Source organism: Edaphobacter sp. FHG110511_03 (genome assembly GCF_059115365.1).
Map to the genome: position 1 here is coordinate 807,401 of NZ_JBZYWL010000002.1, position 197,584 is coordinate 1,004,984.

Consider the following 197,584-nt stretch of genomic DNA (forward strand, 5'->3'; position numbering starts at 1 on the left):
ATTCCCTTCTACATGTACTACTCGATGTTCGGCTTCCAGCGCATCGGCGACATGGCGTGGGCCTTTGCAGACTCGCGGGGCAAGGGCTTCCTGATGGGAGGAACCGCCGGACGCACCACGATGCTGGGAGAAGGCCTGCAGCATCAGGACGGCCATAGCATCGTCCTCGCAAGCACAGTGCCGACTTGCCTGACCTATGACTCCGCCTACGTCTATGAGCTGGCTGTCATCATTCAGGATGGCCTGCGACGCATGTACGAAAAGGGCGAGGACGTCTTCTACTACCTCACCATGTACAACGAGGACTACGCGATGCCTGCTATGCCTGAAGGCGTCACGGAAGGCATTCTGCGCGGCTTGTACAAGCTGAAGCCGGCTGCGAAAGGTGAGGCTGCGGCACAGCTCTTCGGCAGCGGACCCATCCTGAACGAGGTACTGAAGGCCCAGGAGATTCTGGCTACCAAATACAACGTGCAGGCCGATGTTTGGAGCGTGACCAGCTATACCGAGCTTCGGCGTGATGCGCTTGCAGTGGAGCGATGGAACCGGCTGCATCCAGCGGAGGCCTTGAAGAAGAGCTATCTCGAGACGATCCTCGAAGGCACCAAGGGCCCCATCATCGCGGCAAGCGATTACATGAAGACGGTTCCAGACATGCTTTCGCCGTGGCTGCCGACGCGCCTGGTTGCGCTGGGAACCGACGGCTTCGGACGCAGCGACAACCGCGAGTATCTGCGGCGTCACTTCGAGGTCAATGCGGAATCGATCGTTGGCGCGACGCTGTCGAGACTGGCGCGCGACGGCAAGATCAAGCCGAAGGTAGCACAGAAAGCTCTCACCGAGCTTGGACTGGATACCGAGGCAATCGATCCGGCTAAGGCATAATCAATCAACGGAGCAGCTGGAAACGAGAGGGTTCCCCCGGGGACCCTCTCGGTGTATTGCAAGGAGAACGGGAGAACGATGACGGCAAAGAGTGCGGGAGAAGCGGGCGAGAATCCGCTGGTGCCAAATGCGAAGCTGCGGCTGATGTATTCGAAGATGCTTGAGGCGCGAATGCTGGAAGAGTCCGTCGCAAAGCGCGTGGCCAACAAGGGAAAGAAAAAACGTACTGCTGCGATTCGGGGGCAGGAGGCAGTGCGGGTGAGCACGACGATTGACCTGACGCAGGATGATCTGGTCAGTGACGCCGCGCCTACGGCCGGGATGGGACTGCTGCTTGGCGGAGACCCCGCGCTCCTTCTGCGCGAGCTTACCCGTGCAAAGGCAGAATGGAATAAGGTGCTGCTCGAGGCAGGAGTAAGCCAGATGCTGCCTGGCACAAGCGATGAAGAAGAACGGCTACGTCTTGCGGTAGGCGCGGCACTCGCCCTGAAGACGCAGGGACGTCGTGGCATCGTGGTTGCATACGCACGCAAGGGTGAGATGGCGCCTTCGGCGTGGCGCAGAGTTCTGGCGCCCGCTCAAAAACTCGACCTTCCGATCGTCTTCGTCGTGCTTGCTCGGGGGCCACAAAAGAAGGGGACGGAACTGACGGAGGTCTGCAAATCCGCACGCGCTGTTGGTGTCCCGGCCATTCCGGTGGACTCCTGCGATGCGGTCGCGCTCTACCGTGTCACGCAGGAATCGCTCGGCAGAACCCGCAGCGGCGACGGCCCTGTCCTGATCGAATCGGTGAGCTGGCGGATAAAAGGCAACCGCGACAGCGTGGACGATCCTTTGGATCATCTGAAGGAATCTCTGCTGGCACGCAAAATCTGCACCGACACCTGGTTTGAACAGCTTGCAAAGACAACGCGCGGACTGCTTTTGCGACCTTCTGCCGCATCGAAGAAAGCATAGCTTCTCAAAGAAACAAGTCGCCCGCCACCCCGCTCACTCCAGCAATTACACTGGAGGTAAGGTTACCTCCCCCGGGCCTCTTGAGGTGAAATTGCAGATCCGAACCCTTCTTTGTCTCTCTGGTTTGTTTGCTGGAACTTTATCCGCAGGATTCGCCCAGACATCTCCAGCTCCGGTAGCGCCGACTCCCTCAGCCTCCCCGGCCCAGCAGGTTCCCTCGGAACCGCCGTACGATCCTGACCCGCAAAAAGCGCCAGCCGGCCAGACTCCTGTGAACCCCATACGATCCGCCCCCATCCCACAGCCGGGAGTTCCGCCAGCTCCTCCCCCCGACGCACCGGGCCGGGCCTATCCCCAGTACGATACCGAGGCCCCCAGAAAGCCGAAGACGGACGCCCTCGGCTCGGCATACATCCCCATGGACAGCTGGGTCTATCCGCAGATGATGCGGCTCTACTCGATGGGGTATCTGGATTCGGCCTTCATCGGCATGAGGCCATGGACACGGCGCAGCGCGGTACACATGCTCCAGAAGTCGCGACTCGACATCATGGATAGCAACAACGACGAAGCGCAGGAGATCCTGGCCAAGCTGCTTCGGGAGTTCGAAGACGAGGTTCCCTCCGGCAATATCGATCGCGGCATCAATTACGGAATCCATTCGGTTTATACAAGGTTCACGGGGATCGGCGGCCCCATCCTTCGCGACAGTTACCATCTCGGTCAAACCATCGTGAACGACTATGGGCGACCCTACGACAGTGGCTTGAACAACATCACGGGCTTTTCCACGCTGAATGAAGCTGGCCGTTTTTCGCTGTTCGTACGTGGCGAATACCAGCACTCCCCGTCAGGTCCTGGCTACTCCTACGATCTGTCATCCAGGCTTGCTCAGCTTGATCGTGCCTATCCCTATGAACCCCCGAACCGTCCGCAGGACACCATTCCGGAAGGTCCTTTAGCTGCACAGAATCCGTTTCGGCTGGTGGAGGCCTCGCTTTCGTTCCACCTTCTTGGCCATGAAATCTCCGGTGGAAAGAACGATGCGTGGCTCGGGCCTGGAATGGGTGGAGCCCTCGCATGGTCCAATAACGCCGAGAACATCTACTCCTTCCGGATCAACCGGGTGGAGCCTATGTACGTCCCCTTCCTCTCGAAGGTCCTGGGACCTCTGCGCTATGACTTCTTCTACGGCAGCCTGAAGGGCCATACCGCGCCAAACAGCCCCTACACGCACTCCGAGATGTTCTCTTTCCGGCCCACGAAGAACTTTGAGTTCGGCTTCCAGAGAACAATCATCTTCGGCGGCAAAGGCCACACTCCGGTCACGCTCCATACTTTTTTGAAGGGCTTCTTCGACTTCCAGGACACAACGGTTGAGGAGAAGTACTCCCGCGAAGATCCCGGAGCAAGGTATAGCGACTTCAACTTCTCTTACCGTCTTCCCTTTGTTCGCAAATACGCCACTTTTTACGTCGACGCGATCTCGCACGACGACGTAACGCCTATCAGCGCACCAAGACGCGCGTCCTATCGAACTGGACTTTATATCTCACAGTTTCCTGGAAAGCTGAAGAAACTGGACCTGAGGGCAGAGGCCGTCAACATGGATCCGGATGTCGGCCCGAGCCATGGCGGAGAGTTCAATTACTGGGAGGTTGTCCAGGTGCAGGGCTACACGAACAAGGGCTTCATCATGGGTGACTGGATGGGGCGCGAGGCCAAGGGCGGCCAGGCATGGCTTACCTATCACCTCTCCGGCAACGAGTGGGTTCAGCTTGAATACCTGCGAAAGAAGACCCCGGGCGATTTTATTGCAATGGGCACGACGCAGAATCAGTTCAAGATCGAGCTGGTGAAGCGTTTCGGCCCCGACGTCGAACTGAAATCATGGTTGCAGTATGAGGGCTGGAAGGCGCCTATTTATAAAACCGGCTATCAGCAGAACACCGCAGCTTCGGTCCAGTTGACCTGGTATCCAAAGCTGCAGCACCTTCCGCGCTAGCGAAGCGGTTCTTTATTGAGCTACGGCAACGCTGCCGCGGAAGTATTCCAGTGAGCGCTCCAGTCCTTCGCGGAGAGGAATTTTCGGCTCCCATCCCAGCAAGGTGCGGGCGCGAGTGATGTCCGGCTTTCGCCGTGCCGGATCGTCTGGCGGCAGGGGCATGCGAACGATCTCAGAGCTCGACCCGGTCACAGCCAAAACCTCCTGCGCGCACTCGAGGATGGTCCACTCATCTGGGTTGCCGATGTTGACCGGGAGATGCTCGTCGGAGCGGGAGAGGCGAACGATGCCGTCGATCAGATCGGAGACGAAACAGAAGCTGCGCGTCTGGGAGCCATCGCCGTAGATCGTCAGTGGCTCGCCGCGCAGTGCCTGAATCATGAAATTCGAAATAACGCGGCCATCGTTCGCCTGGAGCCGGGGGCCGTAGGTGTTGAAGATGCGAACCATGTGCGTGTTAACGCCGTGATAGCGGTGATAGGCCATGACAGCGGCCTCGGAGAAGCGCTTCGCCTCGTCATAGACCGATCGTGGGCCGATGGGGTTGACGTTACCCCAATACGTTTCGACCTGCGGATGCACCTCCGGATCGCCATAGCACTCCGATGTGGAGGCGTGAAGATAGCCGGCATCATGCTTGCGCGCGATCTCCAGTGTATTGATCGTGCCTGCCGAGCCCACTAGCAGGGTCTCGATCCCCAGCCGAGCGTAGTCGACGGGACTGGCAGGCGACGCGAAATTAAAAACATAGTCCACGCGTCCCGGCTCAAAGGGGCGCGTAATGTCCTGCTCGAGAAAGCGGAATCGGGGCTCAGAAGAAAGATGTTCGAGATTGGCCGTATTACCGGTCGAGAAGTTATCGACACCGATTACAGTGTGGCCTTCGGCCAAGAGTGTGTCACAGAGATGCGATCCAAGAAAACCTGCCGCACCCGTGACGAGGATGGTCTGAGACGCCATGTCCTGCCTTTCTAACTTGCTTCCCCGCAGCGAATCGCTGCTCAGTTCTGCTGCCTGAACGGATACACACTCAGGAGTGATATCCGTTCAGGCATAGATGTTGCATCAGCTTCGAAGAGCGTGCGCTTAGGCCTTCGAGGAAGCTGAGGCCATATCGCGGACCGGATGAACCGCTGGCCGGCCGATGCTGAGATAGGTGAAGCCGTGATCGTTCATCACGGCCGGATCGTAGAGGTTACGGCCATCGATGACGATCGGGTAGCGCAGCGACTGGTTGATGCGGCGCAGATCGAGCTCTGCGAACTCCTGCCAGTCCGTGAGGATCAGCAACGCGTCAGCTTCGTCCGCAGCCTCGTAGGCATCCGCCGCATAGCGTACGTTTTTGCCGGCTGGCAAAACCTGCTGCGTGCGTTCGATGGCGGCGGGATCGAAGGCGGTAATGCTGCATCCCTCATTGATCAGCATGCGAACGATCTCAATGGCGGGAGACTCGCGGATATCGTCGGTATCTCCCTTGAAGGCGAGGCCGAGAACAGCGAGCTTCTTCCCACGCAGATTCCAGAGCGCGGAGCGCACCTTGCTGACGAACCGCTTCTTTTGCTGAACATTAATCTTCTCCACCTCGGTGAGCAGGCTGAAGTCAATGCCGAGCTGTTCGGCTACAGAGCGGAAAGCAGCAACGTCTTTCGGGAAGCAGGAGCCGCCATAGCCAATGCCAGGACGAAGGAACTTGGGACCGATACGTGTATCGAGCCCCATGCCGCGTGCGACCTGCTCGACATTGGCGTTGGTCGCCTCGCACAGATTCGAGACCGCATTGATGAAGGAAATCTTCAGCGCAAGGAAGGCGTTCGAAGCATGCTTGATAATCTCCGCGCTCTTGGTGGTGGTCATTAGCAGCGGTGGAGGTTCGGAGACGCTGCAGAAACCCTGAATCCCATCTGCGCGCTGATAATATTCACCGGTTGTGAGCGGAGCGTAGATATCACGAAGGATGGCGCCGGCACGCTCGCTGTCTGCTCCGACGACGATGCGGTCGGGATGCAGAAAGTCGGCCACCGCTGTTCCTTCGCGGAGAAATTCAGGGTTCGAGACCACGTCGAAGAGATGACGTTCTACCCCATTGCGCTCAAGCGCTCGGCTGATCCACTCGTTCGTGTAAACCGGCACCGTGCTCTTCTCCACGATGACCTTGTAGCTGGTCAACGAGCGCGCGATCTCACAGGCAACGGCTTCTACATAAGAGAGATCGGCATCGCCGGTCTCGCTCTGCGGTGTTCCCACCGCGATGAAGATGGCGTCGCACTCCCGCGTCGCCTCGCCCAGGTCGGTAGTAAAGCGGACTCGATCGTTGCGGTACCGGCTCAGCAACTCCGGCAGGTAATGTTCGTGGATGGGGGTATCCCCTCCGCGAAGGGCATCCACCTTGCGCTCATCGTTATCGACGCAGATGACCTGATGGCCCATCTCTGCAAAACAGACGGCGGCAACTAAGCCGACGTATCCGGAACCTACCACAGCGATTGGAATGGGTTTATTCATAGGTAATTGGGGAGTTCGTCCTCCAGACTTAAAGATATCTGAACTCGGAGCTTTCGAGGAGAACAAAGGGTTACAGCAAATTATCTTTCCTGCGCGATGTTTCTTGTAGACTAGTCGGAATGGGTCCCCAAAGCGCGCAGACACCATCCTCAATGGATGGCGCATCTGACATTACTCCCCCCGCATTCAGCACCGCGGTGACCGATACGACTCTCTCCGAGACGCTGATGACTCTGCGCAAACGGAAGAGACTGCTTTCGGTCTTCGTTCTGCTGGGATTGATCTATGGCATCTATCGTGCCGAGATGCAGCCTCGCATCTATGGAGCCTTCGGCCGCATTCAGGTCCGGTCCGGCTCTTCCAACGAATACCGCGTAAATGCTGTACCAGGTCTAAATAGTGACTCCACACAGCGCCTGCTCACCGAAGTCGCTATCCTTCAAAGCGATTCGCTGATGCTTACCGTCGCGCGAGAGATGGACCTGGCCAATAATCCTGAATTTCTCGGCGGCCCGGCTCCAAATCCTCGGGCTTTGATCGACGATCCTCTCGTTCGGCAAAGGACGATCCATCAGCTGCTGGGCAATCTTAAAATCGAACAAGTCCAGAAGACCGAGATCATCCGCATCAGCTATCAGTCTCTAAACGCGAAGCTGGCTGCCGATATCGTCAACAAGGTAATTGCCGCTTATATTCAGCGTAGTTATGAGACCCGCTTCTCCTCTTCGCAGAGAGTCTCCAACTGGCTCTCCGGCCAGCTGGACGACCTGAAACAACAAGTCCAGGCCTCACAGGAACAGATGCTGGACGTACAGAAGCGTCTGGGCATCCTCGGCTTCGATCCAAATCACAGCCAGATCAGCGCGTCGCTCGATCAGCTTTCCCTCGCTTCAAACACTGCCCGGATCGAGCGCATCGTAGCCGAATCGCAATATCGCATGCTGAGCGGCATGGACCCGAATACGATCGAGGGTTCTTTGAACACCTCGCCGAATGCAGCGCCCACCCAGCTCAACATACTTCGTGGACAACTTGCTACGGCCCGAGCCGCCTTCGCTCAAATGGAGTCAGACCTGGGGCCAAACCATCCTCAGGCCAAAGCGCAGAAAGCACAGATCCAGGAACTCTCCACTGAGATCAACGCTGAACAACAGCGCCTTGTGATTCAATCGAAACAGCTTTACCTTGCTGCTGAAAACAGCGAAAAACAGACAACGGCAGCGCTGGAAGCTGAAAAGGCAAACGCTTACAAATTGCGCGACGATCTGGTCGAATACACAATTCGTCAGCGCGAATTCGAATCGAACCGCAATCTCTACGAAGGCCTTCTGCAAAAGCTCCGGACTGCAGGAGTTGAAGCCGGCCTTGAGTCCCTGGAGATTGATGTGGTCGATCCGGCCATGGTGCCGGCAACGCCAACTCTCAAGCGAAAATCTACCGTCGTTCTCACTTATCTGTTTATCAGCCTGGTAGCTGGAATCATGTTGTCGTTCCTGCTGGAGAGCCTCGATACCGGCCTGCGCAGTGTGGCGGAGGTCGAAAGCATCATCGAGCTGCCTTCGCTCGCCATTATCCCCAGATTCCGGCGTTCGGTGGCGGAGGTGCCAGGCCAGAGTGTCACCGCCCGCAACATCATTTCGTTGGCGCAACCGAAGTCGCAGTTTGCCGAAGCCTTTCGTTCGCTTCGCACCGCACTTCTGCTGTCTTCCGCCGGACATCCGCCGAAGTACATTCTTCTCACCAGCGCCACGCCGTCTGAGGGCAAGACAACGGCATCCACAAACCTGGCCACCATTCTCGCCCAGGGCGAGGCTAGGGTACTGCTGATCGACGCGGACCTGAGAAGGCCCACCGTTCATCAGCGTTTCGGCCTGAGTTCGAGAACCGGTCTTTCGACGTTGCTGACCGGAGCAATCACCCTCGAAGAAGCCGTGCAGAAGGTGCAAGAGGTACCGAATCTCGATGTGCTGGTCAGCGGCCCGATGCCTCCCTTCCCCACGGAGATGTTGAGCTCCGAAACGATGAGACAGCTGCTCGATCATGCGGGGGAGATCTACACCCATGTCATTATCGATTCGCCGCCGGTCCTGTCCGTCACAGACGCCGTCGTCCTCGCCCGCGAGGCCGATGCTGTCGTACTCGTCATCCGTCACGGCAAATCAAGCAAGCATGTTGTTCGCCGCGCGCGCGATCTTCTGCTGCGCTCCGGAGCGCCCGTGACCGGCATTCTTCTGAACGCCGTCGACGTAAGCTCGCCCGACTATTACGGCTATTACGGATACTCAGGCTACTCGAGCGCAGGAGCCGATGCCGAAACATGGCAGTCGAAGACGGACCCGCGCAATCCGGGCGGCTCCGGGGAGGTGAAGCAATGATCCGACGACCTATCCTCGACAACACTCTGCGGACATTTGCTGTTCTCTTCCTGATGTCCGGCATCTTCACCTCCGCCGCGCGAGCCCAGTTCAACGGTCCGGCTCTTGTCTCAGCGGAGACGATCAATCAGCCTGTCGCATTAACCACGGACCCGGAGATTCTGTTTCCCCCGAAACACGATCTCCGCATCTTTTCCGGGGATTTGATCGCCGTACATCTTTATCCCTCGGCCGACTATGCCCCAGTGGTGCGCGTCAGCCTGGATGGTTCCATTCAGCTTCCGCTCGTTGGCGGTCTTCAGGTGAAGGGACTAACCCTCCACGAGGCTGAAAAACTTATCGCCGATAAATTGATCGCGGGCGGGATGTATCGCAATCCCCAAATCACGCTACAACTCGCGGAATCGCCGAATCAGACGGCGACGGTAACGGGCGAGGTGCACTCGGTCATCCCGATTATTGGACAAAGCAGGTTGCTGGATGTGCTGACGGCAGCTGGGGGCATTCCGGCTTCGGCAAGCCACACACTGACGATTCATCGGCTCGGCTCCGAGCAGCCCATCGTGGTCAGCCTTGGCAGCGATCCGATGAAGAGCGAAAAGAGCAACATTCCCATCTTTGCCGGCGACACAATCATCGTTGCCCGGGCTGGAGCCGTCTACATGCTGGGAGCGTTCAAAAATGTCGGAGCGATTCCCCTTCAACAAAACTCCCCGCTTACGTTGATGCAGGCGGCGACCCTTGTCGGAGGCCCGGGTTTTGAAGGCAAGATGGCCGATCTTCGACTGATTCGGACCGTGGGGGCCAATCGTACGGTTGTGCGTCTCGACATGAAACGAGTCGTCGATGGAAAAGATCCGGACCCTGTCCTTCAAACCGACGATATTGTCTTTTTGCCAAGCTCTCTGATGAAGAGCGCTATCAAGTCCGGCGGTCTGTCGACGCTCGTCGGCTTTGCCTCCATTCTCGTCGTAGCGACACGCTAATACTCTTTTCGACAAGGACGAACTCCGGAACCCTATGACCTCCCCGGCCCCGCGAAACAACACGACGAGCAATCGAGTTCGGCTGGCTTATCTCGTGAGCCATCCAATCCAGTACCAGGCTCCTCTGCTTCGCCGCATCGCTCGCGAACCGGAGATTGACCTGACCGTCTTCTTCGGATCCGACTTCTCGGTCAAGGGATACAAAGATGCCGGGTTTGGCGGCGTTGGGGTCAAGTGGGACGTTCCCCTGCTGGAAGGCTATCGTCACGAATTTCTCCCCGTCCTCCGGGATAACGCTCGCGTCACTCCCACAACCCCGATGAACTACGGCATAGCCCGGCGCCTTCGAGGCGATCAGGACAATCCTGCCTTCGATGTGCTCTGGGTTCATGGATACGCCAACGTCAATGCCCTCCATGGCATCACTGCGGCAAACGCTCTTGGGATTCCTGTTCTGGTTCGCGCCGAGTCCTGGCTGGGAGACCGCGAGCGAAGCGGGGCGAAGCTCGCCGCCAAAAAACTCTTCTTTCGTACGCTGTCGCAGATGATCGATGGCGTCATGCCTATCGGAACTCTCAACTCCGAGTACTGGCGATATTATCTAGGCGAAGATTTCCCGCTCTTCCTGATGCCTTATGCGGTCGACAACGAATACTTTCAAAAGCGCAGCGCTGAAGCGGCGCCGCGACGGGAAGAGTTGCGCAAGGAGTTGAATCTTGATCCGGCGCGTCCCGTCATTCTCTTCGCCTCCAAGCTCCAGGGACGCAAACGAACCGACGATCTGCTGGAGGCCTACAAGCGGTTGTCACCCGCGCCCGGCGTCGAGCCGCATCCCTATCTGGTCATCGTCGGGGATGGTGAACAGCGACAATCGCTTGAACACGCAGCGCAGCAGAGCGGATTTCAGAGCATTCGCTTCTGCGGCTTCAAAAATCAATCCGAGCTCCCCCGATACTTCGACCTCGCAACCGTCTTCGTTCTCCCCTCCCGTCATGAGCCCTGGGGCCTCATCGTCAACGAAGTGATGAACGCCGGACGCGCGGTGATCGTCTCCGACGAGGTCGGCTGCCAGCGCGACTTGATCACTGATGGGGTCGAGGGCGCCATCTTTCCTGCCGGCAATGTCGAGGCTCTGACCGAGGCGCTACGCAGGACTCTTGCAACGCCGGAGACTGCCGCCGAGATGGGACGCCGTGGTCTGGAGCGCATCAGCAAGTGGGGTTACGAAGAAGATGTTCGCGGCCTGCGGAGAGCGCTGGCTGCGGTAACTAAGAAAATCACGGCTTAGGCGTTAGGCCAACGGGTAACTGCGCATGCGAATTCTGCACATCATCGGGACACTGAGTCCGGAGGCCGGGGGCCCCAGCCAGGCAGTGCGCATGATTCTTAGCTATCGCGACATAGGATACTTCGGCGAAGTCGCCACGCTCGATGACCCCTCCGCCCCCTTCCTCAAAACACTGGACTTCCCCGTCTATCCCCTGGGACCTGTCTCTTCGACCTATGGCCGCAGCCCAAAGCTGGTTCCCTGGATTCAGGAGAATTACCGGCGATTTGATGGCGTAGTCGTCCATGGATTATGGCAATATTGCGGCGTTGCCACCCGGCGCGCGCTCGCTGGCAGCATGCCCTATATGGTCTTCACCCATGGCATGCTGGATCCCTATTTCAAGCGCGCTTCGAGGTTGAAGCACCTCAAAAAATGGCTCTACTGGGCTCCGTTTGAATACTGGGTCCTGCGCGATGCCTATCGCGTTCTCTTCACCTCCACCGCAGAGAAGCAACTGGCAGAGCAAAGTTTCTGGCTGCACCGCTGGACACCTCACGTCGTTCCTTATGGCGTAAGCGGACCACCTGCTGCGGACCCGCAAAGCCTCCGCGAGACCTTCTTCGAACGATGCCCCCAGGTCTGGGACAAGCGATTCCTGCTCTTTCTCGGCCGCATTCATCGCAAAAAAGGGTGCGATCTTCTCCTTCAGGCTTTCGGAAAGATCGCCCAGCGGGATCCTGGCCTGCACCTTGTGATGGCTGGCCCGGACCAGCAGGGATGGAGTAAAGAGTTGCAGGAGATAGCCGTTAGCGCAGGGGTGGAGGATCGAGTCCACTGGCCCGGCATGGTCACAGGTGACGTCAAATGGGGAGCTTTCCATGCATCGGAAGCCTTCATCCTTCCCTCCCACCAGGAAAATTTCGGTATCGCCGTCGCAGAGGCGCTAAGCTGCGGTAAACCAGTGCTGCTCTCCGATAAGGTCAACATCGCCGAGGATATTGCCAGCGACCAGGCAGGATTTATGGAGCCCGATACCGCCGAAGGTACCCTGCGTCTGCTCGAACGCTGGATCTCCGCGTCTCCCGAAACCCGTACCACGATGGCCGAGCGCGCGATCCCCTGCTTCCGCCAGCGCTATGATATGCGCGAGAACGCAAAGACCATCATGCGGCTCTTCGAATCCGCGAAAGCCAAAACCTCCGAGACGGAGACGGTCTCCAGTCGTTCCTGATTCCAGCTAACATGCCCAGACCCATTCATTACAACGCGGCCGATCACATCTCCGCCGAGACGGCAGCCGATCCCTACCAGCGGCCCGCTTTCCCCCTGAGCCAACGCCTGCGTCGACTGGTTTGGAATCTCTGCTGGGCTCTTCTTTACCGCACCTCACCCCGTCCCCTGCATGGCTGGCGCTCTCTCCTGCTGCGTCTCTTTGGGGCGACCATGGGCCCAAACTGTCATTTTTATCCCAAATCGAAGGTATGGGCTCCCTGGAACCTGGTCTGCGCCGATCAGGTCACGGCCGCAGATGGGGCCGAAATCTATAATCCGGCTCCCATCACCTTCGGCTCGCACGCCATCCTCTCGCAGGACGCCTATGTCTGCGGGGCCACCCACGACTACGACGATCCCGCCTTCCCCTTGTTGGCCTATGCGATGAGCTTTGGCCCCTATAGCTGGGTATGCGCGCGGGCATCCGTCGCTCCGGGAGTTCACATGGAAGAGGGCGCGGTCCTGGGATTGGGGTCGGTTGCCACCCGCAACCTCGAAGCCTGGGCAATCTATGCCGGGGTCCCGGCAGTCAAGCTAAAGGAACGGAAACGCCCTTCCACTCAAGAAGCAGTGGCAAAAGACATCTGATCTCTCCCGTTGCGACTGGATATTACTTGCCTTCGTTAGCTGCGAAGTTTGGCCAGAAGATCCGTAGGATGGACAGGCTTGGCAAGAATTTCGAACTCATGCCCCTCCGTCCGTGCTTTTTCAAGCAGGTCGGCGGTAGCCGCCTGTCCCGAAAACAAGAGAATCTTGCAATTTGGCAGGCGTTGTCGAGTGATAATCGCCGCCTCGATTCCAGTCATTCCGGTCATGATCACATCGCTGATCAGCATATCGGGCTGGAAACTGTCGAGTGTTTCGATGGCTTTTTCTCCGCTGAACACGGCACGCGCTTCAAACCCTGACTGGTTCAGAATAATCGCCAGCGTGTTTGCAATCACCTGCTCGTCGTCGGCGACGAGAACCTTCGGCTTCGGTGTCGTGGACATTCGAAAATCTTCCTCATTCAAATTATTCAACATTACATTGCAGTAGGAATCGTGGATGGCACTTTACTATGGAGCCTAGATACTAATGATACGCTGAGCTCAGAGCCTGAGCCATCGCTCTTGCCGAATTTCATCAACCTCATCATCGCTTGAAAACAATTCCTATGCAGCAAGTTATCATTCGGGCCGAACAGGTCGAAAAATACTACGCGCAGCCGAGCGAGAACCGCATTCAGGTCATCTCTCCTACCGACCTGTCTATTAGCGAAGGCGAGATCGTGGCTCTGCTTGGACCCTCCGGCTCCGGCAAATCCACGCTGCTGCGTATGCTCACAGGTCTCTCCACCCCCTCGGCAGGCCAGGTGTACTGGCATGAAAAGCCTGTTGCCAACGCCGACGTCAATGTAGCCATCGTCTTCCAGAGCTTCGCTCTCTTTCCCTGGCTAACCGTCGTCGAAAATGTGGAGGCCCCGCTGAAGGCCCGCGGCATGGAGCCTGTCGAGCGGCGCAAACGCGCGCTCAAGATGCTGGACACCGTCGGACTCGATGGCTTCCAGAGCGCATACCCAAAAGAGCTCTCCGGCGGCATGCGCCAGCGCGTCGGCTTCGCCCGCGCCCTCGTCGTCGAGCCCGAAGTCCTCTTTATGGACGAGCCCTTCTCCGCGCTCGACGTCCTCACGGCGGAGAATCTTCGCAGCGAACTGCTGGAGCTGTGGCAGAACAAGACGATTCCCACACGAGCCATCTTCATTGTGACGCACAACATCGAAGAAGCGGTGCTTCTGGCCGACCGAATTATCGTGCTCGGCCGCAATCCCGGACACGTACGGACCGACTTCAAGGTTGCCCTCGCGCATCCCCGCGAACGCAAGGCCGCCGCTTTCACCCAGCTCGTCGACTACATCTACAAGGTGCTCACCCAGCCTGAGGCCCAGCCTCCGGCGCTCCCCCTTACCGCTGCGGGCCGCCCCGTCCGCGATCAGCGCCAGATGCATTACCAGATGCTTCCCCACGCTCGTCCGGGCGGTATCGCCGGCCTGCTCGAAATTCTGCTCGACCACAACGGCAAGGACGATATCTATCGCCTCGCCGATGATCTCGCGTTTGAGATCGACGATCTCCTTCCCATCGTTGACGCAGCCCAGCTGCTCGGCTTTCTCAAGGTCACCGAGGGCGACGCCGCTATCACCCCCACCGGCGCCGAGTACGCCAACTCCGAGATTCTTCGCCAGAAGGAGCTCTTCCGCATCGCCGCCGTCGAGAATGTGCTTCTGTTGCGCCAGATCGTGCGTGCCATCGAGGCCAAGAGCGACAAGAGCGTTCCCGAAGATTTCTTCCACGACATGCTCGACGAGCAGTTCAGCGAGGACGAGACTCTGCGTCAGCTGGAGACCGCCATTAACTGGGGCCGCTACGCCGAGCTGTTTGACTTCGACGCCTCCCGTCGCCGCTTCACCCAGCCTGAAAAGCAGGAGACGGATTCGACCGCCGCCTCGGAGATCAAGGCATGATCCAGCTTCCGGACAGCTTCAGCAATGTCCGGGGCCGCGAGACTCTGGCACGCTCGCAGGTGCTCCGCCGCAGCTGGCCCGTTGTGCTCGATCTCTGCGTCGCCGGGATCGGCCTGGCTTGCTTCTACGGCGTTGTGGTGCTCGCCCGGTATTGGTTCGGACACCCTCTGCCTGAGATCAAAATCTCGCTGAGCCCGCGCGCGCTTCCCCGCTATGCGTTCTACTCCATCGTCCGTATCTGGCTTGCTTATGCGTTGAGCCTCCTCTTCGCGATCGGCTATGGCTACACCGCTGCTTACAACCGACGCGTCGAGGCGCTGATGATCGCCGGCCTCGACATCCTGCAATCGATTCCCGTGCTGAGCTTTCTTCCCGGAGTCATGCTGGCCATGGTCGCCCTCTTTCCCTCGCGTCAGATCGGCGTGGAGATGGGTGCCATCATCCTCATCTTCACCGGCCAGGTCTGGAACATGGCCTTCAGCTTTTATTCCTCGCTTAAGAGCATTCCCCGCGAGCTTCGCGAGGCGTCCATCGTCTACCGTTTCTCGCCCTGGCAGCGGCTGTGGGAGCTTGAGCTCCCCTACTCTGCAATCGGCCTCGTCTGGAACTCGATGGTCTCGGTCGCCGGCGGCTGGTTCTTCCTGATGGCCTGCGAGATGTTCGTCCTCGGTCCGAGGGACTTCCGCCTTCCAGGCCTCGGCTCCTATCTGCAGACCGCGGCCAGCACCGGCAATGCGGCGGCGATCAGCTGGGGACTCTTCACCATGATCGCCATCATCGTCGCCACGGACCAGCTCGTCTGGCGACCCGTCATCGCCTGGAGCAACAAATTCAAGTTCGAGCAGGTGGAGACGGCATCGCACATCAGCTCGCCGCTGCTTCACCTGTTTCAGCATTCACGCGCCCTCCAAACGCTCCGCAGCCACACCGTCGAGCCACTATCCGAGGCAATCTATCAGCGCCTCGCCGAAAACCGCAGGCGAGCGGAAGCCGCCAAACCGCCAGCGGGAACCGTCAGCCACAATAGTGAGCGCTGGGCTGCTGGGCTGCGGATCGCAGTTCTCATCGCCCTCATCGGCGGTGTTCTCTATGCTGCTTTTCATGCTCTCTCGCTTCTGCGGCAGGTCCAGCGCTCTGAGTTCACTCAGATTCTTGAAGGCGCGCTTGCAACCTTCCTTCGCGTCAACGCAGCTCTTCTGATCGCCTCCGCCTGGACGATTCCTGCCGGAGTCGCCATCGGCTTCCATCCACGTCTCGCGCGCATCGCGCAGCCGCTTGCGCAGATTGCAGCCTCTGTTCCCGCAACCGCGCTCTTCCCCGTCGTCCTGATGGCGCTGGTCCGGGTCGGCGGAGGACTCGGCGTCGGCTCCATCCTGCTGATGATGCTCGGAACCCAGTGGTACATCCTCTTCAACGTCATCGCCGGAGCCATGGCCATTCCCACCGATCTTCGCGAGGTGTCCTCTCTGTTCCACTTCACGATGGTGCAGCGTTGGAAGACCCTGATCCTACCCGGAATTTTTCCTTACCTCATCACCGGTCTGGTCACCGCCTCCGGTGGCGCCTGGAACGCAAGCATCATCGCCGAGTACTTTCACCTCAAGAACCATACACTCCAGACCACCGGACTCGGCGCAGTCATCAGTGCCGCGACCGACGCCGGAAAATTCCAGATCCTCCTGCTCGCAACCATCGTGATGGCCGGTATGGTGGTCACGATCAACCGCCTTGTATGGCGACCACTCTACCGCCTCGCCGAAACTCGATACAGGGTCGGCGCCTGAGTCCCTCTCAGAGAGAACCCTCGTCATCCTGAGCTGAAAAGATCCTTCTCAACAGGCCCATCTTCGCGACAGTCTTATCGTCGCTAAGGTGGGCATTCGAGCGACGCTCGAAGTCAGATCTCTCCTCAGAATCACGCCTGTTCAGAAAAACCAGCTTCACCCCTGCCGCTGCGACGCGCGACGATCGCGAAGCGCAAAGAAGACGGCCAGCAACGGCGGCGCCAGCAGCACACCCCAGAACGGGATCACGATTCCCAGCACGATCGGTCCAAGAAACGCCGCCCACCATGGAACCCTGGTCGTGCGGTGCAGCACGTAGGGACCAATCACGAGTCCTTCCAGAATCGCGATCACGCCGTAAAGCCCAAGCACCAGTCCCAGTCTCCACCAGTCATCGGACCCCTGGAACGCAACCGACAATACGGGCCCGATCAGCGCAATCATTCCCCCGAAGGTCGGAATAATCTGTAGCATCGCGCCCAGCAGGGCCCAGAAGGGAGCAAGCGGCACGTGAATCAGCTCGAGCCCGATCAGCCAAAGCACGCCCACGATCAGCGCATCCAGTGTCGCCGCGCGCCACCAGTTCACCAGCGCGCCACCGGCCGTTCGGAATGGAGACTGCGGTGTACCCTGAGTCGTCATACCAACCTGATCGCCACTCCTTTGCATCAGATACGGAAATACCTGAGTGCTCACCCTTGTGAACTAACCTACGCGAAACCGGACTTTTCTGAAACTCTCCGGTAGCAGGACAACTTCGCATCTGAGTCAGTGCAGGACAAAGAGAGGAAGCGCAGATTATGGCGGTTATGATGCAGGCGTTCTACTGGGACTCCCCGATCAAGGAGCAGAAAGAGGGCGAGTGGTGGAACTTCATCGCGGAAAAGGCCCCAGATCTCGGCAAAGCTGGCATCAATGCTCTCTGGCTTCCGCCCGTCTGCAAAGGAGCCGAGGCGCGCTCGCCCGGCTACGACCCTTACGACTATTTCGACCTCGGCGACTTCGATCAGAAGGGCGCCGTTAAGACTCTCTACGGGAATCGCGCCGAGCTCGAGAACCTCATCAAGACCCTCCGCGAGCACAACATCGGCGCCTACGCCGACATGGTCATCAATCACAACTCCGGGGCTGATGAAGAAGAGGTCAATCCCATCGACGGCCAGAAGCGCTGGACGAAATTCAATCCCAAATCCGGAAGATTTCCCCGCGATTGGAACTGCTTCCATCCCTCCCGCTACGAGCGCGTGATGATCGAAGGCGAAAACTTCGCCGGCTTCCCTCATCTTTGCCATCGCAATCCCCGCGTCTACACCGCCATGTTCGAGTACGCCCGCATGATCATCGAAGAGCTCGGCTTTGACGGCTTCCGCTTCGACTTTGCCAAAGGCTTTGGCGCGTGGATGATCGGCCTTCTCGCCAAATATCGCTATGAGCGCGACGGCAAGGAGTTCACGCCTTTCGTCGTCGGCGAGTACTGGTCTGGCCCCGAAGACATCGGAAACTGGCTGGACGAGGTGCGCGCCGTCACCGACAACCAGATCGCCGCCTTCGACTTCCCCTTGCGCTACAAGCTGAAGGATCTCTGCGACACCCTGCACTACGACCTGCGCAATCTCACCAGCGATGGCTCTGTCGTTTCAGAGCGCCCCTTCAACGCCGTCACTTTCGTCGAAAACCACGACATGGGCGGCAACGAGATCGTCAACGACAAGAATCTCGCCTACTCCTTCATCCTCATGAACGAGGGCTACCCCTGCATCTTCTGGTACGACTACTACAACCTCGGCCTCGCGCGACCTGGCACTCCCAACGGCATCGACGCTCTCATCGACGCGCACCATAAATACGCCGACGGAGAAGCCTGCATCCTGCACGCCGATCCAGACCTCTACATCCTCCAGCGCAGCGGAATTGAAGGCCGTCCCGGCTGCATCTATGTGCTGAACAACCTCGGCGATAAGTGGTCCGGCACCTCTGTCAAAACACACTGGAAAAACCAGAAGTTCAGGCCCGTAGCCTGGGACGGACACGACATCGCCCATCCCGATGAGCGCACCACCGACGGCGAAGGCAACGCCGAGTTTCCTGCTCCGCCACGCGGATACGCCGTCTACGCTCCAATCTTTGAATAAGCAGAAGGGGTTCAAATCATCCAGTAAAGCCTGGATGCTATCCTTAATCTATGAAATTCGGCGTTCTGGTCTTTCCGGGCTCCAACTGTGATCACGACACCTATAACGTCATCGAAAACCTGGTCGAGCAGCCGGTCACCTTCCTCTGGCATGCATCCGAAGACCTTCAGGGCTGCGATGCCATCCTCGTTCCCGGAGGCTTCGCCTATGGCGACTACCTCCGCACCGGGGCCATCGCGAAGTTCGCACCCGTCATGCAGTCCGTCATCAAATTCGCAAACAGCGGCGGCCTGGTCTTCGGCATCTGCAACGGTTTTCAGATTCTCTGCGAATCAGGGCTTCTTCCCGGCGCGCTGATGCGCAATGCCAATCAGCACTACATCTGCAAACAGGTCAATCTCCGCACCGAGACCGCAGACTCCCCCTTCACCCATGGCATAAAGCGCGGGCGCGTCCTGCAGATGCCCATCGGACACATGGAGGGCAACTACTTCTGCGATGCCGATACGCTGGCAAAGCTCAAAGCAGAGGACCGCATCGCCTTCCGTTACGCGACGCCTGCTGGCGAGATCACCCCGGCGGCCAATCCCAATGGCTCACTGGAAAACATCGCAGGCGTGCTCAGCGAGGGCCGCAATGTGCTCGGCATGATGCCTCATCCCGATCGCTCCAGCGAAAATCTTCTCGGCTCTGCCGACGGCCTCCTCCTCTTTCGCTCCATGGTCGAATCTCTCGCTCTGGCGCATTAGCGCGTTCGTCTTGCCAACCGTCACATTTCATGGATGGAATTGATTAAGCGATGATCGACATTCATCATCATCTTCTCTGGGACCAGGATGATGGCTCAACCAGCCTTGAGCTCTCTATCGAAATGGCGCAGATGGCCGCTGGCGACGGCATTACCCATATTGCCTGCACTCCTCACGCCAACGGCTACTACGATTACAACCCCGAGCAGATCGCGGCCAAGATCGCCGAGCTGCAGCATCTGCTTCAGCAGCGAAATATTCCCATCACGCTCGGCCAGGGCTGCGACTTCCATACCTCCTACGACAACATTCAGCTGGCGCACAACGAGCCCTCGCGCTTCTCCCTCAATGGCGGAGGCTATCTTCTGGTCGAGCTGCCTGACCACGCTCTCCCTCCCACACTCCACGAAGTCTTCTACCAGATGCAGCTCGACGGCGTGATCCCTATCCTCACTCATCCCGAGCGCAATCTCACGCTGCAGAAAGATATCTCGCGCATCAAGGATTGGATGCGAGGCGGCGTTCTCGTTCAGGTCACGGCCGGATCCGTCCTCGGCAAGATGGGAAAAACCGCCCAACGCATCGCGCACGAGCTTCTCTCCAAACATTGGGTACACTTCCTCGCAACGGACGCGCATAACGTCACCTCACGGCCGCCGAAGATGCGCGAGGCTATGGAGCTCGTCGCAGAAAAGTACGGCTCCGACTACGCCCATCTCCTCTGCGTCTCCAATCCGCTGGCAGCCTTCATGAACAAGCCCATGCAGCCGCAGCTTGAACCGCTCGATCTTTACGAAGACACGACACAAAAGAGCTGGTGGCAACGCCTCACAGGGCGTTAACCCACTACGAAGGCAACGCCACAAAAAAAATGTTAAAGGGCGATTGACCATCTGGATTATAGGGTGGCTTAATCATTCGACCCTCACCGCACACCTATCGCGGTATCCTTCGGTTGTGCTCCCAGCCCTTAGCACGAACGTTCTGCTCCCCGCCGATGCCAGCGCGCACGGACCTGCGCTCGATCATCACCTGCTGCTCAATCTCTGGATCATCCTCGGCCTCGCCGCTCTCGCACATGTTCTTCTCCTCGCGGGTCTCTCGTTGCGTCGATCCAGTCAACCGCGCCATCTCTGGGCCATCGAATACCTTCCACTGGCCCTTCTGGCCATCCTCTTCTCCACGCTCGCCGTTCGCGCCGAACAGCTCTGGGCCGAAACCCGCTACACTGGTTCCTCGCCCGAGGCCATGCAGATCGAAGTTACCGGCCTCCAGTTCGCCTGGTACTTCCGCTATCCCGGACCCGACGCCACCTTCGGAACAACACAGCCACGCTTCGCCTCTGCTCCCGAGGGCAATCCCATTGGCATCGACCCCACCGACCCTCACTCCGCCGACGATCTCGTCACCTCCGAGCTCGTCCTTCCTGCAGATCACGAGATCGACTTGACCCTCCATGCGCAGGACGTTATCCACGGCTTCGCCGTCCCCGAGCTTCGCCTCAAGCAGAACGCCGTTCCTGGCGAGAACATCCACATCCATTTCACCGCAACCAGACCGGGCACCTACGCAATTCTCTGCACCCAGCTCTGTGGCACAGGCCACTACCGCATGAACGCCAACCTGCGTGTCGTCGCGCCCGACGAGTTCCAGGCATGGATCGCTGCCAGAGGAAAGGCGGCTCACCCATGACTCCCCCCAGCCCACCCAAACACTCCAGTTTCAATTCCCTATCCCCTGGCCCGTCGCTCTTCTCCACCGACCATCGCACCATCGGCCGTCAATACCTCGCACTGGCCCTCTTCGCTGTCGTCATTGGGACTCTGCTCTCGCTATTAATGCGTGCTCATCTCGTCTGGCCCGCCTGGGCCGTGCCCCTTTACGGCCCCATCCTTCCGGAGGGGTATCTCTCGCTCGTCACCCTGCACGGCACCATCATGCTCTTCTTCGTGCTCACGACGGCGCCACAGTCCGGATTCGGCAACCTGATTCTTCCGGCGCAGATCGGTGCGCGCCAGATGGCTTTCCCACACCTCAACGCAGCCAGCTTCTGGCTTACGGCGCTTGCGCTGATCGTTCTGCTCGCATCACCCTTTGTCCCCGGAGGCGCGGCCATCTCCGGATGGACCGCCTACCCTCCGCTCAGCGCCGTCGCCTCCGCCGGCCCCGGACAGGCCACGGGGATGGATCTCTGGCTTGCTTCCATCGCTCTCTTTGCCGTCGCCTCTACCCTCAGCTCCATCAATACACTCGTCACCGTCACTCGTCTGCGCTGCGAAGGCATGACCTGGAATCGCCTCCCCCTCACCGTCTGGGGATGGTTCACCGCGGCACTCCTGAGTATGATTGCCTTCTCAGTCCTGCTCGCCGCATTACTTCTTCTCTACTGCGATCGCCATGCCGGAACCAGCTTCTTCCTTCCCGCAGGCGATCTCGTCAACGGCGTACTGCATTCCGGCGGCAATGGAAGCCCGCTCCTCTGGCTGCATCTCTTCTGGTTCTTCGGCCATCCCGAGGTCTACATCGCCATTCTTCCCGGCATGGGGCTCACCTCCATGGTGTTGGCAAACTTCAGCCATCGACGCGTCTTCGGCTATCGTCTGATGATCGCGACCACGCTTCTCATCGGCCTGCTGGGAATCCTCCTCTGGGGCCACCATATGTTTGTCGCCGGGCTGAATCCCTTCGCCAGCACAGCCTTCTCCGCAATCACCATCGCGATTGCCTTACCCGCCTCCGCAAAGGTTCTCAGTTGGATCGCCACCATCTGGCGAGCCCGCCCCCACTATAGTTCCGCCATGCTCTTCGCCCTCGGCTTTGTCTCTCTCTTCATCACCGGCGGACTCACGGGACCCATCCTGGCCCAGCCCATTCTCGACGAGTACCTCCACAACACCTTCTTCGTCGTCGCCCACTTTCACCTCATCATGGCCATGGCCGGTATCTTTGGGCTCTTCAGCGCCACGTATTACTGGTTCCCCCTGCTCTCGGCCACCTCGCGCCGCCCCGGCTGCCTGCTCTCCGAACGCCTCGGACGCTGGCACTTCTGGCTCACGCTCGTGGGAGCCTATGCGACCTTCCTTCCCATGCACTTCACCGGACTCGCCGGCGAGCCACGCCACTACGCTCAACTCACCCAGATTCCTAACGCTGCAGGACGCATGCTCGCGGCCACCGTTCCGCTCAACCTCCACATCACCTACGCCGCGATCTTTCTCGCCGTTGCGCAGCTTGTCTTCCTCGCCAACCTCATCCGCAGCCTGCGGCATCCTGCCCCCTCTCCTCCCAATCCCTGGCATGCCACCACCCTCGAGTGGCATCCAGCCTTGCATCCCCGCGCGCGTCCCGATGCATCTGACGCCCTGAAGGTGCTCCGTGGTCCCTGCGATTACAGGACGCCCGACTCCGGAAAAGCTTTCTTCGTCACACAGTGGAATCATGAAGCCACACCGGACATCAAACCGGAGTAAGCTGTCAGCAGGTCGTTTTCGAAGAGGCCGACATGCCATCGACAATCACGCCGATCAACACAGAGTGGGAAAAGAAACGCCGCCTCGATGATCACGACAGCGGACACGGTCGCCGTCCCCCTACCGACAAACGCACCGGCGGCGGCGGCGATAACGATAACTGGAACGACCGCCCCCAGGGGCGCCGCGGACCTCGTGAAAAGCTGAGCCGCGCCCGCCTCGGCCTCTTTTTCGCTCTCGCCGGCGACACCATGTTCTTCGTCGCCATCGTCAGCGCCTTCTTCGTCGCCCAGGGAACCAGCCACATCGACGCCTACAACCGCTACATCAATGAATGGTTCCCGACCGCCGTTCCTCCCATCCTCTGGCTCAACACCGCCGTCCTCCTGCTCAGCTCCGTCACCATGGAGATCGCCCGCCGAACCATGTTCCGTGAAAACGACGTCATGGACGAGTGGCTCGGCCTGGGCAAGCCCATTACCCGCCGGGCACTCCCCTGGCTCACTGCCACCACCGTACTCGGCCTGCTCTTCCTGGCCGGACAGGCAGAAGCGTGGAGACAACTAGGGCTACAGCATGTCTTCTTCGCCTCCAACCCAAGCAGCCACTTCTTCTACCTCATTACCTATACCCACGCCTTTCACCTCTTCCTGGGCATCGGAGCGCTGGGCGCCTCGTTGATCACGCTCTACGCCTCCCGCCAGTTGGAAACGCGTCAGATCCTCGTCGACTGCACCGCCTGGTACTGGCATACGATGGGCATGTTCTGGATCTTCCTCTTCGTCCTGCTGGCCTTCTTCCAGTGATCCGGGCTCCGCTCTGCCGTATTGCCCTGAGCTTCACTGTTGCCGTTCTCCTCTTCGCAACGCCCGTATCCATTCATGCGCAAGGGTGTGCGCAGTGTCGTGACAACGCAGCCTCTACCCCGCTCGCAACGCGCCGAGCCTACCGTCACGCTATTTTCCTGCTGACTCTGACTGCCTCCGGGATCTTCATCAGCACAGTCGCAACGCTTCGCCGCCCCCGCTAGGGCAGTTTCCGGCCAGAAATAGAGCAACAAGCGGGATAGGGCTGAAAGAGGCCCTTTGAACCCAAAAGGGGCGTCATTCCGAGCGAAGTCGAATGGGAATCCCTGTATATTTGTTCTTGCCCTCATCCCAGGAGAGAACCGGCCGAACGCGTTGATAAGCTACACTTCGCCTGTGCAGGATCCCAGACCTCACCCGCCGTCCCGCTCCGGTCCAGGCATCAAAATCGCCTGGTTCCTGCTGGGAATATCGTTTGTAGTCTCGCTGATCTCGTCCGTGACGATGATCTTCCAGACCCTCAGCTGGATTCGTCAGCGCGGGGCGACAGTCCCGGCATGGCTCAACACCCTCACCTTGTTAAGTGAATGGATCTTTGCGTTGAGCTCTCTTGGTTTGCTGGTGCTGGTCGTGGTGACCATCTTTCGAAGCCATCGGGAGTAAAAGCGCGCAGCCCACCCGCTGCGCGCTCCCGTTTTCCTAGTGCTTCTTCTTCGCGGCTGCCTTCGCCGGAGCCTTCTTCGCGGGGGCCTTCACAGCCGTCTTCTTCACAGCTGCTTTCGCGGGAGCCTTCTTCGCAGGAACCGGCTTGTGGAGAACCACTTTCTTGGCCGGCACCGCTTTTTTCGCGGGCGCAGCCTTGGCCGGAGCCTTCTTGGCAGGGGCCTTCACCGGCGGTTTTGCGGATGCCTTCTTCGCAACCACCGTCACCGGAGCCTTCTTCGCGGCAGTAGGAGCAGCCTTCTTGGCAGGTGCCTTAGCTGCCTCTTTCGCAGGTGCTGCAGCTTTCTTCGCAGCTACAGGGGCAGGAGCCTTCACACCGCTCTTCTTCGCCAGAGCTTTCTCCGGTTTAGCCGCAGCTGCACCGCTCTCCACCGGCTCAGCGCCCTCGGCGGCTATCGCCTCACCCAGCCCTTCCGTCGCTGCGGCAGCCTTCTTTCGGCTCTTCGGAGCCTTCGGCTCCTTCCGGCCTGCACGAGCACGGCGCAGGTTTACCGGTGGCGGAGGCGCCGGCGGTGAGTATGGCTCAAGAAACGCCTTCTGCTCTTCCACCGTCGACAGGTGATTGTCCATCATCTCGAAGAACAACTTCTCCAACAACTCGTCATATTCAGGCAGATCCGGTGTAATCCGCATCTCCTGCATCACCGTGTACGGAATCCGCTGCCTTGCCTGCGGCCAATCGGTGTAGAAACTCTTCAGTTTGTTCTGAACTCCGCCAGCCTTTGCATGATGCGCAGCCCAAAGCACCGAAGCCGGTTGCGCCGAGTGCAGCAGCTTCCATGCCAGCGACGGCGTCGCCGCCTCCTTGCCTGAGAGCTGTGCCGCGAACGCCTTGCCAGCTCCCTCCAGAGCCTCAATCTCCTGGACAAAGCCCTGCCGGATGAAACTCTTCTTCAGCGCATCGACATCCTTCGGGGCCATCTTGGCCGTCAGTAAAGGAAAGTTCGCCGCCGAGGACTCGGCGTAGATCCCATGAATCTGCAGCTGCAACTGCGCGTCACGAAGCTTCACCAACTCCGCCGCATTCGCCTTGCTCAAGGCCACGGTCGGGTTCAGGTGCTTCATCCAGCCTTCGGCTTCCAGTCGGCCCAATACCCGCAGCGGATCTTCCTCATGGAAGATCTCCTCGGTCTCATAGCCGCGCTGCCATGTCGACAGGGTGGAGATGTAGCCCTCTTCCTTCCCCGTCTCGTAGCGGCTGCGCGTCCGTTCATCCATCTGCCAGCCCAGCCGAGCCATAAGCCGTACCGCTCGAATCATGCGCACCGGGTCTTCGATGAAGCCGTAGTTGTTCACCAGCCGCAACTCGCGGTTCTCGATATCGGCGACGCCGTTCAGCGGATCCATCAACAGCCCGTACGATCCCTCGTTCAGGGACAGGGCCATCGCATTGGCAGTAAAGTCTCTCCGACGCAGGTCGTCCAGGATCGTCGCCGGCTTGTAGACCGGCTTACCCGGCTTGGGGTAGGTCACCGAAAGCGTTGAACCGATCTCCAGCCGGACACCGCCGGGAAAGCTGGCAAAAAAAGCCTGTGTCGGCTCGGCGTCGCCAGTTATCGTTCCACCAGCTTTTTCTATATCTTTCTTTAACTTAGGCGCATTTCCCTGAACTACTACATCAAGGTCGCGAACCGGAGATCCGCTCGTCAGATCGCGTACCGCCCCGCCTACAAGAAAAGAGGTAAGTCCTTTTGCGCGAGCTACTTCTCGTACTTTATCGAGTGCGTCCTGTTGCGCCTTCGAAAGCCGGTTCTCCAGAAGATAAATGTAATCGGCCATATCGGTTGCAATCGCTCCAAGCCGGTCTTAAACGCCGATCTCCGCACACTTGCCCTTGCATAAGCCACGGATAATCAATCGTTTAGAAAGGTCTCACTACCGAGACACAAAAGCTGACTGTAACACAGCGTTGGTAAATTGACTACTCTACACGCAGCTTTTTCGACGAATCCAGGGACCGCATGCGACAATCCGCCAAGGAACTCAATGTCTTCGGCGCACAAAAAGGTCATTGTCCGTAGGCTCTTCGGCGACACTCTTCCCGGCTACCTTCCTCTCTCCGGGTTCGTGCGCCAACGCGCCTCCGAGAAGGACCGCGTCATCGATCTACTGGATCTCTCCGGCCGTGTCCTCCAGATTGCCCTGTCCGAAATCAAACACATCTGCTACGTTCGCGACTTCAATCTCAACGATCCCATGAACCCGGAGCGCCTTACCCGCCGCACTTTTCTCGCCCGTCCCCGTACCGAAGGCCTCTGGCTGAGGCTTACCTTCCAGGGCCAATCCACCCCCTCCGCCGAGCCTGAGCAGTTTGAGGGCCTCGCCCCACTCGATGTCACCCTGCTCGACGATATTCTCAACGACGCCGGACTCTTCCTCATCCCTCCCGACGTCCGCTCCAACACCCAGCGCATCTATATCCCGCGTTCCGTCATCGCCGATCTGCAGCTGCTGGCCGTCATCACCACCCCGTCACGCAAGAAATCCGCCCCGGGAGCTTCCACCATCACTTTGCAGGAGGATCTCTTCCGCTCACTCCCGCCCAACGCCAAGCCGAACTAAGAAATCAGGGCAGGGACGAACATTTCCCGGATCTGTACTCGCCCCATCCTCGCCCTTCCCTCTCCCTATAAAATCCCTCCATGAAGCTAGCCGACTTAGCCCAGCACCTTGGAGCCACCCTTCAGGGCGACCCAGCCATCCTCATCACCGGCGTCGCCTCCATCGAGACCGCAGGCCCCGGCGACCTTACCTTCGTGGCCAATCCTAAATATGCGGCCCTCGCCCGCACCACCCGGGCCGGAGCCGTCCTCGTCGAGCCTGACTTTACCGAGATCTCCGCCTCCACCCTGCGGATTACAAATCCCTATCTCGCCTTTGCCCGAGCCATCGAGCTCTTCTACAAGTCGCCTGCCTATCCCCCCGGCATCCACCCAACTGCCGTCATTTCTCCTTCTGCAAAGATCGGCGCGAACCCTCATATTGGGGCCTATGTGGTCATAGGAGACAACGTTACCCTCGGCGACAACGCTGTGCTCCTTTCCCATGCCGTGATCTACGCCGACGTGCGCGCCGGAAACAATCTCCTCCTCCACTCCCACGCCGTGGTCCGCGAACACTGCTGGCTCGGCGACAACGTCGTCCTTCAGAATGGCGCCATCGTCGGAGCCGACGGCTTCGGGTTCGCCCGTCAAAGCGACGGCAGTTGGTACAAGATCCTCCAATCCGGCCCCGCCGTCCTCGAGGACAACGTTGAAATCCAGGCCAATGCCTGCATCGACCGCGCCTCCATTGGGGAGACCCGCATCGGTAACGGCGCCAAGGTCGACAATCTCGTCCAGGTCGGCCACGGCTCGACCGTGGGGAGCAACACCCTTCTCTGCGCCCAGGTCGGTCTCGCCGGATCGACCATCATCGGCAAAGGAGTCATCCTCGCCGGACAGGTCGGTGTCGCTGGTCACTGCACCGTCGGAGACGGTGCCATCGCTACCGCGCAGAGTGGAATCCCCGGCGACGTTGCCCCTGGCAAGGTCGTCAGCGGCTATCCGGCTATCGATAATCGCCAATGGCTCCGCGTCGTCGCGCTGGTCAACCGCCTCCCCGAACTCCTCCGGGGAATAAAAACCTCCGCAAAACCTTAGAACTAGTCCAATAACTCAAGAAACTCGCCATTTCGACTGGAGGCGCTTCGTCGCGCCGGAGATAGCCCAATTCCCCCGTCATCTCGATCGGAGGCGCGCAGTTCCATCGCGCGGCGGAGTGGAGAGATCCCTGTATTAGCCTTTGCTCTTGCCCTTGTCCCGTTTCTCTACAGAAAACCCAGCAAGTTTGGAACAGGTTCTTAGAGCTTGCCGCCAAAAATGTACAACACCTGTTGACCAAAATGTAATATTTTGCATCTATACGACTAATGATCGCCGAACCACCCGACAACGGTATTAGTGTGTCCACGAAGATCCCGGATGTACGCGTCCTGCTGCTCGATGATGAGCCTGCAAATCTCCACCTTCGAACTGCGATTCTCCGGCAGCACGGCTATTACTGTGTTCCTGCCTCGACGATTGAAGAAGCGACCGAAGCCTTCAGCAACATCGATATCGCCGTGCTCGACTATCACCTGGGCTCAGGCCGTTTCGGAACCGAAGTCGCCTCGCACCTGCGTCGTAATCGACCCCACGTTCCCATCATCATCCTCTCCGCCACCCTCGAACGTCATTTCGGCGGTGCCGAGGATATGCACCTGCTTAAGGGCTACAGCTCCGTCGAGGACCTCCTCTCGGCGCTCAGTTCGTTGAAAGCCAAACGGCTCGGCGCGCCTGTCGTCGTCGATGCCCGCGATTTCTTCTACTCCCGAATCTCCCTCGCGATCGGCTCCGACGTCCTCGTGCAGATCTTCGACGACCACGGCGTATGGCTCTATTGCAACGACCCCGCCGCTGAGTATCTCGGTCAATCCCGCGACTGGTTTCCCGGCCGCTGCGTCTTCGACGAGATGCCAACCCTCATGCGGGACTGGCGCGATGTGCTGCGCACCGTTGCTCAGACCCGTGAGACCTATATCGATCGCACCCGGCGCGGCCTGCTCGCTCTTCCCCGTACAGGAGAGCAGAATGCTACCTGGAGCGTTCTGGCCTTCCCTATCACCCTCCATGACGCGCGCACCGGAGTCCTGCTCACCGCTCGTATCCTCGAACGCTCCTCCCCCTTCTCCGCCTGATCCCCCTGACCAGCAACCCGTCATCCAAGCCAAAGTCATTCCGAGAGGAGCCAAGCGCAGTCGAGAGCCTGCCCTGAGCGAAGTCGAATGGGAAGCCCCGTATTTCGCCCGCACTGCCCAGAATCCCTCCTCGGCTGAAAACCTCTCCCGTCAAGCCCTCCCCTGTTACGCTTTAAACCTGTATGCGTCCTCTCCGCTGCCTTGCATTGCTCCCCGTGCTCTTGTTCGCTGGTTGTCACTCCCCCTACGTTGAAGCCACCGTATCGAACCGAACCCCTCAGCGCCTCCAGCTCGTCGAAGTCGATTACCCCAGCGCGAGCTTCGGAACCCAGATCCTCGCTCCCGGTGCAGACTTCCATTACCGCTTCAAAGTCCTCGGGCACGGCAAGCTCAAGCTCACCTACACCGATGCCGCAAATAAGGAACAGAAGTCCGAAGGACCTGACCTCAACGAAGGAGCCGAGGGACCGCTTCACATCCTCATCGAGCCCAGCGGAATCCAGTGGCAAAACCGAACCGCCATTCGTTGAAGAAACAGCAACGAAATCCTTTTTTTTATTTCTTCTGAAGTCCACTTGCTTCTGAAGATGGGCCCACCCACGAAGCACGACTCTCCCCTCGCATTTGGTTTTTCATCGCACGCTTGGAAACGTCCCTTCTGTTTCGGCCGTCTAAACCGACATGAGTATGCAACAAGTAAAACTCGGTTCACAGGGCGCGATCGTCTCCCGCATGGGGCTCGGCTGTATGGGAATGAGTGAGTTCTACGGCGAACGCAACGACGAAGAGTCCGCAGCAACCCTCCTTCGCGCCCTCGACCTCGGCATCAACTTCCTCGATACCGCAGACACCTATGGCATCGGGGACAACGAAGAGCTGATTGGAAAAACGGTTCGCTCGCGTCGCGATGAAGTCTTCCTCGCCACCAAGTTCGCCCACATCCGCAAGAAAGACGATCCCTCGTTCTTGCAGATCAGCGGCAAGCCCGAATACGTCAAATCTGCCTGCGATGCCTCTCTCAAGCGTCTCGGCATGAATCACATTGATCTCTACTATCAGCACCGAGTCGACCCCGAAGTTCCCATCGAAGACACCGTCGGCGCCATGGCCGAGCTCGTCAAAGCAGGCAAGGTGAAGTATCTCGGCCTCTCCGAGGCATCCTCCGCCACCATCCGCCGTGCCCATAAGGTCCATCCCATCACCGCTCTCCAGACCGAATACTCCCTCTGGGAACGCCACGTCGAAGACGAGATCATTCCGACCGTCCGCGAACTCGGCATCGGCTTCGTTCCCTACTCCCCGCTGGGCCGAGGCTTCCTCACAGGAACCATCACCAAACCCAGCGACTTTGCCAGCGGAGACTCGCGCGCGGAGCGCTATCCCCGCTTTGCCGGTGAAAACTTCGACAGAAACCAGGTCCTCGTCGGCCGCGTTCGCGCCATCGCCGAGCGCCATGGTGTAACGCCAGGCCAGCTCGCGCTGGCGTGGGTGCTCGCCAAAGGCCAGGATTTCGTTCCCATCCCCGGCACCAAACGTAGAAAATACCTCGAAGAAAATGCGGCCGCGGCCAACATCAAACTTACCCAGGCTGAGGTTGTAGAGCTCGAAGCGGCTGTTCCTCAGGGTGAGATCGCTGGCGATCGTTACGCCGCAGCCAACATGCAGCGAATCGATCAGGGAAAATAATCCACCGCAAAATCCAACCGTTTTTTCCAACTATCCCGGGCCTCGCTTTTGAGGCCTGGGAAGAGCCGCGATTAAACAGTGTCATCCTTCGGTTTGCCGGCAAGGCTAATCCTTCCAGACTGTTTCAACCGCTTCCTAGGCCCTCATGCGTTGAAGGCCTTCCACCGTCACTGGGGTAAGCTTGGAACATGTCTCGCGGTTACTTCATCACCTTCGAAGGTCTCGACGGCTCCGGCAAGACCACCCAGCTCCGCCGCCTCGCCGCCTGGCTCGAATCCGAAGGCCACAAGGTCATCACTCTCCGCCAGCCCGGAGGCACTGCTCTCGGCGACCGCATTCGTTCCATCCTGCTTGACTCTCGTTCCGAGGCCACCCTCGGCCCCATCGCTCCCCTCGCTGAGATGGCACTCATGTTCGCCGACCGGGCCCAGGCCATCCACGAGATCATCCTTCCCGCGCTCTCATCCGGCGCCATCGTCCTCTGCGATCGCTACACCGACTCCTCCGAGGCCTATCAGGGCGCCGGCCGCGAGCTCGGATCCGAGCGCATTCTGGCCATGCACAACGCCGTCTGCGACAACTTGCGGCCCGATCTCACGCTCCTCCTCCTTCCCTCGCTCGAGGCCTCCCTTCACCGCGCCCGCCGTCGCAACCAACGCAGCACGCAACAACGGGGAACCGACGAAAACCGGTTCGAACGCGAGGATGACAACTTCTATCGCCGTATCTATCGAGCCTACGAGACCATCGCCGCGCGCGAGCCCGGACGCGTAGCAGCTATCCGTGACGACGCCTCCATCGACCGGATCGAAGACCGCATCCGTGAGATTGTCGCCGCGCGTATCCCTGCCGTCGTCATCTAAAATCCCATCTCCATCATCTAAATTTGTGATGGAGGACATCCTTCTGAACCTTTACAAAAGTGTCATCCTGAGCGAGGCGCAGCGGAGTCGAAGGACCTGCGGTTCGCTTAAACAGCCTGTAGCCTTTGCTGCCAATCGAGAGCGGATCAACGGATGAATATCCCGATATACCCCGATCATCCATGAGCAACGACTGGAACCTTCCTCCCGGCCTGCCGCACTCGCTGCCCTTCTACGCCTTCAAACCATGGGTCAAGCTTGGTGAGCCTATACGGCTCTTCGAGTATCTCCACCGCACCTATGGCTCTATCGCCCACTACCGCTTCATGGGCACACCCATCCTCTTCGTCAACGAACCCGATTACATTCGCGAGATCCTCGTCACCCAGGCATCCTCCTTCGTCAAGGAGCGCACCGTCCGCCGCATGAAGATTCTCCTCGGCGAAGGCCTCATCACCTCCGACGATCCCATCCACATCCGCCAGCGCCGCATCGCCGCCCCAGCCTTCCATCGTCAGCGCATCGCCGCCTATGCTGATCAGATCGTATCCAGCGCAGAGCATCACGTCTCTCAGTGGCAGCCCGGCCAGACCCTCGATATCTCCGCCGCCATGATGTCCCTCTCGCTCGAGATCGTCGCTCGTACCCTCTTCGACACCGAGGTCACCGACGACATTCGCCGCATCAACGACGAGGTCAACACCATCATGGACCTCTACAACTTCCTCATCGCCTTCCCGCGCATGGAAGACTTCCTCCACCTTCCGATTCCCGGTGTTATGAAGTTCCGCCGATCGAAGGCAAGGCTCGACAAAGTCGTCAATCGTCTCATCGCCGAGCACAAGCGCGAAGGCATCGACAAAGGGGATCTCCTCTCGATGCTCATCAGCAGTCGCGACGAGCAAGCCGACAGCTCCGGCCGCTACACCGGCATGTCCGATGAGCAGATCCGCGACGAGGTCCTCACCATCTTTCTGGCCGGCTACGAGACCACGGCCAACGCTCTCGCCTGGACCTGGTACCTGCTCTCGCAAAATCCAGAGGCCGAAGCAAAACTCCACGCAGAGCTCGACGCAGTCCTTGGAACTTCCCCAACTTCAACGCCGGAACCATACCCCAATACAGAAGTGTCATCCCGACCGGAACAAAGCGGAGTGGAGGCCCCTGCGGTTTCCTTTGCCCGGCAAACCCATCGCCTCCCCACCCTCGCCGACTATCCCGCGCTCCGCTATACCGAGCAGGTCTTCGCCGAGTCCATGCGTCTCTATCCCCCTGCCTGGGCAATGGGGCGCATGTCCACTCAACCCGTCGCCCTCGGCCCTTATCGCATTCCACCCGGGGCTCACTTTTTCATGAGTCAGTACATCGTCAGCCGCACGCCGGAGTTCTACCCGGACCCGCTCCGCTTCGATCCCGACCGCTTCACACCCGAGGCCAAGGCAGCCCGCCCGCGCTTCACCTATTTCCCCTTCGGCGCCGGTTCGCGACAGTGTATCGGCGAAAGCTTCGCCTGGATGGAAGGCGTGCTCGCCATCGCCACCATCGCCTCGCGCTGGCGCCTGGCCTATCTCGGCACCACGCCTCCGGTCCCGCAGGCGAAGATCACCCTGCGCCCGCGAGAACCCGTCAGCATGCGCCTCTCTCGTCGCTAGCGAATCCGAAAGATCAGACCACCACTTATGTGCAGCAGATGCGAGGAGGGATAAGACTCCTGCGTGTTGCCAACGGACGAATTGCTGACCGTCGTCAAAGAGCCGTATCCGATCTCGACTACCCGGATGTCGATATAACGGTTTAGCTTGTAGTCCGCTCCCCCAAAGACTGCGTAGGTCGCCCTGCTAGCTTTGAGCGACGTATGAGGCGCTCTCGTGCTTCCTACACCGCCTGAAAGCTGAACGTAAGGGCGCCACGATGGCGAGAGATTCTTGGCGACAACCCGCGCGCCAATCAGGAAAGTGTTCATCCGGGCATTGTTCGCACCCGAAATCGTGTCGCGAAAATCGACTCCCGCATCGACACTCTTCCCGTGAAAAAAGTCATAATACCCGCCGATGTCTGCGCCCCAAAAGGTTCTCGAGGTCGTGCCTGCTCCGAGAAAGGCAGCCGGTCCTGTATCCGCCTGCGAGTTGCTGACCCGCGTGGCAACTGGGTTCACATAGATACCAATCTGCGCGTGGGAGGAGACAGGAAATAGAAAGAGGGCCGACAGCACAACGGTGAACAACAATTTCATCAGCAGAATCCTTAGTCTTTTGGAAAAGCGTCTTGAGGCAAACTTGTTACGCACTCAAGTGTACCGAGCATTTGCAGCCTTCGGCACGTCAATCCTCAAAAGGCATCTCCAAGGGTAGTGAGGAAGATCACTGCCCTGCCATCTATCTTTCGTCCAAATGCCCGATTCGTGCGGAAATCAGCGATCCCTTTTTACCCTCTGACCTTTTACCCTTTTTACCCTTTTACCCTCGGATTCAGCGTATACGTCCCCGTCAGGCTCGCCTCCGCCAATACATGTCCCTTCATCGCCGCCCGCACATTCTCCGCCGTCAGCTCGCCGTCCACTGCCACCGCATCTACATCCAGCGCGTACAGGGTAAACACATAATGGTGCACAATCGAGTCATTCCACGGAGGGCAAGGCCCGTCGTAGCCGAAGTAATCGCCTTCCATCTCAGGATCGCCGGCAAACCACTGCGTGTAATTGTTGATCCCATGACGCATCCCGCCCGGCGCCGCCGGTCCACGCTTGCCGTGTGGAGTCACCCCGTCGCTCTGGCTTCCCGCCGCAATCTCACTTACGCTCGCCGGAATGTCCACAAGAATCCAGTGATAGAAGTTCACGCGAGGCAGATCCGCCGGAACCTCTCTGCCCTCCTTGTTCACGTCATCGCCCTTGCTCGGCACGTCCGGATCGTGCACCGTCAGCACGAACGACTCCGTGCCCTTTGGAGCATCCGTCCAGGCCAGTTGCGGATTCCGATTACCGCTCAGCGCCACATGGCCCTTCTCCGCGATCACCGCAAAGGCATACTCACCAGGAATCGCCGCTCCATCCTTAAAACTATCGCTCGTCAGTTTCATACTTCTCCTCACATCCAGAATACAAATCAATTCCCGCTACTCATCTCTCTTGCCGGAATAAAGACTTTTAAATGACCTATCTCCCATCTTTCTTAAGAAACGCATCGCCGTTGATAAAGAGAGCAGTCGCACTCGGAGTCGGATCCTCCAGCACCAAACTGTAGCGCTCAGGAGTACCGCCCGCCGGGGTTGCACCACGTCCCCAGTGAAAACGCATAGGCGGACTGCTTGGCCGTCTGCGCCAGAATCTGAACATCCGCCGGTGCAAGGTGCTTCTGCTCTCCTGCATCCTGAGCCCACACCATCATTCCGGTGCAGAGCACAACTCCAACGCCTGCTTTCTGAAGGAGAAAAAATCTCATCCTCAAAAAGAAGGAAAAACTACCTCGCAGGTTGCCAGCAATCCGAAGTTGTTAGTAGTCCTTTAGCAGCCTTCACTCACCACAAAAACCCGGCAAAAAAATGCACGCTGCTCCAACAGCACTCCGAAGAGGCGTATCTTAACCCGCAAGAGAGGTGCCGCCATGCTAAGGAGAGACTTCCTTCGCCGCTCCGCCAAAGGCCTCGGGGCCGCCTGGCTCGCAACGAACTCCCCGGCCGCGCTGGCCGCCGTCGAGCCGCTCCCCAAAAAACTCACCGCTCAGGATGAGGTCACCCTCGGCAAGACCGGTATCCGAACCTCGCGCCTCGCCATGGGAACCGGGACCGTGGGCTTCGGAGGCTCCTCCAACCAGGTTCGCCTCGGCTCCAATCCCTTCACCCGTCTCCTCCTCGACGGCTACAACGACAACGGACTCCGCTTCTTTGACACCGCCGACTCCTATGGCTCACATCCCAACGTCCGCGAAGCCATCAAGAAGCTGCCTCGCGACAAGGTCGTCGTCATGACCAAATCCGACATCCGCGACCCCGCACAACTGCGTCGCGCGCTCGATCGTTATCGCCGTGAGCTCGGCATCGAGATGATCGATATCCTCCTCGTCCACTGCGTCACCGAAGGTGACTGGACCACGCGCTATCGCGGTGTCATGGACGTCCTCAGCGAAGCCAAGCAGAAGGGCGTCATCCGCGCCCACGGCTGCTCCTGTCACACCATCGAGGCCCTGCGCGCCGCCGCAGCCTCACCCTGGGTTGAAGTCGATCTTGTCCGCCTCAATCCCATCGGCTCGCACATGGACGCCGACCCCGACACCGTCATCGCGCTGATCAAAAAAATGCGAGCCCAGGGCAAAGGCATTGTCGGCATGAAGATCCTCGGCCAGGGCGACCTCCGCGATCGTCCCGCCGAAGCCATCCGCTACGCACTCTCCACCGGTGTCCTCGACGCCTTCACCATCGGCGCCGAATCCCGTAAAGAACAGGACAACCTCACCCAGCGCATCGCCGCCGCTTGAAAGAAAAGGTCGTCATTCCGAGCGAAGCCGAGGAATCCCTGTATTTCGCTCGCATCCCCACAAAACCCAAATGAGATAAACAGAAAGGCCGCCACAAAGGACGGCCCCTCGTCACACCAGAACTACTTCGCCAACTCCGGAGCCGACCTCCGCCGTCGTCCGCTGATCAGATACACCGCCGCCCGCAGCTCCAACAGAGGATCGTCCGAAGGCTCGATTCCATCCAGCCGCGGTATCGGGTCGGAGATAGTCTTCTTCTGTTCCTGGGCATCGTCGTCCACGCGATCCGTCAGCGTAATCGTGCCCAGTTCCACCACCTTGCGCCCCTCCGGCCAGTGAACCGTCGCATCGTTGACGACGTCGCCGTCCTCCGCCACCTGCACCGTAATCTTGAACTTCACCGGCCCTTGGCTCAGTCGCTGCTTGAGCTCGTCGAAAAGATAATCCGTCCCCTTGCCCGCACCATCCTCGGCTGTCAGATGCTCTTCCCCGGCCTCAGGAACGATCGTGTATCGACCGAACTTGCTTACTCCATCCTTATTCGTAAACTTCATCGCCGTAAGCCCGAAGTATCGTTCCTTGGCAAAGCTCGCCGGCAGCGGCGTGATCGACTGCACAAACGCCAGCGCCTTGGGATGAGTCCCAACAAACTCCTGCACTTTCGCCTTGTCCTCCTGCGTCACCGCGCGCAGAAACTCCAGGAACTCCGTGCCATTTGTAGCCGGAAACCCATTCGCCGAATGCGCCACAATGTCGGTGTGAACATGCTCCGCCAGGTTGAAACGGATCGCCATCCCTCGCGGATCGGCGTTAGGGTCGTTATCGGGAATCAGCGGAACCCCAGTCGAGTCCGAGAATCGAACCGTCACCGGCGTCGAGGCCTGCGTAGCATGCTGCGCTCGCGTCAGCGAAGCAGCCTCGCTTGTTGGCGTGAAGGTTCCCGTTAGCAACGTGCCTTTGGCATGCACCGGCCTGAATCCCGGATGCGGCCCAAAGACCTTTTCAAACTCTTTCAGTATCTCTTCGCTCAGCGCAATTAACTTTTCATCGTTCGGAAGCGGCATAGTCAGTCTCCTTATTCGCAGACTAACCCAGAACCGATGCGACAAACTACCGGGCCCGCTTCAATTCATTCGGCTGTGTCGAACTTTCGCAGCCATATATCCCGAACCGAGATCTTGCTTGGCTGGCTCTCGATCTCAAAGCCGATCAGCCCCGGCTGGTTGTTGACCGAATCCTTGTTGTCATCGATAAAGACCGCCATCAGCTGCCCATTCATAATGTGCATCATCACGCCGCCGCGCGCGATGATCTCATAGTCATTCCACTCATTCACCTTCACATAGCCGCCCAGCGCCTGCTTGTCGCCGATGTTGGCAACCAGCCGGTTCGACTGACCGGGCAGCGCCTGCGTCACCTGGCCGCGATAAGCGAGAATGCCCTGCATCGTATTCTCCGAATACCACTGGCCGGTATAAGCCGCCGCCGAAGCCCTCACCGGAAACCAGAAGTCCGCCTGCGGTCCCGTCATCATGAACTTCAGATCGTAAGGCGGCAGTCCCTCCGGCTCCCGTCGCGTCCACGGCACCCCGGTCACGCTGCGGTACTGTATGCCGCCTCCGCCGCCTTTTTCGATCTTCATCTGCAGCTTCAAATCGAAATCCCGCGCCTTGTCCCCGCGATACACGATGTAGTTGTTGCCCTTGGGCTTGCCCTCCAGCGTCTCTCCAACCATCACGCCGTCTTCAACGCGCCAGATGCTCGGATCGGCGTCCCACCCCTGAAACGTCTTCCCATCGAAGATCTGCTTATAGCCCGTATGCTCGTCGATATCGTACGGTGCCGGATCGTGAAACTTCGGCATTCCTGAAAGCTTCTCGCCATGCGATCCCGTCTGCGGCGGCCGTGCAGCCGGAGACTCCAGCGCAGGCGGCACCACCTGGGCATGCAGTAACGACCCTGTCGGCATCAGCACACCCGATGCAGCCCCAAAAACCACGGAAAAACGAAGAAAAGCGGCTGCGCGGGAGCAGCGATCAGGCATTGGCATGATGTTCAGACCTTTAAATTGAGACGTTTCAAAAACACTAGGAGTGTAGCGGCTCCGCGCTGCCCTTGGCGACAATTTTCGTAAAACCCATTCACCTGGTTTCACAAAAGATCAGGAACTATCTCTTCCTCACACCCTTCATATCGTGCCCGTTCTGATGCAGCACCATCCCGGTCACAGCACCTTTGTCGTCCTTCACGAACTCGATCTCCGCGTTCATCATCTTCGTGAAGAACTTCGTCTCCGTCTCCGCAAATACCGGCACCTTCTGTTGTGACGACGCCTGGGAGACCAAATGATCGCCCTCCAGGTTAAACGTCAGGCTGAATCTCGGTGTCAGCTCGTACGTGCCCACATATTTCTCGAGTACGCTACGATCCACCTTCACCTCCGTCCGCACCACCGGCTTCAAGTCCGGCCACCCATACTCCACCGCAATGCTCTGCATCACCTTCTGCGCCAGCAGCAGCCCTAACTGCCCATTCGTCATCACCACCGCGCCATCGCCGTGATTCTCATATCCCACAAACAGAGCCTCAAATCCAGCATTCACGCCGCCATGCGTAAAGTAAGGATCCGCCTCCGATCCTCCAATCTCCACGCCCAGACCCCAGTTCCCCTTGCCCTTCTTCATCATCTCTCGCGTCATCTCCTGCGAGAGCACATGGTTCGCCTTGCCCTCCAGCGAACGCTGGGTCTCCATCACATACATCGCCAGGTCCGGCGCCGTCGTCCACAAGCCCGCCGCCGCCATCTCCGGATACGTATGCGCTCCACCCTCTACCGGCGTTCGATCCGCGTTGTAAGGAGTAGCCGCGGGTCCCATCGCCGCAGGTAGCGGCTGCTCATACGTGCTGTGCTTCATCCCGATCGGTCCCAGCACCGAATCCTCGAGCAGCTTCGCGAACGGCTCCTTCGCTGCATCGATCGCCACCGCCTGCATGATCGTGAATCCGCCCCCCGAGTAGTTCCACTTCGTGCCCGGCTCCGTCTCAATCCGAATCGCGGGAGTATTCGCAGGCTTCTCTCCATTCAGCACCTGCTCTAGCGTTGGCACGGGAGCGCCCTGCGCATAGCCTGGAAATCCGTGCACCGTCGTCCCTCCCGTATGCGTCAGCAGCTCTCGCAGCGTCACCGGCTTGCCCTTCGCCGCTGCGCTCGTAGGCAACTTCCACGTCGTCAGCTCCTTGTTGACGTCCTCATCCAGTGCCAGCTTCTTCTCCTGCACCAGCCTCAGCGCTGCCATCGCCGCCACCGGCTTGCTGATCGACCCCGCCTGAAACATCGTCTCGGCCGTCACGGCGGCCCCGCCCACCTTCGCCACCCCAAACCCGCGCGACCACTCGATCTTTCCGTTATGGATCACCGCAATGCTCACACCCGGAACATGCAGCGCCTCCATCTGCTCCTCCAACGGAATACATGGGTCGCCCTTCTCCATCACCAGCTCGTGCAGACACCCTGTAACTTTATCGATGTGCTGCTGCACCTCAGGCGAAACCGTCTGCGCCACACTCACCTGTCCCGCGAAAACAACGCACACACCGGCCAACAGCGCATATCGATTCATCGTGCTCTCCAGAAGGAAGTTACAGGCCCAGACAGCTTACAGGATCCCCTACGATCCTCTAGTCAAATGCGTTCGCTTGGAATTCTCCGGCCCTACCGAATCGTCTGCCCCTACCGATCGTCCGCCCGCCAATACTGTCATCTCAACCGGAGCCGCGCAGCGGAGAGATCTGCTTCCCCGGCAACCGCTCCCGTCTCAAACCAACTATCCATGACATCGCCGTTAAGGTGCGCATTCGAGCGAAGCTCGAACCGCCAAACCCAGCCTACCGCCCCCGAAACCGGGTCAGCACCCTGCGGTCCCGCTTCGTAGGCCGCCCGCTCTCCCAAGTCGACTCGTACACCGGAACCGCGTTCTTCGCCTCCGCCAGCGCCCGCCGCGCCTCCTTGCTCTCGTCCGTCTCGCGATGAAGCGTCTGCGCCACCGAAGCAGGACCGCGCACATCGCTCAGCCCAAGCACCTCAATCTGGAACTCGCCGGAGTCGTTCTTCACCCGAAGCATCTCTCCAACGTGAACCTCGCGCGCAGCCTTCGCCGGTTGCCAGGTCAGCTCCCCCTTCTTCCAGTCCACGCGCCCCAGCTCGCACGCCTTCGACGCCAGCGCCCGCGTCTTGAAGAACCGCGCCGCCCAAAGCCACTTGTCCATCCGTACCGACATCATCCATCCATTCTCATACGGAAGTCTGCTCTTTCGAAACGCGGGCTTATCTCGTAACGTCGATCTGCTTCTAGCGCTCTTCTCGCTCCCGCAACTCCAGAAAAGCCTTCGCCGTAGCCAGCGGAATCAGGCTCGCAAAGAAGATCACAATCGTTACCCGGTTGTTGATCCAATGAACTTGACGCAACACAATCACGACAACACACAGGACAGGAAGACTAGCCACCATTCCCTTAGCAGCCTTCGCCAGCTTCGACATATCAAAATCCTTCCACGACCGCAATCAAACCGCAAGGCTTCGCTTACCGGCTCGTGATATGCTTTGCGCGGTCCCCCCAAAACAGTCCTCGGCCCTGGCATCTTGCAGTCTATCTGCGTGAACGGTGGTGTCCCATGACGAAAACGTACGGGCTGCTTAGCTCGCCCGCGAGATTGTTCCTATAACTGCCCTGGTGCTCTGCACATGGACCACCGCATATGCCCAAAACGATCGGGTCAGGCAAGAAGACCGTAGTGGATATCAAGACAAGGATGACTACCACGGAGAGCAAGACAAGGGCAGGTATCGGTCGTCAGCTTCGGTGCAAACGCGGGACCGCACAACATTGTGCTGAGCGATGACGATAGCCGCCTTGTGGTGACAGACTACTTCCTCAATGAAGATCAAAACGCATCATCCACTTTGAAGGAGACCACAAAGTCCACGTTCTCAAAGTCACGCACAATACGCTAACCGAAGACAAACGGTTTAATCTTGACTTCAACACGGCCTTCAAAACGGGCCCGGCACGTCCTCACGGCATCGCAATGAAATAGTGCAGGCCTATTTACCGGTATCTATGGCCTTCGCTCATCGAAAAGGGAAATCAAAAGCTGCGTAAGAGAAACTCTCTTGCGTTCGCGAGGACTCCCTCTCGCATAGCAGGCTCCGGCAGCAGACGAGCAATCTCAATCGCCCCGATCATGGTCGAAAAGATCGCCAGAAAAGCATTCTCTCTGTCGACCGCTCGCCGGCCCGGCATGAAAGGAACCATGCGACTCTTGTACTGCATCACCTCCGCAAGAATCTGGGCTCCCATTCCTTCATCGGCTCGCCTCAGTTCCGAAGCCAGGGCCGCCAACGGGCATCCGCATTCGACGTGATCACAGTGTTCCGGGCCCAGGTAGGCCTTTACAATCGCCTTCCACGCCGAAGCGGGAGGCGACTTCTCCGCAGCATGAACCAGACGATCGCCAATCTCCGCGAAGGCCACGCGTAACGACTCGATGAGCAGATCATCCTTGCTCTCGAAATGCTTATAAAAACCTCCGTGAGTCAGGCCGTTATCCCGCATCACGGCGGAAACTCCGGCACCTGCCAGACCTTCCGTGCGAACCCGCCGCGAGGCGTCGGTCACGATCTTCTGGTGGATTTCGGCTTTATGTCCCAGGGAATAGCGCATGGCAGATTATAAGATGCCAGCGATCATCCCAAGATGCGACTCCGGTCAGCAAAAGAAAAATGAAAACTCTGAATCCGTAGGATGATACATATAATCCTATGCGAAAGGAGAAAGGCCAAATGTCAACCGAAACGATCTTTCAGGTGCAACTTGTTTTAGGTTATGTTGCGTGGCTGTTTTGCTTCAGCGCGTACATCCTGCCGCGGCTCAAGGCCATGGATCGCATCCAGGCCCAACGCGCTATCGCTACCCTGCACAGCTTCCGCTTCTTCGGTCTTGTCTTCCTTGTTCCAGGCGTAGTCAGCGCCAATCTGCCTGCGGGCTTCGCAAGATTCGCCGCCTATGGTGACTTTGCAACCGGGCTGCTTGCCATCCTGGCACTTCTCACGATAAGGATTCGCCCACTCTTCTGGACGTTCGTGTTCGGCTTCAATCTCGTGGGTACGGTAGACCTTCTTGCGAACTATTACCACGCCATTCGAGTCGGTCTTCCTGCAATAGCAGGCGAGTTCGGATCGACCTATGCCATTCCGATCCTCTACGTGCCCTTGCTGATGATCACGCACATTGTCGCGTTCTATTGGCTGCTCCGTCCTCTGCCAAGGGCAGATCACGCCGTTGCAGTCGCTTCGTCTTAGATCGAAGACCAGCCTCTCTCAGATACTTTTCTGGAGAGCCGTTATGACCGATACCGATTGCTGACAAGAAGAGCGTTTACCGGGACTGATCTTGGTCTGCTTCGGTTGGTTCGGCTGCGTGGTTTTGATAACCACGTTTGAGATATTCACCAGGGTTAGCCCCAACAACTCTCTTGAACGCCTTACTGAACGCAGCGTCGGACTCGTAACCGACCAACCGAGCAACGTCGATGAGCTTTTTGTCACGCTCTTGTATTAGCTGCATCGCCTTCTGCATTCGCCACTCGGTTACATATTCCAGCGGCGTTTGTCCGAGCAGCTCTTTGAAACGTGCTGCGAATGCGGAGCGAGACATGCCCGCTGCTTCGGCCAGGGATTCCACCGTCCAGGGTGTCTTCACACTGTCGTGAATGGCACTCAGGGCAGTGCCCATCTGAGGATCAAAAACCGCACGAAGCCATCCTTTGTTACGTTCTGGTCCCGACGCGATATGCGCCCGGAGCACTTGGATAAACAGAACCTCGGCCAGTCGAGTCGCGACGACTTCAGATCCCGGCGCCTGTTCTGCCATTTCCGAAGCAAGCGCCTGCACTGTGTTGTGAAGAGCAAGCGTGCGTGCCTCATCGGCCTTCATCAAAATGAAGCTCGGCAATAACTGAGTGATCGGTTTCAAGCTGGCGCGATCAAAACTCAAGGAACCACAGACGATTGTCGTCGGTGCGCCGCCACCTCCATAGAGAACGACATTGCCATTGGCCCTGGCCCCGATCTCGCTGAAACTCCACTTCGGACGTGTTCTCGGGCTGTCGCGCAAAACAATTGAAGTCCCCTTAGCGAGTAAAAAGCAATCACCACCGGTGAGGGGAATCGGCTCCGCAATCCCTTCCACACTCAGCCAGCAGTTGCCGCGCGAAAGCATGGCGAAGTGCGCCAAATCTGTTGGGGGAGTCTTTTTGCCGGAAGGCGTGACTTTTTCTTCGGCCTGATTTTCCTGTTTTACTCCCCACGGCGCTGTGGCTTCGAGCCGGTGCAGACCGAACGCGGTTACATGCATCGTTCTGAAGATATCTGTTATCGGGTCCAATTTAGCCTCCATGTTTTGGACGAATAGACAAAATATTAGGACTCCCGAGCAGTTCTCGTCCACCACCAAAGAAATCTACTCTTCTGTACGGAATGCTACACATCTACCGAAGGGAGTCATTATGGGAAAGCTTGAAGGTAAAGTTGCAGTCATCACGGGTGGATCGAGCGGCCTGGCGCTGGCAAGCGCCAAACGCTTCGTTGAAGAGGGGGCCTACGTTTTCATCACGGGTAGGAGGCAGGAGCAGCTCGATGAGTCCGTTAAGCTGATTGGCCGGAACGTGACCGGCGTGCGCGGTGACGCGGCCAATCTCGACGACCTCGACCGCCTGTTCGATACGGTCAAGAGGGAAAAGGGCAACATCGACGTCCTGTACGCGAGCGCTGGTACTGGCGAAGCCGTCCCACTGGGCGAGATTACCGAGCAGCACTTCGATGCGACCTTCGGCCTGAATGCGCGCGGAACGCTGTTTACGGTTCAGAAGGCGTTGCCGCTGTTCAACGATGGTGGATCTATCATCATGACCGGATCAGTCGCTTCGGTGAAGGGTTTTCCTGGTTTCGGCGTGTATGCGGCGAGCAAGGCGGCATTGCGCTCATTCGCACGCACGTGGCTCAACGAACTCAAGGGCAGGAATATCCGGGTGAACGTGCTGGGCCCGGGGCCGATTGCCACACCGATGCAGGAACAAGTCCTCACCAAAGAGGCGAAGGAGATGTTCGAATCCCTGATCCCGCGGGGAACGATGGGTCAACCTGAGGAAATCGCAACGGTCGCGCTGTTTCTTGCTTCAGACGATTCGAGCTTCGTGAATGGGGTGGAGTTGAATGTCGACGGCGGCTTCTCGGCCATCTGATATCAGCGGATCTCGGTTGAGTACATGATCGAATGCACTCATCGAGATCCGATCAGTACCGACAAGTCGGCTTATGAGCAGCACGAAGACTCGGGAATCCAGATCGAACGCGGCGGGAAGCGTGCCTTCATCGCCTGCTCTCGCGATCACTACGTCGCGGTCGTCGTTCTTACAAAACTCGAGATGACCGGCAGGATCGACATTATGCCAGCCTGATGGCCTCGCATGGTGGACTCGCGGATCACGGCCGCCTGCCTCTAGATTGGCATCGCCATGAAATAGCTCAAGCGCGCTCCCTTCGTCACATCAAAATCCCTTCCGGTGTGGCGGCAGCCGTGTTTGGCTTCACGCAAGGCTGTCATCTTTCTATCGAAGAAACTTCATAGTTTGTCGCGACCGGAAGAAAGACGCGGACCGCCGCGCCATGTGTGTCGCTGTCCTGATTACTCTCTATCGTGATTTCGCCGCCATGACCTTCAATAAACTGCTTGGCAACGAATAATCCGATCCCTGTCCCGATCGTCGCCCGTGTGGTGAAGAACGCGTCGAAGACTCTTGGCAAGTTCTCACGGCTAATGCCTGAGCCGTTGTCCCGAACAACGAGGTTCACCCCCTTCGGTCCAGCCTCACTATCGGAGACCTCAACGTCGATCGTTCCGCCCTGAGGCATAGCGTAGATGGAGTTCGCAATGATATTCGAGACGACTTGCATCATCTCGCCACGCCGGACTACCGGTTTACGCGAAGATCGGAAGGAGGTGTTGAGCGTGATATTGGCTGCAACGCAGCGAGGCTCATAGATAGATACGACTTGTTGCGCAATCTCGCTAAGCGATGCTGCACTCGCTGCTGCGTGTTCGCGGTAATAGCCGAGAGTCTGTTTCGCAATGTGGGACACCCGCGTTATTTCGCTTTCGGCAGTCAAAAGATAGGACAGACCCTCTTCATCCGTAACCTTCGAGCGAAGGAGATACAGGAGATTGATAACCGCTTCGAGAGGATTATTGACCTCATGCGCTATGGTCGCAGCCATGCGTCCGGTCGCTGCAATCTTTTCTGCTTGCAACAGGGATCGTTCGAGCTTCTTCCGATCAGAGATGCTGCGGAGAATCTTGGAGGCGCCAACCACATGGCCTTGCTCATCTTTCACGGGAGAGATTGTTACGGAGACTTCGAGCAGACTGCCATCTTTTGCACGTCGAACCGTGTCAAAGTGCTCGATACGTCGTCCAGCGCGAATGTTCTCGATAATGATCTTCTCTTCATGTTTGAGGTGTTCGGGAATCAGTTTCAGGATCGACTCTCCGATCATCTCCTCAGCCGAATATCCAAAGAGGCGGCCCGCTGCAGGATTCCAACTCCTGATAATTCCGTTTAGATCCTTGCTCAGGATCACATCATCGGAAGAATCGACGATGGCAGCGTGTTCTGCTAAGCGTTTTGATAGTTCCAGCTGAGCTTGCCGTTCGATGTAAACATCGTTGATGTCAGTGCAGGAACCGATGTATCCGAGGAAAGTACCATCTTCGCCGAAACGGGGTACGCCATGGTCGAATAGCCATCGATACTCGCCATCAGCCCGCCTCAGGCGATACTCCATCCGGAAAGGCGTTCGCGCCTCAAAATTGGAGAGGTAGATCTCCAGACAACGGTCGAAATCCTCTTTGTGAACTCCCTCAGCCCAACCGTTTCCCATCTCCTGTTCCATCGTCCGGCCACGAAAGTCGAGCCAAAGCTTGTTGAACCAGGTACAAAGTGCGTCCGTACCGGAGAGCCAGATAAGGGAGGGAGCAGAATCTGCCACCTGGCGGAAAAGCTCCTCGCTAGCGACGAGCTTTTCGTACTCGTCACGCGGGAGTGTGATCGTTTCTTGCATCTCCAATATCGTACTTGGCGATCGGTATGGACGCCATATTCCGGTCAGCGTGAACGGGCTTATCGACACTGATTGGGGATGAGTATCGAGAAGTCGACTTGTCGGAAGCGATCTGTGTAGCACGGAGCCTCGAGAATCCAGATCGAGCCAGCGGCAAGCGCCTTCATCGCCTGCCCTCGCGACGTTACGCGAGCCTGATGGTCTCGCAGGATAGACTCACGGATCACGGCAGCCTGTCTCTAGATCGGCATTGCCCTGATCGCCGCAGCAATCTCGTCCAGATGCGTCTCCAGCGCAAAATGTCCCGTATCCAGAAGTTGGATCTTCGCATCCGGAAGATCGCGTTTGAACGCCTCCGCTCCCGGAGGAATGAAGAAGATGTCGTTCTTGCCCCAAATCGCAAGCAGCGGTGGCTTATGCTTTCGAAAGTAGGCTTGGTACGCCGGATAGTTCTCGATGTTCGCGCGATAGTCGAGCTTGAAATCCAGCTGAATCTCGTCGTTGCCGGGCCGGGCCAGCAAAACCGTATCCAGCCAGTAAGCCTCCGGCTCAATCCTCGCCGGATCGGGCACGCCAAGAAAATAAGCGCCGCGAACGCCTTCGAAAGTAAACCGCGAACGAATCGCATCTCGATTCGCCTGCGTCGGGTTCTTCCAGTAAGCGCGCAGAGCGGCCCACCCCTTTTCGCCCAACCCCTCCTCATACGCATTTCCGTTCTGCGAGACGATACCGGTGATCCGCTCAGGATACGCCAGCGCCAGGTTGAAGCCGATCGGAGCGCCGTAGTCGAATCCATAAAACGCAAACTTGCGAAGGTCCAACGCATCGACGAACTTCTTGATCGTCTCGGAGACGACGGCGAACGTGTACTTGTAGTTCCGTTCCGCGGGAACCACCGTGAACCCGAACGAAGGAATATCGGGAGCGATCATACGGAACCTGTCGGCAAGTCGCGGCATCAGGTGACGGAAGTAGTGCGATGAGTTCGCGAATCCATGCAGCAGCAGCAACACCGGAGCACTCGGATCTCCGGCCTCGCGATAAAAGATCTCCACACCATCCACCGTGATGGTGCGATGGACAACCTCAGAGATAGAAGCCGTCTTAGAAGAAGGCGCTGCACTGGCCATGGGAACCCCTCCTCCAAGCGCCGCTCCAACCAGCGCACCCTGGGCAAGAAAAGAACGTCGTGTAGGGTAACTCTCAGACATCGGGCACTATCTCCAGTCGATTTCAAACCATGGTACGTGGCTCTCCGCCGTCCGCCCAAAACGCTGTCAAGGCCAGAATCCTCTAACTCGAACAAAGGAGATCACATCCATTTGCGCATCAGTTAGCATCAACTCGCTAAAATAGAGACAGAACGATAGAAGACAGCCAGGCAGTTTGGACCTGGCCTCGAAGTCCGAGGCTAAGTTTCATCGTTTGAAGACTTTGCGCAAAAATGACGGGAGGGGGGGTACCACAGATGGCTAACGAGCAGGAGATTCGACCGGCACATCCGGCAGACTTCAACGCCTTCCTCGGCAACGCTCCCGCCGTCGAGCACCTGCGCACCGCAATCGCCGCCGGTCGCTTCCCCCACGCCCTCATCCTCTCCGGGCCTGCCGGAGCCGGAAAGTACACCCTCGCTCTCATGCTGGCCATGGCCATCGAGTGCGAACGTCAACCCCGCGAGCTGCACTCCTACGATCCCGCCCGCGGCTCGAGCGGTCAGTCTCTCGCCGGGTTCTGCGGAGTCTGCCGCAACTGCACCCGCATCGTCACCGCCTTCGCCCTCGACGACGAGATCGATAAGGCCGTCGCCGCCCGCGAAGAGCTTCGCGAGACCGACAAGAAAGAGACTCGCGTCCTCATCCAGCCCCACCCCGACGTCCTCATCATTCCGCCCGACCCGCCGCAGCTGCTCATCAAGCTAGGCCAGGTTCGCACCCTCATCCAGAGCTCCCACTACCTCCCCGCCGAGGCCCCGAAGAAGATCTTCATCCTCACCGCCTCCAGCTTCATGAAGGAGGCCGCAAACTCGCTCCTCAAGGTCCTCGAGGAGCCGCCCGCGACCGTCCACATCATTCTCCTCTCCGAAAATCCAGGCGAACTGTTGCCCACCATCCGCTCCCGCGCCGCAACCGTGCGCCTCGGTGCCCTTCCCGTCGAAGAGGTCGAGATGCTGCTCCGCGACCGCCGCCCCGACGTGCAGCCCAAACAGCGCACCCTCATCGCCCGCCTCTCCCAGGGAGCCGCGGGCAAAGCCCTCGGCTTCGACCTCGCGTCCTACACCGCCGCCCGCGCGGACGCCATGCTCCTGCTCCGCCAGGCCACCACCGAGCCCGACCACACCGCCCTCTTCAAAATGACCGAGACCTATCGCGCCGGAGCCGAGGGTCAGCAGAAGACCTCCGCTCTCCTCCGCACGCTCACCCTGCTGCTCGAAGACGTCCTGCTCATTCAGTCCGGAACCCCGGAGCTGATCCGCAACACCGACCTCCGCGCCGAGCTCGACCGCATCGCCCAGACCGTCACCTTCCAATGGATCGAGCAAACCTCGCGCCAACTCGATCAGGTCTGGAGCGGAATGCGCCGCAACCTCCTCCGCTCCCTCTCCCTCGACGCTTTCGCCGGAGCCCTCACCACCGCCCGCTGATGCCGTCCGAATAAAAAAACAATAACTGATTACTCTAATTATCAACCGTAAATATAAGTAAATAAGTAGTTTTACAGGGATTCTCTCCGCTCTAAATCAAACCCTAAAGTGTCATCCTGAGCGAAGCGCAGCGGAGTCGAAGAGCCTTCCCTGAGCGAAGCGCAGCGGAGTCGAAGAGCCTTCCCTGAGCGTAGCCGAACGGGATCTGCGGTCACTTCTCCCGAGCAGCCTTCCTCAGCCGATCCCGAATCGCCTCCCCGATCCCACCCATCTCCGGAACCGGACAGACGATCGCCTCGACTCCAGCCTCATCCAGCTCCCGCAACCCCGCAAACAAGCGCCGCGCCAGGCTCTCCCCATCTCCCCAAGGCCCCCAGCGATAAACACACTCCGCGGAGGAAGCATCCCAACCATCCGGCAGCATCACCCCGACCTTCGCCCCACCCTCTGAAGCTCGCAAAATCGCGCCGACGAAACTCTCCTCCGAAACCAAAATCAGCCGGGCACGGGGAGCGTAGTGCCGAATTCCCACTCCCGGCGACGGCAGACTCTCCGGAGCCTCCTCCCGCTCCGCGGGCCGAAACACCTCCACCCCGCCTGCACCCAGCACACGCTCCAACGATTCCAGCGAAACTCCACCCGGTCGATACATCACCCAACTCTCGCCATCCTGCGAAGGTCCAATCACCGTCGACTCAACGCCCACCAGCGTTGGTCCACCATCCAGCACCGCATCGATCCGTCCATCCAGATCCTCCAACACATGCGCCGCAGTCGTCGGGCTTGTTCTCCCAAACCGGTTCGCGCTCGGTGCTGCAACCGGAACTCCAGCCGCCCGAATCAGCTCTATGGCCAGCGGATGCGCTGGCATTCTCACGCCCACCAACGGGCGGCCCGCAGTGACTGAATCCGGCACAGCCGCCGTTCTCGGCAGAAGCAGCGTCAACGGCCCTGGCCAGAACGCCGCCATCAGCGCCTCAACCTGCGTTGCCCTCGATGGCGGAACTTCGGCGATCGCAATCACCCTCTCCCGGTCGCAAACATGAACGATCACCGGGTCCCATCCTGGCCGTTCCTTAGCCTTGAAGATCTTCGCAACCGCCGTAGCATCAAGGGCATTCGCCCCAAGCCCGTAGACAGTCTCGGTGGGAAATGCCACCGTGCCGCCGGCGCGGAGGATCTCCGCCGCTCGCGCAACGCCTGCCAGCCCTTCTAAATATTCCGTTTTTCCACCGGACATATCTCTATCCTATCGCCGCCATCGGGCTCCATACCGCCGTATACTCACCCCATGTCGAACGCCGAGATCGAACTTAAGCTCCCCGTCTCCGATCCCGCAGGCCTCCAGTCGCGCCTCCTCGAGCTCGGCTTTCACATCGATACTCCGCGCACCTTCGAGCACAACACCCTCTACGACACGCCCTCTCGCGACCTCCGTGCCCGCACCGAGATCCTCAGAATCCGTCAGTACGGAAATACCTATACCGTCACGCACAAAGGCCTCGCGGATCCTCACAGCGCTCCCGATTCTTCGCGGTACAAGGTCCGCATCGAGACCGAGACTACCGTTGCCGACGGCCCCACCCTCGCCTCCATCTTCGAGCACCTTGGCTATGCTCCAGCCTTTGTCTATGAGAAGTACCGTACCGAGTGGTCCCACTCCTCCGAGCCTGGGGCCCACGTGGTCGTCGACGAGACCCCGATCGGGACCTATGCTGAACTCGAAGGTTCTCCGGACTGGATCGAGCGCACTCTGGCCCAGCTCTCCATCGACCCCGCGACCTGTCTCACCGACAGCTACGGCAAGCTCTTTCTTGACTGGAAACAACGTACCCGCAGCACCGCTGAAAACCTCACCTTCGCGGAGATCGCGCATCCTGCCCTTGTTTAGTCACTAAAGCCATACGCTTTTTCTGCCGATACAGCCTCTGAGATTCCTTTTGGAGGCAAATCGTGGCACTCTCTCGCCGTTTTCTCGTTCCCCTTCTTCTCCTCACTCTTCTTGCAATCGGCCCTGCCAGCGCTCTGGCCGGAAGCCGCCGCGCCATCGTCAGCAAGGTCGCGCCGGTCTACCCAGAGCTCGCGCGGCGCATGCACGTCAGCGGAGTCGTCGTCCTTCAGCTCGTCGTAGCCCCCGACGGCTCGGTCTCCGATGCCAAGGTGGAATCCGGACACGCCCTTTTGGGCACTGCTGCCCAGGACGCGGTGCGCCGCTGGCGCTTCGAGCCCGCAGCCGAGACCACCAGCATGACCGTCGACGTCAACTTCTCCGGTCAATAGTCCTTCGTCTCCACGCGGCGACAACTCACAAACTCTATTCCACTTTCAGCGACGGGAAGACTCATGAAACTTGAACAGAAACTCGGTCTTGCGACAGGCGCCCTGATCTTCGCCATGCTCCTCAGCGCCTTTACGGCAACCATGCGCATCCGGGAGGCGAACCGCCTGGCCGCAAGCGCCACAACCCAGCACATTCCAATCAACACCGCCACGCGCGATCTTCGCCTGCGCATGGTCTACAGCATCCACGCGCTCGAGTCCTACATGCTCTTCGGCGTCGATCCCGGCTCTTCGGCCGCCTTCCGGCGCGCTCGCCAGGAGTATCTCTCCCAGGCCGATGAATCCATGACCAAGCTGAAGCAATACGCCGAGCGCGGCAACCTGGGCTACGATGCCACTCGAATCAACGAGCTCGCATCCGGCCTTGCTTCTCTGAAGAGTCTCGAAGAGAAGATCGAGCAGCTTAACGAGTCCAAGACCTCGCAGGGTACGGCGCAGGCGTATGAGATCTTTCAGAACCAGGTCCTTCCACTCGAGAAGTCGCTCTTCGCCATGACCGGCGATCTCGGCGATTCGCAGATGACCCAGGCCGACCTTGAGATCGTACAGCTCCAGCACGCCAACAGCTCCACACTCTGGACGCTATGGATCGCGACGATCCTCGGAGCCGTGGGCGGTGGCTTTATCTCCTTCACCCTCTCGCGCCGCATCACCCGCTCCATTGACCTCGTCGCCGAACGCGCCGATGCGATCGCCGAGGGCAATCTGACCGGAGACGAGCTGAACCACCTCTATGGCAGCGACCAGATCGGGACACTCGCGAAGGCCATGCAGAAGATGCAGTCCAGCCTGGGCTCGATCATCGGCACCGTGGTCCAGACCGCAGGCTCCCTCACCGGAAGCGCCGCTTCCATGCGATCGGCGTCGGACCAGATCCATCGCCGCATCGACCAGCAGAGCCAGCAGACCCAGCAGGCGGCCACCGCCATGCAGGAGATGTCGGCTTCAATCGCCGAAGTCTCCCGTCATACGCAATCCGCGGCGGAGACAGCACGCAGCGCAGCGCAGACCGCACGCGACGGCGGCGATATCGTCAAGCAGGTCCTTGGCTCCATGCACTCCATCGCCTCGGCGGTCAGCGAGACGTCATCCACAGTCGGCCTGCTCGGAGAGGATTCCAAGCGCATCTCCCAAATCGTCACCGTCATCGACGAGATCGCCCGCAAGACCAACCTACTGGCCCTCAACGCCGCCATTGAGGCTGCACGTGCAGGCGACCATGGCCGCGGCTTCGCTGTCGTCGCCGGAGAGGTCCGCCGCCTGGCCGAGAGCACCGCGCAGGCTACCGGTGAGATCGCTACGATGATTCAGGAGATTCAGGACCGCACCCGCGTCGCCATCTCCAGCATGGAGAGCGGCACCGGCACTGTACAACAGGGAGTCGTCACCACCAACCAGGCCGGCGAGGCACTCGAGCGCATCATCGGCATGGCCGAACGCGTCGACAAGATGATCACCCAGATCGCCATCGCCGCTTCACAGCAGGCAGCCGCGGCCGATCAATCTTCGGCGAGCCTCGACTCCATCCACTCTCTCAGCAATGAGAATCTGGCTGGCATGGCCACCACTGCCGCGGGCATCGAGTCGCTTCGCACCACCGCAGTCACGCTCGAAGAACAGGTGGACCGATTCCAACTGCAATCCAACAGCGTGAGGCTGTCCCGGCCTGCCAGCCCCCTCGCGCCTCACACCAGCCCGGCCAACAGAGCCGCCTGATCAACGCAACCCATCCCAGCAACGATCACCATCATTCCACAAAAAGGGGCTTGCCACAAAGGCAAGCCCCTTTTCCGTATGGGTGTTCGGTCTTTAGAAGATCTGGAAGTTGACCTCGACGTTCAACTCCACCAGAACAGGCTTTCCGTTCTCCATCGCGGGCTTGAACTTGTACTGGCGGACTGCCTCGACGGCCTTCTCGTCCAGTCCCATGCCCACGCCGCGAATGACGCGCACATGGCTTGGATTGCCGTTGGTATCGACCCACAAGTTGACCAGCACATTCCCTGCGACCTTGGCCTTGCGGGCTTCTTCGGAGAACTCAGGCTCAACCGAAAAGATAAGCTGCGGCGCCGAGACGCCTCCGCCGATGCGCTTCGGTCCGCCGCCCGTATTGCCACCTGAACCCGGCCCGATGCCCGAGCCGTTGCCCGAGCCCAGTCCTGTACCTGAGCCATTGCCCATCGACATTCCCACCAGCGGCGAGTTCGCCACGCCGATCTGCGGAATGCTCGAGGCCATGTGAACGTCCTTCTGAACCTCCACCGTCGGCTCGATCTTGATCTTCGGCTCCTCCAGCGGAGGCGCCTTGGGAGGAACGATCTGCGTCTCCGCAAACTTCGGCGGCGTTCCCTTGGTCACGGGGGTGGGGCCACGCTGTCCGCCGCCGCCGCCCATCGTCTGAGCCTTCATTGGAGCCAACGGTGGAATGTTGACATTGGTCAGTTCAGGCTGCTTGACCGGGGCCGCGAACGGGACTTTCTTGTGCAACAGCCACGCAACAAGAAGAAACAGAAGCGCATAGGCCGCAATGGCCGATCCCGTCGCCTTTGGATTCTGCTTCGCCCTCAGCAGGTCCGGAACGGCAATCGGAGTCGATTCCAGCACCAGCGGCGGAAGCTTCTGCGGGAAAAAGACATCGCGGAAGCTGTTCTTCAGCGAGGTGAAGATGCCTTCGTCCTCGATGATGAGATCGCTCTCCACCGGCTTCGACTCGAGAGTCAGTGGAGCCTGTTTTACGGGATTGAAGGCGTCGCGCAAGTTCGCGATGAGCGAAACCCACATGGAGCCTTCCGTCTCTTCGTTTAGCTTCGGAGCCTCTGCCGCCGGACGCAGCGTCGGACCTGCATCCCTGGTTTCCTCTTCCGGTGTGTTCAGCCAAGTATTCGCCATTTAAGCTGCTTTGCCTCGACGACAGCGAAGTCTGCTCCCTTTCGCCGCCGTATTCCTGGGGAAATCAAACATCTCCCATCTCTCTACCGATCTTCCTGTCGGCTTCTCCATTTGTACTGCTAAAGGCAGGCAAACTGGCTCCGGAGATATTCTACAAAGATTCGCCTCGCTGCGCTCGTCTCATTGGACGCGTTGCCTGCCCGGATAGTCTCTCTCGAAATTGTCTGCAATTGCAGACAATTTCCGTTGCATCTTCAACACTCCCTCCCCCCGGCTGGGGTCTTGCCGAAACTACACGCTCCTCTGGCCCGGCTACAATAGATATTTGCTGTACCTCCTGAAAAAGCGAGCCAAAAGGAACCGATGCCGGAAGTAACCGCGACCAAGCCCGAGACAACTGAGGCCATGACCGAAAGCAAGCCCCTGAAGTCAACCCTGAACCTGCCCCAGACCGCCTTTCCCATGAAGGCCGGCCTCCCGGTCAACGAGCCTATCCGTCTGGCCGCCTGGCAGCAACAGGACATTTATACCCAGATTCGAGCCGCCCGCGCGGGCGCTCCCAAATATATCCTCCACGACGGCCCACCCTATGCCAATGGAGCGATCCACCTGGGACACGCCCTGAATAAATGCATCAAGGACTTCGTGGTCAAGACCAAGACCATGGCCGGCTTCGACTCCCCCTACGTCCCGGGATGGGACTGCCATGGCCTTCCCATCGAGATCAAGGTCGACGAACAACTGGGCCGCAAGAAGCTCGAGATGGACCCGCTCGCCGTCCGCAAGGCTTGTCGCGAGTACGCCCAGAAGTATGTGGATCTGCAGCGCAGCCAGTTTGAGCGCATCGGCGTCTTCGGCCGCTGGGACAATCCCTACCTGACGATGTCGCTTCCTTACGAGGCGTCCATCGTCGAGACTTTCTACGACTTCTTCGAAAAGGGATTCGTCTACAAAGGCCTCAAGCCCGTCTACTGGTGCATCCACGACAAGACCGCCCTCGCCGAGGCAGAGATCGAGTACGAGATGCACACCTCGCCCTCGATCTACGTCCGCTACAAGCTCACCAGCAAAGCTGCCGCCATCGATCCAGCGCTGGCTGGTCTCCCCGTTTACACCATCATCTGGACGACTACCCCGTGGACGCTCCCGGCTTCGCTCGCCGTCGCCTTCAACCCCGAACTCGACTACGTCGCGCTCCAAAACACCGACGGTAATGTCTACATCGTCGCCGAAGCCCTGGCGGAAGCGACGAAGCGGGCCTGCAATCTTCCCGAGGCAAAAGAGATCGCGCGCTTCAAGGGAACCCAGCTCGACCGCGTCACCTTCCAGCACCCATTTCTCGACCGCGAGATCCTCGGCGTCAACGCCGACTACGTCACCACCGAGCAGGGCACCGGAGCCGTCCACACCGCTCCCTCGCACGGAGCCGACGACTTTGCCACCGGAACCAAATACGGACTCTCGCAGCTCTGCGATGTCGACGCTGCCGGACGCCTCCGCAACGGCCTGCCCGAGTATGACGGCTTGCAGATCTTCAAGGCCAACCCCGCAATCATCGAGCTGGTTCGCTCGCGCGGCGCTCTGATGGGCCTCAGCGAGATTCACCACTCCTACCCGCACTGCTGGCGCTGCCACAACCCCGTCATCTTCCGCGCCACCGAGCAGTGGTTCATCTCCATGGAGACGCCGATGACCGCGCCCGACGGAAGCCCCACCACCTTCCGCCAGCGCACCCTCGACGAGATCGCCACCGTCAAGTGGGACCCCTCCTGGGGGCAGGAACGCATCTCCAACATGATCGCCACCCGGCCCGACTGGACCATCTCGCGCCAGCGCATCTGGGGCGTGCCCATCGCCGTCTTCATGTGCGAGAAGTGCCACACCCCACTCAACGATCCCGCGATCAACAAAAGCATCGTCGAGCTCTTCCACAAGGAGGGCGCCGACGCCTGGTACGCTCACGACGTCTCCGCGCTTCTGCCCAAAGGCGTGGCCTGCGCCTCCTGCGGCTCGACCGAATTCCGGAAGGAGATGGACATCCTCGACGTCTGGTTCGAGTCCGGCGCCAGCTGGCACGCCGTTCTCGACGTCGAACCCGAGCTGCACTGGCCCGCTGATCTCTACACCGAAGGCGGCGACCAGCATCGCGGCTGGTTCCACTCCTCTATCCTCACGTCCGTAGCCGTGCGCGGCAAAGCTCCCTACAAGATGGTCGCCACCTCCGGCTGGACCCTCGACGAGCAGGGCCGCGCCTTCTCGAAGTCTCTCGGCAACGGCGTTGACCCCGTAGATATCGCGAAGCGCCTCGGCGGAGAGATCGTCCGCCTCTGGGTCGCCTCGGTCGACTTCCGCGAAGACGTCGCCGCCAGCGAAAACCTGATGCAGCGCGTCAGCGACAACTATCGCAAGCTACGCAACACCTTCCGCTTCCTGCTCGGCAACCTGCACGACTTCGATCCGTCCACCAACGCCGTGCGCGACTTCACGAAGCTCGAGCCTTTAGATCAATACATCCTCGCGAAGCTCGCCGAGTTGGACAAAAAGATCCGCAAGGCCTATGACGACTTCGAATTCCACCGCGCCTATCACGCGCTGAACGAGTTCACCAACACCGATCTGAGCGCGCTCTACCTCGACGTTCTCAAGGACCGTCTATACACCTTCGCGCCCAACCACTCCGCCCGCCGTAGCGCCCAGACGGCCATGTGGCACATCGCCGAGACTCTCACCCGCCTCGTCGCCCCCATCCTCAGCTTCACCGCCGAAGAGGTATGGCAGTCGCTCCCGAAGGTCAAAGGCCGCGAAGCCAGCGTCCACCTCGCACTCTTCCCCGCTCTCGCCCAGACCGTTCCCTCCGGAACAAGTGATCTACTGAGCGACTGGCAGAGGCTGCTTGAAGTCCGCGATCATATTCTGTTTGGACTTGAAAAACTTCGCGCGAGCAAAGTCATTGGAAAAGCCCTGGAAGCCGAAGTGAGGCTCAAGCACTGGAGTTCGCCTTCCATGATGGCTCTTCTCCACAAATATTCCGCGGCGCTTCCCGAGTTATTCAACGTCTCGAGTGTTGAAGTCGATCCAGCATCGCCGACGCAGGAGTCGTCCAAGGATACGTCCGGGTTCTCCATCGGCTCACATCAGTCGATGTTTGCCATCAAAAAGTCCGACGCGCCCAAATGTGAACGTTGCTGGCGCTATGTTCCCGACGTAGGCAACGAAGCCAGATATCCCACCGTCTGCCTCCGCTGCGCCGAAGCCCTTGACGCCATCAGCTATCCTCCTTACACAGCTCCACCGAATGCTAAATAATAGTTTTGCTTAAGGACACGGCTTCAGCCGTGCCATCACACTGCAGAAGAAGATGCGGCTTTAGCCGCTGAGGTCTCCACGGAGTAAGCCCCTGATGCCCGAGCGTTACGAGTACCCGCCGACCGAGTTCGACCCCAAGCCCCGCCGTGTCTCCGATCGACGGCGTCTCTACTTCCCTCTCCTGCTTGCGCTCTCTGCCTTCGTCGCCATCGCCGACCACGTCAGCAAAAAAATCATCAGCCATCATCTTCCCGTGGGCCGCTCCCACACCATTCTTCCAGGACTTCTCAACGTCACCCACGTCCTCAACACCGGCGCGGCCTTCAGCTTCCTCGCCGACACCGCTTCGCCCGACGTCGTACGCCGCGGCCTCATCCTCTTCTCCGTCGTCGCCGTCCTCATTGTCGGCGTCATGCTCATCCGGTCCTGCAACTGCCTTTCGTTCACCTGTATCGCCCTCGCGCTCATCCTCGGGGGAGCCGTCGGTAACCTCTACGACCGCATCGTCTACCACTACGTCATCGACTTCATCGGCTTCCACATCGGCCCCTACCACTGGCCCGACTTCAACTTCGCCGACTCCGCCATCGTCATCGGAGCCTGCCTGCTGATGATCGAGATCTTCCGCCCACAACCGGAAAGCTAACTCAGGACACGATGGCTGCGACGATCGAAGATGATGAGCTCAAAAGATTCGAAGCGGATGGAGCTCTTGCGCTCCCACCAGCGAGCAGCTCCGGCCACATAGAAAATGACGGAGCCCAAATCTGGTACGGCGCCTATGGTTCCGGCCTGCCCGTGGTTTTGCTGCACGGCGGCCTCGGCCACAGCGGCAATTGGGGATGCCAGGTCCCGGCGTTGGTCGCCAGCGGATATCGTGTCATCCTGATCGACAGTCGCGGCCACGGTCGCAGCACTCGCGATTCGCGCCCCTATTCCTACGACCTCCTGGCCTCCGATGTTCTTGCGGTCATGGACACGTTGCGCCTCGAAAGACCTGCCTTCGTCGGCTGGAGCGACGGCGCCTGCACCGCCTTGATTCTCGCCGCGAAGGCTCCCATGCGAGTGGCCGGCGTGTTCTTCTTTGCCTGCAACATGGACCCCAGCGGCACAAAGCCCTTCGTGCCCACCCCGATCATCGACCGATGCTTCAGCCGGCACACGAAAGACTACGCCGAACGTTCGGCCACACCCGATCGATTCAGCGACTTTGTCGAAGCCGTCGGTCAGATGCAACGCACGCAACCCAACTTCACCAAAGAAGACCTCGCGCGCATCGATGTGCCCGTCGCAATCGTGCAGGGCGAACACGATGAATTCATCCGGCGTGAACATGCGGAGTACCTGGTGCAAGCCATTCCGAACGCCGAATCCATCTTCCTTGACGACGTCAGCCATTTCGCCCCGCTACAACGGCCGAAGGCATTCAACGATACCGTCCTTGGCTTCCTGCGCAACGTCCTGCCCGGGAAGTAGTATTCTCCTCGCCAGGGACAACAGGGGGCGATATGAGCAGTACAGCATGGCCGGAGCTACCGTGGAATGCATGGTCTGACACAGCCAGCACCCTGCATATGTGGACCCAGATCGTCGGCAAAACCCGCCTGGCGCTCACTCCTCTGCAGAATCACTGGTGGAACGTACCTCTTTACGTAACGGCACACGGTCTGAGCACATCCGCGATGGCCTATGGCGACGATGTGCTCGACATCGAGTTCGATTTCCTCGCCCACGAACTGCGGATGCGGCTGGGCTCCGGAAAAAACGAGAGCCTCACTCTCAAGCCAAAGTCCGTGGCCGAGTTCTATCGTGAGTATCAACAACGTCTCGAGGCACTCGGCGTCTCTGTAAAGATCTGGCCGATGCCGGTCGAGATCCAGAATCCCATCCGCTTCGATCTCGACACTCAGCACAAATCCTACGACCCCGAATACGCGCACCGTTTCTGGCAGGTACTTGCCAGTACAGAAAAAGTCTGCCGAGCCTGGGCGCCGGGCTTCCTGGGAAAAGTAAGTCCAGTCCACTTCTTCTGGGGAAGCTTCGACCTCGCCGTCACCCGCTTTTCCGGTCGCCCCGCACCACCTCGCGAAGGCGCGGATTCCATTCAGCGTGAAGCCTACTCCCACGAGGTGATCTCCGCCGGATTCTGGCCGGGGAACGGCGGATACGGCGCGCCGGCGTTTTACTGCTACGCCGCTCCCGTGCCCGACGGCCTGTCCGAGAAGAAAATCTCGCCCGCGGCAGCCACATGGGACAAAGCCCTTGGAGAGTATGTCTTCCGCTATGACGACATGCGGCTCCAGCCATCGCCGGAAGACGCACTGCTGGAATTCATCGAGAGTGCCTACTCCGCCGCCGCGGACGCAGCCAAATGGGACCGGAGGCTTTTGGAGCGAAAGACCGCATAGTTTCATTGACGTGAGTTTGAAACCGTTGATGCATAAACCTGCATCCGACCAGAAGACAGATTCATTCAACACGCTTGGATGAGTGAATGCCCCTCAGATTCTCCCCAGACGAAAGGCGTGCGTGACTCGGGCCCGTAAACTCTCCCTCCTCATAATGCTGTCCGTTCTGGCCGCCACCTCAGCTGGAGTGTTCCTCACGCGTGGTGTGATGGCCTACCTTCCCTTCCTGCAGGCCCGCAAGGGCAACTGGGCCGGTGAGTATGTCGCGCGCGGAGTCGTCGATCAGCGTCCATGGCAGACAGCCGCAGCCCTCTCCGCTCTCGCGCAATCCGCCGAAGAAAAAGAGTTTGCCCGCGAGGCCGAGCGCCTCGCCGATCACGAGGTCGATCAGGCCTTCTCCCAGTCGCTTCGCCAGGCAAGTCTCGAAAAGCCTCAACTCACGGGCAGAGCACTTGAGCTGCAGCAACGCGTAACCCGTCTCCAGGAGACCATCAGGAGCGATCAGGCGCGCATCGCCTCCCTCACCGCCGCCGCAAACTCCGGCGATCCCTCTTCCAACGCAAGCGATCTTGAGATCGCAAAGGCGCAACTTGGACTCGATCAGAATGAGCTCGCTGACTCCATCGAAGACCTCTCCCGCGCAACCGGAGATCAACGCAGCAAGATCCAGCAGGAGCTGACGGCCCGGCAAGCCGCCATGAAGAAGTACCAGACCGATACCGCCTCCAGGAACGAAGGGCAAAACGCTGTCGCCTCCGCACAACAATTCCGAACCATGGCCGAACAGATCTCCGCCCTGCGTTCGCTCCGCAGTCGAAGAGATCTGATCGCACAGGCCGGGCAACTGGCCAAAGCCGACTTAGCCGCGTTGTCTGGCGATCAAACCAGGCTGCATGCCGAGGCGGACCAGGCCGCCCAGGCGTCCGCAAAGACCACACCGTTATCCAGGTCCGAACGCATCGACCAGCTGCAGCAGATGTCCGCCCAGCAGAACATCCTCAGCATCCTCAGCGACCGCCTCGATACCCAGCAGCAGCTCGCAGCCCTCTACGACCGATGGGGCAAACAGGTCGAGATCCAGCGAAGGATCGTGACCCACCTTCTCCTGCAATCGCTCGCGATCATCGCTGCCATCTGCGTGTTGACGTTGCTCATCGGCTGGGCCCTGCAGCTTGCCCTTGAGAGATTCATAGGCGACCACCGGCAGAGACAGACGCTCAAGACGGTCGTCAATCTGGGAACCCAGGTAGTCGGCGTTCTGCTGGCTCTCCTCGTCGTCTTTGGAGTACCTCAGCAGACCCCCACCATTCTGGGTCTTGTCACAGCCGGATTGACCGTCGTCTTCCAGGACTTCATCCTCGCCTTCTGTGGCTGGTTCGTCCTCATGGGGCCCAACGGCATCCGCATCCGCGACTGGGTCGAGATCGACGGCGTCGGAGGAGAGGTCGTCGAGCTCGGAATCTTCCGCACCTGGCTCCTCGAAACCGGAAACTGGACCGCCAACGGCCACCCCACCGGACGCCGCGTCTCCTTCCTCAATGGCTATGCCATCCGCGGCAAATACTTCAACTTCTCCACCGTCGGCCAGTGGATGTGGGACGAGATCAAGGTCAGCGTTCCATCCGGAACCGGAATCCATCCGCTCATCGAGAAGATCTACAAAGCCACCGTCAAGGCCACCGAAGCCGACGCGAAGATGGCCGAAGCCGAATGGAAGCGAGTCACACACGAAGAAGGCTCTCCTCAGTTCAGCGCCATGCCGTCGGTCAATCTCCGCCCTGCTGGCGCGGGAGTCGACATCGTCGTCCGCTACATCACCCGCGCCAATGTAAGGCTCGAAAAACGAAACCTCCTCTTCGAGACAATCCTGGATCTCCTGCAGAAAGAACCAGAAGCCGAATCCCCAGAGCCGGCCGCCTCGATCCGTTAGCTCTATCGACATCGATCTGGATGAATGAAAACTGATGATTGAAACTTGATGAATGAAAAGTGGCAGACCTCCTCAGAAAGTGTCATCCTGAGCGGAGCGCATCGGAGTCGAAGGATCCGCGGTTTCTCTGGAACTGCATTTTTTCATGGAGCAATAAGATTTGAAGGTGGGCGAATGGAGCGGAAAGAAATTCTAGACGTTCTTCATGCAAACGTTGATAAGGATCTTCGAATTACGTTTGCGGATGGAATTGTCCAATCGGTGAAGATTGACTCCGTTGATGATGAAGGATTTCTTCATAGTGGTCCAGAAGGAAAGAACCCACAGGGCTTTTGGACACGCTTCGAAGATATAACTCTTATCGAGGGCAAGATTTCAGACTAGACACGACCCTATTCCGCCCGACTCGCATTTCCCGGCCGAATGCCTGAAAATAGAAGTTTGGCCATGAGCGAGAAAAAGCCCGAGCAAAACCAGATCACCATCCGTGGTGCCCGCACCCACAATCTCAAGGGCATCGACGTCGACATCCCGCATAACGCCCTTACGGTCGTCTCCGGCGTCTCCGGTTCGGGCAAGTCCTCCCTCGCCTTCGACACCGTCTACGCCGAGGGCCAGCGCCGCTACGTCGAGTCTCTCTCCGCCTACGCCCGCCAGTTTCTCGAGCGCATCGAAAAACCCGACGTAGACCACATCGACGGCCTCGCCCCTGCCATCGCCATCAAGCAGAAGAACCAGACGCGCAACCCACGATCCACTGTAGCCACAGCGACCGAGATCTACGACTACCTCCGCCTCCTCTACGCACGCTGCGGCACCGTCACCTGCCTTCACTGCGGAGGCATCGTCAAGACCGACACCGTCGACGAGATCGTCACCTCCCTCTTATCTCTGCCGGAAGGCACCCGCGTCTACGCGCTCTTCCCCATCCAACGCGCTGAGATCAAGCTCGAGCCGATGCGTGCTGCCTCCACCGAAGAGGCCGTCACATCCGAGCCCGCCAAACAGAAAAAGGCCGCCGCCAAAAAATCCACGAAGACCGCAAAGCCCGAGCCGATTCTCGACCTCACCGACTCCCTCAAAGAGCGCCTCACCGAGCTGCGCCGCCGCGGCTACAATCGCCTCTATCAAAATGGAAGCATCGTCGAGTTCTCCACACCCGAATCCCTCCTCGAGCTCGACTTCACCCAACCCATCTTCGTCCTCGTCGATCGCCTCGCCCTCTCTCCCGACATCCGCTCTCGTCTCGTCGACGCCATTGAGACCGGCTACCGCGAATCCGGTGAGATCCGTTTCATGACGGTACCGCGAGAAGGAGAAGGCGAGCCCCGCACCCACCGCTTCTCCGCCGCCTTCGAATGCACCACCTGCCACCGTGCCTACCGCGAACCCGAGCCGCGCCTCTTCTCCTTCAACAATCCCTACGGCGCCTGCCCGCGCTGCCAGGGCTTCGGCAACACCATCGACTTCGACCCCAACCTCATCATCCCCGACAAGTCGAAGACCCTGGCCGCCGGCGCCGTCGCTCCCTGGACCACCACCAAGTACCGCGCTCACCACGGCGAGATGCTCCGCGCCGCCAAGGCCGAAGGTGTACCTCTGGACGTCCCCTGGTACGACCTCACCGCCGAGCAGCAGCGCTTCATCGAAGACGGAGGCCCCGGCTTCCCCGGCATACGAGGTTTCTTCGCAGCGCTCGAACAGAAGAAGTACAAGCTGCACGTCCGCGTCTTCCTCTCGAAGTACCGCGGCTACGCCACCTGCCCCGACTGCCGCGGTCAGCGCCTTCGCGCAGAAGCCCGCGCCGTCCTGCTAAACGACAAAAACATCTGCGAGGTCTCCGCCCTCACCGTCACCGCCGCGCGTGACTTCTTCGACTCGCTCGACCTCTCGCCCTCGCAGGCCGAGATCGCCGGAAAGATCTTCGAAGAGGTTCGTCAGCGCATCCAGTTCCTCGATCAGGTTGGCCTCGACTACCTCACGCTCGACCGCCTTAGCTCCACGCTCTCCGGCGGAGAGTCGCAGCGCATCCAACTCGCCACGTCGCTGGGCTCGCGTCTCGTCGGCGCACTCTACGTCCTCGACGAGCCATCCATCGGCCTGCACACCCGCGACACCGCACGGCTCATCCACATCATGGAAGAGCTGCGCGACCTCGGCAACACCATCCTCGTCGTCGAGCACGACCCCGACGTCATCCGCTCCGCCGACCACCTCATCGACCTCGGCCCCGGCGCGGGCGAGCTCGGAGGACAACTCCTCGCCGCAGGCACCGTCGCCGAAGTCACGCACGACCCAAACTCCATTACCGGCAAATACCTCTCCGGGCGCGCTTCGATTGCCATTCCCAAACACCGCCGCGAACCCGGCCGCGACCGCATCAGGCTCACCGGAGCACGCATCCACAACCTGCGCGGCGTCGACGTTGAGATCCCACTCAACATGCTCGTCTGCGTCACCGGCGTCTCCGGCTCCGGCAAATCCACCCTCGTCCACCAAGTCCTCTACCGCGCGCTGGTTCAATCGCTGGGACAGGAAGGCGCAGCCGATGGCGTCGATCCCACGCAGCTCTATCGCGAGCTTTCGGGCGTCCAGCACCTCAACGACGTCGTCCTCGTCGACCAATCCCCCATCGGACGCACCCCACGCTCGAACCCAGTCACCTACATCAAAGCCTTCGACGACGTCCGCGCCCTCTTCGCCTCACAGCCCGACGCCAAGCGCCGCGGTCTCACCGCCGGACACTTCTCCTTCAACGTCCCCGGCGGACGCTGCGATGTATGCGAAGGCGATGGCACCGTCACCGTCGAGATGCAGTTCCTCGCCGACGTCGAGCTCCCCTGCGAAGAATGCAACGCTACCCGTTACAAATCTTCCATCCTCGAGATCCGCTACAAGGGCAAAAACATCCATGACGTCCTCAACATGACCGTCAAGGAAGCGCTCGTCTACTTCGCCGGTCATCCCAAGATCGTCGACAAGCTCTACGTTCTCGACGAGGTAGGCCTCGGTTACGTCCGTCTCGGCCAGTCCGCCACCACGCTCTCCGGCGGCGAAGCCCAGCGCGTCAAGCTCGCCTCCCACCTCGCCTCCACGCGCTCCGCCTCCAATCGCGCAGGCACCAACGATGCCGCCGCCAGGGCCCGCAGCCGCACGCTCTACATCCTCGACGAGCCCACCACCGGCCTCCACTTCGACGACGTCGCCAAACTCCTCGCCGCATTCCGCAAGCTCATCGACGGCGGAGGCTCCCTGCTCGTCATCGAGCACAACCTCGATGTCATCAAATCCGCCGACTGGATCATCGATATGGGCCCCGAAGGTGGCAATCGCGGAGGCCAGGTTGTCGCCACCGGCACTCCCGAGGAGATCGCCGCCAATCCGGCCTCTCACACCGGCCACTGGCTCGCACCTGTTCTCAAGTCACTTGCGAAACCCGAAGCGGAGTTACAGGTCACTGCATAAAGAGAATTTGTTATCCAACTGTATCGTCAGTTCCGCTTTGTCATTCTGTAGTTTTGCCATCCCCTGCCATTCCGCAACAAAACCGGTCCGCCAAACTCTGGATCGCCACAAACCCTGATTTTGTCATTCCGCAGCGAAGCGGAGGAATCTGTTTTCATTCTGCATTTGGCTAGAATGCTTGCGTGCCCTCGCGTGAATTTGAGTTCTTCGTCTACATCCTATCCAGTCGTTCTCGCACCCTCTACATCGGCGTAACCGGCGATTTGCGTCTTCGCATACTACAGCATCGAGAGAAGAAGCCAGGATCGTTCACCGCGCGATACAACATCCATCGCCTGGTTTATTTCGAAAGATATCAGTATGTCGATAGTGCAATTGCAAGAGAGAAGGAGTTGAAAGATTGGGGCCGAGTCCGCAAGATTGCGCTAATCGAGAGTATGAATGCTACATGGGAGGATTTAGCAGCAGATTTAAAGTGAGAAGTAGATTCCTCCGCTTCGCTGCGGAATGACAAGGCTGAAACATCACGACCTCAGACAAAGGTTTGCGACATGCTTCGAAGGATGACAACAGCAGCGTTCCAGTTTTGCCTCACGGCCTCTGCTCTATTCGCCCAGCAGCCTGCAACCCCGCTCCAGATGTGCGATGGCGCGATGTCTCCTGGCGTAGCGGTAGCCACCTTTGAGCACAGCGACATGATCTTTCCTGTGCGCGTCGTGCCGCGCGGAGGTAGCGTGCACCCTCTCCCCATCGCGCCGCAACCGCTCAAGAACGTTCAGTTCGAGATCAAGGACAAGAAGTACGACCTGTTCGACTACATGGCGCTGAATCGCGTCGCGGGCTTGCTGATTCTGAAGGACGGCAAGATCGTCCTCGAGGATTACGAGCTCGGTGCAGGCCCTGAGACACGTTGGGCATCCTTCTCCATGGCAAAGTCCATCTCCTCCACGCTGGTAGCCGCGGCTCTGCAGGACGGCTCCATAGCAAGCCTTGACGATCAGCTGACGAAGTATGCCCCCGCCTTCAAGGGCAGTGCGTACGACGGCGTCACCGTCCGCAACCTGCTACAGATGTCGTCTGGAGTGAAGTGGGACGAGACCTATACCGATCCGCACTCCGACGCGAGAAAGATTCTCGACGAACAGCTCCTGCAGAAGCCTGGAACCGTCGTGCGCTACATGAGCGCACTGCCAAGGGCCGCCAAGCCCGGTTCCGTCTGGCACTACAGCACCGGTGAAACCTACGTCGTAGGAGCGCTTCTCGAAGGCGCAACCCATCGGCCCCTGGCGGACTACCTTTCGGACAAGATATGGAAGCCCGCCGGCATGGAATCCAACGCAACCTGGTGGCTGGACGCGCCAAGCGGCCTGGAGCTCGCCGGCACAGGAATCAGCGCGACGCTGCGGGACTACGGACGCTTCGGATTATTCGTCCAGCAGGACGGTGTAGTCGACGGGAAACGGATCGTGCCACAGGGCTGGTTTCAGGAGGCAGGAAGCCCCAAGGTGATCGGAGGCAAGCCAGTGAACTATGGCTACCTGTGGTGGCCCCTGCCGGAGGGCGACCCGGTCAATCGCGGAGCGTTTCAGGCGATCGGCATCTTTGGCCAGCACATGTACATCAATCCCGCACAAAAACTAGTGATCGTCGTGTTGAGCGCCCGCCCCAAACCAACAGGAGCAACCATGGTGGAAGACTCAGTCTTCTTCGCAGCGGTCGCGCATGCGCTCCAATAAAGCGCCTGCATTCGAACTACTCATTTGCACGCCTCAACCCCACCTCTACCCCTCCGCCAAAAGTCCTTGTCGCTACTCCACGAAACTGAAATCATGCTTTATGGCTAAGCGGAGAGGTTATCCTGACCGCCGAGGTATGGGAGCACAGAGCGACTTCATCTCTGAGACCTTTGTGCCAAGTCCACAACACCAGCAAAAGCAGCTCGATCGGGCGAAAGCCCTCATAGCGTCGGGAATGTTATTGCAGGATGTTGCGAGACTGCTCTCGGTCCCATCGGACTGGCTGTCTGATCAGCTCGATCCTTCTTAGATCACGGGCTTCAGTGGCGGGGATGGTAGATGTATCGGAGCGTTACACTTCCGCGCCTACTTCAACACTCTTCTCCTTCACCGAAAACAATAGCGGTCCAATAGCAACAATCGCTCCGGCTCCCACCACCAGCAGCAAAGCCACACGCAGTCCCATCAGAACCGCCAGCCACCCGATCAGCGGAGGCCCCGCAAGAAAACCGAAGTACCCGATCGTCGACAGCGCCGAGATCGCCGGCCCCGCGCCCATTCGCGTATCTCTTCCCGCCAGCGTCATAATCACTGGAACCACATTCGCCACACCCATTCCCGTCAGCACCAGACCAAACGCTGCCAGCACCAGCGAATGCGACACCAGCATGCAGCCAAAGCCAGCCGCGATCAACGTTCCGCTCCCGATCAGGATGGTCCTGTCTTCAAAGCGTCCAATCAGCCAATCACCTGCAAACCGCGCGCTGGCCATGGCAATCGCATAAGTCGCAAATCCTGCCGCTGCCAGAGACAGGCTCGCTCCCATATTCGACTTCAGATACACCGCGGCCCAGTCTCCAATCGCTCCCTCCGCAAACAATCCGAAGAAAGCAATCAAAGCCAGCCGTAGCAACAGCGCATCAGGAAAGAGAAACTTTGTCTTCTCCTCACGTGCTTTGCGTTCCTCTTCCACCAGAAGCGGAAGAACGGCTAGCACCGCGACTCCCAACACAATCGAGCCCATCGAAAGATTCCACCGCAGCGGCATCCCATGCTTCAGCAGAACACTCGTCATTCCAGCGCCAATCAACCCACCAAGGCTCCAGCACCCCTGCAACAGACTCATACTCGAACGGTGATAGTGCTGTTCCACCGCAATCGCCTGCGCGTTCACAGAGACATCCAGAGCACCCTTCGCTGCTCCATACAGCATCGCAAACATCACCAGCAGACCAAACGAGTTCGCCTGCGCCAAACCAGCCAGCATGACGACATAAAGGATTGCCACAACCCGGACGACAATCCTGCTGCCGAACCGGGCGATCAGATGCCCCATGATCGGCATCGTCACAATCGCCCCTCCAACCAGGCTCAGCAGAACCTCGCTCAGCGCCCCGTTGCCCAGATGCAGGCTCTGCTTGAAGACCGGCACATGGGCCGCCCACAAACCGAACCCCGTTCCATCCACCAGGAAGAGAACCGCAAGCGCCCACTTCGGCCATCGAATCCGCATATACCTATTAGAGCGGCTTTTCATGAATTTCGATTTATGAAATATGCGTGGCTCCTTGATAACCTTTAGGAATGAGCATCAATCTGGATGCCCTCCGCGCCTTCGTCGTCCTCTCCGAAGAGCTGAACTTCGGCCGAACCGCCGCACGGCTCAACATCTCGCAACCCGCGCTCACCAAGCAGATTAAACGTTTTGAGGAAGAGATCGGCGGACGTCTCTTCGAGCGCACCACCGGGCGCGTCAGCCTCACCGCCGCAGGCGAAGCTCTCTGGGAACGCTCACGGACGCTGATGAACGATGCTGCTGCGTGGGAGTCGTTCGCCCGTCAGGCCGTGCGTGGTGAATTTGGAAGTCTCCGGATCGCCTTCGGAATCGCCACCCTCGGCGACCTGCTTCCACGCTCCGTCATCGCCTTTCGAAAGGCCTTCCCCAACGTCATGCTCGAGATGCACGACCTCGCCAGCCAGGCCCAGATGGAGGGGCTTCTCGAAGGCAGCATCGATCTCGGCTTTATCCGCCTGCCAGTCTCCGCAACCGGCCTCGAGATCACCCCGGTCCTAGAAGAAGAGCTTCTGATCGCCGTCTCCCAATCGCGCTTCACCCGGGCCCATCTGGCTCTGAAAGATCTCCGGCACGAGCCCTTCGTGCTGATCTCGCGCTCCGTCTCAAAAAGCCTTCGCCAGCACACCATCAGCGTCTGCGCCGCCGCCGGATTCACCCCCACCGTCATCCAGGAGGTCGGCGAACTGTTCACCGTCCTGAACCTGGTTCGTGCCGGCCTCGGAGTCAGTCTCGTCCCCTCCACCGCCCGCCGTATGCGTGTCCCCGGCGTCCGCTTCCTCCCCATCTCTACCCCAGCCGCAAAGTGGAAGATCGGCATGGCCTGGAGAAAGGACCGCTACGACAGGGTGCGAACCTTCGCCGCAATCGTGCAGTCCATCGTATCCGCCTGAGCAAACCCATCACCCTGTTCTCGATACCGGTCATTGTCCTTTACTGCTATGATTCAGGCGCTTTTAGCAGGCCCATCCAAATCGCTGATCTCCCAGGCCCATTCTTCTCAGGAAAGCGGAGGAAATGGTTATGCACAGGACGAGAACAAGCGGCCCCCTCCTCAGAACCATTTTTGCGCTGTTGGCAATCTCGGCTTCGATCTCACATGCACAAACCGGCTTGCTCGACCGGACCGTCCTTCCTGTTCCCGAGCCTGACTATCCGCACAGCACCGTCCTCGATGCCCGCAACGCTACGCCACCACCACGATTCGAAGTCAATGCGCCCTCCGGAGCTCCCAACGTTCTCATCGTGTTAATCGACGACATGGGTTTCGGCATGCCCAGCACCTTCGGCGGTCCCATACACATGCCGAGTGCCGACGCTCTCGCCGGCAGCGGCCTCCGCTACAACCAGTTCCACACAACGGCTCTCTGTTCGCCCTCACGCACAGCACTGCTCTCCGGGCGCAACCATCACATGAACAACATGGGCAGCATTACCGAAACCGCGACTGCCTTTCCAGGCAACACCGGCCAACGCCCCAGCTCCGTTGCTCCACTCGCCGAGATGCTTCGACTCAACGGTTACAGCACCGCAATGTTCGGGAAGAATCACGAGACCGCCGCGTGGGAGGTCAGCCCCTCCGGCCCCACCGATCGCTGGCCGACGCGCTCCGGCTTTGACGAGTTCTATGGATTCATCGGCGGAGAAGCGGATCAGTGGGCACCAAGTCTCTATGAAGGCTTGAATCGTATCGAGCCTCCACATCGTCCCGGCTATCACCTGATGACCGATCTCACCGAGCATGCCATCGCCTGGGTAAAGTTCCAGAAATCGCTCACGCCCGAAAAGCCTTTCTTCATCTACTTCGCACCGGGAGCCACTCACGCTCCGCATCATGTGCCTGCCGAATGGATCGCCAAATACAAGGGCAAGTTCGATGGCGGATGGGACAAAATGCGCGAGGACACACTTGCTCGCCAGATCCAGCTTGGAGTAGTCCCTCGCGGTACAAAGCTCGCACCCAAACCCGAAGCGATCAAAGACTGGAGCAGTCTCTCTCCTGATGAAAAGAAACTCTTCGCACATCAGATGGAGGTCTACGCGGCCTTCGGGGAATACGCCGACTTCGAGATCGGCCGCCTCTTCGCTGCACTCAAAGAGACAGGGCAGTTCGACAATACGCTGATCTTCTACATCATCGGCGACAACGGAACCAGTGCCGAAGGCGGCATGAACGGCATGTTCAACGAGATGACCTACTTCAACGGTGTCATCGAGACCGTGCCCGAGATGCTGAAGCGTTACAACGAGTGGGGTGGCCCCACAACCTATCCCCACATGGCCGCAGGTTGGGCCGTTGCAGGTGATACGCCCTTTACCTGGACCAAGCAGGTTGCCTCCAACTACGGCGGCACACGCAACGGGATGATCGTTTCCTGGCCCAATCACATCAACGCAACCAACGAAGTCCGCTCCCAATGGCACCACATCATCGATGTCGCACCAACTGTGCTCGAAGCCGCCAAACTCCCGGAGCCGAAGTGCGTCAACGGTGTGAACCAGAGTCCTATTGAAGGTGTCAGCATGTTGTACACCTTCGAAAATGCAAAGGCGGAGAGTCCGCACAAGACGCAGTACTTCGAGATCTTCGGCAATCGCGCCGTCTACGACGATGGATGGTTCGCCGGCACCATCCACAAAGCTCCTTGGGAAGCGAAACCACGCGCCGGTCTGCAAGACGATACGTGGGAGCTTTACGACACCTCTAAAGACTTCAGCATGGTTGACAATCTGGCCGCCTCCAATCCGGAAAAGCTGAAGCAGTTGCAGGCCCTCTTTCTGGAAGAGGCCATCAAGTATCGTGTTCTTCCCATCGATGATCGTGGCATCGAACGCGCCAACGCAAAACTGGCAGGTCGCCCCGATGTCATGGGAGACCGTACCTCACTCACTCTGAGCACCGGAATGGTCGGGATGAGCGAGAACGTCTTCATCAATACGAAGAACCGCTCGTTCTCCATCACAGCGGAGGTTGACATTCCAAAGGGAGGAGCCAACGGAGTCATTCTCGCGGAGGCCGGCAGATTCGGTGGCTTCAGCCTGTATCTCAAAGGCGGCAAGCCGACGTATACCTACAACTTTCTCGGCCTCAACGAATACAAAGTGTCCTCACCCCAGGCGCTCGGTTCGGGAAAAGCCACCATACGCATGGACTTTGCCTATGACGGAGGAGGTTTGGGCAAAGGAGGCACCGCCACTCTCCTGGTCAACGGAACGAAGGTTGCAAGTGGCCGCATCGAGCGCACCCAGCCATTCATCTTCTCCGCGGATGAGGGCGCCGGCATCGGTATCGATGACGCCTCCCCCGTGACTGTCGACTACAAAGAGGGAGACAATGCCTTTACCGGCAACATCCTCAAAGTCGTTATCGACGTGCAGCCCACCGCCGCACAGAAGACGGTGGAAACCAACGGTCGGCAGGAAGCCATCCTCAAAAAGGCCATCTCGGACTAAGTCAGAGATGCCGTTGGTCTGCCTGCTTTGACGTTCTTCGCCGAAAGGGACTTGACGTGCCTGTTACTCTTAAATCAGAGAAACACTCTGGCCCGGCCATTCAGCCGGGTCTTTTCATTTAAGCTAGTGATCAGCCCGGCTAATCGTGGTCCGGGCCTATCTTCAATGTTTTGAATATTTTGCGCACTTTTGTACGGGAGGGGGAGTCCCAGCGGATGCAGCAGTGGAATCACATCAAACGAGGACCGGCGGCAGGACTCATCCTCCTCGCGCTGACAATTTCGGCGAATTCAACCCTCCACGCCCAGCTTCCCGCCGGAACCCGTGACGCCGCCTCCGAGCGCCAGGAAGATCCCCTGCGAGCCCAGGCCTCCGACGCCCTCGCCAAGCAGGACTACGCTTCCGCCGTAAAGCTTCTCACCGCCCTCGCCGAAAAGAACCCGAAAGACCCGCAAGTCCTCTTCAATCTGGGCTCCGCCCACGACGCTCTCGATCAGACCGCGGAAGCCGAAGCGACCTACCGCCGCGCCATCGCAGCCGAACCCAACATGGTCGCCCCCCACCTCGCCCTCGGCCTCCTCCTTGCCCGAACCGGCAAAGCTGCCGATGCTCACACCGAACTGGCCGCCGCAGCGGCCGTGCCAAACGGCGATGGTGCCCTCCGCGCCCGGGCCTACCGCGCGATGGCCCGGCTCGACCAGTCCTCCAATCCCGCGGGAGCCAGCGAGGAACTCCTTGCCGCACTCAAGCTCTCCCCCGAAAATCCCGACGACGTCCTCCTCACCGGCGAACTCGCCGAAGCCAACAACGACCCCTCCTCCGCCGAGGCCGCCTATCGCCGCCTCCTCGCCGCCGACCCCGACAACACCCAGGCCAGTGCGGCCTTGATCCATCTCCTCGTCCAGCAGAGAAAGCCCGATCAGGCCGAGACCCTCCTCACCGCTGCGCTCCAGAAGCATCCCGACGACCCAACCCTTAACTCGCAGCTCGCCAGCCTTTACGAGTCCCAGAACAAAGCCGACAAGGCTCTTCCCATCGTCGAGAAGCTCCACGCCAGCCAGCCTCAGGACGCTGCCATCTCCCGGCTCCTCGCCCGCCTCTACGTCCGCAACAGCCAGTACGATAAAGCCCTTCCGCTCTACGCCTCTCTCTCCGCCGCCGCTCCGAACGATCCCACCCTGCTCGACGATCAGGCCGATACCCTCATCCGGATGCGCCGCTCCGCCGACGCCGTACCTCTTCTAAAGCGAGCCCTCACCGATCCGAAGGCCTTCCCCACACCCGAGGCCTATGGCGTCGCTGCCAGCCACCTCGCCTTCGCCGCTACAAACAGCAACGATCCGGCCACCGTCTTGCAAGCGCTCGAACTTCGTGCTAAAGTGCTGCCACCTAGTCCGTCCACCCTGTTCCTGGCGGCTACGGCGCACGACAAGCTCCACCAGGTCAAAGAAGCATCTGACCTGTACAAACAGTTCCTTGCGGCGGCAGGCGGCAAGTTCCCGGATGAGGAATGGGAAGCTCGCCACAGGCTCCTTGCACTGGAACACATGAAGTGAGGGAAAGAGTAGTTAGAACATAGACTGACGTCGGACTCCATGCATTTCTGAAGCCAGACGCCCCTACAACGAGGTGCGTTATGCGATTCATCCTTAGGCCTTTTGCTCTGTTTCTCTTCTTGGTTTTGGTTTGTCCCGTCTCTCGCGCAGCCGATAAGGCTGCCCTGCTCGACGAGCAGCAGCTCGTGCAGCTCGAGCAGCGCGCCGAACAGGCAAATCCACGCGATCAATGCTTCCTGTACACGGAGCTCGTCTCAGCAATGACCGATCTCGCCGGCAAGCAGATGAAAGCAGGCGATCCCGACCGTGCGAATGCCACGCTCAAGAAGGTCGCCCGATATGCCCAGCTGATCCAGTCCAGTCTCAGCCGCGACGCCAAGCGCCTGAAGAATGCGGAAAAGCTCATGCACGACACCACGTACAGGCTTAACCAATATCTGCACAGCGCCGCGTACGAAGACCAGCCTACGCTCCAGGCCACGCTGAAACAGCTGAACCAGGTGCAGACTCAACTGCTCACCCAGGTCTTCAGCCGCTGACGCGGGACGCTACAATCACCCCATGCGACGCCTCGCCCTGTCCCTGTTCCTCTTTACTCTCTTCGCGCCGTGCGCGCTCGGCCAGCGGGCAGAAGCCAGCCTGACGGAAGGTGAGATCGAGCAGCTCCGTGACTCGGCCTACATCGCCAACGATCGCGTGATGGTCTTCATCAAGCTCATCGACACTCGCATTAAATCCATGCAGGACATGTACGCCAAGCCCCGCCGTCCCGGCCGCGAACAGGACACGCACGACCTGCTGGAGCAGTTCGCCTCGCTGGCCGACGAGCTCAGCGACAATCTCGACGACTACGGCCCGCGCCACCGCGACATCCGCAAGGCTCTCCCCAAGCTGGTCGAAGCCACGGAGCGCTGGGCCACGGCAATCAAATCGCCGCCGGACAACGACCTCTATAACGTCTCGCGCAGGATCGCACTCGAGTCCGTGCAGGATCTGCGCGAGCAAGCCACGGAGTTGACCGAAGAACAGAAGACCTGGTTCGCCGCCCATCCGCCTGCGAAGAAGCAAAGCGCCGCCGATGCCGAAAACGCGCCGCGTTGAGATGCAGAGGCGCAGGCCACTCGGGAAAAAGCACTTCCTTCTATTGGACACCGGCCGGCGATCGGGCGTAAATGCGGCAACAATAAAAAGTGCGAGAACCACGCTGAAGCGCTAGTATTGCCGGGAAATTAATCAAGGGCTGCTAAAAGAATCTCTACGGACCTGCTGAGTACTCTCGCCCCATAAATCGAATGACGGTGAGCAGAATGGATCTGCAGCGTGGATATACCCGTTGGGTCGTCGCCTTCTTTCTTCTGCTCTGGACTCCCCTCTCCTTCGCGCAAGCCATTCAGGGCGCGGGAAGCAAGTTCCCTTATCCACTCTATGAAAAGTGGTTTGCGAGCTTCCGTAAGCTCCATCCCTCAGTGAAGATCGATTACAAGCCCATCGGCTCCAGCGCTGGGATCGAGCGTTTGATGGCGGGCACGTCAGACTTCGCTGCGACCAATGCTCCTGTTACCGAAGAACAGCTCAGAGCCATCAAACGGAAGCTGGGGAAAGATGTCTTACAGATTCCTACCGTGGCTGGCGCTGTCGTGCCGATCTACAAAGTAGAAGGAGTAAACACTGACCTCAAGTTCACGGGATCGGCTCTGGCCGGAATCTACCTTGGCAGCATTACGAAATGGAACGACCCGGAGATCGCTGACGCCAATCCGGGAGTCTCGCTTCCCAACACAAAGATCGTCGTCGTTCACCGGTCCGATACAAGCGACACCTCCTACTTGTGGACCACCTATCTCAGCCAGGTTAGTCCGGCATGGAAGGTCGGTCCCGGAAGTGGAGTAAATGTGCACTGGCCGACAGGGCTCGGCACAAAAGGCGACGACGGTGTAGAAGACCTGGTCATTGGTCCAACAGGAAACGTTGGCATCACTGACCTCGTCAGCAATCTCCCAAACTCGATTGGATACGTGCAGCTTCACTATGCAATCGAAAATCACCTGCCATACGGAGACGTTCAAAATAGCTCTGGTGCCTTTGTTCGAGCAACCGCATCGAGCATCACGGCTGCTGGCGCCTCAAATGAGGTGCTTGGCCTCTCTGGTACTCCCCTTGCGAACGAATACAGTCAGACGGCCTACCCCCTCTCGTCATTCACATGGCTTCTCATTCCCGTTGAGATGAAGGACAAGACCAAGGCAAATGCCATGGCTGACTTCCTCAAGTGGATGCTTACGGAAGGGCAACAGGCTGTTGAGCCGCTTCATTATGCGCGTATTCCGAAGAATATCGTTGCACAGGCGCTAACCGAGATCGCTCGACTTCAGTAGTCGCTCATCTCTCAGTAACAACAACCGCCTACGACGATAAGCCTCAAGGGTCCAGGTAGAAGTATCTCCAACTCGTTTCGAAGCTTGAGAAAACTCTCGTCGGAGATTCGACATGCGTGTCGTCAATTTTATGTCTCTATTTCTTTCGTATGCCTTCACTGCAGGCATAGGGCAAGCTCAAAATCTTCAAGAGCCGGAAAATATACATCAGCTCAATCAGAAAGTAGTGGCTCAGGCAGAGCAGTTGGCTGCACAGCAGGAGCAGATTAAGGCGCTGCAATCATCGCTCGAAGAGCAAAAAGCGATGTTGCTTCGTCTCTTGAATGCATCACAGGCCGCAAAGCCTGCTATCGAGACAGCGTCTGCACCTGCTCCGTCTCTGATGCCGCCTCCGGTTTCTAAAACGGAGAGCTCTTCGCTATCTGCCACCGCAGGTCCGCCTCCTCAGACGAGCGCCCAGACCCAGGCTCTCCGCAAAGAGCAGGCAGAGCAACCGTACGAGAAAGAAACCCCTTGGTACGAGAAATACTCTCTGCGCGGATACGTTCAGATACGGGACAACGGCCTCTTCAGGGACAATGATGCCTACAGATGCGAGCAATGCGACAAGTCCATCGGTCCAGATAACAATTTCTTCATTCGTCGAGCCCGCCTTGTTTTCTCCGGCGACGTGTCCAATCACGTCGCCTTTTATATCCAGCCCGACTTCGCAAGCTCAAGCGACACAGCCCTTAACTATGCACAGCTTCGCGATGCTTACTTCGACGTCTCCTTCGATCAGAAGAAAACACATCGAATTCGAGCAGGCCAATCGAAGATTCCCTACGGCTTCGAGGAGATGCAATCCAGCCAGAACCGTCTGGATCTGGATAGAAGTGATGCCCTCAACAGTGCCTTTCCCAATGAGCGCGACGTTGGCGTCTTTTATTACTGGGCCCCGGCCCACATTCGAGCCCGTTTCAATGAACTCGTAACCCGGGGTCTGAAAGGTTCGGGAGACTATGGCGTCTTCGGAGCCGGCATCTTCAATGGACAGCTTCTCAACGCCTCGGAGGCCAATGGAGACCTGCACTATGTAGCTCGCTATACCTATCCTTTTCGGCTGAAAAACGGACAATTTATTGAGACCAGCATTCAGGGCTATACGGGTAAATTCGACGTCCTCACCCGAACCCCAGGCACCAAAGGCCTTCCGGATTTCCGTTACAACGATCGTCGCGTTGCGCTCAGTCTCATCGTCTACCCCCAGCCTCTGGGCTTCCAGGCGGAATACAACTGGGGGACCGGTCCCCAATATAATCCGGCAACTAACTTTATCGATCAGAAATCGCTCAATGGCGGATACGCTCTGGTCAACTATATGGCGCATCTTCCTCATGGGATCGTAATCACCCCATATATGCGTTTCCAGTACTACAACGGTGGTAAAAAACAGGAACTCGATGCTCGGAACTACCTGGTCAGGGAGGGAGAGCTCGGCATCGAGACGCAGTTCGGAAAATACATCGAGCTCACTCCCCAGTATCAGTTGGGAGACCGCACTTTTGAAGACGCAGCTAACCCCGTAAATCGTCAGAAAGGAAGCCTCCTCCGGTTACAGCTCCAATTTAATTATTAGGGTCAAAGACAAGTTAGCCGCACCGATCGGCCTGCGAAGAAGCAAAGCGCCGCCGATGCCGACAGTGCCCCTCGCTGATCACCTCGAATTCAGGGCGCAGCATGAAAGCTCCATAGCTGATGAGGTAAAACGTACGTGAATCCGGCGAATCCCTCCCACTGTGTCGAGGTCGAAGTAAGACCATGGTTGAATCCAGCATCGACGATCAGATTTTTTCGAATGGGATAAGAGAGCGACCACAAGCTTCCTACTGCATTGCCCTTCGTAAGCGGCTGGGTGAAGTGCCAGAGCTCTCCCGCGAACGTGAATGCCCCGAGCGGGTGCGAGACTGAGAGAGTCTGTCCGAACTGCCCGCGCCGAACCGTCCCGTCAGCCTGTTCAGAGAAGATCCCATTGACATCGAAATGAAATCCTCCCGCGTCTTCGCTGAACAGAAACAATGCGCTCTGCCGGAAGGTTCCGATATCCACCTCAGGAGCCGGGCTCTCATACAGCCTCCGGATGTAACTCATACTCACCGTTGGGATATGTCCTTCGCCCGAAAACACTACTCCCTGAACACCGGCAAAGACCTCTCCCGGACGATTCCCGGAGAGCGAGTCTCCAGAAGCTCCTGTGGCATGGACGAGCGGCTCGGACAGAGCAAGCAGTTGAAGACGTCGCGAGACCGTATACTTTGTCACCTGATTGATTCCGACCCGCGTATCGAATTCGGAAGACCCTTCGGCGTACAGCCCTCCATTCTCAAATTGAAGGTAGCCCACCGGCGTAAGCGTAGCGGGAGTCGAGACGGTAGGACGTCCCGGGTTAGCTTCAGGCAGCTCGGGTACGGACGATTGCGCCATACAACGCGAGATACAAAACAGCGCGAGCACCCACGCAAGGGCGCATGAAAAGCGATAGGACTTCATTGAAATCAGCTCCGGAGAAATGAGATCGCACGCCAAGGCGTGTCCATCATGAGTTCCGGGCTAAGCGCGTGGGGGAAGAAATGGCGGAGGTGCCATCCAGCCTGGAGAGTGTTCCTCTTCGATCACCGACAGGTCCACCACAAAATCCGTCTTTGGAAGCATCAGGGCGAACGTCCTGCTCCAGTGAAAACCACAGCAGGAACAGACTCCGTCGCAACGGTCGCTGGCAGGAGACAGCATATTGCCAAAAGACGAGTGGTGAAGATGGTGATTGCCAAGACCATCACAGGCAGGACATATCGGTGAGATCAGACTCATCACAACGATCAAAGCGCATAACAGAAGACCGGCAGCCTTGCTTCGATGTGCATTAGATCTGATGGATGAAAACATGACTCTTCCAGCATCGCACGCCCTCGCGGTTTTGACTCTCGCGCAGCATCCTCTACTCTGAAAGAAGCAGCTATGATCAATCCATCTTCCTCCCCTATCCGCGTCAGCCTTATCGGCTACGGCTACGTCGGCAAGACCTTTCACGCTCCCCTCGTCCGCTCCGTTCCGGGGCTTCAACTCGTTGTTGTTGGCTCCAGCAGGCCGGAGCGCGTACTCGCGGACTTCCCCGGAGTCACCGTCTGTCCTTTCATGGAAGCAGCGACGCACCCCGGCGTGGATCTGGTCGTCATTGCCAGCCCCAATGAGAGTCACTTCCCTCTCGCCGCAGCCGCGCTCCGGGCAGGCAAGCACGTTGTTGTCGACAAGCCCTTCACCCTCGATCTCGCCGAGGCCCGTGAGCTCGTCCGGATCGCACGCGAGCAGAACCGGCTTCTCTCCGTCTTTCAGAACCGCCGATGGGAAGGCGACATCCTCGCCGCCAAAGCCATCCTCGAGTCCGGACGCCTCGGTAAAGTCACTCACTTCGAGGCGCACATGGATCGCTTCCGTCCGCTCGTCCGTCAGCGCTGGCGCGAAGATCCTGGTCCCGGAGCCGGTCTCTGGTTCGATCTCGGGCCGCATCTCATCGACATCACTCTTCACCTGTTCGGCCTGCCCGACTCGGTTCTCGCAAGCATCGCCACGCTGCGTCCCGGCGGCAGGACAGACGACTGGGCCCACGTCCAGCTCTTCTATCCCGATCTCCGCGTCATCCTCAACGCCACCTTGCTTTCCTCTGGCGGAATTCCACGCACCCTGCTTCACGGAACGAAAGCGAGCTGGGCGAAGTACGGCCCCGATCTTCAGGAAAAACAGCTCGTCGAAGGCATCATCGCTCCCGGAACAAAAGGGTTTGGCGACGATCCCGATCCCGGCATCCTCTTCGATGGAGCGACCGGTGAGCGCACCGAGATTCCAGTGCCGCCCGCCGACCAGATCGGCTATTACACCGGCATGCGCGATGCCATCCTCGGCCGCGCTCCTGTGCCGGTCTCTCCCGAATCCGCCATAGCCGTAATGGCCATCCTCGAGACGACCTTCGCCTCCGGCGAGCAAGGCAGAGTGCTTCCCATTCCTCTCACCCCGGAAGAACGGGAGGCATACCAGAAGCGAGAGCCGCAATCGCACCCCTGACTCCCTCGATAACCACTTGGCGCTAGTTCATCCATCTCACGCGATCCTCGAATAAAATCTCTTTATCGGGAGTCATCCCCAGACAAGGACAATCTCTCTGAGCACCTCGGATCAGCCCGGCTCCACTCTGCGTAAGTTCCTGCATCTTTTTTCTCAGGCTCCGCAGACGTCCATGCTCTTCGACTCTCCGCCCAGCCCTCCTGCCAAGGCCACGCCAAAGAGATCCCGCTCCACCCTTCCCGCTTCGCAGTCCCTTATCACCGTCTTTCAGGAGCAATACCGCGAACTTCGGCCGCGCGCTCCCATCCCTCCCTTCGACATCCGTTTCCGCCGCTTCACTTCGCTCAACACCACCATCCGGCTTCGTGAAGGACGCCTCCACGTTCGCCTGTCCGATCTGCTCGAGCAGGCTCCAGAGACGGTCCACCACGCCATCGCGCATATTCTTCTCGCCAAGCTTTACCGCAAACCCATTGCCCCATCGCATGCCGACCGTTATCGTCGCCATGTCTCTTCCGAAGCCGTCTCGCGTCAGGCCGAACACATTCGCCAGACCCGCGGACGTAAGCGAATTCTCACGCCCTTAGGTCATCACTTCGATCTCAACGAGGTCTTCGACTCGCTCAATGCGCGCTTCTTCCACGGCCTTCTCGGGCGCCCTGTCCTCACATGGAGCGCCCACCATGCCCGCCGCATGCTTGGCCATTACGACGCGGCCCACAACACCATCATGGTCAGCCGTGTCTTTGACCGGCCCGACACCCCACGCTGCGCGATTGAGTATCTGCTCTACCACGAGATGTTGCACCTCAAGCATCCCGTCCGAGTGAAGGCCGGACGCCGCTGCGTTCACTCCCGCGAATTTCAGGCCGAGGAGCGTCTCTTCCCTCACCTCGAAGAGGCCAAAGCCTACCTCCGCCGCCTCTAAGTCCCCTCGCACCAATAAATTCCTACAGTCCTGTCGCAAAACCGTGGTAGCATCCTCCCGTCCAAGCTTCGTCTTCGGACGCACGTCGGCCAACGCAGCGTTGCGCCGGCTATGGGCCTCGCCGCAATTGAGCATTTTGAAATCTCACTTAGGAAACCGAGGGTACTCTCTATGCCGATGTATAAACGTGCAACTGCCGAGTTTCTAGGAACCTTCTGGCTTGTCTTCGGAGGCTGTGGCAGTGCTGTCCTTGCCGCCGCATTCCCACAGCTCGGCATCGGCTTCGCCGGTGTCGCTCTCGCCTTCGGACTCACTGTGCTAACGATGGCCTATGCCATCGGCCACATCTCCGGTTGCCATCTCAATCCGGCCGTCTCCATCGGCCTCGTCGTCGGAAAGCGCTTTCCCGCCTCCGAACTCCTGCCCTATATCCTTGCCCAGGTTGTGGGAGCTATCGTCGCCTCAGGCGTTCTCTACCTCATCGCCAGCGGCCGGCCCGAATTCTCCCTCGCAGGAGGCTTCGCCTCCAACGGCTACGGCCTACACTCGCCCGGTGGCTATTCGCTGGTCGCATGCTTCGTGGCCGAAGTCGTCCTGACCGCCTTCTTCCTTCTCGTCATCCTCGGCGCCACCGACCAGCGCGCCCCCAAGGGCTTCGCTCCCATCGCCATCGGCCTCTGCCTCACGCTGATTCACCTCATCAGCATCCCCGTCACCAACACCTCGGTGAACCCGGCACGCTCCACGGGTCCCGCCCTCTTCGTTGGCGGCTGGGCAATCTCGCAGCTCTGGCTCTTCTGGGTCGCTCCCATCCTTGGAGCTATCCTCGGCGGCATCATCTCCAACATCTTCTTCGATGCGCCCCAGCCCTCCGTACGCGAAGAGCTCTCCCGCTAACCTGACAAGACAAAAGCCCGGATGCTGCGAGAAGGACTCGCACCCATCCGGGCTTTTGATCTTCAGCTCAGTTTTGCGAGTCCCCTGCCAGCTCCGGGGTCCACTGCACATTCTTCGATCGAGCCACCGCGACCAGCGCCGCTCCGGCCAGAATCGATCCCAATGCCGCTACCTGCGCATTGCTCATGCCCCAGTACAATCTCGGATTGATCCGGACAAACTCAACCAGGAACCTGCCGATACCGCTCAGCACCAGGTACTCGCCGGTAATCACGCTTACCGGGGGTTTGCTCTTTGCCCTGCGCCATAGCCACAACGCCAGCGCGACGGAGTACAGCAGCTCGTAGACTGGCGTCGGCTGCACCAGGTCCGGCGTCGGCACCAGCGCATCCGCACGCATGTGCACTCCCCACGGCAGCGTCGTCTTGATTCCATAGTCGCCATCACCAGAGAGCAGGCATCCGATCCGGCCTACGCCATACCCGATCGCAGCCGCGGGCGCGGCCAGGTCCAGCATTCGCAACGCTCCAATGCTCTCGCCGGAAGCACCCTCTCCCTGCGCGCGAAACTTCGCCTTCGTCCCCATCCACATCAGCATCAGGATTCCCGCCAGCATCCCGCCAAACCAAGCGAATCCCGCCTGGAACCAATGCAGAAATCCGATCACCATATCCAGCGGGTGCTTCCATCCCGGAGCCACGATCCGAGCCATCGACATGCGCAGCGTAGCCGGATCCTGCAGCTCATGCCATACCTTGGCGCCAACCACCCCGGCAATCACCACAAACGCCACAATATTAAGGGCGTCGGCATCCACGCCATTGCGAACGAAGTTTTTGTGAAGCACCACGGTCGCGACCACCGCGGCCAACCACAGCAACAGCCCGAACGTACCCAGGTGCACCGGGCCAAAATCGATATAGGGAAACATAATCCTCGCTTCCCTTCTAGTGTATCGCCCGGCGGTTCGGTTTTCTCCCTCCGTACGGTCACCCTGGGAAAAGCGCCTCTTCGCTGCAGCTGGCTATGCAGATGGGCAAGCCTTCATGCCCTGTCTGGTTTTCGAGGCGCCCAGCAGCCGACAAGAGGGAGAATCGCTTCGGAATTGTATACTTACGCTTACTTACGCTTATTGACCTTTGCTCGGAGAGCCGAATGAATGTGAAGGAAAACCTGCAGACTCTTCTATGCAATCGACACTTGCCCGGCCATGCCAGAGGAATCTATTCCGTATGTACGGCCAATCCGACGGCGATCCGAGCTGCGATGCGTCAGGCACGGGCTGACGATTCCCCGCTGCTTCTTGAGGCAACGTCCAATCAGGTAAATCAATTCGGCGGGTACACGCGGATGCGGCCTGCAGACTTTCGCGAGCTGGCGCAGCAGCTCGCGGCCGAGGAATCTCTTCCCTTTGACCGGATCATCCTCGGCGGAGACCACCTGGGGCCAAATCCCTGGCAACATGAGCCGGCAAAGATTGCCATGGCGCATGCGGAAGAACTGGTAGCGGAGTACGCACGTGAAGGTTTCGTGAAGCTTCACCTGGACGCAAGCATGCCATGCGCGGATGATCCTTCCCCCTTGCTTCCGCAAACCGTTGCGTTACGCTCGGCGCGGCTCTGCGCTGCAGCCGAGCGGGCAGTAACTGGGACGAAGCCCGTCTACGTGATTGGCACGGAGGTTCCAACGCCAGGCGGCGCTACAGAGGGCCTCGATTCCCTTGCGGTAACGACGGTGGCAGCCGCGGAAGAGACCTTGGAGGAACATCGCCGGCAGTTTGCCGGCTTAGGGCTGACAGAGGCGTTCGAGCGCGTGATCGCCGTAGTCGTGCAACCAGGCGTCGAGTTCAACCACGATTCAGTTCATGAGTACGACGGAAACCAGGCGCAGGCACTCTCATCATGGCTACAATCTCGTGCGCCGCTTGTCTTTGAAGCGCACTCGTCGGATTACCAGAAGGAGCAGGCCTATTTCGAACTGCTTCGCGACGGCTTTGCCATCCTTAAGGTCGGTCCGGCCGTAACCTTTGCCATGCGCGAAGCCATCTTCGCGCTTGCGGCAATCGAGGCATATCTCCTACCGGAGACAAAACAATCTTGTGTGCGCGAGACAGTGGAACGAGTGATGCTTGCGTCTCCGGCAAACTGGAAAAGTCATTATCACGGCAACGCGGAGGAGCAGAGGCTGCTGCGCACCTTCAGCTATAGCGATCGCATCCGCTACTACTGGTCGCAACCCGACGTGCACGCAGCCGTAGAGCGCCTGATGGAGAATCTACGATCTGTAAGCATTCCCGAGACAATGCTCAGCGCATTTTTGCCGCTGGAGTACGCAGCCTTGCGCGATCACCAACTCTCGATGGAACCCATGGAGATCTTGCTGCATGCCACGCAAAGGTCCCTTCAGCCTTACGCGCAAGCCTGCTTCCCCAGGCACTAGCTTTGGATTGCAGAAGCAAACGGCAGTCACTTCTAAGAGAGTGTTCGCAGCTCATCTTCTGAATCGGATTGGTTTTTTGCCATGATGCCCATATCTTTAACTAGCGTGATATTTGCAGTGAGCAGATTCAAAAGCTGACAGAGTGTTCGAAGTGGTACTGAGAGGGACTTTCCTATGAAGAGGTTTTATTTCGCTCTGTTCGCGATGATTGCCGTTATGCTGGCTGGTTCCGCCAGGGCACAGAAGACCAATCCTTCCACGGCGAACAGGCTGGATTACCAGAGGGCCGGCGCACCGCTTGGAACAGAGCCGGCTGACAGGCAGATTCTGGCAGCATTAAAATCCGTCTCGGCCGAGAAGATCAAAGCGAACATCGTTCGCCTCGTGAGTTTCAACAATCGTTCAACGATTTCATCGACCGAAACAGACCTCAAGCCTGGCACGGGCGTGCTCGCTGCCGCGGATTGGATCAAATCGCAGTTTGAGGAATACAGCAAAGCTTGTGGTGGCTGTCTTGAAGTACAGTCGATGAGTTTGTCGAGCAGCCGCAGGCCGGGTTTAATAATAGCCGTCCACGAATCGTGAAGCCGACCCCGCTTCGGAATGTCGTCGCAATCCTGCGGGGATCAGACCCGGCATCCGCAAAGCGCATGTACCTGATCACCGGCCACTATGACACGCGCGAGACCGATGTCATGAACACGCATGACTTCGCACCCGGCGCGAACGATGATTCCAGCGGCACTGCGGTCTCGATGGAAGCCGCCCGAGTCTTGAGTCAGTACAAATTTCCCGCAACCCTCGTCTTCGTAGCTGTTGCTGGAGAAGAGCAGGGTCTGAACGGCTCCCGTCATCTCGCTCAGCGCGCTCAGAAGGAGGGCTGGCAACTGGAAGGAGTTCTGAACAATGACATTGTCGGTGGCGACACCACACCGGGGGACACGCTGCAAAGCAAACAGCGCATCCGCGTATTCTCTCAGGGAATTCTGCCCTCTTCTCCCATCGAACAAATCCGTCAGGCGCTCAGTACCGGCAGCGAAAACGAAACGCCATCGCGGCAGCTCGCTCGCGAAGTACTCGCAGTAAACCGTACCTATCTCGCGGGCAGTCACGAGCCCTTTCAAGCCGTGATGGAGCTTCGGCTGGATCGCTTCCTGCGCGGTGGCGATCACAAATCGTTCAGCGATGAGGGCTTTCCCGCAGTGCGATTTACGGAATGGCGCGAAAACTTTGACCATCAGCATCAGCACGTTCGAACGGAAGACGGAAGACGGAAGACGGAAGACGGAAAAGAATATGGCGATCTTCTCAAATTCGATGATTTTAATTACATCGCGCAGACTGCAAGGCTTAATATCGCCACGCTTGCGACTCTCGCCCTGTCTCCCGGCGTGCCCCAACAGGTTCGCGTCCTCACAACGAATCTGGATAACGACACCCTTCTCAAATGGGAGAGTCCGAAGAACTTTTCTGGCGAGCTGAGCTACCAGATCGTGTGGCGCGAAACAGCTGTCAACAACTGGCAATATGCCGCGGATGCGAAAAGTTTTCCCGGTCAGGTGCCGAATTCAGTGCGGCTTCCCGTTTCGAAGGACAATGTCTTCTTCGGAGTACGCGCATGCACTTCGAAAGGAATTTGCAGTCAGGCTGTCGCTCCCGTTCTAAGCCGCGAGAAATAGCGGCAAAGTAGCAGGGTGTTTTGCTCCAAACGGGCGAGCCCTACTCTTTCAACGTGGATGAAGGCGCTGAGACGATCCGGCGTGCAGATGGCGGGGAGACTCCCATTGCAGCGCGCCAGCAATCTGTTCGGCGAGAGTGAGCGGATCGAAGGGCTTGAAAAGAACCGCTGCCACCTCCAGATTGGCAAAACGCCGCTTGTCGACTCCTTGAACCTTTGCCGTTAGCAGAAGCACCGGAATATGCGCGATAGCGGGAATCTGCTGCATCTGCCGGAAGGTTGTGGGGCCGTCCACTCCCGGCATCATGACATCCATCAGAATGGCATCCGGTTGATGTTCGATCGCTAATTCGATTCCCTGAACACCGGAGCTTGCCGTCAGAACCTGCCATCCTGCGGTCGCTTCCAGCGAGAGGGATGCAACTTCCCGAATGTCATCTTCATCGTCGATGATCAAAATTCTCTGCATGGGTTAACCATCTTCTCATGCTGCAAACCATCTGGAGATGGAGTGAAGGCTGCCTGGTTCTCCAGGGACTCAGGCAGCTGGACCGGCTGAAATCAGATGATCGTACTTAGAACGGAGACGCTGCACCATGGAAAGAACCAGCGTTTCGACTTCATGGGGTTGGACCTTCGCCTTGGTCAGAAACTCGGTAGTTCCCAGGCGCAGCTTCGACATCTCGGCATCCGACAACTCATGGCCGGAGTAGACGACCAGCGGCATGCTCCGAAGAGGGGGTTGCTGACGAAGCCATTCCACGAAAGAAAAACCATCACCATCAGGAAGCGTCAGGTCAAGAATCACCAGGTCAGGACGGCGTCCCACACAGTGACGTATCGCCTGCTGCCGCGTTGAGGCATGGTCGATGTGAACGGCTGTGCCATGGAAATTTGCAATCAGAATGCTGGCAAGGTCGTCGTCGTCCTCAACCAGAAGAACATAGGCAGGGCCATCTCCACGATGGAGAACCCGGCCCAGTTCCGCAAAAAGATGGTTCTCGCTAAAGGGCTTCTGCACCCACCCCTGAGCATCGCCCGTCAGCTGAGGGCGAAGCGTAGAAGAGAGAACGCTGAGAACAACGACTGGGATCTCCGCGGTCGCCGGATTATCTCGCAGGCGCTGAAGCGTCTCCCATCCACTCAGCCCCGGCATATAAAGATCCAGCAGGATCGCTTCTACCGAATGCTCGGACGCAATGCTGAGAGCCTCTTCGCCGCTGCCCGCCTCGATCACCGTATAACCCTGCCGCGTCAAATGCTCGGAGACAACCGTCCGGATACCAGGGTCGTCATCGCAGACGAGAATCGCTCCTTCGCCCGGCGCAGGCGCTGCAACCGGCGTTGTGAGATCGGTCGATCGAGCGGTACGGGGAAGCATGACGAAAAGCGTAGTTCCCTTGATGAGGTTCCGCTGCGCCCAGATGGAGCCACTGTGCTGTTGAACGATGCTGCGGCAGATCGACAGGCCCAGGCCGGTCCCTCCACGCTGCCTCGCATCCGCATGTTCCACCTGCTGGAAGCGATCGAAGACAGAGTCGAGTTTATCTGCGGGAATACCGCGTCCTTCATCGACCACTTTAACCAGGATGGAATCCGAGGTCGCATCGGTATGGATTCGCACGGTCGACGCCGGCGTTGAAAACTTAATGGCGTTCGAGAGCAGGTTGGTCAACACCTGAAGTATGCGATCCGAGTCCCCATCAAAGAAAAGCGAATCGATCGACGCGTTCTGTCCTACCGTAAACGGAACCAGCTCAAGGTGAACCGTGTGGTCGTCCGCCATCGGCGTCATGGTTTCAATCGCCTGCTGGCAAAGATCGCGGAGGGAGCATCGGCGAATCTGAAGCGGAGCGCGCCCGGATTCCATTCGCTCTAGGTCAAGGATGTCGTTGATCAGCCGGATCAGGCGGTCCGTGTTCGTCGTCGCGATCCGAAGCAGATTCATAGCCCGGGGATCGAGGTCGCCGATCGTTCCGGACGAGAGCAGGCCCAGCGCTCCGCGAATGCTGGTCAGAGGGGTCCGAAGCTCGTGGGAAACGGTAGAGATGAACTCATCTTTAAGAGTGTCGAGCTGGGAACGCTCGGAGAGCTGCATCTTGTCTTGATATTGTTGCTCGCGTGCTTGGGTAAGCTGCAGCGCAAGTTCACGTACGGCACGTTGCGATCGCCAGAAAGCGAACAACAATATCCCGCAAGCCGCTAACAGAGAGAGAAATCCTAAAATCGGAAGCATGTGCATGCTGGACGAACCTTTAAGGCACCTTGGCAGTTCATATGGGAAGCTGGAGAGCCCAATGAAAAAGAAAGAACAACGAAATGCATTTTCAGCATTCAGGGTATAACGAGTTGCTGGAGTGCATGTAACAAAAGTAACCTATCTTTCGAAAAACACTACCTTTTTTGTAAGTAATTGAAATAACTAAACAAAATCCAATTTCCACTCATGCAGAGCATGCCAGAGTTTGCACTCCTTGGGCCTCAGAAGAGGCCGAGGTAACCTTACAAGTCAATAGGAATACGAAGGATAGAGGCTTTTGGATCACCATCTCATCAAAAAAAGCCGCCCGGGGATTGGGCGGCTTTTTTAGTTACTTTGGCGTTATTTTAGCTGGTTACTTCAACTCGGTCCAGGATGACAGCCCATCTCTTGCCCTCGCGTGCTGCCTGGGCATTCTTGTGAAAGGCGTAGCCTGCGATAAGTGGCAGGGCCATCGTAGCTTCGGAGAAGACCATCTGCTCGTAAGTGGTGTCGACCTTCCCCCAGCTGGAAGCCTCTTTCAGGGTCGATCCCGACAGCGCTCCGTCACGGGAATCGGCCACCGTAATCTGGATCGCATACTTGTGCATCGAAGCGTCCACCCCAAGGATGTCCGCGGCAACGACAATGTCCTGCGCAAAGTTCTTCGGAACGCCGCCACCGACCATCAACAGACCCGTGGTCGGATTCGCGATCTTCAGCTGCGTCAGCTCGTAAAAGTCCTTGGCGGAATCGATCGATACGGAAGGTTTGCCCTGCCGCTCATGCTGGTGGGCGACCAGACCGAAGCCCGCCGAGCAGTCCGAGAAGGCCGGGCAGAAGATCGGAACATTCTTCTCGTAGGCGGCCAGCACGATCGAGTCGCGTCCACCCGCCTGCGGGGTCTTTCCGTTCTTCGCCAGATAAGCTCCCATCTCGCGGATAAACTCGCGCGAGCTGTAGGGCCGGTGCTCCAGCGAGTTGGTGATCTGGTGCGTCGTCTCGTCGCAGGCCCGAAGCTCTTCCTCGTCGATGAAGGTGTCGTAGATGCGATCGATCATCAGCTCGCGAAGAATGCCGTCTTCGTGACCGTACTTGTATTCATCGCCGGCGATGTAATGGTTATAGCCGAGGGCTTCAAAGAAGTCCTGATCGACGATGTTGGCGCCCGTCGAGACGATGGCATCGATCATGTTGTTGCGGATCAGGTCGACGATCACCTTCTGCAGGCCAGCCGAGATGAGCGATCCGGCAAGACACAGGATGACACCACACTCCGTGTCGCGGAGCATCATCTCGTAGATCGAGGCGGCGCGAGCGGTATCGCGCGAGCTGAAGGCCATCGACTGCATGGCATCGACCAGAGCCACAACGTTGTGCTGCTTGATGTCGATGTGCTGGATGGGCTGGGTGAGGAGTTCTTTTTTCGTGAGCATAGCCTTTATAGAATACCAAGCCAAATCCTGCGTCTGACGCGGAGATGTGTGAATTTTAGTATTCTCCGCCAGGAATCCCCAGCTCGCGGGGATTGCCCCCAAGCCACCGACCGGCGAGACTGGAAGACATGAACGTCAATCTGGCCGAAAGAGCCCACAACCACAACTGGAAACTCGATCCCATCGTCCGATCGTTGCTGGATACCGACTTCTACAAATTACTCATGCTCCAGTTCATCTGGAAAAACTTTCCCCAGGTCCACGTAACCTCGGAGACGACGAACCGAACCACCTCGGTCCGGCTGGCGGAACTCATCTCGAAGGAAGTCCTGATCGAGCAGCTGGAACATGTCCGTCGCCTCCGCTTCCGGAAGAGCGAGCTGATCTGGCTGGCTGGAAACACCTTCTACGGCACCCGCACCATCTTCGAACCCGCCTTTCTCGATTGGCTCGAACACGACTTCCGCCTCTCCGACTACGAAGTCACCGAGCACGACGGTCAGCTCGTCCTGCACTTCTCCGGCCTGTGGACCGAGGTCACCATGTGGGAGATCTACGGCCTCGCCCTGCTCAGCGAGATGAAGACCCGCTCCGGCCTTGGAAAGCTTAGCGAGCTGGAGCTGGACATCCTCTATGCCCGGGCCAAGACGCGTCTCTGGGACAAGATCGAAAAACTACGCGAGGTCCCCGACGTGCGAATCTCCGAGTTCGGAACCCGCCGTCGCCACAGCTTTCTGTGGCAGGAATACGTGGTGATGGCCATGCGCGCCGGTCTCGGAGAAAGCCTCTCCGGAACCTCGAATACCTACCTGGCCTACAAACATAATCTCGAAGCCATGGGAACCAACGCGCACGAGCTCCCCATGGCCCTCGCCGCGCTCTCGAACTCCGACGAAGAGTTGCACCAGTCCCAGTACCGCGTGCTCGAGCTCTGGCAGAAGAGCTACGGCGGCGAGCTTCTCATCCTGTTGCCCGATACCTTCGGCACCACCCAGTTCCTCGAAAACGCGCCGGACTGGGTAGCCGACTGGACCGGCCAGCGGGCCGACTCCAAAGATCCCTTCGTCGCCGGAGACGAATACATCGCGTGGCTGATGAGCCGGGGCCGCGACGCCCGTCGAAAGCGCCTGATCGCCTCCGACGGCCTGGACGTCGACGACATTCTCACGCTGGAAAAGTACTTCAGAGGGCGCATTCGCTTTAGCGCGGGCTGGGGAACTCTGCTTACCAATGACTTTCGCAACTGCCATCCCCACGGCGAGCACGACTTCGAACCCATCAGCCTGGTCTGCAAGGTCGTGACGGTGGAAGGAAGACCGGCGGTGAAGCTCAGCGACAATGCGCACAAAGCCACTGGCCCCGCCGAGGAGATCGAGCGATACCGTCGAGTCTTCGGCACCACCGCCGTTCTAGGCGCAGAAGTCCTGGTCTAAAGGGGCGACTACATCTGTTGAAGCGCAGATAAATTCACTGGCGCGTGAAGGGACACCTACAGAGGAAACTGCGTGCTGCCTCTGTCGCCCATAACTCCAGTGGTGGCAGGAGTGATAGCCTTATCGGCATGCTTTGCGCAACAGGACAAGATCTTGCGGAAGAATTCCGCGCCTCGGGATTAGATCTATCCACCGCTGAGGCCGAACGCGACAGAACAGCAGCCGGAATAGCCAGGCAGCGGCGAGAAAATGCCCTCGCAGCTCTCGAGAAACATAGACAAAATTGCAGTTTATGTTCCAGGAGCAGCAAGCAAAAGGCAGAACTTCAGAACTGAAGTTGCCGAAAACCCGACACTCTCTCTCGAATGACGCATGGTGCCGGATGCCCATCTTCGCAACGGTTTCATCGTAACCACGACCTTCGAAATCGCTTAACGCATGTTCACGAACCAACCGGATTCCTCGAAAAGGTCGCCGGATATACTCGGTTAATGTCCAAATTTGCTCGTGTGATGCGTTTTGCTGTGGCCTCTGCCCTGGTGCCATGGATGACGGTGCAGCCTTCCTTTGCCTGGGGAGGAGACGGCCACCGGATGGTCAACCGGCTTGCAGCCACCTACCTTCCCACGGACGTGCCGGCGTTTCTGCGCAACGGCAATGCACTCGACACGATGGAATACCTTGGCCCGGAGCCTGATCGCTGGCGCAATCGCGCGGAGCAGGAGCTCGGCGATGCTCAGGCTTCCGAGCACTTCATCGACTTCGAGTATGCAGATCTGATCGGCACTCTTCCGAAAAAGCGCTACGACTTCGTTCGCGCCCTCGCCCAGGCGCAGGCCGCTCATCCCGACATCCAGTTGACGCCGGAGAAGGTTGGTCTCCAGCCTTACGTGACCGAAGAAGTTTGGCAGCGATTGAAGGTCGGGATGCGGGAGTATCGGCATCTTCTCGCTGCCGGAGAAGACACCAAACCGGCTGAGACTGCAATTCTCTTTTACGCGGCCTGGCTCGGCCATTACGTAGCCGATGGCTCCCAGCCCCTGCACGTCACCATACAGTACAACGGCTGGAATGGTCCCAATCCCAATGGCTACACAACCGAGCACAAGATTCACTCCCTGTTCGAGTCCCTCTATGTGACCGCGAACATCAAGTCCGGTGACCTCGCTCCGCTGGTTGCGGCAGCACAGCCGAAGCTGCTCGACGACGAATGGGCGGATTACCTGACCTATCTGCGCCACTCGGCCACCCTCGTGGAGAAGACGTACCAGATCGAGAAAACTGGCGGCTTCAACGGTGCCGGAACCCCCGAGGCAAAGACCTTCACCGAGGAGCGGCTCGCGGCCGGAGCCATTGAGCTGCGCGACATGATCTACACCGCCTGGGTTCGCAGCGGCGACCCGGTCCAGGAGTTCCACGGAGCCAACTAAGGGTTCGCCAGAGCAGCGACGTAAACCTGTCAAGCCGCGATTCGAGGCAACAAACTGAAAAAGCGATAGATCCGAAGTGCCGATCAGATTCCTTCGCTTTGTTAAAATAGAATCATCCGCCGAAAAAGCCCTGGGTACCCCCCAGGGCTTTCGGATTTAAATTCAACGAAATCAGCCAATACCGTCATTCAAAAAAAGTAAATCTATACCGTCATTTCAAAATTAAACCCATACCGTCATTCTGAGCGGAGCGCAGCGGAGTCGAAGAATCCCTGTATTTCGTTCCGGTCGCCGCAGATTTCGAAGTATCGGCAACCTGCTCTGGAATCCCCGCCTTCCCTCTTCAAAGTGATCTCGGGGATGCCCAGGTCCAAAACTAAGTCATTCCGTTCCAAGATTTTGCGCAAAATAGGTACAGGGGGGACTATGCCGCACCGCCACGTTGCTGTAGCCGCACCGACAGCTTGCGGAACAAGGGCGTAAGTGCAAGGGCAATGAGAGGAACCAGGACAATGGCAATCGCCGTCCACGTCAGGAAGGCATGCCACTCCCAGCGCCAGATCTTCCGCCCGAACTCGATCGGGTCCCGCCGGATCGCTGTCAGAAGAACCTTCGCGGAAAAAGGAAGAGGTTCGGTGTGGAAGACGTAGCTACCCAGTTGAAGAAAAGGAACAACCAGGAGAAGCTGCAACGGATAGACGACATGATTGGCAAGCTGGGATGCGGCGATGTTCAACCGTAGAAGCATCGCGACGGCGAAGCACAGCACGGTCGTCGTTCCCAACACAGGATTGATTCCAATCAGCAGCCCGACCGAAACGCTCCAGGCCAGTCGCTTCGGGGACGCTCCGCGGCGAAGAAGGGCAAGAAGGGGCAGCACAAGCCGGCGATAGAGAGGGCCTCTGTGCTCTCCGGGAGCCTCAGGGGCACCCTCCGGCTCGGTGCCTCCGTTATCTCCTTTGAGACTTGTTTCATCGCGATCCACGCCTCTCAGGATAGACTGCGCAGCAGGGGGATCGGAACGGGTGAGTTTTTTTCGGGCTGCAGGTCGAAGCATTCAACTCGCTGGGTACTTTCTCCGGTTCGGCACGGAGCTGCTGATTCGGAGACCATCCACACGAGAGGCCCGGGCAGACTGGCTGCATCGCTTCGCCGCCACAGCTCTCCACGGAATGGGAATCGAGATCGAGGCGACGGGAAGATTTCCTGAGCGCGGCGCCGTGATCTCCAATCACCTCGGCTATCTCGACATCATCGTCTTTGCCGCGCTTCACCCCTGCGTCTTCGTCTCCAAGGCCGAAGTCGCCCAATATCCGCTGCTCGGCTGGATGACGACCATGGCAGGAACGGTATACGTCGCCCGTGGACACGGCGGTTCCGCCCTCAAGGCGCGCGCGGGGCTGCAGGCCGCGTTCGACGTCGGCCTGCCGGTAGTCTTCTTCCCCGAGGGAACGACCACCAACGGCAGCGGTATGTTGAAGTTCCACAGCGGCCTCCTGTCACAGGCCCGCGCTGCCGGGGCTTCCGTGACCCCGGCGCATATCTGCTATCACCTTGGCGAAGGAAACGGCGCGGCGACGGTCGCCGACAATGTCTGCTACTGGGGAGACGATGTGGTTCTGGTGCCACACATCTTTCATCTCCTCGGTCTGCGCGGAATCCGCGCGGAGGTCCGCTTCGCCGAAGAGCCGGTCACCTTCTCCGTCCCCCCGGATCAGCGGAAGCGATCCGCTCAGGAGGCCTGGGTTGCCGTAGCCGAATTGGCAAAGGCTACGGAGGGTATCGAAACGGTGCACCATTTTTGATTCAACGAATGTTCACTTGGCGTGAACATCCTGTAACACAATTCGACGCAGACTGACCTCGAACCACTCATCCCGGGCATCAAGGAGAGTCGATGGTCAGTGTCAAGGAATCGCCTTCCGCTATTCTTCCTCAGGTCTCGCCAGTCGTTCCCAGCTTTCCGGCCAAAAAGGATATCCGCCTCGAAGCCGGCGCCTACATCGCCCGCCTTGCCATCACCGAACTGGAGCGGGCGGCAGCCTACAGGCTCCGTTTCCTCGTCTTCAACCTCGAGATGAACGAAGGCCTGGAGTCGGCCTACGCCGATGGATACGACAAAGATCGTTATGACGACGTCTGCGATCACCTGGTCGTGGAAGAGCGCGCAACCGGTGCCATCGTCGGAACCTACAGGCTGCAGATGGGCGATGTCGCCGCCCGCAGCTTCGGCTACTACAGCGAGCAGGAATTCTGCTTTGCGCCCTACGAGTCGATGCGCAGCCAGATCGTCGAGTTGGGCCGTGCCTGCATCCACCGCGAACATCGCTCGCCCGAGGTCCTTCATCTGTTATGGCGTGGAATCGCCCGCTACGCATTGGCCAACGGTGGCCGCTATATGATGGGCTGCTGCTCGCTGAACTCTCTCGACCCGCAGATGGGCCATGCCGTGTACGCCTCGCTCACCGATTTCATGGTTGAGCCGGAGCTGAGAACCGCACCAACCCCTATCTTCGCCATGCCCGCACCCGTGGGCCAGCCAGACCAGCAGCGAGCGCCAAAGCTCCTGCGCGCCTATCTCGCCATCGGGGCGAAGATCTGCGGCATACCCGCCATCGACCACGAGTTCCGCACCATCGACTTCCTGACCCTGCTCGATCTTCAGACGCTTCATCCCCGGGTCGCGGCGCGGTTTCTCGAGGGCTGCTGATTTGCGCTCTCTGCGTTCAGTCTGGAGAATTCTGAGCGCGTTTGCGTTGTTCCTCGCCCTCGCGGTGGACTTTCTCCTCCGGCCCCCTCGCTCCTCCGCGGAAGGCGCGGAGAAGATGCATCGCTGCTGCCGAAGAGTCGTTCGTGCCCTCGGAGTTCGCTGGAACGTTGAAGGGACGTTTCCACAGGGCGGCGCAGTCGTATCGAACCACCTCAGCTATCTCGACATCCTGCTCTATGCCGCGATACGTCCGTTCGTGATGGTAGCGAAGTCGGAGGTTCGCGGCTGGCCCGGAATCGGCTGGCTGACCAGGCAGGCAGGAACCATCTACGTAGTCCGAGGCGGCGGCCCCGCAACCTATCCCGGGGTGAACCACGCCATGGCAGAGGCCTATCGCAGCGGCCTGCCGGTGCTGTTCTTCCCCGAGGGGACGACGACCGACGGATCTGAAATTCAGCCCTTCCGGCGAGGACTCTTCCACTCCGTCTTGAACGAAGGAGTTCCTCTTCAAACTGCGGCGCTCTGCTATTCCTCAGACGAACGGGATATCTCCGTCGCCAACGAAGTCTGCTGGTGGGGCGATGCCCTGCTGGCTCCGCACCTGTGGAGACTGGCTGGCGCTCGCTCGATCCGGGCAACCATCCGCTTCGGTCCGGCAGTGGTAAAGCGCGACGACCGCTTCGTGTTATCGCAGCAGGCTCGCGAGCAGGTTGCGGAGATGTACGCCGATCTATCCTTCGTCGCGGCTGGATCGCCGATGTCCTGCGCGAACCAGCCCGAGCTGGTGCAGGCGCTGTAGCACCTGCTCGACCGACCAGTCGAGAGCGTCGGTTCCTTCCACGATCACAGACGCGTGTTGCGCCGACGGAAGAACATAAAGATCAGCCATCGGTTTTGCGGTCGCCTCAAACTGGGCGCGAACGCTCTCTTCGGTGCGGCCGCGCTCGCGCATGTCGCGATAGATGCGGCGATTCAGGCAGATCTCGTTCGGCGCGTTGACGTAAATGCTGAAATCGTAGAGAGCTCGCAGGCGGGAGTAATGCAGGGCGAGGATGCCTTCGACGATCAGGACCGGCGCGGGCGCAATCATCTCCGTGCGATCCGGAACCCGGGTATGAGTCGTGAAGTCGTAGATCGGGCGCTCGATGTTGCGGCCGTCCGCAAGCGTCTCCACATGCTCGACCAGCAGCGTATGCTCGAGCGAGTCAGGATGATCGAAGTTCTGCAAACCCCGCTCTTCCTGGGGCAGATGGCTTAAGCAACGATAGTAGAAGTCCAGCGGCAGCAGCGTAGCCGAAAGCTGCGCGGTCAGCTCGCGGGCAAGCGTTGTCTTTCCGGAACCGGAGCAGCCGGCCAATCCAAGGATGAGAGGGCGCTGCGGAAGCAACAGTTGCAGCGCGGGTTGATCTTGCAAGAAGCAGTTCCTTTCACGTGCCTTAAGTTCTCAATGCGCTCCGGAAAGCGGCATCGGATTCACTGCGGGCTTGAGGCCACCTGGGGAATAAGAGCGGTGAGCAGTCCGGTAAACTGCCCTGCGATACGACGGCCGGTCTCCATCACCTCTTCGTGATTGATAGGCTGCTCGAGAACTCCGGCAGCCATGTTGGTCACGACAGAAAGACCCAGGACCTCGATTCCCATGTGCCGGGCGACGATCACCTCATGGACCGTGGACATCCCCACCAGGTCGGCTCCCAAGGTGCGAAAGGCACGAATCTCGGCGGGAGTCTCATAGCTGGGGCCGAGGACCGACAGATACACGCCTTCGTTAAGCTTCCATCCCTGCCTGGCTGCTTCTTCGCCGGCGAGCCGCCGCAGAGTAGGCGAGTACGCCGCACTCATGTCAAAAAAGCGCTGGCCGAAGCGGGGCTCGTTGGGACCGAGCACGGCGTTGGTGCCCGTGAGATTGATGTGGTCCGAGATGGCGACAATGGCGCCCTGGCCATAGCTCGTATTGATGCCTCCGGCAGCATTGGTGACGATCAGCCGCTCTACCCCCAGAAGACCCAAAACGCGCGTGGGGAAGGTAACCTCCCTCGAGGAATAGCCTTCATAGGCATGAACCCGTCCCTGCATGATCGCGACCGGAACCCCGCCAACCGTTCCGAGGACCAGCTTTCCTGAGTGCCCCTCAACCGTGGAGAGCGGAAAATTCGGAATCTCCGAATACGCGATGGAGATGCGGTCTTCGACCTTATCGGCAAAGTCTCCGAGTCCGGAACCGAGAACGAGACCAAGCCGGGGTCGCGTTGCGGTACGGGATCGGATGTATCCAGCGGCGGCCATCGCGCGCGCATAGAGATCGTCTGTCTCTGTAGTCTGGCTTTCTGGTGTCATGTTCTGTCCTGGGAAGAGGTGCAAACATCTTCGGCGTGGATAGTGTACCTTTCGGAATCCGAACGGGTTCGCAGGGTGATCTTTTTAGACACTACACGTAGCTGTCGATGGAGAGGCCGGCAGCGAATCGTCCTCCCCAAGAAGATGACTCACGCGCACAATCAAGGGGAACGATGCCAGCCCAGGCCATGCCGCCGGCTCTTGCGCTTGAAGAAAAAAATTACAATGGATGTGGCGAAAACTGTCTAGTGGCCGACGTCTTCGGGAAAGAGGCGGATGTCTTCCACTCCGCGATATCGCTCCGCGTAGTCCATCCCGTATCCGATAACAAACTGATTGGGAATCTTGAAGGCCACATAGTCGGCTTCGATGGGGACGAGGCGGCGGTCGGGCTTGTCGAGGCAGGTCGCAATCTTGAGCGATGCGGGTTTGTGCTGGAGCATCATCTGGCGAAGGAAGCTGAGCGTGAGACCGGTATCGAGGATGTCTTCGACCAGGATGACGTGCTTGCCTTCAATGGGGTTGTCGATATCCTTGATGAGCTTGACGGCTCCGGAGGAGACACGGGCGCGGCCATAGCTGGAGACGGCAACGAAGTCGAAGGTGTTGTCGACCTGGATGGCGCGAGCGAGGTCAGCGAGGAAGATCGCCGCTCCCTTGAGGACGCCGATAAGCACGATGGACTGCCCCTCGTACTCGGCAGAGATCTGGGCGCCGATCTCACGGGTGCGCTGGGAGATCTGCTCTTTGGTGAGGAGGATTTCCATGGTGTCGGGCGACGGGAAGAACGCGGGCGGGGCAGGCGTGGTACTGGTGGGCATATAAGGGAAAGGTTACGCGAAGCCGCGCCACAGGCCAAGTCTGAAGCATTATTTGCCTTAGCGCCTCAGATGGGGCATCAGCTTCAATGCATTGTCGCGGTAAATCTTCTTCAGAACGCCGTCAGGCAGTGATACCCCGTAGATATTCCATCGTCCCTGCCGGGACGCATGCGATGGATATTCAAAGTACTCATCCGCCGTCTCTAAAAATCGGAAGTAAAGCCGGTACATCTCTTCCGAAGGAAGCAGGTCGGTGCCGAAGAGAATTCGATCTGCGTATTTTAGAAATAGATTGCGCGCGCTGTAAGGCTGTCGTCCCAGCTCCGGCGTGCGGGCGCTGATGTCCACCATGAGATTTGGAAGAGCGTCCAGCTGCTCGGAGAGAAAGGCCAGGTCTTCTCCGCTCTCCGCGCAATGCGCCCCGACGAAGGTGATCTCCGGATGACGGGCAATCACGCGGTTGCGCTGCTCCAGCAGCTCGCGCTTTGAGACGGGCGAATCGCTGAACGCCCAGTCCGGATGCGCCGCCAACTCCTCATAGCGTTCATTCCGAGGATCGATCGGTTGAAAGAAGGCCGTCGGATCCGCAGTATGAAACATCACCGGCAAGCCAAGCTCGCCACACGCGGAGAAGATCGGATCGAATCGCTCATCGTCGATGCGCAACAGCACGCCGTTCGCGTCTTTCAGCACAAGCCCGAGGTCTTTCCAGAACTTGATGCCACAGGCTCCATGATCGACCAGCCGCTTCAGCCGATCGATGGTCACCTGCACAAAATCCGCACGCTCCACGCCCTCCCAATCCATCCACCCGATCGAAGAGAATCGGTCGGGAGCAGCATGGTGAAATCGATCCATGATGGCATGTGCAGATTGACCGACCTGCATGGTAATGTTCACGACGTGCTCCACACCGCATCGATCCATGATCTGCAGCACTTCCCGGGGATCCGTCGAATCGAGGTGGTTGTGGTAATCGATTGCGGGAAACTTTGCCTCGCGAACGTCGTGGTGAGCCGATGTCAAAGACGAAACCGGATGAAAATCCGTCAAGCGCAGGTCCACCTCGGCCGTCGCACTTACCATGTCTACAAACTTGTCGCCTTTGCCAAACTCGGTCATAATGCTCTCTCACTCACGGAAACGATACCATACGAAACGAATCGGAAGAATCCACCGCCGCGCTCTTCCGATCCGCCCCCATCCGGGCCAGGATTCTTCTGATGCTGGCATTTACGTAAATTCTCTTTAACATTGGGCCTACGGATCTTGAAACACATGACAGGAGGTTCAAAGGCGTGCCGGTTTCGAAAAAAACAGCAACTATTCTTTTGTTATCTTTTATTCCTTTTAGTGCTACAATCGAATCATCTCATTTGAGCTCACTTTCCTCGAAAGGTCCAGCCTGAAGATGGCCAGCGACATCGCAACCCTCCGAGAGATTCACGGTCAGCCGACCGTATGGACAAACTGCCTTGAGTTTCTGCAGCAGACCAATCTCAAACAACTCGCACAAGATTTTCATCCCACGGAGATCGAATGGGTCTTTGTCGGATGCGGCACCAGCTATTACCTCGCTCAGGCTGCGGCATATTCCTTCAGCGACCTGCTCCGTGTGCCTGCCCGCGCGGTTCCGGCCTCCGAGATCCTTCTCTTCCCTTCCGTCGCGCTCCCGAAAGGAAAAGACGCGCACTTTCCTGTACTGATCTCCCGCTCCGGGCATACATCGGAGGTCTTGCTGGTCGCCGAATACCTGCAGGCTCAAGGGATCGATTTTCTGGCCGTCACCTGCGACGGACGTGAGCTGGAAGCCCTGACGCCTCACGTGCTGAAGCTGCCGATCCATGAAGACAGCACCGTAATGACATCCTCATTCACCGGGATGCTCTTAGGACTGCAATATCTCGCGGCAACCCTTGCCAACGACGATGCCTTTCTTTCCGCCCTTCATGCTTTGCCCGCGGAGCTGGAGCGCTTGCTCGCGATCTATGCTCCACGTGTAAAGGAGTTCGCAGAGCTGGAGGTCCAGGACGTAGCCTTTCTCGGCCAGGGAGCCCTCTACCCGATCGCGTCTGAGACGGCGCTCAAGGTCATGGAATCCTCCAGCACCTACGCGCAGTTCTTCCATACGCTCGAATTCCGTCATGGTCCCAAGTCCATTGTCGATTCGAACGCGCTTGTAGGGGCGCTGGTGAGCGAAACCGGCTACGAGATGGAGACCTCGGTCCTTCGCGATATGAAGGAGCTGGGAGCTCACACCCTCGCCGTCGTCAACACTGCTTCGAATGATCTCCATAGCTATGCGGATCTCATCATCGAGCTCAATCTGCCGGTCCCGGAACTCGCACGCATTGCAGTCTATGTCGTGTGGGGGCAGCTTCTGGGAAGCCACCGGGGACTGAAGATGGGACTCAATCCCGATCATCCACGCAATCTCAGCCGCGTCGTAACCATCTAGTCGTTCTAGTCGTTCGGAGACTGCATGTTCGACGTGACCATCGCTGGTGATATCAATCTCGACTTGATCCTCTACGGCCTGCGGGAAGAGATTCCCGTCGAGCGTGAGAGCCTCGCCAGCGACTTCCGGCTGACGCTCGGCGGATCGGGCTCCATCACAGCGCACAATCTCGCGTCGCTTGGCTGTAAGGTCGGTCTGGTGGGAAAGATCGGAGCCGACGAGCTCGGGCAGATTTCCCTGGCTCGCCTGCGAGACGCCGGTGTGGACACCAGCCACTGTATTCACTCCAGCACCGGCGCTGTAACCGGTGTGACCATCCTTCTTCCCCATGGAAGGACGCGTCGCATTCTCACCTACCCCGGCACGATCGCCGAGATGAGCGTGCAGGACATCGACGTCGAATATCTCGCTCGCTCCCGGCACTTCCATATCTCGTCGTTCTTCCTGCAGAAAAACCTGCAGAAGGGCCTGCCGGAGCTGTGCCACAATCTGCGCGCACGTGGGCTGACCGTCTCGATGGACAGCAACGACGACCCGGAAGATCGTTGGGGCGAAGCCTTCCTCGCCATGCTTCCCGCGATCGACATACTCCTCCCGAACGAGGACGAGGCGAAGCGGATGACCGGCAAATCCAGCCTCAACGAAGCTCTAGCGGATCTCTCGAAGAAAGTTCCGGTGATCGCCGTCAAATGCGGTTCGCGTGGAGCCATCCTCCAGACAGCCGAGCGCTGCGTCGAAGTTCCGTCCCTCGCGGTTACGCCGATCGACACCATTGGCGCAGGCGACAGCTTCAACGCAGGTTTCCTGTCGCGCTTCGTCAAAGGCGAATCGCTCGAGAGTTGCATCGCCCTGGGCAACATCGCGGCGGCTCTTTCAACGCAACGTCCGGGTGGAACGGAATCCTTTCGGGATACTGCATTCGCCCAGAGTTTTCTTTCGCAGCACATGTCGCCCGATCCACAGCGTTCCTGAATTTGGTTCTAGGAGAAAAAATAGAATGCTCAGCCGTCGCGCCTTCCTCGCAACCAGTGCTGCAAGCGTGGCACATGCAGCAGCCGGACAATCCAAGCATGTTGCTCGCCTTCAGTCCATGGCAGAGGTTCCCTACGAACGAAAAGACCCGCGCATCGCCATCGTAGGAGTCGGGGGCCGTGGAACTTCGCTCCTCAAAAACCTGCTGGGCGCCGATGCAAAAGTCGTTGCCATCTGCGATATCGCTCCCGAACACGCAGCCCGCGCACAAAAGCTCGTCACCGACGCAAAACAGCCTTCTCCTGAACTCTTCACCCGCGGCGATCACGACTACGAACGGCTCATGCTCCGCGAAGACATCGACCTGGTCATCACCGCAACTCCGTGGAAGTGGCATGCGCCCGTTGCCCTGGCCGCAATGGAACACGGAAAGCATGTGTGCATCGAGGTGCCCGGCGTTCTTACACTCGAGGATTGCTGGCGCATCGTCCACACCAGCGAGAAGACACGGCGCCACTGCAGCATGCTCGAAAATTGCTGTTACGGCTACAACGAAACCCTCGTCCTTCGCCTCGCTCAGGCTGGAAAGTTCGGCGACATTCTCTGGGGTGAAGGAGCGTACCTTCACGATCTCCGCGAGATTCTCTTCAGCGATGAAGGCGAGGGTCTGTGGCGTCGCGCGGAACACACCACCCTTAACGGAAACATCTATCCCACGCACGGACTCGGACCCGTCGCAAACTACATGGACATCAATCGCGGCGACACCTTTAGCCACATTGTCTCCATGAGCACCTTTGAGCGCGGCCTCAGCGACTATCGCAAGGATCATGTTCCCGCTGGAAATCCCAAGTGGAACGAACGCTATAAAGAAGGCGACTTCAACATCTCGCTGATCAAAACCGCGATGGGCCGCACCATCACGGTGAAACATGACACCTCAAATCCCATGGTGTACAGCCGTGTGAACGCCATCGGCGGCACCAAGGGCCTCTTTCAGGACTATCCTCCGCGAATCTATTTCGATGGCCAGAAGGGTGGCGAACAGTATTCCAATCTTGACGGCTATAAAGACGACGCTCACCCTCTATGGAAGAGCATGGGAGACATTGCGAAGAAGCTCGGCGGCCATGGCGGAATGGATTTCATCATGCTGTTTCGACTCCTTGAGAGATTTCGCAATGGCCAGGCTCCCGATATCGATGTCTACGACACCGCGCTTTGGTCGAGCGTAGTCCCCCTCAGCATCGCCAGTGTGGCGCAGGGAAGCGCTCCCCAACACTTTCCCGAGTTCCTTGTTGGGCAAGGCAAAGGACGGCCTCGCAATCCCATCGGTTCTTAAGCTGAGCTCTAAGCTAACGAATCCAGGCGACAAGCCCCAGATCTCTCATCACTTCAGTAAACGCAAAATCTTCCAGCTTCAGGCAACCCTTTTCATCGGGCAACGCCTTCGGCTTCGATGAACCTCTGAGTAAGTAGACGAAGTTTTGTCGTATGCACTTTCGCGGCGAGTTTCGAATGAAAGGAGGGAATATTCAATGATGTCGAAGAGAAGATTCAACCGAATTCTGTTGTGCTCCGCCTCCACGCTTCTGGCGAGCGCCATGGCCGTCGCGCAATCCCAGCCCGGCGGGGGCGGAGGGCAGTCCGGTATGCCCAGCCAGCAGCCCGGTGCTCCGAGTCCGGGTGCGATGGATCCGAATGCAGGTTCGTCGAGCCAACAGTCCATGGTCGATCAGGCCTTCGTCAGGAAGGCGCTCGAAGGCGGCGCGGCCGAGGTACAGCTGGGGCAGCTTGCGCAGCAGAAGTCCCAGAGCGAAGACGTGAAGCAGTTTGGGCAGAAGATGGTGCAGGACCATACCCAGCTTGGCGATCAGATCAAGCCGATCGCACAGCAGTTGGGTGTCAAAGAACCCAAAGGACCTTCAAAGAAAGACAAGCAGCTGATGGCGAAGCTCGAAGCGCTCTCAGGTCCGCAGTTCGATGAAGCCTACATCCAGGCGATGGTCAAGGACCACAAACAGGACATGAAGGATTTCAAAGATGCGGCTCAGGTAACGCAGGATCCGAACGTCAAGCAGGTCGCACAACAGGGCGCAGGAGTGATCTCACAGCATCTCGAAATGATCCAGCAGATCGCACAAAGCCACAACGTCGACGTCAATGGCAAATCGAAATAAGCCTGTTCTGCAGAATGAACGGATTTAAAAAGCAACGTTAGGACGGGAGCCTCTCGCAGAGTATCGCGAAGAGGCTCCCGTCTTAATACTTGAAGCGCTCGTCTGACTACTGCGGAATCACTGCCACCGCATCGATCTCCAGCATTGCGTCGTCACGAAACAGAGCCTGTACTCCGGCCAGCGTGCTCGCAGGAGGATGCTCCTTATCGACGTACTGGTCACGCACATCCCGCAGCACAACCAGCTTGTCATGGTTCAGACCCACGACATAATAGTTCAGCTTCACAATGTCCTTCGGAGTCGCTCCAGCCGCGGCCAGCGCCTGCTTCAGATTGGCAAAGACCTGCGCGGCCTGCGCATGGAAATCACCCTTCCCTATCATCTCGCCCTGTTTGTTTAAGCCCACCTGTCCGGAAAGAAAAACCATCTTCCCTCCACTCACCACAGCCGCGTAACTGTAGCCTGCCGGGGCGGCCAAAGCGGGCGAATTCTCAAACTTCACCGTCGGATTGACCGCCTTCTCCTGCGCAGCCCCGACGGACGTCAACGCAGCACTCAATCCTAAAATCCAGAACAGCTTCATGGGGGTCTCCTCAATCTGTCGTTTCAGTTTTTCAGATTGCAAATCATCTCTTTCAGGAGAGCTCTTTTCAAACCAGGCCAAACTCCTTCGCCAGCATCTCATAGCTCCTCAGACGCTTCTCCTGGTCCCACACAATCGTATTCACAATCACCTCCCCGATACCCAGCTCCCCGGCCATCTGCTCCAGCCTCTCTCGCACCACCGTCGGGGTCCCCACGAAATAGCGCGGCCACTCCCCTTCTTCCAGCGGAATCTCGCCCCTCATCCTCAACTCGCGCAGAGCGTCTTCAGGAGCAGCCACAGGCTTTCGCTCACCCAGGCGAATCCTCTGCTGCAGCAGCTTCACGCTCGAAGCCAGAAACTCGGCCTCTTCCTGGCTCTCCGCGCAGATCACGCCGACCGCCACCGTCGCCTCCGGCTTCTCACGACGTGGGCCGCTCCGGAAATTCCGCAGGTACGCCTCGGTCGCATCTCTAGTCTTCACCGGCGAAAAGAAGTGCGCAAACGAATACGGCAGCCCAAACTCCACCGCCGCGGCCGAGCTCCACATACTCGACCCCAGCATCCATACCGCTGGTCCCACGTACTTCTCTTCCGGAACCGGTGCCGGCATCGCCTTCACCTTGCCGAACGGATGTCCAGTCGGAAAATCGTCTTCGAGAAAGGCCAACAGCTCCGTTACCTGTTCCGGAAAGTCATCCTCCATCGCCGTCTTTCGGCTCCGCCTCAGCGCCAGGGACTCCATCGGTCCGCCGCCCGGTGCACGCCCGATCCCCAGATCCACCCGCTCCGGATAGAGCCCATAGAGCGTCCGAAAGACCTCCGCCACCTTCAGTGGCGTGTAATGCGGCAGCATGATCCCGCCCGATCCAATCCGGATCCGACTTGTCTCCGCTCCAATCCGCGCCAGCATGATCTCAGGAGCCGTACACGCCAGCAGGTCCATCGCATGGTGCTCCGACATCCAGAAACGCCGGTAGCCAAGCTCATCCACCCTCCGCGCCAATGCAATCGAATTCTGCAAGGCCTGCGCCGGCGCGGTTCCTTCCGCCACCGGAGATTGATCCAGTACCGAAAGCTTAAGTTCTCTCTTCGTCTGCATAAATATCTGATGTGACTGGAGCTAAATCGGAGCGAAGCGTCTTCCACAGGGAGACACCAACTACTTTCGCTTTTTATTCGCTATACTGATTGCCGGAAGACTGATCCGGTGAATACCCAACAAAAACTCGAAATTCTGGCGGATGCGGCGAAGTACGACGCCTCCTGCGCCTCCTCGGGAGCCAAACGCGCCGGCAATGGAAAAGGTGTCGGCCATACCGATGGCAATGGCATCTGCCACTCCTACACTCCCGATGGTCGCTGCGTCTCGCTCCTCAAGATTCTCCTCACCAACTTCTGCACCTACGACTGCGTCTTCTGCGTCAACCGCTCCTCCTCCGACATTCGCCGCGCCCGCTTCACGCCCGAAGAGGTCGTTAACCTCACCCTCGATTTCTATAAGCGCAACTACATCGAAGGACTCTTTCTCTCCTCCGGAATCATTCAGTCGCCCGACTACACCATGGAGCAGCTCATCCACGTAGCGCGCTCCCTACGGATCACCCACAACTTCGGCGGTTACATCCATCTCAAAGCCATTCCCGGGTGCGCTTCCACGTTGATCGAAACCGCGGGTCTCTATGCGGACCGCATGTCGGCCAACATCGAGCTCCCCACCCAGCAGGATCTCGTTCAACTCGCCCCCGAGAAAAAATCGTCTGTTATCGAAGGCACCATGGGGCAGATCCATACCCGCAAGAACGAGCTCGACGAGGACCGCCGTCACATTCGCTCGACCCCGAAGTTCGCTCCAGCGGGCCAGTCGACCCAGATGGTGGTGGGAGCCACGAATTCGACCGACCGCGACATCATCCAGCGTGCAGACACTCTCTACCGACGCTTTGCCCTTCGGCGCATCTACTACACCGGCTTCAGTCCCTACCCCAAGGCGGATCTCCGCCTCCCCCTCGCTGCGACACCCCTGGTTCGCGAGCATCGTCTCTACCAGGCCGACTGGCTCATCCGCCACTACGGCTTCGATGCCAATGAGATCACCACCCCCGACGATCCCCATCTCGATCTGAAGGCCGATCCCAAGACACAGTGGGCAAATCGGCACCGCGAGGCTTTTCCGGTCGACGTCAACGCTGCCCCGCGCGAGATACTCCTTCGCGTGCCCGGCCTCGGGTATAGGAATGTGGATCGGATCCTTAACATCCGTCGCTATCACAGGCTCATCCTTGACGACCTGCGGCGGCTCCGCATCAGCCTGAAGAACACCTCTCCGTGGATCATCACGGCCGACTCTCTGCCGCATTCGCCTTTACCAGCAGCCGCCCCAGTTCCTGCGGAACAACTTTCTCTAAACCTCGCGCCCGGCGATTCTCTGACGGTCGCCTCCACCCTCCATGGGCAACTGTGACCTATGTTTTCTTCCACCTCTTTCATCATCGAGCTCAAGTCTCCGGAGGACTCCGGCTTTGAAAGCTGGCGCGAGTTTGCCCGCGAGGCACTCCTCTCCTCCATGCCCCCTCCCGAGATCGACTTTCAGGACGACCTCTTCACCGCACCGCGATCCCTGCATCTCCTTCCCAGCGGCGAACGTCGAAGCGCGACTCTGTCGCAGGCAAAGCCGCACGCTCCAAAGTCTTTTCTCGACGATGCGTTGATTGCCGCCCACCATCGCGACCCGGATCGCTGGAACCTTCTCTATCGGCTGTTGTGGCGCCTGCAGACGGAAACAAATCTGCTTCACCTCGACATCGACCCCGATGTGGCTCAGCTCAGGTCGCTCGTTCGTCAGGTTCGGCACGATCTTCACAAGATGCATGCCTTCGTCCGTTTCCGGCGAATCGAAGATTTCCAGGGCGAACACTTCATCGCCTGGCATAAACCCGCGCATCGCATCCTCGCCCTCGCAGCTCCCTTCTTCAGCGAACGCTTTGCGGTCATGCGCTGGACCATCCTCACCCCCGACAACTCGGTCTCGTGGGATCCCTCGACTCGACACGCCAGCTTCGGTCCCGGTGCCGACCGCGATCAGGCTCCCCGTCATGATGAGCTGGAAGATCTGTGGAAGTCGTATTACTCCAGCATCTTCAACCCGGCTCGGCTCAATCCCTCGCTGATGCGCTCGCACATGCCGGTGAAGTACTGGAGCACGCTTCCTGAAGTCGACCTTCTCTCTGCCTTGGTCACCAAGGCAGGAGCTCGCGTCGAATCCATGGTCGCGACCCAGAACGCAACCCCCAGCGCCTCGCCTTTCATTCCCTCGGAACGCACGCTCCCGGTCCTTCGTCAGGCGCTGAACCTATGCAAAGGATGCGATCTCTACCGTCACGCCACCCAGGTAGTTCCCGGATGCGGCCCCTCTACCGCCGCGCTCATGCTCGTGGGGGAGCAGCCGGGCGATCAGGAAGATCTTCAGGGCAAGCCCTTCGTCGGCCCGGCCGGGGAGGTCCTTCGCCGCGCCCTTGATGAACTCGGCATCTCTCCGGACGCTATCTACATGACCAACGCGGTCAAGCATTTCAAGTTCGTGCAGCGCGGAAAGCTGCGCCTTCATAAAAATCCCGCCCGGTCCGAGATCAACGCCTGTCGTCCCTGGCTTGAAGCCGAAATCGACGCCGTAAAGCCGCGGGCGATTCTGTGCCTGGGAGCCAGCGCCGCCCGTGCCGTTCTCGGCAGCACCTTTGCCCTGATGCGGGATCGCGGCCGGTTCTTCCCTACCCGGTACTCCGAAAACACCATCGCGACCGTACACCCCTCTGCGGTCCTTCGCGCCTCGGAAGCAGGTCAGGCCTCCCAGCTCTATGACTTCATCAGGACCGATCTGAAGCTTGCCTGGAACCGCGCGACCCAGCAGGTTGAACATCCCTTTGAGGGCGCAGGTAGCTTCACGACCGTCGAAAAGCTGTCAAGCCCTAGCGGTGCTCAAACCATTGAAAACGAGAGGTATATCTGATGCCGAATTGCTACGAGAGGTTGTTATAATAAAGGAAGAGGCCCCGAGCATCTTCGGGGCCTTCGGCACGTCTATAAATGATGTTCTTCCAATACTTTACGTGCAAGTTACGCCTTTTGAATACTTTGCGATGCGAGTACCGGGCTAAGCTACTTGTTTCCAAGACTTTGACACAAAACTGGTAGGAGGGGTACCCCTTCTTTTTAGCCAGACTTATCCATCCTGTGGTAGAAACAGACCCGCGCCGCCAAATCGGCCCGTAAGGAGAACCATGAGCAGCCCGTCTCACCCTGAAATCCAGACGTTCGATCCCATCACCTTCGCCGCTCAGGCTCTCTCCTCCCCCCAAAATCTGGCCGCCGTCCTCGACCACACCCTGCTCAAACCCGACGCGACCCGGACGCAGGTCCTCCAGCTCTGCCACGAGGCCGCCGAACACCGCTTCGCCTGTGCGATGGTCAACCCCACCTGGGTTCAGCTCGCCGCCTCCGCACTCCAGGGAACCGGCGTGCCGGTCGGAGTCGTCATCGGATTTCCTCTGGGAGCGACCCTCTCGGCCTCCAAACGCGATGAGACCGCCCGCGTCCTGAAGCAGGGGGCCCACGATGTCGACATGGTCCTGAACATCGGCCTGCTCAAAAGCGCGACGACTGCCGACTACGAGGCCCTCAAACAGGATATCCGCGGCGTCGTCGATCTCGCCCATGGCAGCGGGGCGATCGTGAAGGTGATTCTCGAAACCTGCCTGCTGACCTTTGAGGAGAAACTCCGCGCCTCCGAGCTTGCGCTCTCCGCAGGAGCCGACTTCCTCAAAACCTCAACCGGCTTCTCCACGGGAGGAGCCACCGCCGACGATATCGCCCTTCTCCGCGGTGTCGCTGGCTCACGCGCCGGAGTCAAGGCCTCGGGGGGCATCCGATCTCTTGCCGACGCCTCCACGATGCTTCACGCTGGAGCCTCGCGCATCGGAGCCAGCGCCAGCGTTAAAATCGTTCATGAACTCTCCGGCCACAACCTTGCCACCGCTGCTTCACCGGCATCGTACTGAGGTAGCGAACACAGAGAGTCACTGCACGATAAGAAAACAAAGGCCCCAACCGGCACGTCAGTAGTATCATCGGCTCTTCCTATGTCTACGGCCAACAAACCACGACGCGGAACCTCCCCCGCCGCGCCAGACCCGGAGGTCGAACCCGAGCATAGCTTCGAGGGGGACTACCGGCCGCGCACCGACGAGGCCCCACAGGCCCCGAACATCCGCGTCGACCCCGTACACCAGGTCGAGTTCCTGCATACCCTGGCCGATGCGCTCAATACTACGCTCGACCTCAATACCCTGATGCACCGGGTCTCGGATCTGGTCCGGGCCGTCATCGACTACCGAATCTTCGCCATCCTGCTGATCAACGATCGCACCCAGGAGCTCTGGATGCGCTTCCAGATCGGCCATACCCCCGAGGTCGAGCGCACCCGCCTCAAAATGGGGCGCGGCATCGTGGGCCAGGCTGCCCTGCAGCGCAGGAGCCTGAGAGTTGACGACGTAACCAAAGAAGAACATTACATCGAGGCGAACCCGAACGTCCGCTCCGAACTGGCAGTTCCGCTGATCGTGAAGAATCGCGTCATCGGCGTCTTCGATATCGAATCCGAGATTCCCTGCTTCTTTACCGCGGAGCATCAGAGGCTGCTCGAGCTGGTCGCGTCGCGCGTGGCCATCGCGGTAGAAAATGCCCGCCTCTATACACGGGTCTCCCGGCAGGCGCAGACGCTGGCAGTCCTCAATGAGATCTCCCGCGAGATCACCAGCATCCTCGATCTGGACGATCTGCTGGAACGAATCGGCCAGCTGCTCAAGCGGGTCATCGATTACCAGATGTTCACCATCCTGCTGTGGAACGAACGCAACCAGCAGTTCGAGCATCGATTCTCGTCCCGCTACGGTGAGCGCATCACCCGAGACCGCACAGTCGGGCTGGGCGAAGGCATCATCGGATCAGCGGCGCAGCAGCGCGAATCGATTCTCGCTCCCGACGTTCGCAAGGAGCCGCGATACCTCGCGGTGAACCCGGAGACTCGCTCCGAACTTGCTGTCCCCTTGATCTACAAAGGACAGATCATCGGAGTCATCGATCTTGAGCACACGCGTGTCAACTATTACAACGAGGATCACCAGAGGACCCTCTCCACGCTTGCGGCGCAGGTCGCCATCTCGATCGCCAATGCGAGGCTCTACCAGCGCATTCACGAAGAAGAACAGCGCATGGAGCGCGATCTCGAGATGGCCCGGCAGGTTCAGCTGCGCCTGATGCCGCCGCAGCCCCCGAAGCTGGAGCGTGCCGAATTCGCCGCCGAGTTCAATGCAGCACGCTCGATCGGCGGCGATGTCTATGACTTTCTCGACTACGGTCCTGGCCGGGTGGCGCTCGCCATCGGCGATGTCAGTGGAAAGGCCGCTCCGGCAGCCTTGTATGCTGCGCTGGTGAGCGGCATCCTGCGCTCGCTCGCGGCGCAACATCTTTCGCCGGCAGCGTTGCTTTCTGCGCTGAATGACCAGCTTCAGGAGCGCAGGCTCGATTCGCAGTATGTGACCATGCTGGTCGCAATCTGGGACGACTCCAACCAGACCATCCAGGTTGCCAATGCTGGTTCTGTGCAGCCGCTGTTTGTCTCGTTGACGTCAAGCGGCTCCAGAACCTCCGTGGATGTGAAGACCATTAAGGCAGAAGGCTTCCCGCTAGGCCTGTTTCCCGATGTCGAATACGAGGAGTTCACCCTCTCAACCCGTACAGGCGATCTGCTCGTCTTCTTCTCCGACGGAATCCCCGACGCTGAAAATGCGAAGGGTGACATGTTCGGCACGGAGCGGCTGGTAAAGGTGCTTAAAACCCAACGCCAACCGACTGCAGCCTCCATGATCGAGGCCATCCTGAAAGCAGTCTCCGACTTCCAGTCCGGAACCGAACACTTCGACGACGAGACGCTGGTTGTACTGCGCGCGCTGTAGCAGCTATTGATCCGCGATCTTCGGTTGAACCTGCTTGTAGTCCGCCGGAATTGCAAAGTGCGATGCATCCACAGCAGCCTGCGAAAAACCGCTCATCTGGGTATTCGATTCCACCAGCACAGCCGGCCCCTGCGTTGCCGGAGCATCGGCAGCGGGAGCGGGATCCGCTGCCTTCTTCTTGCGGCCGAATCCCCCAAATCCCCCGAGACCAAGGCTGCTCGTGATCGCCGATGTCGCGGAGTCCTTCGCGACCTGGCCCGCGCTGGGCATCTCCGGCGAATTGGAGGGAGGAAGCGGAGCTTCGGAGGCGGCGGGAAGAGGATCTCCATTTGCCGTCGTCCCCATGCGCATCACCTGCAACACGGGAATTCCCTTCAGTTTTGACATCTCCTTCGCCATGTCGGCCATCGCTTTGCCAGCGCCTGGTTGCGAGGCGAGCATGGCGGGGTTGATGGATTCACTGAAGACGGTTCCTAGTTTGGCTGCGAAACGCTGCTGAAACTCCCGGACTTCTTCGTAGCCAGGAATCTCGGGAGCGAGCCACATGTCGTTGGTGATTGCCAGCGACCCCTTTTCTCCGGATTTCTTATCCGTCGCATCCATTGCCATGCTCAGAATCGCCTCGCTCGTGCTCATCCCTGCAACATCTTTGGTCGCTCCCGTGTTGCGGACCTTCACCTGAAAGGAGAGATCGGTGTTGGAGGCAGAAGGCTCCGTCTGGGAGTTCTGCTGTTCCTTTCCCTTTTTGATTGCGGCATCAATCTGCTGCCTCATCTGCTCGAAGGTCATGGTGGTGTATTGCTTCCGGGCGTGATCGATGGTCGTGATCGTTTCGTTATCGAGATCGACGATCTCGGTCCGCATCGAGTTCGAACGGACCATGCGATTGCCCTTGATGCTTACCGTGGAGGTGATGGGCTCTCCTGCCTGACGAGCCTGCTTGCTGAAGGTGCCCGCCATCTTCATCATTCCGACCAGGGCGCCGCCCGTAATCTGGGTCGTCTCGGTGTAGCTGAAATCGGCATGCAGCGCGGTGGGGAGAATTCCTAACAGGCAGAAAACGAGGCATTTGCTTTTCATGATTTTTGCTCCTGGTCGCGCTTCGATCGGGCCCATGGAGTTCTATCGAACACCGACAGGCAGTGTATCAACGCCGGCAAAAGAAAGGTTAGGATAAAAGTAATGTCCTCTACGATTATTCCGCCGAATGCTTCCACGACACAGGTTGTTCGCCCGGCCCGCAGTTTTCAGGGGTCCGTTACCGTTCCCGGCGACAAGTCCATCTCTCATCGTTATGCCATGCTGGCCGGCCTAGCCGAGGGAACGACCCGGCTCACGAATTTTTCGACGGGCGCTGATCCGCATTCAACGTTGAGCTGCATGGAATCCCTAGGAGCAAAAGTTACCAAGGACGGCACGAAGATTGAGGTGACAGGAGTTGCGGGCGCGTTTCAGCAGCCCCAGACCGAGCTTGACTGCGGCAACTCTGGCAGCACGATGCGTATGCTTGCAGGACTTATCGCGCCGCATCCCCACACCTTCACGATGATCGGCGATCATTCCCTGACAATGCGTCCCATGGAGCGCATTCGCAAACCTCTGTCAGCAATGGGAGCACGGATCGACCTGGTGGAGGGTCACGCGCCGATGACGATCCATGGCGGACCCCTGAAGGCCATCAATTTTGAGACACCGATTCCTTCGGCTCAGGTGAAGACGGCCGTGCTCTTTGCAGGTTTGCAAGCGGAGGGAATAACAAGTCTTTCGGAGGCGGTTCGCACGCGCGATCACTCCGAGCACGCCTTGAAGGCCTTCGGAGCAAGCCTTACGCGGAACGGCGAACGACTCAGCATCGCAGGCGGCCAGAAATTGAAGGCTATCGAAGCGACGGTTCCGGGAGATATTTCTTCGGCCGCATTCTTTCTCTGCGCTGCCCTGCTCTTCCCCGACTCGAACCTCGTGCTCGATTCGCTGGGGATGAATCCTACACGAGCCGCGCTGCTGGATGTGATTACGACGCTTGGCGGCAAGATCAAGGTTCTTATGGTCGAAGAGCATAACGGGGAGATGATTGGAACCATTCAGGTGAATCGCTCTTCCGATGGCCTGAAAGGAGCCGAGATTACCGGAGCGCTTTCAGCACAACTGATCGATGAGCTTCCAGTGCTCGCTGCGATTGCGCCTTACACGCGGGATGGAATTGTCATTCGCGATGCAAAGGAGTTGCGCATCAAGGAATCCGACCGCATCGCCCTGGTGGCAAAGAATCTGAAAGCCATGGGAGCGGAGTTGACGGAGTTCGAGGATGGCCTTAGCATCCCCGGAAATCAGCAGCTCCATGGAGCAGAGATCGACTCAGGCAGCGATCACCGGATCGCGATGGCGTTTGCGATCGCCGCACTGCGGGCGTCGAGCGAGAACGTGATCCACGGCGCAGAGTCGGCTGCAATCTCGTTTCCAGAGTTCTTTACCTTCCTGGAAGAACTCAGCAAGCGTTAGCGACGACCGCGAGATAGAAGCTCTTCGAGAGCACCGGTCACCTCTGCAACGCTTACTTCGTCGATGATGTAATCCGGAGTAGCGGTTGGCATATCCGCATTCTTGAAGATACGGAACCTGTCATTGTCTACCGGCAGCCATTCGATGGGGGGGGACCAGGCCGGCGCGATGATGACCATGGGAAGTCCGGCAGCACGTCCAACGTGGAGAGGCCCGGTATCGAGGGTCACACCGATCGTGCAGAGACTCATCAATGCAGCCAGTTGCGGCAGGTTTGTCTTACCCGCGATGTTTGTTGTCGCAAAGGAGAGGACGCTTCGCAGCTCATCGATCGCCGGCGATTCTGAGGCCGTTCCAACAAAGAGAATATGCGCGCCATAGCGTTCTTTAAGGAAGACGGCCGTCTCTCGGAAGCGTTCCGGACGCCAGCTCTTTCGCTGGGTGACGCTAGTCTGCGTTACGAAGACGGCTATTGGCTGCCCAGGCTCTACCCCACAGGCGGTGAGGAGCTCTCGCGCACCAGCAAGTTCCTGCTCGCTGAAGAAGATTCTGGGTTCAAAGTGGGTAGCTTTATGTCCGAGAGCTTCGACAATTCGCAGATTGTTCGCAATCTGACTCCTGGTGTTATCGAAGGCCAGGGGTACGCGAAAGAGCTCAGGCTTGACGGTGAAGCCGACCCTGGTGGATGCGCCACCGAGGACTGCCTGGAAGATCATCCGGGTACGCTCATTCCCTGTAGGCGCGAGTGTAGCGAAGGGTGTTGCGCCGCGAAATGGAAACTGCTGCCGAAGCGATTGCGCCGAGGCCTTCAGATCTTTCAATGGACTAGGAGTCGCGATCAATGTATCGACGTTGGGATTGTGCCGCAGGACGTCGAGAGAAAATCCGCTCGCGATGACGGCGATGTTTGCCCCGGGCACAGCTTGCTTCAGCGCAGAAAACAGCGGTGTCGAATGAATCGCGGTCCCAAGCGCACTGGCATGTTGAAGGATGATGAAGTTCTCAATCTTATGCAGCTGGTCCCGGCCAACAGAGGCGCGGCCACCGGCTACACGCTCAATTACATTGACGCCGGAGAATGCGGTGCCCTTCAAATTTCGGAGAAGACTCAAGATTGATTGATCCTTACGGTTATGCTGCCGGAAGTGAATTACATCTTATAGCGTCCCATCTCGTCATCGTTCAGATTTTCGAGCCAGCGGCGCATCTCGTCCGCGTTGATGGACTGGGTCCCCGTAGCCGCCTGACGAGAGTTTTCTAGCACATCACGATTGACATAGATGGGGCAATCCCAACGAAGAGCAAGGGCGATCGCGTCGGACGGACGGGCATCCATGGCGACAGTCTCCCCTGCCTGTTCCAGCCAGATGACGGCGTAGAAGGTATCGTCGCGAAGCTCAGAGACGACGACCTTGCGAACCTCGGCATTCAGATTGCGCGCCATATTCCGCATCAGGTCGTGGGTCATGGGACGTGGCGTGGCTGTCTTTTCGAGTTCGAGAGCGATGGCATTGGCTTCAAAGATCCCTACCCAGATGGGAAGCACCGTGTCGCTCGCGATGTCTTTGAGGACGATGATCGGCATGTTAGTAACGGGATCCATCATGAGGCCGCGAATCTGCATCTCGACCTCGTCGGGGGCGTGCACGGGAGATTGGGGGGCCTGGGTGCTCATATCAATTCAATACGACGAACGGTTGTGCCTTCGCGGTGGTCTGAGAAGGGATGGAACCTGCGATTGCTTCGCCAATAAGGCAGTTGGGCATCGTACGAGTGATATGGATAGGAAGATAGCTTCCAATAGGCGGATCCGGAACGCCAGGCTCGAGGGTGAAGTTGACCGTCTTGTTCTGGGTAGAGCGGCCTACGATCTGTCCTCGTGCCGGATTATGACTTTCGATCATCACTTCAACGGTCTGACCGAGATGGCGGGCATAGTGCTCACGCTGAATCTCGCGCTGGCGGTCGTTTAGAATCCGGAGACGTTCGGTCTTGAGCTCGTCGGAGATAGTATCTGGCATTCCGACCGCCGGCGTATTGGGGCGCGGCGAAAACTTAAAGGCGAAGACAGCGTCGTAGCGCACGGCTCCCAGCAAGGTGATGGTCTGCTCGAAGTCAGCGTCCGTCTCGCCGGGAAAGCCTACGATCATGTCGCTGGTGATGCTGATATCGCGTTTAGCGGCGTGGATCCAGCTCATACGCTCCAGGTACCAATCACGCGTGTACTCGCGGGACATCGCACGAAGCATGGCTGATGAGCCGGACTGCACCGGGAGATGAATGTGGTCGCACAGCGTGGGAGTTGCGTCGATGGCTTCCACGATGTCACGGGTGAAGTCACGGGGATGCGAGGTCGTGAAACGGACGCGGCGGATTCCGGAGATGTTGCCAACGGCGGTCAGGAGCTCAGCAAAGGAGAGGCGACCGGACGGATCACGCCAGGAGTTCACGTTCTGCCCGAGCAGTTGAATGTCGGTAAACCCTTGATCGGCCATGCGGCGCGCCTCGACAAGCACAGAGGCGGAGGTGCGGGAGCGCTCCTTGCCCCGGGTATAAGGGACGACACAGTAGGCGCAGAACTTGTCGCATCCCTCAATGATGGTGATATAGCCGCGGTGAGGATTGGAGCGTGCCGTGAATTCGGTATCGAAGGTCTGGTCGGTCTGGCGGTCGTCAAGGCCAGTGATGCGGTTCTCGCCGGCTTCGAGGCGGGCGATCATTTGCGGAAGATTACGATAGGATGCGGACCCGGCCACGAGCGAGACATAGGGAGCACGCTCGAAGATGCGCTCGCCCTCCTGCTGGGCCACACAACCGAGAACGCCAAACTGCTTGCCTTCGCCCTGCATACGCTTGTACTCGTTGAGGCGATGAAAGACCTTCTGTTCGGCTTTATCGCGGATGGAGCAGGTGTTGTAGAGGATCAGGCCGGCTTCTGCCTCATCGGAGACCTGGATATAGCCCTCGTGCTCCAGCGTACCGATGACTTTTTCAGAGTCATGGGCGTTCATCTGGCAGCCGAAGGTTTCGATATAAAACGTCTTGCTCACAGGTACAGTATATCGCCGCGAACATCGCAAATCTGGTGATAGTCCGCTACCGCATGGCCGAGCCAGACTAAATGAGGATTTATAAGGTGCAAGGTAAGCAAACCCGTTCCGGTATGGTTACGTGCCTACTGGTGGAGAGAGATCCTGAGGGATGTCTCCGGAAGAAGTCAATCCCACGATAGTTTCCACGGCAGGGATCTTCATTTACAGAATCTACATGTCGGGACGTTATCGGCTTTAGTTATTCTGGTGGCTCAAGTTACAAGTCTGGGTGGAGACTTCCGATGCGTCGAGCTATGGAGTTGCTGCGCGTTGCTTCGTTTTCTTCGTTGATGTGTGTTTTGGTGAGCTGCTCGGGTGGTGGCTCGAAGACGACAACGACTTCGCAGATGGTACCTCCACCCTCGAACGGCGGTACGCCGACCAATGGCGGCACCCCAACGAACGGAGGTACTCCAACCAATGGTGGCAGTCCGACCAACGGCGGCACTCCGACGAACGGAGGTACTCCAACCAATGGTGGCAGTCCGACCAACGGCGGCACTCCGACGAACGGAGGTACTCCGACCAATGGTGGCACTCCAACCAACGGCGGTACTCCGACGGACGGCGGCAGCCCGACCAATGGGGGTACACCTACGAACGGTGGGACTCCGACCGACGGTGGCAATCCGACAAATGGTGGGACGCCGACTAATGGTGGTAATCCTCCGAACGGAGGCACCCCTCCTGCGGTGAAATATGGGCTGGTGCAGGGTGGGGTCGTTCCGGTGAGTGGAGCCTCGGTTCAGATGTATGCGGTGGGGACGACGGGCACGGGGTCCGCAGTGACTCCATTGTTGGCGGCTCCGCTGGTGACTGACTCCGAGGGCAAGTTCGATCTTGCTGGCGCGTATACATGTCCGTCGGCGGATGCGCTGGTGTACATCGTGGCAACGGGAGGAGACCCGGGAACGACGGCAGGAGCTCCGAATCCTCAGATCAGCATGATGACGGTGCTGGGCGAGTGCGGGAACCTGACGCCTACGACGAACGTGACGATCAACGAGGTAACGACGGTCGCAGCGGTGTGGTCGCTAGCGCCCTATATGCGGGGCTCGACCGCGATCGGCGCGGGCACCAACGATCAGGCGGCGCTGGCTGCGGCTTTCAAATTAGCGGCTGTACTGGCGAATCCGGCAACGGGAACGATGCCGGGTGCGAATGCTCCTGACGATGCCACGTTGCCGATCGCAGAGATCAATACGCTGGCCGACATTCTTGCGAGCTGTATAGATTCGACGGGCGGAACGGCGGGAGACGGCTCGAACTGCGGCACGCTCTTTCATGAGACGACGCCTGTGGGAGGCAATGCTCCGATCGATACGCTGAGCGCGGCGCTAGTGCTGGCGAACAATCCGGCGCAGGGAGTGCAGAATCTCTATCCGCTGGCGTCGGCAACGGCGACGCCTCCGTTTCAGCCGATGCTAACTACGGTTCCGCCGAGCTTCGCCCTGCCGACGACATTTCCTTCGGGGCTGGCGGTTGCGCTGAGCCCTTCGTCGTTCCCGGATACGTATCTTGAACAGAGCTCCGCGGCCGTACTGACGGTGACGAACAACGGAACCTCGGTGGCGCATCTATCGCAGCCGGTTCTGGGAGGAGCGAATACGACCGAGTTCACCCTGGATCTGAATGGAGGCACCTCGCCCTGCAGCACGACCACGGCACTGGCCGCAGGCGCGAGCTGCACGATGTCGGTGACATTCGCTCCGGCGAGTGTGGGACAGAAGACGGCGGACCTTCAGATTGTCAGCGATGCGCAGAATGGGCTGATCCATGTAGCGTTGAGCGGCAAGGGAGTGGAGGCTACGCCGGGAGCACTGAACTTCTCCTATACACCCGATACGATCAACTTCGACAAGCTCGGAACTCCGAAAACTTTGACAGTCACCAATACTGGAACTGAGGCATTCGGCCTGACGATTACGCCACACTACAAGTTCGTGTCTACGCAACCGACTCCCGATGGAACGGGATGGAGTGAGAGTGATACTTGCACGCAAGCTCCGATCGCGCCTTCCGCAAGCTGCACGATCTTAGTTCAGATGTATCAGCAGAACGGCCTCCCGGATTTCCTGACGCTTGAGGCGCATGCAGGAGCCGATGTGAAGACAGAACAATTAGCACTCGGCGAAACGGTTAGCAATCCGTTCGATGCCAGACCCCTCGATTTTGGGAGCTGGGCGGTTGGAGTCAAAAGTCTATCGAAGAGCTTCGGGGGGCCGAGCACGGGAACGCTCACGGGGCCCAATGCTTCCGATTTCATGATGGACTGTACGACGACTGCGCTCCAGTGTATTGTTTCCTTTCAGCCTAGCGGTATTGGTGCGCGCACGGCAACGTTCGTAACTTCTTCTGGAAACAAAGCACTCTCTGGAGTAGGGCAGGCCACCGGGCCATCTCTCGCTATCCTGCCTGTGTCTATGATTCCGTCCGGGATGGTGGGCACTAATACTTCAATCTACTTTGCGATCTACAACAACGGGACAACAAGCATAACGCCGGAATTTAGCCTCTTGCCTCCGACGGACCTTAGCGCGTTCAGTCTACTCCCTCAGACCGGTTGCTCGGCTTCTCTTGGCTCAGGCCAGTACTGCGAAGTGTATCTTCAATTCAATCCTTCGCAGGTGGGAGAGCAGACGGCGTCTCTCCAGGTGAAGGATCCGATCTCTGGTGTGACCGCAGTGAAGAGCTACACCCTGACCGGAGCGCCAGCGGGACTCAACTTCTCACCGACCCTGGTGGATATAGGGCCGGTTACTGTGAATACCCAAGCAGGCTGGTACGTCCCTCTGAATTTTAATCAGATCGCTATCGGTCCCTCGACGGGAGGCAATGCGAGCGGGGACTTCACGGCTTCTTTGCAGGCGTGCGATCAAAGCAACCCGCCGAAGTATTTCTGCTCTATCAACATTGTTTTCAAGCCCTCCGCCGCTGGCCTGCGAACGACTGCATTCCAGATCACGGATACCGACGCCTCTCATCCTCAGCATTTAAGTACCACCTTTACGGTGCAGGGAACGGGGGCAGTTCCTGTCCTTGAAGTCTCTTCGCGCGAAATCACCTTCCCGGATACACCAGCCGGAACAACCTCCGGGGTACAGACGATTACGGCGAAGAACAATGGGATCGTTTCAACAGGAATCGGTGTGACCTTTATCGGGCCGAACAATGGGATGTATGCCGCGGGACCGGTGACCTGCAACAGCGGCCCCAACAATCTGAATCCGGGTAACAGCTGCTCAATCGGTGTTCTGTTCCGGCCTGTGTCGGTGGGGCTTCAGGATGGCACGATGCAGCTTCCCGATGGAACCACCGTCACGCTTCATGGGACAGGGTCGGCATCGACACCGCTGCCGCTGGCGTTTTCTTCCACGTCACTTACATTCCCGGATAAGACTGTCGGTTTTACCACCGATTCAAAGGGCCTGACCATCACGAACGTGGGATCGATAGCAGTGGATGTGACCGCGCAGCTTCTGGATGAGCAGGGACAGGTGGATTTTCATGAAGACTTCTCCTATGCTAGCTCTTCCGTTGCATGCACTGGCCTGCGACCTGGCGCCAGCTGCAGGACCAGTGTGCAGTTTTCACCAAAGGCTGACGGCACCAGGACTGAAACGCTGCTGTTCCAGAGTCGTCCTGCGGGTCAACCTTCTTCGACCATGGTCTTTACGCAGGCAGTAGCTCTGAGTGGCAGAGGGCTTGCACCAACAGGAGGTCCTTTGACGCTGTCTCCTGCTGGCGGTCTCTTCTTCAGTCAGGTCGGTGTTCCTCAGACGGCGACGCTTGAGAACGACGGAGATACGCCGGTTTCGATCGTGAAGATCAACTACGCGGATAACAACTGCGGAACGGTGCTGGCGGCGCATGCGACGTGCCAGATTCCAGTGGATGGGACTGCCGGGGATGTTATGGTGTCTGCAACTTCATCCTCGACGCCGTATACCCTGCCGATCTCGGTTCCTCCGGATCAAGCCGGCAGCACCCCAGGCTATATCGGATTTGGATCGGTATCGATTGGAGGTAATTCGTACGCTGGCTTCACTCAACCAATCAATAACGGCAGTTCCACTTACTTTACGATCGCTCCTCTCCCGGTGCTGAATGCCTCAGACTTTCTCGGGTCATCCTGCTCATCACCGGACTGGAGGTTCCCTTGCACTACGTCTCTTACATTCTCCCCAACTGCCGCAGGTTTACGGACGGCGATTATCACAACGACCCCGACCACAGGAGTTTTCAAAGCATACGGCGTTGGAGGGAGTGGTGGCGATGACGCTGCTTTCACGATCACCGAGAACGATTTCCCTGACCAGATTGTGCCTGGCTACATTGGAACCGTTACATTGACCAATGTGGGAGCGGCTCCGTTATTGCTCTATCGAGAGATCTCGACCACCTATCCTGTCCATTTCGGAATAGCGTCTTCGGGATGCAGTTTGAACAACTCCATCCAGGTAGCGTCTACTGCGGAAGGTGGACTTGGCACAAGCGAACAGGGGGCCTACCTGTCGGTGGGACAGAGCTGCACCTTTGGGGTCTCGTTTGATGTTGCCCAAGGCGCTGGACACTTGATCGAAAATCTGAAGTTCACCGATGCGATCTCTGGAATCTCTCAGTCAGTGACGCTGAATGGGGATGCGGGGACGAGCGAGAACGCGCCCACGGTCTCCCAAGGCGTCGATGTCGGCAACGTCGCTCTGAACACACCAACAACTCCCTCCACGTTTACGATCAACGCACCCAATGGCGAGGGCGTAACGGTAACGGCTATCGTACGCCAGGGGAACGGACTGACCTATACGCTCGATGCCGGAAGCTGTGCCCATATGACGCCGTGCCAAGCAACACTATCGGTCTCACCTGCGTCCGGTGGACGCTTCGAAGTGGACCTTACCGCCTATGATCCAACGACTGAACTGTCGGCCATCTCGTCATTGAGCGGGAATGCAGGCTTCCCTGTGGCGACGTTTTCCCCCGCCTCGCTCGACCTTGGGGCGCAGACGGTGGGGACGACTGCAACCAAGCAGGTCACGGTAACAAATACCGGTCAGGTCCCTCTCATCGTTACGAGTGTCTCTTTTACGAGCGATACGGCGGCGGACTTTGCGTTTGATATCAGCAACTGCAAACCGCAGGGTGGGATCGTCGCTGGGGGGACATGTACGGTCCAGGTCTACTTCACACCTCATGGAACAGGGACTCGGAGTGGAACGCTGCAGTTTGTGAGCAATGAACTGACGCCGTCTTCTCTGGTGCTGACGGGGACAGGAACGCAGTAGTGCCAGAGTATCTGGGTAACCTTCAAATTCAGTTTTAGGGGTTATCCTTTTTGAGGGTCAAAGCTGTTGTGGAATACCCAGCTTGAGGTCACATCTGAGCTTCTTGCCCCAGATCTGGGAGAAGGTCTGAGTCTTGCCATTTGCTGTCGTATGCTCTTGATTTTGGTAGCGCCAACGGGGATCGAACCCGTACTCTCAGCCTTGAAAGGGCCGCGTGTTAACCAGTTACACCATGGCGCCGAAGGCTTCGACAAATGGATAGATTTTGGTAGCGTTACCGGGGCTCGAACCCGGACTCTTCGCCTTGAGAGGGCGACGTGTTAACCAGTTACACCATAACGCCACATGACGCTCTGCAACTCAATATGTTGCAATGCTTCTTAATATAATTTTTTCAAGCGGCTAACGCAACCGAGACGCGAAGCAGGGGTACAGCTTTCTATGAAATCATAAGAACAGGAGCACCCTGCTTCTGTTTGAAATCAATAGCAAATGCCAAAGATGAGCCCTCTCTCCGCAACTTCTGGCGTTAATAAAAATGTTTGGGGAAAGATTTCTCCCCCTGCAACAATGGAGCAACGATGTCACTCTTTCCGATCTTCCTCAAGCTTACTGGCCGACGCTGCGTCGTCATAGGCGCGGGCCACCTTGCCGAGTCGAAGGTCGAATCCCTCCGAGCCGCGGACGGGGCCATCACCGTCATCTCTCCCCATGCCAGCGAACGCATCGCCCAACAGGCAGGGGCAGGCGAACTTACGCTCCATCAGCGCCCGTACCAGCCGGGTGACCTTGCCGGAGCCTTCCTGGTTGTCGCCGCTACCGACGATCCAACGGTCAATCGCGCCGTCTTTGCCGAGGCCACCGCAAATGGAGTTCTCTGTAACGCCGTGGATGACCCTCCTTTCTGCGACTTCTACTTTCCTTCGGTCGTCCACCGTGGTGATCTTCAGGTTGCTATCTCCACCGCTGGAAACTCTCCTGCGCTTGCCCAGCAGCTTCGACGCGAGTTGAACGAGCAGCTTCCGCTGGACCTCGGCGACTGGCTGGCAGACCTTGGCAATCTTCGTCGCGAGGTGGTCGCTGCCGAGCCCCTTAACGAATCCCGGCGCATTCTTCTGCACGAGCTAGCCCAAAGGCAGGTTTGCAGCTACGATCAGTGCCCCTCTCGTCTGCTCGCTCGCGCCCACGCGATCACAAATCCAACCGATGCTCTCATATCTCCTCAGTCCAAGGAGGGGGCATGATCTCTATTCCAGACGCAGAACCTGGACACGTCTATCTCGTCGGTGCCGGCCCCGGCGACCCTGCACTCCTCACCCTCCGCGCCGCCCACCTGCTCAAGACCGCGGACGTCATTCTTCCCGACGATTTAGTGAGCGAGGAGATCCTCGGTCTTGCCAGCCCCACGGCATTCGTCATTCCTGTCGGTAAGCGTTGCGGCCAACCCCGAATTACCCAGGCTGGCATTCACGAGCTGATGCTCGAGCACGCAAGCGCCGGAAGCTCGGTCATCCGACTCAAATCCGGCGATCCGCTCATCTTCGGTCGTGCCGCAGAAGAGATCGCCTTTCTTCGCGAGCACGGTATCTCCTTCGAGATCGTCCCGGGAATCACGGCGGCCTTCGCCGTCGCCGCTGCTCTTGAGACCCCTCTAACCGACCGCAGCCGAGCCTCCAAACTTATTCTCGCCACCGCACATCATGCCGCTGGAAAACTCTCGCTTACGCCAAACTGGTCTGGAACCTTTCCCGACGAGGCTACGCTGGTCATCTATATGCCTGGCCGAGATTTTGAAACGCTCGCGGCAGACCTCATCGCCTCCGGCATTGATGCAAACACACCCTGCACCGCTGTCTCCCGCGCTTCTACCTCCGACGAGCATATTCACATCACGACACTCGCCGCACTTTCAAGCAACAACGTCGGCCCTGCACCGGTTCTGCTGCTTATTGGTCCGCCAGTGGCGCAACAGCCTCGGCTAAAATCGCCCTCCGACGTGATCGACTAACGGCGACGGAGAGCTTCCAACTCATCCAGCGTCCGCGGCCAGTCTTTTCCAAGCAGACGAGAGAGGCTGCGGTCCGCCAATAACCTGCCACCGGTCTGGCACTGTGGGCAGTAATTTGTTTCGTTATCGGCATAGCGGATACGCTGTATGGGATTACCACACCGTGGACATGGTTCACCGAAGCGTCCGTGGACAGCCATGTCTTTTCGAAATGCCGTGACCTTTTCCGGGAAGCTGTTCCTTGCTTCTTCGTTGAGAAGATCGATCCAAAGGTGCAAGGTCTCACGAGCAGCCGTGAACAATCGCTTCCACTCGTCGTCAGATAATTTATGGGTCTGGTGGATCGGAGAGAGTTGCGCTGCATGCAGTATCTCATCCGAGTAAGCGTTCCCGATGCCGCTGAGGATACGAGGATCGGTCAGGGCGCGTTTGAGCGTCCGGTTTTCAACCATCAGAACTTCGCGGAATTGGTCAAAGTCAATCTCCAAAACCTCCGCCCCGCCGGGATCGATCGAGCTTAGTTCCTCTTTGCTGCCGAAGAGATGAAGGGAAGCTCGTCGCTTCGAACCCGCTTCGGTTAGAACCAGAGAGCCGTTCGGAAAATCGAATGCTGCGAGGTTGTTTCGACCTCCCAGCTTCGCCTCAGGTGATCTCCAGTGCAGCCGTCCTGCAATCATCAGATGAAGCACCATCCAAAGATTCTCTTCAAATTCCAGAACGATCCGTTTGCCGATCCTTTCCGCTGAGCGGACGAAATGTCCTTCAATGGCATGAATGGGTGGCTGCACGGTTCGCAGGAGAAAGGGGCTCGCGAGGCGCACTTTCTCCAGCCGTTGATTGACAATGCGCGCCCTCAACGCGGTGAGATATGCGGATATGTCCGGCAGCTCCGGCATACCTGATCAGAGTAATGGCTGTCCCGCAACTTGGCTATGAAGATCGCACGCCGCAATTTCAGTAATGCAAGAGAATAAAGAGTATTGCCCGTATGAGACGAATCCCCTGCCCGAGCTCATTTCCGGCCTCAACATTCACCTGGGAAAACCACCAAATCGGCGAATTCAGGCTTGCCATCACCACGTGATCATTGTGCATCAGGCCAGCATGAGGAACGACGGGGATCTGAAAGACTCTCCGCCATGGCAGAGATCTTGAAAAACCAAAGGTAGTACCATTGAGTTGAGCATGTCAAGAGAATCTTCGAACGAAATTAATTCGACACTTGCGACCGGCCTCTTCTTCGTGCACCATAGGCACATGCGCGCGCGGAGCAAGCCCGTCTTCTCCGGTCTTTCGTCTGAGGGTAAAGACAAGGAAGACGTAACCCATTTGCTCGTTCTTCGCTTCCAGCAGATGCTTAGCGAAGGTCTGCTTTCCCCCGGAGCTAAACTCCCTTCGGAACGTGATCTTGCAATCCATTTTGGAGTTGCACGATCCTCTTTGCGGCAGGCGCTCAAGGTGCTGGAGATTATGGGAGTCATTCGTCAGAAGGTGGGTGACGGGAGTTATCTCAACGAAGACGCTTCCTCGGTATTGGCTGTACCTATGGAATTCCTATTTTTGCTGGACGATATTTCTTGGCAGGAGCTTATGGAGATACGGCTCATCACGGAGCCGGCCCTTGCCGCAAAAGCCGCAGAACACGCGAATTCGGCGGATATTGCGCTTCTGAAACAGTCGCTGGAAGACTTTGAACAAAGCAGGGGAGATCATCTCAAAATGGTCGCCTCGGACCTGTCATTCCACCGTGCCATCTTCCAGGCATCCGGAAACCGCTTAAGTGGCCGACTCTTTCATATGATTCATCGAGCCATGCTAAACATGATGATGCTTACCTCTCAGATGGTCGAACTGGAGCATACGCTCTCCTTTCACAAGCTAATCTTTACCGCCATCAAGCAACGCGACTCCACTTTAGCTCGAAAGTTGATGGCCGATCATCTAGAGGATGCGAACAAGCTATTGGAAAAAGGCCGGCAGCGCCAGGCAGAGCAAGTGCTACACGAACACTTCCGCAAAGTGACTATTGCCGGATCCCCTGTAAAAGTTCGACAAAGCAAGCGTCGACCCGCTCTGTCGGTCTGACTTCTGATGTTTGGAGCTCGCTACTATAAGGAGCTAATCCGTTGCGCTTTTCAGGCGAGCTATCGTCCGCGCACACGAATGATTTATTTGCTCAGACCGCAAGATGCATATTATTGGTGGCGCCTCGAACTTCGATATTCCCCCTTAACCGTATGTCATCGGACGATACCCGGAAAGAAAGGGATCTACCTGATAGCAGGACGCGGTGGGTCGACCGAGAGACCAAGCCAACGGCTCACCGACGGCATTCTGGAAAAAATAAGCTTCTCCAATAAAACAACAACCGCAAGTGAAACCGTCATTGACGGTAAATAGAGAGCAAGAGCAAAGATAACAGCGACAAGCACGAAAGACCATCTAGGTGTTCCGATCGGAAGCGGTGCCCCCAACACACCTACGCGTCGCCGGTGCCACCAGAGAATTACAGCGCTCACACACAGTATCACTAAGCCCAATGCAGTTATAAGACCTAGTAGTTGATTTGCGAGTCCAAAGAGTTGCCCTTCGTGGGCAGCGATTCCCACGCCGACAATCCGGTCGACAAGATGTCGTCGCGCAAAATCTTCGCGGCTCAAGATCATCCCCGTTTGCGGGTTCATCATAATCGTTGTACGAAGTGGCCGATTCTGGGAGTCCGACTTTACGGTCCATGCGCCGTCTATGCGCATCGCTGGCAGGATGAGGATCGGTGCAGCGAGTCGAAGCTTTTCAGCAGCAGGCACCAACCGATTGAGTGGTTCATTGGAATGGGCCACTTTCATGGTGGAGATGGTGTGCCCCATGTGGCCCGAATGTTCCGATTCAACTACAGAGAGGCCACTCCTGTTCAACGCTTCACGCTGTTCTAGCTCAGCAGAACGACCAATACTCCAGTCTTGACGAACAACGGAGGTCCCAGTTAACTGTCGGATCGTCTTGAAGTAAGTTCCCCACCCCTTTGCCCAAGGCAGCCCCGTCAACAATAGAAAGAGAGCGAACGCGGAGATCCAGACTCCTGTTACAGCATGCAGGTCTCTCCAGAAAGTCCGCGATCCATGGTTCAGGCGAATCCAAATTACGCCCGCAAGCCTCGCCGACTGCCTCGGCCACCAGAGATACAGCCCGCTGACGATAAGAACGATGGCCCAGGAAGCGGCCAACTCTACGAACCGCGATCCCCAATCTCCAGCCAACAGCTCTCCATGCAGATGGAAGATGATCTGCATCGGTCGCTTATCCTCGTTGATGGTCTTCAAGATTTGAAGGGTATGCGGATGCACATAAACGCGATATTCCTCTTTACCTATTCCAACGATGACTTGCACTGCAGAGGTCTCGCTTCGCGATAGCTCGTAAGCGTGAAGAGTGGATCCTGGAACCGCTGCTATGGCGGCATCCGCAATCTGTTCTGGAGTGGCGCGTCCCTGGATTGCAAGATTGTCATACGGATGGTCAAGCCACCGTTCGATCTGTGGCTTGAAGAGATAGATCGATCCGGTGCAAGCCAGCCAGATTACAAGTGGGATACAAAAGAGGCCCGCATAAAAATGCCAGCGCCATACAGCACGATACACGCGCCGGGACTGTTCTTCTGCACGTTCAAATTCATCAAAAGCCACAGAAATCCTCCTTAGCAGATGCAACACCGAAAGCGATGTCACACCTGCCGTTTAGAAGTTCAGCCGCGCCGCTAACTGAATGCTTCTTGGATCGCCTACTGCGGTAGCGCTTCCAAAATTAGGATTGGGGTTCGATGGGTAGGCTCCTGTTCCCCATGTGCCATTTGGGATCATGTCATTGCGATGATTGAGAGCATTGAATGCCTCAGCAATACCCTCCAGCCGCAGATGTTCCGTCAGGGCAAAGGTTCGGCTTACACGCATGTTCAAGCTGAAGAAATCAAACCCTGTGCCGGCATTGCGAGCGATCACCGCTCCAGCGAGCCCTTCGGTGCAGGGGTTGGTCCCAGTCAGACTATATCCAGACGTACAAGGGCGCTGTGTCGTTTGCTGTTTCGTCTGCCCACCCGTGGTTATATTGAAGGGTGGTCGCGAGTAGTATTGCAAAATTCCGCTTAGGCGCCAGCCATGGGAAAGGTGCTCTGCGATACCACTCGAGGGAGATGTGGGGGAGTTCACACTTGCATCGAATATCAGTCGATGGCGCTGGTCGTCATCGGAACGGCTGCGGTCGACATTTAGGTCGAAGTTGTCGATCGGCGAACTGAAGAAGAACTCTCCAACATTATTGATAGACTTCGACCACGTGTAGGAGATGCGAGCCGTCCCCCAAGAAAGGGGCCGCTCCAGGAACGAGACAGCAAGACCGTCATAATACGAGTCGAAGAGTGAATCGTATGGTTTTATGTTGCCGCGACTCGGATCCGGACGTGTCCCATCCCGATTGATATTGCGATTAATAGAAGAGAGCAGGTGAAGGCCGCGTACATGCTGATAACTGATGCCCAGCGTTCCTCCACTAGATATTTGCTGTTCGAGCCCAAGACTCGCCTGCTCAGAATAGGCGTTCTGAATATCGCGATTCATCAAGGAATAGCTGATCGTTGAACCTGGATTCGGTGACGTAGAAACGTTGGGAAATATCGGCGCTCCTGGGTCCAAACTGGGAATATAGGTGTACTGCAGCAAACGTCCCTGTGTCGGATCGATCGTGTTCCCCGCAGACAACAATGCATTGGCCAGGGCGCGAAGCGGTATGCGATCGTAAAAGAGTCCGAAACTACCCCGCACCACGGTTGCCTTGTTCGTGAACGGTGACCAAGCAAAGCCTACACGCGGCGAAATGTTGTTCTTGTCCACGTTGATCGTATGCAGAAATTGAAGATCGTAACGAACACCCAGATTCAGAGTGAGGGAGGGAGCGGCTTTCCATTCGTCCTGTACATACACCCCAAGATTGGGGTTGTTCTGTTGAATAAAGGGCGTCCCGAAGTTCTGGGAGAAAGTAGAGTATGAAGTTCTACTTGCTTCGAATGCAGCAAGCGAAGGAAAAGTGTAGGAACCTACAATTGCCATAGGAAATGTGATGGTGTCGTCGTTGAAAAGAAAGTCGACGCCTGCCTTGATCGTATGCGCCCGGCGCTGCATCACCAGGTTATCGACCACTTCATACAGGTAGTTCACTCGAGCGGTTGGCGAAGAGGAAAAACGTCCAAAGGTGGCCACGCCGCTTATCGTAATCGCAGGACTATTCTGCGTATTCGATGGGGCTTCCAGGTTGTCGTAGGTAAACTGTCCACGAGTTTCGTTAAAGGTACGAGGCGACAGTGTCGCAACATTATTGACGGCTACCGTATGGTTTTCATCTCGGACAGCGGTCCCGTAACTCACATCTGCCAGACCACCAACTCCCCGTGCATTAATGCTACCCAGACGGTAATAGCTGTAGCGCAGGTTCATCTGATCCGTATCGTTAAATCGATGGTCTCCTCGCAGAAACGCCGTGTCTGTGTGCACGGTTGTCGGATAAAGAGTTGACGCTCCCGTCCCCACCGTCAGGCGTGGTCCCTGAAAGCCGATTGTGTTCAGATAATTATTAATCGATGCCGCTTGAACGGGATCGATGGTTATCACGCCATTTGTGTTGAGTCGTCGGCCTTCGTAATTACCAAACAGAAAGGTACGATCTCGTTTAAGCGGTCCAGAAAGACTGGCGCCATATTGCCCCTGTGTGAGTGGAAGCTTACTTCGCGAAAGGGCACTTTGAGCATTAAGACGCTGATTACGAAGGAATCCATACAAGGTGCCGTGAAGATCATTCGTTCCACTTCGCGTAACGATGTTGAAATACCCGCCCATGGCACGGCCAAACTCAGCCTGGCCGCCTGATGTTACGACCTGGAATTCGCGAATGACATCCAGTCCATAAGAATTCCCTGCTAGTCCCGCGGCATCATCGTTGGCCGACAGGCCATCAACAACAAAGCTGTTTGAAAAATTACGCTGGCTGTTGACCGAGTATCCTTGCCCAACCACCGGCGAGGTCTCGGCGAAGGTCTGTACGCTGCCCGTATTCGTTGGGCTCACTCCTGGAACCAATAAGGCCAGATCAAGGAAGTTTCGTCCGTTATAGGGGAGATTGTCGATCTCCATCTGCGTAATGGTTTCCGAGATTTGACTGCGATTATCTTCCAAGACAGGTGCTTGCCCGGCAACGTTGATTGAGGTGTCCGCCGCGCCAACCGCAACCCGCAAAGTAAGATCGAAGGCAGCCCCGATCGTCAACTGAACCTGCTGCGTGGCAGGAGCAAATCCAGTCGGCTGCGTAGAAAAAGAGTACACACCGGCGGGAAGGAAAGGGATGCGGAAGCGCCCTCCAGCATCAGTCGTAACGGTGTACGCCTGATTCGTCGCCATCGCAACAGCCTTGACAAGTGCGTGCGGCACCAGCGCCCCGCTCGCATCCATCACCCGGCCGGTAACAGATGCCGTTGTAAGAGTCTCTTGTCCTCGCACAACCATCGCTGTAAATACTAAGGCTGCAATAACAGCGACCTTTGCAAAGACTTTTCCAGGGTAGTTCACAATGTCTCCAGCACATTTCGGCGGTCCCGTAGACCGCGGCCCAAAGATAAGATTCTTAGGCGATATAGCTGAGAACAGGTGGACCGCGTTTGTGATTCGACCCTTCCGCTGCAAGGGTGTGCCTGTCATGATCGAATAAAACTAGCGATCGATCGATCTGCCAACATGTCCGGCATAACAAACCAACGCCATACCAGAGAGGCTTCTCGTGCGTCGATGGAGGTAAACCGGGCGTGTAGGGGCACTTTTCAGAAAGTTGAAGAACCTGGGATGAAGAAGAGGGAGAAGCGCCTCCCAGTTCTGTACCCTGCAGCATCTGCATGGAGCAGTGATGCTTTCCATGCGCTTTACAACAAGCTGGCAAGAAGACTTCTTTATTTGTCTGAGCGACAAGAGCTAAGCGTGCAAAAGGCAAAAGAAAGCTCAGGATCAGAAGTATCGCACTGATACTGCTCAACCTCTTGCCTTCGTTTTGCATGTATACCCCTTGTCTCATTGAGACTTCTTCAGACACGGCAACGTGTTTTTTGTTGACGCCATGCTCCTCGCCTCAACCCACGTCAGCCCCACGATTGGTTCGGTGCCAGCCCCATGGGCAAGTAACGTATTATCTCGGTCGGCACGAAAAATGTGGCCGGCAGAAAGCAATACGTTGCACAGTCAAAATTTCTAAATTTTGATCAGAATGGAGATATCTAGAGGAGAAAAGATGGAGGACCGCGCTTCTGGCGCGCACGGTCGCACGCAACACGCCACTTGCACTGCGCCTGCGCAACAACTGCGGGGTGACTCACTAAACCTGCATAGATCGCATCGTTCGCTGGCAATCCCAAAATAGAACGATCAGAAACAATGGCTAGTCCCGGAGAGTAGGGACACTTCTCCAAGGGAGATCGAAACCGGGGAACCGCGTTTGAAGCCGCCAAGCCTCCGGCACGGCCTGCCATGCAATGATGCTTCCCCTGCCTGCGGCAACACGCGGGCATACTTCCCTCACCTTTCGCGCTCTGCGCAAAAAGAGAGGGAATGAGCGGTAGGGCTATGACCGCAAGCAGCGTAATGGCTAAAAGCTTCCGCAATTCTTTCATTGAAGCACCATGCGCTTTTATTAGCAAATGCGGGAAGGCTAATTGCCCTTCTCGTCTTTTTTGCAGGGGAGGTTTTCGTCTAAGAAAATAGTTCGGGGACAAAAGATTGCCCACATCATCATGCGGCTGGAATAGAAAAGCTAAATACAGAACCTTCCCCAAGCCTGCTTACTACCTGCATAGTACCACCATGAGCTTCAATAATCGCCTTGCTAATTGGCAGCCCCATACCGGTGCCAGAGATGCGCTGATTATGGATCGGCGCACGATAAAAACGGTCGAAGATCAGACCCTGTTCATTTGGATCGACCCCAACTCCCTTGTCAGCAACGCTTAGAATCAGCATATCTGATTCAACTCTGGTCGTAATAATGATTGGCGTCTGCGGATCAGAGTACTTCGCTGCATTTTCCAAAAGATTGCAAATTACTTTCTTCAGAAATTCAGCATCGGCGAAAATATCCACTTTAGATTCAATCCTTATCTCGACGGGATGTTGCTCATCTATCCATTCGCAATCTTCATGAGCCTTTCCGATCACATTTTCAATATCAATCTTCTCCATCGTCATATGAACCTGTCGCGCATCCAGCTGGGCCATCTCAACCGCCTGAGAGACCAGCCTATCGATTCGGTCACTTTCCTCATCGATGATAGTCAGCAGCTCTTTTCGGTCTTCCTCTTTTTCAATTTGCGTCGCCAATAGGACGCTCGCCGCGCCCTTTATCGAGGTCAGAGGAGTGCGCAGTTCATGAGTGATCGAATCAATCATCAAGGTGCGGAGTCGTTCACTTTCTTTGTTCGCTTCGTTATGAGCTATATCTTCAAGAGCACTTGCTCTGTCTAGCGATACCGAGATCAAACTGCCAATTGCATCCATGGCACCTGAAGAAAGAGTAATTCCGCGAAGTAGAAGCAGACCTCTTGGTTTCACGCCAACCTTTAACGGGATACGGAGTTCATCGCCAATTGCTTCCGCGCAACTCAAATTATTTGCTTGCTGGCGAAGGTGCGGCATCTCCACATCGGATACTCGCTCGGTTCCTGCTTGATAAATCTTGTCTCCTTTCGATAGATACAGAACTGCCACTCTCGCCCGAGTAGCTCGTATCACCACGTGCGGAATTGTATTGAGCAATTCCGTGACATTTTCCGTCTCGAGCATCTCCCTGCTAAGACTGAAAAGAATCTCCAGTTCACGCTGGCGTATGCGTGCAGTCTCTGCCTCGTCTCTAGCGCGCTGCGAAAGACGACTTCCAATCATAGAAGTAGAGAGGAACGCAAAGAGAGCCAGCCAGTTCTGCGGGTCGGCTACGGTTAAGGTCCCCAGGGGGGGCAGAAAAAAATAGTTATAGCAAAATGTCGCGATCAGCGATACGACCACGGCGTGCCGTAAACTCCATTTAGCTGCAAGGATAAGAATAAACAGCAGCAGCGTCAAAGCTACTGTGGTCGGGTTGACATGAAGAAGACGACGATACACAAGTACAATTCCGGCCAGTACCAGAATTGAAAGCACCCAACGTGTAATTTCGATAATGCGACGAGAATTCATCAGGAGCATTCTAAACCTTGAGTGAAAAAAGAAAATCTGCAGAGGACTGGCTTGAGTCAAGCAATACTGAAAAGGCGCGAGGACGCTTTAAAATTTTCTTGGGCTATGCTCCTGGCGTTGGAAAGACTTATAGCATGCTCAGCGAAGGCATTCGTCGCCGCAGTCGAGGGGAAGATGTAGTCGTCGGTATTGTCGAAAGTCATGGGCGTGCCGGGACGGCAGAGCTGGCTAAAAAACTTGAGCAAATCCCCCGCCGTGAAATTGAATATCGCGGCACACTCTTCACCGAAATGGACATCGATGCAATACTGGCGCGCATGCCTCAAGTCGTTCTCGTCGATGAACTTGCCCATACAAATATTGAAGGCAGTCGAACGCATAAGCGATATGAAGATGTTCTCTTGCTGTTGGAGAACAAGATCGATGTGCTAAGCACAATTAATATCCAGCACATCGAAAGTCTCACGGTCCGGGTTCAGGCTTTGACGGGAATCAAGGTACAGGAGCAGGTTCCCGACTGGGTTTTAGACAAAGCAGATGAAATCGTTCTTAGCGATCTCACGCCCGAAGCTCTCGAAACTCGAATGCGCCGCGGAGACATTTATCCCGCGGAACGCGCAGAACGAGCTCTCTCTAATTTTTTCCGAAAAGGAAATCTTATTGCACTTCGGGAGATGGCACTACAACGAGTAACTCGGGCTGTCGATAAAACTCTTGACGACTATGTTCGCCGTAAGCGTTTAGGTGCGCACTGGTCGGTGACCGAAAAGATTGCGGTCTGCATCAGTTCGAACCCTCAGTCCCGCGATCTGATTGTGCGAGGCGCCAGACTAGCGGAAGCGCTGGATGGAGAGCTATATGTTCTTCACGTTACAAACGAACGCGATCAACAGCTAGAACGCAAGAAAACACTTGAATCCAACATACAATTTGCGAAGAACCTCGGAGCGACAATCGTCGAGCTATCCGGTGGAAGCGTTGCTTCGGCTACAGCCGCATTCGTTACCGAACACCGCATTTCACAAGCTCTTTTTGGGCGTTCCGCACTTTACGGATTAAAAAAATATTTGTATTTTCTAGCTATTCAAAGATTTATGTCTGAAGCACCTCATGTCGATTTGCACATCATTACACAGGAGTCGCAATGAACGAAACTATCCTTGTTGTTGACGATGACCCGCAAATTATACGAATGTTACGAACATCGTTACAGGCAAGCGGGTATCGAGTTCATACTTCTCTGAATGGTGCAGCCGCTCTCGAACAAATTCAATCAGAGATGCCTGACCTTGTGATCACAGACATCTCGATGCCCCATATGGATGGTATCGAGTTGACGAGAGCCATCCGACGTAATTCTCTCGTTCCGATTATTGTACTGAGTGTTCGCAATACCGATGATTCGAAAGTTACAGCATTAGATGAAGGCGCTGACGACTACGTGACGAAACCTTTCCGCACACCTGAGCTTCTGGCTCGTGTACGGGCTCACCTTCGTCGTCAAAGCTCGAGCGTAGAAGCTCCTCCTGCTTCTGTTTTAAAGGTCGGCGACTTTGAAGTCGATACGGAATCAAGGTTCGTCACTGTTCGCGGGGAAAGTATTCACTTGTCTCCGAAAGAATTCGATCTTCTTCTGCTCTTCGTGAATAACCCGCTTCGAGTGATGACACATAAAACGTTATTGCGGTCTATTTGGGGTGCAGCTGGCATCGATCAACCTGAGTACCTTCGCGTTCTGATTGCTCAACTACGTAAAAAGATCGAACGAGGGCCCAGCACACGTTATGTACAAAGTGAGCCCTGGATAGGTTATCGTTTTCATCCGAATGGCGAAGAACTTACGACTTTTTAACTTTTTTTCTACGAAATTCCGATGGCCTTTCAGAGTGCAATAGTTCATGAGGCCGTATGAAAGTTCTTTGGGTCGCTGTAATGCCCTTTTGTTCGCCCGACTTCATTGCACGAGAGTCGGTGGATAGGAGCAATGATCGAAGCACGAAGGGAATTCTTCAACTCCGACAGGAATTGGCCCACACATCAGAAGAGCTGGGTGCATTGGAGAAAGAAAGCAGCTTAGGCTTTTCACCCGTTTCCCCTGCCCACTCAGATCCAAATCCTCCTTCGCCAACAGCCTATGTGCAAGAATCTCCTACGTATGCGACGCAGAATGCAACACCCAGGCTGACACCTATCGGGGAGGCAGGTTATGCGATCAGCCGCGTACAGCTACAATCGTCACCAGCACATGCGGCAATTGGGTCTGCAGCCAGATATAGCCTTCCAGGAAACTGGAATATTAGGATGCGCTACGAAGACTTCGATGGCAGAAGTGCACTTTTCAGTAGTACGAATCGGGCATTGAAAAAATTCACTTTAATAACAAATCGCCTAGTCGCTCCGGGCTTCCTAGTACGCGCAGAATATCGGCGTGATTTTACGAATCATCATTTTTTTCTCGTTGATACCCCAGATGTTCTAAGCCATTCACAAACGACTGCAGCTTTGGGCCTTATGTCCTGGTGGGGTTCAAAACAAGTAGTTGGTAAACAATTCGCTTGGGGGTAAACATGCTCGACACTGCAGCACTCATCACATTAGCCACTCTGTTTCCACTCAGTCTGCTTTACGTGTACGGCTGTGATGCGTTGAAAGGAAAACGCAAATGATTCTCAACGCCATTTTGCTCGCTATCGCTGCTCTCCTAATGGCCTATCTTATCTACGCCTTGCTGCGTCCGGAGAAGTTCTAAATGTCACTCAATGGTTGGCTACAAATTTTTCTGTTCATTGCAGCCGTGTTGTTTCTTGCGAAGCCGCTCGGAAGTTACATGACACGCGTCTTCGAGCGTCGAAGGACGTTCCTCGATTTCCTCCTGGCGCCTTGCGAGCGGCTCCTTTATCGGCTGACTGGTGTCAACGCTAATGAGGAGATGACATGGGTGGAATATTCCGTTTCCATCCTTCTCTTCAGCGCAGCGACCCTCTTGCTCACGTACATTTTGGAGCGTACGCAGCATCTACTTCCATTCAATCCTCAACACCTAGCCGGGGTCGCTCCCGATCTCGCTCTTAATACAGCAATCTCATTTACCACGAATACAAATTGGCAGTCCTATGTACCAGAATCCACGATGAGCTACCTTACGCAGATGCTCGGATTGGCGACCCATAATTTCTGGTCGGCTGCGGCGGGAATAGCACTTGCCATCGCTTTTATCCGCGGCATCGCACGTCGCGAGATGAAGACTTTAGGAAACTTCTGGGTAGATCTCACTCGCGCTACATTATGGGTCCTGTTGCCGATCTCCACGGTCATCGCCATTAGTCTTGTGTCCCAAGGAGTAATTCAGAACCTCAGACCTTATGACACGGTAAGACTCATCGAGCCACAACAGGTCACCGGCGCGGATGGAAAAGTTTCGAGAGTGACAACACAGACAATCGCTCAAGGCCCGGTTGCCTCACAGGAGGCGATCAAAATGTTGGGGACCAATGGAGGCGGTTTTTTCAACGCGAACAGCGCCCATCCCTTTGAAAATCCCACACCGGCTGCAAATTTTATTGAAATGCTCGCAATTTTTCTGATACCTGCCGGCCTCACGGTTACGCTCGGTCAAATGGTCGGTTCTCCACGTCATGGATGGGCGGTACTAGCCGCCATGGCCGTACTGTGGTTCGTCGGGGTCTTTACCTGCTATTGGGCCGAAGCCAGGGGGAATCCTCTTCTCCACGGAACCGATCAACACATCTCTGCGCTTCAGTCGGGCGGAAATATGGAAGGCAAAGAGGTTAGATTCGGTATTGCGGACTCAGCCTTGTTTGCGACGGTAACCACCGACGCAAGCTGCGGCGCAGTTAATGGCATGCACGACAGTTTCACTCCTCTAGGCGGCATGATCCCCATGATCAATATCCTTCTGGGTGAGGTTGTTTTCGGAGGGGTGGGAGCAGGCCTCTACGGCATGCTTGTCTTCGTCGTGATGGCGGTCTTCATTGCCGGCCTCATGGTAGGTCGCACACCAGAGTATCTCGGCAAGAAGATAGAAGCATACGATGTGCAGCTTGCCATGCTCTATTTGCTGATCTTTCCTCTCATCATCCTTGGCTTTACCGCAATATCCGTCCTTACGCCGAATCTTGGCATGAGCAGTCTTGCCAATCACGGTCCGCATGGACTGTCAGAAATTCTATACGCTTATACCTCTGCGACTGGTAATAACGGTTCGGCGTTCGCGGGCCTCAACGCAAATACACATTGGTATAACTACTCACTCGGTATGGCGATGTTTTTCGGACGATTCATGATGATCATTCCGATGCTGGCAATTGCCGGAAATCTCGCAGGCAAAAAGATAGTTCCTGCATCTTCAGGGACCTTTCCAGTCACGACGCCGCTTTTTACTGTCCTACTTATGGGAGTCATTCTCATTGTTGGAGCACTTACCTTCTTCCCCGCTCTCAGCCTCGGCCCAATCCTGGAACATTTGCTTCTAAACGCTGGCTTCACCTTCTAAGGAGCTACGAAATTCATGACAAATACTGCAAAACGTCGCTCCATGTTTGATTCAAAGATCGTACGTCGTGCGTTTGCTGACGCCCTCGCTAAACTCAATCCGACCACGATGATGCGCAATCCGGTTATGTTTGTTGTCGAGATAGGTAGCGTCTTGACTACAGTTCTTCTCCTCGTCAATCTCGCAACGCATCGAGGACATTTCCGCTTTGATATCCAGATCACTTTATGGCTCTGGTTCACTGTGCTCTTTGCAAACTTTGCAGAAGCAATGGCAGAGGGCCGCGGCAAGGCTCAAGCGGATGCTCTCCGCCTCGCGAAATCAGAGACTACGGCATACCGTGTTGGCAAGAGTGGAGTCGAAGAAATTCCAAGTTCACAACTGCGGGCCAACGATGTCGTACGCGTCATTGCCGGCCAGATGATTCCTGGAGACGGCGAAGTGATTGAGGGTGTCGCTTCAGTAGACGAATCCGCGATTACTGGCGAATCTGCCCCCGTTATTCGCGAAGCTGGCGGAGATCGCTCTGCTGTGACGGGAGGCACGCGCGTCCTAAGTGATGTCATCACTGTTCGCATTACATCCAATCCAGGGGAAACCTTCCTCGACCGCATGATCGCGTTGGTAGAAGGAGCCGAGCGCCAGAAGACTCCGAACGAAATCGCCCTTAATATCCTGCTTGCTGGCCTGACCATCATCTTTCTGCTCGCCGTAGTAACACTGCAACCGTTCGCACTTTATTCTGGTGCCCCACAAACAGTGTTCGTATTAGTCGCACTCCTTGTCTGTCTTATTCCAACCACAATTGGCGGACTTCTCTCCGCCATTGGTATTGCAGGAATGGATCGCCTCGTTCAGCATAACGTTCTCGCTACATCAGGGCGTGCGGTTGAAGCAGCCGGAGACGTCAATACTCTTCTTCTCGACAAGACTGGAACGATCACGATCGGGAACCGTCAAGCGGCAGAATTCATTCCAGCGCCCGGCATCTCTCCAGAAAAACTGGCCGATGCTGCTCAGTTGTCATCCCTACCCGATGAAACTCCCGAAGGGAGGTCCATCGTTGTGCTCGCGAAGGAAAAATACGGGCTTCGTGGCCGTGAACTTGGGCAGATGAATGTTGAATTCGTTCCCTTCTCCGCAACCACACGCATGAGCGGCATCGAAGTTGAGGGTCGCAGTATCCGCAAAGGCGCGGTTGACGCGATTGCGCGTTACCTTATCCAACATGGAACTCAGATGCCAACTCATGTTCAAGGCATTGTGGAGGATATAGCCCGCAGTGGTGGAACACCTCTTGTAGTGGCCGAAAACGGAAAGGCTCTTGGTGTCATTCATCTCAAGGATGTTGTGAAAGGCGGCATGCGGGAGCGGTTTGAACATCTCCGCGCCATGGGGATTCGAACCATCATGATTACAGGAGATAATCCTCTCACCGCTGCGGCGATCGCTCGCGAAGCGGGAGTGGATGACTTCCTCGCAGAAGCAAAGCCCAAAGACAAAATGGATCTCATCAAACGGGAGCAGGGAGAAGGCAAGCTCGTCGCAATGACAGGCGACGGCACGAACGATGCTCCCGCTCTTGCCCAAGCTGATGTAGGCGTCGCGATGAACAGTGGCACTCAAGCCGCAAAAGAAGCCGGGAATATGGTGGATCTGGACAGTAATCCCACCAAGCTAATCGAGATCGTTGCCATCGGCAAGCAACTGCTCATGACGCGAGGAGCACTAACAACGTTCTCTATCTCAAATGACGTGGCCAAATACTTCGCCATCATTCCTGCAATGTTCGCTGGCGTTTTTCCAGTGCTTGAAGCGCTGAACATCATGCATCTGCACAATGCGGAATCTGCGGTACTGTCGGCAATCATCTTCAATGCCTTGATTATCGTCGCATTGATTCCGCTTGCTTTACGCGGTGTGAGCTATAAGCCCATGTCGGCTGCAGCTCTGCTGCAAAGAAACCTTTTTATCTACGGACTCGGTGGAATTATCGCTCCTTTCATAGGCATCAAGCTTATCGATATGCTGATCGTCGCTATCCATCTGGCTTAAAGAGGAATTATGAAAAAACATGTACTCACAGCGGGTCTCTATACCATCATCACCGCAGTTCTCCTGGGCATTGTTTATCCGTTCGTCATTACCGGAATCGCACAAATGCTGTTTCGAGAAAAAGCGAATGGGCAACTAATTTCGCGAGGTAATCAACTCATTGGATCGAAGATCATTGGACAAGCATTCACCGGACCAGGATACTTCCACAGCCGTCCCTCTGCTGCAGGCACGAGTTATGACGCCTCCGCATCAAGTGGATCCAATCTTGGCCCCACTAACAAGACATTGATCGATCGTGTCGCAGCAAGTGTTAAGAATGAGAAGCAGAAAGACGTTCCAATTGATCTTATAACGGCATCCGGATCGGGCCTTGACCCAGATATCTCTCCCGCAGCTGCCTTTTATCAGGCACCTCGAATTGCTGCAGAGCGTCATCTTGACGAGGCGTTGCTCCGAAAACTTATTGCAGACCAAATCATTCAAAGACAGATGGGGCTACTCGGAGAACCACGAGTAAACGTTCTGCAGATTAATCTTGCACTTGACGCCTTGCCAAACAAGCCACAATGAGGAACGGAACATTGCCTAGGTAAAGACAACCTTACGTTTTTAATCTCGATTGACTACGAGGAGCTTATGCCGTCGCCTTTGACCGGATCACAAACATAGCTCATAGAAGGGCAGCCCTTCATGGCCGTCTTTCTATTGCGCAATAGAGGAAGGAATGACAGCATCCGGCGCCAGATGCTCGTCCACTCCTTTGCGGATTACCGTCACATCCCCTGACAGAAGCGCTTCGAGCAGCTTCTTATGCGATCTCACCGCGGACTTCATCGTTTCTCCCGCCGCGTGCCGTTTCAGGCTTACAAACGCATACACTGCGATGCAGAGGCGCTCCAGCGTCTTTTCCAACACTTCATTGCCTGATGCCTTCCACACTGTCTGGTGAAACTTGTAGTCTTCTTCTGCAATTGCAAAATGATCATTCTTTGCCGCCGCAGCGTTCATATTTTTCAAATGCCTTCGCAGCTCCATCTCTATCTCAGGAGAGACGCGACTACTCGCGAGCTGAAATGCCATCTGCTCCAGGTGTCGACGAACCTCCATCATTTGCTCAATCTCGCTGCGGGTCAGCTTGGTCACTGTCGTCCCGCGATCCTGAACGCGAACCACCAACCCGAGGTGCTCCAATTGAAGCAACGCCTCACGAACCGGAACCTGGCTTACATTCAGCTGTTTTGCGAGATGCGCTTCGCGCAGAGCTGTGCCTGGAGCAAGATCGCCGGACCAGATCGCATCACGTAAACGCTCAAAGACCTCGCGCGACTTGCTCAAAGCTCGAAGCGGAGTTAGATCTTGTGTGGACACGCGCTAATTCTATCGGATATATGAAACAGTGAGCAACGAATGATGGTTTTCTCCTTATCGACGCTCGCTGTGGAGACTGACTTGAGCGCGCTGGGTGAGCTCATCAAACTCGACTAGAAGCTCCTGCCGCTTCACCTCGGAGGAGAGCTGATCACCGCTCATTAATGGACCACAGTCAAATCCCTTCTCCTTCATAATTGCACGCAGCGCTGGGAAGAAAGGATACTTCAGCAGAGCTTCGATCACGTCGTTCACGCCGATTTGCAACTGCCGCGCCACATCCCAGTGACCTTCCATGGCTGCACGATAAATCGAGAGGTAGGCCTCTGGCATTACGTTATAGGTGGAACCTATACCTCCCTGTGCTCCCATCAGCAACCCCGCTACTAGAGCCTCGTCATATCCGTTGAAGACAACCATGCCGCGCTTCACCAGCCTCTGCAGTAGATAGAAGTTGAAATCGGTGAACTTCACTCCTAATACGTTCGGAAGATCACACACTTCGATCAGTCTTTCCGGTTCAGCAAATGCGTGGGGCGCCGCTTTAGGAAAGTAGTACACGATCAGCGGAAGGGGTGACGATGCTGCTAACTCCGTGTAATAACTCATTACAGTCGCACTGTCTCCCTTCGGAGGCAAGCTGCTGATTGCGTGCGCTCCATGCTTCGCAGCGTGCTCCGCCAATGCGAGCGCATCCTCTCTGCGTTTTGCTCCCACATGGACGATTAGCCTCTTGTCCTTAGGCAGGCACCGCATAAGAGTCTCTACCAGCGCTTTGCGTGCTGACGTGTCTAAAAGCAGCCCTTCTCCTGTCGTTCCAGCCACATATGCCCCATACACGCCTGCTTGCAAAAGATGGTCTATCATTCGCTCCGCTACGGCAGGATTAAACTTCCTCTCGGAGGTCAAAGGAGTGAGAAGAGCCGGATAAATGCCTTGAAAATCGGGATTCAAGATAACTCCATAAAACGATAATTGATAATGCATCATACTTCAATGACCGCCGCTTCCCCAAGAACACAGCCTACGCGCACATACGCCTGGCTCGCGGTCCTTCTTCTCACCTTCGTATGGCTACTCAACTATCTTGACCGGCAGGTTCTCTTCTCGGTCTTCCCACCTCTCCAGCAAGAACTGCACATCTCCGCCTTCCAGCTGGGGTTACTCGGAACCACTTTCCTTTGGGTCTACGCATTTTGCAGCCCCATTGCCGGCTATCTCGCTGACAAGGTCGGCAGTAAGCGGATGATCTGTGCGAGCCTTCTTGTCTGGTCAGCAGTTACCGTGGCCACGGGCCATGCCCGAACCTTCACGCAACTGCTGTGGCTGCGCTCGATCATGGGAATCAGTGAAGCCTGCTACCTTCCTGCGGGTCTCGCGCTCATTGCGGCCTACCACGATCAGAGGACGCGAGCGCGAGCCATCAGCCTGCATTACAGCGGAACCTACGTAGGAACCGTGCTTGGTGGGTCCCTCGGAGGCTGGATCGCCACTCACTATGGCTGGCGCTCGGTCTTCGCAATCTTTGGAATCTTTGGTTGCGCTTATGCCATCGTCTTGGTCTTTCTCTTACGCGAGCGGCGTTCAGAGCAATCACAGCCTTCAAACTCTTCCACGGCGATTCGCCAAATAGCATCCAGAATCTTCCTGACGCCTGGATTTCGTCCCCTGCTGAGCGTCTTCGCTGTCGCGTCCATCTGCGATTGGGCGATCTATACATGGATGCCGCTCTATCTCTTCGAGAGCTTTCACTTCTCTCTCACGAAAGCGGGCTTTACGGCTACCTTCTATATGAAGGCGGGCGGCTTTGCCGGGCTCCTGATTGGAGGCATTCTGGCAGACGCGTGGTTTCGACGCTCTCCTCGTGGCCACATTTTCACTCAGACCATCGGCCTGTTGCTCGCTGCGCCCTTTCTTATTCTTAGTGGCCTCACTCATACACCTGCCGTGCTCTACATCGCGATGGCCCTCTTTGGATTGGGTAAGGGAATGTACGACGGCAACACGATGCCCGTCTTATGCGAAGGCATTGCGCCGGAACAGCGGGCGACCGCCTTCGGCATGCTTAACTTCGCAGGAACTTTCTGCGGAGGCATTGTTGCTGCCGGTGCAGGTCAACTCAAAGGACATTTCGGCTTGGGAACCATCTTTAGCCTATGTGGCGGTCTGCTGCTATTTGCCGGCTTTTTGACCTTTCGTATCCGGATGCGTCTTCGATCGGCTTCTCTCTGAGAATAAAGGACCAGACTCTGGAGCTCAGCATCTTTCTCCAGTATGTTGTTGATAATGATCTCTTGCAGAGTACAACATCTTTGCAAACGAACGGATGCAATTGATCGCATCTGTAGCTCTTTCACAGAGTAAAGGAGGAATATATTGTCTCGCCGTTACATTCTTCCAAGAGAGTTCTACGCACGCTCGCCAGAGATCGTGGCGCCCGATCTTCTCGGCAAACTACTGACTCACCGAAGAAGAGGAGAGTGGTTGACGGGACGTATCCTTGAGGTAGAAGCCTACCTAGGCCTTACAGATCCTGCCTCGCATGCTTCGATCGGGCGCACAGCTCGTAATGCAGTGCTCTTTGGACCTCCAGGAATTGCCTACGTCTATTTCATCTATGGCATGCATTACTGTCTTAACGTTTCTTGCTTGCCCGACGGAGAACCAGGGGGGGTGCTCTTTCGAGCACTCGCACCCATTGAAGGAATCGAAAGCATGGCTCGGCTGAGACATCTCTCAGTTGAAGCTAGACCACGGCTTTTGGCCGGCGGCCCAGGCCGACTTTGCCAGGCACTGGGAATTTCGCGGAAAGAACGGAACGGCGTCGATTTAACATTAGCCAGTTCAGATCTGCAGATACTTGATGATGGCGAGGTGCCGAAAGCCATCCAGGTGACGCCCCGCATTGGAATTCGAAAGGCCGCGGATCGGCCTTTGCGGTTTCTCGTGGTTGACTAATGCTGTGTTTTTGAATGATGGCCTGAGCAAAAGTTCAACCTACGACCTTCACGTCATTCATGACGCATTGAGCGGTTATGGCTTCTTATTGCTAATCCATAGATGACCTGGATCACTTTTCACCGTGTTCAGCCTTATAAACTCTTTTGGCAATAATTGAGGAGTATGTAGCATTTCCCTGAAGGTTCTTTGTGCTTATAAGAAGCTCAAAGGGTGGGATGGTTCCATCTTCGTTGGCGATGGAGTTGAGCCAGTCGGCGAAGTCGCGTCGCTTGAAGATGAAGTTGGCGGCAGATTGTGTCCCCGACATCCACAGGCCACTGAGAGCTAGAACCATGCCCTGGCCACTGGGGTTGGGAAGATAGGCTACGTCTCCGAAGACATTGGATGCGCCCAGGTTTCCCGATCCTTCCGAAGGTAAATATTGTTGTTGTTCCCCTGCGAGCGGGTTCCGGTTGAGGAAATAGAACTTTGCATTGCCACTTGTCTTCAGAACGAAGTTCATCGACGGCTCAATGAGTGAGACCCAGGGATTGGCCTGCCTTGAACCGATGAGGATGAGATTAGAGGCATTGGCATCGGAAGGCCGCAGATCGCGGGCGAAGATCGTCTCCACGTGTTCGCGGCTCCATTGGGGCAGATGCGAAAGCTGGGAGGAGATGCCTAGATCAACGAAGCTGGTGTAGCGGCGGGATGCGAGATCCGTAGTGAGGGCGTGGGGTGCGGAGGATGGTACTGCGGTCTGCGCGTTGGGGTCGCGGTAACCACCATTGATATAGTCGGCAAGAGTAATTTCATGGCCCGTAACGGTTTCGTAGAGCACAAGGCCGCTGTCGCCGGGGACGATGAAGGTGCGTCCGTTCGCGGGAAAGAGTGTGCTCCAGAATCGACGCTCTACTTCTGACTGTTTGGCGCGGGAAGAGTCGGATTGGAGAACGGCATCGCGCCGGAGATGGAGGAAAACGGCGGCCGCAATGACGGCGACGATGAGGCCACAGAAAAAAGGCTTGATCCAACCCCTGCCGGAAAGCTTCGCAGGGAGAGCCGGGGTAACGATTTCCGTCGGGACGAGAGGAACAAACTCAAGCGGGTCCGGTTCTGCGATGGGCTGCGCGGGCGTTTCAAGGGTGTAGAAGCGAGGTACGTATCCGCCACGTGGAATCTCTATCCTCATGATCTCGCGGCTGCCTTCGCTGTTGAAGTAGAGTTCGAGGCGTTGCCGAAGGCGCGTTGCATGGGAGCGGACGATTCCGTCTACGCCAGAATCGTAGTTAGGGGAGCGGCCAAAGACATCGACACCGATGCGCTGCTCGTTGATCTCGTCAGAATGGCCTGCGATTGTCATCTTGCAGACATAGAGCAGAAGCTTTGGCATCTGCTCAGACTTGGAGAAGGTTGCTGATCTGGCGACACGACGCGCCAGCTCCCATCGTTCGTCCCCGCTGTATTGTCGGGGTTCATGCTCTGTGCGCTCCGTGGTTTCCAGTGTGGACATTTTGACTAAATCCAGTAGAGACGAATTGCGTGAACGGGATGTTACGTACACGGGTTGCAACAGTTGCAACCGCGGCTCGTGAACACGCGATAAATCAATGATCTCAAATGGCTTGCATCGGTGTTTCCCGGTTTCACCGTGAAACACCGGGGCGGAGTATGCCGCGGGGATCCTAGAGTACGGCTAGCCCAACGTAATCCGTTTCTGCCTCGCATAAACCATGCTGCATCACTTCAGAAAACTGTCTTATGAGGATGGCCATGCTTCGCTTACGCTTCATCTTTTCGATTCTTCTTCTCCTTCTCGCCGCGTCGCCAGCCAGAGTTTTTGCCCAGGCCGTGAACGCAACGATGACCGGTATTGTGCGCGACCAGAGCGGAGCCGTAATTGCCGGCGCCCAGATAACAGTGACGAACGTTGCGACAAACATCTCGCAAACGGCAACGACCAATGAGAGCGGACAATACACGGTGTTGAATTTGCCTGCGGCCAGCTATAAATTGGGAGTGGATGCGACCGGGTTTGGCCACTATGTGCAAAACGGGATTACGCTGGACGTGGGGGAGAAGGCAAGTCAGGACATTGCGCTGCAGCCGGGCTCAACGAACAGCACGGTCACGGTGCAAGCTGACACGAATACAATCCAGGCGACAGATGCGACGCTAAGCGACGTGGTGACGGGCAGGTCGATACGCGATCTGCCGCTGAATTCGCGCAATCCATATTCGCTCATCGCACTAACGCCCGGGTTCTCAGGTTCGGTAGGCAATAACTACAACTCCGTGAGCTACTCGATCAATGGATCGCGGCAAGGCTACACGGACGTGCTGGTGGACGGAATCCCCGGCGGATTTCCGACAGTAAATGGCAACTCCGGCGTTGGCGTGTTCCCTTCCGTGGATTCTATCAACGAGTTCCGCGTGCTGGGACAAAACTATGCTGCCGAGTTCGGACGCAGTCTCGGCGGTATTTTGATAGCGCCAGATCGTCCTTTGCTCCGTGTCATCTACGTAGAGATATCTTCCGTCCGGCGATAAGACCAGCCCGTTCGGTTGCGCAAGATCGCGAATCAGCAAAGTAAGTTCGCCTTTGCCATTAAGGAGGTAGACACCCTGGAACGGAGTTTCCTGCCGCTCGCCTTTTGCTAGCTCCAGAGTCGGATCGGTAAAATATAGAGCACCGTCAGGCCCTAGGGTCACGTCGTTGGGGCCATTCAGTTTCATCCCCCGGTATCGGTTGGCCAGCACACTGTAGCTTCGCTGGTCCGGAGTCAAGCGGATAATCGAGCGCAGCACGCTTGCCGTTACTATCAGTCTCTGCTCGCCGTCCCGCGTATTGCCGTCGGGGTCTCCTAGCTTCATCACCGTTTCATGATGGCCATCGGCGAACATCCGGCAAAGTTCATTTCTCTCCTCGTCACTTACCAGCACGGTGCCGCCAGGCTCCCAAACGGGTCCCTCTGTGAACCCGAAGCCCGAGCCCATGATCGCCGGCTTTGCGTCCTTCGCCACCAAACTCCAGAAGGCAGGCGAATCCGCCTCGAGCGCAAACTCATGTCTCATCGCATTTTGTTGAGTCGCCGCATAACTCGTCGCCGCTAGCGCTCCTACCAGAAGGGCCCGAAGTAAGCTGGAGCAACTCATTGGCTCTCCTTAGTCTTCTTCCGCGCTGCGTCAGGAGCCATCGATATTGCCGATCGAACCAGATAGCTAACAAGATCATCCAGCTCCTTAGGCGAGAGCCCGCTCTTGTGGTCCGTGGGCATCAGAGATTTACCAGTATGATGGACATCGGTCAAATCGTCCTTCTTGAATCGGCGGTAGCGGCCGTTCTCAAGCTGGATAACAAGAGTGAAGTTGTCCTCCACACGCAGCACCCCACGCACGCTCTCACCCTCGACCGTGCGTACCCCAACCACCTCTGACTTCGGGCTCACTACCTTTTCAGACTCGACGATCGCTGTCCGAATATGCTCCGGTGCGGTGCCACTTCCATAGTCCGAAAGGTCGGAGGCAATAAAACCACCCTCGCCATCCATCATGTGGCATCCTGAACATTCGGCCTTGCCGAAGAAGAGCGTATGTCCCACCGTCGCATCTCCGCTCACTTCGACTGCGTCAGTTTTACCCTGCAGCACGTGCAGATAAGCGATAACGTCTGAGATGCCACGATCACCAAGAAAAGAGAATGCAGGCATCCCGGCCCCGGGAATGCCGTTGCGAACGAAGTTGGCCAGTTCCCCGTCTCCAAGCGCAGCCACATTCCGCGCCGTTGCAATATTTGGAGCCCGCTCCCCGCCGCGGCCGTCCGAACCATGACAACCTGCGCAATTGGTGGAAAAGATGCGGCTGCCAGCTGTGGCATCCCTGCCTTGAGCATCCGAAGTACACGCACCCCCTACCAGGAGAGCGAAAACAACAAAACCGTAATGTAGAGATCGCGTCATCGAAGCCCTATCTTTGGACCTCTTGAATAACTCTTGCAATCGCTCGTCACAAAACTAACAAGCCTGAGGCTTTGTTCAGATTGTAGAGACGAAAAAAATCAAGGGCTCAAATCGCGGTGACGCCATGGAATAGGAACAACTAAAATCAGATGCTTCATTGAATGTCATCTTTCACCGACTGGCATCTGTCGAATGACGAAGTGTTTCGTAGGCCGAATAGCCCAATAGCAACTTATCGTCCACTGCAAATCGCTGAGTCAGCCGACTGCGATCACTTCAGGTAGTTGAATGAACTGCAGCACCGTTAGCTACTACTGGTTTTTGCCAGCGCATCAGGCGAGGACCGTGCCGATGCACTCGCCGAATCCTATTCTGGGCAGTCCCGGCCTGTGCGTGTAAGCGCGAAAGATAATCTGGTCCCCGTCTTCCAAAAAAGTTCGTACTTCGCCCGTGGGCAGGCGGATAGGGTTAAGATTGTGTCCCTTTTCAAGCAGACAACCTTCAGTGCCAGCATCTTGGCCGGAGATCGTTCCGGTGGCAAGCAAGTCACCCGGCCGCAGGTTGCACCCATTGCTGGTGTGGTGCGTGATCAATTGTGGGATTGTCCAGTAGAGATCAAGCAGATTGCCTTGGCTAAGTCGTATGGGAGCTTGGTTGGCGTCGCGCATCTGACCGGACTGAAGATAAACCTCAAGGATGAGGTCGATGGCATCCCGAGCATTGGGCGAAGGTGTCAGGTGGGGGAGCGGCGAAGGATCGCCACTGTCGCGTGTGGGAGCAGAGACCCGGTAGGGAGTGAGTGCCTCAAAGGGAACGATCCACGGAGAAATGGTCGTAGCGAAATTTTTCGATAGAAACGGCCCAAGAGGCTGGTACTCCCATGACTGAATATCGCGTGCCGACCAGTCGTTCAACAGGCATAGCCCGAAGATATGTTGTTCTGCTTCAGCGATGGGAATGCTCTCGCCCAGGCAGTTACCTGTACCAATGAAGATGCCGACCTCGAGTTCGTAATCGAGGGAGTGCGTGGGGCCGAAGGTGGGCAATGCCGCAGTGGGAGATTTGGTCTGTCCGGATGGACGGTGAATGTTCTCACGGCTGACGACGATGGATGAAGTACGGCCGTTGTAGCCGATCGGAACGTGTTTGTAGTTTGGCAACAGAGGATTGTCAGGGCGGAAGAGAAGGCCGACGCGGGTGGCATGATGGATGGACGCATAAAAGTCGGTGTAGTCGCCAATCTGGACGGGAAGCTGCATAGCCACTTGCTGCATGGAGATGAGGTGTTGCTTGACAGCCTTCTTGTCGGCCTGGCCTGAGTCGAGCAGGCCGGAGACTTGCCGGCGCAAGGCTGACCATGCCACAGGGCCGAGATGCATTAGTGGGTTGAGCCGTTCAGCGCAACACGCTGCGATGATGTTCTTGGGAAGAGAAGAGAACAAATTATTTTTGGCGCAGGCAGAGAGGTCAAGGATTTGGTCGCCGATAGCGATGCCTATATGGTCCTTCTCCTGATAGCCAAAGACTCCGTAAGGAAGGTTTTGAAGAGAGAAGTCGGAGGTGGGATCATTGGCGGATTCGATCCAACTCTGTTTCACGACAGCCATCCCAACGCCTCCAGATCGTGAATCGGCTCTTCGAAAGAGCAGGAACCGAAGCTGATGGCGAACTCTTTGCGCACGGTCCGGATCTGATCGGCAGTCCAGCTGAACGATCTCCAGGCAATGGTCTCCGAGGAGATAGAGAAGGCTCCACAGTCTTCTTCGTGAAGGAGCTGCTCCGAGGCGCCGATAGAACCACCATAGTAGAGGAGCGTCGCGGCGAGAAAGAGATTGAGAAACCCATGCATCATGCCAGTTGGGCTATCTGGCGCATAGGTGAAAGGTTTGCAGGAGCGGATGGGATGATGCAGGCCTGCCGTGGCCTTGAAGGAGATACGTCTGATAGCGAGGACCTGGAGTATATTCGCGATAGCTTCGGATGGAGGAAACGCTTCGGCGACGAGTCCTCCGGTGCGCAGTTTGACGCGTCCGCCGGCCGGAATAGCATCGAGTGTTTCAGGTTTTGCGGAGAAGATCGGAATCTCGAAGTATGTCGTCATGCCTGCGGGTATCTGTCTGCCGATGTGCTCGATCTCAGAAGATTGCTCGGCGCGAACCTCGATGGAGTCGATAAGGAAGCCTTCGCCGAGAAGGGCTGGCAGGATATCCCACTGTGTAGCTGGTGAAACAATCACGCTTAGCCGCAGATCGCCGATGGAGCTACCTGCGATGTCGCGCAGTTCGGGCAATCGATTGATATCCACGACGAAGCGCCCCAACATGAATGAATCTTTGCTCTGGCTATAGCAGAGATAATTGCTCACGGCAGAGATGATATCGAGGCCGGCAGGTGGGTAAAGACCCGCATAGTCAATCAAGTCGGCGAGCAGAGCGCGGATTGCGCTCCCGTCTTCATTCAACGGGCCGTTTGCTTGTGCGTCGATCTGTATTCTCATCTGCCGGTTGATCCGGGTTTGAAGTGCCTTTTGAGACCTTGCCAGCACTCGTAGTATTCGTGTTGCAGGATACTTGTGTTCATGGCGAATTCAGTAGGCCGCACGACGAGCTGAGTTTCGAACATGAAAGCGAGCGTGTTGTCGAGATACTGCGGCTTCAGCTCCGCCGCTGTAGCGCGTTCAAAGGACTCCGAATCGGGGCCGTGACCAGCCATGCAGTTGTGGAGACTTGCGCCACCGGGCACGAACCCTTCGGCCTTGGCGTCGTACGCGCCACGGACGAGGCCCATGAACTCATTCATAAGGTTGCGGTGAAACCACGGTGGCCGAAAGGTGTGCTCTGCAACCATCCAGCGTGGCGGAAAGATGGCGAAGTCGCAGTTTGCCGTGCCTGGCGCTGTTGTGGGGGAGCTCAGCACAGTGTAAATCGATGGATCCGGATGATCGAACGAGACTGTGTTGATGCAGTTGAAGAGGGCGAGGTCGTACTTATAGGGAACATAATTGCCGTGCCATGCGACAACGTCGAGAGGGGAGTGATCGATTGACGCAGACCAAAGATGCCCAAGAAACTTGGCGGTGATGTGGAACTCGCCTTCGCGATCGTCGTAAGCGGCTGTCGGGGCCTTGAAGTCGCGAGGGTTGGCTAGGCCATTTGCTCCGATAGGGCCTAGGTCTGGCAGTCGGAAAGGCTGGCCATAGTTCTCGCAGAGGTAGCCGCGGACTTGCTCGTCCAACAACTCGACGCGGAACTTGAGACCACGAGGAACCACGCAAATCTCGCCCGGAGCGATTTCCAGGATGCCAAGCTCGGTATAAAGGCGTAGAGAACCGAGCTGCGGGACGAAAAGGAACTCCCCGTCTGCACTATAGAAGAAGCGATCCTTCATCGAGGCATTGGCCGCGTAAAGATGAATGGCGACGCCAGTTTGCATCGCGGGATCGCCATTGCCGCCGAGAGTGATGATGCCATCCACGAAATCAGTTGGTTGCTCCGGCAGGGGGAGGGGGTTCCAGCGCAGCTGGTTCGGAGTAGTGACAACTGACGTAAAGGGTCCGCTGCGAATCAGGCGGGAAGGGATCTCCTGATACGGGTGATGTGTCACCGATGGCCGAATGCGATAAGTCCAGGTACGGCGATTCACGGCGCGAGGTGCGGTAAATGCCGTTCCACTGAACTGTTCTGTATAGAGACCGAGGGGATGTTTTTGCGGTGCGTTCTGGCCGATTGGCAGCGCTCCGACGACGGCTTCGGAGGAGAACTCGTTACCGAAGCCGGATTGGTATTCGATTTCAGTGGACATGAACCTCCCTTTACAGGCGGCCGCTTAGGGCTCGCTTCTCTGCTTCGTGCATGGATTCGTAGATCTGATCGAAGCTGCTTACAACAAAAAGCAGCTTGTGAAGTTCATCCACCTTGACCGGTGTATTGAGCACCTCGTCAAGAACGAACTCTCTTACAGCGCAATGACCATCCACGACGTTCCGACACTCGCTGCGAGAGCTTATAAGGCCACTGCCGTAGACTTTGATCTTGCCCTGTTCGCGGATCAATCCGAATTCGACGGTGTACCAGAAGATGCGTCCGAGCTTTTCGAGAATGTTGGCGTCGGAGATGGATGCGCAGACGCGGCCATAGTGCTCCAGAAAGCTGGCAAAGACAGGGTGCGCGTGCATGGGAACATGGCCAAAGACATCGTGAAAGATGTCTGGCTCCGGCGTGTATTCGAGCGATTCGCGGCTGCGCAGCCAGATGGTGGTCGGGAAACGCCGTGCGCCCAGCATCTCGAAAAATGCGGGCGCGGGAAGAAATCCGCTGACGGGCGTGGAGCTCCAGCCTGTCCTGGGGGCAAGTCGTTCGGTGATAGATGCGAGATTTGGCAAGCGGTCGCGCTCAAGGCCGATAATCTCAAAACCGTTGAGATACTCCTGCGCAGCGTGCTTTTCTATCTCGGGAAGGAGATGGTCGACGAGTTCGGCCCATGTCTGGTGTTGCTCCTCGGTGTAAGCCGCATAGTCCTGCTGGATGATATAGGGCGCTGCGGCTGAAAGTATCTCGGTAGACATGATCTTCTCCAATTACATGTTGCCGCGCGCTTGTTGCTCCCTCTCGATAGCCTCGAAGAGTGCCTTGAAGTTGCCTTTGCCGAAGCTGCGACTCCCTTTGCGCTGAATGATCTCATAGAACAGCGTGGGGCGGTCTTCAACGGGGCGAGTGAAGATCTGCAACATGTATCCTTCATCGTCGCGGTCGACGAGAATGCCGAGCTTTTCGAGTTCATCGATCGGCTCATCGATCGTGCCTATACGCTTCTGCAGCTCGGTGTAGTAGGTGTGGGGGACGTGAAGGAACTCTATGCCCTGATCCTGGAGTTTCTTGACGGTGTGGACGATATTGTTGGTGGCAAGCGCAACGTGCTGAACTCCAGGACCACCATAAAAGTCGAGATACTCCTCAATCTGAGATCGGCGTTTGCCTTCGGCCGGCTCGTTGATGGGGAACTTGACATAGCCATTCCCGTTGGACATGACCTTAGACATGAGCGCGGAGTATTCCGTCGAGATATCTTTGTCGTCGAAGTGCTGATAGAGCGAGAAGCCCATCACGTTGGAGTAGAAGTTCACCCATTCATCCATCTCGTGCCAGCCGACATTGCCGACCATGTGGTCGATGTGTAAAAGGCCGACGGGCCTGGCGATGGGGTCTTCGTCTAGAGTGCGAAAGCCAGGGAGAAATTTGCCATTGTAGGCATTGCGCTCAACGAAGGTATGGATGGTATCGCCGTAGGTGCGGATACTTGAGAGTACAACCTGACCGTGGTCGTCGGACAGCATGTGTGGCTCAGCAATGCTGACCGCTCCACGATTGACGGTCTCCTGCCATGAGAGGCGGGCGTCGTCCACCCATAAAGCGATCACGCGAACAGCATCTCCGTGGAGATGGACGTGATCGGCGATAGAATTGCCACTGCGCAGAGGAGTGGTAAGCACAAAGCGTACCTTGCCCTGCTGGACGACGTACGAAGCGCGGTCGCGCTGGCCCGTCTCGGGGCCGGCGTACGCCACAAGCGACATGCCAAAGGCAGCGCGGTAGAAATAAGCAGCTTGACGGGCGTTGCCGACGAAGAACTCAACGTGATCGATCCCTTTCAGGGGAAGGAAATCGGTACCGCCTGTTGTATTCACTTGTGCGGATTCGTGGACAATGCTCATATCTGCGCTCATTAAAAAGACTCCTGCGGAAAGGTAAAGACCGTTCCAGCAGCACCAAGCAGAATAGGCTTCTTACTCATGCCAGGGAAATAGATATTTCAAAAAATTGCATGAAAGCTTTCTTATGTCGCAGCTGGAAAGGCATAAGAAGATAAACCAAGTTGTTTCAGCAATTTGGCTTGATTCATAGACTTCAAGCAGGAGCCGCTCACAATCACAAAGGAGGTAGCTCAACCTTGCCCGTAGTTTTGAGTGGAAGCTGGGCCGTCGATGCAAGTCCGCAAGTGCAAGACCATTCCGCGAGTGTCCCCGCTGAGCACTAAGCTTCCCGTTCAACTTAGCAACCAGTAAGTTCGCTCTATCCCGACCTTCGATTCAGCGAAACATAATCTCAGTTGCGTCAACGGGCATTTCAAAAGTCGCACCCGGAAATCCGCCCGTTAGCGAAGTGGAGAGCTTTTTCCCGTTGATGGTTGCAGCCGAAGGAGTACGCTGCGTGCCGACTAGCTCTACTCGGATACTCTTCCATCGCGATCGATAGTCGCCTTGCGGGGCATTCAGCGTGACAGTGACTGCGCCATCAGGAGCAACGCGGCACGTCGTATTCAGACGAAAGTACTCCCCTCGACGATAGTTCAACGAATGTCCATCATCACTATAGATAGAGCCCTGGCAGGGCTGGTTCTGTGTCGGCACATATATGCGAAGTGTAAGTGGCCCGCCCGGTGCCTCGTCTGTACTCTGCACTAGTTTCTGCAAAGGCAAAATGGATCCTCCGCGCACATAGACGGGAATCGTTGCCAGGTCCGGTTTCAGCATGATGTGCTCACCCTGAAGCAGAGTATCCCGCACCTCTGCATCGCGGGCCTGTACCTGCGATTCCCTACCCACCCGCGTGCCGGTCCAGTAGTCATACCATCTTCCCGGCGGAAGGTGCAGCTCATACGGCGCAATCTCCTCCGGTGATGGATTCGGCGCTATCAGCAGGTCCGGCCCCAGCATAAACTCTGCACCACCTCCGATCAGGTCCATCGGCGTGCCATCAGGCATGGCGTGAGGAAACTCCAGAAACAACGGTCGCATCATCGGCATTCCATCGTGCGATGTCTCCTCCGCTACCGTATAGATGTATGGCAACAGACGATAGCGCTCCTCGATATACTTCCGCCGCATCGCCTCATGCGCAGGACCATCGACCCAAGGCTCATGCATGCGCGTTCCCTTCGCCGAGTGGTCACGATCAATCGGCTGAAACGCAGCCACCTCAAGCCACTTTGTCAACAGATCTGCAGGAGGAGATCCGGCGAATCCGCCCACATCGGCGCCTGCGAAGCTGAAGCCGCTCAACCCCAGGTTCATCAGCTGCGGAATCGTCATGCGTAGATGATTCCACGTCGAGCTGTTATCGCCCGTCCAGGTCACGGCATACCGCTGGCCGCCCGCGTAGCTCGCGCGAGTCATCACATACGGCCGCTCGTTGGGACGCAGCGCCAGCACGCCATCGTAGGTTGCCCTGCTGTTCTGCATGCCCAGGATGTTGTGTGCTTCCCGGTGATTGGTAGTGCGAGTCGCAAATCCGGGCTCCTCGATGCGATGCCGCACATCCAGCGGCATCGTCTTCGACGGGTAGCGGAATACCGCCGGCTCGTTCATGTCATCCCAGAAACCTGCGACGCCGTCCTTTACAAAGTCCTTGTACAGCGTTCCAAACCACTGCCGCGACTGCTGCCTTGTGAAATCAGGAAATACCGAAGGCCCCGGCCACACTGTCCCCACATAAGTCGTCCCATCCGGATTCTTCACAAAGTGATCGCCTGCCGTCCCCGAATCATACGGCGCATAACCTGCGTTCGGCTTCTGCGCGATGTGCAGGTCGGCAATCACGACAAGATGGAAATGATCCTTGGTCAGTTGGCTCACCATCTCGGGAAAACGCGGAAAACGCTGCGGATCAACTGTGAAGGGCATGTTGTCCTTCTGAAAATCAATATCGAGCCACAAAGCATCCGCCGGAATCCTATCCTTCCGCAGCCGCGCGGCAACATCCATCAGCTGCGACTTCGGCGAGTATGAGTACCGTGACTGCTGAAAGCCGAACGACCACAACGGCGGCAGGGGCGAAGGCCCCGTCAGCCACGCATAAGCCGCCATCACATCGCGCGGCTCCGGCCCATACAGGAAGTAGTAGTCAATCGGACCATTCTGCGAACCAAAGCTGTACACTTCATCGTCCTCACGACCAAAGTCGAACGAGGTTCTCCAAGTGTTGTCGAAGAGCACGCCATAGTACCGCCCCTCTCTCACTCCTAAAAAGAACGGGATGCTCTTATAGATCGGATCTGTCGACTCCTGCCATCCGAAACTGTCTGTGTTCCACAGAGTAAAGGACTCGCTCGTCCGGTCCAGCGGCCCGGGTTTATCGCCAAGCCCAAAGAAGTGCTCCTTATCGCTGCGTCGTTTGTAGACTCTGAAGCCTTCGCCACGCCACTCGATCGCTCCGGCATCCTCCTGCAAAACATGACCGCTCAGATCACTGATCACCAGATGAAGGTCACTGTCAACCTTGACCGACAGCTTCTGGGTACGAAATCCCTGCTCATCCGGACTCACCGTCACCCGGCTAGTGCGGCTCTCCGGCAGCACTGCCCATGATGCATCCTCGAAAGCAGCATTCCTCCACTCGCGCACCCGTAGCCTGTCGTCCTGCAAAGCAGTCACCTCAAGCGTTACCCCGTTCGAGGTTGCAGTAAGACCATTCGAAGCGACATGAACCTGCTGCTCCGCGTCGACGCCAGACGATGACAGCACGATAGCGAAACTGAGAAGCCAAATGGATCGGTTACGCATACCAACACCTCCTCATCCAGTGACGCATCCAGGGAATCAGCGGAACAGTTGCCGCGGATGGAATGTCCCGAAGCGTCGCCTGGGCAATAAATCTGTATCCCCTCCGGATCAGCATTTCTACAAAGCGGGGATTGTCGGCGTTATCCTCCAGCGCCTCGCGGACCTTATTAAAAGCTATGGCCTGAGAGCGGTCGAAGTTGACATTTGTCCCCTTCTCCCAAACCCTCTCTTGCAACTCCTCACGGGTGACAACCTTGCCGGGACGTTGCACTAGTTCCGTCAAAACCCGGAAGGGCTGCCCCTGAAGTTTGATCCTGAAGCCGCTCCGCCATAGTTCTCCCGTCGAGAGGTCAACTTGACGCATACGAACTCGCTGCACAAAATGTAACACTTACAGACAACCGAATACCTATCCGGCAGTTGAAATACTCCCCAAAATCAACACAGCAAACCATTTATCCGTGGGTTCGGTTTTCATCCCTGGGATGGGACTGCTCTCTCCGTTCACGGACATTCACGCTGGCCCGGTCAGGTGGGATTTCCCCTGCTGCGGTGGGTCACGAGAGACCGTTGAGAAAGAGTCCTCAAAGCAGAGAGGTGCATGGCGGATGGCGAAGTCAGTAATAGTCAACATATAAGAAACGCATCTTTCATTGTCCTGCTCGATCAAGTGCACATTGTAGAGATAGAGCAGCAATTGGATGTCGGGACTCTCAAAGCTTTCGTTGCCCCCTTTCTGTCTGCGGGCCGCCAACGAAAATCCTGACACCGGCAGCAAATATCTCATCGTTGATCGCGTCGATACCGCGGGATCTCGCTTCGTCCTCTGCGATCGACGGGTCATAGTCCTCGGGTTGTAATTAGCAACCAAATATTGCGCTATCGTTTTCTCGTGTAGCGGTCTTATGGGGTCGGTTGCCCTGCCTCACTATCTCGGCGAACGGTGGACCGGAATTCAACAAATCGTCCAATAAATTTGGGCTCTTCCCGCACTTCAAAGAGACAGGTATCCTGTTTTTTGAAATCGAAGAAGTGATTTGGAATTGCCTAATTCGCAGTGAACTCACCGCGATTCCGCCGCGGTACTCTTAAACCGCTTTGTATACTCGCCTGCTGTGATCCCAAGGACACGCAGAAAGACTCGGCGCATCGAGTCTGCCGTGGCAAAACCACACTCATCGGCAATTTCTTTCAGCCCCATCGTTGAGCTATCGATCAACTGTTGAGCTGCTTCTACACGCATTCTGTCTACAAATTGTCCAGGATTCATCTTTGTCTCCTTGAGGCAGACTCGAGTGAAGTGCCGCGGGCTCATGCCGATCTTCTCGGCCAATCGATCGACCGAAAGGTCCTCTCGCAGATTCTCCAACATCCACACCTGTAGTTCACGGAGGGGTTGCGAAGTGATGGCCTGCCGAGACAACATATGACTAAACTGCGCTTGTCCCCCTGGGCGCACAAGAAACATCACGAGGAAGCGGGCAACGTCCAATGCAGGTCGATGCCCATGATCTTCCTCCACAAGCGCCAACGACAGGTCGATACCGGCGGTAATACCAGCAGACGTATATACCGATCCGTCCCGCAAGAAGATTGGTTCAGGACGGACCTTGACCTTCGGAAACTCTTTTGCCAATTGATCACAAAAACGCCAATGCGTCACGGCCTCCTTTCCATCGAGAAGACCTGCCGCTGCTAGTAAAAATGCCCCAGTACAAATGGAAGCCACTCGCCGAGAACGCGCGCCAACTTCTGCAATCCATGAGACAAACTCCTCATCATAGACTCCAGTTTCGGCTCCGGCTCCACCAGCGATCACCAAGGTGTCGATCGGTCCTTTTATCTCCTTGATTGGAATGGCACCCGTAAGCGAAAGCCCTCGATGAGTAAGCAGGGAGTCTTCTAGTCCAGGGTTTCCGATTTGCACCTCATAGCCAGGTGCGCTACAGAAGACTTCCATTGGACCCACTACATCCAACACCTGAACGGGCGGAGGACCTACGATCACGACTTTTCGCATTCTGCATTCTACGAAATTTCGAGATCTGACCACTAGAAGCCCACGTTCGCACAGTCTGGTAGCCATTCAATGCACGTCACCCCAATGGGTTGCGGGTCTGCGCTCAAAACAGCAAATAGACACCTAAGGATTAGGTCCCCAGATTCGAACACTCATTATGATCCGTTCCTCTAGTTAATGGGCCTCGAGATATGTGGGCAATGACCGCTCCCGATCTCCGTAACGGTAGGGTAAGCCAACAGTGACGCGACTTGCTTCTGTCAGTCTGGGTCTGACGGTCCGGTCTGCAATACAACCATATCCCTCGGGGGAGCCTATGACATGGATACAGCAAATTCAGATCATGGCTCTCAAATATCGCGAGTAGGCATATGTCCGAAAATGACGTATCTACGTCGTTGTTGCATCAGGGAGCGGATTCTAAACTGTGTCTAAAGCATGAACTAGACCGACCTCGAAGGTGTTTTGACCGTCAGCGATGAGTAACTAACCACAACCCAAAACCAATGCCCAAGGAGATTGATTATGTCAGTTACGCGCCGTCTTTTCCTCAAGAGCGCTCCCATCGCATCCGCCGCCGGTCCCACCGAGGTAGGTCTCGCACAGGGCGGCTCCCAAACACCTACTACTTTCCGCAAGCCCAAGCTTGTCATTCCTGTGCCAACCCCAGCGGAACAATATCAGAAGGTTCAGCCCGGAGTTCCCGATAGCAAGCTGACGCGTGAGGCCACTGGTCTTCTTCGTGAATTTAGTACTCCTCTTCTCTTCAACCACTCGCATCGTGTCTTCTTCTGGGCCAGCGAGCAAGGCCGTCAAGCAGGGGAACGTTTCGACGTGGAACTACTCTTCATCTGTGCCGCCTTCCACGACCTTGGACTTTTAAAAAAATTCAGCAGCGAGTCGGACCGCTTTGAAGTCGATAGCGCGAATGCCGTTCGGCAATTTCTTGAGCACCACCAAGTGCCGGTCGCGCGAATTCAGACGGCGTGGGACGCGATCGCATTGCACACAACGCCTGGTATCGCAGCCTACAAGCCCCTTGAGGTTGAGTTGCTCTATAACGGCGTAGGGCTTGATGTCTTGGGCATTGGATATCAGGAATTTCCGGAAGATATCCGGAAGAAGGTGGTTGCAGAGTATCCTCGTGTCGATTTCAAGCAAAGCATTGCTAGGGCATTTCTCGGAGGCTTTGAGCGTAAGACCAATACTGCAGAAGCAACCTGCAATGAGGACATCTGTGCACACTTCATTCGCAACTACAAACGCAGCAACTTTTACGATCAGATCCAAAATTCCCCCTTTCAAAATTCATAAAGAGATGGATTGGCGCCCTCAAAGCTCGGTCTTGGGTCAAGGGCCGAGCAATGGGGATGATTTCTTTTGCAGAATCGACTGGATGTAGATGGGCAGATTACGGCAGGCCACAAGGTTCATCTGCGGAGAGGCGGATCATTCGCGAGGTTCTGTCGTACGAAGACACACATGTCACGGAAGGTGACGCGATCGCACTAATTGCCTGATCCCGAGGATAAACGGGATGGATCTCAAACTGAGATCCGCAGCACGACCAGCGTCATGTCATCATGCTGCGGCGCGCCAGCGGCAAAGGTGTCTGCCGTACGAAACAAGCGTTGCATCAGCTCCGCGGCGTTCAGGTCGCCGCTCGCTTGCGCCTCGGAGATCATCCGGTCTTCACCCCACTCGTCCTCTGCGGCATTCATGGCTTCGCTGATACCGTCAGTAAAGGCCAGGAGAACATCTCCGGGGAGCAAGTGGATCCTCTGCGGCTCATAGGCCGCCGGCAAGGAGCCCGATGACGGGATCACCCCCTTCGAGGCGAAACACCTGCCAACCGCCATCTTCTTTGCGCAGCACTGCAGGAGGATTGTGTCCACCATTCACGTCGTGCAACGTGCGCGAGTCACAATCCAGTTCGGCGTAGAAGAACGTGGCATAGCGGTTGGAGTCGGACGCATCGTAGAGAAGGCGGTTGACATTGGCCATCTTGATCCCCACATCGCCCGCGCCATTCAGCGTTTGACCGCGAAGGCTGGCGTGAAGGCTGGCCATCAATAGCGCGGCGGAGACACCCTTGCCACTGATGTCGCCAATCGCGATACCCAGGCGGTTACAGCTGTGCGCCGTTGTTCGGCTGGCGGAAGAGAGGTCTTCGCCGGGCACATGCCCTGCTTCGTCCAGCGAGCCGCGCCCGATTGAGATGAGATCGTAGTAGTCGCCGCCGACAACCTGGGCAGGCCTGCAGTGCGCGGCCATCTCTACGCCCGCAACCTGAGGAAACGTCTGCGGGAACAATCGCTCCTGTACCTCGCGGGCAATCTCGATCTCACGTTCCAGCTTGACGCGCGACACGGCCTCTTCGGCCAGCGCGGGAATAAGCTTGTAGACGTTGACGAGGATGCCCGACGGCAAGGCCTGCGTGCTGCCCAGCGCAAAGTGCGTGGCAGCGCCCCATCCGCGAAAAAGCGTTTGCCTTTGCCCAGCACAATAGGATTGACCAGCAGAATCACCTCGTCCGCCAGCCCGTGCTCAAGCAGCACAGAAGTCAGCGTCAAGCTGCCCGGGAGGACGAGGTCCGGGCCGTTCTTGGCCTTAATGCGACGTACGCCATCCACGAGGTCCAGTCCTATGGCCTCGAAGGGGCCCCATTCTAGACTCTCTGGTCTGTGAATGATGACGTACTTCGTCGCCGCGTTCAGGCGGTCCGCCATCGGATTCTTCGGTGCTTTCGGCCAATAATTCGCCAACAAATCATAGGTGCGACGGCCAATCAGCAAGTCGCAGGTCTTGCCATACATCTCGGTGACTATCTGTAGCCCGGCAGGCGAGCGAAACGACGCGGTCCAGTCGCCATATGGGAAATCGTCATCGGGACCGCTGGTGGTCTGGACAACGCCATCGAGCGAGATGTGCTCGATGATTTTTAAGTTTGCGCATATTAATCTCCTATAAATGATCGGTTTAAGCCTTCGCTACTGGCAACTTCGGACCGAAATGAGCGACGAGCAAGAGCGGCGACTTCAGTTCGACGAGGCTGTCACCGCCAACCGCGGCGAGTGACAGATTGTGCAAACCAGATGCGGCGAACAACGAGACAGCAGATTCGACCAGCAACCAAAGTATCGTGATGCTTGTAACAAGCATACTTGCCGTGTGATTTCTGGGCTGACGTACATTCTCAGCGGCCGTGCTTCGAGGAACATAGTCGAAGTCTACCGGCGGCGGTCAGGTGATTTCTTTCCATTCGTCACGACTAGCGTGCGGCTGCGCTCCAGTTAGGTACGGCAGCTGGTTATAGCTATCGAGATGCACCTTGAAATTTCTCCCACTAATTGCCGCGCCTTTTAGAAGACGGCCTTTGACGGAGCTGTGTCTGAGGAGGCAAGCAAAATTGGAAACCAGTCAAGTCCTGAGAAAAGTTGGTTAGAGATTTCACCCGCCTTGATACATCCTGACCAACTAATCATCGCTGGTACGCAGTATGCACCTTCCCAGTTCGACTCCTTCTCACTGCGAAAAAGGCACACAGAGAATTTAACTGGATTTAGTCGCGCCGGAATACATCGAGAGCGATGGCGGTCTTATCGCCAATTTGATTGTTCTGGGCAGCTTCGGTATCGTTCAGGGTCATGAGTGCACGTTCTCAGACAGTCGTCTGAAAATCAGCTGACCGGAGAGTGATGTGGCGCCAAGCGATTCGATCCTCAACCTTAAGAATCAGATCGGACAAACTGTACTCGGCCAGGAAGCCATGATCGAGCGCCTTCTCATCGGGCTGCTGGCCAACGGTAACCTTCTAGTTGAGGGTCTTCCCGGCCTAGCTAAGACGCGCGCAATCAAAAAGCTCTCGAAGTTTCTTGACGCTGGGCTCTCCCGCATTCAGTTCACCCCGGATCTTCTGCCCTCCGACATAACCGGCTCCGAGGTCTACTACACCGCTGAAGGCAAGGGAGAGTTCCGATTCCAACCTGGTCCCGTCTTCAATAACCTCGTACTCGCTGATGAGATCAACCGCGCCCCTGCCAAGGTGCAGGCCGCCCTGCTCGAGGCCATGGAGGAGCGTCACGTCACCGTTGCTGGAACAACCCATACCCTTCCGCCGCTCTTCCTGGTCATGGCCACGCAGAATCCTATCGAGCAGGAGGGAACTTACCCCCTCCCCGAGGCCCAGCTCGACCGCTTTCTGATGCACGTTTACGTCGACTATCCAGAGGAAAAATCCGAGCGCGACATCATGCTGCTCGTCCGCAATGAAGAACAAAGCGACGAACCCGCAGGCCCCGCCGTGAAGCCGGAGAAGGTAGCGCAATCGGTTATCTTCGATGCCCGCAGGGAGATCCACGCCGTCCACATGGCCGAGTCCGTTGAGAATTACATCGTCGCCCTAGTCCAGGCCACGCGCACCCCAGAACGTTACGACAAGGACCTTCGCAAGTGGATTCAGATCGGGGCCAGCCCGCGCGGCACCATCGGCCTCGACAAGTGCTCGCGCGTCTATGCCTGGCTGCATGGCCACGATTTCGTGCGGCCCGACGACGTGCAGGCCATTGCGCATGACGTCCTTCGCCACCGTCTTCTACTCAGCTACGACGCACAGGCCGAGGGCATCAAGCCTGACAAGGTTATCGACCGCATCGTGGAGCTTGTCGCCGTCGCATAAACGAGACCTCATCGCATGGGAGCCTACGCCGAACTCGACTCGCTCGTCGCTCTGGAGTACAAGGCGCGCGGCTTCTCGCTCCGCCATACGCAGCCCGTACACAGCCTGCTCTTCGGCCGTCGCGCCTCGCACGTTCGAGGCCGCGGCCTCGACTTCGAGGAGCTGCGCAACTACGTCGCCGGCGATGACGTCCGCTCGATCGACTGGCGCGTCACCGCGCGCACGCAGAAGCCTTACATCCGCGTCTACTCCGAGGAGCGCGATCGCCCGACCATGCTCGTCGTTGACCAGCGCATCAATATGTTCTTCGGCAGCAAACGCTCCATGAAATCCGTTGTTGCCGCCGAGGCCGCCGCGCTCGCCGCCTGGCGCGTCTTTCAGCAGGGCGACCGCGTCGGCGCCTTCGTCTTCAACGACTCAACCACCGAACAGATCCCTATGCACCGCAGCCGCACAACAGTCCTGCGCCTGCTTGAACGCATCGCGCACCAGAACCACCTGCTGCGCGGCGATCTCCCTACGCCTGCTCAACCTGCAAAGCTCAACCAGGTGCTCAACCAGGTCGCACGTGTCTGCCACCACGACGCGCTTATTCTCATCGCCAGCGACTTCGACGGCGCCGACGCAACCACACGCAACCTCATGCTGCACCTCTCTCAGTCCAACGACGTCATCTGCTGCCTCGCCTACGATCCGTTGGCCGTGCAGCTTCCAGCGTCCGAACAGCTCGTCGTCAGCAACGGCGAGCTCCAGGTCGAATTGCGCCTCGGCGAGCAGATGATTCGCCAGAGCATCGTCGACGCCTCCGATCAACGCATGCGCAACATCCTCGCGTGGCAACATGAGCTGAACATCCCCGTGCTCCCGTTAAGCACCGCCGAAGACGTCTCCGAGCAGCTCCGCCACCTCCTCGGCCACATCGCCAGTCGCAGGAGGAGCGTATGACAGCGCCGCTCGACAAGCTGCATGACTTCTACCAGCCGCCTCCACCGTCATGGATCCCGCAGACCATCGGATGGTACGTCGTCTTTGCGATCGCGGCGCTGTTGATGGCGTGGCTCGTCGTGAATGTTTTACGGCGATGGATCGCAGACCGCTATCGTCGCGAGGCTCTGCGCGAGCTTGCCTCGGCAAGCCCGGAACATTTCTCGGAGCTGCTCAAGCGCACCGCATTATCCGCGTGGCCGCGCGAGAAGGTAGCTGCTCTCAGCGGCGAGGCATGGCTGACATTCCTCAACGACTCGTCGTGCAGCGATGTTTTTCAATACGCGCCTGCCAACCGCCTTGAGGAGCTCGCGCTCAGTCCGGCTCCTTTATCGAGCGAAGATGAGGCCACGCTGCGTCGCGCCGCAGCCACCTGGATTAATCAGCACAAAACGCACGGGAGCCATCATGTACAGGCTTGAGCATCCCTGGCTGCTCACGCTGCTACCTCTGCCTTTGCTCGTCTACTGGCTACTGCCTGCTTACAAAGAAGAACAGGATTCTCTGCGCCTAACCTTCTTCGACTACATCACGACGAAGCTCGGCCTAAAGCCGCAGCCACATGCCGTCATCCTGCACACCAACTGGCTGCAGAAGCTTGTCGCTCCCATCTGCTGGGCGCTCATCGTCATCGCTCTCGCACGGCCGCAATTCATCGAGCCACCGATCCAGAAGATCGAGCCCGGCCGCGACCTGATGCTCGCGCTCGACATCTCGCAGTCGATGGAAGCGCCTGACTTCCGCACCGCCGACGGCAAGCGCATGCGTCGCGTCGATGCCGTCAAGCAGGTCGTCAGCAGTTTCATCAACACGCGCAAGCACGATCAGATCGGACTCATCGTCTTCGGTCAAGCAGCGTATCCCGTAACTCCATTCACGCTCGATCACGACGCCTGCTTAAAGATTCTGTCTCAGATCGAGGCCGGCATGGCCGGACCACAGACGATGATCGGCGACGCCATCGGACTCGCGATCAAGCAGTTCAACACGAGCGAGGCGAAGCAGCGCGTGCTCATCCTACTGACCGACGGCAACGACACCGGAAGCCGCATGCCTCCCCGCAAGGCTGCCGAGATCGCCAAGCAGCACGGTATCACCATCCACGTCGTCGGCCTCGGCGACCCGCGCGCCACCGGCGAAGACAAGGTCGACTACGGCGCGCTCAATCAGATCGCCAGCGCCACCGGCGGACAGGTCTTCCACGGAGAGAACCGCGTCGAGCTCGAGAAGGCTTACGCCACGCTCGATAAGATCACGCCGCAGAACTTCAGGAGGCTGAGCTATCAGCCGCGCCGCGAGCTCTTCATCGTTCCGCTGGGCGCAGCCGTGCTTCTGCTCGTCGGCCACAATCTGCTAATGCTGCTGATCAGCTTTGGCCCGCAGCTCTTCCGTCGTCGGCGCGATCCCGAGAAGGCCGCGATCTCCGAAGTCCTCAAGGTGCACGTATGAGCGAGTGGTGGCAGACGCTTCACTTCCTGCGTCCCCACTGGCTGTGGCTGCTGCTCGCCGTGCCTGTCATCTATCTCTCGCTCGCCATACGCGATAACGCGCGCGCGCGGTGGAAGCGCTACATCGAGCCCGAACTTCTGGACCACCTTATCGTCGCGCGCAAACGCCCCTGGCGGTTCCGTCCCGTGCACATGATCTCGCTGCTCATCCTCCTCGGAACGCTTGCGTGCGCCGGCCCAGCGTGGCGGCATGAACAACCGCCGTTTACTGAAGACAAGGCACCCCTGGTTATCGCGCTCGATCTCTCTGAGACGATGAACGCCATCGACCTCAACCCCACGCGCCTCGAGCGCGCAAAGCTCAAGCTACGTGACCTACTGAAGCGACGCAATGGGGGCCGCACCGCGCTCTTCGTCTACGCGAACACCACGCACATGGTTCTGCCTTTCACCACCGACGACTCGCTCTTCGACCTCTATCTCGATTCACTCGCGACCTCGCTGATGCCGAGCCACGGTAAGGACACAACGAAGGCGCTCGAAACCATCGAAGACTTCCTCAAGGACGAGGCCGTTCCCGGCACGGTTCTCTTCGTCACTGATGGCATCGAACCCACCGCGATCCCCGCCTTTCGGCGGTTCAACGCAAAGCCGGACCAGCAGAACGATCTCCTCGTTCTCGGAGCGGGAACCTCGGCAGGCGGCCCAATTCGCGTGTCAGGCAACGGCTTTCTCAACGATCATTCCGGACGACGCGTCTTCGCAAAACTTGACGTCAGCGCTCTGCGCTCGCTGAGTAAGATCGACATAGACGCCACCACACTCACGCTCGACGACGACGACATCCAATGGATCCAGCGCCACGTGCAGCATCACCTTAAATCCGTGCAGCAGAAGAACTCGAAGACCCGATGGATTGACGAGGGCTACTGGCTCACCTTTCCCATCGCCGCCCTCGCCGTCTTCTGGTTTCGCAAGGGCTGGACGATTCGCTGGACTTCGACCGCGCTTGCCATCGTCTTTGTCTTTCCACCGTCGATGGGCTCGTCAAGCTTTTCATGGCTCGATCTGTGGATGACGCACGACCAGCAGGGACGCTACTACTTTGAGAAGGCTGACTACACGAAGGCCGCAGAAAAGTTCGACGACCCACTCTGGCGCGGCCTCGCCTCGGGACGCGCAGGCGACTACGAAGCTGCACTCAACGCCTTCGCATTAAGCGATACCGCCGAGGCATGGTTCAACCAGGGTGACTCGCTCGCGCATCTCGGCAAATATCCAGAGGCCGTGGCCGCCTATCGCGAAGCGCTCGCACGGCGCTTTCCATGGCCCGAGGCACAGGAGAATCTCACGCTCATCCAGTCACTCATTCCAGTCGTAAAGAAGGAGAAGAAGGACGACGAGCAGAACGAGGAAGCTCCTAATCTTCCTCCCGACGAGACGAAGTTCGACGAGAAGGGGAAGCACGGAAAGCGGACGCAGATCAAGGCCGATCCCACCAAGATGGCGGACATCTGGATGCGCAACATCCAGACCACGCCTGCAGATTTCCTGCGGAGACGCTTCGCCATCCAGGCAGCCGAGGATCGAAGACGATGAGACCACTCCTGGTTGCAATCCTTCTAGCCCTCTCATCGCTGATTGCCGTAGCGCAAGCGCCAGTAGTACGCGCGCATCTCCAGCCTACGAGCAACATCATGGTCGGTCAGCCCGTACAGCTCGTCGTCTCCGTCTTCGTGCCTAACTACTTCAGCGGCAGCCCGGAGTTTCCCGAGTTCGAGATGGAGAATGCCATCGTCGTTCTCCCGCAGGACCGGCCCGAAAACTCCAATGCGCAGATCGATGGCGTGAGCTACGCCGGCATCACGCAGATCTACGTCATCTACCCGCAGCAGGCAGGCGACTTCAGTCTTCCTCCCGTGCAGATAACAGTTCCGTACGCAATTGCCCCCCCGAAGAGCACCATCGGGCACCCTTCATTGCCCGCGCTCAGTTTTCACGCCGACGTTCCCGCCGTGGCGAAGGATCTGTCGTACTTTCTTCCGACGAGGAGCCTCACCATCACGCAACGATGGTCGCGTCCGCTGAAAGGTCTTCGCGCCGGCGATTCAGTCGAGCGAACCATCACCGTCACCGCCGCGAAGATGCAGTCGATGCTGATTCCGCCGCTTTCACTCGTTCAGCCGGACGGCGTCCGCATCTACATCGCCCAGCCCATCACGCATGATCAAAAGACGGATCGCGGGGACTTCATCTATGGCCAGCGCGTCGAGAGTGCGAAGTACCTCATCCAGAAAGCTGGCGCCTACACGCTTCCGCCGATCGAGCTGAAGTGGTGGAACCTCGGTGCGCATCGGATTGTCACAGCGACGCTGCCTGAGACGAAGTTTTCCGCAGCAGCCAATCCCAGCTACGTCGTCGAGCTTCCTCCTCCGCCTGAACCGACTGTCGCCGCGCCGGTCGAGAAGATCGGCGTGTGGAGACGCTATCGCTCGAAGGTCCATCTCGGGTTCGAGCTGATCGTCGGAGCGTTGGCGCTTGCTGTTCTTGCATGGCTCCTGCGTCCTGTCTACACGCGGCTCGCTACGTGGTGGAAAGAGCGCAAAATCTCGGAGGCAACATACTTTGGCCAGGTAATTCACGCGGCCCAGTCCAATGATGCGAAACAAACCTATGCCGCCCTCGTCCGATGGTCAGGTGTAGTGTGGCCGGCAGTTCCGCTGCAGGAAGCCGTTGAAGGTTCGGGGGACGCAGCCCTGCGCAGCGAAGTCGACCGTCTCGCAGAAGCCGTCTACAGCAACCGCACCTCAACATGGGCCGGATCAGATCTCACATTTCATCTCAGAAAATTTAGAAGCACGCATGGGACTCGGCTGAAGCGATTGTCCGCGCGAAGCGATCTTATTCCATTAAATCCCGGCACACGTCTCAGCCGCGACATAACCAAGATCGGCAGATCCTTCTCGCCCTAACGGTTCTGAAGGTCTGGACCGATATTTCATCCTTGGCTCTTCCCTTGATACCTGCCGCAATTGGGTGCAAAAGGATTTGAAATGATGAGGTTTAACCCGCGCGGAAACCTTCCCAGTGCTTACCAGGTTAAGTTGGTTGAATGACCCTATGAATGGCTCGTTCGTGGGATCAAGCAGTCAAAAGCAACACGAGCTAAGATTCGAAAACCTGATGAGTGCTTTTTAGTCACGTGATGCGCCACGAGTGAACGGATAAGAATCCAGTCAAGCTCGTGCGCCAGTGCGCGAAGCGAGAGCGCATTCCTGATGGCCTCGAACTCGCAGAACTTGTGCTTCTTCTCACCAAACTCGATACACGGGAACGCACACTGGTTTTTTGCTGGCCGCTGGCACAGAGTCGCACCTGAGCAGGCGAGCTGCTAGGGATTCGGTGGGCAGATATGGACTTCGACGACCTTGAGCTGCGTGTGACCCGATCCACCTTGCATAAGAAGATTGAGGATCGCAAAACAGAGGCCTCCGCCAAGCCGGTCCCACTCGACCGGTACCTGGCGGAAGACCTTCGCCAGCCCGACTCTGAAGGGCAACGGCCTTTACTGGCCCGACAACCTGATGAAAGCAAGGTTGTAGAAGATGATAATTCCTGGCCTGGGTCAGAACGCGGGTGGAATGGACCTGCAGAGAGCTCAGCTTGGGCTTAATGGACCCGGATTTGTTGCCACTTTAGGTGGCCATTTGACTCTAAGCTATTTAGAATCTGTGGCACAGACGACGGGGCTCGAACCGCGACGTAACCCATGGAAATAGGCGTAGTGGATGTCAACCTGAGCGCCCAGTGGAACCCTTGGGAACAGCTATAGAACCCGCGTCCTCTGTCGATTCGACGTCTGCCCGACAGCCCTGGCTTTTCACAAAAAAATTGGCTTCTGAGGTAGCGATATTGGTTCGATTGCAGTAGTGAATCAATGAGTGCGTTGCCCTGTTGTCAACAATACCTAAGCTCAGAATCAGTTTGTAGCAGAGCAATGACAGAAGGCTAGGTTACAGCGTCACTGGATCAAACTAGAGCCAACCTCGGGCACGGGCGATGCGGGCCGCATCGACGCGATTGGCAGCGGAGAGTTTTGCGATTACCTCTGACAGGTAATTCCGGACGGTGCCCTCGGAGAGCCGAAGTTCGGCGACGATTTCGGTGTGCGAGGGCGTCGGCCTCTTCGAGGTAATGAGTAGTGAGAAGGACTGTTTTGCCACGGGCAGCTAAGGAACGAATCTGAGCCCACATACCGCTCCGAGCTTGGATGTCGAAGCCTACGGTGGGTTCGTCAAGGAAGATCAGGTCAGGATCACCCGCTAGTGCAAGCGCGAACAACACGCGTTGCTTTTGCCCATCGGAAAGCTGGCCAAACATCCGGGCTTCGATAGCTTCGAGACCGGCCACCTCAAGAATCTCGCGATAGGGCATTGGATTAAGATAGTATCCGCGGAAGAGCTCGATATGTTCGCGGACGCGAAGCATTTCGGGAGCTTTGCCCATTTGCAACATGACGCCGGTGCGGAGACGGGCTGCGGTCTGGCGCGGGTCAGCTCCGAAGATACGCACAATGCCGGCCGTAGGCGAACTCAAGCCCATGAGCAGCTTGATGGCTGTGGCCTTACCCGCTCCGTTCGGACCAAGAAGCGCGACGATCTCACCTCGGCCAATGGCGAGTGAAAGGTTGTCAAGAGCAAGGACGCCGTTGGCATAGCGTTTGGTGATGTTGTTGAGCAAAGCGACAGCACCGATCGGCTCCGCCGCGATTGGCGACGTGGCGGATTCAGGATATTTAAGAACTGCAGTCATGCCCCACTCCTTCCTTCTTTATGCGGACTGATGACAAAGGAGAGTATGGAAGTAGGTGAACGGCGATGGCAGTGAGTAGAATCACGAAAACGCTATGACTTTTGTCATAACGCCCTGGAATGCCAGCCCTTGGATACTCGAGCCACAACGTAGCGCTCTTTTTTGATCGGGAAAGACAACGATTGAGATTCTTCCGATGCAGTTCGTAGACAAACGCATCCTCGCCAAGGCACTCATCGACCCGATCTAGTCAAAATCGACGGTTTACGAACTCCGCAAAATCGCCTCATAGACCGTCTCATAATAGCGTCATTCGGAACGTCTGAATGAGCGCATTGGCCTGTCATCATTATTGATTGGCTTCCTGGCGCAGAATTAATAATCACAGAGACTGCCCTAATCGCCTCTCGAGCTGGGGGCGATAGGTTCTGCTAACGCGCGAACGGCGACCATCGCTAAGAATCACTTCGAATTCTCCATGGGAGATGACCTGAAGCTCGACAATGCTGTCTATATTCACGATCGCCGATCGATGGACGCGCACGAAGCGCATCGGATCAAGACGATCGACGAGTTCATTAAGTGCTGTACGGTAGAGAAACTCCTTGCCTGCGACATGCAGGTTGACATAGACGCCCGCACCCTCGATCCAATCGATGTCCACTACGCGAATGAAGCGCGTGGTTCCCGCCGACTTTATAACGAGGCGATCGAGACAGCGATCCACGGGCCCCCTGTTGGAGACCATCCGTAGGACGCTGCGGCCGAACTCGTGGATACTGCGTTCGTTCAGGCGGGTTTTGGCACGAGAAAGTGCGGCTTCGAGTCGCTCATCACTGAAGGGTTTGAGCAGATAGTCGAGCGCGTTCGCCTCGAACGCGTGAATCGCGTGCTGGTCGTATGCGGTCACAAAGACTGTAAGCGGCATTGCGGTAGCACCCACTGCCTTAATTACTTCGAGGCCGTCGAGCTCCGGCATCTGTACATCGAGGAAGACGAGATCAGGCGCCTCGCGTTCGATGATTTCAAGGGCGGCCTGCCCATCGCCGGCTTCCAGCACGGCGCCCACCTGGGCGTCGGTCTGCAGCAGATCGATGAGACGCTGACGTGCAGGCGCCTCATCGTCAGCAACAAGGACGCGCAGGCCTTCAGAACGAGGAGCGATCATCCGTCTCCCTTCCCGCCCATCGAAGTGGCAACGATATCTCAACTTCCGTACCGCCGCCGTCGCGCCGAGTAACGGTAAAGCGGCTTCTACCTTCGGGATGAAGGCCGGCGATTCGTTCGCGTGTTACGGAAAGGCCCAGACCCTGTGAGTTATCGAGCGTCCATCCCTGCGGCAGCCCTACACCGTCGTCCACGACTCGAATCTCAACTCGGTCCGCTACACGGCCCGCCGTCACCGTTACCACTCCGCCGGAAGCGCGGCGCGAGATGCCGTGACGGATCTCATTTTCCACCAGCGGTTGCACGATAAGGCAAGGCACCAACACGAACTTCACCTCAGGTGCGATTCGAATCTCGATTTGCAGGTGGGCCCCGAAACGAATCCTCTGGATGGCGACGTAGTGATCGAGAAAGGCCACCTCTTCGGCAAGCGGTACTTCCTGCCTATTGCGGGCTTCGAGTGAAAGACGCAGCAGATCGCCCAGATGCTCGATCATGTTGCGCGCCAGCCTGGGATCACGCTCCACCTGCGAGGATATGGTGTTCAGCGCATTGAAGAGAAAGTGCGGATCGAGCTGCATACGGAGCGCGTTGAGGCGTGCCTGCGAAAAGCTGCGCTCCATGCGCTCGAGGCGTAGCTCGCTCGCCAGAAAATGCTGGTGATACCGATAAGTCTGGCGCGCGCCAAAGATCAGCCAATACACCAGCCAGCTCCAAAGAATTCCGCCACGGAATGCATTGCTGAGCATGTGAGTGTCGGCAAGCATAGCCCACGGGCTTAGGCCGAGCAGTACGCGAACAGCGAAAGATAAGTAGAAGTAGACGATGGTCAAAAGCAGGCTGGGCGTAAGTTGCGCAAGGATGCGCACGCCGAGCCGCTGCTCCTTGAATGGTAGCCGCTCGTCTACCCAGAAAATAAGCGGAGTGATCAGGCCCCAGGACCACCACTGCGCGAGTGAACCGAGCAGCGTACGGTTCCAGCCGGCAGATGAAAACGCGGGAAGCGCAAAAAGCAGCCCGATTACGCTCCAAAGAAGGGTCGCGAACAGCAAGCGGACCCACCAGCGTCGTATCGATCGCCCGCGGAACCGCTCGTCCAAAATTACTCGATCGTTGCTCGTTTCGATTGCCTCTCCCCGCACCTGCTGCAATCCTATGGGTCACGACAGACTCTATTGCGCCGCCAGGAGCAAATCCTTCGCATCGTCGAAGCGCATCTCGAGTCCCCATCCGTAGAAATTATTGACGACCGCAATTGCCACCTCATTATCACCGGTCTTAAGGGGCAGCATCAACGAGCCATTTTGGAGCGAAAGCCGACCATCTGGAGTTTTGCGCGCCTCCGGTGGTTGGTAGAGATTTTTGTCCGCAAAGACCATTTGGCCATTCACGAAGACGAATATCTCCCGGGCCCATCCCAGGGATACATGCTTCTGCTGCGCTTTGCTGGAGTTAATCTCTGTCCTAAGCCAGACCACAGTGCGATCCGGCGGCGGCAGAGGCCGTCCGTAGACTCGGCTAGCGTTCACCAGTCCGCTACGCTCAGCATCGAGTGGGGCCCAGTGTGCGGTTGGTGCAGGGAGATCAGCCAAGGTGGGTGCCTGATCCGCTGCCAGCTTAGAGAAAGATGAGATCCGCCAATGGCGCACGTATCGGTCATCCGATGCCGTCTCGTCGGTTGCCGGATCGCCAGGCAGGCCTTCCACAGCTTCCGGCGTGACCGTAAGATTGGCAAAGATTCCCGGGCCTTGCAGCATCAGGCCGCCTTCTTGGGCGTCCCCTTCGAGGCGCCCAATCTTCAGCGTCGGCTCAACTGCGCCATTGATGAAGATATTCATTCGCTTGCCAGAGACGACGAGCTTCACATGATTCCACTCGCCCTGAAGCAAGGGAGCCGGCCCCTGATATTGCGGGAACATGTCCCACAACAAAACCCCATGCGTCTGTGGCGCGTATTGCACGCAGTCGGGAGCTTCTTCGCATTTCGGCCTAGGCCGCAGATAGAACATCTCGTAGTTGTCCTTGTCGGCGCGACGGAAGATGAAGCCCGCGCCCATGTCACCGGTTGCGGCCACATCGTACTCAATAGTTCCGCTGTGAAAGATAAGGCCATTGAGCATCGCCGCGCCGGATTGGATGTGCTGTGCATAATTACCCGCCTTCAACTCAATGGAGTGTTGCCCCATGTACTCGACAAAGTTCACTGTGCCGGCCGTCGTCGTCCATCGATCGGAAGTCATGGGAATCCCCACGGGCCCGGAGGCATGCGCGAAGTACGACACGCTCAGCAGAAACAAACCGAAGAAGAGGAGTAATCTGGCGCTCCACCCTGAATTTACTGGGCGGGAAACGATGCATGCAACAGAATTGGCCATTGAGTTTTGCATATCCCCGATCCTAGCTAGTGCCGGTATCATCGTCGCGCGAAATGTTGCGAGATGGACACCTGTGTTGCGAAGCGGCTTTCCAGCTAATCGCATCGCCTACACGTCTCGCAGAGAAGCTGTCGACCTCGGCTCCCCTCAAAAAAACAACTTGTTTAGCCCCAAGAGGCGAGATTTCCCGGGACTTGCCCCAAGATAGCAGCCGGTGCAGTCTTCAGTTTTTGAGAAATCGCCAATGCACTCAATCAGCGACCCGGCCTGTTGTCGTTAATTGAGAATGCATCGTAAGCTTTGTCGCCCAAGAGGTTTTCCTCCGCGCTAAGGGATAAGATCACTTAGAACATGAATGAAGCAAAGCAACTCTCCCCGGAAATTCTTCTGCACATCGCCCAAAGTCTGGCCATCTCCCTCGGCTCCCTGATTGCTACCATCTCGCTCCTCGACGAAGGAGGGACGGTCCCCTTTATAGCGCGCTATCGCAAAGAGGCCACCGGGGCCCTTGACGAAGTCAAGATAAGCGACATCAAAGATAAAGTCGCCTGCTTCCGTGACATCGTCAGTCGCCGTGAGACGATCCTGTCCTCCATCTCTGAGCAGGGAAAGCTCACCGATGATCTGCGTCAGAAGATCGAGGCCACTCTCGACCGCGGTGAGCTCGAGGACCTCTATCTCCCTTACCGTCCCAAACGGCGCACCAAGGCCGCCATCGCTCGCGAGAGGGGCTTGGAACCCCTCGCCGACTATATCTGGGCACAACAGCCTGCAGCACTCTCGCTCCTTGAACTCGCTGCTAACTTCGTGGACGAGGCGAAGGGCGTCGCCAACATCGCCGAGGCACTCGAAGGCGCACGGCATATCGTCGCAGAGCGCATCTCCGAGCACGCCGAGCTTCGCAAAGCCCTTCGCCAGCGCCTCCACGAGGAGGGTATCATCGTCAGCCGCAAGTCCCTGGACGCCGTCGACCCCCAGGAAAAATTCAAGATGTACTACGACTATCGCGAGCCGGTGAAGACCATTCCCTCACACCGCATGCTCGCCATCCGCCGTGGAGAAACCGAATCCGTCTTATACTTCCTCATCGAACTTGACCCAGTCCGCGCCACCGGTGTTATCCGCAGCTATATTCTTGGGCCCGAAGGCGACTGGATAGCACAACTAGATCTCGCTATCGAAGACTCCTGGACTCGACTCCTGAACTCCAGCGTCCAGGGCGAACTTCGCCTCGAACTGAAGAAACGCTCTGACATCGACGCCATCCAGGTCTTTCGCGACAACCTCGCCAATCTCCTGCTTGCCGCCCCTGCCGGCCCAATCTCGGTCCTCGGCATTGACCCGGGCCTCCGTACCGGCTGCAAAGTCGCCATCGTCGACGAGACCGGCAAGTTTCTCGCCCACGACGTCATCTACCCTCACACCGGGCAGACGGCGAAAGCCAGCCAGATCCTTGCCATGCTGGTTCGTCAGCATAACGTCCGTGCCATCGCCATCGGCAACGGAACCGCCTCTCGTGAGTCTGACGCGTTTGTCCGCGATTTTCTCAGCGAACACGGCATAACGGAAATCTTCAAAGTGATGGTGAGCGAGTCGGGGGCCAGCGTATACTCCGCCTCCGACGTGGCCCGGCAGGAGTTCCCCGACCTCGACCTCACCGTGCGCGGTGCCATCTCCATTGCGCGACGGCTTCAGGACCCCCTCTCCGAACTGGTCAAGGTTGACCCTAAGTCCATCGGAGTCGGCCAGTACCAGCACGACGTCGACCAGCGTCAGCTGCAGCAATCGCTCGAAGCCACCATCGAAAGCTGCGTTAACAAGGTCGGCGTCGACCTAAACACATCTTCCTGGACACTCCTTCGTTATGTGGCTGGCATCACGGAACGCACCGCCCTCAATATCGTTCAGTTCCGCGACGAGAACGGCCGATTCACGAGCCGCTCCGAGCTCAAGAAGGTCCCGGGCGTAGGAGCCAAGACCTTCGAGCAGGCAGCCGGCTTCCTTCGCATCCGTGGTGGGTCGCAGCCCCTCGACTCCACGGCAGTCCATCCAGAGAGCTACGCCCTGGTCGATCAGATCGCCGCCTCACTCAACGCTCCTGTCGACCGGATCATCGCCACCCCTACTCTCCTCGATGGCATCGATCGATCCAGGTTCGCCGCCGGTACCTTCACCCTCACCGACATCCTCGAAGAACTCCGCAAACCTGGCCGCGATCCACGCGACAAGTTCATTGCACCCACATTTCACGAAGGAGTCCGGGAGATCGCCGACGTACAACCGGACATGACCCTCGAAGGTGTCGTCACCAACGTCACGAAGTTCGGCGCCTTCGTCGACATCGGCGTCCATCAGGACGGTCTCGTTCACATATCCGAAATTTCCAACCGATATATTAAGGATCCCAACGAAGCCGTCAAAGCCGGCCAGATCGTCAAGGTAAAGGTCCTGAGCGTCGACACGGCCACCAGACGCATCGCCCTCTCAATGAAAGCTCTGATGGCTCGATTAGATCGATCCGGCTCCGCTGTGCGGCCATCCCCAACATCAAATACTCAGCCCTGCACAGGCAAGCCTGCGCCGAAGCCGCAAAAGCAAATCATCCCGCAACCTCAATCGATGGATGAAAAACTGGCTGCCCTATCCACTCGCTGGAAGGTTCGCTAGACCTTGGGCCATCCAAAGCCGGCTCCTCTTTAGTCGGTTGATCTCGCTTTTCAGCACGGTCAAAACCCGTTGTGAATCGCATAGCTATCCAAATCCAAGCGTCCCTGGGGAGTATCTTCAACGTCGAAACAGCCATGCAACGATACCTCAGCGACACCGTCCGACACAGTTTCCATAGCTCATAAAGGAGCAGTCTACCCTGCGTCTGCGCTGCTCCTGCCTCGACGGTTCGAGCCATGGCATCGCGAAGAAGCTCGGAACGCTAGTGCCCGATTGACTTGATGGCTTGTTGTAAGATCCGGAATGCGATCATCGACCGCGACATCCATGCAGTAAAAATGCACCTATCTTGGCTACTCGATCTCGAAAGCGACATATTGAATTGTCCCATTTCTTTCGATTTCGAGGACAGCAGGAGAATTTTTGGGAAATGCAGCAAGATCGTGTCGAAAATGTATCGTGTCAGTGATAGGTTTTCCGTTCAACATACGAATAACATCTCCCTGCTGCAGATCTGCCGATGTTGCAGGTTCACCGCTAAGAAGACTGGCAATGAGAATCCCAGTTTTTGAACGGGTCGCTAACGCAGCACTCAACTGTCCATTGAGATCAATGCAGAAGATACCAAGTTGCGCAACAAGGTCAGTTGAAGGATTAATAAGGTCTGACAGGCTTTCTACCGTAGGGGGCGCATCGACGGGCATGATGCGAAGCGTCACTTTATCGCCCCCACGCTGAACTTGCATCTGCATTGGTACGCCACGTGGATGTAGGTACAAAAATGCGATGTACTTAGGAAGCGAATCGATAGCGATCCCATCCACTGACGTGACAATATCTCCCGGTCGCAGACCGCCGGCCTCTGCGGGACTGGCTTGACTTATATCGGAGACAATGACCCCCCAGTCTTGTGAAAGCTTCAGACCCGCAGCGAGATCAGGCGTAATCGTCTGTGCGTGAGCCCCAATCGTGATGGGTCTCACGCTCCCATTCGCCTTGATTTCGTTGTATGCAAACCGTACGACCGGCTCCGGAATAGCAAAGCCTAGGCCTTCACTGCCACCGCCAGAAGTGAAGATAAACGTGTTGATACCCACAAGATTGCCTTCACCGTCGATGAGCGGGCCGCCGCTATTGCCAGGATTAATAGGGGCGTCTGTCTGCACATACACCATCGGGCGATCTGGATCGGGCTGTCGTCCAATAGCGCTCACGATACCCTTCGTGACGGTATGGTCGAGCCCTTGCGGCGCGCCGATAGCTAAAACAGTTTGCCCAAGGCGAACGTGAAACTGTTCATCCGGTAGGGGCATGGCCGGCAAATTCTTTTCATCAATCTTAATGACGGCAAGGTCGGCATAACGATTAGTTCCGATGAGCTTGGCTTCATAAAATCGTTGCTTGCGTGCGAGAGAAGTATGGTAAGGCGACATCTCAACGGTAGCAGGTGCTAGGACGACACGAATCCTGACAGCCCCAGAGACGACGTGATTATTCGTGACGATGTATCCATTCGGGTCCACGATGACACCCGAACCCAGAGAGCGTTGTCGCTGCAATGTCTGTGGAGAGGCGTTGTCGCCTTCGTGTTCGGGGCTGCCATAACCTGTAACTTCTATTTCTACGACGGACCGCATGGCTTTTTCGGCCACCACATCAATGGCCTGATCGTAACGCTGCAAGATGGAGTTTGTGGTTGGTTGAGAAGAGGACGTCTGTCCCTGAGCAGGGACAAGAGCTACGAGCAGGCCGAAAGCCAAGATGCCATTTTTCATTCAGGATTACTCGCTGGTCGATATTGATTTGGCAAGGAAGAGGTAGAGGCGGTTTCAGATTGCTCGGGGTTATTCCAATCCAGAATCTTTAGATCAAGCACGAAAATCGCATACATAACCGGTACTTGAAGTTTGGTCACGACAGTTGCAATGAGCAGGCCACCAATCTGCGCATAACACAGGGGCTTCCAAAGTGGTCCTCCGTGCATCGCCAATGGAAAGAGAGCCAATACAGTTGCAAAGACTGTAATGAGAACCGGGCGCAGGCGAAGAATACCGGCATCGATAAGTGCATTTTCGAAATCGTCCCCAGCGATATGGCGTTCCTCAATGTAATCGAAGAGGACAATGGAATGGCTAACGATTACACCCACTAGGCTGGCTACACCAAGAAATGCCATGAAGCCGAATGGCTCACCCATAATCCACAAGGCCAGAAAGGCTCCGATCATGCCATAGGGTGCAGCAGCAAGAACAAGCAGGGGCTTAATTGCGTTCTTGAATTGAAAGACAAGGGCAAGAAAAACAGCAAAAGTGGAGATCGCCATTACGGCTGTTAGATTCTTAAATCCTGCTTTGGTCTTGTAGTATTCACCGCCAATCTGAATCTGATAGCCAGCAGGAATCGAATCTTCGAGAGCTTGCAATTGAGGCATAACATCTTTGAGTACCTCAGAACTCAAATGGCCTGCGACGGGGAAACTCCGTACATTGATTGCACGGAACTGCTCCATTCGTACAATACGTCCGGGAACAAGGCTGTGATTTACATTGGAGATCTGTGAGAGCGGGATCTTGGAACTATCCTGCGAGGCATAAACATAAAGATCCTGGATATCGGACAGATGCGCCCGGTCGGACATCTGCGCTCGAGCGACGACCGGGATCTGTTTTTGTCCTTCCTGAAAAACGCTAACCGTACTTCCAGTGATCGCTGCGGTGGAGGAGTTAGCCACATCCATGTTCGTTATACCAGCGAGATTGGCTCTATCTGGGTCAATCGTCAATTCAATGAGCGCATCGTCCTCGCCCCATTCGTTGCGGATTCTCTCAGAGAAAGGAGACGAACGGAGGATATCTTCTATCTTTGCGGCAATTCGATGCAGCTGACGAATATCCTCACTCTCTTGCGCCGCGTCGACATCGGCTGTGCTGGAGACGCGAATCTCAATCGGATAGTCAATCGGGTTAGTAAGGAGCTGACGCGCATCAAGGCGCGCTCCGGGAATCGAGGATGTAAGTACGGGCTGCAGTTCTTTAATAAATTCCGGGGTGATGTCTTTATCTGTGACTTCAATTAGCACTTGTGCATAGTTAAGCTGTTGCAGTTGTGGCGAAGCAGAAAACCAGAAGCGAGGACCTCCACCACCAACAAAAGTTGTAATGTATCTAACGATGGGCCCGTTCTTACCTGCAGTATGCTCAATCGAAAATTGTTCGGCTTGTCGGCGAACAACATCTTCAACCCTTACTGCTGCTTCATTGGTCGATCCCAGATTTACGTCGTTTGGAAGCCACACATCAATATAGGACCAGTATTGTACGTCTTCTGGGAAGAATGCAGTGTTTAGCCTGCTGAAGATAAAGAAGCCGAAAACCAAAACGACCAACGATGCTAGGAAAAATTTCCAGCGATGTTCGATCGAATAGCGAGCAATTTTGGCGTACCCTCCATAAAACCCCGCTTCACGCATCTCTTCCACCGTCTTCTCCGGCTTCTTTTCGGGCCGTAACAGGTAGTAGGCAAGGAGCGGAAGAAAGGTCATTGAGACAAGACGTGATGAAATAAGCGCGCAAGTCATCACGATGGGAAGGCTACGTAAAAAATATCCAGTGCTTCCGGTAACCATTAGAAAGGGAAGATAGGCAACGATATTTGTAACTGTCGCATACATAATTGCTGTTGCTAGTTTGGTTGGTCCGAGCCAAGCGGCAATAATGGGACGATGACCTTCAGCAAGAGTTCTTTTGATGGAATCACCCGCCAAAACAGGATCATCTACCAGTAGACCGAGAGCAATGATGAGTGTGGCCACGGATACTTGCTGGATATCAATTCCCAAGAGATACATCGATCCAAAGGTTAGGGCGAGAGTGATAGGCATCGAAAAGGCCATTAAGACGGCGGAGCGCCACTCCCAAAATCCAATCCAGGACACTAGAACCACCAAGATGATGGCCTCATAAAGCGCATCCATGAAGAGGCCTATATTTTCCTTCACTTGCAAAGGCTGATCGGAAGTGTGAGCGATGATCAGATCATCTGGAAGATATTGTTTGACCGCACTAAGCTTGTTTTCCACGCTTTGACCGAAGGCGCCGATTTGCTCGCCGTCCTTCATCTGGACAGCTATGGTTACCGCTCGATTGCGGTGCCATTTGCCGTCCTTATCAGCCCAGCTGAAATAATTTAAATATTTTGCGGGGCTTTGATATCCGCGTGAGATCTGCACGAGATCACGTAGATAGACCGGACTTTGACCGGCAGAGGAGGAGGTTCCGATAATGACATCGCCGAATTGCTGAGGGTTAGTAATCTTGCCGGATGGATCGATCTGGATACTCTTCGATCCGACTTCTAACTGTCCTCCAGGTAAAGTAATGTTGCGCGCCCCGAGGATGTCTTTAAGATTAGATGGCTGCAAACCATAGGCGGCGAGTCTGTCCTGAGAGTAATCGAGATAGATCTGCTCGGGCAAAACTCCTTTGCGGTCGATTTTGGCCACCTCAGGAGCTCCCTGTAACGTACGGCCAATAAGATCCGTGAAGTTATCAAGATCCCGATAGGAATATCGATCACCGGCCACCGCGGCAAGCCTCGATTCAGTTTGGTCTGGCTCACGAATGAGTGCGGCCTTCCAGGCATCAGGGTGAATCTCCGAGCGATGCAGATTCTCCTTGACCCATTTTTCACCGAAGACTCGTAGTTGTTCATCACTCAATTTCGTTTTTACATCAACCCCAATGAAGCCACTTCCTTCAAAGAAATGCGGATCAAAAATAAAGCGGTTTGCAATACCGGAGTCAACAACTGCCGTGAAGGGTTCACGAATAACTGCTGGAGCGACTGAAATTGGAAAAGCATAAATAATACTGACGTGCGGCTGTGGAGATCGAGCCCGTTCTGCGGCGCGTGTTCTTTCGATCGCACCCCGAATGGAGCGTGCCCGCAAGGCGATGTCAACAGCATTTGCCGGAGGGCTAGCAATGGTCAGCATCGCAGCTGCTGTATCGCCAAAGTCGCTATTGAACTGAATTGGGCCAGCGCCCTGCGGTAGCTTGGCATTAAGCGCGTCCAGCTTTAGGTTGATATCGGCGAATTGTTTCTTTGTATCGGAGACGTTATCTTCCAGCTGCACATAGACGAGCGAAAGACCGGGAAAGCTGATGGATCGGATACCGAAGTCAGCAGGCGTAGGGCCCTTTACAAAGGCATTTTGAGCCATCGTTTGTTCGATCGGCCGTGCAACAAGTTGCTCAACCTCTTCCGCAGTGGCGCCTGGCCATGTCGTTGAAGCAACGGCCACTCGAACTGGAATAATCGGGTCTTTGCGCTTTGGCATATTTTTGTAGCCATACCAACCCCAAAGAGAGACGGCGATCAGAAGCACAAAACCCACCTGACGGTGCTCGGTAAAGAAGCGCGCCGTGTTGTGTGTATTCGCGATGTATTCGGTTTCAGATTTGTGACTCATCTTGTGACTTGCAACCTCGCTACGGAATCACGCGAATCTTATCTCCGCTTTTGACCAATGTGGCTCCGCTTGTAATCACCCGCTGCCCCATCTGCAAACCGCCATTGACTCCAATATTGTTTCCGTACACATTCCCTAGTTCCACTGAACACAGTAGAGCTCTCTGGATCTCACCATCACCTTCCGCAACAAGAATTGCAAATCCCCCTGGATGCTGTGGATCGCGCACAACGGCGGAGACAGGAACCGCGGTAACGGAGTGCGGCAGCAGTGAGCCTTGGAGAATAAGCGACGCAATCATCCCCGATTTCAATTCATTTTTGGGATTGTCGATCGATACCTCTACAGAAAAGACACGGCTTTTTGGATCTGCCGAAGGGGAAATCGAGGTCACATGTCCATGAAATGTCTGAGGCAGGGCATCTGTTGTGATCGTCTGTGATTGGCCAATCTTGATCCGGCTGATTGAAGTATCAGGCACTCCGAAGACTGCCTTGACTTTACGCGTATTCGCAATCGTGAAGCCATTCGTTGCTGGGCCGACATAACTACCGACATCTACATTACGGCTGACAATCCATCCGTCAAACGGCGCCTTCAGTGAACAGTATGCTAACGCAGTCTGCGCTTCGTTGATTTGCGCGCGAGCCGCAGCTACGGATGCCGTCGAACTATCTAACTGAGCCTTAGCAGAATCGAAGTCGGGCTTTGTTGCGCTTTGAGTGGAATATAACGCTGAAGTACGATCAAAGGTCAGTTTAGCCTTGTCAAGTTCAGCTTGATAACCAGCGAGCTGTTCCTTTGACTGCGAGAGCTTGTCTTGATAGTTTTGCTGGTCGACAACGGCGAGTACTGTGCCTTTCGGTGCCCAGTCTCCTTGATCAATGTTGCGCATCCCCCCATCGGTGCCTTTCACCTGCCGTATCTGATCGATGTATCCGCCGGATTGGAAAGCTAAATTGACTTGCGAGTATGGAACGATGCTGGCCGAGTACCGGGCACCATTCCCCACTTCGTAACTCTGAACCAATGCCGTGTGAACCGGGAGTGGAGCCTCACTCGGAACCGTTTTTTGTTTGCAGGCAACAATGAAGAAAGCTAGCAGCGGAGAAAACAAGACGAAGGAGGCGAATCGGTTCATTCGATTACTCCTCTCCTAATGCTTTTTCGAAGTTGGCTTTTGCAGACCAGAAAGCAAGAAGGCTCTCTTCATAGTCGTTATTTGCATTTGCAACTGCTGCTTGCTGTTCGAGCACGTCCCGAAGCAGAACGGCAGAAGTTTTAAACTTATCGTTTACTTCACGGAGCTTTTCGTTCGCCGCAGTTCGCGCTGCATCTGCAACGGCAAGCAATGAACGGCTTTCGGCAAGTTTGCGAAAATTGTTACTTACATCGATCAAAACTTGTGAGCGGGTCTCGTCAAGCTGGAGTTTAGTTTGATCAACAACGGCTTCTTTCTGTTTCACATCGTCTTTGCGCCGCCCCCACTCGAATGGTTCCCACCGCATTTCAAAGCCCACTACGGCAATATTTTGTGGAAGTATTGCTGTGTTGAAAGGGGTCACATACCGCAACGTGGCACCAATATCAGGAATGTATTGAGCTTTTGCCAGCTTGCGATCGTATTCAGCGCGTTGTGTATCTATCTCTGCTTCCTTGACTTCAGGACGTTGAGTGAGCGCTGCACTCCGCGCAAGCTTCAAATCGGTTTCTTCTTGCTCCATGGGTGGGACCTGTTGGGTCCGAAATGATGTATCGATATCTCGACCCAATAAACTATTGAGTTTTTCTCGCTGCGTCAGCAACGTATTATTCAGCTGGATTACCTGGTACTGTGCCTGGGCCAGCTTCGCTTTAACATCGAGACTGCTCGACTTGAGAACAGACTGCTGCGCAAGATAGTTAGTGGCGATCCGATCTGTCTCCTGATATTGCTTCACAGTCGCACCGGCAGAATCAAGAGTGCTTTCTGTCTGCAGCAGAGCATAATAAGCCTGTTTTACATCCGCAGCGATCGATTGGCGTTTACCCAAATACTTATAACGAGAAAGATCTACTTCGAGCCGCTGCTCTTTGATCGCGAGACCAATTTTGTAAAGCTGCGTGAGCGGTTGCGCGACTTCATCAACGGTATATCCAGTAAATCCCGACGACAGCTTGATTTTGACATCTTTATCAGGGTTTGGCTTTCCATCAACCGTTCCGAAAACTCCCTGCTTGAACGTAAAGGTTGGAGAAGTAATGTTCCCCGATCCCAAAAGATAAGTTGTGATTGATGGCAAGCGCTTTGTCTTCGTCGAAGCGAGTTGCCATTCGGATTGGGTGATTCCAAGTTTCGCGATATTAACGTTGCGGTTGTTTGTAAGCGCAATCTGAATTGCCTCAGACAGAGACAGTTCGGGCTCTTGCGAAAAAGTGGATCCGGCCGTCATGAATAAGCTCACTAGAGCGACAATTGCGTGCTTTTGCATGTTGTCGCTCGCTATTTGCGCCCTCCGCCACCAAGACTATTGAGATCATCCAACACAGCTTGTCGGTCTTCGGGGCGAAACGAGTCGGTGTTCATAACGTCTTGAATCTGAGATTTGGAGGTGCTTAACGCTCGTAGTTGCTGCAACGGATGCCCCTGTTCGCCCTTGATTCCTTGGAGATCATTGAGGCTGCTTTGAAGCTGAGTCACTTGTGCTTCTGTGGGAGTGCCAAACATGATGGCTTTGAAGATATCTCTACCGAGCTTTTTACCAGGGCTCGGATCAGCTGCTGCGTCTGGATGAGTTTTGGTCGCCAGCACTGCCTGCAGATCCTGATGCAGTATCTCTCGATCTTTCGGTGCTACACCTGCCATCGTCGCCTTCATATTCGCTACCGCGCGATAAGGCGTTAGCAAGTCGATCGGAGCACCAGGAACCTGCTCTGCCTTTGCAGCCTTTAATGTCTCAGCATCAGTTTGTAACTGCTTGACTTGGCCAACGGTAATACTTCCGTTAAGCACTGCTGCTTTCATGTCCTGTTTGAACTTGGCCATTGCTGGGCTATCGTCCTGTGCATTAGCGGAGAAAACCGTAAACACACCTGTGAAGACAAACAATTTCAAAGAGCGCCGAAAGATCTTTTTCATGGTCGCATCTCAATATTTTTAAATTTGGGCCCATAAAAACGAGCAACCTTGGCACAGTCTCAGCAAAATGCATTGTTAAAACTGGTTTCGTGGATTTCGAATTTGCCAAGTGTTACGGGACAACTTCGCCTTTATCGTTAACCTTGATCCAGCCCTGTTTAGCCATCGCCTTACTAATCTCTTCTGCCATGACATTCGCAGTTTTCGAAGCATAGGCTTCCACTGTTTTGCGACGGTCACCAACCTTCGACTTGACTGCGATCGCGGCAGGATCAACTCCTGCTGCCGCAGGCACAGCGGCTCCAACGCCGCCAGCCGGTTTCATTTGTGTCTGGAATTGGGATAATAGGACCGAGTCAGTATCAGTTTTCATGCGCACGTCCACCTGGGTCCGAACATCGGCGGACCCAGTACCCATGCCAAGTGCTGCTCGTTCTGCTTTGTCTCCCTGTCTCAAGGAGCTGAAGGAGCCTTGAACGGAAACCGTGTTCGCTGGTGCGACAGCATCTGCAGCGACATGCTCAAGTGGAATTCCAGTTGTAGCTAACTTCTTGATCAGTTCCTGTGAGAAGTTTGCTGACGCCTTTTTCGCTACAGCTTCCGGACTCTCGTCCCCGGCGATCATATGCCGTGGACGAATCGACTGGGAGCGATCGACTTGTACATTGGAAGTATCGACGGCAAAGTCGTAAACGAGAATTTTTGTCGGTTTAGGAAGCGGTGCCCCGCTGTAACTTTGCAGTGTTGTTACCTCTACTTTAGAGGTAATGGGGTCTTCAGCCTGTACGAATTCCGGGAGGGAGCATACCGCCATTGCCGCCAAAAAACCTACGCCGATCCGCAAGCCATTTGGTTTTACTTTCGAGATAGCCTTTATTATGCGATTCATAGTCCAAATCTCCTTCCAGCAAAGATGCCGACTCAGGAAAGTGGTTCTCCTGTCAAAAAGCGAGTAATGAGGGCCTGAAATGCAGAATCGGGGAGGGAGATATTTCCGACATACAGTCTGTCTTGTCAGAAGGTAGTCGTCAATACAAAGAATTCAATTTTTTTAGATCACCACCGACAAGTGTTCGCATTCTTGCAGGTGGAGCGACATTCGACCCCCTTGCTTACGTGGCGGAGAGCAAGGTAAGTCTTGAGTGTTAGCGGTTTAGTGGAGTAATACTTTGTACCTTTCTCGCTATCAACGATACCCTTTGGTAAACGGAGCTGTCGCTCAAACTCCCGCGATTCAACCGTACTCACCGACAACGGTCCTCTTTCAGAATGCGCGTATCGCTGATGGGACGCATGGACAGCTATCCGGACCGTCCAATTTTCTGGTTCGCGGCAATCTGATCGAGAAGGTTTCCTCAAGTCCGATTCCGACGGATCGCAGCGGAATGACCAAGATTATCGACGGTGGCGGAAAGACACTGATGCCCGGCTGTTCGATGCTCACTGCCATGTGTTCCTGGTGGCTCCGCCGATGACGGTCATGATGTCGGCGGAGTATGGATACCTTTATCTGTTGGCGGTAAAGAAGCGGGCAATACGTTGATGCGTGGGTTTACCAGCGTGCGCGATATGGCGGTGCCGACCTTCGGACTCAAGCGGGCGATCGACACGGACCCGATTACGGGCCCAAGGATATGGCCGTCGGACGCGATGATCTCGCAGACGAGCGGATACGGGCGACTTTCGGCTGCCAATACGAGATTCCCAGTCAGCGAGCTCTGGCCTGGGGGTCCGTGGAGAAATATGGCATGGGTATACTTGCGGTTGGAGTTCAAGCATACCCATGGTACCGTTGAGCCAACTCCCCTTCGAAGTCTGGCCCGGCGTATCTCAGCAGAACACGTAGGAGCGCTGCATGCGTTGTCGAGGCCCACGCCAAGGCCGAGGCAGCCCGATCGGAGTACGTCATCGCAAAATACTCCGCCGTTGATAACAATGGGCCGAATCGAGATCACGTATTCAATGCCAGGTGCGAGATGAAGAACGAGAAAGTTGCGATTCTTGTTGTGCATGGAATTGGTCAGGAAAAGCCGTATGAGACCTTAGATCACTTCACACGGAAGCTGATGGAGTCGCTTGGAACTTCGGGGACATGGACTATTACTCCCGAACTAGAGCAAGTATCCGATCCTACCCGAATCAGCAAATCATGGACTCGCGCTTCATTTCTCATCAAGCCATCACTAGCCGGCGCTCTCCCTCTTTCTAGCGAGCCGGATGCAGCTATCGAAAGCATTTCACTTTTCGAGTATTATTGGGCTCCCATCACACAAGACAAGGTGACCTACACAGGTAGTCTATTGTTCCTGATCAAGGCAGGTCTTCAACCATTCCTATATCTCGCCTCGAACGTCACCGCTATCGCCAGAACCGAAGAAGCTGCCGCGATGGCTAGAGGAAAAAGCTGGTCGGAAGCGAAGGCGATCGGCAAAGCAATAGCGAGAAAGCGCATACCGTTCATCATTGCGAAAGAACTCTGGCGCCAGGCATCGTTATTTCTTCCTCTGTTGGGCTTTTTTATAGCGCTTCTCTACTGGCTCAAAGAAGCCACAATTCAGAATTTATCGAAGCTGGTCCATTTCAAGTGGTCGACTGTTGTCTTAATTTCACTTCTGTCCATTCGATATCTATATGTGTATTCGGCCGCTAGGGCTCTTTGGCAGAGTTGGAAGACGAACTCTGGTTGGCAAACTTCGATATCTTGGCGGGTATTTCTGATCATTGTGATCGCCGCGCATCTGCTCTTGTTACCCTTTTTACTCGCCCCGGCGCTTCGGTTTAGCATTTGCCTTAGAACTGCTTTCGGACACTGTTTCCCATTTGTGCAATCTCATTTCCCTCACTGGGCGTCGGTAAATGACTTTGCAAAAGGTGTCAGTTTTCTACCTCCCAGAAAAGACTGGAGGGACTGGATCTCCGCATTTATGTTCTTAGATCCGAATTTTGGAAGGTACACGGCGCAGATGCTTACCTTGCTTCTTGCGGCCTTTGTCAGGTTTATTCTTGTAGACTACGTCGGCGATGTCGCTGTTTATGCGAATTCGAGCCAATTTTCTAAAAGCTACTCTGTGCGTTCGCAGATTATCGATGAGTGTACTGCAGCACTCTCTGCAATCTTGATGAATACCGCTCCTCGGTACGATCGCGTACTCATCGTTGCGCATTCGCTAGGCTCGGTTATTGCATATGACACGATGAATAACCTCTTGGATCTTGCTAGTGCAAGCTCGCCGGCCGCACCAAATGCAATTCAGCCCAAACATCTAGAAACTCTCAAAGGTTTCATCACCTTCGGCTGCCCGCTCAATAAAATTTTCTACTTTTTCCGTGTACAAGATGACGCTTCTCAAGTGCTCCGGCATCAGACTCTCGATCTGCTCTACAGCTTCCGCGGCGTTGTTTTGACAGCCGCTCCCCGTCAATTCCAGTTTCAACCACCCGCTGCGGATTCACAAAGGGCACAGGCGTTGAGCGCGCTGAAAGTCGGCTTCAAATGGATCAATGCCTATTCACTAGCTGATCCAATCAGTGGGAGAATCGTCTTCTATCAACTTGATGATCAACGCTTGTTCCAATATGCTCCGCTAATCGCTCACCTGTCCTATTGGGAGGATCCTAACTTTTATAGCTATTTCAGGCAGTACTTGCTTTAGACAAATGCTGAATCAAACGATGTCGGGGTTACCGTCATGTATATTGCGATACCGAGGCTAGGATTTCAAAGAGTATTCAGCAGACGCCCAAATAGTTAATCACTTTTGATCGCGGATCGAGAGGACGATCGCCGCTTCTGCTGTTGGAGAGAGAGAATGTAGCGGCTAAGTATAGGGTAAAGTGAGCGGTGGGCCATATTTTCTGCAATCTACGGTGATGCATTTTTTGGCGTCCGAATAGTTCGCTACTTGCGCATCCGACACCTAGGATCAAAAGGCTGGCCCACAAATGTGTGTGTTGTGCGCAAGATGGCTGTTGGTAAAGCCCGACGAGACTAAGCACGGTAATATGTCACTGTTTAGGCATTTTCCCTGTAAGGTTATTAGTTTCAGCGAGTTGGCTGATAGCTTTCTATAGCTTCGAAAGGTCGTCGTTCTCTAAAGTGGATGGCTTAAGCCTTCAAAGCGTGGAATTCAGCCTTGCGATGAGGCTCGGGTTATCCCATCCTCGGTTGCTATTCGTAAGTCAGTCCTTGACGGTTCGACCCAGCCCCGTATCGTTCGTTCGTTGTTAGGAGCAAGGTCGGTTTGACCTACTCGCTGGCAAGCACGATGAATCTTCGGTTCTACATATTGCCGGTTGTTGCTCTGACCTTGTTGTTCGTTTCCACCACAATGGCGCTCGCGTAGAGATCCTTGTCTGACTCTGTTAGATAATTTTCTACTAACATATTTGAACCATTGACAATCGTCTTTTCAGTATGTTCTAAACACATCGTTATTGAGACGTCTCATTCCATCTGCTTCGTCGAACCGGCACAAGGCCTAGTCTGAGGTCTCTATCCCTCGGTCCTCCCCGTCGTGCCTTCGATTCAACCGTCAATAGTTCAACCGACTGATATCTGCAGCAATCATGTCCAGCAAATTCTGGATGTTGGAGGGAGTCTTCTACATGCGTAGGAAATATCTGTGGTCGGCATGCATCGCATTCAGCGCGTGTGCCAGTCTTTGGGCCGCCGATTGGCCAAGCACTGGTGGTAACTCGCAACGCGACGGATGGGGTCGCAATGACAAGTACCTCGGCAAGCAGAACATCGCCAAAGGCCAGGTCAAGATCATGTACAAATACAAATTCAAGAACACCTCCACAGGTCTGGACGCCCTCTCTAATCCCGTCGACCTTACCCAACTGATTGGCTGGGCTGGCTTCAAGGAGTTGTTGATTGTAGCTGGCAGCTCTAACACTGTATTCGGTCTGGATTCCGACCTCGGTGAGCACTATTTCACGACCGAGTTCAAGGATGTAGCCAAGCCTGCCGGCCCACCGACCGCACTCTGTTCCGGAGGCATGACTGCATCCGTCGTTTTGCCTGGAAACAGCACCGGTCGTCGTACCGCAGGTGGAAGCTTTGCTCGCCCGCAACCTTATGTCTGGGCACTCACATCCGACGGCAAGCTTCGCACCTTACGTCAGCAGGACGGCGATGGAATGTACATTGACGCTGCTCAGTTTGTCCCAGCAGGCTCTAAGGTGACCGGTTTAAATCTGAACAACAATGTCATCTATGCTTCCACCGTCGATAGCTGCTCTGGCGAAAACGGTCTTTATGCCGCCGCCTTTACGCCTCCGGAGCTTCCTTCCGTTCCGAATCAGCCAATTGTGAAGCAGGCTCAGATCGATGTGAAGTCTTTCATGACCAACGGCAGCGGTTTCTCGGGCGCAGGTGGCACAACGATTGGCACCAAGGGCACGGTGTACGGTATGGTCGCCGAGGGCAAAGGTGACGTTGCCGGTACTTACAGCGACACTGTCGTTGCACTTGATCCGAAAACGCTTACTGTCAAGGACTACTTCACGCCTTCCGGCACTCTGTCTGCCCTCAAGAAGGGTGTAGCTGCTCCCGGAGTCACTCCTGCTCTCTTTCAGTGGAAGGGCAAGGATGTCCTGGTGGCCGGTGGTCGTGACGGCAAGCTCTATCTTTTGGATGGCGATTCGCTCGGCGGTTCGGATCATAAGACCCCGCTGGCAGTTTCTGACGTTGTCGTCACTCCTGACACCGACTTCGGAGGCAATGGAATCTACGGCACCTTCGCCACCTGGGAAGATGAGGCCAACGGTAACGCTCGCTGGGTCTACGCTTCCATCCGCGGCGCTGCAGCTATAAAGACCGGTGCAAACGGTGCTGCTCCGACCGGCTCCATCGTCGCCTTCAAGATCGAGGACAAGGATGGCAAGCCGACGTTCGTGCAACAATGGGTCTCGCGCGATCTGATCTCCCCTGCCGGACCGGTCATCTCCAATGGCTTGGTCTATGCTCTCTCGACCGGTGAAACCCCGCGCCTCGCCAAGAAGGACGGTACTCCCTACACCGTTGCTGAGGTCGTGAAGATGTCAAAGGGCGCAACCCTTTACATCCTTGATGCCTCCACCGGTAAGGAGTTGTGGAGCACCGGCACGGAAGCGACTTCCTTCTCGCACAGCGGTCTCGGATTTGCTAACGGCCGTGCCTACTTTTCAACCTACGACAACACGCTCTACGCCATCGGCGTTCCGTTCGAACGGTAAGCGAACTCAGGAGAACATGTATGAAGAAACTCATCGCACTTGCTGCTGTAGCGTTTAGCTGCAGCGCCGCTATCGCTCAGAACTGGACGATGGACGGTGGAGACACGCAACGCTCCGGCTGGGCCAAAAATGAAAAGATCCTGACCAAAGACAATGTCAAAGAACTCACCCTTCTCTGGAAGGTGCAGACCGACGTGAATCCTCACGCACTGCACGCTCTCATGACTCCCGTAGCCATCAAAGGTCTGGAGACAGCTAGCGGCGCCAAAAATGTTCTTTATGTTTTAGGTGCATCGAACGTTTTGTATGCCATGGATGCTGATTCCGGAAAAGAAATCTGGAAGAAAAACTTCGAGGAACCTGCATCACAGCAGGTTGAACCGAAGCATCTCGGCTTCCTCGGACCTGGCGGCACGACCGGAGTTCCCGCGATCTCTGAAGCAGATGCATCGGGCAAGCGCACCGTCTACATGGTTGACGGCAAAGGCGATGTCGTTGGCCTCGATGCCGCAACCGGCGACATGGTTTTCGGTCCCGTAGCGACTGGCATTCCGAACAAGTTCGCCGTGCAGCTTTATAAAGACCAGATCATCTTCGCTGACTTCCGCGGTGCCGGAATCCTCTCAGTCGACATCAAGACCAAGGCCCTGCATAAGACCGTTGGCTTCGGCGGCGGTGGCGGTCTGTGGGGACGGCGCGGCCCTGTGATCACTTCCGACGGCACGGTATGGACGACTACTGGCGACGGCAAATATGACGTCACCACTGACCCCAATAACCCGGTCATTGGTAATTCGGTCGTCGGCTTCGAACTGAAGGACGGTTCCTGGCAGGTCAAGGACTGGTTCACTCCGCTGAACTGGGACTGGCTTCGTAAACGCGATCTAGACCCCAACAATACACCGACGGTCTTCACCTACAAGGGACGCGAGCTGATGGCTGCTTCTGGTAAGGAGTGTAAGGTCTATCTGCTCGATCCCAAGAATCCGGGTGGCGAAGATCACCATGAACCGCTCTATCGCACCGAGCTCTTCTGCAATGAAGCTGCAGACTTTCAGAACGCTGGGAGCTGGGGTGCAGTCTCGTCGTGGCAGGATCCTGCGGGCACCCGTTGGGTCGTAGTTCCCTTCTGGGGGCCGTCAGCACCAGGCAAGACGAAGTTCTCCATCACCAACACGCCTGTGGCTAAAGAAGGTGGCGCAGCCGCTTTCAAGGTGGTCGACAAGGCTGGCAAGCCTACGCTTGAACCGGTTTGGATCTCACGCGACATGTTCCGCGGCGATCCGCCAGTCATCGCCAACGGCCTCATCATCACTCACGGCAGTGGTGACAATACTCAGCAGGCGTGGAAAGATATCGGCTTGAAATTCGATTCCGCCATTCGTGCTTCGCAGTCAAATCACGCTACCGTCTACGTGCTCGATGGACAGACCGGCAAGGAACTATGGTCGAGCGGAGACACCATCACCGGTTTCAATCACTTCTCCGATCCCACTGTCTTCGACGGCAAGATCTATCTCGGCACCTACGATGGTCAGTTCTATTGCTTCGGTCTGAAAAAGTAGTTCCAGCTGCTGCTTCTGAAATTATTTGTCGCAGATATTTTGTAATTATTTGTCGTGAACTCGGCATGCAGGAGCTCACCGCGTTTTCGGTGGAAGCCGGTGAGCTCGCTCTACGGGGCTTCGATTGCGAACGAACAGTTCCCAACGGTGCGCTTGCAACCTGCTTCGAAAATGGTCTATCTTACATCCGCGTCGAACACTCCGGTCTCGACGGTCCCACCGTGCTTCATCTGAATGAAAATCCGGTATCTCCCAGGAGAAGGAAAGCCATAGGGAAAGCCAACGGTGGAGGAAATTGGCGCGCTACTCGTTGGCATTTCCATGCCGGGCATATCGGTCATCTCCTGTCTGTCATTGTTGGCAAGCATCATAGCGGGCATAGCAGCTGAACCATCCGGATGCGTATGAGCGAAGGTAGTTCCATCGTCCTTCACGAATGCCGCATGACCGGCCATACCTAGATACGGCTGCATGTCAGTTGCCGGCTTTCCATTGGCATCAACCAGTCGAAATCGGAACGAATAAGCGGCGTTCGCGTTCAGATCTTTCGGGCGATCCCAGACCATCGAGTAGCCGTCAGGCAGCTCGTAGGCTGCTCCCAGCTCCCCCTGTGAGATCGCGAGCGGCTGAGCTGATGCGTCCTCTGACGCCAAGGGAGCAGCAGACATTCCCTCCGGCACGATAAGATCCGCCGTCAGAGTCTCAGGAAAGCCGTTCATGTGGACGATGTCGGCATAGAGCTTGTACTTCCCCGGAGGCATCGCCGGCAATGTCATGCCCAAGTGCTTATCCGAGACCGGTTCCGGATGAAGGTGAAAAACGGCATCCATCTCCGGCTGACGAATCGCGTACAAATGCATCAGATGGCCGTGATCGAGCAGCAACTCATCTTTCTTGAGCAACGAATCCTCACGCGAATCCTGCCTTCTTTTTTCGCTATACCTGCCAACGGTCAGATCGAGTTTATTCCCCGTAAGCATGGCCTGTAGATCCGTTGGATGATAGATGTCCGCGGTATAACCTGCAGCCTCTACCTTCCACCAACTGTTCCCAGCGTAGATCGTCAACACAACCACGACCAATGCGGCAACACTCGCCATCAGGGCTTTACGCCGTCGGCTCGGCGTCGGTTGCGTCCCGGGCGCCAGCCGTGACTCGCGCACAGCAGCCGAAACGATCCCAATCATCCCAAGCGAGAGAATCAATCCCAGCACACCCAGCAAAATCCCCAGCGAACGATTCATCGAGAGAACCGAAAGCGGAATCGCAGGCACAGGAACACCCGCGCTAGCAGATCCGCCTGCTCCATCGACCTCAAACCGAACCTGCCAGGAGCCCTGTGCCATCAGCCAGAGCGAGCCGGTAAAGAAGGCTGGATCCGCTGTCGATACCTTCATTGCATCGGGAGTCGGCGGATGTTTCGACGCCTCGCCTGTCAGCGGAACCGGAGCAATCTTAATCGCGTTCACCTGAGATCCTGAGGTTCGAACCTCAATCGTCGCGACGCCCGGAATCACATTGGGAGGCCGCACCGTGACAAAGAGCCTGTAAGGCCCTGCGTTTACTGTCTCGAAGACGTCCTTATTGCCTACGTGTGCCCAGGCGGTAGCCGAGATGCCGAAGGCCATCAGGAAAAAAAATAACAACTGGGCAAAAGACTTCATCGCTGTACCCCTCGCATCCACCGGCCAAAGGCCAACCCGGCCCACATCGAGATCGACGCATAAATCGAGGCACGCAACAAGCCGAACCAAAGCGTGACCCCTTGGTCGGCAGGGTTGAACTGACGTAAGCGGTCGAGACTCGTAGCTTTTGAGTAATAGCCGAAGTACATGGTCCCAAAGAAGCGGTTCGCGCTTGCTGGGGACATCAGAAAATTGGCAAACGGCCACTCAACAGCGACCAGAACAGCGATAAATACAAATCCCGAGGCGAGCGCAACCTGCCACAGCTTCCAGTTCCGTGTCCGTTGCCAGAGCAGATCGAGCGCTAGAGCGGGAATAATAAGCAAAATCGGAAACTTCGCCGGAACAAGATGGGTCACAGGAAAGTACACCGGTCCAAGCTTCGGCACTGCCGGGAAAAGCGGCATGACCAGAATCTCACCGATGAGAAAGATCATGTAAACCGCAGACGTCCACGTGGCAGCCCATCGAGAGCGTGAGGATTGCGACATCGCGGTAAGTATCATCGGCACTGCTATGCCTGTAGCCATGTAAGGCAGGAACTGGTGCAACCTGGTGTCGCCGGTGAAATCCCGTAGGAAAAGCATCTGGCCTGAGACTAGAAGCCCTCCCATGTACAGATACAACACCTGCAAACTCTTGAATGCCTTGTTACCAGCTTTAACGGAGCGATTCATCTCGGCGAGAATCAGAAACATTATTCCGATTTCTACCGCGCGAGTACCGAGAATGAGCAAAGTATGCGGCGGACTTATGATCTTTACGTCTAGCCCATAGGCGTTGTGCCACCAGTTATCGAATGGAGCAGAAGTAAGCATCGCCACCCCACCCCACCCGGCGAGAAACACACCGAACGGAGCGCGCAGGCCGAAGAGACTCACCGCTGAATCACGTCGCTTCTGGTCTTGTCCGAACGTGCTTTGCAGCGTCAGCCAGAGGCCGACGATTCCGGCGAGCACCCCACAGGCATAAACGGCTATATGCGCCGGGGTCCAGAAGGTATCCCGTCCGATTGAGCGATGCCAGGCGATGTCCCAGGTACCTCCAATCGAGGACGAAGTCACTGCGAGCACTCCCATCCATACATACCAGGGAACCGATGCATTGGTAGCCTGGGCGCGCTCCTTCTCCCTGGAATTGGAATAGATTGAGGCAACAGCGCCAGAATTTGCGGCTATAGACATACACTCTCCGAAAATGCGTTCAAATGACTAGACAATGAAGTTAAAACACTGCGTTGCTTTTTTTATTCCCCCATATTTTAGGCTATTGGAACTAGGGGCCGTGGCCTCAAGGTTCCAGACCGTTCTTCATCAGAGAAATGCGGAAATTGCAAACCTGCCTCCTAAGCAACGAAGCCCAAGTCGTCACCGAGGTGAATGCGCTACCCACGAGCCTCCATTGAGTGAAGGCGATCACCATCCTGTTCGCTGCAGGATCGCCTGGTGAAGGAGCTGCTACTTGACGACATCGACGCCAGCAACATGTTCCTTCACGGATTCCTGGAACGATTCTTCTATGGGCCGAGGGTGAGTTGTTCACCTGCGCAACGCTGTTCGCGAGGCACCGGATATCGTTGAGTCGATCAGTCTTGACGTTTAGAGGCGCCCATGTAGGTCCTCGAGCTTAGCGCGAACCGTTCGTTGAATCGTACGTGGACTGCCCCGACGGGGCCGCGGCGAATATGGCGATGCGGCAACAGAATCCAGTGAAAGGCAAGGGCGAGGGCCTATCGCCGTTTGTGCATATCAACGACGCGGCGACTGCAACGGTGGCGACGCTGACGGCGGATCCGGGCGTGTACAACCTTGTGGATGATGACCTTTCGCCGCAGATCTTATGGCTGCCTGCATTTCCGAAGTTCGTGGGTGCTCCAGAGCCTCCACATATGAACGACGCAGAGGCGACGGCAAGCGCGGAAGAGGATGTGATGTATCACGGGACGAAGGTGAGCGTATCCTCGAATGCGAAGGCGAAGGGGGTTCTTGGGTAGAAACCCAGACGGTTGGAGTGGCTGGAGGTGTAAGTGGATAGTTCGGGCGGTATCCGAGCCTACTTCTGCGATATGAAGGTCTAAGTGGTGCGAAGGTCCAAAGCTTTCGGGGATACTGCTTATATGGCATAAGAATTTGGGAATTCCGTTGGTGCGTGAATCGTCCTAACGTTGAATCATGAGTACACGGAGCGAACCAACCGC

At 57.0% G+C, this 197,584-nt stretch carries 162 protein-coding genes, 2 tRNA genes and 2 pseudogenes (1 of these 166 only partly in view); 94 read left to right on the forward strand and 72 right to left on the reverse strand.

All coding sequences use genetic code 11. The features are described 5' to 3' along the window. The 3 genes from aceE to AC5S26_RS12595 all read left to right on the forward strand — a co-directional run. A protein-coding gene (gene aceE, locus AC5S26_RS12585) for a pyruvate dehydrogenase (acetyl-transferring), homodimeric type (protein ID WP_494185237.1) crosses the window boundary here: on the forward strand, positions 1 to 885 show its final stretch. 1,800 nt of this gene lie to the left of the window's left edge; the window shows 885 of its 2,685 coding nt (coding positions 1,801-2,685); its start codon lies beyond the left edge, outside the window; its stop codon occupies positions 883 to 885. 78 nt (positions 886 to 963) lie between these two features. Next, the gene (locus tag AC5S26_RS12590; RefSeq protein WP_494185238.1) at positions 964 to 1,842 is read left to right on the forward strand and encodes a thiamine pyrophosphate-dependent enzyme; all 879 of its coding nucleotides are present in this window, start codon (positions 964 to 966) and stop codon (positions 1,840 to 1,842) included. 91 nt (positions 1,843 to 1,933) lie between these two features. Beyond that, positions 1,934 to 3,847 (forward strand): capsule assembly Wzi family protein, encoded by a 1,914-nt coding sequence (locus AC5S26_RS12595; RefSeq protein WP_494185239.1) that lies wholly within the window; start codon positions 1,934 to 1,936, stop codon positions 3,845 to 3,847. A gap of 12 nt (positions 3,848 to 3,859) precedes the next feature. On the opposite strand, the gene AC5S26_RS12600 is transcribed toward AC5S26_RS12595, so the two are convergent. Both AC5S26_RS12600 and AC5S26_RS12605 read right to left on the reverse strand, forming a co-directional pair. Further along, positions 3,860 to 4,807 carry a UDP-glucuronic acid decarboxylase family protein gene (locus tag AC5S26_RS12600; RefSeq protein ID WP_494185240.1) on the reverse strand — a complete coding sequence of 316 codons (948 nt, stop codon included), beginning with the start codon at positions 4,805 to 4,807 and terminating at the stop codon, positions 3,860 to 3,862. 126 nt (positions 4,808 to 4,933) lie between these two features. Continuing rightward, positions 4,934 to 6,349, reverse strand: a complete 1,416-nt coding sequence (locus AC5S26_RS12605; protein ID WP_494185241.1) for a UDP-glucose dehydrogenase family protein — start codon at positions 6,347 to 6,349, stop codon at positions 4,934 to 4,936. Between the two features lie 152 nt (positions 6,350 to 6,501). On the opposite strand from AC5S26_RS12605, the gene AC5S26_RS12610 reads away from it, so the two are divergent. The 5 genes from AC5S26_RS12610 to AC5S26_RS12630 are packed head-to-tail and all read left to right on the forward strand — an operon-like array spanning position 6,502 to position 12,840. Then, on the forward strand, positions 6,502 to 8,724 hold the full coding sequence (locus tag AC5S26_RS12610) for a GumC family protein (RefSeq protein ID WP_494185242.1): 2,223 nt from the start codon (positions 6,502 to 6,504) through the stop codon (positions 8,722 to 8,724). Further along, a complete protein-coding gene (locus tag AC5S26_RS12615; protein WP_494185243.1) occupies positions 8,721 to 9,710 on the forward strand; it encodes a polysaccharide biosynthesis/export family protein in 990 nt (329 codons plus the stop codon). The genes AC5S26_RS12610 and AC5S26_RS12615 overlap by 4 nt, the downstream gene beginning before the upstream one ends. Before the next feature lie 34 nt (positions 9,711 to 9,744). Next, entirely contained in the window at positions 9,745 to 10,998 is a 1,254-nt protein-coding gene (locus AC5S26_RS12620; protein WP_494185244.1) for a glycosyltransferase family 4 protein, read from the forward strand. Positions 10,999 to 11,023: 25 nt separating this feature from the next. Then, a complete protein-coding gene (locus AC5S26_RS12625; protein WP_494185245.1) occupies positions 11,024 to 12,211 on the forward strand; it encodes a glycosyltransferase in 1,188 nt (395 codons plus the stop codon). A gap of 11 nt (positions 12,212 to 12,222) precedes the next feature. Beyond that, a complete protein-coding gene (locus AC5S26_RS12630; RefSeq protein ID WP_494185246.1) occupies positions 12,223 to 12,840 on the forward strand; it encodes an LbetaH domain-containing protein in 618 nt (205 codons plus the stop codon). Positions 12,841 to 12,875: 35 nt separating this feature from the next. Here AC5S26_RS12630 and AC5S26_RS12635 read toward each other — a convergent pair whose 3' ends face one another. Beyond that, a complete protein-coding gene (locus AC5S26_RS12635; RefSeq protein ID WP_494185247.1) occupies positions 12,876 to 13,244 on the reverse strand; it encodes a response regulator in 369 nt (122 codons plus the stop codon). A 164-nt stretch (positions 13,245 to 13,408) separates the two neighbouring features. Between AC5S26_RS12635 and AC5S26_RS12640 the strand changes: the two genes are divergently transcribed. Together AC5S26_RS12640 and AC5S26_RS12645 are read left to right on the forward strand one after the other, a co-directional pair. Further along, a complete protein-coding gene (locus AC5S26_RS12640; protein ID WP_494185248.1) occupies positions 13,409 to 14,755 on the forward strand; it encodes an ABC transporter ATP-binding protein in 1,347 nt (448 codons plus the stop codon). Continuing rightward, positions 14,752 to 16,539: an ABC transporter permease gene (locus AC5S26_RS12645; protein ID WP_494185249.1), complete on the forward strand. Its 1,788-nt coding sequence runs from the start codon at positions 14,752 to 14,754 to the stop codon at positions 16,537 to 16,539. The genes AC5S26_RS12640 and AC5S26_RS12645 overlap by 4 nt, the downstream gene beginning before the upstream one ends. Positions 16,540 to 16,695: 156 nt before the next feature. Here the strand turns inward: AC5S26_RS12645 and AC5S26_RS12650 are convergent, their stop codons facing one another. Beyond that, positions 16,696 to 17,181 carry an AI-2E family transporter gene (locus AC5S26_RS12650; RefSeq protein WP_494185250.1) on the reverse strand — a complete coding sequence of 162 codons (486 nt, stop codon included), beginning with the start codon at positions 17,179 to 17,181 and terminating at the stop codon, positions 16,696 to 16,698. Between the two features lie 158 nt (positions 17,182 to 17,339). On the opposite strand from AC5S26_RS12650, the gene AC5S26_RS12655 reads away from it, so the two are divergent. The 7 genes from AC5S26_RS12655 (at position 17,340) to AC5S26_RS12685 (ending at position 24,359) form a co-directional block, all read left to right on the forward strand. Further along, positions 17,340 to 18,671: an alpha-amylase domain-containing protein gene (locus AC5S26_RS12655; protein ID WP_494185251.1), complete on the forward strand. Its 1,332-nt coding sequence runs from the start codon at positions 17,340 to 17,342 to the stop codon at positions 18,669 to 18,671. Positions 18,672 to 18,721: 50 nt separating this feature from the next. Continuing rightward, positions 18,722 to 19,420, forward strand: coding sequence for a phosphoribosylformylglycinamidine synthase subunit PurQ (gene purQ / locus AC5S26_RS12660; protein WP_494185252.1), 699 nt, complete (start codon positions 18,722 to 18,724; stop codon positions 19,418 to 19,420). 50 nt (positions 19,421 to 19,470) lie between these two features. Then, a complete protein-coding gene (locus AC5S26_RS12665) occupies positions 19,471 to 20,262 on the forward strand; it encodes a tyrosine-protein phosphatase (protein WP_494185253.1) in 792 nt (263 codons plus the stop codon). Between the two features lie 115 nt (positions 20,263 to 20,377). Continuing rightward, positions 20,378 to 21,112 (forward strand): cytochrome C oxidase subunit II, encoded by a 735-nt coding sequence (locus AC5S26_RS12670; RefSeq protein ID WP_494185254.1) that lies wholly within the window; start codon positions 20,378 to 20,380, stop codon positions 21,110 to 21,112. Further along, positions 21,109 to 22,890 carry a cytochrome c oxidase subunit I gene (locus AC5S26_RS12675; RefSeq protein WP_494185255.1) on the forward strand — a complete coding sequence of 594 codons (1,782 nt, stop codon included), beginning with the start codon at positions 21,109 to 21,111 and terminating at the stop codon, positions 22,888 to 22,890. Before AC5S26_RS12670 ends, AC5S26_RS12675 begins: the two co-directional genes overlap by 4 nt. Positions 22,891 to 22,922: 32 nt before the next feature. Further along, positions 22,923 to 23,696 (forward strand): cytochrome c oxidase subunit 3, encoded by a 774-nt coding sequence (locus AC5S26_RS12680; protein ID WP_494185256.1) that lies wholly within the window; start codon positions 22,923 to 22,925, stop codon positions 23,694 to 23,696. 279 nt (positions 23,697 to 23,975) lie between these two features. Next, positions 23,976 to 24,359, forward strand: a complete 384-nt coding sequence (locus AC5S26_RS12685) for a hypothetical protein (RefSeq protein ID WP_494185257.1) — start codon at positions 23,976 to 23,978, stop codon at positions 24,357 to 24,359. Between the two features lie 36 nt (positions 24,360 to 24,395). On the opposite strand, the gene AC5S26_RS12690 is transcribed toward AC5S26_RS12685, so the two are convergent. Further along, positions 24,396 to 26,198 carry a tRNA nucleotidyltransferase/poly(A) polymerase family protein gene (locus AC5S26_RS12690; protein WP_494185258.1) on the reverse strand — a complete coding sequence of 601 codons (1,803 nt, stop codon included), beginning with the start codon at positions 26,196 to 26,198 and terminating at the stop codon, positions 24,396 to 24,398. 207 nt (positions 26,199 to 26,405) lie between these two features. Here AC5S26_RS12690 and AC5S26_RS12695 point away from each other — a divergent pair, with 207 nt between their 5' ends. The 7 genes from AC5S26_RS12695 (at position 26,406) to AC5S26_RS12725 (ending at position 33,337) form a co-directional block, all read left to right on the forward strand. Then, the gene (locus AC5S26_RS12695; RefSeq protein WP_494185259.1) at positions 26,406 to 26,981 is read left to right on the forward strand and encodes a DUF6982 domain-containing protein; all 576 of its coding nucleotides are present in this window, start codon (positions 26,406 to 26,408) and stop codon (positions 26,979 to 26,981) included. An 80-nt stretch (positions 26,982 to 27,061) separates the two neighbouring features. Continuing rightward, entirely contained in the window at positions 27,062 to 28,060 is a 999-nt protein-coding gene (lpxD, locus tag AC5S26_RS12700; RefSeq protein ID WP_494185260.1) for a UDP-3-O-(3-hydroxymyristoyl)glucosamine N-acyltransferase, read from the forward strand. 302 nt (positions 28,061 to 28,362) lie between these two features. Continuing rightward, positions 28,363 to 29,136 (forward strand): response regulator, encoded by a 774-nt coding sequence (locus AC5S26_RS12705; RefSeq protein ID WP_494185261.1) that lies wholly within the window; start codon positions 28,363 to 28,365, stop codon positions 29,134 to 29,136. Positions 29,137 to 29,351: 215 nt separating this feature from the next. After that, positions 29,352 to 29,666 carry a hypothetical protein gene (locus AC5S26_RS12710; RefSeq protein WP_494185262.1) on the forward strand — a complete coding sequence of 105 codons (315 nt, stop codon included), beginning with the start codon at positions 29,352 to 29,354 and terminating at the stop codon, positions 29,664 to 29,666. Between the two features lie 157 nt (positions 29,667 to 29,823). Continuing rightward, complete coding sequence (locus AC5S26_RS12715) at positions 29,824 to 30,822, forward strand: aldo/keto reductase (protein WP_494185263.1); 999 nt, start codon at positions 29,824 to 29,826, stop codon at positions 30,820 to 30,822. A 188-nt stretch (positions 30,823 to 31,010) separates the two neighbouring features. Next, complete coding sequence (tmk, locus tag AC5S26_RS12720; RefSeq protein ID WP_494185264.1) at positions 31,011 to 31,685, forward strand: dTMP kinase; 675 nt, start codon at positions 31,011 to 31,013, stop codon at positions 31,683 to 31,685. Positions 31,686 to 31,867: 182 nt separating this feature from the next. Beyond that, entirely contained in the window at positions 31,868 to 33,337 is a 1,470-nt protein-coding gene (locus tag AC5S26_RS12725) for a cytochrome P450 (RefSeq protein WP_494185265.1), read from the forward strand. Here the strand turns inward: AC5S26_RS12725 and AC5S26_RS12730 are convergent. The 3 genes from AC5S26_RS12730 to AC5S26_RS12740 form a co-directional block, all read right to left on the reverse strand. Further along, the gene (locus AC5S26_RS12730; RefSeq protein WP_494185266.1) at positions 33,334 to 33,918 is read right to left on the reverse strand and encodes a hypothetical protein; all 585 of its coding nucleotides are present in this window, start codon (positions 33,916 to 33,918) and stop codon (positions 33,334 to 33,336) included. The two genes, AC5S26_RS12725 and AC5S26_RS12730, sit on opposite strands and share 4 nt — an antisense overlap. A 215-nt stretch (positions 33,919 to 34,133) precedes the next feature. Further along, complete coding sequence (locus AC5S26_RS12735) at positions 34,134 to 34,763, reverse strand: YbhB/YbcL family Raf kinase inhibitor-like protein (protein ID WP_494185267.1); 630 nt, start codon at positions 34,761 to 34,763, stop codon at positions 34,134 to 34,136. Between the two features lie 167 nt (positions 34,764 to 34,930). After that, the gene (locus AC5S26_RS12740; protein ID WP_494185268.1) at positions 34,931 to 35,125 is read right to left on the reverse strand and encodes a hypothetical protein; all 195 of its coding nucleotides are present in this window, start codon (positions 35,123 to 35,125) and stop codon (positions 34,931 to 34,933) included. 162 nt (positions 35,126 to 35,287) lie between these two features. On the opposite strand from AC5S26_RS12740, the gene AC5S26_RS12745 reads away from it, so the two are divergent. Further along, positions 35,288 to 36,157, forward strand: a complete 870-nt coding sequence (locus tag AC5S26_RS12745) for an aldo/keto reductase (RefSeq protein WP_494185269.1) — start codon at positions 35,288 to 35,290, stop codon at positions 36,155 to 36,157. Between the two features lie 122 nt (positions 36,158 to 36,279). On the opposite strand, the gene AC5S26_RS12750 is transcribed toward AC5S26_RS12745, so the two are convergent. The 6 genes from AC5S26_RS12750 to AC5S26_RS12775 all read right to left on the reverse strand — a co-directional run bounded on the left by AC5S26_RS12750 (position 36,280) and on the right by AC5S26_RS12775 (position 41,877). Then, the gene (locus tag AC5S26_RS12750) at positions 36,280 to 37,221 is read right to left on the reverse strand and encodes a catalase family peroxidase (RefSeq protein WP_494185270.1); all 942 of its coding nucleotides are present in this window, start codon (positions 37,219 to 37,221) and stop codon (positions 36,280 to 36,282) included. A gap of 65 nt (positions 37,222 to 37,286) precedes the next feature. Then, positions 37,287 to 38,201, reverse strand: coding sequence for a 3-keto-disaccharide hydrolase (locus tag AC5S26_RS12755; RefSeq protein WP_494185271.1), 915 nt, complete (start codon positions 38,199 to 38,201; stop codon positions 37,287 to 37,289). A 124-nt stretch (positions 38,202 to 38,325) separates the two neighbouring features. After that, positions 38,326 to 39,777 (reverse strand): serine hydrolase, encoded by a 1,452-nt coding sequence (locus tag AC5S26_RS12760; RefSeq protein ID WP_494185272.1) that lies wholly within the window; start codon positions 39,775 to 39,777, stop codon positions 38,326 to 38,328. 265 nt (positions 39,778 to 40,042) lie between these two features. Continuing rightward, positions 40,043 to 40,438 carry an RNA-binding S4 domain-containing protein gene (locus AC5S26_RS12765; RefSeq protein ID WP_494185273.1) on the reverse strand — a complete coding sequence of 132 codons (396 nt, stop codon included), beginning with the start codon at positions 40,436 to 40,438 and terminating at the stop codon, positions 40,043 to 40,045. Between the two features lie 67 nt (positions 40,439 to 40,505). Continuing rightward, a complete protein-coding gene (locus AC5S26_RS12770; protein WP_494185274.1) occupies positions 40,506 to 40,694 on the reverse strand; it encodes a hypothetical protein in 189 nt (62 codons plus the stop codon). A gap of 607 nt (positions 40,695 to 41,301) precedes the next feature. Then, positions 41,302 to 41,877 carry a TetR/AcrR family transcriptional regulator gene (locus AC5S26_RS12775; protein WP_494185275.1) on the reverse strand — a complete coding sequence of 192 codons (576 nt, stop codon included), beginning with the start codon at positions 41,875 to 41,877 and terminating at the stop codon, positions 41,302 to 41,304. Positions 41,878 to 41,996: 119 nt separating this feature from the next. On the opposite strand from AC5S26_RS12775, the gene AC5S26_RS12780 reads away from it, so the two are divergent. Continuing rightward, on the forward strand, positions 41,997 to 42,515 hold the full coding sequence (locus AC5S26_RS12780; RefSeq protein ID WP_494185276.1) for a DUF8737 domain-containing protein: 519 nt from the start codon (positions 41,997 to 41,999) through the stop codon (positions 42,513 to 42,515). A gap of 76 nt (positions 42,516 to 42,591) precedes the next feature. Here AC5S26_RS12780 and AC5S26_RS12785 read toward each other — a convergent pair whose 3' ends face one another. After that, positions 42,592 to 43,599, reverse strand: a complete 1,008-nt coding sequence (locus AC5S26_RS12785) for an AraC family transcriptional regulator (RefSeq protein ID WP_494185277.1) — start codon at positions 43,597 to 43,599, stop codon at positions 42,592 to 42,594. A gap of 121 nt (positions 43,600 to 43,720) precedes the next feature. On the opposite strand from AC5S26_RS12785, the gene AC5S26_RS12790 reads away from it, so the two are divergent. Both AC5S26_RS12790 and AC5S26_RS12795 read left to right on the forward strand, forming a co-directional pair. Next, a complete protein-coding gene (locus tag AC5S26_RS12790) occupies positions 43,721 to 44,455 on the forward strand; it encodes an SDR family NAD(P)-dependent oxidoreductase (RefSeq protein ID WP_494185278.1) in 735 nt (244 codons plus the stop codon). 24 nt (positions 44,456 to 44,479) lie between these two features. Beyond that, the gene (locus AC5S26_RS12795) at positions 44,480 to 44,671 is read left to right on the forward strand and encodes a hypothetical protein (protein WP_494185279.1); all 192 of its coding nucleotides are present in this window, start codon (positions 44,480 to 44,482) and stop codon (positions 44,669 to 44,671) included. Positions 44,672 to 44,813: 142 nt separating this feature from the next. On the opposite strand, the gene AC5S26_RS12800 is transcribed toward AC5S26_RS12795, so the two are convergent. Both AC5S26_RS12800 and AC5S26_RS12805 read right to left on the reverse strand, forming a co-directional pair. Further along, entirely contained in the window at positions 44,814 to 46,331 is a 1,518-nt protein-coding gene (locus tag AC5S26_RS12800) for a PAS domain-containing sensor histidine kinase (RefSeq protein ID WP_494185280.1), read from the reverse strand. A gap of 239 nt (positions 46,332 to 46,570) precedes the next feature. After that, positions 46,571 to 47,542 carry an alpha/beta fold hydrolase gene (locus AC5S26_RS12805; RefSeq protein ID WP_494185281.1) on the reverse strand — a complete coding sequence of 324 codons (972 nt, stop codon included), beginning with the start codon at positions 47,540 to 47,542 and terminating at the stop codon, positions 46,571 to 46,573. 257 nt (positions 47,543 to 47,799) lie between these two features. Here AC5S26_RS12805 and AC5S26_RS12810 point away from each other — a divergent pair, with 257 nt between their 5' ends. Beyond that, positions 47,800 to 48,972 (forward strand): DNA polymerase III subunit, encoded by a 1,173-nt coding sequence (locus AC5S26_RS12810; RefSeq protein ID WP_494185282.1) that lies wholly within the window; start codon positions 47,800 to 47,802, stop codon positions 48,970 to 48,972. Between the two features lie 211 nt (positions 48,973 to 49,183). On the opposite strand, the gene AC5S26_RS12815 is transcribed toward AC5S26_RS12810, so the two are convergent. Next, entirely contained in the window at positions 49,184 to 50,212 is a 1,029-nt protein-coding gene (locus AC5S26_RS12815; RefSeq protein ID WP_494185283.1) for an L-threonylcarbamoyladenylate synthase, read from the reverse strand. A gap of 51 nt (positions 50,213 to 50,263) precedes the next feature. Here AC5S26_RS12815 and AC5S26_RS12820 point away from each other — a divergent pair, with 51 nt between their 5' ends. The 3 genes from AC5S26_RS12820 (at position 50,264) to AC5S26_RS12830 (ending at position 53,028) form a co-directional block, all read left to right on the forward strand. After that, positions 50,264 to 50,863, forward strand: coding sequence for a class IV adenylate cyclase (locus AC5S26_RS12820; protein WP_494185284.1), 600 nt, complete (start codon positions 50,264 to 50,266; stop codon positions 50,861 to 50,863). Between the two features lie 62 nt (positions 50,864 to 50,925). After that, positions 50,926 to 51,252, forward strand: a complete 327-nt coding sequence (locus AC5S26_RS12825; protein WP_494185285.1) for an energy transducer TonB — start codon at positions 50,926 to 50,928, stop codon at positions 51,250 to 51,252. Between the two features lie 63 nt (positions 51,253 to 51,315). Next, positions 51,316 to 53,028, forward strand: a complete 1,713-nt coding sequence (locus AC5S26_RS12830; RefSeq protein WP_494185286.1) for a methyl-accepting chemotaxis protein — start codon at positions 51,316 to 51,318, stop codon at positions 53,026 to 53,028. A gap of 93 nt (positions 53,029 to 53,121) precedes the next feature. On the opposite strand, the gene AC5S26_RS12835 is transcribed toward AC5S26_RS12830, so the two are convergent. Continuing rightward, entirely contained in the window at positions 53,122 to 54,201 is a 1,080-nt protein-coding gene (locus AC5S26_RS12835; RefSeq protein ID WP_494185287.1) for an energy transducer TonB, read from the reverse strand. Between the two features lie 363 nt (positions 54,202 to 54,564). Between AC5S26_RS12835 and ileS the strand changes: the two genes are divergently transcribed. The 9 genes from ileS (at position 54,565) to AC5S26_RS12880 (ending at position 67,046) form a co-directional block, all read left to right on the forward strand. Further along, positions 54,565 to 57,507 (forward strand): isoleucine--tRNA ligase, encoded by a 2,943-nt coding sequence (ileS, locus tag AC5S26_RS12840; RefSeq protein ID WP_494185288.1) that lies wholly within the window; start codon positions 54,565 to 54,567, stop codon positions 57,505 to 57,507. 94 nt (positions 57,508 to 57,601) lie between these two features. Then, positions 57,602 to 58,153 carry a signal peptidase II gene (lspA, locus tag AC5S26_RS12845; protein WP_494185289.1) on the forward strand — a complete coding sequence of 184 codons (552 nt, stop codon included), beginning with the start codon at positions 57,602 to 57,604 and terminating at the stop codon, positions 58,151 to 58,153. 11 nt (positions 58,154 to 58,164) lie between these two features. Next, entirely contained in the window at positions 58,165 to 58,983 is an 819-nt protein-coding gene (locus AC5S26_RS12850; protein ID WP_494185290.1) for an alpha/beta fold hydrolase, read from the forward strand. 32 nt (positions 58,984 to 59,015) lie between these two features. Continuing rightward, on the forward strand, positions 59,016 to 59,915 hold the full coding sequence (locus AC5S26_RS12855) for a DUF5996 family protein (RefSeq protein WP_494185291.1): 900 nt from the start codon (positions 59,016 to 59,018) through the stop codon (positions 59,913 to 59,915). Between the two features lie 121 nt (positions 59,916 to 60,036). Then, the gene (locus AC5S26_RS12860; protein ID WP_494185292.1) at positions 60,037 to 61,845 is read left to right on the forward strand and encodes a mechanosensitive ion channel domain-containing protein; all 1,809 of its coding nucleotides are present in this window, start codon (positions 60,037 to 60,039) and stop codon (positions 61,843 to 61,845) included. A 48-nt stretch (positions 61,846 to 61,893) separates the two neighbouring features. Further along, on the forward strand, positions 61,894 to 62,229 hold the full coding sequence (locus AC5S26_RS12865) for a hypothetical protein (RefSeq protein ID WP_494185293.1): 336 nt from the start codon (positions 61,894 to 61,896) through the stop codon (positions 62,227 to 62,229). 63 nt (positions 62,230 to 62,292) lie between these two features. Next, the gene (gene uvrA / locus AC5S26_RS12870) at positions 62,293 to 65,310 is read left to right on the forward strand and encodes an excinuclease ABC subunit UvrA (RefSeq protein ID WP_494185294.1); all 3,018 of its coding nucleotides are present in this window, start codon (positions 62,293 to 62,295) and stop codon (positions 65,308 to 65,310) included. Positions 65,311 to 65,492: 182 nt separating this feature from the next. Further along, entirely contained in the window at positions 65,493 to 65,789 is a 297-nt protein-coding gene (locus tag AC5S26_RS12875; protein ID WP_494185295.1) for a GIY-YIG nuclease family protein, read from the forward strand. A 72-nt stretch (positions 65,790 to 65,861) separates the two neighbouring features. Further along, complete coding sequence (locus AC5S26_RS12880; RefSeq protein ID WP_494185296.1) at positions 65,862 to 67,046, forward strand: serine hydrolase domain-containing protein; 1,185 nt, start codon at positions 65,862 to 65,864, stop codon at positions 67,044 to 67,046. Positions 67,047 to 67,398: 352 nt separating this feature from the next. On the opposite strand, the gene AC5S26_RS12885 is transcribed toward AC5S26_RS12880, so the two are convergent. Beyond that, entirely contained in the window at positions 67,399 to 68,559 is a 1,161-nt protein-coding gene (locus tag AC5S26_RS12885; protein WP_494185297.1) for an MFS transporter, read from the reverse strand. A gap of 71 nt (positions 68,560 to 68,630) precedes the next feature. Here AC5S26_RS12885 and AC5S26_RS12890 point away from each other — a divergent pair, with 71 nt between their 5' ends. The 7 genes from AC5S26_RS12890 (at position 68,631) to AC5S26_RS12920 (ending at position 77,621) form a co-directional block, all read left to right on the forward strand. Continuing rightward, positions 68,631 to 69,512, forward strand: coding sequence for a LysR substrate-binding domain-containing protein (locus AC5S26_RS12890; RefSeq protein WP_494185298.1), 882 nt, complete (start codon positions 68,631 to 68,633; stop codon positions 69,510 to 69,512). Positions 69,513 to 69,642: 130 nt separating this feature from the next. Further along, positions 69,643 to 72,072, forward strand: coding sequence for an arylsulfatase (locus AC5S26_RS12895; RefSeq protein WP_494185299.1), 2,430 nt, complete (start codon positions 69,643 to 69,645; stop codon positions 72,070 to 72,072). A gap of 215 nt (positions 72,073 to 72,287) precedes the next feature. Beyond that, entirely contained in the window at positions 72,288 to 73,628 is a 1,341-nt protein-coding gene (locus tag AC5S26_RS12900; RefSeq protein ID WP_494185300.1) for a tetratricopeptide repeat protein, read from the forward strand. An 80-nt stretch (positions 73,629 to 73,708) separates the two neighbouring features. Continuing rightward, positions 73,709 to 74,167 (forward strand): hypothetical protein, encoded by a 459-nt coding sequence (locus AC5S26_RS12905; RefSeq protein WP_494185301.1) that lies wholly within the window; start codon positions 73,709 to 73,711, stop codon positions 74,165 to 74,167. 22 nt (positions 74,168 to 74,189) lie between these two features. Further along, positions 74,190 to 74,729, forward strand: a complete 540-nt coding sequence (locus AC5S26_RS12910) for a hypothetical protein (protein ID WP_494185302.1) — start codon at positions 74,190 to 74,192, stop codon at positions 74,727 to 74,729. 206 nt (positions 74,730 to 74,935) lie between these two features. Continuing rightward, positions 74,936 to 76,003, forward strand: a complete 1,068-nt coding sequence (pstS, locus tag AC5S26_RS12915) for a phosphate ABC transporter substrate-binding protein PstS (RefSeq protein WP_494185303.1) — start codon at positions 74,936 to 74,938, stop codon at positions 76,001 to 76,003. 112 nt (positions 76,004 to 76,115) lie between these two features. After that, the gene (locus AC5S26_RS12920) at positions 76,116 to 77,621 is read left to right on the forward strand and encodes a porin (protein WP_494185304.1); all 1,506 of its coding nucleotides are present in this window, start codon (positions 76,116 to 76,118) and stop codon (positions 77,619 to 77,621) included. Positions 77,622 to 77,710: 89 nt separating this feature from the next. On the opposite strand, the gene AC5S26_RS12925 is transcribed toward AC5S26_RS12920, so the two are convergent. Next, a complete protein-coding gene (locus tag AC5S26_RS12925; protein WP_494185305.1) occupies positions 77,711 to 78,532 on the reverse strand; it encodes a hypothetical protein in 822 nt (273 codons plus the stop codon). A 465-nt stretch (positions 78,533 to 78,997) separates the two neighbouring features. Between AC5S26_RS12925 and AC5S26_RS12930 the strand changes: the two genes are divergently transcribed. The 3 genes from AC5S26_RS12930 to aqpZ all read left to right on the forward strand — a co-directional run bounded on the left by AC5S26_RS12930 (position 78,998) and on the right by aqpZ (position 81,923). Continuing rightward, entirely contained in the window at positions 78,998 to 80,098 is a 1,101-nt protein-coding gene (locus AC5S26_RS12930) for an oxidoreductase (RefSeq protein ID WP_494185306.1), read from the forward strand. Between the two features lie 172 nt (positions 80,099 to 80,270). Continuing rightward, positions 80,271 to 81,026 (forward strand): M48 family metalloprotease, encoded by a 756-nt coding sequence (locus AC5S26_RS12935; RefSeq protein WP_494185307.1) that lies wholly within the window; start codon positions 80,271 to 80,273, stop codon positions 81,024 to 81,026. Between the two features lie 171 nt (positions 81,027 to 81,197). Further along, complete coding sequence (gene aqpZ / locus AC5S26_RS12940) at positions 81,198 to 81,923, forward strand: aquaporin Z (RefSeq protein ID WP_494185308.1); 726 nt, start codon at positions 81,198 to 81,200, stop codon at positions 81,921 to 81,923. 67 nt (positions 81,924 to 81,990) lie between these two features. On the opposite strand, the gene AC5S26_RS12945 is transcribed toward aqpZ, so the two are convergent. Beyond that, positions 81,991 to 82,854: a prolipoprotein diacylglyceryl transferase gene (locus tag AC5S26_RS12945; RefSeq protein ID WP_494185309.1), complete on the reverse strand. Its 864-nt coding sequence runs from the start codon at positions 82,852 to 82,854 to the stop codon at positions 81,991 to 81,993. Positions 82,855 to 83,078: 224 nt separating this feature from the next. On the opposite strand from AC5S26_RS12945, the gene AC5S26_RS12950 reads away from it, so the two are divergent. The 3 genes from AC5S26_RS12950 to AC5S26_RS12960 all read left to right on the forward strand — a co-directional run bounded on the left by AC5S26_RS12950 (position 83,079) and on the right by AC5S26_RS12960 (position 86,041). Then, positions 83,079 to 84,362: a D-tagatose-bisphosphate aldolase, class II, non-catalytic subunit gene (locus tag AC5S26_RS12950; RefSeq protein WP_494185310.1), complete on the forward strand. Its 1,284-nt coding sequence runs from the start codon at positions 83,079 to 83,081 to the stop codon at positions 84,360 to 84,362. Between the two features lie 174 nt (positions 84,363 to 84,536). After that, a complete protein-coding gene (locus AC5S26_RS12955; protein ID WP_494185311.1) occupies positions 84,537 to 84,947 on the forward strand; it encodes a hypothetical protein in 411 nt (136 codons plus the stop codon). Further along, positions 84,944 to 86,041: a M20/M25/M40 family metallo-hydrolase gene (locus tag AC5S26_RS12960; protein WP_494185312.1), complete on the forward strand. Its 1,098-nt coding sequence runs from the start codon at positions 84,944 to 84,946 to the stop codon at positions 86,039 to 86,041. Before AC5S26_RS12955 ends, AC5S26_RS12960 begins: the two co-directional genes overlap by 4 nt. Before the next feature lie 48 nt (positions 86,042 to 86,089). On the opposite strand, the gene AC5S26_RS12965 is transcribed toward AC5S26_RS12960, so the two are convergent. The 3 genes from AC5S26_RS12965 to AC5S26_RS12975 all read right to left on the reverse strand — a co-directional run bounded on the left by AC5S26_RS12965 (position 86,090) and on the right by AC5S26_RS12975 (position 89,715). Next, on the reverse strand, positions 86,090 to 86,509 hold the full coding sequence (locus AC5S26_RS12965) for a response regulator (RefSeq protein WP_494185313.1): 420 nt from the start codon (positions 86,507 to 86,509) through the stop codon (positions 86,090 to 86,092). A gap of 69 nt (positions 86,510 to 86,578) precedes the next feature. Beyond that, positions 86,579 to 88,225, reverse strand: a complete 1,647-nt coding sequence (locus AC5S26_RS12970; RefSeq protein ID WP_494185314.1) for an ATP-binding response regulator — start codon at positions 88,223 to 88,225, stop codon at positions 86,579 to 86,581. Between the two features lie 422 nt (positions 88,226 to 88,647). Then, positions 88,648 to 89,715 (reverse strand): 1,9-bis(guanidino)-5-aza-nonane synthase, encoded by a 1,068-nt coding sequence (locus tag AC5S26_RS12975; RefSeq protein ID WP_494185315.1) that lies wholly within the window; start codon positions 89,713 to 89,715, stop codon positions 88,648 to 88,650. A 128-nt stretch (positions 89,716 to 89,843) separates the two neighbouring features. On the opposite strand from AC5S26_RS12975, the gene pncB reads away from it, so the two are divergent. Beyond that, the gene (gene pncB / locus AC5S26_RS12980) at positions 89,844 to 91,148 is read left to right on the forward strand and encodes a nicotinate phosphoribosyltransferase (RefSeq protein ID WP_494185316.1); all 1,305 of its coding nucleotides are present in this window, start codon (positions 89,844 to 89,846) and stop codon (positions 91,146 to 91,148) included. Between the two features lie 491 nt (positions 91,149 to 91,639). After that, the gene (locus AC5S26_RS12985; RefSeq protein ID WP_494185317.1) at positions 91,640 to 92,578 is read left to right on the forward strand and encodes a S1/P1 nuclease; all 939 of its coding nucleotides are present in this window, start codon (positions 91,640 to 91,642) and stop codon (positions 92,576 to 92,578) included. Between the two features lie 424 nt (positions 92,579 to 93,002). On the opposite strand, the gene AC5S26_RS12990 is transcribed toward AC5S26_RS12985, so the two are convergent. After that, complete coding sequence (locus AC5S26_RS12990; protein WP_494185318.1) at positions 93,003 to 93,563, reverse strand: DUF2062 domain-containing protein; 561 nt, start codon at positions 93,561 to 93,563, stop codon at positions 93,003 to 93,005. A gap of 40 nt (positions 93,564 to 93,603) precedes the next feature. On the opposite strand from AC5S26_RS12990, the gene AC5S26_RS12995 reads away from it, so the two are divergent. The 3 genes from AC5S26_RS12995 to AC5S26_RS13005 all read left to right on the forward strand — a co-directional run bounded on the left by AC5S26_RS12995 (position 93,604) and on the right by AC5S26_RS13005 (position 96,087). Next, the gene (locus AC5S26_RS12995; protein WP_494185319.1) at positions 93,604 to 94,383 is read left to right on the forward strand and encodes a lysophospholipid acyltransferase family protein; all 780 of its coding nucleotides are present in this window, start codon (positions 93,604 to 93,606) and stop codon (positions 94,381 to 94,383) included. Between the two features lie 92 nt (positions 94,384 to 94,475). Next, entirely contained in the window at positions 94,476 to 95,288 is an 813-nt protein-coding gene (locus AC5S26_RS13000; protein WP_494185320.1) for a GNAT family N-acetyltransferase, read from the forward strand. A gap of 1 nt (position 95,289) precedes the next feature. Continuing rightward, the gene (locus AC5S26_RS13005) at positions 95,290 to 96,087 is read left to right on the forward strand and encodes a lysophospholipid acyltransferase family protein (protein WP_494185321.1); all 798 of its coding nucleotides are present in this window, start codon (positions 95,290 to 95,292) and stop codon (positions 96,085 to 96,087) included. Here the strand turns inward: AC5S26_RS13005 and udk are convergent. The 4 genes from udk to AC5S26_RS13025 form a co-directional block, all read right to left on the reverse strand. Next, a complete protein-coding gene (gene udk, locus AC5S26_RS13010) occupies positions 96,019 to 96,702 on the reverse strand; it encodes a uridine kinase (protein WP_494185322.1) in 684 nt (227 codons plus the stop codon). The genes AC5S26_RS13005 and udk overlap by 69 nt on opposite strands. 59 nt (positions 96,703 to 96,761) lie before the next feature. Then, positions 96,762 to 97,625: a purine-nucleoside phosphorylase gene (locus AC5S26_RS13015; RefSeq protein WP_494185323.1), complete on the reverse strand. Its 864-nt coding sequence runs from the start codon at positions 97,623 to 97,625 to the stop codon at positions 96,762 to 96,764. Positions 97,626 to 97,870: 245 nt separating this feature from the next. Beyond that, a complete protein-coding gene (gene hpt / locus AC5S26_RS13020; protein WP_494185324.1) occupies positions 97,871 to 98,446 on the reverse strand; it encodes a hypoxanthine phosphoribosyltransferase in 576 nt (191 codons plus the stop codon). 57 nt (positions 98,447 to 98,503) lie between these two features. Next, positions 98,504 to 99,568, reverse strand: coding sequence for an amidohydrolase family protein (locus AC5S26_RS13025; protein WP_494185325.1), 1,065 nt, complete (start codon positions 99,566 to 99,568; stop codon positions 98,504 to 98,506). Positions 99,569 to 99,857: 289 nt separating this feature from the next. On the opposite strand from AC5S26_RS13025, the gene AC5S26_RS13030 reads away from it, so the two are divergent. From AC5S26_RS13030 to AC5S26_RS13045, 4 genes are all read left to right on the forward strand, one after another. After that, positions 99,858 to 100,904, forward strand: coding sequence for an SIS domain-containing protein (locus AC5S26_RS13030; protein WP_494185326.1), 1,047 nt, complete (start codon positions 99,858 to 99,860; stop codon positions 100,902 to 100,904). A 24-nt stretch (positions 100,905 to 100,928) separates the two neighbouring features. Next, positions 100,929 to 101,876: a carbohydrate kinase family protein gene (locus tag AC5S26_RS13035; protein WP_494185327.1), complete on the forward strand. Its 948-nt coding sequence runs from the start codon at positions 100,929 to 100,931 to the stop codon at positions 101,874 to 101,876. Between the two features lie 25 nt (positions 101,877 to 101,901). After that, the gene (locus tag AC5S26_RS13040) at positions 101,902 to 103,218 is read left to right on the forward strand and encodes a Gfo/Idh/MocA family protein (protein WP_494185328.1); all 1,317 of its coding nucleotides are present in this window, start codon (positions 101,902 to 101,904) and stop codon (positions 103,216 to 103,218) included. A gap of 196 nt (positions 103,219 to 103,414) precedes the next feature. Beyond that, the gene (locus AC5S26_RS13045) at positions 103,415 to 104,056 is read left to right on the forward strand and encodes a DUF4142 domain-containing protein (RefSeq protein ID WP_494185329.1); all 642 of its coding nucleotides are present in this window, start codon (positions 103,415 to 103,417) and stop codon (positions 104,054 to 104,056) included. Positions 104,057 to 104,162: 106 nt separating this feature from the next. Here the strand turns inward: AC5S26_RS13045 and AC5S26_RS13050 are convergent, their stop codons facing one another. After that, a complete protein-coding gene (locus AC5S26_RS13050) occupies positions 104,163 to 104,639 on the reverse strand; it encodes a RidA family protein (RefSeq protein ID WP_494185330.1) in 477 nt (158 codons plus the stop codon). A 67-nt stretch (positions 104,640 to 104,706) separates the two neighbouring features. Next, complete coding sequence (locus AC5S26_RS13055) at positions 104,707 to 105,741, reverse strand: LLM class flavin-dependent oxidoreductase (protein WP_494185331.1); 1,035 nt, start codon at positions 105,739 to 105,741, stop codon at positions 104,707 to 104,709. 108 nt (positions 105,742 to 105,849) lie between these two features. On the opposite strand from AC5S26_RS13055, the gene AC5S26_RS13060 reads away from it, so the two are divergent. The 4 genes from AC5S26_RS13060 (at position 105,850) to AC5S26_RS13075 (ending at position 111,649) form a co-directional block, all read left to right on the forward strand. Continuing rightward, entirely contained in the window at positions 105,850 to 107,103 is a 1,254-nt protein-coding gene (locus AC5S26_RS13060; protein ID WP_494185332.1) for a putative DNA modification/repair radical SAM protein, read from the forward strand. Positions 107,104 to 107,106: 3 nt separating this feature from the next. Continuing rightward, the gene (locus AC5S26_RS13065; RefSeq protein ID WP_494185333.1) at positions 107,107 to 108,645 is read left to right on the forward strand and encodes a UdgX family uracil-DNA binding protein; all 1,539 of its coding nucleotides are present in this window, start codon (positions 107,107 to 107,109) and stop codon (positions 108,643 to 108,645) included. Between the two features lie 271 nt (positions 108,646 to 108,916). Continuing rightward, entirely contained in the window at positions 108,917 to 109,693 is a 777-nt protein-coding gene (gene deoC / locus AC5S26_RS13070; RefSeq protein WP_494185334.1) for a deoxyribose-phosphate aldolase, read from the forward strand. 81 nt (positions 109,694 to 109,774) lie between these two features. Beyond that, on the forward strand, positions 109,775 to 111,649 hold the full coding sequence (locus AC5S26_RS13075) for a SpoIIE family protein phosphatase (protein ID WP_494185335.1): 1,875 nt from the start codon (positions 109,775 to 109,777) through the stop codon (positions 111,647 to 111,649). A gap of 3 nt (positions 111,650 to 111,652) precedes the next feature. Here the strand turns inward: AC5S26_RS13075 and AC5S26_RS13080 are convergent, their stop codons facing one another. After that, positions 111,653 to 112,729 carry a hypothetical protein gene (locus AC5S26_RS13080; RefSeq protein WP_494185336.1) on the reverse strand — a complete coding sequence of 359 codons (1,077 nt, stop codon included), beginning with the start codon at positions 112,727 to 112,729 and terminating at the stop codon, positions 111,653 to 111,655. Positions 112,730 to 112,831: 102 nt separating this feature from the next. Here AC5S26_RS13080 and aroA point away from each other — a divergent pair, with 102 nt between their 5' ends. Continuing rightward, entirely contained in the window at positions 112,832 to 114,148 is a 1,317-nt protein-coding gene (aroA, locus tag AC5S26_RS13085) for a 3-phosphoshikimate 1-carboxyvinyltransferase (protein ID WP_494185337.1), read from the forward strand. On the opposite strand, the gene AC5S26_RS13090 is transcribed toward aroA, so the two are convergent. From AC5S26_RS13090 to miaB, 3 genes are read right to left on the reverse strand one after another with little or no spacing between them, the layout of a single operon-like run. Beyond that, a complete protein-coding gene (locus AC5S26_RS13090) occupies positions 114,145 to 115,260 on the reverse strand; it encodes a glycosyltransferase family 9 protein (protein ID WP_494185338.1) in 1,116 nt (371 codons plus the stop codon). The genes aroA and AC5S26_RS13090 overlap by 4 nt on opposite strands. Before the next feature lie 38 nt (positions 115,261 to 115,298). Then, positions 115,299 to 115,823: a bifunctional nuclease family protein gene (locus AC5S26_RS13095; protein WP_494185339.1), complete on the reverse strand. Its 525-nt coding sequence runs from the start codon at positions 115,821 to 115,823 to the stop codon at positions 115,299 to 115,301. 1 nt (position 115,824) lies between these two features. Next, positions 115,825 to 117,198 (reverse strand): tRNA (N6-isopentenyl adenosine(37)-C2)-methylthiotransferase MiaB, encoded by a 1,374-nt coding sequence (gene miaB, locus AC5S26_RS13100; RefSeq protein WP_494185340.1) that lies wholly within the window; start codon positions 117,196 to 117,198, stop codon positions 115,825 to 115,827. Positions 117,199 to 117,482: 284 nt separating this feature from the next. On the opposite strand from miaB, the gene AC5S26_RS13105 reads away from it, so the two are divergent. Further along, entirely contained in the window at positions 117,483 to 122,525 is a 5,043-nt protein-coding gene (locus tag AC5S26_RS13105; protein WP_494185341.1) for a choice-of-anchor D domain-containing protein, read from the forward strand. Between the two features lie 163 nt (positions 122,526 to 122,688). Here the strand turns inward: AC5S26_RS13105 and AC5S26_RS13110 are convergent. Both AC5S26_RS13110 and AC5S26_RS13115 read right to left on the reverse strand, forming a co-directional pair. Further along, positions 122,689 to 122,765, reverse strand: a tRNA-Glu gene (locus tag AC5S26_RS13110). A 26-nt stretch (positions 122,766 to 122,791) separates the two neighbouring features. Further along, positions 122,792 to 122,868: transfer RNA gene (locus AC5S26_RS13115), tRNA-Glu, on the reverse strand. A 238-nt stretch (positions 122,869 to 123,106) separates the two neighbouring features. Between AC5S26_RS13115 and AC5S26_RS13120 the strand changes: the two genes are divergently transcribed. Next, positions 123,107 to 123,769: a precorrin-2 dehydrogenase/sirohydrochlorin ferrochelatase family protein gene (locus tag AC5S26_RS13120; RefSeq protein WP_494185342.1), complete on the forward strand. Its 663-nt coding sequence runs from the start codon at positions 123,107 to 123,109 to the stop codon at positions 123,767 to 123,769. Further along, the gene (gene cobA / locus AC5S26_RS13125) at positions 123,766 to 124,533 is read left to right on the forward strand and encodes a uroporphyrinogen-III C-methyltransferase (RefSeq protein WP_494185343.1); all 768 of its coding nucleotides are present in this window, start codon (positions 123,766 to 123,768) and stop codon (positions 124,531 to 124,533) included. The genes AC5S26_RS13120 and cobA overlap by 4 nt, the downstream gene beginning before the upstream one ends. Here the strand turns inward: cobA and AC5S26_RS13130 are convergent. Further along, positions 124,530 to 125,429, reverse strand: a complete 900-nt coding sequence (locus tag AC5S26_RS13130; protein WP_494185344.1) for an Fpg/Nei family DNA glycosylase — start codon at positions 125,427 to 125,429, stop codon at positions 124,530 to 124,532. The genes cobA and AC5S26_RS13130 overlap by 4 nt on opposite strands. A 457-nt stretch (positions 125,430 to 125,886) precedes the next feature. Between AC5S26_RS13130 and AC5S26_RS13135 the strand changes: the two genes are divergently transcribed. Continuing rightward, a complete protein-coding gene (locus AC5S26_RS13135; RefSeq protein ID WP_494185345.1) occupies positions 125,887 to 126,618 on the forward strand; it encodes a FadR/GntR family transcriptional regulator in 732 nt (243 codons plus the stop codon). Between the two features lie 185 nt (positions 126,619 to 126,803). Here AC5S26_RS13135 and AC5S26_RS13140 read toward each other — a convergent pair whose 3' ends face one another. The 3 genes from AC5S26_RS13140 to AC5S26_RS13150 form a co-directional block, all read right to left on the reverse strand. Continuing rightward, positions 126,804 to 128,216 carry a PepSY-associated TM helix domain-containing protein gene (locus tag AC5S26_RS13140; RefSeq protein WP_494185346.1) on the reverse strand — a complete coding sequence of 471 codons (1,413 nt, stop codon included), beginning with the start codon at positions 128,214 to 128,216 and terminating at the stop codon, positions 126,804 to 126,806. Between the two features lie 51 nt (positions 128,217 to 128,267). After that, positions 128,268 to 131,141 (reverse strand): TonB-dependent receptor, encoded by a 2,874-nt coding sequence (locus tag AC5S26_RS13145; RefSeq protein WP_494185347.1) that lies wholly within the window; start codon positions 131,139 to 131,141, stop codon positions 128,268 to 128,270. 1,206 nt (positions 131,142 to 132,347) lie between these two features. After that, entirely contained in the window at positions 132,348 to 133,784 is a 1,437-nt protein-coding gene (locus AC5S26_RS13150) for an ATP-binding protein (protein WP_494185348.1), read from the reverse strand. Between the two features lie 17 nt (positions 133,785 to 133,801). Between AC5S26_RS13150 and AC5S26_RS13155 the strand changes: the two genes are divergently transcribed. The 6 genes from AC5S26_RS13155 (at position 133,802) to kdpC (ending at position 140,925) form a co-directional block, all read left to right on the forward strand. Continuing rightward, positions 133,802 to 134,932, forward strand: coding sequence for a universal stress protein (locus tag AC5S26_RS13155; protein ID WP_494185349.1), 1,131 nt, complete (start codon positions 133,802 to 133,804; stop codon positions 134,930 to 134,932). Next, positions 134,929 to 135,636, forward strand: coding sequence for a response regulator transcription factor (locus tag AC5S26_RS13160; RefSeq protein ID WP_494185350.1), 708 nt, complete (start codon positions 134,929 to 134,931; stop codon positions 135,634 to 135,636). Before AC5S26_RS13155 ends, AC5S26_RS13160 begins: the two co-directional genes overlap by 4 nt. Positions 135,637 to 136,446: 810 nt before the next feature. Further along, positions 136,447 to 136,533 carry a K(+)-transporting ATPase subunit F gene (kdpF, locus tag AC5S26_RS13165; protein ID WP_494185419.1) on the forward strand — a complete coding sequence of 29 codons (87 nt, stop codon included), beginning with the start codon at positions 136,447 to 136,449 and terminating at the stop codon, positions 136,531 to 136,533. After that, complete coding sequence (gene kdpA, locus AC5S26_RS13170) at positions 136,534 to 138,297, forward strand: potassium-transporting ATPase subunit KdpA (RefSeq protein WP_494185351.1); 1,764 nt, start codon at positions 136,534 to 136,536, stop codon at positions 138,295 to 138,297. It abuts the gene before it with no gap. 15 nt (positions 138,298 to 138,312) lie between these two features. Continuing rightward, the gene (kdpB, locus tag AC5S26_RS13175; protein WP_494185352.1) at positions 138,313 to 140,352 is read left to right on the forward strand and encodes a potassium-transporting ATPase subunit KdpB; all 2,040 of its coding nucleotides are present in this window, start codon (positions 138,313 to 138,315) and stop codon (positions 140,350 to 140,352) included. Positions 140,353 to 140,361: 9 nt separating this feature from the next. Then, positions 140,362 to 140,925 (forward strand): potassium-transporting ATPase subunit KdpC, encoded by a 564-nt coding sequence (kdpC, locus tag AC5S26_RS13180; RefSeq protein WP_494185353.1) that lies wholly within the window; start codon positions 140,362 to 140,364, stop codon positions 140,923 to 140,925. Between the two features lie 132 nt (positions 140,926 to 141,057). On the opposite strand, the gene AC5S26_RS13185 is transcribed toward kdpC, so the two are convergent. After that, a complete protein-coding gene (locus tag AC5S26_RS13185; RefSeq protein ID WP_494185354.1) occupies positions 141,058 to 141,723 on the reverse strand; it encodes a GntR family transcriptional regulator in 666 nt (221 codons plus the stop codon). 54 nt (positions 141,724 to 141,777) lie between these two features. Then, the gene (locus AC5S26_RS13190; RefSeq protein ID WP_494185355.1) at positions 141,778 to 142,677 is read right to left on the reverse strand and encodes a dihydrodipicolinate synthase family protein; all 900 of its coding nucleotides are present in this window, start codon (positions 142,675 to 142,677) and stop codon (positions 141,778 to 141,780) included. Positions 142,678 to 142,704: 27 nt separating this feature from the next. Here AC5S26_RS13190 and AC5S26_RS13195 point away from each other — a divergent pair, with 27 nt between their 5' ends. Next, the gene (locus AC5S26_RS13195) at positions 142,705 to 143,955 is read left to right on the forward strand and encodes an MFS transporter (protein ID WP_494185356.1); all 1,251 of its coding nucleotides are present in this window, start codon (positions 142,705 to 142,707) and stop codon (positions 143,953 to 143,955) included. 144 nt (positions 143,956 to 144,099) lie between these two features. Next, entirely contained in the window at positions 144,100 to 144,681 is a 582-nt protein-coding gene (locus AC5S26_RS13200) for a DNA-3-methyladenine glycosylase (RefSeq protein WP_494185357.1), read from the forward strand. A gap of 112 nt (positions 144,682 to 144,793) precedes the next feature. Here the strand turns inward: AC5S26_RS13200 and AC5S26_RS13205 are convergent, their stop codons facing one another. Beyond that, positions 144,794 to 146,176: a hypothetical protein gene (locus tag AC5S26_RS13205; RefSeq protein ID WP_494185358.1), complete on the reverse strand. Its 1,383-nt coding sequence runs from the start codon at positions 146,174 to 146,176 to the stop codon at positions 144,794 to 144,796. A gap of 350 nt (positions 146,177 to 146,526) precedes the next feature. On the opposite strand from AC5S26_RS13205, the gene AC5S26_RS13210 reads away from it, so the two are divergent. After that, positions 146,527 to 147,213, forward strand: coding sequence for a carboxypeptidase-like regulatory domain-containing protein (locus AC5S26_RS13210; RefSeq protein WP_494185420.1), 687 nt, complete (start codon positions 146,527 to 146,529; stop codon positions 147,211 to 147,213). Here AC5S26_RS13210 and AC5S26_RS13215 read toward each other — a convergent pair. The 11 genes and pseudogenes from AC5S26_RS13215 to AC5S26_RS13265 all read right to left on the reverse strand — a co-directional run. Then, a pseudogene (locus AC5S26_RS13215) lies at positions 147,193 to 147,819 on the reverse strand (SMP-30/gluconolactonase/LRE family protein); the annotation flags it as partial. The gene AC5S26_RS13210 and the pseudogene AC5S26_RS13215 overlap by 21 nt on opposite strands. Next, positions 147,816 to 148,622 (reverse strand): c-type cytochrome, encoded by an 807-nt coding sequence (locus tag AC5S26_RS13220; RefSeq protein WP_494185359.1) that lies wholly within the window; start codon positions 148,620 to 148,622, stop codon positions 147,816 to 147,818. The pseudogene AC5S26_RS13215 and the gene AC5S26_RS13220, both read right to left, overlap by 4 nt. Before the next feature lie 332 nt (positions 148,623 to 148,954). Next, on the reverse strand, positions 148,955 to 150,229 hold the full coding sequence (gene fahA / locus AC5S26_RS13225; protein ID WP_494185360.1) for a fumarylacetoacetase: 1,275 nt from the start codon (positions 150,227 to 150,229) through the stop codon (positions 148,955 to 148,957). Continuing rightward, a complete protein-coding gene (locus AC5S26_RS13230) occupies positions 150,217 to 151,119 on the reverse strand; it encodes a hypothetical protein (RefSeq protein WP_494185361.1) in 903 nt (300 codons plus the stop codon). Before AC5S26_RS13230 ends, fahA begins: the two co-directional genes overlap by 13 nt. Further along, entirely contained in the window at positions 151,116 to 152,423 is a 1,308-nt protein-coding gene (hmgA, locus tag AC5S26_RS13235; RefSeq protein WP_494185362.1) for a homogentisate 1,2-dioxygenase, read from the reverse strand. Before hmgA ends, AC5S26_RS13230 begins: the two co-directional genes overlap by 4 nt. Positions 152,424 to 152,433: 10 nt before the next feature. Further along, positions 152,434 to 153,186, reverse strand: a complete 753-nt coding sequence (locus AC5S26_RS13240; RefSeq protein WP_494185363.1) for a phenylalanine 4-monooxygenase — start codon at positions 153,184 to 153,186, stop codon at positions 152,434 to 152,436. Between the two features lie 12 nt (positions 153,187 to 153,198). After that, positions 153,199 to 154,344, reverse strand: coding sequence for a 4-hydroxyphenylpyruvate dioxygenase (hppD, locus tag AC5S26_RS13245; RefSeq protein ID WP_494185364.1), 1,146 nt, complete (start codon positions 154,342 to 154,344; stop codon positions 153,199 to 153,201). A 363-nt stretch (positions 154,345 to 154,707) separates the two neighbouring features. Further along, the gene (locus AC5S26_RS13250) at positions 154,708 to 157,179 is read right to left on the reverse strand and encodes a glycoside hydrolase family 31 protein (protein WP_494185365.1); all 2,472 of its coding nucleotides are present in this window, start codon (positions 157,177 to 157,179) and stop codon (positions 154,708 to 154,710) included. After that, positions 157,172 to 157,543 (reverse strand): winged helix-turn-helix domain-containing protein, encoded by a 372-nt coding sequence (locus AC5S26_RS13255; protein WP_494185366.1) that lies wholly within the window; start codon positions 157,541 to 157,543, stop codon positions 157,172 to 157,174. Before AC5S26_RS13255 ends, AC5S26_RS13250 begins: the two co-directional genes overlap by 8 nt. 150 nt (positions 157,544 to 157,693) lie before the next feature. Further along, the gene (locus AC5S26_RS13260; protein ID WP_494185367.1) at positions 157,694 to 157,966 is read right to left on the reverse strand and encodes a hypothetical protein; all 273 of its coding nucleotides are present in this window, start codon (positions 157,964 to 157,966) and stop codon (positions 157,694 to 157,696) included. 276 nt (positions 157,967 to 158,242) lie between these two features. Then, positions 158,243 to 159,199: a GlxA family transcriptional regulator gene (locus tag AC5S26_RS13265; protein ID WP_494185368.1), complete on the reverse strand. Its 957-nt coding sequence runs from the start codon at positions 159,197 to 159,199 to the stop codon at positions 158,243 to 158,245. Positions 159,200 to 159,724: 525 nt separating this feature from the next. Here AC5S26_RS13265 and AC5S26_RS13270 point away from each other — a divergent pair. Continuing rightward, the gene (locus AC5S26_RS13270) at positions 159,725 to 160,513 is read left to right on the forward strand and encodes an HD domain-containing protein (RefSeq protein ID WP_494185369.1); all 789 of its coding nucleotides are present in this window, start codon (positions 159,725 to 159,727) and stop codon (positions 160,511 to 160,513) included. Positions 160,514 to 160,743: 230 nt separating this feature from the next. Here AC5S26_RS13270 and AC5S26_RS13275 read toward each other — a convergent pair whose 3' ends face one another. From AC5S26_RS13275 to AC5S26_RS13285, 3 genes and pseudogenes are all read right to left on the reverse strand, one after another. Beyond that, complete coding sequence (locus AC5S26_RS13275) at positions 160,744 to 160,971, reverse strand: PP2C family protein-serine/threonine phosphatase (protein WP_494185370.1); 228 nt, start codon at positions 160,969 to 160,971, stop codon at positions 160,744 to 160,746. A 16-nt stretch (positions 160,972 to 160,987) separates the two neighbouring features. Next, entirely contained in the window at positions 160,988 to 161,629 is a 642-nt protein-coding gene (locus AC5S26_RS13280; protein WP_494185371.1) for a PP2C family protein-serine/threonine phosphatase, read from the reverse strand. Positions 161,630 to 161,706: 77 nt separating this feature from the next. Continuing rightward, a pseudogene (locus AC5S26_RS13285) lies at positions 161,707 to 162,174 on the reverse strand (dihydrofolate reductase family protein); the annotation flags it as partial. Positions 162,175 to 162,899: 725 nt separating this feature from the next. Here AC5S26_RS13285 and AC5S26_RS13290 point away from each other — a divergent pair. The 6 genes from AC5S26_RS13290 to AC5S26_RS13315 are packed head-to-tail and all read left to right on the forward strand — an operon-like array spanning position 162,900 to position 169,281. Continuing rightward, positions 162,900 to 163,877 carry an AAA family ATPase gene (locus AC5S26_RS13290; protein ID WP_494185372.1) on the forward strand — a complete coding sequence of 326 codons (978 nt, stop codon included), beginning with the start codon at positions 162,900 to 162,902 and terminating at the stop codon, positions 163,875 to 163,877. A 15-nt stretch (positions 163,878 to 163,892) separates the two neighbouring features. Further along, positions 163,893 to 164,822, forward strand: a complete 930-nt coding sequence (locus AC5S26_RS13295; RefSeq protein WP_494185373.1) for a DUF58 domain-containing protein — start codon at positions 163,893 to 163,895, stop codon at positions 164,820 to 164,822. Beyond that, entirely contained in the window at positions 164,819 to 165,283 is a 465-nt protein-coding gene (locus AC5S26_RS13300; protein ID WP_494185374.1) for a DUF4381 domain-containing protein, read from the forward strand. Before AC5S26_RS13295 ends, AC5S26_RS13300 begins: the two co-directional genes overlap by 4 nt. Then, on the forward strand, positions 165,270 to 166,310 hold the full coding sequence (locus AC5S26_RS13305) for a vWA domain-containing protein (protein WP_494185375.1): 1,041 nt from the start codon (positions 165,270 to 165,272) through the stop codon (positions 166,308 to 166,310). The genes AC5S26_RS13300 and AC5S26_RS13305 overlap by 14 nt, the downstream gene beginning before the upstream one ends. Beyond that, on the forward strand, positions 166,307 to 167,908 hold the full coding sequence (locus tag AC5S26_RS13310) for a VWA domain-containing protein (protein WP_494185376.1): 1,602 nt from the start codon (positions 166,307 to 166,309) through the stop codon (positions 167,906 to 167,908). The genes AC5S26_RS13305 and AC5S26_RS13310 overlap by 4 nt, the downstream gene beginning before the upstream one ends. Beyond that, entirely contained in the window at positions 167,905 to 169,281 is a 1,377-nt protein-coding gene (locus tag AC5S26_RS13315) for a BatD family protein (RefSeq protein ID WP_494185377.1), read from the forward strand. Before AC5S26_RS13310 ends, AC5S26_RS13315 begins: the two co-directional genes overlap by 4 nt. A 419-nt stretch (positions 169,282 to 169,700) precedes the next feature. On the opposite strand, the gene AC5S26_RS13320 is transcribed toward AC5S26_RS13315, so the two are convergent. The 5 genes from AC5S26_RS13320 to AC5S26_RS13340 form a co-directional block, all read right to left on the reverse strand. Further along, complete coding sequence (locus AC5S26_RS13320) at positions 169,701 to 169,868, reverse strand: hypothetical protein (protein WP_494185378.1); 168 nt, start codon at positions 169,866 to 169,868, stop codon at positions 169,701 to 169,703. 470 nt (positions 169,869 to 170,338) lie between these two features. Continuing rightward, positions 170,339 to 171,121, reverse strand: coding sequence for an ABC transporter ATP-binding protein (locus AC5S26_RS13325; RefSeq protein ID WP_494185379.1), 783 nt, complete (start codon positions 171,119 to 171,121; stop codon positions 170,339 to 170,341). 382 nt (positions 171,122 to 171,503) lie between these two features. Beyond that, positions 171,504 to 172,289, reverse strand: coding sequence for a LytR/AlgR family response regulator transcription factor (locus AC5S26_RS13330; RefSeq protein ID WP_494185380.1), 786 nt, complete (start codon positions 172,287 to 172,289; stop codon positions 171,504 to 171,506). Further along, complete coding sequence (locus tag AC5S26_RS13335; RefSeq protein ID WP_494185381.1) at positions 172,270 to 173,340, reverse strand: sensor histidine kinase; 1,071 nt, start codon at positions 173,338 to 173,340, stop codon at positions 172,270 to 172,272. Before AC5S26_RS13335 ends, AC5S26_RS13330 begins: the two co-directional genes overlap by 20 nt. A gap of 120 nt (positions 173,341 to 173,460) precedes the next feature. Then, positions 173,461 to 174,675 carry a LamG domain-containing protein gene (locus AC5S26_RS13340; RefSeq protein ID WP_494185382.1) on the reverse strand — a complete coding sequence of 405 codons (1,215 nt, stop codon included), beginning with the start codon at positions 174,673 to 174,675 and terminating at the stop codon, positions 173,461 to 173,463. 339 nt (positions 174,676 to 175,014) lie between these two features. Between AC5S26_RS13340 and AC5S26_RS13345 the strand changes: the two genes are divergently transcribed. After that, positions 175,015 to 177,330: a Tex family protein gene (locus AC5S26_RS13345; protein WP_494185383.1), complete on the forward strand. Its 2,316-nt coding sequence runs from the start codon at positions 175,015 to 175,017 to the stop codon at positions 177,328 to 177,330. A 353-nt stretch (positions 177,331 to 177,683) separates the two neighbouring features. Here AC5S26_RS13345 and AC5S26_RS13350 read toward each other — a convergent pair whose 3' ends face one another. From AC5S26_RS13350 to AC5S26_RS13375, 6 genes are all read right to left on the reverse strand, one after another. Then, positions 177,684 to 179,105 (reverse strand): trypsin-like peptidase domain-containing protein, encoded by a 1,422-nt coding sequence (locus tag AC5S26_RS13350; RefSeq protein ID WP_494185384.1) that lies wholly within the window; start codon positions 179,103 to 179,105, stop codon positions 177,684 to 177,686. Then, positions 179,102 to 182,800, reverse strand: coding sequence for an efflux RND transporter permease subunit (locus tag AC5S26_RS13355; RefSeq protein WP_494185385.1), 3,699 nt, complete (start codon positions 182,798 to 182,800; stop codon positions 179,102 to 179,104). Before AC5S26_RS13355 ends, AC5S26_RS13350 begins: the two co-directional genes overlap by 4 nt. Positions 182,801 to 182,819: 19 nt before the next feature. Next, positions 182,820 to 183,941, reverse strand: a complete 1,122-nt coding sequence (locus AC5S26_RS13360) for an efflux RND transporter periplasmic adaptor subunit (RefSeq protein WP_494185386.1) — start codon at positions 183,939 to 183,941, stop codon at positions 182,820 to 182,822. A gap of 4 nt (positions 183,942 to 183,945) precedes the next feature. After that, positions 183,946 to 185,271: a TolC family protein gene (locus AC5S26_RS13365; RefSeq protein ID WP_494185387.1), complete on the reverse strand. Its 1,326-nt coding sequence runs from the start codon at positions 185,269 to 185,271 to the stop codon at positions 183,946 to 183,948. Between the two features lie 11 nt (positions 185,272 to 185,282). After that, positions 185,283 to 185,918, reverse strand: a complete 636-nt coding sequence (locus tag AC5S26_RS13370) for a hypothetical protein (RefSeq protein ID WP_494185388.1) — start codon at positions 185,916 to 185,918, stop codon at positions 185,283 to 185,285. 112 nt (positions 185,919 to 186,030) lie between these two features. Then, positions 186,031 to 186,807: a DUF4410 domain-containing protein gene (locus AC5S26_RS13375; RefSeq protein WP_494185389.1), complete on the reverse strand. Its 777-nt coding sequence runs from the start codon at positions 186,805 to 186,807 to the stop codon at positions 186,031 to 186,033. Positions 186,808 to 187,087: 280 nt separating this feature from the next. On the opposite strand from AC5S26_RS13375, the gene AC5S26_RS13380 reads away from it, so the two are divergent. From AC5S26_RS13380 to AC5S26_RS13395, 4 genes are all read left to right on the forward strand, one after another. Then, complete coding sequence (locus AC5S26_RS13380) at positions 187,088 to 187,393, forward strand: hypothetical protein (protein ID WP_494185390.1); 306 nt, start codon at positions 187,088 to 187,090, stop codon at positions 187,391 to 187,393. 501 nt (positions 187,394 to 187,894) lie between these two features. Then, positions 187,895 to 189,571 (forward strand): hypothetical protein, encoded by a 1,677-nt coding sequence (locus tag AC5S26_RS13385; protein ID WP_494185391.1) that lies wholly within the window; start codon positions 187,895 to 187,897, stop codon positions 189,569 to 189,571. 913 nt (positions 189,572 to 190,484) lie between these two features. After that, entirely contained in the window at positions 190,485 to 192,137 is a 1,653-nt protein-coding gene (locus AC5S26_RS13390) for an outer membrane protein assembly factor BamB family protein (RefSeq protein ID WP_494185392.1), read from the forward strand. A 20-nt stretch (positions 192,138 to 192,157) separates the two neighbouring features. After that, complete coding sequence (locus AC5S26_RS13395) at positions 192,158 to 193,702, forward strand: outer membrane protein assembly factor BamB family protein (RefSeq protein ID WP_494185393.1); 1,545 nt, start codon at positions 192,158 to 192,160, stop codon at positions 193,700 to 193,702. 176 nt (positions 193,703 to 193,878) lie between these two features. Here AC5S26_RS13395 and AC5S26_RS13400 read toward each other — a convergent pair whose 3' ends face one another. Both AC5S26_RS13400 and AC5S26_RS13405 read right to left on the reverse strand, forming a co-directional pair. Beyond that, positions 193,879 to 195,366 (reverse strand): DUF8832 domain-containing protein, encoded by a 1,488-nt coding sequence (locus AC5S26_RS13400; RefSeq protein WP_494185394.1) that lies wholly within the window; start codon positions 195,364 to 195,366, stop codon positions 193,879 to 193,881. Continuing rightward, a complete protein-coding gene (locus AC5S26_RS13405; RefSeq protein WP_494185395.1) occupies positions 195,363 to 196,571 on the reverse strand; it encodes a hypothetical protein in 1,209 nt (402 codons plus the stop codon). Before AC5S26_RS13405 ends, AC5S26_RS13400 begins: the two co-directional genes overlap by 4 nt. A gap of 470 nt (positions 196,572 to 197,041) precedes the next feature. On the opposite strand from AC5S26_RS13405, the gene AC5S26_RS13410 reads away from it, so the two are divergent. Continuing rightward, the gene (locus AC5S26_RS13410; RefSeq protein ID WP_494185396.1) at positions 197,042 to 197,380 is read left to right on the forward strand and encodes a hypothetical protein; all 339 of its coding nucleotides are present in this window, start codon (positions 197,042 to 197,044) and stop codon (positions 197,378 to 197,380) included. Positions 197,381 to 197,584 lie beyond the last annotated feature (204 nt).

Excerpts from the sequence above, each read along its gene's own strand:
- AC5S26_RS12645 (WP_494185249.1), top strand. The coding sequence starts at position 14,752 with ATGATCCAGCTTCCGGACAGCTTCAGCAATGTCCGGGGCCGCGAGACT.
- AC5S26_RS12800 (WP_494185280.1), bottom strand. The coding sequence starts at position 46,331 with ATGCAAGAAACGATCACACTCCCGCGTGACGAGTACGAAAAGCTCGTC.
- AC5S26_RS12950 (WP_494185310.1), top strand. The coding sequence starts at position 83,079 with ATGAATGTGAAGGAAAACCTGCAGACTCTTCTATGCAATCGACACTTG.
- AC5S26_RS13345 (WP_494185383.1), top strand. The coding sequence starts at position 175,015 with ATGAATGAAGCAAAGCAACTCTCCCCGGAAATTCTTCTGCACATCGCC.
- AC5S26_RS12795 (WP_494185279.1), top strand. The coding sequence starts at position 44,480 with ATGATCGAATGCACTCATCGAGATCCGATCAGTACCGACAAGTCGGCT.
- AC5S26_RS12625 (WP_494185245.1), top strand. The coding sequence starts at position 11,024 with ATGCGAATTCTGCACATCATCGGGACACTGAGTCCGGAGGCCGGGGGC.
- AC5S26_RS12805 (WP_494185281.1), bottom strand. The coding sequence starts at position 47,542 with ATGTCTGAGAGTTACCCTACACGACGTTCTTTTCTTGCCCAGGGTGCG.
- AC5S26_RS12865 (WP_494185293.1), top strand. The coding sequence starts at position 61,894 with ATGAATGAAAAGTGGCAGACCTCCTCAGAAAGTGTCATCCTGAGCGGA.
- AC5S26_RS13250 (WP_494185365.1), bottom strand. The coding sequence starts at position 157,179 with ATGCGTAACCGATCCATTTGGCTTCTCAGTTTCGCTATCGTGCTGTCA.
- AC5S26_RS12675 (WP_494185255.1), top strand. The coding sequence starts at position 21,109 with ATGACTCCCCCCAGCCCACCCAAACACTCCAGTTTCAATTCCCTATCC.
- AC5S26_RS12765 (WP_494185273.1), bottom strand. The coding sequence starts at position 40,438 with ATGATGTCGGTACGGATGGACAAGTGGCTTTGGGCGGCGCGGTTCTTC.
- AC5S26_RS12965 (WP_494185313.1), bottom strand. The coding sequence starts at position 86,509 with ATGCAGAGAATTTTGATCATCGACGATGAAGATGACATTCGGGAAGTT.
- deoC (WP_494185334.1), top strand. The coding sequence starts at position 108,917 with ATGAGCAGCCCGTCTCACCCTGAAATCCAGACGTTCGATCCCATCACC.
- AC5S26_RS12890 (WP_494185298.1), top strand. The coding sequence starts at position 68,631 with ATGAGCATCAATCTGGATGCCCTCCGCGCCTTCGTCGTCCTCTCCGAA.
- AC5S26_RS13150 (WP_494185348.1), bottom strand. The coding sequence starts at position 133,784 with ATGAATTCTCGTCGCATTATCGAAATTACACGTTGGGTGCTTTCAATT.
- AC5S26_RS12680 (WP_494185256.1), top strand. The coding sequence starts at position 22,923 with ATGCCATCGACAATCACGCCGATCAACACAGAGTGGGAAAAGAAACGC.
- AC5S26_RS13265 (WP_494185368.1), bottom strand. The coding sequence starts at position 159,199 with ATGCGAAAAGTCGTGATCGTAGGTCCTCCGCCCGTTCAGGTGTTGGAT.
- AC5S26_RS12925 (WP_494185305.1), bottom strand. The coding sequence starts at position 78,532 with ATGAAGTCCTATCGCTTTTCATGCGCCCTTGCGTGGGTGCTCGCGCTG.
- AC5S26_RS12730 (WP_494185266.1), bottom strand. The coding sequence starts at position 33,918 with ATGAAATTGTTGTTCACCGTTGTGCTGTCGGCCCTCTTTCTATTTCCT.
- AC5S26_RS12975 (WP_494185315.1), bottom strand. The coding sequence starts at position 89,715 with ATGCTCACGAAAAAAGAACTCCTCACCCAGCCCATCCAGCACATCGAC.
- AC5S26_RS12955 (WP_494185311.1), top strand. The coding sequence starts at position 84,537 with ATGAAGAGGTTTTATTTCGCTCTGTTCGCGATGATTGCCGTTATGCTG.
- AC5S26_RS12810 (WP_494185282.1), top strand. The coding sequence starts at position 47,800 with ATGGCTAACGAGCAGGAGATTCGACCGGCACATCCGGCAGACTTCAAC.
- AC5S26_RS13315 (WP_494185377.1), top strand. The coding sequence starts at position 167,905 with ATGAGACCACTCCTGGTTGCAATCCTTCTAGCCCTCTCATCGCTGATT.
- AC5S26_RS12590 (WP_494185238.1), top strand. The coding sequence starts at position 964 with ATGACGGCAAAGAGTGCGGGAGAAGCGGGCGAGAATCCGCTGGTGCCA.
- AC5S26_RS13405 (WP_494185395.1), bottom strand. The coding sequence starts at position 196,571 with ATGTCTATAGCCGCAAATTCTGGCGCTGTTGCCTCAATCTATTCCAAT.
- purQ (WP_494185252.1), top strand. The coding sequence starts at position 18,722 with ATGAAATTCGGCGTTCTGGTCTTTCCGGGCTCCAACTGTGATCACGAC.
- tmk (WP_494185264.1), top strand. The coding sequence starts at position 31,011 with ATGTCTCGCGGTTACTTCATCACCTTCGAAGGTCTCGACGGCTCCGGC.
- uvrA (WP_494185294.1), top strand. The coding sequence starts at position 62,293 with ATGAGCGAGAAAAAGCCCGAGCAAAACCAGATCACCATCCGTGGTGCC.
- AC5S26_RS12885 (WP_494185297.1), bottom strand. The coding sequence starts at position 68,559 with ATGCGGATTCGATGGCCGAAGTGGGCGCTTGCGGTTCTCTTCCTGGTG.
- AC5S26_RS13305 (WP_494185375.1), top strand. The coding sequence starts at position 165,270 with ATGTACAGGCTTGAGCATCCCTGGCTGCTCACGCTGCTACCTCTGCCT.
- AC5S26_RS12985 (WP_494185317.1), top strand. The coding sequence starts at position 91,640 with ATGTCCAAATTTGCTCGTGTGATGCGTTTTGCTGTGGCCTCTGCCCTG.
- AC5S26_RS12665 (WP_494185253.1), top strand. The coding sequence starts at position 19,471 with ATGATCGACATTCATCATCATCTTCTCTGGGACCAGGATGATGGCTCA.
- AC5S26_RS13030 (WP_494185326.1), top strand. The coding sequence starts at position 99,858 with ATGGCCAGCGACATCGCAACCCTCCGAGAGATTCACGGTCAGCCGACC.
- AC5S26_RS13220 (WP_494185359.1), bottom strand. The coding sequence starts at position 148,622 with ATGACGCGATCTCTACATTACGGTTTTGTTGTTTTCGCTCTCCTGGTA.
- AC5S26_RS13350 (WP_494185384.1), bottom strand. The coding sequence starts at position 179,105 with ATGAAAAATGGCATCTTGGCTTTCGGCCTGCTCGTAGCTCTTGTCCCT.
- AC5S26_RS12655 (WP_494185251.1), top strand. The coding sequence starts at position 17,340 with ATGGCGGTTATGATGCAGGCGTTCTACTGGGACTCCCCGATCAAGGAG.
- AC5S26_RS12600 (WP_494185240.1), bottom strand. The coding sequence starts at position 4,807 with ATGGCGTCTCAGACCATCCTCGTCACGGGTGCGGCAGGTTTTCTTGGA.
- AC5S26_RS13210 (WP_494185420.1), top strand. The coding sequence starts at position 146,527 with ATGACCGGTATTGTGCGCGACCAGAGCGGAGCCGTAATTGCCGGCGCC.
- AC5S26_RS13395 (WP_494185393.1), top strand. The coding sequence starts at position 192,158 with ATGAAGAAACTCATCGCACTTGCTGCTGTAGCGTTTAGCTGCAGCGCC.
- AC5S26_RS12855 (WP_494185291.1), top strand. The coding sequence starts at position 59,016 with ATGAGCAGTACAGCATGGCCGGAGCTACCGTGGAATGCATGGTCTGAC.
- AC5S26_RS13385 (WP_494185391.1), top strand. The coding sequence starts at position 187,895 with ATGAAGAACGAGAAAGTTGCGATTCTTGTTGTGCATGGAATTGGTCAG.
- AC5S26_RS12930 (WP_494185306.1), top strand. The coding sequence starts at position 78,998 with ATGATCAATCCATCTTCCTCCCCTATCCGCGTCAGCCTTATCGGCTAC.
- AC5S26_RS12715 (WP_494185263.1), top strand. The coding sequence starts at position 29,824 with ATGCAACAAGTAAAACTCGGTTCACAGGGCGCGATCGTCTCCCGCATG.
- AC5S26_RS13065 (WP_494185333.1), top strand. The coding sequence starts at position 107,107 with ATGTTTTCTTCCACCTCTTTCATCATCGAGCTCAAGTCTCCGGAGGAC.
- AC5S26_RS13370 (WP_494185388.1), bottom strand. The coding sequence starts at position 185,918 with ATGAAAAAGATCTTTCGGCGCTCTTTGAAATTGTTTGTCTTCACAGGT.
- AC5S26_RS13295 (WP_494185373.1), top strand. The coding sequence starts at position 163,893 with ATGGGAGCCTACGCCGAACTCGACTCGCTCGTCGCTCTGGAGTACAAG.
- kdpA (WP_494185351.1), top strand. The coding sequence starts at position 136,534 with ATGTCACTCAATGGTTGGCTACAAATTTTTCTGTTCATTGCAGCCGTG.
- AC5S26_RS13365 (WP_494185387.1), bottom strand. The coding sequence starts at position 185,271 with ATGCAAAAGCACGCAATTGTCGCTCTAGTGAGCTTATTCATGACGGCC.
- AC5S26_RS13095 (WP_494185339.1), bottom strand. The coding sequence starts at position 115,823 with ATGAGCACCCAGGCCCCCCAATCTCCCGTGCACGCCCCCGACGAGGTC.
- AC5S26_RS12880 (WP_494185296.1), top strand. The coding sequence starts at position 65,862 with ATGCTTCGAAGGATGACAACAGCAGCGTTCCAGTTTTGCCTCACGGCC.
- hpt (WP_494185324.1), bottom strand. The coding sequence starts at position 98,446 with ATGCCCACCAGTACCACGCCTGCCCCGCCCGCGTTCTTCCCGTCGCCC.
- AC5S26_RS13120 (WP_494185342.1), top strand. The coding sequence starts at position 123,107 with ATGTCACTCTTTCCGATCTTCCTCAAGCTTACTGGCCGACGCTGCGTC.
- AC5S26_RS12725 (WP_494185265.1), top strand. The coding sequence starts at position 31,868 with ATGAGCAACGACTGGAACCTTCCTCCCGGCCTGCCGCACTCGCTGCCC.
- AC5S26_RS12905 (WP_494185301.1), top strand. The coding sequence starts at position 73,709 with ATGCGATTCATCCTTAGGCCTTTTGCTCTGTTTCTCTTCTTGGTTTTG.
- AC5S26_RS12610 (WP_494185242.1), top strand. The coding sequence starts at position 6,502 with ATGGATGGCGCATCTGACATTACTCCCCCCGCATTCAGCACCGCGGTG.
- AC5S26_RS12775 (WP_494185275.1), bottom strand. The coding sequence starts at position 41,877 with ATGCGCTATTCCCTGGGACATAAAGCCGAAATCCACCAGAAGATCGTG.
- AC5S26_RS13080 (WP_494185336.1), bottom strand. The coding sequence starts at position 112,729 with ATGAAAAGCAAATGCCTCGTTTTCTGCCTGTTAGGAATTCTCCCCACC.
- AC5S26_RS13255 (WP_494185366.1), bottom strand. The coding sequence starts at position 157,543 with ATGCGTCAAGTTGACCTCTCGACGGGAGAACTATGGCGGAGCGGCTTC.
- pncB (WP_494185316.1), top strand. The coding sequence starts at position 89,844 with ATGAACGTCAATCTGGCCGAAAGAGCCCACAACCACAACTGGAAACTC.
- fahA (WP_494185360.1), bottom strand. The coding sequence starts at position 150,229 with ATGGCTGTCGTGAAACAGAGTTGGATCGAATCCGCCAATGATCCCACC.
- AC5S26_RS12815 (WP_494185283.1), bottom strand. The coding sequence starts at position 50,212 with ATGTCCGGTGGAAAAACGGAATATTTAGAAGGGCTGGCAGGCGTTGCG.
- AC5S26_RS13025 (WP_494185325.1), bottom strand. The coding sequence starts at position 99,568 with ATGACCGAGTTTGGCAAAGGCGACAAGTTTGTAGACATGGTAAGTGCG.
- AC5S26_RS13340 (WP_494185382.1), bottom strand. The coding sequence starts at position 174,675 with ATGCAAAACTCAATGGCCAATTCTGTTGCATGCATCGTTTCCCGCCCA.
- lspA (WP_494185289.1), top strand. The coding sequence starts at position 57,602 with ATGCCCGAGCGTTACGAGTACCCGCCGACCGAGTTCGACCCCAAGCCC.
- AC5S26_RS12920 (WP_494185304.1), top strand. The coding sequence starts at position 76,116 with ATGCGTGTCGTCAATTTTATGTCTCTATTTCTTTCGTATGCCTTCACT.
- aqpZ (WP_494185308.1), top strand. The coding sequence starts at position 81,198 with ATGCCGATGTATAAACGTGCAACTGCCGAGTTTCTAGGAACCTTCTGG.
- lpxD (WP_494185260.1), top strand. The coding sequence starts at position 27,062 with ATGAAGCTAGCCGACTTAGCCCAGCACCTTGGAGCCACCCTTCAGGGC.
- AC5S26_RS13400 (WP_494185394.1), bottom strand. The coding sequence starts at position 195,366 with ATGAAGTCTTTTGCCCAGTTGTTATTTTTTTTCCTGATGGCCTTCGGC.
- AC5S26_RS12945 (WP_494185309.1), bottom strand. The coding sequence starts at position 82,854 with ATGTTTCCCTATATCGATTTTGGCCCGGTGCACCTGGGTACGTTCGGG.
- AC5S26_RS12755 (WP_494185271.1), bottom strand. The coding sequence starts at position 38,201 with ATGCCTGATCGCTGCTCCCGCGCAGCCGCTTTTCTTCGTTTTTCCGTG.
- AC5S26_RS12615 (WP_494185243.1), top strand. The coding sequence starts at position 8,721 with ATGATCCGACGACCTATCCTCGACAACACTCTGCGGACATTTGCTGTT.
- AC5S26_RS12895 (WP_494185299.1), top strand. The coding sequence starts at position 69,643 with ATGCACAGGACGAGAACAAGCGGCCCCCTCCTCAGAACCATTTTTGCG.
- AC5S26_RS13390 (WP_494185392.1), top strand. The coding sequence starts at position 190,485 with ATGTCCAGCAAATTCTGGATGTTGGAGGGAGTCTTCTACATGCGTAGG.
- AC5S26_RS12650 (WP_494185250.1), bottom strand. The coding sequence starts at position 17,181 with ATGACGACTCAGGGTACACCGCAGTCTCCATTCCGAACGGCCGGTGGC.
- AC5S26_RS13135 (WP_494185345.1), top strand. The coding sequence starts at position 125,887 with ATGCTTAGCGAAGGTCTGCTTTCCCCCGGAGCTAAACTCCCTTCGGAA.
- cobA (WP_494185343.1), top strand. The coding sequence starts at position 123,766 with ATGATCTCTATTCCAGACGCAGAACCTGGACACGTCTATCTCGTCGGT.
- AC5S26_RS12830 (WP_494185286.1), top strand. The coding sequence starts at position 51,316 with ATGAAACTTGAACAGAAACTCGGTCTTGCGACAGGCGCCCTGATCTTC.
- AC5S26_RS12910 (WP_494185302.1), top strand. The coding sequence starts at position 74,190 with ATGCGACGCCTCGCCCTGTCCCTGTTCCTCTTTACTCTCTTCGCGCCG.
- AC5S26_RS13130 (WP_494185344.1), bottom strand. The coding sequence starts at position 125,429 with ATGCCGGAGCTGCCGGACATATCCGCATATCTCACCGCGTTGAGGGCG.
- AC5S26_RS12695 (WP_494185259.1), top strand. The coding sequence starts at position 26,406 with ATGTCTTCGGCGCACAAAAAGGTCATTGTCCGTAGGCTCTTCGGCGAC.
- ileS (WP_494185288.1), top strand. The coding sequence starts at position 54,565 with ATGCCGGAAGTAACCGCGACCAAGCCCGAGACAACTGAGGCCATGACC.
- AC5S26_RS13055 (WP_494185331.1), bottom strand. The coding sequence starts at position 105,741 with ATGCAGACGAAGAGAGAACTTAAGCTTTCGGTACTGGATCAATCTCCG.
- AC5S26_RS13325 (WP_494185379.1), bottom strand. The coding sequence starts at position 171,121 with ATGACTGCAGTTCTTAAATATCCTGAATCCGCCACGTCGCCAATCGCG.
- aroA (WP_494185337.1), top strand. The coding sequence starts at position 112,832 with ATGTCCTCTACGATTATTCCGCCGAATGCTTCCACGACACAGGTTGTT.
- AC5S26_RS13035 (WP_494185327.1), top strand. The coding sequence starts at position 100,929 with ATGTTCGACGTGACCATCGCTGGTGATATCAATCTCGACTTGATCCTC.
- hppD (WP_494185364.1), bottom strand. The coding sequence starts at position 154,344 with ATGAGCGCAGATATGAGCATTGTCCACGAATCCGCACAAGTGAATACA.
- AC5S26_RS12760 (WP_494185272.1), bottom strand. The coding sequence starts at position 39,777 with ATGAATCGATATGCGCTGTTGGCCGGTGTGTGCGTTGTTTTCGCGGGA.
- AC5S26_RS13230 (WP_494185361.1), bottom strand. The coding sequence starts at position 151,119 with ATGAGAATACAGATCGACGCACAAGCAAACGGCCCGTTGAATGAAGAC.
- AC5S26_RS13105 (WP_494185341.1), top strand. The coding sequence starts at position 117,483 with ATGCGTCGAGCTATGGAGTTGCTGCGCGTTGCTTCGTTTTCTTCGTTG.
- AC5S26_RS12740 (WP_494185268.1), bottom strand. The coding sequence starts at position 35,125 with ATGAGATTTTTTCTCCTTCAGAAAGCAGGCGTTGGAGTTGTGCTCTGC.
- AC5S26_RS13205 (WP_494185358.1), bottom strand. The coding sequence starts at position 146,176 with ATGTCCACACTGGAAACCACGGAGCGCACAGAGCATGAACCCCGACAA.
- AC5S26_RS13045 (WP_494185329.1), top strand. The coding sequence starts at position 103,415 with ATGATGTCGAAGAGAAGATTCAACCGAATTCTGTTGTGCTCCGCCTCC.
- AC5S26_RS13310 (WP_494185376.1), top strand. The coding sequence starts at position 166,307 with ATGAGCGAGTGGTGGCAGACGCTTCACTTCCTGCGTCCCCACTGGCTG.
- AC5S26_RS13040 (WP_494185328.1), top strand. The coding sequence starts at position 101,902 with ATGCTCAGCCGTCGCGCCTTCCTCGCAACCAGTGCTGCAAGCGTGGCA.
- pstS (WP_494185303.1), top strand. The coding sequence starts at position 74,936 with ATGGATCTGCAGCGTGGATATACCCGTTGGGTCGTCGCCTTCTTTCTT.
- AC5S26_RS12620 (WP_494185244.1), top strand. The coding sequence starts at position 9,745 with ATGACCTCCCCGGCCCCGCGAAACAACACGACGAGCAATCGAGTTCGG.
- AC5S26_RS12790 (WP_494185278.1), top strand. The coding sequence starts at position 43,721 with ATGGGAAAGCTTGAAGGTAAAGTTGCAGTCATCACGGGTGGATCGAGC.
- AC5S26_RS12835 (WP_494185287.1), bottom strand. The coding sequence starts at position 54,201 with ATGGCGAATACTTGGCTGAACACACCGGAAGAGGAAACCAGGGATGCA.
- hmgA (WP_494185362.1), bottom strand. The coding sequence starts at position 152,423 with ATGTCCACTGAAATCGAATACCAATCCGGCTTCGGTAACGAGTTCTCC.
- AC5S26_RS13015 (WP_494185323.1), bottom strand. The coding sequence starts at position 97,625 with ATGACACCAGAAAGCCAGACTACAGAGACAGACGATCTCTATGCGCGC.
- AC5S26_RS12935 (WP_494185307.1), top strand. The coding sequence starts at position 80,271 with ATGCTCTTCGACTCTCCGCCCAGCCCTCCTGCCAAGGCCACGCCAAAG.
- AC5S26_RS12605 (WP_494185241.1), bottom strand. The coding sequence starts at position 6,349 with ATGAATAAACCCATTCCAATCGCTGTGGTAGGTTCCGGATACGTCGGC.
- AC5S26_RS13000 (WP_494185320.1), top strand. The coding sequence starts at position 94,476 with ATGGTCAGTGTCAAGGAATCGCCTTCCGCTATTCTTCCTCAGGTCTCG.
- kdpF (WP_494185419.1), top strand. The coding sequence starts at position 136,447 with ATGATTCTCAACGCCATTTTGCTCGCTATCGCTGCTCTCCTAATGGCC.
- AC5S26_RS13270 (WP_494185369.1), top strand. The coding sequence starts at position 159,725 with ATGTCAGTTACGCGCCGTCTTTTCCTCAAGAGCGCTCCCATCGCATCC.
- AC5S26_RS12770 (WP_494185274.1), bottom strand. The coding sequence starts at position 40,694 with ATGTCGAAGCTGGCGAAGGCTGCTAAGGGAATGGTGGCTAGTCTTCCT.
- AC5S26_RS12690 (WP_494185258.1), bottom strand. The coding sequence starts at position 26,198 with ATGGCCGATTACATTTATCTTCTGGAGAACCGGCTTTCGAAGGCGCAA.
- AC5S26_RS13360 (WP_494185386.1), bottom strand. The coding sequence starts at position 183,941 with ATGAACCGATTCGCCTCCTTCGTCTTGTTTTCTCCGCTGCTAGCTTTC.
- AC5S26_RS13300 (WP_494185374.1), top strand. The coding sequence starts at position 164,819 with ATGACAGCGCCGCTCGACAAGCTGCATGACTTCTACCAGCCGCCTCCA.
- AC5S26_RS13050 (WP_494185330.1), bottom strand. The coding sequence starts at position 104,639 with ATGAAGCTGTTCTGGATTTTAGGATTGAGTGCTGCGTTGACGTCCGTC.
- AC5S26_RS13375 (WP_494185389.1), bottom strand. The coding sequence starts at position 186,807 with ATGAATCGCATAATAAAGGCTATCTCGAAAGTAAAACCAAATGGCTTG.
- kdpB (WP_494185352.1), top strand. The coding sequence starts at position 138,313 with ATGACAAATACTGCAAAACGTCGCTCCATGTTTGATTCAAAGATCGTA.
- AC5S26_RS12635 (WP_494185247.1), bottom strand. The coding sequence starts at position 13,244 with ATGTCCACGACACCGAAGCCGAAGGTTCTCGTCGCCGACGACGAGCAG.
- AC5S26_RS13330 (WP_494185380.1), bottom strand. The coding sequence starts at position 172,289 with ATGATCGCTCCTCGTTCTGAAGGCCTGCGCGTCCTTGTTGCTGACGAT.
- AC5S26_RS13355 (WP_494185385.1), bottom strand. The coding sequence starts at position 182,800 with ATGAGTCACAAATCTGAAACCGAATACATCGCGAATACACACAACACG.
- AC5S26_RS13240 (WP_494185363.1), bottom strand. The coding sequence starts at position 153,186 with ATGTCTACCGAGATACTTTCAGCCGCAGCGCCCTATATCATCCAGCAG.
- AC5S26_RS13075 (WP_494185335.1), top strand. The coding sequence starts at position 109,775 with ATGTCTACGGCCAACAAACCACGACGCGGAACCTCCCCCGCCGCGCCA.
- AC5S26_RS12640 (WP_494185248.1), top strand. The coding sequence starts at position 13,409 with ATGCAGCAAGTTATCATTCGGGCCGAACAGGTCGAAAAATACTACGCG.
- AC5S26_RS13195 (WP_494185356.1), top strand. The coding sequence starts at position 142,705 with ATGCATCATACTTCAATGACCGCCGCTTCCCCAAGAACACAGCCTACG.
- AC5S26_RS13160 (WP_494185350.1), top strand. The coding sequence starts at position 134,929 with ATGAACGAAACTATCCTTGTTGTTGACGATGACCCGCAAATTATACGA.
- AC5S26_RS13260 (WP_494185367.1), bottom strand. The coding sequence starts at position 157,966 with ATGAGATATTTGCTGCCGGTGTCAGGATTTTCGTTGGCGGCCCGCAGA.
- AC5S26_RS12735 (WP_494185267.1), bottom strand. The coding sequence starts at position 34,763 with ATGAAACTGACGAGCGATAGTTTTAAGGATGGAGCGGCGATTCCTGGT.
- AC5S26_RS12630 (WP_494185246.1), top strand. The coding sequence starts at position 12,223 with ATGCCCAGACCCATTCATTACAACGCGGCCGATCACATCTCCGCCGAG.
- AC5S26_RS12850 (WP_494185290.1), top strand. The coding sequence starts at position 58,165 with ATGGCTGCGACGATCGAAGATGATGAGCTCAAAAGATTCGAAGCGGAT.
- kdpC (WP_494185353.1), top strand. The coding sequence starts at position 140,362 with ATGAAAAAACATGTACTCACAGCGGGTCTCTATACCATCATCACCGCA.
- AC5S26_RS12900 (WP_494185300.1), top strand. The coding sequence starts at position 72,288 with ATGCAGCAGTGGAATCACATCAAACGAGGACCGGCGGCAGGACTCATC.
- AC5S26_RS12750 (WP_494185270.1), bottom strand. The coding sequence starts at position 37,221 with ATGCCGCTTCCGAACGATGAAAAGTTAATTGCGCTGAGCGAAGAGATA.
- AC5S26_RS12780 (WP_494185276.1), top strand. The coding sequence starts at position 41,997 with ATGTCAACCGAAACGATCTTTCAGGTGCAACTTGTTTTAGGTTATGTT.
- AC5S26_RS12745 (WP_494185269.1), top strand. The coding sequence starts at position 35,288 with ATGCTAAGGAGAGACTTCCTTCGCCGCTCCGCCAAAGGCCTCGGGGCC.
- AC5S26_RS12820 (WP_494185284.1), top strand. The coding sequence starts at position 50,264 with ATGTCGAACGCCGAGATCGAACTTAAGCTCCCCGTCTCCGATCCCGCA.